Source organism: Streptomyces sp. NPDC091279, assembly GCF_044757465.1.
Taxonomy (GTDB): domain Bacteria; phylum Actinomycetota; class Actinomycetes; order Streptomycetales; family Streptomycetaceae; genus Streptomyces.
In genome coordinates, this window is the sequence record NZ_JBIVVA010000004.1 from 315,474 (window position 1) to 530,163 (window position 214,690).

At 72.4% G+C, this 214,690-nt stretch carries 188 protein-coding genes, 7 pseudogenes and 1 riboswitch; of the genes and pseudogenes, 102 read left to right on the forward strand and 93 right to left on the reverse strand.

Going from position 1 to position 214,690, the window contains the following annotated elements:
• Positions 1-125 precede the first annotated feature (125 nt).
• Positions 126-492 (forward strand): annotated as a pseudogene (locus ACIQOU_RS11835) (TetR/AcrR family transcriptional regulator); the annotation flags it as partial.
• 47 nt (positions 493-539) lie between these two features.
• On the opposite strand, the gene ACIQOU_RS11840 reads toward ACIQOU_RS11835, so the two are convergent.
• Positions 540-1,793: a glycosyltransferase gene (locus ACIQOU_RS11840; RefSeq protein WP_401536246.1), complete on the reverse strand. Its 1,254-nt coding sequence runs from the start codon at positions 1,791-1,793 to the stop codon at positions 540-542.
• Between the two features lie 214 nt (positions 1,794-2,007).
• On the opposite strand from ACIQOU_RS11840, the gene ACIQOU_RS11845 reads away from it, so the two are divergent.
• The gene (locus tag ACIQOU_RS11845; protein WP_401536247.1) at positions 2,008-3,951 is read left to right on the forward strand and encodes an RICIN domain-containing protein; all 1,944 of its coding nucleotides are present in this window, start codon (positions 2,008-2,010) and stop codon (positions 3,949-3,951) included.
• Between the two features lie 108 nt (positions 3,952-4,059).
• Here the strand turns inward: ACIQOU_RS11845 and ACIQOU_RS11850 are convergent, their stop codons facing one another.
• A complete protein-coding gene (locus ACIQOU_RS11850) occupies positions 4,060-4,329 on the reverse strand; it encodes a hypothetical protein (protein ID WP_401536248.1) in 270 nt (89 codons plus the stop codon).
• Positions 4,330-4,445: 116 nt separating this feature from the next.
• Between ACIQOU_RS11850 and ACIQOU_RS11855 the strand changes: the two genes are divergently transcribed.
• Positions 4,446-4,730: a hypothetical protein gene (locus ACIQOU_RS11855; protein ID WP_401536250.1), complete on the forward strand. Its 285-nt coding sequence runs from the start codon at positions 4,446-4,448 to the stop codon at positions 4,728-4,730.
• Between the two features lie 83 nt (positions 4,731-4,813).
• On the opposite strand, the gene ACIQOU_RS11860 is transcribed toward ACIQOU_RS11855, so the two are convergent.
• Positions 4,814-6,568 (reverse strand): ABC transporter ATP-binding protein, encoded by a 1,755-nt coding sequence (locus tag ACIQOU_RS11860; RefSeq protein WP_401536251.1) that lies wholly within the window; start codon positions 6,566-6,568, stop codon positions 4,814-4,816.
• Positions 6,569-6,845: 277 nt separating this feature from the next.
• Here ACIQOU_RS11860 and ACIQOU_RS11865 point away from each other — a divergent pair, with 277 nt between their 5' ends.
• The 4 genes from ACIQOU_RS11865 to ACIQOU_RS11880 all read left to right on the forward strand — a co-directional run bounded on the left by ACIQOU_RS11865 (position 6,846) and on the right by ACIQOU_RS11880 (position 10,029).
• Positions 6,846-7,931: an S-(hydroxymethyl)mycothiol dehydrogenase gene (locus ACIQOU_RS11865; protein ID WP_401536253.1), complete on the forward strand. Its 1,086-nt coding sequence runs from the start codon at positions 6,846-6,848 to the stop codon at positions 7,929-7,931.
• Complete coding sequence (locus ACIQOU_RS11870; RefSeq protein WP_401536254.1) at positions 7,931-8,560, forward strand: MBL fold metallo-hydrolase; 630 nt, start codon at positions 7,931-7,933, stop codon at positions 8,558-8,560. Before ACIQOU_RS11865 ends, ACIQOU_RS11870 begins: the two co-directional genes overlap by 1 nt.
• Before the next feature lie 63 nt (positions 8,561-8,623).
• A complete protein-coding gene (locus ACIQOU_RS11875) occupies positions 8,624-8,998 on the forward strand; it encodes a DUF4180 domain-containing protein (protein ID WP_401536255.1) in 375 nt (124 codons plus the stop codon).
• Between the two features lie 116 nt (positions 8,999-9,114).
• The gene (locus tag ACIQOU_RS11880) at positions 9,115-10,029 is read left to right on the forward strand and encodes an SDR family oxidoreductase (RefSeq protein ID WP_401536256.1); all 915 of its coding nucleotides are present in this window, start codon (positions 9,115-9,117) and stop codon (positions 10,027-10,029) included.
• A gap of 103 nt (positions 10,030-10,132) precedes the next feature.
• On the opposite strand, the gene ACIQOU_RS11885 is transcribed toward ACIQOU_RS11880, so the two are convergent.
• Complete coding sequence (locus ACIQOU_RS11885; RefSeq protein ID WP_401536257.1) at positions 10,133-11,524, reverse strand: pyridoxal phosphate-dependent decarboxylase family protein; 1,392 nt, start codon at positions 11,522-11,524, stop codon at positions 10,133-10,135.
• Positions 11,525-11,744: 220 nt separating this feature from the next.
• On the opposite strand from ACIQOU_RS11885, the gene ACIQOU_RS11890 reads away from it, so the two are divergent.
• Positions 11,745-12,443: a L,D-transpeptidase gene (locus ACIQOU_RS11890; RefSeq protein WP_401536258.1), complete on the forward strand. Its 699-nt coding sequence runs from the start codon at positions 11,745-11,747 to the stop codon at positions 12,441-12,443.
• Positions 12,444-12,473: 30 nt separating this feature from the next.
• Here the strand turns inward: ACIQOU_RS11890 and ACIQOU_RS11895 are convergent, their stop codons facing one another.
• The 4 genes from ACIQOU_RS11895 to ACIQOU_RS11910 are packed head-to-tail and all read right to left on the reverse strand — an operon-like array spanning position 12,474 to position 16,932.
• A complete protein-coding gene (locus tag ACIQOU_RS11895; RefSeq protein WP_401536722.1) occupies positions 12,474-13,676 on the reverse strand; it encodes a Gfo/Idh/MocA family protein in 1,203 nt (400 codons plus the stop codon).
• Positions 13,677-13,714: 38 nt separating this feature from the next.
• The gene (locus tag ACIQOU_RS11900) at positions 13,715-15,064 is read right to left on the reverse strand and encodes an extracellular solute-binding protein (RefSeq protein ID WP_401536260.1); all 1,350 of its coding nucleotides are present in this window, start codon (positions 15,062-15,064) and stop codon (positions 13,715-13,717) included.
• 10 nt (positions 15,065-15,074) lie between these two features.
• A complete protein-coding gene (locus ACIQOU_RS11905; RefSeq protein ID WP_401536723.1) occupies positions 15,075-15,995 on the reverse strand; it encodes a carbohydrate ABC transporter permease in 921 nt (306 codons plus the stop codon).
• A 28-nt stretch (positions 15,996-16,023) separates the two neighbouring features.
• Complete coding sequence (locus ACIQOU_RS11910; protein ID WP_401536261.1) at positions 16,024-16,932, reverse strand: carbohydrate ABC transporter permease; 909 nt, start codon at positions 16,930-16,932, stop codon at positions 16,024-16,026.
• A gap of 166 nt (positions 16,933-17,098) precedes the next feature.
• Between ACIQOU_RS11910 and ACIQOU_RS11915 the strand changes: the two genes are divergently transcribed.
• Positions 17,099-18,247: an ROK family protein gene (locus tag ACIQOU_RS11915; RefSeq protein ID WP_401536262.1), complete on the forward strand. Its 1,149-nt coding sequence runs from the start codon at positions 17,099-17,101 to the stop codon at positions 18,245-18,247.
• A 119-nt stretch (positions 18,248-18,366) separates the two neighbouring features.
• Complete coding sequence (locus tag ACIQOU_RS11920) at positions 18,367-18,552, forward strand: hypothetical protein (RefSeq protein WP_401536263.1); 186 nt, start codon at positions 18,367-18,369, stop codon at positions 18,550-18,552.
• 171 nt (positions 18,553-18,723) lie between these two features.
• Here the strand turns inward: ACIQOU_RS11920 and ACIQOU_RS11925 are convergent, their stop codons facing one another.
• On the reverse strand, positions 18,724-20,100 hold the full coding sequence (locus tag ACIQOU_RS11925) for a S1 family peptidase (protein ID WP_401536264.1): 1,377 nt from the start codon (positions 20,098-20,100) through the stop codon (positions 18,724-18,726).
• Positions 20,101-20,213: 113 nt separating this feature from the next.
• The gene (locus ACIQOU_RS11930; protein ID WP_401536265.1) at positions 20,214-21,044 is read right to left on the reverse strand and encodes an SAM-dependent methyltransferase; all 831 of its coding nucleotides are present in this window, start codon (positions 21,042-21,044) and stop codon (positions 20,214-20,216) included.
• 158 nt (positions 21,045-21,202) lie between these two features.
• Here ACIQOU_RS11930 and ACIQOU_RS11935 point away from each other — a divergent pair, with 158 nt between their 5' ends.
• On the forward strand, positions 21,203-21,595 hold the full coding sequence (locus ACIQOU_RS11935; RefSeq protein WP_401536267.1) for a PPOX class F420-dependent oxidoreductase: 393 nt from the start codon (positions 21,203-21,205) through the stop codon (positions 21,593-21,595).
• Positions 21,596-21,644: 49 nt separating this feature from the next.
• Here ACIQOU_RS11935 and ACIQOU_RS11940 read toward each other — a convergent pair whose 3' ends face one another.
• The 3 genes from ACIQOU_RS11940 to ACIQOU_RS11950 all read right to left on the reverse strand — a co-directional run bounded on the left by ACIQOU_RS11940 (position 21,645) and on the right by ACIQOU_RS11950 (position 25,818).
• Entirely contained in the window at positions 21,645-24,413 is a 2,769-nt protein-coding gene (locus tag ACIQOU_RS11940; protein ID WP_401536269.1) for a hypothetical protein, read from the reverse strand.
• Positions 24,414-24,565: 152 nt separating this feature from the next.
• A complete protein-coding gene (locus ACIQOU_RS11945) occupies positions 24,566-24,982 on the reverse strand; it encodes a Zn-ribbon domain-containing OB-fold protein (RefSeq protein ID WP_401536725.1) in 417 nt (138 codons plus the stop codon).
• Between the two features lie 155 nt (positions 24,983-25,137).
• Positions 25,138-25,818 carry a TetR family transcriptional regulator gene (locus ACIQOU_RS11950; protein WP_401536726.1) on the reverse strand — a complete coding sequence of 227 codons (681 nt, stop codon included), beginning with the start codon at positions 25,816-25,818 and terminating at the stop codon, positions 25,138-25,140.
• Positions 25,819-26,001: 183 nt separating this feature from the next.
• On the opposite strand from ACIQOU_RS11950, the gene ACIQOU_RS11955 reads away from it, so the two are divergent.
• Positions 26,002-26,706: a peptidoglycan-binding protein gene (locus ACIQOU_RS11955; RefSeq protein ID WP_401536271.1), complete on the forward strand. Its 705-nt coding sequence runs from the start codon at positions 26,002-26,004 to the stop codon at positions 26,704-26,706.
• Positions 26,707-26,715: 9 nt separating this feature from the next.
• Here the strand turns inward: ACIQOU_RS11955 and ACIQOU_RS11960 are convergent, their stop codons facing one another.
• The 5 genes and pseudogenes from ACIQOU_RS11960 to ACIQOU_RS11980 all read right to left on the reverse strand — a co-directional run bounded on the left by ACIQOU_RS11960 (position 26,716) and on the right by ACIQOU_RS11980 (position 33,170).
• Positions 26,716-27,090: a hypothetical protein gene (locus ACIQOU_RS11960; protein WP_401536272.1), complete on the reverse strand. Its 375-nt coding sequence runs from the start codon at positions 27,088-27,090 to the stop codon at positions 26,716-26,718.
• Between the two features lie 438 nt (positions 27,091-27,528).
• Positions 27,529-28,452, reverse strand: coding sequence for a MurR/RpiR family transcriptional regulator (locus ACIQOU_RS11965; protein WP_401536273.1), 924 nt, complete (start codon positions 28,450-28,452; stop codon positions 27,529-27,531).
• A 90-nt stretch (positions 28,453-28,542) separates the two neighbouring features.
• A pseudogene (locus tag ACIQOU_RS11970) lies at positions 28,543-30,067 on the reverse strand (ArnT family glycosyltransferase).
• Positions 30,068-30,154: 87 nt separating this feature from the next.
• Positions 30,155-32,074 carry a phosphatase PAP2 family protein gene (locus ACIQOU_RS11975; protein WP_401536275.1) on the reverse strand — a complete coding sequence of 640 codons (1,920 nt, stop codon included), beginning with the start codon at positions 32,072-32,074 and terminating at the stop codon, positions 30,155-30,157.
• Between the two features lie 187 nt (positions 32,075-32,261).
• Entirely contained in the window at positions 32,262-33,170 is a 909-nt protein-coding gene (locus tag ACIQOU_RS11980; protein ID WP_401536276.1) for an N-acetylglucosamine kinase, read from the reverse strand.
• Between the two features lie 297 nt (positions 33,171-33,467).
• Between ACIQOU_RS11980 and ACIQOU_RS11985 the strand changes: the two genes are divergently transcribed.
• The 5 genes from ACIQOU_RS11985 (at position 33,468) to ACIQOU_RS12005 (ending at position 39,995) form a co-directional block, all read left to right on the forward strand.
• On the forward strand, positions 33,468-34,613 hold the full coding sequence (locus ACIQOU_RS11985) for an ROK family transcriptional regulator (protein ID WP_401536277.1): 1,146 nt from the start codon (positions 33,468-33,470) through the stop codon (positions 34,611-34,613).
• A gap of 279 nt (positions 34,614-34,892) precedes the next feature.
• Positions 34,893-36,224 (forward strand): ABC transporter substrate-binding protein, encoded by a 1,332-nt coding sequence (locus tag ACIQOU_RS11990; protein ID WP_401536279.1) that lies wholly within the window; start codon positions 34,893-34,895, stop codon positions 36,222-36,224.
• A 46-nt stretch (positions 36,225-36,270) separates the two neighbouring features.
• A complete protein-coding gene (locus ACIQOU_RS11995) occupies positions 36,271-37,248 on the forward strand; it encodes a carbohydrate ABC transporter permease (protein WP_401536280.1) in 978 nt (325 codons plus the stop codon).
• Positions 37,249-37,280: 32 nt separating this feature from the next.
• Positions 37,281-38,159: a carbohydrate ABC transporter permease gene (locus ACIQOU_RS12000; protein ID WP_401536281.1), complete on the forward strand. Its 879-nt coding sequence runs from the start codon at positions 37,281-37,283 to the stop codon at positions 38,157-38,159.
• 6 nt (positions 38,160-38,165) lie between these two features.
• Entirely contained in the window at positions 38,166-39,995 is a 1,830-nt protein-coding gene (locus ACIQOU_RS12005; RefSeq protein WP_401536283.1) for a hypothetical protein, read from the forward strand.
• 13 nt (positions 39,996-40,008) lie between these two features.
• Here the strand turns inward: ACIQOU_RS12005 and ACIQOU_RS12010 are convergent, their stop codons facing one another.
• On the reverse strand, positions 40,009-40,650 hold the full coding sequence (locus ACIQOU_RS12010; protein WP_401536285.1) for a nucleoside/nucleotide kinase family protein: 642 nt from the start codon (positions 40,648-40,650) through the stop codon (positions 40,009-40,011).
• A gap of 217 nt (positions 40,651-40,867) precedes the next feature.
• On the opposite strand from ACIQOU_RS12010, the gene ACIQOU_RS12015 reads away from it, so the two are divergent.
• The 3 genes from ACIQOU_RS12015 (at position 40,868) to ACIQOU_RS12025 (ending at position 44,640) form a co-directional block, all read left to right on the forward strand.
• Positions 40,868-42,361: a hypothetical protein gene (locus ACIQOU_RS12015; RefSeq protein WP_401536287.1), complete on the forward strand. Its 1,494-nt coding sequence runs from the start codon at positions 40,868-40,870 to the stop codon at positions 42,359-42,361.
• Positions 42,358-43,308, forward strand: a complete 951-nt coding sequence (locus ACIQOU_RS12020) for a lysylphosphatidylglycerol synthase domain-containing protein (protein ID WP_401536289.1) — start codon at positions 42,358-42,360, stop codon at positions 43,306-43,308. Before ACIQOU_RS12015 ends, ACIQOU_RS12020 begins: the two co-directional genes overlap by 4 nt.
• Before the next feature lie 162 nt (positions 43,309-43,470).
• Positions 43,471-44,640, forward strand: coding sequence for a HoxN/HupN/NixA family nickel/cobalt transporter (locus ACIQOU_RS12025; RefSeq protein WP_401536291.1), 1,170 nt, complete (start codon positions 43,471-43,473; stop codon positions 44,638-44,640).
• Between the two features lie 95 nt (positions 44,641-44,735).
• Here ACIQOU_RS12025 and ACIQOU_RS12030 read toward each other — a convergent pair whose 3' ends face one another.
• Positions 44,736-44,942 carry a hypothetical protein gene (locus ACIQOU_RS12030; protein ID WP_401536292.1) on the reverse strand — a complete coding sequence of 69 codons (207 nt, stop codon included), beginning with the start codon at positions 44,940-44,942 and terminating at the stop codon, positions 44,736-44,738.
• Positions 44,943-45,119: 177 nt separating this feature from the next.
• Here ACIQOU_RS12030 and ACIQOU_RS12035 point away from each other — a divergent pair, with 177 nt between their 5' ends.
• A complete protein-coding gene (locus tag ACIQOU_RS12035; RefSeq protein WP_401536294.1) occupies positions 45,120-47,447 on the forward strand; it encodes an MMPL family transporter in 2,328 nt (775 codons plus the stop codon).
• A gap of 189 nt (positions 47,448-47,636) precedes the next feature.
• Here the strand turns inward: ACIQOU_RS12035 and ACIQOU_RS12040 are convergent, their stop codons facing one another.
• A complete protein-coding gene (locus ACIQOU_RS12040) occupies positions 47,637-48,815 on the reverse strand; it encodes a PP2C family protein-serine/threonine phosphatase (RefSeq protein WP_401536296.1) in 1,179 nt (392 codons plus the stop codon).
• A gap of 235 nt (positions 48,816-49,050) precedes the next feature.
• Between ACIQOU_RS12040 and ACIQOU_RS12045 the strand changes: the two are divergent.
• Positions 49,051-49,784, forward strand: a pseudogene (locus tag ACIQOU_RS12045) (GNAT family N-acetyltransferase); the annotation flags it as partial.
• Positions 49,785-49,998: 214 nt separating this feature from the next.
• Here ACIQOU_RS12045 and ACIQOU_RS12050 read toward each other — a convergent pair.
• The gene (locus tag ACIQOU_RS12050; RefSeq protein ID WP_401536297.1) at positions 49,999-50,883 is read right to left on the reverse strand and encodes a Gfo/Idh/MocA family protein; all 885 of its coding nucleotides are present in this window, start codon (positions 50,881-50,883) and stop codon (positions 49,999-50,001) included.
• Between the two features lie 286 nt (positions 50,884-51,169).
• On the opposite strand from ACIQOU_RS12050, the gene ACIQOU_RS12055 reads away from it, so the two are divergent.
• Positions 51,170-52,027: an aldo/keto reductase gene (locus ACIQOU_RS12055; RefSeq protein WP_401536298.1), complete on the forward strand. Its 858-nt coding sequence runs from the start codon at positions 51,170-51,172 to the stop codon at positions 52,025-52,027.
• 395 nt (positions 52,028-52,422) lie between these two features.
• Here the strand turns inward: ACIQOU_RS12055 and ACIQOU_RS12060 are convergent, their stop codons facing one another.
• The gene (locus tag ACIQOU_RS12060; RefSeq protein WP_401536299.1) at positions 52,423-52,758 is read right to left on the reverse strand and encodes a hypothetical protein; all 336 of its coding nucleotides are present in this window, start codon (positions 52,756-52,758) and stop codon (positions 52,423-52,425) included.
• 118 nt (positions 52,759-52,876) lie between these two features.
• Here ACIQOU_RS12060 and ACIQOU_RS12065 point away from each other — a divergent pair.
• Positions 52,877-53,059, forward strand: a pseudogene (locus ACIQOU_RS12065) (DUF5133 domain-containing protein); the annotation flags it as partial.
• Here ACIQOU_RS12065 and ACIQOU_RS12070 read toward each other — a convergent pair.
• On the reverse strand, positions 53,047-54,141 hold the full coding sequence (locus tag ACIQOU_RS12070) for a GlxA family transcriptional regulator (protein ID WP_401536300.1): 1,095 nt from the start codon (positions 54,139-54,141) through the stop codon (positions 53,047-53,049). The pseudogene ACIQOU_RS12065 and the gene ACIQOU_RS12070 overlap by 13 nt on opposite strands.
• Positions 54,142-54,445: 304 nt before the next feature.
• Between ACIQOU_RS12070 and ACIQOU_RS12075 the strand changes: the two genes are divergently transcribed.
• Together ACIQOU_RS12075 and ACIQOU_RS12080 are read left to right on the forward strand one after the other, a co-directional pair.
• Complete coding sequence (locus tag ACIQOU_RS12075) at positions 54,446-54,901, forward strand: hypothetical protein (RefSeq protein ID WP_401536302.1); 456 nt, start codon at positions 54,446-54,448, stop codon at positions 54,899-54,901.
• Positions 54,902-55,043: 142 nt separating this feature from the next.
• A complete protein-coding gene (locus ACIQOU_RS12080) occupies positions 55,044-55,271 on the forward strand; it encodes a hypothetical protein (protein WP_401536303.1) in 228 nt (75 codons plus the stop codon).
• Between the two features lie 10 nt (positions 55,272-55,281).
• Here the strand turns inward: ACIQOU_RS12080 and tgmB are convergent, their stop codons facing one another.
• The 3 genes from tgmB to ACIQOU_RS12095 all read right to left on the reverse strand — a co-directional run bounded on the left by tgmB (position 55,282) and on the right by ACIQOU_RS12095 (position 56,895).
• Complete coding sequence (gene tgmB, locus ACIQOU_RS12085; RefSeq protein ID WP_401536305.1) at positions 55,282-56,265, reverse strand: ATP-grasp ribosomal peptide maturase; 984 nt, start codon at positions 56,263-56,265, stop codon at positions 55,282-55,284.
• 17 nt (positions 56,266-56,282) lie between these two features.
• Positions 56,283-56,474, reverse strand: coding sequence for a putative ATP-grasp-modified RiPP (gene tgmA, locus ACIQOU_RS12090; RefSeq protein WP_401536306.1), 192 nt, complete (start codon positions 56,472-56,474; stop codon positions 56,283-56,285).
• A 130-nt stretch (positions 56,475-56,604) separates the two neighbouring features.
• Positions 56,605-56,895 (reverse strand): YkvA family protein, encoded by a 291-nt coding sequence (locus ACIQOU_RS12095; RefSeq protein ID WP_401536307.1) that lies wholly within the window; start codon positions 56,893-56,895, stop codon positions 56,605-56,607.
• 223 nt (positions 56,896-57,118) lie between these two features.
• Between ACIQOU_RS12095 and ACIQOU_RS12100 the strand changes: the two genes are divergently transcribed.
• Positions 57,119-58,129 (forward strand): hypothetical protein, encoded by a 1,011-nt coding sequence (locus ACIQOU_RS12100; protein ID WP_401536308.1) that lies wholly within the window; start codon positions 57,119-57,121, stop codon positions 58,127-58,129.
• A gap of 12 nt (positions 58,130-58,141) precedes the next feature.
• On the opposite strand, the gene ACIQOU_RS12105 is transcribed toward ACIQOU_RS12100, so the two are convergent.
• Positions 58,142-59,284 (reverse strand): hypothetical protein, encoded by a 1,143-nt coding sequence (locus ACIQOU_RS12105; RefSeq protein WP_401536310.1) that lies wholly within the window; start codon positions 59,282-59,284, stop codon positions 58,142-58,144.
• Positions 59,285-59,474: 190 nt separating this feature from the next.
• Between ACIQOU_RS12105 and ACIQOU_RS12110 the strand changes: the two genes are divergently transcribed.
• Positions 59,475-59,846 (forward strand): PadR family transcriptional regulator, encoded by a 372-nt coding sequence (locus ACIQOU_RS12110; protein ID WP_401536728.1) that lies wholly within the window; start codon positions 59,475-59,477, stop codon positions 59,844-59,846.
• Entirely contained in the window at positions 59,843-60,847 is a 1,005-nt protein-coding gene (locus ACIQOU_RS12115; RefSeq protein ID WP_401536311.1) for a hypothetical protein, read from the forward strand. Before ACIQOU_RS12110 ends, ACIQOU_RS12115 begins: the two co-directional genes overlap by 4 nt.
• A gap of 79 nt (positions 60,848-60,926) precedes the next feature.
• Here ACIQOU_RS12115 and ACIQOU_RS12120 read toward each other — a convergent pair whose 3' ends face one another.
• Entirely contained in the window at positions 60,927-62,291 is a 1,365-nt protein-coding gene (locus tag ACIQOU_RS12120; RefSeq protein WP_401536313.1) for an FAD-dependent oxidoreductase, read from the reverse strand.
• Between the two features lie 191 nt (positions 62,292-62,482).
• Positions 62,483-65,278 carry a SpoIIE family protein phosphatase gene (locus ACIQOU_RS12125; protein WP_401536315.1) on the reverse strand — a complete coding sequence of 932 codons (2,796 nt, stop codon included), beginning with the start codon at positions 65,276-65,278 and terminating at the stop codon, positions 62,483-62,485.
• A gap of 466 nt (positions 65,279-65,744) precedes the next feature.
• Here ACIQOU_RS12125 and ACIQOU_RS12130 point away from each other — a divergent pair, with 466 nt between their 5' ends.
• Positions 65,745-67,172 (forward strand): alkaline phosphatase family protein, encoded by a 1,428-nt coding sequence (locus ACIQOU_RS12130; RefSeq protein WP_401536317.1) that lies wholly within the window; start codon positions 65,745-65,747, stop codon positions 67,170-67,172.
• 96 nt (positions 67,173-67,268) lie between these two features.
• Here ACIQOU_RS12130 and ACIQOU_RS12135 read toward each other — a convergent pair whose 3' ends face one another.
• Complete coding sequence (locus ACIQOU_RS12135; protein ID WP_401536319.1) at positions 67,269-68,993, reverse strand: dolichyl-phosphate-mannose--protein mannosyltransferase; 1,725 nt, start codon at positions 68,991-68,993, stop codon at positions 67,269-67,271.
• 421 nt (positions 68,994-69,414) lie between these two features.
• On the opposite strand from ACIQOU_RS12135, the gene ACIQOU_RS12140 reads away from it, so the two are divergent.
• From ACIQOU_RS12140 to ACIQOU_RS12155, 4 genes and pseudogenes are all read left to right on the forward strand, one after another.
• Entirely contained in the window at positions 69,415-71,367 is a 1,953-nt protein-coding gene (locus ACIQOU_RS12140) for a DUF1996 domain-containing protein (RefSeq protein WP_401536320.1), read from the forward strand.
• Positions 71,368-71,505: 138 nt separating this feature from the next.
• The gene (locus ACIQOU_RS12145; RefSeq protein WP_401536321.1) at positions 71,506-72,363 is read left to right on the forward strand and encodes a methylenetetrahydrofolate reductase; all 858 of its coding nucleotides are present in this window, start codon (positions 71,506-71,508) and stop codon (positions 72,361-72,363) included.
• Between the two features lie 475 nt (positions 72,364-72,838).
• Positions 72,839-73,131: pseudogene (locus ACIQOU_RS12150) on the forward strand (acyl-CoA dehydrogenase family protein); the annotation flags it as partial.
• Positions 73,128-74,204 (forward strand): enoyl-CoA hydratase/isomerase family protein, encoded by a 1,077-nt coding sequence (locus ACIQOU_RS12155; protein ID WP_401536322.1) that lies wholly within the window; start codon positions 73,128-73,130, stop codon positions 74,202-74,204. The pseudogene ACIQOU_RS12150 and the gene ACIQOU_RS12155, both read left to right, overlap by 4 nt.
• Positions 74,205-74,650: 446 nt before the next feature.
• Here the strand turns inward: ACIQOU_RS12155 and metE are convergent, their stop codons facing one another.
• Together metE and ACIQOU_RS12165 are read right to left on the reverse strand one after the other, a co-directional pair.
• Positions 74,651-76,969 (reverse strand): 5-methyltetrahydropteroyltriglutamate--homocysteine S-methyltransferase, encoded by a 2,319-nt coding sequence (metE, locus tag ACIQOU_RS12160; RefSeq protein ID WP_401536324.1) that lies wholly within the window; start codon positions 76,967-76,969, stop codon positions 74,651-74,653.
• Between the two features lie 160 nt (positions 76,970-77,129).
• A riboswitch (cobalamin riboswitch) is annotated at positions 77,130-77,349 on the reverse strand.
• Between the two features lie 213 nt (positions 77,350-77,562).
• Positions 77,563-77,844: a hypothetical protein gene (locus ACIQOU_RS12165; protein WP_401536326.1), complete on the reverse strand. Its 282-nt coding sequence runs from the start codon at positions 77,842-77,844 to the stop codon at positions 77,563-77,565.
• Positions 77,845-78,035: 191 nt separating this feature from the next.
• Between ACIQOU_RS12165 and ACIQOU_RS12170 the strand changes: the two are divergent.
• From ACIQOU_RS12170 to ACIQOU_RS12195, 6 genes and pseudogenes are all read left to right on the forward strand, one after another.
• Positions 78,036-78,428: pseudogene (locus tag ACIQOU_RS12170) on the forward strand (protein kinase); the annotation flags it as partial.
• A gap of 329 nt (positions 78,429-78,757) precedes the next feature.
• Entirely contained in the window at positions 78,758-79,585 is an 828-nt protein-coding gene (locus tag ACIQOU_RS12175) for a hypothetical protein (protein ID WP_401536757.1), read from the forward strand.
• The gene (locus ACIQOU_RS12180) at positions 79,510-80,682 is read left to right on the forward strand and encodes a serine hydrolase domain-containing protein (protein WP_401536327.1); all 1,173 of its coding nucleotides are present in this window, start codon (positions 79,510-79,512) and stop codon (positions 80,680-80,682) included. Before ACIQOU_RS12175 ends, ACIQOU_RS12180 begins: the two co-directional genes overlap by 76 nt.
• A 212-nt stretch (positions 80,683-80,894) precedes the next feature.
• The gene (gene pgm, locus ACIQOU_RS12185) at positions 80,895-82,535 is read left to right on the forward strand and encodes a phosphoglucomutase (alpha-D-glucose-1,6-bisphosphate-dependent) (protein ID WP_401536328.1); all 1,641 of its coding nucleotides are present in this window, start codon (positions 80,895-80,897) and stop codon (positions 82,533-82,535) included.
• A gap of 122 nt (positions 82,536-82,657) precedes the next feature.
• Entirely contained in the window at positions 82,658-83,488 is an 831-nt protein-coding gene (locus ACIQOU_RS12190; protein ID WP_401536329.1) for a PP2C family protein-serine/threonine phosphatase, read from the forward strand.
• A gap of 54 nt (positions 83,489-83,542) precedes the next feature.
• Positions 83,543-84,607 (forward strand): MASE1 domain-containing protein, encoded by a 1,065-nt coding sequence (locus ACIQOU_RS12195; RefSeq protein ID WP_401536330.1) that lies wholly within the window; start codon positions 83,543-83,545, stop codon positions 84,605-84,607.
• Here ACIQOU_RS12195 and ACIQOU_RS12200 read toward each other — a convergent pair.
• Both ACIQOU_RS12200 and ACIQOU_RS12205 read right to left on the reverse strand, forming a co-directional pair.
• Positions 84,550-85,002, reverse strand: coding sequence for a hypothetical protein (locus ACIQOU_RS12200; protein WP_401536331.1), 453 nt, complete (start codon positions 85,000-85,002; stop codon positions 84,550-84,552). The two genes, ACIQOU_RS12195 and ACIQOU_RS12200, sit on opposite strands and share 58 nt — an antisense overlap.
• A gap of 127 nt (positions 85,003-85,129) precedes the next feature.
• Positions 85,130-85,504, reverse strand: coding sequence for a hypothetical protein (locus ACIQOU_RS12205; protein ID WP_401536332.1), 375 nt, complete (start codon positions 85,502-85,504; stop codon positions 85,130-85,132).
• 624 nt (positions 85,505-86,128) lie between these two features.
• Here ACIQOU_RS12205 and ACIQOU_RS12210 point away from each other — a divergent pair.
• Entirely contained in the window at positions 86,129-88,408 is a 2,280-nt protein-coding gene (locus tag ACIQOU_RS12210) for a M4 family metallopeptidase (protein WP_401536333.1), read from the forward strand.
• A gap of 95 nt (positions 88,409-88,503) precedes the next feature.
• On the opposite strand, the pseudogene ACIQOU_RS12215 reads toward ACIQOU_RS12210, so the two are convergent.
• The 5 genes and pseudogenes from ACIQOU_RS12215 to ACIQOU_RS12235 form a co-directional block, all read right to left on the reverse strand.
• Positions 88,504-89,154, reverse strand: a pseudogene (locus tag ACIQOU_RS12215) (HAD family hydrolase); the annotation flags it as partial.
• Between the two features lie 35 nt (positions 89,155-89,189).
• Positions 89,190-90,266 (reverse strand): ABC transporter ATP-binding protein, encoded by a 1,077-nt coding sequence (locus ACIQOU_RS12220; RefSeq protein WP_401536334.1) that lies wholly within the window; start codon positions 90,264-90,266, stop codon positions 89,190-89,192.
• 6 nt (positions 90,267-90,272) lie between these two features.
• Entirely contained in the window at positions 90,273-91,088 is an 816-nt protein-coding gene (locus ACIQOU_RS12225; protein WP_401536335.1) for an ABC transporter permease, read from the reverse strand.
• Positions 91,073-91,972 carry an ABC transporter permease gene (locus ACIQOU_RS12230; RefSeq protein ID WP_401536336.1) on the reverse strand — a complete coding sequence of 300 codons (900 nt, stop codon included), beginning with the start codon at positions 91,970-91,972 and terminating at the stop codon, positions 91,073-91,075. The genes ACIQOU_RS12225 and ACIQOU_RS12230 overlap by 16 nt, the downstream gene beginning before the upstream one ends.
• Positions 91,969-93,120, reverse strand: coding sequence for an ABC transporter substrate-binding protein (locus tag ACIQOU_RS12235; RefSeq protein ID WP_401536337.1), 1,152 nt, complete (start codon positions 93,118-93,120; stop codon positions 91,969-91,971). The genes ACIQOU_RS12230 and ACIQOU_RS12235 overlap by 4 nt, the downstream gene beginning before the upstream one ends.
• A gap of 214 nt (positions 93,121-93,334) precedes the next feature.
• On the opposite strand from ACIQOU_RS12235, the gene ACIQOU_RS12240 reads away from it, so the two are divergent.
• On the forward strand, positions 93,335-94,075 hold the full coding sequence (locus tag ACIQOU_RS12240; RefSeq protein ID WP_401536338.1) for a GntR family transcriptional regulator: 741 nt from the start codon (positions 93,335-93,337) through the stop codon (positions 94,073-94,075).
• A 30-nt stretch (positions 94,076-94,105) separates the two neighbouring features.
• Positions 94,106-94,624, forward strand: a complete 519-nt coding sequence (locus ACIQOU_RS12245) for an adenylate kinase (RefSeq protein ID WP_401536340.1) — start codon at positions 94,106-94,108, stop codon at positions 94,622-94,624.
• 378 nt (positions 94,625-95,002) lie between these two features.
• On the opposite strand, the gene ACIQOU_RS12250 is transcribed toward ACIQOU_RS12245, so the two are convergent.
• From ACIQOU_RS12250 to ACIQOU_RS12260, 3 genes are all read right to left on the reverse strand, one after another.
• Complete coding sequence (locus tag ACIQOU_RS12250; RefSeq protein ID WP_401536341.1) at positions 95,003-95,506, reverse strand: hypothetical protein; 504 nt, start codon at positions 95,504-95,506, stop codon at positions 95,003-95,005.
• A gap of 144 nt (positions 95,507-95,650) precedes the next feature.
• On the reverse strand, positions 95,651-96,265 hold the full coding sequence (locus tag ACIQOU_RS12255) for a DinB family protein (protein ID WP_401536343.1): 615 nt from the start codon (positions 96,263-96,265) through the stop codon (positions 95,651-95,653).
• Between the two features lie 533 nt (positions 96,266-96,798).
• Entirely contained in the window at positions 96,799-98,265 is a 1,467-nt protein-coding gene (locus tag ACIQOU_RS12260; protein WP_401536344.1) for a phytoene desaturase family protein, read from the reverse strand.
• Between the two features lie 440 nt (positions 98,266-98,705).
• Here ACIQOU_RS12260 and ACIQOU_RS12265 point away from each other — a divergent pair, with 440 nt between their 5' ends.
• The 8 genes from ACIQOU_RS12265 (at position 98,706) to ACIQOU_RS12300 (ending at position 106,404) form a co-directional block, all read left to right on the forward strand.
• Positions 98,706-99,446, forward strand: a complete 741-nt coding sequence (locus ACIQOU_RS12265; RefSeq protein ID WP_401536345.1) for a response regulator transcription factor — start codon at positions 98,706-98,708, stop codon at positions 99,444-99,446.
• A gap of 393 nt (positions 99,447-99,839) precedes the next feature.
• Complete coding sequence (locus ACIQOU_RS12270) at positions 99,840-100,037, forward strand: ferredoxin (RefSeq protein ID WP_401536346.1); 198 nt, start codon at positions 99,840-99,842, stop codon at positions 100,035-100,037.
• The gene (locus ACIQOU_RS12275) at positions 100,034-101,218 is read left to right on the forward strand and encodes an NAD(P)/FAD-dependent oxidoreductase (RefSeq protein ID WP_401536347.1); all 1,185 of its coding nucleotides are present in this window, start codon (positions 100,034-100,036) and stop codon (positions 101,216-101,218) included. Before ACIQOU_RS12270 ends, ACIQOU_RS12275 begins: the two co-directional genes overlap by 4 nt.
• 170 nt (positions 101,219-101,388) lie before the next feature.
• Positions 101,389-101,919, forward strand: a complete 531-nt coding sequence (locus tag ACIQOU_RS12280; protein ID WP_401536349.1) for a MarR family winged helix-turn-helix transcriptional regulator — start codon at positions 101,389-101,391, stop codon at positions 101,917-101,919.
• Between the two features lie 65 nt (positions 101,920-101,984).
• Positions 101,985-102,365, forward strand: coding sequence for a hypothetical protein (locus tag ACIQOU_RS12285; RefSeq protein WP_401536350.1), 381 nt, complete (start codon positions 101,985-101,987; stop codon positions 102,363-102,365).
• Positions 102,362-102,829: a peroxiredoxin gene (locus ACIQOU_RS12290; RefSeq protein ID WP_401536351.1), complete on the forward strand. Its 468-nt coding sequence runs from the start codon at positions 102,362-102,364 to the stop codon at positions 102,827-102,829. Before ACIQOU_RS12285 ends, ACIQOU_RS12290 begins: the two co-directional genes overlap by 4 nt.
• Before the next feature lie 77 nt (positions 102,830-102,906).
• Positions 102,907-105,264, forward strand: coding sequence for a SpoIIE family protein phosphatase (locus ACIQOU_RS12295; protein WP_401536730.1), 2,358 nt, complete (start codon positions 102,907-102,909; stop codon positions 105,262-105,264).
• Positions 105,265-105,444: 180 nt separating this feature from the next.
• Positions 105,445-106,404 carry a TauD/TfdA dioxygenase family protein gene (locus tag ACIQOU_RS12300; RefSeq protein ID WP_401536353.1) on the forward strand — a complete coding sequence of 320 codons (960 nt, stop codon included), beginning with the start codon at positions 105,445-105,447 and terminating at the stop codon, positions 106,402-106,404.
• Between the two features lie 6 nt (positions 106,405-106,410).
• On the opposite strand, the gene ACIQOU_RS12305 is transcribed toward ACIQOU_RS12300, so the two are convergent.
• The 5 genes from ACIQOU_RS12305 to ACIQOU_RS12325 form a co-directional block, all read right to left on the reverse strand.
• Complete coding sequence (locus ACIQOU_RS12305; RefSeq protein WP_401536354.1) at positions 106,411-107,430, reverse strand: LLM class flavin-dependent oxidoreductase; 1,020 nt, start codon at positions 107,428-107,430, stop codon at positions 106,411-106,413.
• Positions 107,431-107,511: 81 nt separating this feature from the next.
• The gene (locus ACIQOU_RS12310; RefSeq protein ID WP_401536356.1) at positions 107,512-109,014 is read right to left on the reverse strand and encodes a metallophosphoesterase family protein; all 1,503 of its coding nucleotides are present in this window, start codon (positions 109,012-109,014) and stop codon (positions 107,512-107,514) included.
• Positions 109,015-109,107: 93 nt separating this feature from the next.
• The gene (locus ACIQOU_RS12315) at positions 109,108-110,307 is read right to left on the reverse strand and encodes a glycoside hydrolase family 64 protein (RefSeq protein ID WP_401536358.1); all 1,200 of its coding nucleotides are present in this window, start codon (positions 110,305-110,307) and stop codon (positions 109,108-109,110) included.
• Between the two features lie 226 nt (positions 110,308-110,533).
• Positions 110,534-111,289 carry a dienelactone hydrolase family protein gene (locus tag ACIQOU_RS12320; RefSeq protein WP_401536360.1) on the reverse strand — a complete coding sequence of 252 codons (756 nt, stop codon included), beginning with the start codon at positions 111,287-111,289 and terminating at the stop codon, positions 110,534-110,536.
• Between the two features lie 126 nt (positions 111,290-111,415).
• Positions 111,416-112,036: an L-threonylcarbamoyladenylate synthase gene (locus tag ACIQOU_RS12325; protein WP_401536362.1), complete on the reverse strand. Its 621-nt coding sequence runs from the start codon at positions 112,034-112,036 to the stop codon at positions 111,416-111,418.
• A 170-nt stretch (positions 112,037-112,206) separates the two neighbouring features.
• Between ACIQOU_RS12325 and ACIQOU_RS12330 the strand changes: the two genes are divergently transcribed.
• Complete coding sequence (locus ACIQOU_RS12330; protein ID WP_401536363.1) at positions 112,207-113,721, forward strand: helix-turn-helix domain-containing protein; 1,515 nt, start codon at positions 112,207-112,209, stop codon at positions 113,719-113,721.
• A 118-nt stretch (positions 113,722-113,839) separates the two neighbouring features.
• Here the strand turns inward: ACIQOU_RS12330 and ACIQOU_RS12335 are convergent, their stop codons facing one another.
• From ACIQOU_RS12335 to ACIQOU_RS12360, 6 genes are read right to left on the reverse strand one after another with little or no spacing between them, the layout of a single operon-like run.
• On the reverse strand, positions 113,840-115,069 hold the full coding sequence (locus tag ACIQOU_RS12335; protein ID WP_401536365.1) for a cytochrome P450: 1,230 nt from the start codon (positions 115,067-115,069) through the stop codon (positions 113,840-113,842).
• Positions 115,066-116,304, reverse strand: coding sequence for a cytochrome P450 (locus ACIQOU_RS12340; RefSeq protein ID WP_401536366.1), 1,239 nt, complete (start codon positions 116,302-116,304; stop codon positions 115,066-115,068). The genes ACIQOU_RS12335 and ACIQOU_RS12340 overlap by 4 nt, the downstream gene beginning before the upstream one ends.
• A complete protein-coding gene (locus ACIQOU_RS12345) occupies positions 116,301-116,906 on the reverse strand; it encodes a GTP-binding protein (protein WP_401536367.1) in 606 nt (201 codons plus the stop codon). Before ACIQOU_RS12345 ends, ACIQOU_RS12340 begins: the two co-directional genes overlap by 4 nt.
• Positions 116,881-117,240, reverse strand: a complete 360-nt coding sequence (locus ACIQOU_RS12350; protein WP_401536368.1) for a DUF742 domain-containing protein — start codon at positions 117,238-117,240, stop codon at positions 116,881-116,883. The genes ACIQOU_RS12345 and ACIQOU_RS12350 overlap by 26 nt, the downstream gene beginning before the upstream one ends.
• On the reverse strand, positions 117,237-117,659 hold the full coding sequence (locus ACIQOU_RS12355) for a roadblock/LC7 domain-containing protein (RefSeq protein ID WP_401536369.1): 423 nt from the start codon (positions 117,657-117,659) through the stop codon (positions 117,237-117,239). Before ACIQOU_RS12355 ends, ACIQOU_RS12350 begins: the two co-directional genes overlap by 4 nt.
• The gene (locus ACIQOU_RS12360) at positions 117,656-119,062 is read right to left on the reverse strand and encodes an ATP-binding protein (RefSeq protein ID WP_401536370.1); all 1,407 of its coding nucleotides are present in this window, start codon (positions 119,060-119,062) and stop codon (positions 117,656-117,658) included. Before ACIQOU_RS12360 ends, ACIQOU_RS12355 begins: the two co-directional genes overlap by 4 nt.
• Positions 119,063-119,463: 401 nt before the next feature.
• Between ACIQOU_RS12360 and ACIQOU_RS12365 the strand changes: the two genes are divergently transcribed.
• The gene (locus ACIQOU_RS12365; protein WP_401536371.1) at positions 119,464-119,733 is read left to right on the forward strand and encodes a DUF3040 domain-containing protein; all 270 of its coding nucleotides are present in this window, start codon (positions 119,464-119,466) and stop codon (positions 119,731-119,733) included.
• A 117-nt stretch (positions 119,734-119,850) separates the two neighbouring features.
• Entirely contained in the window at positions 119,851-120,315 is a 465-nt protein-coding gene (locus tag ACIQOU_RS12370; RefSeq protein ID WP_401536372.1) for a hypothetical protein, read from the forward strand.
• Positions 120,316-120,337: 22 nt separating this feature from the next.
• On the opposite strand, the gene ACIQOU_RS12375 is transcribed toward ACIQOU_RS12370, so the two are convergent.
• From ACIQOU_RS12375 to ACIQOU_RS12385, 3 genes are all read right to left on the reverse strand, one after another.
• Positions 120,338-122,479 carry a beta-galactosidase gene (locus ACIQOU_RS12375; protein ID WP_401536373.1) on the reverse strand — a complete coding sequence of 714 codons (2,142 nt, stop codon included), beginning with the start codon at positions 122,477-122,479 and terminating at the stop codon, positions 120,338-120,340.
• Between the two features lie 44 nt (positions 122,480-122,523).
• Positions 122,524-123,567, reverse strand: a complete 1,044-nt coding sequence (locus tag ACIQOU_RS12380) for a LacI family DNA-binding transcriptional regulator (RefSeq protein ID WP_401536374.1) — start codon at positions 123,565-123,567, stop codon at positions 122,524-122,526.
• Positions 123,568-123,662: 95 nt separating this feature from the next.
• Positions 123,663-124,205: a MarR family winged helix-turn-helix transcriptional regulator gene (locus tag ACIQOU_RS12385; protein WP_401536376.1), complete on the reverse strand. Its 543-nt coding sequence runs from the start codon at positions 124,203-124,205 to the stop codon at positions 123,663-123,665.
• Positions 124,206-124,341: 136 nt separating this feature from the next.
• On the opposite strand from ACIQOU_RS12385, the gene ACIQOU_RS12390 reads away from it, so the two are divergent.
• A complete protein-coding gene (locus ACIQOU_RS12390; protein ID WP_401536377.1) occupies positions 124,342-125,550 on the forward strand; it encodes an FAD-dependent monooxygenase in 1,209 nt (402 codons plus the stop codon).
• Here the strand turns inward: ACIQOU_RS12390 and ACIQOU_RS12395 are convergent.
• From ACIQOU_RS12395 to ACIQOU_RS12410, 4 genes are all read right to left on the reverse strand, one after another.
• On the reverse strand, positions 125,537-126,535 hold the full coding sequence (locus tag ACIQOU_RS12395; protein WP_401536379.1) for an aldo/keto reductase family protein: 999 nt from the start codon (positions 126,533-126,535) through the stop codon (positions 125,537-125,539). The two genes, ACIQOU_RS12390 and ACIQOU_RS12395, sit on opposite strands and share 14 nt — an antisense overlap.
• A gap of 166 nt (positions 126,536-126,701) precedes the next feature.
• Positions 126,702-127,076 carry a roadblock/LC7 domain-containing protein gene (locus ACIQOU_RS12400; protein ID WP_401536380.1) on the reverse strand — a complete coding sequence of 125 codons (375 nt, stop codon included), beginning with the start codon at positions 127,074-127,076 and terminating at the stop codon, positions 126,702-126,704.
• A gap of 172 nt (positions 127,077-127,248) precedes the next feature.
• Positions 127,249-128,094 carry a hypothetical protein gene (locus tag ACIQOU_RS12405; protein ID WP_401536382.1) on the reverse strand — a complete coding sequence of 282 codons (846 nt, stop codon included), beginning with the start codon at positions 128,092-128,094 and terminating at the stop codon, positions 127,249-127,251.
• The gene (locus ACIQOU_RS12410) at positions 128,091-128,444 is read right to left on the reverse strand and encodes a hypothetical protein (protein WP_401536383.1); all 354 of its coding nucleotides are present in this window, start codon (positions 128,442-128,444) and stop codon (positions 128,091-128,093) included. The genes ACIQOU_RS12405 and ACIQOU_RS12410 overlap by 4 nt, the downstream gene beginning before the upstream one ends.
• A gap of 160 nt (positions 128,445-128,604) precedes the next feature.
• On the opposite strand from ACIQOU_RS12410, the gene ACIQOU_RS12415 reads away from it, so the two are divergent.
• The 4 genes from ACIQOU_RS12415 (at position 128,605) to ACIQOU_RS12430 (ending at position 131,597) form a co-directional block, all read left to right on the forward strand.
• Positions 128,605-128,970, forward strand: a complete 366-nt coding sequence (locus ACIQOU_RS12415) for a hypothetical protein (protein WP_401536384.1) — start codon at positions 128,605-128,607, stop codon at positions 128,968-128,970.
• A gap of 283 nt (positions 128,971-129,253) precedes the next feature.
• A complete protein-coding gene (locus ACIQOU_RS12420) occupies positions 129,254-130,123 on the forward strand; it encodes an SGNH/GDSL hydrolase family protein (protein WP_401536385.1) in 870 nt (289 codons plus the stop codon).
• Between the two features lie 212 nt (positions 130,124-130,335).
• Positions 130,336-130,416 (forward strand): tryptorubin family RiPP precursor, encoded by an 81-nt coding sequence (locus ACIQOU_RS12425; protein WP_401536732.1) that lies wholly within the window; start codon positions 130,336-130,338, stop codon positions 130,414-130,416.
• Between the two features lie 134 nt (positions 130,417-130,550).
• Positions 130,551-131,597 (forward strand): cytochrome P450, encoded by a 1,047-nt coding sequence (locus tag ACIQOU_RS12430; protein ID WP_401536386.1) that lies wholly within the window; start codon positions 130,551-130,553, stop codon positions 131,595-131,597.
• A gap of 74 nt (positions 131,598-131,671) precedes the next feature.
• Here ACIQOU_RS12430 and ACIQOU_RS12435 read toward each other — a convergent pair whose 3' ends face one another.
• Together ACIQOU_RS12435 and ACIQOU_RS12440 are read right to left on the reverse strand one after the other, a co-directional pair.
• On the reverse strand, positions 131,672-132,574 hold the full coding sequence (locus ACIQOU_RS12435; protein ID WP_401536388.1) for a PfkB family carbohydrate kinase: 903 nt from the start codon (positions 132,572-132,574) through the stop codon (positions 131,672-131,674).
• A 66-nt stretch (positions 132,575-132,640) separates the two neighbouring features.
• Complete coding sequence (locus ACIQOU_RS12440) at positions 132,641-133,234, reverse strand: class I SAM-dependent methyltransferase (RefSeq protein WP_401536734.1); 594 nt, start codon at positions 133,232-133,234, stop codon at positions 132,641-132,643.
• 706 nt (positions 133,235-133,940) lie between these two features.
• On the opposite strand from ACIQOU_RS12440, the gene ACIQOU_RS12445 reads away from it, so the two are divergent.
• From ACIQOU_RS12445 to ACIQOU_RS12465, 5 genes are all read left to right on the forward strand, one after another.
• A complete protein-coding gene (locus ACIQOU_RS12445; protein WP_401536390.1) occupies positions 133,941-135,671 on the forward strand; it encodes a sensor histidine kinase in 1,731 nt (576 codons plus the stop codon).
• Positions 135,672-135,798: 127 nt separating this feature from the next.
• Complete coding sequence (locus ACIQOU_RS12450; protein ID WP_401536736.1) at positions 135,799-136,218, forward strand: roadblock/LC7 domain-containing protein; 420 nt, start codon at positions 135,799-135,801, stop codon at positions 136,216-136,218.
• The gene (locus tag ACIQOU_RS12455; protein WP_401536391.1) at positions 136,215-136,571 is read left to right on the forward strand and encodes a DUF742 domain-containing protein; all 357 of its coding nucleotides are present in this window, start codon (positions 136,215-136,217) and stop codon (positions 136,569-136,571) included. The genes ACIQOU_RS12450 and ACIQOU_RS12455 overlap by 4 nt, the downstream gene beginning before the upstream one ends.
• Entirely contained in the window at positions 136,552-137,169 is a 618-nt protein-coding gene (locus ACIQOU_RS12460) for a GTP-binding protein (RefSeq protein WP_401536392.1), read from the forward strand. The genes ACIQOU_RS12455 and ACIQOU_RS12460 overlap by 20 nt, the downstream gene beginning before the upstream one ends.
• Entirely contained in the window at positions 137,166-138,431 is a 1,266-nt protein-coding gene (locus ACIQOU_RS12465; RefSeq protein WP_401536393.1) for a cytochrome P450, read from the forward strand. The genes ACIQOU_RS12460 and ACIQOU_RS12465 overlap by 4 nt, the downstream gene beginning before the upstream one ends.
• 66 nt (positions 138,432-138,497) lie before the next feature.
• Here the strand turns inward: ACIQOU_RS12465 and ACIQOU_RS12470 are convergent, their stop codons facing one another.
• On the reverse strand, positions 138,498-139,724 hold the full coding sequence (locus ACIQOU_RS12470) for a cytochrome P450 (RefSeq protein WP_401536394.1): 1,227 nt from the start codon (positions 139,722-139,724) through the stop codon (positions 138,498-138,500).
• Between the two features lie 326 nt (positions 139,725-140,050).
• Between ACIQOU_RS12470 and ACIQOU_RS12475 the strand changes: the two genes are divergently transcribed.
• Positions 140,051-141,187, forward strand: a complete 1,137-nt coding sequence (locus tag ACIQOU_RS12475; RefSeq protein ID WP_401536395.1) for a sugar ABC transporter substrate-binding protein — start codon at positions 140,051-140,053, stop codon at positions 141,185-141,187.
• A gap of 91 nt (positions 141,188-141,278) precedes the next feature.
• On the opposite strand, the gene ACIQOU_RS12480 is transcribed toward ACIQOU_RS12475, so the two are convergent.
• Positions 141,279-142,067 carry an SAM-dependent methyltransferase gene (locus ACIQOU_RS12480; RefSeq protein WP_401536396.1) on the reverse strand — a complete coding sequence of 263 codons (789 nt, stop codon included), beginning with the start codon at positions 142,065-142,067 and terminating at the stop codon, positions 141,279-141,281.
• Between the two features lie 211 nt (positions 142,068-142,278).
• On the opposite strand from ACIQOU_RS12480, the gene ACIQOU_RS12485 reads away from it, so the two are divergent.
• On the forward strand, positions 142,279-142,773 hold the full coding sequence (locus ACIQOU_RS12485) for a carboxymuconolactone decarboxylase family protein (RefSeq protein ID WP_401536398.1): 495 nt from the start codon (positions 142,279-142,281) through the stop codon (positions 142,771-142,773).
• Between the two features lie 116 nt (positions 142,774-142,889).
• Positions 142,890-144,917 (forward strand): ATP-binding protein, encoded by a 2,028-nt coding sequence (locus ACIQOU_RS12490; protein ID WP_401536400.1) that lies wholly within the window; start codon positions 142,890-142,892, stop codon positions 144,915-144,917.
• Between the two features lie 3 nt (positions 144,918-144,920).
• Here ACIQOU_RS12490 and ACIQOU_RS12495 read toward each other — a convergent pair whose 3' ends face one another.
• Positions 144,921-145,472 (reverse strand): hypothetical protein, encoded by a 552-nt coding sequence (locus ACIQOU_RS12495; RefSeq protein ID WP_401536402.1) that lies wholly within the window; start codon positions 145,470-145,472, stop codon positions 144,921-144,923.
• A gap of 183 nt (positions 145,473-145,655) precedes the next feature.
• On the opposite strand from ACIQOU_RS12495, the gene ACIQOU_RS12500 reads away from it, so the two are divergent.
• The 6 genes from ACIQOU_RS12500 to ACIQOU_RS12525 all read left to right on the forward strand — a co-directional run bounded on the left by ACIQOU_RS12500 (position 145,656) and on the right by ACIQOU_RS12525 (position 150,873).
• Positions 145,656-145,832 carry a hypothetical protein gene (locus ACIQOU_RS12500; protein ID WP_401536404.1) on the forward strand — a complete coding sequence of 59 codons (177 nt, stop codon included), beginning with the start codon at positions 145,656-145,658 and terminating at the stop codon, positions 145,830-145,832.
• 129 nt (positions 145,833-145,961) lie between these two features.
• Positions 145,962-146,798 (forward strand): SigB/SigF/SigG family RNA polymerase sigma factor, encoded by an 837-nt coding sequence (locus tag ACIQOU_RS12505; protein ID WP_401536406.1) that lies wholly within the window; start codon positions 145,962-145,964, stop codon positions 146,796-146,798.
• A 204-nt stretch (positions 146,799-147,002) separates the two neighbouring features.
• On the forward strand, positions 147,003-148,238 hold the full coding sequence (locus ACIQOU_RS12510; protein WP_401536408.1) for a PP2C family protein-serine/threonine phosphatase: 1,236 nt from the start codon (positions 147,003-147,005) through the stop codon (positions 148,236-148,238).
• Between the two features lie 103 nt (positions 148,239-148,341).
• Entirely contained in the window at positions 148,342-149,895 is a 1,554-nt protein-coding gene (locus tag ACIQOU_RS12515) for an ATP-binding protein (RefSeq protein WP_401536738.1), read from the forward strand.
• Entirely contained in the window at positions 149,892-150,341 is a 450-nt protein-coding gene (locus ACIQOU_RS12520; protein WP_401536411.1) for a response regulator, read from the forward strand. The genes ACIQOU_RS12515 and ACIQOU_RS12520 overlap by 4 nt, the downstream gene beginning before the upstream one ends.
• A gap of 76 nt (positions 150,342-150,417) precedes the next feature.
• Positions 150,418-150,873: an ATP-binding protein gene (locus ACIQOU_RS12525; protein WP_401536413.1), complete on the forward strand. Its 456-nt coding sequence runs from the start codon at positions 150,418-150,420 to the stop codon at positions 150,871-150,873.
• A gap of 34 nt (positions 150,874-150,907) precedes the next feature.
• Here the strand turns inward: ACIQOU_RS12525 and ACIQOU_RS12530 are convergent, their stop codons facing one another.
• The 6 genes from ACIQOU_RS12530 to ACIQOU_RS12555 all read right to left on the reverse strand — a co-directional run bounded on the left by ACIQOU_RS12530 (position 150,908) and on the right by ACIQOU_RS12555 (position 156,036).
• Complete coding sequence (locus tag ACIQOU_RS12530) at positions 150,908-151,561, reverse strand: cysteine hydrolase family protein (protein WP_401536415.1); 654 nt, start codon at positions 151,559-151,561, stop codon at positions 150,908-150,910.
• Positions 151,558-152,622, reverse strand: coding sequence for an LLM class flavin-dependent oxidoreductase (locus tag ACIQOU_RS12535; protein ID WP_401536418.1), 1,065 nt, complete (start codon positions 152,620-152,622; stop codon positions 151,558-151,560). Before ACIQOU_RS12535 ends, ACIQOU_RS12530 begins: the two co-directional genes overlap by 4 nt.
• A 109-nt stretch (positions 152,623-152,731) precedes the next feature.
• Positions 152,732-153,244 carry a GNAT family N-acetyltransferase gene (locus tag ACIQOU_RS12540; RefSeq protein ID WP_401536739.1) on the reverse strand — a complete coding sequence of 171 codons (513 nt, stop codon included), beginning with the start codon at positions 153,242-153,244 and terminating at the stop codon, positions 152,732-152,734.
• 113 nt (positions 153,245-153,357) lie between these two features.
• A complete protein-coding gene (locus tag ACIQOU_RS12545) occupies positions 153,358-154,482 on the reverse strand; it encodes a PP2C family protein-serine/threonine phosphatase (protein ID WP_401536420.1) in 1,125 nt (374 codons plus the stop codon).
• A gap of 139 nt (positions 154,483-154,621) precedes the next feature.
• The gene (locus ACIQOU_RS12550) at positions 154,622-154,819 is read right to left on the reverse strand and encodes a ferredoxin (protein WP_401536741.1); all 198 of its coding nucleotides are present in this window, start codon (positions 154,817-154,819) and stop codon (positions 154,622-154,624) included.
• Positions 154,816-156,036: a cytochrome P450 gene (locus tag ACIQOU_RS12555; RefSeq protein ID WP_401536422.1), complete on the reverse strand. Its 1,221-nt coding sequence runs from the start codon at positions 156,034-156,036 to the stop codon at positions 154,816-154,818. Before ACIQOU_RS12555 ends, ACIQOU_RS12550 begins: the two co-directional genes overlap by 4 nt.
• Before the next feature lie 216 nt (positions 156,037-156,252).
• Between ACIQOU_RS12555 and ACIQOU_RS12560 the strand changes: the two genes are divergently transcribed.
• The 3 genes from ACIQOU_RS12560 (at position 156,253) to ACIQOU_RS12570 (ending at position 158,791) form a co-directional block, all read left to right on the forward strand.
• Entirely contained in the window at positions 156,253-156,924 is a 672-nt protein-coding gene (locus ACIQOU_RS12560) for a TetR/AcrR family transcriptional regulator (RefSeq protein ID WP_401536424.1), read from the forward strand.
• Complete coding sequence (locus ACIQOU_RS12565; protein WP_401536426.1) at positions 156,917-157,981, forward strand: threonine aldolase family protein; 1,065 nt, start codon at positions 156,917-156,919, stop codon at positions 157,979-157,981. Before ACIQOU_RS12560 ends, ACIQOU_RS12565 begins: the two co-directional genes overlap by 8 nt.
• Positions 157,982-158,137: 156 nt before the next feature.
• Entirely contained in the window at positions 158,138-158,791 is a 654-nt protein-coding gene (locus ACIQOU_RS12570) for a TetR family transcriptional regulator (RefSeq protein ID WP_401536428.1), read from the forward strand.
• 31 nt (positions 158,792-158,822) lie between these two features.
• Here the strand turns inward: ACIQOU_RS12570 and ACIQOU_RS12575 are convergent, their stop codons facing one another.
• Complete coding sequence (locus ACIQOU_RS12575; RefSeq protein WP_401536431.1) at positions 158,823-159,749, reverse strand: expansin EXLX1 family cellulose-binding protein; 927 nt, start codon at positions 159,747-159,749, stop codon at positions 158,823-158,825.
• A 631-nt stretch (positions 159,750-160,380) separates the two neighbouring features.
• Here ACIQOU_RS12575 and ACIQOU_RS12580 point away from each other — a divergent pair.
• From ACIQOU_RS12580 to ACIQOU_RS12595, 4 genes are all read left to right on the forward strand, one after another.
• Entirely contained in the window at positions 160,381-160,635 is a 255-nt protein-coding gene (locus ACIQOU_RS12580) for a DUF5133 domain-containing protein (protein WP_401536434.1), read from the forward strand.
• 70 nt (positions 160,636-160,705) lie between these two features.
• Positions 160,706-161,545 carry a DUF1206 domain-containing protein gene (locus ACIQOU_RS12585; protein WP_401536437.1) on the forward strand — a complete coding sequence of 280 codons (840 nt, stop codon included), beginning with the start codon at positions 160,706-160,708 and terminating at the stop codon, positions 161,543-161,545.
• Positions 161,546-161,573: 28 nt separating this feature from the next.
• Entirely contained in the window at positions 161,574-162,002 is a 429-nt protein-coding gene (locus ACIQOU_RS12590) for a hypothetical protein (RefSeq protein WP_401536743.1), read from the forward strand.
• 704 nt (positions 162,003-162,706) lie between these two features.
• Positions 162,707-164,716 carry an NAD-binding lipoprotein gene (locus ACIQOU_RS12595; protein WP_401536439.1) on the forward strand — a complete coding sequence of 670 codons (2,010 nt, stop codon included), beginning with the start codon at positions 162,707-162,709 and terminating at the stop codon, positions 164,714-164,716.
• A 71-nt stretch (positions 164,717-164,787) separates the two neighbouring features.
• Here the strand turns inward: ACIQOU_RS12595 and ACIQOU_RS12600 are convergent, their stop codons facing one another.
• Positions 164,788-165,168, reverse strand: a complete 381-nt coding sequence (locus ACIQOU_RS12600) for a hypothetical protein (protein WP_401536441.1) — start codon at positions 165,166-165,168, stop codon at positions 164,788-164,790.
• Between the two features lie 379 nt (positions 165,169-165,547).
• Here ACIQOU_RS12600 and ACIQOU_RS12605 point away from each other — a divergent pair, with 379 nt between their 5' ends.
• The 3 genes from ACIQOU_RS12605 to ACIQOU_RS12615 all read left to right on the forward strand — a co-directional run bounded on the left by ACIQOU_RS12605 (position 165,548) and on the right by ACIQOU_RS12615 (position 170,721).
• Positions 165,548-166,543: an ABC transporter substrate-binding protein gene (locus tag ACIQOU_RS12605; RefSeq protein WP_401536443.1), complete on the forward strand. Its 996-nt coding sequence runs from the start codon at positions 165,548-165,550 to the stop codon at positions 166,541-166,543.
• Between the two features lie 369 nt (positions 166,544-166,912).
• On the forward strand, positions 166,913-168,754 hold the full coding sequence (gene asnB, locus ACIQOU_RS12610) for an asparagine synthase (glutamine-hydrolyzing) (RefSeq protein WP_401536445.1): 1,842 nt from the start codon (positions 166,913-166,915) through the stop codon (positions 168,752-168,754).
• A gap of 566 nt (positions 168,755-169,320) precedes the next feature.
• Positions 169,321-170,721 carry an FAD-dependent oxidoreductase gene (locus tag ACIQOU_RS12615; RefSeq protein ID WP_401536448.1) on the forward strand — a complete coding sequence of 467 codons (1,401 nt, stop codon included), beginning with the start codon at positions 169,321-169,323 and terminating at the stop codon, positions 170,719-170,721.
• Here ACIQOU_RS12615 and ACIQOU_RS12620 read toward each other — a convergent pair.
• The 5 genes from ACIQOU_RS12620 to ACIQOU_RS12640 form a co-directional block, all read right to left on the reverse strand.
• The gene (locus ACIQOU_RS12620) at positions 170,716-172,341 is read right to left on the reverse strand and encodes a cation acetate symporter (protein ID WP_401536451.1); all 1,626 of its coding nucleotides are present in this window, start codon (positions 172,339-172,341) and stop codon (positions 170,716-170,718) included. The two genes, ACIQOU_RS12615 and ACIQOU_RS12620, sit on opposite strands and share 6 nt — an antisense overlap.
• Entirely contained in the window at positions 172,338-172,724 is a 387-nt protein-coding gene (locus ACIQOU_RS12625) for a DUF485 domain-containing protein (RefSeq protein ID WP_401536453.1), read from the reverse strand. The genes ACIQOU_RS12620 and ACIQOU_RS12625 overlap by 4 nt, the downstream gene beginning before the upstream one ends.
• A 316-nt stretch (positions 172,725-173,040) precedes the next feature.
• Positions 173,041-173,694 carry a fasciclin domain-containing protein gene (locus tag ACIQOU_RS12630; RefSeq protein ID WP_401536456.1) on the reverse strand — a complete coding sequence of 218 codons (654 nt, stop codon included), beginning with the start codon at positions 173,692-173,694 and terminating at the stop codon, positions 173,041-173,043.
• A 101-nt stretch (positions 173,695-173,795) separates the two neighbouring features.
• Positions 173,796-175,385 (reverse strand): molybdopterin-dependent oxidoreductase, encoded by a 1,590-nt coding sequence (locus ACIQOU_RS12635; protein ID WP_401536744.1) that lies wholly within the window; start codon positions 175,383-175,385, stop codon positions 173,796-173,798.
• A 182-nt stretch (positions 175,386-175,567) separates the two neighbouring features.
• The gene (locus tag ACIQOU_RS12640; RefSeq protein WP_401536459.1) at positions 175,568-176,398 is read right to left on the reverse strand and encodes a DUF1684 domain-containing protein; all 831 of its coding nucleotides are present in this window, start codon (positions 176,396-176,398) and stop codon (positions 175,568-175,570) included.
• A 440-nt stretch (positions 176,399-176,838) separates the two neighbouring features.
• On the opposite strand from ACIQOU_RS12640, the gene ACIQOU_RS12645 reads away from it, so the two are divergent.
• The 6 genes from ACIQOU_RS12645 to ACIQOU_RS12670 all read left to right on the forward strand — a co-directional run bounded on the left by ACIQOU_RS12645 (position 176,839) and on the right by ACIQOU_RS12670 (position 181,809).
• On the forward strand, positions 176,839-177,708 hold the full coding sequence (locus tag ACIQOU_RS12645; RefSeq protein WP_401536746.1) for an ABC transporter permease: 870 nt from the start codon (positions 176,839-176,841) through the stop codon (positions 177,706-177,708).
• Positions 177,709-177,806: 98 nt separating this feature from the next.
• Positions 177,807-178,817 carry an ABC transporter substrate-binding protein gene (locus tag ACIQOU_RS12650; RefSeq protein WP_401536747.1) on the forward strand — a complete coding sequence of 337 codons (1,011 nt, stop codon included), beginning with the start codon at positions 177,807-177,809 and terminating at the stop codon, positions 178,815-178,817.
• The gene (locus ACIQOU_RS12655) at positions 178,804-179,613 is read left to right on the forward strand and encodes an ABC transporter ATP-binding protein (RefSeq protein WP_401536461.1); all 810 of its coding nucleotides are present in this window, start codon (positions 178,804-178,806) and stop codon (positions 179,611-179,613) included. The genes ACIQOU_RS12650 and ACIQOU_RS12655 overlap by 14 nt, the downstream gene beginning before the upstream one ends.
• 47 nt (positions 179,614-179,660) lie before the next feature.
• Positions 179,661-180,554 carry a TauD/TfdA dioxygenase family protein gene (locus ACIQOU_RS12660; RefSeq protein ID WP_401536464.1) on the forward strand — a complete coding sequence of 298 codons (894 nt, stop codon included), beginning with the start codon at positions 179,661-179,663 and terminating at the stop codon, positions 180,552-180,554.
• A 108-nt stretch (positions 180,555-180,662) separates the two neighbouring features.
• The gene (locus ACIQOU_RS12665; RefSeq protein ID WP_401536466.1) at positions 180,663-180,980 is read left to right on the forward strand and encodes a hypothetical protein; all 318 of its coding nucleotides are present in this window, start codon (positions 180,663-180,665) and stop codon (positions 180,978-180,980) included.
• Positions 180,981-181,143: 163 nt separating this feature from the next.
• Complete coding sequence (locus ACIQOU_RS12670; protein WP_401536468.1) at positions 181,144-181,809, forward strand: beta-glucanase; 666 nt, start codon at positions 181,144-181,146, stop codon at positions 181,807-181,809.
• On the opposite strand, the gene ACIQOU_RS12675 is transcribed toward ACIQOU_RS12670, so the two are convergent.
• Positions 181,799-182,527 carry a chitinase gene (locus ACIQOU_RS12675; protein WP_401536471.1) on the reverse strand — a complete coding sequence of 243 codons (729 nt, stop codon included), beginning with the start codon at positions 182,525-182,527 and terminating at the stop codon, positions 181,799-181,801. The genes ACIQOU_RS12670 and ACIQOU_RS12675 overlap by 11 nt on opposite strands.
• 381 nt (positions 182,528-182,908) lie before the next feature.
• The gene (locus tag ACIQOU_RS12680) at positions 182,909-183,724 is read right to left on the reverse strand and encodes a DUF899 family protein (RefSeq protein WP_401536474.1); all 816 of its coding nucleotides are present in this window, start codon (positions 183,722-183,724) and stop codon (positions 182,909-182,911) included.
• Positions 183,725-184,012: 288 nt separating this feature from the next.
• Here ACIQOU_RS12680 and proP point away from each other — a divergent pair, with 288 nt between their 5' ends.
• Positions 184,013-185,509 carry a glycine betaine/L-proline transporter ProP gene (gene proP / locus ACIQOU_RS12685; RefSeq protein WP_401536476.1) on the forward strand — a complete coding sequence of 499 codons (1,497 nt, stop codon included), beginning with the start codon at positions 184,013-184,015 and terminating at the stop codon, positions 185,507-185,509.
• Between the two features lie 75 nt (positions 185,510-185,584).
• Here the strand turns inward: proP and ACIQOU_RS12690 are convergent, their stop codons facing one another.
• From ACIQOU_RS12690 to ACIQOU_RS12705, 4 genes are all read right to left on the reverse strand, one after another.
• Entirely contained in the window at positions 185,585-187,102 is a 1,518-nt protein-coding gene (locus ACIQOU_RS12690; protein WP_401536479.1) for an MFS transporter, read from the reverse strand.
• Between the two features lie 230 nt (positions 187,103-187,332).
• A complete protein-coding gene (gene meaB, locus ACIQOU_RS12695) occupies positions 187,333-188,340 on the reverse strand; it encodes a methylmalonyl Co-A mutase-associated GTPase MeaB (RefSeq protein WP_401536481.1) in 1,008 nt (335 codons plus the stop codon).
• 5 nt (positions 188,341-188,345) lie between these two features.
• Positions 188,346-190,532, reverse strand: coding sequence for a methylmalonyl-CoA mutase (scpA, locus tag ACIQOU_RS12700; protein ID WP_401536484.1), 2,187 nt, complete (start codon positions 190,530-190,532; stop codon positions 188,346-188,348).
• Entirely contained in the window at positions 190,532-192,340 is a 1,809-nt protein-coding gene (locus ACIQOU_RS12705; RefSeq protein ID WP_401536485.1) for a methylmalonyl-CoA mutase family protein, read from the reverse strand. The genes scpA and ACIQOU_RS12705 overlap by 1 nt, the downstream gene beginning before the upstream one ends.
• A 237-nt stretch (positions 192,341-192,577) precedes the next feature.
• On the opposite strand from ACIQOU_RS12705, the gene msrA reads away from it, so the two are divergent.
• Complete coding sequence (gene msrA / locus ACIQOU_RS12710; protein WP_401536487.1) at positions 192,578-193,096, forward strand: peptide-methionine (S)-S-oxide reductase MsrA; 519 nt, start codon at positions 192,578-192,580, stop codon at positions 193,094-193,096.
• A gap of 175 nt (positions 193,097-193,271) precedes the next feature.
• On the opposite strand, the gene ACIQOU_RS12715 is transcribed toward msrA, so the two are convergent.
• On the reverse strand, positions 193,272-193,427 hold the full coding sequence (locus ACIQOU_RS12715) for a DUF6131 family protein (protein WP_401536490.1): 156 nt from the start codon (positions 193,425-193,427) through the stop codon (positions 193,272-193,274).
• A gap of 174 nt (positions 193,428-193,601) precedes the next feature.
• On the opposite strand from ACIQOU_RS12715, the gene ACIQOU_RS12720 reads away from it, so the two are divergent.
• Positions 193,602-193,823 (forward strand): hypothetical protein, encoded by a 222-nt coding sequence (locus ACIQOU_RS12720; RefSeq protein WP_401536492.1) that lies wholly within the window; start codon positions 193,602-193,604, stop codon positions 193,821-193,823.
• Here the strand turns inward: ACIQOU_RS12720 and ACIQOU_RS12725 are convergent.
• Positions 193,766-194,143 carry a cytochrome P450 gene (locus tag ACIQOU_RS12725; protein ID WP_401536495.1) on the reverse strand — a complete coding sequence of 126 codons (378 nt, stop codon included), beginning with the start codon at positions 194,141-194,143 and terminating at the stop codon, positions 193,766-193,768. The genes ACIQOU_RS12720 and ACIQOU_RS12725 overlap by 58 nt on opposite strands.
• A 397-nt stretch (positions 194,144-194,540) precedes the next feature.
• Here ACIQOU_RS12725 and ACIQOU_RS12730 point away from each other — a divergent pair, with 397 nt between their 5' ends.
• The 3 genes from ACIQOU_RS12730 to ACIQOU_RS12740 all read left to right on the forward strand — a co-directional run bounded on the left by ACIQOU_RS12730 (position 194,541) and on the right by ACIQOU_RS12740 (position 196,861).
• Positions 194,541-195,005: a DUF5994 family protein gene (locus tag ACIQOU_RS12730; protein WP_401536498.1), complete on the forward strand. Its 465-nt coding sequence runs from the start codon at positions 194,541-194,543 to the stop codon at positions 195,003-195,005.
• A gap of 152 nt (positions 195,006-195,157) precedes the next feature.
• Complete coding sequence (locus tag ACIQOU_RS12735) at positions 195,158-195,733, forward strand: DUF5994 family protein (protein WP_401536501.1); 576 nt, start codon at positions 195,158-195,160, stop codon at positions 195,731-195,733.
• 141 nt (positions 195,734-195,874) lie between these two features.
• Positions 195,875-196,861, forward strand: coding sequence for a slipin family protein (locus tag ACIQOU_RS12740; RefSeq protein ID WP_401536503.1), 987 nt, complete (start codon positions 195,875-195,877; stop codon positions 196,859-196,861).
• An 83-nt stretch (positions 196,862-196,944) separates the two neighbouring features.
• On the opposite strand, the gene ACIQOU_RS12745 is transcribed toward ACIQOU_RS12740, so the two are convergent.
• Both ACIQOU_RS12745 and ACIQOU_RS12750 read right to left on the reverse strand, forming a co-directional pair.
• Entirely contained in the window at positions 196,945-197,670 is a 726-nt protein-coding gene (locus ACIQOU_RS12745; protein ID WP_401536505.1) for a GAF and ANTAR domain-containing protein, read from the reverse strand.
• Between the two features lie 31 nt (positions 197,671-197,701).
• Positions 197,702-198,460 carry an ANTAR domain-containing protein gene (locus ACIQOU_RS12750; RefSeq protein ID WP_401536507.1) on the reverse strand — a complete coding sequence of 253 codons (759 nt, stop codon included), beginning with the start codon at positions 198,458-198,460 and terminating at the stop codon, positions 197,702-197,704.
• 758 nt (positions 198,461-199,218) lie between these two features.
• Here ACIQOU_RS12750 and ACIQOU_RS12755 point away from each other — a divergent pair.
• The 6 genes from ACIQOU_RS12755 to ACIQOU_RS12780 all read left to right on the forward strand — a co-directional run bounded on the left by ACIQOU_RS12755 (position 199,219) and on the right by ACIQOU_RS12780 (position 208,720).
• Complete coding sequence (locus ACIQOU_RS12755) at positions 199,219-200,553, forward strand: extracellular solute-binding protein (protein WP_401536509.1); 1,335 nt, start codon at positions 199,219-199,221, stop codon at positions 200,551-200,553.
• Positions 200,550-201,563: a carbohydrate ABC transporter permease gene (locus ACIQOU_RS12760; RefSeq protein ID WP_401536511.1), complete on the forward strand. Its 1,014-nt coding sequence runs from the start codon at positions 200,550-200,552 to the stop codon at positions 201,561-201,563. Before ACIQOU_RS12755 ends, ACIQOU_RS12760 begins: the two co-directional genes overlap by 4 nt.
• 143 nt (positions 201,564-201,706) lie before the next feature.
• Positions 201,707-202,471 carry a carbohydrate ABC transporter permease gene (locus ACIQOU_RS12765; RefSeq protein WP_401536749.1) on the forward strand — a complete coding sequence of 255 codons (765 nt, stop codon included), beginning with the start codon at positions 201,707-201,709 and terminating at the stop codon, positions 202,469-202,471.
• 54 nt (positions 202,472-202,525) lie between these two features.
• Positions 202,526-204,037, forward strand: a complete 1,512-nt coding sequence (locus ACIQOU_RS12770) for a glycosyl hydrolase family 28 protein (RefSeq protein ID WP_401536513.1) — start codon at positions 202,526-202,528, stop codon at positions 204,035-204,037.
• Positions 204,034-207,387: an alginate lyase family protein gene (locus ACIQOU_RS12775; protein ID WP_401536515.1), complete on the forward strand. Its 3,354-nt coding sequence runs from the start codon at positions 204,034-204,036 to the stop codon at positions 207,385-207,387. The genes ACIQOU_RS12770 and ACIQOU_RS12775 overlap by 4 nt, the downstream gene beginning before the upstream one ends.
• A 76-nt stretch (positions 207,388-207,463) precedes the next feature.
• On the forward strand, positions 207,464-208,720 hold the full coding sequence (locus ACIQOU_RS12780) for an alginate lyase family protein (RefSeq protein WP_401536517.1): 1,257 nt from the start codon (positions 207,464-207,466) through the stop codon (positions 208,718-208,720).
• 63 nt (positions 208,721-208,783) lie between these two features.
• On the opposite strand, the gene ACIQOU_RS12785 is transcribed toward ACIQOU_RS12780, so the two are convergent.
• Positions 208,784-210,097 (reverse strand): Gfo/Idh/MocA family protein, encoded by a 1,314-nt coding sequence (locus ACIQOU_RS12785; RefSeq protein ID WP_401536518.1) that lies wholly within the window; start codon positions 210,095-210,097, stop codon positions 208,784-208,786.
• Positions 210,098-210,253: 156 nt separating this feature from the next.
• The gene (locus tag ACIQOU_RS12790) at positions 210,254-210,793 is read right to left on the reverse strand and encodes an EF-hand domain-containing protein (RefSeq protein WP_401536519.1); all 540 of its coding nucleotides are present in this window, start codon (positions 210,791-210,793) and stop codon (positions 210,254-210,256) included.
• A 197-nt stretch (positions 210,794-210,990) separates the two neighbouring features.
• Between ACIQOU_RS12790 and ACIQOU_RS12795 the strand changes: the two genes are divergently transcribed.
• On the forward strand, positions 210,991-211,929 hold the full coding sequence (locus tag ACIQOU_RS12795) for a lysozyme (protein ID WP_401536520.1): 939 nt from the start codon (positions 210,991-210,993) through the stop codon (positions 211,927-211,929).
• A 96-nt stretch (positions 211,930-212,025) separates the two neighbouring features.
• Here ACIQOU_RS12795 and ACIQOU_RS12800 read toward each other — a convergent pair whose 3' ends face one another.
• Both ACIQOU_RS12800 and ACIQOU_RS12805 read right to left on the reverse strand, forming a co-directional pair.
• Positions 212,026-212,505 (reverse strand): GNAT family N-acetyltransferase, encoded by a 480-nt coding sequence (locus ACIQOU_RS12800; protein WP_401536521.1) that lies wholly within the window; start codon positions 212,503-212,505, stop codon positions 212,026-212,028.
• Positions 212,506-212,557: 52 nt separating this feature from the next.
• Positions 212,558-214,162: a BTAD domain-containing putative transcriptional regulator gene (locus ACIQOU_RS12805; RefSeq protein WP_401536522.1), complete on the reverse strand. Its 1,605-nt coding sequence runs from the start codon at positions 214,160-214,162 to the stop codon at positions 212,558-212,560.
• Positions 214,163-214,690 lie beyond the last annotated feature (528 nt).

Genomic DNA, 214,690 nt, shown 5'->3' on the forward strand with positions numbered 1-214,690 from the left:
CGCGCGGCCCCCGACCGGGTGGCGCGCCCCCCGCCCCGGGGGGGGGGGGGGGGGGGGGGCCCCCCCCCCCCCCCCCCCGGGGGGCGCGGGCCCCCCCCCGGGGGGGGGCCCCCCCCCACGGCCGCGACCGCCCGCTGGCCGAGCGGACCGCCGCGCTCTTCGGCGCCTACGCGGCCTTCGTGAGCGGCGATCCACGCCGGATACGGATCACCTTCGTCGAGATCATCGGCGTCAGCCCCCGCCTGGCGGAACAGCGCCTGGCCCGCCGTTCCCGCGGGGTCGACCTCAGCTGCGCCGAGGCCGAGACCGCCGCCGCGCACGGGGAGGCGGCGCCCCGCGACTACCGCATCGCCGTGCGCGGCGTTCATCGGCGGCGTCAACGGCCTGCTGCACGACGGGAACGCGGGCTGGGTGCACGCCACCCTCGTCGTCGTCGTCGACGAACTCGTCGGCCGGCTCCTCGCCATCCTCCGCCCCCGCGACGGGACCCCACCGACCCACCGACCCCTACCTCGTGACCTGGGCGGACCCCAACGCCGTTACAGAGAACCGGAGTTCAGCCGGTCCACCGCCTCCCGTACCGGTGTCACTCCGTCCTGGGCCCGGATGCGCGCGCCGTGCTCCCGGGCCCGCCGCCCGAACGCCGGGTCGGTCGTCGCCCGGGTCAGGGCCAGGGCGAGGGTGTCCGCCGTGAGGTGCCTGAGCGGCAGGGCGCGGGGTGCCACGCCCAGGCGGACCAGGCGCGACGCCCAGAACGCCTCGTCGAACTGGATCGGCACCGGCACCGCCGGGACCCCGGCCCGCAGCCCCGCCGCCGTGGTGCCCGCGCCCGCGTGATGGACCACGGCGGCCGTCCTCGGGAACAGCAGGGCGTGCGGGACGTCGTCGATGGTCAGCATGTCGTCGCCGTGCGCCGCGAGCCCGCCCCAGCCGCGCTGGATCACCCCGCGCAGCCCCGCCCGCCGCAGCGCCCGCACCACGGCCGCGCTCAGCCGCTCGGGGTGCGGCACGGTCGCGCTGCCGAGGCCGACGAAGACCGGGGGCGGCCCCGCGTCGAGGAAGTCCCGCAGCGCCGGGGGGAGTTGGGCGGCCCCGTCGTAGGGCCACCAGTAACCGGTGATGTCGAGACCCGGGCGCCAGTCCCGGGGGCGCGGCACCACCAGGTCGCTGAACCCGTGCAGGACGCGCGGCGCCCGCCGCTCCCGGGCCCGCCAGGCCGCCACGGCGCTCAGCGGCGGGAGCCCCAACTGCCGTCTCAGGGCGGGCAGGGCGCCCGCGAAGACCTGCTCCACGGCGAGAGCCACCCCGTGTCCGGCGAGCCGGTTGCCGTGCGCTCCAAAGGACCGGTCCGTCAGCATCGGCGGCGCGAACTCCCGCGTGGCGGCGAGGGGTTGGAGCGGCACATCGAGGCTCGGCAGGGCGAGGCCCTCGGCGACGGTGTGGCCGAGCGGGGCCACCGGCGCGGAGAGCAGGAGCAGGTCGCTGGAGCGGGCGGCGGCCACCAGCTCGCCGGTCATCCGGTCGACCAGGGCCCGCGCCATCCCGACCGCCCGCACCAGCTTGCCGACGCCGGTGGTACTGCGGTGCAGCCCGCGCCCGCGAGCGGAGTGGAGTTCGGCGTGCGGGTCGACCGGCAGCGGATGGAACCGCACCCCGGACCCCGCGACGAGGGGCTCGAACCGGGCGTGGGTGACGAGCGTGACCTCGTGTCCGGCGCGGGCGAGCCCGTGCCCGAGGCCGGTGTAGGGGGCCACGTCACCCCGGGAGCCCGCGGTGATGATCGCTACTCGCACGTCGGCCAGTATGCGGCCGCCGACGGCGCCCGGTGACAACCCCGGTGACAACAAGGCCTCCCTGTCGGTCACTTCGCGCCTGTCACAACCGTTGACTTCGGACGGTCGGCGGCTCTAATTTCGGCCCGCGACGCGTTCGGTTCTCCGATCCTCGTTCGAAATCTCGACACCCTGGGACATTGCCACCCCGGGGTCCCCCTGTCGAAGGAGCCGCATGTACGCCCCACCGCGCACGCCCCGCAGACCGCTCGCCCCTCTCCTGGCGCTGGTCCTGGCCGTCACCGCCGCGCTGCTGTTCGCCGCGCCCGCCCCGGCGCGGGCCGCGACCAGCCGTCAGATCGCCGTGCCCACCGCCCCGATGGGCTGGGCCTCCTGGAACAGCTTCGCCGCGAAGATCGACTACAACGTCATCAAGAAGCAGGTCGACGCCTTCGCCCGGTCCGGACTGCCCGCCGCGGGCTACGACCACATCAACATCGACGAGGGCTGGTGGCAGGGCACCCGCGACAGCGCGGGCAACATCACCGTCGACACCGGCGAGTGGCCCGGCGGCATGAGCGCCATCGCCGACTACATCCACAGCAAGGGCCTGAAGGCGGGCATCTACACCGACGCGGGCAAGGACGGGTGCGGCTACTACTACCCGACCGGCCGCCCGGCCGCGCCCGGCAGCGGCAGCGAGGGCCACTACGACCAGGACATGACGCAGTTCTCCCGATGGGGCTTCGACTTCGTCAAGGTCGACTGGTGCGGCGGCGCGGCCGAGAAGCTGGACGCGGCGAGCACCTACCAGTCGATCAGCGACGCCGTCTCCAAGGCCGCCGCCACCACCGGGCGCCCGCTGACCCTGTCCATCTGCAACTGGGGTGAGCAGAATCCCTGGAACTGGGCGCCGGGCCAGGCCCCGCTCTGGCGCACCAGCACCGACATCATCTACTACGGCAACGCGCCGTCCATGACGAACCTGCTCTCCAACTTCGACCAGACCCTGCACCCGACCGCCCAGCACACCGGGTACTACAACGACCCCGACATGCTGATGGTCGGCATGAGCGGCTTCACCGCCGCCCAGAACCGCACCCACATGAACCTGTGGGCCGTCTCCGGCGCCCCCCTGCTGGCCGGCAACGACCTCACCACCATGACCTCCGAGACCGCCGGCATCCTCACCAACCCCGAGGTCATCGGCGTCGACCAGGACGCGCGCGGACTCCAGGGCGTCAAGGTCGCCGAGGACACCGCCGGACTCCAGGTCTACGGCAAGGTCCTGTCCGGCACCGGCAACCGTGCCGTCGTCCTGCTCAACCGCACCTCCAGCGCCCAGAACATCACCGTCCGCTGGTCCGACCTCGGCCTCACCAACGCGTCGGCGACCGTCCGTGACCTGTGGGCCCGCGCGAATGTCGGCTCCTACGGGACGAGTTACACGACCAGCGTCCCGGCCGGCGGCTCCGTGCTGCTCACCGTCACCGGCGGCACCGAGGCGGCGAGCAGCACCTACACCGGCACCTCCGCCTTCTCCGGGGTGAGCGCCACGAGCACCGGCGTGAAGGTCGTCGACGTCGCCTACACCAACAACACCGCGAGCGCCCGCACCGCGACCCTCAAGGTCAACGGGCAGGGCTCCACCGCCGTCTCCTTCCCGCCGACCGGCTCCTCACAGGGCACCGTCTCCCTCCAGGTCGGCCTGGCCAAGGGCTCCGCCAACACCCTGACCTTCACCGGCGCCCCGACCCTCGCCGACCTCACGGTCCGCCCGCTGCCAGGAGCCGACGGCAACCAGGTGATCGGCGGCCAGTCGGGCCGCTGCCTCGACATCGACGACAACACCCTCACCAACGGCACCCAGGCCCAGCTGTGGAGCTGCGAGGGCGGCCAGAACCAGGCCTGGACAGCCACGTCCCGCAAGGAACTGGTCGTGTACGGCACCAAGTGCCTCGACGCCTACAACCAGGGCACCACCGACGGCACCAAGGTCGTGATCTGGGACTGCAACGGCCAGAACAACCAGAAGTGGACCGTCGGCGGCAACGGCACCCTCGTCAACGTCAACTCCGGCCTCTGCCTGGACGCCTACAACAACGCCACGTCCAACGGCAGCCCCCTGGTCCTGTGGACCTGCAACGGCCAGAGCAACCAGAAGTGGACCCTCGACTGACGCTCCCCGCGCGGCCCGTCCGAACCCGCCGGACGGGCCGCACCGCGAACCGACGAGGTCAGAAATCGAACCCGCGGCCCAGGGTCGTACCGATGTGGCGGCCCCGGCTCACCGGCGGCGCAGGTGCCGACTTTGGGCGGCAGGCGGGCAGGGGCGGGGCCGGGCCGCCGTCAGGGCCCGGCGGAGCAGAGCGGCCGAGACCAGGCGGCCCGCGCTGGCGAAGGGGCCGGGTCGGCGGCGGCCTCGGGTGATCCGTGCCGAGAACGTCCAGGTCAGCCGGGACGTGACGGCGATTCCCGGGGCTCGATCGGTCAGCCGGCCCATGTCCGGGCCCGGGTGGGTGCGGCGAGGGTCATGGTCGCCTCCTTCACGGCTCACCTTCGAGGCTCCTCCGGCCGGGGCGCCCAGGCAAGCGCGGGGCCGGTGCTCCGCCTGTCGGGTGAGGGGCGCCCGGTGCCCGTGACCGGCGGGCGCGGTCCGCCGTTGCTGAGGGCATGATCTCAACACGTCGTATGGTCGCCGCCGTTGGTCTCGCCGCCGGGCTCGCCGGTCTCGCCGCCCCGCTCGCGTCCGCCGCCGAGCCCGCCGCGGACAGCGGCAAGATCAACCCGATGGCGATGCTGGACTCGCTCACCACAAAGGAAATCCCCGCCCAGCACCAGGCGAACCTGCCGAAGCCGTCCCAGCAGCTCAAGGAGCTGAACGGGCTGAACAACCTGCAAGAGGTGGGACAGGTCCTCGCCCCGGCCGCGCCCGTCCTCGGACTGCTCGGCGCCTAGCCGTCACCGCACACCTGACGAGGGCCGCCCGGTACGCACCGGGCGGCCCTCGTCATGGGGGGAGGCAGGCGACGGGGCCGTGCTCAGCCCGTCGTCGCCAGGAACTGGGTGGTCGCCAGCTCCGCGTAGAGGGGATCGGCGGCCACCAGTTCCCGGTGGGTGCCGACCGCGCGGACCCGGCCCGCGTCCATGACGACGATCCGGTCGGCCGCCGTCACCGTGGACAGCCGGTGCGCGACGACCAGCACCGTCGTCTCCCGGGCCACATCGGCGACGGTGTCCCGCAACGCCGCCTCGTTGACGGCGTCCAGCTGCGAGGTCGCCTCGTCGAGGAGCAGCAGCCGGGGCCGGCGCAGCAGGGCGCGGGCGATGGCGACGCGCTGCCGCTCACCCCCGGACAGCTTGGTGCCCCGGTGCCCCACCAACGTGTCGAGCCCCTTGGGCAGCCGGGCCACCAGACCGTCGAGCCGGGTCGTCTTCACCACCTCGTCGAGCGCGTCCTCGCCCGCCTCCGGGTTGCCGAGCAGCAGGTTCTCGCGCAACGAACCGGACAGCACCGGCGCGTCCTGCTCCACGTACCCGATCGCCGCCCGCAGCGCGGGCAACTCCCAGTCGCCGAGCGGCCGTCCATCGAAGGTGATGGTGCCGGACGCGGGATCGTAGAACCGTTCGATGAGCGAGAACACCGTGGTCTTGCCCGCGCCGGACGGGCCGACGAACGCCGTCATGCCCCGGGCCGGCACCGTGAACGTCACCCCGTGGTGGATGTAGGGCAGGTCGTCGTCGTAGCGGAAGCGGACGTCCTCGAAGGCGAGGGCGGCCGGTTCGGCGTCCGGGGCGGGCAACGGGCTTGCCTGCGCGGCCGGTTCGGCGGGCAGGGCCAGCGACTCCTGGATACGGGCGAGCGCGGCGGAGCCCGCCTGGTACTGGGTGACCGCGTTGACCACCTGCTGGATCGGCGCCATCAGATAGAACACGTACAGCAGGAACGCGACCAGGGTGCCGACGTCGATCGCCCCCGTCGCCACCCGCGCCCCGCCCACCGCGAGCACCGTGAGGAACGCGATCTGCATCGCGAGGCCCGCCGTGTTGCCCGCGGCGGCCGACCACTTGGCGGCGTGCACGCTCTGCCGCCAGGACTCCTCGGCGGCCGCGTGCAGCGTGCGTTCCTCGCGGTGTTCGGCGCCGGACGCCTTGACCGTGCGCAGCGCCCCCAGTATCCGTTCGAGCGAGGCACCCATCGCGCCCACCGCGTCCTGCGCCCGGCGGCTCGCCCGCTGGATGCGCGGGAACATCACGCCGATCACCGTGCCCGCGCCCACCACCACCGCGAGGGTGACCCCGAGCAGCACCGGGTCCACGAACCCCATCATCACCACCGTCGCGACCAGCGTCAGCCCGCCGGTGCCCAGGCCGACCAGGGAGTCGGTGGTGACCTGGCGCAGCAGGGTGGTGTCCGAGGTGATCCGGGCCATCAGGTCACCGGGCTCGCTGCGGTCCACGGCGGTGATCCGCAGTCGCAGCAGATACGACGACAGGGTGCGCCGCGCGCCGAGCACCACGGACTCGGCGGTGCGCCGCAGCACATACGAACCGAGCCCGCCCAGCGCCGCGTTGGCGACCACCAGCGCCGACATGGCAAGGAGCGCGCCGGTGATGGCGCGGTCGTGGGACAGGTCGTCGATCAGCCCCTTCGCGACCAGCGGCAGCAGCAGCCCGGTCACGCCGGTGAGCAGGGAGAGGAACGCGCCCGCCGCCAGGGCCCTGCGGTGCGGCCGCACATACCCGAGCAGGAGGCGCCAGGCGGGCGGGACGGGCCGGGACTCTGCGACGCTCACGGCGCTCCTTCGGGTCGGCGGAAGCTCTCAGGCTACGTCGGCCCCGGCAGCGGTCGGCCCGGCGGGCCATCGGTTCCGGAGGAGCCGGAGGAGCCGGAGGAGCCGGAGGAGGGGGAGCGCGGCGGGTGTTCCGGGCCCGCGTGCCCCGGGCGGACCCACCTCCCCGGGCGGATCGGGGCCGGGATGGCGGTCGGGGCGGCCTGGAACCGTCTCCCTACTGATCAGTTGCGCGTAGGGTCAGGGCACACACACCGGCCGACGGAAGGGGTCCAGCACCATGGCGCAGGAAGTACGGGGCGTGATCGCACCGGGCAAGGACGAGCCGGTGCGGGTGGAGACGATCGTCGTACCCGACCCCGGGCCCGGCGAGGCCGTCGTCCAGATCCAGGCCTGCGGGGTCTGCCACACCGACCTGCACTACAAGCAGGGCGGCATCAACGACGAGTTCCCCTTCCTGCTCGGCCACGAGGCGGCCGGCGTCGTCGAGTCCGTCGGCGCGGGCGTCACCGACGTCCAGCCCGGCGACTTCGTCATCCTCAACTGGCGTGCGGTGTGCGGCCAGTGCCGCGCCTGTCTGCGGGGCCGCCCCTGGTACTGCTTCGACACGCACAACGCGAAGCAGAAGATGACCCTCACCGACGGCACCGAACTCTCCCCGGCGCTCGGCATCGGAGCCTTCGCCGAGAAGACCCTCGTCGCGGCCGGCCAGTGCACCAAGGTCGACCCGGCCGTCGCCCCGCAGGTCGCCGGGCTGCTCGGCTGCGGCGTGATGGCCGGCATCGGCGCCGCCCTCAACACCGGCAACGTCGGCCGCGGTGACACCGTCGCCGTCATCGGCTGCGGCGGCGTCGGCGACGCGGCGATCGCCGGGGCCGGACTCGCCGGTGCCGCCAAGATCATCGCCGTCGACATCGACGACCGGAAGCTGGAGACCGCCCGCACCATGGGCGCCACCCACACCGTCAACTCCCGTACCAGCGACCCGATCGAGGCGATCCGGGACCTCACCGGCGGCTTCGGCGCCGACGTCGTCATCGAGGCCGTCGGCCGCCCGGAGACCTACCGGCAGGCCTTCTACGCCCGCGACCTCGCCGGCACCGTCGTCCTGGTCGGCGTGCCCACCCCGGAGATGAAGCTGGAGCTGCCGCTCATCGACGTGTTCGGCCGCGGCGGCGCCCTGAAGTCCTCCTGGTACGGCGACTGTCTGCCCTCGCGCGATTTCCCGATGCTGATCGACCTCCACCTCCAAGGCCGCCTGGACCTGGGCGCGTTCGTGACGGAGACCATCGAACTCACCGACATCGAGAAGGCCTTCGAGCGGATGCACGACGGTGACGTCCTGCGCTCGGTGGTGGTCCTGTGATGGCCGCGCGCATCGAACGCCTCGTCACCTCGGGCCAGTTCACCCTGGACGGCGGCACCTGGGACGTCGACAACAACGTCTGGATCGTCGGCGACGACCATGAGGCCCTCGTCATCGACGCCGCCCACGACGCCGACGCCATCGCGGCGGCCGTCGGTGACCGGCGCCTGGTGGCCATCGTGTGCACCCACGCCCACAACGACCACATCGACGCCGCGCCCGCGCTGGCCGACCTGACCGGTGCCAAGATCTGGCTGCACCCCGACGATCTGCCGCTGTGGAAGCAGACCCACCCCGACCGCGACCCCGACGCGCATCTCGTCGACGGCCAGGTCATCGAAGCCGCGGGCGTCGACCTCCGGGTGCTGCACACCCCCGGGCACGCGCCCGGCGCGGTCTGTCTGCACGACCCGGGGCTCGGTGCGGTCTTCACCGGCGACACCCTCTTCCAGGGCGGGCCCGGCGCCACCGGCCGCTCCTACTCGCACTTCCCGACCATCATCGACTCGATCCGGGACCGGCTGCTCACCCTGCCGCCCGAGACCGAGGTGCTCACCGGCCACGGCGACCCCACCACCATCGGCGCCGAGGCCCCGCACCTGGCGGAGTGGATCGCGCGCGGCCACTGACCCCGTCCGGGCCACCGGAAACCCCGGTGCCCGGCGGACCGGCCGCCGTTACGCTGCCTTGTCATGACCACTGACACGCTCGTGACGCTCCATGACGTCCCCGTCCTGCGCTGCGCCCCCGACGGCCCGGCGCTCGACGGCGAACAGTCCGCCCTCGATCTGATCGGGGACGCCATGGGGCAGGGCGCCGAACTGGTCGTGCTGCCCGCCTCCCGAGTCACCGACGCCTTCTTCCAGCTCAGGTCGGGTGTCGCGGGCGCGGTCCTCCAGAAGTTCGTCGCCTACCGGGTCCGCCTGGCCGTCATCGGTGACCTCTCCCACCACCTCGCCGACAGCTCCGCGCTGCGTGACCTCGTCCACGAGACCAACCAGGGCGGACACATCTGGTTCCTCCCCGACGACGACGCCCTCGCCGCGAGACTCCGTGGAGCGCGGTGACCGACAGGGGATCAGCCGGAACGGCGTGAGACGCGCCGAAAAGGCGACAGGAGATGTCCGGTTTCCCCGGCAACCTGATCGGTGACCGCACGGACAGGAACAACGGGAGGTCGGACATGTCCGCACCACTGAAGGACAAGGTCGCCCTGGTCGCCGGGGCCACCCGAGGCGCCGGACGCGGGATCGCGGTGGAACTCGGCGCGGCCGGTGCCACCGTCTACGTCACCGGACGCACCACCCGCGACCACCGCTCCGAGTACGACCGCCCCGAGACCATCGAGGACACCGCCGACCTGGTCACCGAGGCCGGCGGCCACGGCATCGCCGTCCCCACCGACCACCTCGAACCCGACCGGGTCGCCGCCCTCGTCGAGCGGATCGCCACCGAACAGGACAGGCTCGACGTCCTCGTCAACGACATCTGGGGCGCCGAACACCTCTTCGCCTGGGACACCCCGCTCTGGGAGCACGACCTCGACGACGGACTGCGCCTGCTGCGGCTCGCCGTCGAGACCCACGCCGTCACCAGCCACCACGCCCTGCCCCTGCTGCTGCGCCGGCCCGGCGGACTGCTCGTCGAGATGACCGACGGCACCGCCGACTACAACCGCGCCACCTACCGCAACAGCTTCTTCTACGACCTCGCCAAGACGGCCGTCCTGCGGATGGCGTTCTCGCTGGGCCATGAACTCGGCCCGCGCGGGGCCACCGCCCTCGCCCTGACCCCGGGCTGGCTGCGCTCCGAGATGATGCTCGACCACTTCGGGGTCACCGAGCCCACCTGGCACGACGCCCTCGACCGGGTCCCGCACTTCGCCATCTCCGAGAGCCCCCGCTACGTCGGCCGGGCCGTCGCCGCCCTCGCCGCCGACCCCGAGGTCGCCCGCTTCAACGGCGCGTCCCTCTCCAGCGGGGGACTCGCCCAGGAGTACGGCTTCACCGACCTCGACGGCAGCCGCCCGGACGCGCTGCGCTACCTCGTCGAGGTACAGGACCCGGGCCGCCCGGCCGACGTGACCGGATACCGGTGACCAGAACGCCCGCAAGCCCCCTGCGGTCACCGTGGGTTGCCGCGCACGACCGGCAACAGGGCGGCGGGACAAGGGAGTTGCAGAGGGGAGCGGTCGGTGTGGCTCAGGCGCGTGCCGCCCGTGTCACCGCCGCCGCGACCCGCTCCACGTCCGCCTCCGTCGTGCTCCAGTTGCTGAACGCCGCCCGCAGCGCGGGAGTTCCCCGGTACACCGTCGGGGTGAGGAAGGCCTCGCCGCTCGCGGTGACCGCCGACGCCAGCGCGGCCATCCGCTCCGGGCTCGCCCCGGTGGCCGACGTGAAGCAGACGACGTTCAGCCGGACCGGCGCGAGCAGCGTCAACTCCGGCGCGCTGTCCAGACGTTCACCGAGGGCACGGGCGAGAGCGACGTTCCGTTCGACGATCTCCCGATGCCCGTCGCGGCCGTAGGCCTGGAGGGAGAACCAGGCCGGGAGGGCCCGCAGGCGCCGGGAGTTCTCCGGGGTGAGGTGCAGGAAGTCCGGCTCTGCGGTGGGGAGTCCGAGGTAGGGCGAGGCGTTGTGGAACACGGCGACCTGGAGGTCACGGCGCCGGGTGAACTGGATCGCCGCGTCGTAGGGCACGTTCAGCCACTTGTGCAGGTCGACGCAGACCGAGTCGGCCGCGTCGAGCCCGGCCACCAGCGGCGCGTGGGCCGGACTGAGCGCGGCGAAGGCGCCGAACGCGGCGTCCACATGCAGCCAGAAGTCATGTCGTTCCTTGAGCGCGGCGATGGCCCGCAGGTCGTCGAAGTCGACGGTGTTCACCGTGCCCGCGTTCGCCACCACCAGCGCCGGACGGCCACCGAGCGCCGTCAGCGCGGCGTCGAGCGCCCCCACATCGACGGCCTCGCGGTTGCCCTCCAGCAGCGGCACAGGCCGTAGTTGGTCCCGGCCGATGCCCAGCACCGACAGTGCCTTGCCCACGCTGGAGTGCGGGCTTCCGGACAGCACGTCCACCGGGCCCAGCGCGGCCACCCCGGCCCGCGACACGTCCACGCCCAGCCGCTCCCCGAGCCACTCCCGGCCGACCGCGAGGCCCACCGTGTTCGACACCGTCGCCCCGGTCACGAACGCCCCCGTGTGCGCCGCGCCGAGCCCGAACAACTCCCGCAGCCAGCCCACCGTCTCGTGCTCAAGGGCGGCCGCCCAGGAACCGGCCGCTCCGGACACGTTCTGGTCGTAGGCGCTGGTCAGCCAGTCCCCGGCGACCGAAGCGGGCGTCGCGCCACCGGTCACGAACCCCAGATAACGCGGCCCCGCCGACCCCGAGAACCCCGGCGCCCACCGCTGCGCGAACCGTGTCAACGCGCCCGCGCCACCCGTCCCCGCCACCGGCAACGGCACGGCCGGGGGCGCCGCACCGGGCTGGGCGACGGGCCGTTCGGCGAGCCCGGCCAGCTCTTTGGCGGCGAGATCACGGGCGGACCGGAGCAGTTCGGGAAGCCGGGCGAGGTCGTCGGCGAGGGCGCGATGCATGAGGCGAGGGTAGGTCCGCCACCCGGCCGGGAACGCGGGCCAATCCTGGAAATGCGGCTTGTTTCGCATCCTTCCCGGTCCTACTGATCACACGGTAATGTCACCGTTTCGTCGCAGAGCCGCCGCGCCCACAACCGATCCCGACCGACGCCGGTCCAGTGAGCGGGGATCGCAGTTCAGCGACCACACCCTGACCACTCCACGCGAAAGGCGAGACGGCATGGGGGACATACGCAGACGGGGAGCCGTCGTCCTGGGGGTCACCGCGCTGGTGGCACCGCTCACCCTCGCGCTCGGCACCGCGCCGGCGCAGGCCGCGACGGGCTGCACCGCACCGACCGGGCCCTACCAGAAGCAGGTCGAGAAGTTCCTCGGCCGCCCGGTCGACGGCAGACAGTCCGTCACCGACTGCAAGGCGACCAAGGCCTTCCAGACCAAGCACGGCATCACCCCCAACGTGGGCTACGCGGGCCCGGTCACCTGGGGCGTGATGACCCTGATGAACAAACAGAAGGCCGTCGGGAAGACCCCGAACAAGGCCGGCACATGCCCCACCAACAAGGGCCGCATCGCCTGCGTCGACCTCACCCTCCAGCTCAGCTGGATTCAGGACGGCAAGAAGCTCGTCTACGGCCCCGTCCCGGTCCGCACCGGCCGCGACGGCTACGAGACCCGCACCGGACTGAAGAAGATCTACTGGCGGCACATCGACCACGTCTCCACGATCTACGACGTGCCCATGCCCTACAGCCAGTTCTTCGACGGCGGCCAGGCCTTCCACTCGGTCGGCGTCAGCATGTGGAACCCGCCCGGCTCCCACGGCTGCGTCAACATGACCACCACGGCCGCCAAGAAGTACTGGTCCCTGCTGCGCAACGGCGACGACGTCTACGTCTACGGCCGCAAGCCGGGCACCTGATCCCACCGGGCGCCCGGCCCACGGACGCGCTCACGCCTGCGGCGCGTCCCCGAAGTCCGGGATCGCCAGCCGTGCCCCGCCCTGCCGTGCCGACGCGTGCGCGACGATGCCCGGCAGGGTGTAGCGGGCCGCCACCCACGCGTTGACCGTCGGCAGGGTCCGGGTGGCGACGGCCCTGACGAAGTCGTCCACCAGGAAGTGGTGGCTGCCCTCATGGCCGTTGTGCAGACGGTCGAACGACCGTGGCAGCCGCTCCCGGTCGTGCACGGGCGCCGAGCCGGAGGTGAACGCGGCCCGCAGGTCGGGGGCGATGTGCTGGAGCGAGGGGTCGTCGGGGGACATCGTGGGCTTGGGCTCCAGAAGTTCGCTGATGTCCTGCACGCCGTTCTTGTCCTGCCACAGCGCGACCGTCGCCAGCTGCTCCATGCTCGCCTCGGTGCCGAAGAAGCGGAACCGGGACTCCCGGATGTGCGAGGGGTACCCCACCCGCCGGAACTCGTTGGTCCGGAACGACCCGCCGCCCGCCACCTCGAACAGCGCGGTCGCGTTGGAGAAGTCGTTGTCGAACTGGCTCACCGACCGGTCGAAGACACCGTCGCCCCGCTGGTCCACCACCCCGATCGCCGACACGCTGACCGCGTGCGTCTGCCAGGCGCCCAGCACCCCGCCCACCGAGTGCGTCGGGTACAGCAACGGCGGATAGCTGGCCGTGGCCTTCCAGTTGTCGCCGCCGCTGTACTGGTACGCCTCGTAGAAGCCGAGGTCCATGTCGTGCACGTAGTCGCCCTCGGCGTAGAAGAGCCGCCCGAAGGCGCCCTGGGCCATCTGGTTGCGGGCGTGCACGGTCGCCGGGACGTACTGGCTGGTCTCGCCCATCATGTAGGTCAGGCCGGTCTCCTTGACCGCGTCGATGATGGCCGCGACCTCCTCGGTGGTGATCGCCATGGGCACCGCCGAGTACACGTGCTTGCCCGCGCCGAGCCCCTGGAGCACGAGCGGGCCGTGCGTCCAGCGCTGGGTGAAGAGGGCGACGGCGTCGACGTCCGGTGACTCCAGCATCGCCTCGTAGGACTCGAACGTGCCGGTGAGGCCCTGGGCGGCGGCGAGCCGCTCGGCCCGCTCCGGCAGCAGGTCGGTGACATACACGTCACCGACGCCGGGGTGGGCCAGGAACAACGTGGCGAACTGGCCGGAGAACTGACCGGCACCGACGATGCCGAGGGAGAACGTCATGGTGGGGGTGCCCTTCGAGGATGGGTGGGACGGCTCGGTCACTGGCCGAGGATCAGATTGATCTGGCGGTTGGTCGAGGACAGGCCCGCCACCGAGCCGCCGCTCGCGTAGACGTCCTGCATGGCCGGGTGCATCAGCGCGAACACGTCGGCCGAGTGGTCGGTGATCGGGAACGAGAACGTGGTCGAGTCCGCCGGGTCGGTGACCGGCTCGGTGAACGCCGACATGTCGACGCCCTTCTTCCGGTAGGCGGCCACCGCCGCGTCCGTCCCGGCGGGGGTCGCGGGCAGCACGATGCCGTAACTCCCCACCGTCTTCTGGCAGTCGTCCGACGCCAGGTACCGCACCCACGTCAACGCCCCCGCCTTGTTGCGGGCGTTGCGGGTGACGGAGTCGGCGAGACCGTTCAGCATGGTGGCCCGCTCGCCCGTCGGGCCGGTCGGCGTGCGGGCGGTGGCGGCGTCGACGCCCTTCATCCCGGCGTACGTCGAGATCATCCAGGCGCCGTCGAACGCGGCGGCCGCCTGCCCGGAGGCGACCTGCACATTGGCCGGGTTGGACTGGGAGTTGAAGGCGGAGATCGGCACCATGTACCCCTTCTTCACCAGCCCGAAGTACCACGAGACCACCGACGTGAACGTGGCGCTGTCGTACCGGTACGCGGTGCCCCAGCGCTCCTTGTCCGTATAGGTCCAGCCCGCGGAGGCGGCGAAGGTGCTCCACTGGGTCTGCCCGTCACCGTCGCCGCCGCCGTTGCTCGCCAGCCCGTACACCTTCACGTGGCTGCGGTCGAAGCCGGGTTCGTCGCCCCGCCTGCCGTTCTCGTCGACGGTGAGCCGGGCGATGGCCTTCTCGAAGGTGCCGCCGTCCTTCGGGTTCCAGGAGAGGTTCTCCAGTTGGTCGGCGTCGAGCCCCACGGCCTTCGCCCGCTTCGTGTCGTAGACCAGCGCGACCGTGTCCCAGTCCTTGGGGGCGCCGTAGCGATGCCCGTCCTGGCCCGTCCAGTTGGCGGCCAGGCCCGGCTGGTAGGCGTCGTCCTTGAGACCCAGGCCGTCCAGGGGTTCGAGCACCTTCAACTCGGCGAGCTGGCCGAACTTCGAGATGTGGTCGGTGAACACGTCCGGCTGCGTCCCGGCGATGAGGCTCGCGGTGAGCTTCGTCCAGTAGTCGTCCCAGCCCATCTGCGTGATCCGCACGTCCAGTCCGGGGTTGTCCTGCTCGAACCCCCGGGCGCAGGCCTGGTAGGCGGGCAGCTGATTGGCGTCCCAGAGCCAGTACGACACCGTCCGCGACGACGCCCCCGGCACCGAGCCGCCCGCGCAGCCGCTCACCAGGGCCAGCGCCAGCGCACCGGCCGACGCCGCCCCCCTCCGCAATCCAACGCGCATGTGAGTCCCCTTACTTGATGCCGGTGAAGCCGATGGAGCCGACGATGCGGCGGGCGAAGAAGCCGAACAGCGCGAGCATCGGCAGGGCGGCGATGAGGGTGGCCGCCATCAGCCCCGACCAGTCGACGCCGGACTGCGGAGTCTGGCCCCGGAAGATCGCCAGGGCGACGGTCAGGACGCGGGAGCGGTCGCTGTAGGACACCATCAGCGGCCAGAAGTAGTCGTTCCAGGAGGTGATGTACGTCAGCACGGCCAGCGTCGTCACCGGGGTGGCCGCCATCGGCAGCAGCACCCGGAAGAAGACCCGCACCTTCCCGGCGCCGTCCAGCAGCGCCGCCTCCTCGACCTCGGCCGGTATGTTCAGGAAGAACTGGCGCAGGAAGAACACCGCGAACGGCGTCATGAACATCGTCGGCAGCGCGATCCCCACCAGGCTGTCCACCAGGCCGAGTTGCTTGATCAGCACGAAGTTCGGCAGCAGCGTGAAGAGCGCCGGGACCATCAGCCCGGCCAGGAACAGACCGAACACCGTGTCCCGGCCCCGCCAGCGCAACCGCGCGAAGGCGTACGCGGCCATCGCGGAGAAAAAGATCTGACAGACCGTCACCAACGTCGATACCAGCACCGAGTTGAGCAGATAGCGCCAGAACGTCAGCCCGCCGCCCGCGCCGCCCTGCGCGATCGCCTCCTCGGCCGACTGGAGGCCGAGCGCCCGCTCGAAGCCGCCGAGGCTCACATCGACCGGCAGCGGATCGGCGGGGTCGGCGGCCAGGCCCGCGTTGGTGGACAGCGCGGTGCGCAGAATCCAGTAGAACGGCAGCAGGGTGACCAGGACGATCACGCCCAGCGCCGTCCACGCGGCGATCCGGCCGAGTGAGGGCCGGTGGGTGGAGAGGCGGGCGGGTGCGGGTGCCGTTCTCACGGCGGTCATGCCGGTCATGCGGTCGGTTCCTTCCCCGTCAGCCGAGGTCGCTGCGGCCGGCCCGGGTGAGCCGGTATTGCAGGACGGTGATCGCGCTCAGCACCACGAGCAGGGCCACGGACATCGCCGAGGCGTAGCCGAACTGGAAGCGGCCGAAGGCGGCCCCGTAGATGTAGTACTGGAGGACGTTGGTCGCGTTGCCGGGGCCGCCGAAGGTCGTCACCGCGACCGTGTCGAAGACCTGGAACGACCCGATCACCGTCATGATCAGCACGACCGCGAGGACCGGCCGCAGCAACGGCAGGGTGATCCGCCAGAACATCCGCCCCTCGCCCGCCCCGTCCACCCGCGCCGCCTCGTACAGGGTGTCCGGGATCGCCTGGAGCCCGGCGAACAGCAGCAGCGCGGTGTAGCCGACGTGCCGCCACACGTTGATCAGCGCGAGCGTCGGAACGGCCCAGGTCTCGTCGGCGAGGAACGCGATCCGGTCGAGGCCGAGCCCGGCGAGGATCTGGTTGCCGATGCCGAGTTGGGTGTCCAGAATCCACAGCCAGACGATCCCGGCGACGACGTTCGACATCAGATACGGCATGAGCACGATCCCGCGCAGCAGCGCCGAGCGGGTCAGCCGCTGCACCAGGACGGCGATGGCCAGCGCCGACACCGTCTGGACGCCGATGTTGACGAGCACATAGCCGACGGTGACCCGCAACGAGTCCCAGAAGACGGGGTCGTGGACCATCCGCACGTAGTTGTCCAGGCCCACCCACTCGGCCGGGGTCAGCAGGTTGAACCGGGTGAAGCTCAGCCAGACGCCCCGCAGGGTCGGCCAGAGCAGGAAGACCACGAAACCGAGCAGCGCCGGTGCGAGGAAGACGGCGGCGAGCCGCCCGTCACCCCTCGGCGCCGAGGGGCGCGTCGGTGGGCTGCTGGAGGCCATGGTCATCGGGAGACTCCCTTGTCTCGGCGGCGCATCCTCGGGGCACTTACTTTTGGGGTGGAAGAATCAAGCCGTCAAGAGGTGTGCGGAACCTTTTCCCTGGCGGACTTTGACCGCTACAGTGAGTTTGTTGGTTTCAGAGCAAAAGAAATGGTGGGGGAGTTCGCCCTTCATGACCACAGCTGCCGCCAGCTGGCTGCCGCTCAGCCCCGGTGAGCGGGCGGTGGCGATCGAGGTGCTCGTGGGCGGCCCGCTCTCGCGCACCGACCTCGCCCGGCGCCTCGACCTCTCCGCAGGCAGCCTCACCCGGCTGACCAAACCCCTGATCGAGTCGGGCCTGCTCGTCGAGGCCGACGCCCTCGCGGAGAGCCGGCAGGGGCGCCCCTCGCAGCCCCTCGACATCGTCGCCGAGTCCCGCTCCTTCCTCGGCTTCAAGATCACCGAGGACGCGGTCTACGCCGTCGTCACCACCCTCAGAAGCGACATCGTCGCCCGCCACGCCCGCCCGCTCACCACCCACGAGCCCGCCCGGGTCGCCGACCTGGTCGCCGAGATGGCCGCCGAACTGGCCCGCGCCCACCCCCGGTCGGCCGGGATCGGCATCGGCGTCGGCGGCCATGTGTCCGACCGGGCCGTGGTGGGGGAGTCGCCGTTCCTCGGCTGGCACGACGTCCCGCTCGCCGCCCTCGTCGAGGAACGCACCGGGCTCCCCGTCGTCGTCGAGAACGACGTGGCCGCCCTGGTCGAGGCCGAGACCTGGTTCGGCGCCGGACGCGGTCTGGACCGTTTCGTGGTCCTCACCATCGGCGCGGGCGTCGGCTACGGGCTGGTGCTGGGCGGCACCCGGGTGCGCGCCGCCGAGCAGGACCGGGGCTTCGGCAGCCACTGGATCGTCGACCCGCACGGGCCGCTCACCCCCGAGGGCGAGCGTGGCAGCGCCCTGTCCCTGCTGACCGTCTCCAGCATCCGCTACCAGGTCGGCGCCGCCACCGGCCGCGACCACGGCTACGAGGAGATCCTCGCCCGCGCGGACGCCGGGGAGCCGATGTGCGCCCGGGTGATCGACGAGGCCGCTCGCGCGCTGGGCACCCTTGTCGCGCAGATCGCCAATTTCGCGATGCCGCAGAAGATCCTGCTCGCCGGGGAGGGCGTCGGGCTGATGGATGTGGCGGGGAACACGGTGCGGGACACCATCCGCCGGCTCCGCCATCCGCTGGCCGACCCCGTCGCGCTGGAGACCAAGGTGTCCGACTTCCACGACTGGGCCCGGGGCGCCGCGGTGCTGGCCATCCAGGTGCTCGTGCTGGGCGCCGACCGGTGAGCGGGGCGCGCGGGGATCAACTGGCCGCCGATCATGGTCAGATGGACGTGATCAGCAACACGGTCCGATATGTCGGGTTTACTCCTGATCACTCACAGCGCCTTCACCTTGCTGACCGTATGCTTCACATCATGTCCACCACTGTTGAACCCGGCTCCGAGCGATCGGCGGACGAGGTCAACGAGGAGATCCGGGCCCTGTGGCGCCGGTCGGGCGGGACACTGAGCGGCGAGCAGCGTGCGGAGTACCAGCGCCTCGTCCTGGAGTGGGCCGCCGCGGTCCCCCAGCCGGCCCGAGCGGCCTGACCGGCCTGACCGGACCCCGCCGAGCCTCGACGACCAGCCCGACCCCGCTTCCATCGAGGGCACCCACCAGCTGGGTGCCCTTCTTCTTGCCCTCCGCCCCGGACTCCCCGGGATTTCCGTGGCCCTGCCCGCCGTTCGCGGCGCCCCGTCCGCAGGGCTCGCCCGGCCCGCTCATCCCCAGGTCGCCGAGTAGTACCGCTGGTACTCCTTGCGGTCCTGCTCCGCTCGGAAGTACCGGGTGCCCACCAGCGCGATCAGACTGCCCCCGATCACCAGCAGGCCCGGGCCGATGGTGTCCGGGTCGGTGAGACCGGCCAGCAGCGAGGAACCGCCCGCGCCGCCCGTCGACGGCGTCGAGGAACCCGGCGAGGTCGAGCCCGGGGCGAGCGCGGCCTGCGTGGCCGGGGCGGACGGCGTGCCCGAGGGGGTCCCGCTCCGGTCGGCGGCGGCCTGCTTCGCCACGATCAACCGGACGTTCAACGCGGCCATCGCCTTCGTCACCGGCTGGAAGAACGTCGTCCCGCCCGCCGTGCAGTCGCCGCTGCCGCCCGAGGTCACGCCCAGCGCGATGCCCTCCGAGAACATCGGGCCACCGCTGTCGCCCGGTTCGGCGCACACGGTGGTCTCGATCAGACCGGTCACCGTGCCCTCGGGGTAGTTCACCGTCGCGTCGAGACCGGTCACCTGGCCGTCGCGCAGCCCGCTGGTGCTGCCGCTGCGGAACACCCGCTGCCCCACCGTCGGATCGGCCACGCCGGTGATCCGCACCCCGTTGCCGTCCCCGATCGCGACCACGTCCGCACCGGCGCCCGCGGTGCCGCTCGCGTACTGGACGAGGGAGAAGTCGTTGCCGGGAAAGCTCTGTTCGACCGTCGTGCCGAGCTGCTGGCTGGCCTGGCTGCCCGCGAACCAGGTCGACCCCTTCGGGCCGCAGTGCCCGGCGGTGAGGATGAAGTCGGTCGTGCCGTTGGTGACGTTGAACCCCGCCGAACAGCGCCCGCCCGTCGACAGGATGGGCTGCGCGCCGTTCAACCGGGTGGTGAACGTGCCCTTGGTGCGCTCCATCCGCACGAAGTCACCGATGCCGGAGGCCACGTCTGTCATCCGCGACCAGTCGGCGGAGGAGACGGTGCTGTCGCCCTGCACCACCACCCGGTTGGTCCGGTAGTCCACCACCCAGGCCGTGCCGGGCACCTTGGGCGCCGCCCGCAGCGTCGCCGCCGCCCGCTGGAACTCGTTCATGCTGTGCGACACCACCTTGGCCACCGCCCCGGCCCGCCGCACCTCGGCCGCGGCCTCGGCGTCGGTCACCGCCACCACCGGGCGGCCCTCGTCGTCGACCCAGTGGCCCGCCGTGCGGGACGTGCCGAGCGTGGACACCAGCGCGGCGCCCGCCTCGTCGGTCGACGCGCTGAACGGCACGGCGGACGTGTCCGCGGGCTCGCTCGCCAGGGCGGCCTGCGTCACCATCGTTCCTCCGAGGAGAAGTCCGCCGACCGCCGCGCACCGCGTCGCTCGCCGGACGATCCGTCGTCGTGCGTGCCTCATGCCTGACTCCCGAACCCGATCACACGGCGTCAACACCGCCGGGTCCTCCGGTCGTCGCGGACCCGCCCCTCCATACGCGGCCGGGAAACGCAGCGTTCAGCGGGCCGGAGTTCTCACTCCTTGCGGCCCACCCCGCCGAACATCGCGACCTCCGCCGCCTCGCCCCCCTCCGCCGGGTCGGGCCGCCAGCGCGAGCACGACACCACCCCCGGATCGAGGAGGTGGAGCCCGTCGAAGAAGCGGGCGACACCCGCCGGGGTGCGCTGGGTCAGCTCCGGGGTGCCGTGCGCGTTCCAGAACCGCACCGCCGAGTCGATCTCCGGCATCCCGGGGGAGACGACGGTGTGGGACAGCACCAGATGGCTGCCCGGCGCCAGTGCGTCCATCAACCGCCGCACGATGCCGTACGCCTGCGCGTCCTCCCCCACGAACATGACCACGCCCAGCAGCATCAGGGCGACCGGCCGACCCAAGTCCAGGGTGGCGGCGGCCTGTTGGAGGATCGCGTCGGGGTCGCGCAGGTCCTCCTCCAGGTGGTCGGTGCGGCCCTGCGGCGCGCTCGTCAGCAGCGCGCGGGCGTGCGCCATCACCAACGGGTCGTTGTCGACGTAGACCACCCGGGCGTCCGGGGCATGCCGTTGGGCGACCTCGTGGGTGTTCTCGGCCGTGGGCAGCCCGGCGCCGATGTCCAGAAACTGCCGTATCCCCGCCTCGGCTGCCAGATGGCGCACGGCCCGCCCGAGGAAGAGCCGGTCGGCGCGGGCGTAGGCGCCGATCTCCGGGTGCAGCGCGCGGATGCGGTCACCGGCCACCCGGTCCACCTCGTAGTAGTCGCCGCCGCCGAGCCAGTAGTTCCAGATACGGGCGGTGTGCGGCCGCAGGGTGTCGATCCGGCCGCGCAGCAGGGCGGCGGAATCCTCGGCGGCCGACGGGTGCTCCGTCACGGTGGTGCTCCTGGAGTGCCTCGGGTGGGGGTACGAATCGAGTCAACCGGCAATCTAGACCGGTTCGTTCACCCCTGCCGAGAGTCCGGCGCGATGTTCTCGTCCCTCGGACGGCACACACCGGGCGGATACCGGGAGCCGCCTCTAGACTCGGCGGTATGGACGACACCACGCTGGAGCGGCTCGGGGCCGGGAAGTACCTGCTCGTCACCAGTTTCCGGAAGAACGGCAGCCCCGTCGCGACCCCCGTGTGGGTGGTCAGGGACGAGGCCACGCTCGGGGTGTGGACGGTCGCCGACTCCTGGAAGGTGAAGCGCATCAGGGCCCGCGCCGATGTCCTGGTCGGCCCCTGCGATGTGCGCGGCAACCCGACCGGCGAGCAGGTTTCGGCCACCGCCGAGATCACCGACGAGGCGACCGCCGTCCGCTACCGGCAGCTCCTCGCCCGCAAGTACGGCATCTTCGGCCGCCTCACCCTGCTGGGCAGCCGACTGCGCCGGGGCGCCACCGGCACCGTCGGCATCCGCATCGCCCTCGACACCCCCGCATGACGACGCCGCGCGGCCCTGGAGAAAGGGCCGCGCGGCGTTGCCCGTCAGGTCACGGCGCGTCCAGCACCGTTCCCGTCAACTCGGCCCCGCCGTCCTGCGGTTCACCGCTGTCGTCGACGAACAGGATGCGTACCGACTCCTCGGGCTCGGCCACCTCGTCGGTCACCGTCGGCAGGCTCAGCTCGCCGGTGAGCCCGCCCTGGCGCACATTGGTCCACAGGGACAGCGAGGCCACCCGCGACAGCGGCAGATCGGTGCCCGGCTCCACGTCGGCGTGGGAGGCGAGCCACCCGGGGTCGACGTCCCGCGTCGACAGCTCGGCCCCGTCGGCCGGCGGCCGCGTCGCGAACGTCACCCCGAGACCCACGTCGGCGGCCTCGGACAGGGTCAGCCTCCAGGTCAGCGGCTGCCCCTCGGTCACCCGGTCCGCCACCGGCGTCACGGTGAACGTCGGCATCGGGTCGTCGTCCTCGACGCTGATCCCGCCCCGGTGCGCGCCGACCACCGCGCCCCGCACGGCCTTGACGACGACGTTGTGCTCGGCGCCGTAGGAGTAGCGGGTGTTGCCCGTCACCTCCACCGGTACGTCGATGTCCTGGCCGCCCGGACGCACGGTCACGAGCTGCTCGACGGCGGTGCCGTTGCGCTGGACCACGTACACCCGGACCTGTCCGGTGCCGGCGCCGGTGACCTGGACGGGCACCCGGTAGGTCCGGACGCCTGAGTCGCCCTCCTGGACGGTCGTGCGGCCGAGGTCGACCCGGGGCAGCGCGGCCTCCCGCACCGCCGGGGTGCCCGCCCGCCAGCCCCAGGCGTCCATCAGCCAGACCTTGCCGGTGTCCGAACGGGGCGTCAGTTCAAGGGACGTGATGTGCCGGAGGTCGAGTCCGGCGGCGGTGGCCGCGCTGAGGGGGACGCGTAGCTCGCGGGCCCAGTAGGACGCCGTGCGAGCGGAGCCGGGCAGTCCGTCGACCGTCACCTCACCGAGCGGGGCCCGCTGTCCCGCCGCGTCGGTGACGGCGACGTCGAGGCGGGTGCCGGTCGAGTTCGGCGGCACGATCATCCGCAGCGCCAACTCCTCGGCGCCGTCGAGCGAGACGGGCGCGGCGGGGGTCATGGCGGCCGGTGACCCGGGTGCCGTCCAGTCCAGGGCGACGGCGCCGCGGCCGACCTCGTTGGCCGTCTCCCACGTCGCGAAGTGCGGGGACAGGCCGGGCTTCGCGGGGTCGAGGCAGACCGTGTCCCGGTCCGGGTCGATCGCCGAGCAGAGCCGGGCTCCCACGACGCCGATCCCGTCGTCCGGCAGGAAACCACCGGCGCGGGCGGCACCGACGGCGTGGGTGAGCACGCGCGCCGGGTCGGCCGACGGCGCCCGGGTGCCCGAACCGTCGAGGAGCGGGCGGGCGTTGTCGTCACCGGCGAGGAACAGCCGTGCGGCGGCGGCGATGTAGGTGCTGCCCGCCCGGTGCTGCTGGTCGGCGGTGAGCCGGGTCGCGGTGCCCGGCGAGCAGACCGCGTCCGGCCGTTCGGGGTCGTCGTAGAAGTCGTCCCAGGCGGGCGCCTCGGCCTGGCCCGGGGTCCACTCCGTGTTGAAGAAGTTGTGGTCGGCGCCGACCATGTACACCGCGCTGTGCAGGGCGGCGCCGTCGCTGACGCCCCGGGTGCCGTCGACGTAGACCTCGCCCTGGAGGTCCAGGACATCGCCGTCGCAGCCCGGCAGGATCGTCGCCGAGGGGACGTCCGCGACCGGGTTCTGGCCGAAGAGCGTGGGGCCGATCAGGACGGTGCCGCGGATGTGCCAGCCGACCGGGCCGTGGTAGCCGTCCTGGTCGGCGGGCGGCGGGTAGAGGGAGTCCAGCGCCGCGCGGTTGACGCCCTCGCCGCCGCGCGAGTGGCCGACCAGCAGGACCCGGTCCAGGTCGGCGGCCGGGGCCTCGCGGACGGCCTCGGGGGCGGTGGCCGGGTCGGCGGCCCAGTCGGCCCAGTCGGCCAGGTGCCGCCGGATCAGGGAGGAACGGGCCTGGGCGCCGCCGTCCTCGACTGTGCCGTCCTGGGCGTTGATGCCGTTGGCCGAGATCGACACGGTCACATAGCCCTGGGAGGCCAGCAGGCGCTGGTCCTGGAGGTAACCCCGGTAGCTCGGCACCGGCGCGGAGCCCTCGGGGCAGGGCCACTGGTCGGACGTGTCGTCGCCCTGGTAGCAGGTGACATGGCGGCCGTGCAGGAACAGCGCCAGCGGGCGCTTGCCGGGGGCGTTCTCCGGGGCGACCACCACGGCCTGCATCTCGACCGGCTGGGGGTAGCCGGGCAGCCGGACCGGGTCGAGCGTGTAGGCGCCGGTGGTCGTGGTGTAGGCGCCGGGCTTCCCCGGGTCGACGGAGTTCGCCGGGAGCTTCGCCGGAAGCCGGGCGGCGAGGGCGGCGCGGTTGCCGACGGGGGTCTCGGTGCGGCCCGCCGCGTCCACCTCACGCCCACCGGACCGCACCTGAAGGTCCGTCAACTCACCTGTGCTCTGCTGCCGTTGGAGATCGAGGCGGAAGGTCCGCCCGTCCTTGCCCGGCTTCGGGGTGCCGAGCAGCCGGTCACCGGCGTAGAAGTCGACCCGCGCGTCGCCCATCGGCACCGGTGCGGTGGACCGCCAGACCAGCTCCCGGTCCGTCCCCTCGCCGGTCAGCCGCCAGCCCGGTGCGAGCGTGCCGTCGGCCGCCGCCGGGACGGGTCTGACCCCGGGTTCGGCCGCCTGGGCCGGGCCGGGTGCTCCTGCCGTCACCGCCAGGACCGCTGCGGCGATCACCCCTATGTATCGGGTGTAGGTCAAGAGGGGTCCTCCTCGCAGATCCGCGCTCAGGCGCCCCGTGGGTCACAGGGGCCGCGCGTGTGAGGGAGGACGTGCGAGCGAGACGGCGGGTTGTCGATGCGCCGAGATCTGACACGTAACTAACAACTGGGCCACGCGAGTTGGGGGATTCGTCAGGTCCAGGCCCGAATCGGCTCGTCGATCAGCTGGAACACCGGCTCGCCGCGCACCGCGTCCCGGGCCGCCGTCAGCCGGACCCGGGCGCCGTTGTCGATGGCGATGAGCGGGCCCGTGACCCGGCCCCGGACGACGAAGCCCTCGGCCATCTCGACCAGGGAGACATTGCGGGCGGCGGGGGAGTTGCGGTGCACCACCGTGGCGTGCCGGATCGTGCCGGTGCCCGCGCTGCGTTCCGTGCGCAGGTCGCTGCCCTGGCAGACCGGACAGAGCAGCCGGTGGTACATGGCGGTGCCGCACCAGGTGCAGCGCTGGAAGAGCAGGGCGTCCCGGTCCGCCGTCGCCCGGGGCGCGAGGGTGCCCGCAGCGGAGCCGCCTGCCGTTCGGGCCACGCTTCCTGAGTGGTGGTACACGCTGGTCAACTCCCTGCGCTCGGGCCGGAATCCGCGTGCCGGGGCGCCGTGCACGCACATGCCCGGCCCTGGGCGCGGCCGTGCACAGCGCCAGCGTATGGCACTCAGTGCCACCCGTAAAGACACTCCGTTCCGCCACCACCGCGGATCTCCGCTCACGGGGTGCCGAGCGCCGACTCGACCTCCTGGACGACCCGCCACATCGGCGCTCCCCGGCGGGCGACGACGACCACGATGTCGTCCCCGGCCCGCGCGGCGGCGGCCACGGCGGGCGCCGGGACATCGGCGGCGAACGCCGCCCGGACGTAGTCGAGCGCGGGGCCGACCGTCGCGCCCGCGTCGCCCGCCCCGTCCGAACGCAGCCAGGACCGCAGGGCGTTGTTGTGCGCCGCGACCACCGCCGCCGCGATCACATCCGCCCGCAGCTCCCCGTCGCGGCTGCCCGCGAACCGCGCCCGCAGGTAGGCGGCGAGTGCGCGCTCGTAGCGCCACACCACCGACAACTCGTAGGCGCGCAGCCCCGGAACCTCCATGGTGAGGCGGTAGCGCTGCACGGAGAAGGCCGGGTTCTCGGCGTACATCCGCAGCACCATCCGGACCGCGTCGCACACCCGCCGCACCGGCTCGGCGTCCGGCGCGCTCGCGGCCAGATGGGCCGTCAGGTCGGCCAGGCACCGCTCGTGGTCGGGGAAGACCACGTCCTCCTTCGAGGGGAAGTACCGGAAGAACGACCGCCGTCCGACCCCGGCGAGGGCCACGATGTCGTCGATCGTGGTCTGTTCGTAGCCACGCTCCAGGAACAGCCGGAAGGCCGCCGCGACCAGCGCGTCCCGCATGGGCGGCTTCCCCTCGACCAGGTCACCAGGGCTCATGCCGGGAACGTAGCACCAGCAGCTGAACGATGGCACTCAGTGCAGCCTCCGGAGGGTACGCGGTGCAGCTGAACTTCCGGCGCCGCCGCCGCGTATCTCTCAGGCGAGGGCCGCCGAAGCCCCGCCACGGGACGGAAGGAGAGCGCTGTGCCCACACCGCCCGGATCGAGACCCCGCCCACCGGACGAGCGCACCCCGTTGGAGCCCATCCGCGTCCTGCGCCCGCGCCGCACCGACGCGCTGGCGGAACTGATCCGGGAGATGCAGGAGAGCCGCGACGACGCGACCGCGAGCGCGCACCGCGACTACGAGTCCGTGACCCTGCCGCCCGAGCGCTCCCGGAACATCGACGACGACACCGAGGAACTCCCGTCCTTCCCGCGCGAACAGCCCTACACCCGGCGGGATGTGGGGGCGCCGGACCGTGACACGGGCCGGTCCGGGCTCGGGCGTGGCCAGCGGCTGGCCGCCGGAGTGATCGCCGTCGGCGCGGCGGCCGTCATCGGATTCGGCTGCGCCCTGCTGCTGCCCGGCCGCACCGACGCGGCCACCACCCGGCCCGAACCGTCGGCCTCCGCCACCCGGGCCCCGGCCCCCGCGCCCTCGGGTTCCACCGACCCCGACGGCGCCGGAACCCTCCGCGAGGGCGCCGTAGGACCCGAGGTGAGTGACCTCCAGGAACGCCTGCTGAAGATCCCGAACGTCTACGAGAACGGCTCCACCAGCGGCACCTACGACGCCACGCTCACCGAGGCGGTGGCCCGCTTCCAGCTCTGGTACGGCATCAGGGGCGACGAGAACGGCGTCTACGGCGACGACACCCGCACCGCCCTGGAGTCACGGACCGGCTGACGTCGCCGGTCAGCGGCCGGCGTCGGTCAGGGCCTGGGTGACGGCGCGGACGCTGCGGGCGATGTGCTGGAGCTGGAGCACCTCGGCCGCGTACAGCTTGATGGTGTGCTCGATGACCGACTCCGGCAGCCCGAGCCCGGGCAGATCGGCGCGGGCGGTCTGCAACGCGGTGCGGGCGACCCGGATCTCGTGCTGGACCTGGATCTGGGCGTGCCGGGCGAGCAGCACCGGGTGGCGGATGAACGCCGGGTAGCTGGCGTAGCGGGCCGGCACGAGTTCGCGGAGCCACTTGGCGGCCGTGCGCTCCCAGTCGTAGGAACCCGGCGACTTGACCTGGCACGGCCAGTCCGGGCTGAGGCGCGTCGTCGTCAGTTGCATGATCATCGCTTCCGGGTGTGCGGCGTCGTGGAGGGTGGTCCGACGGGGGCGGGCGACCCCGGCCTAGGGGATGACCGGGGCCGCCAAGGGCGCTCGCCGGGGCGAGGCCCTACCGGAACGCCCCGGGTGCCGACGCGGGTAGGAGACGGCGGCCTGGGGTGTCCGTTCAGGGGCCCGGGAAGGCGGACGGTGCCGGCGCTGCGGGGGGTGGTGCGGGCGCATGGGCGGATCGTCGGCTTTCTGCGGGCGGATGCGGCGAACGGTGGGGACGGGCATGCGGGACCACGTCCCGGAGCCGACCGGTGCGAGATCCGTGAGCAGTATTTATATATGCCGATCGGTTTGCAAGGCGCATGAAAACATTCATGCGTGATTTGTTGTGATTGGTCCGTCTATGGCAGCCGTGGGGCGGGGTGTGATCTAGGACGGCTCCGGGGCCGTTGCCTAGTCGCGCAGGAAGAATTGGTGCTGGTCGGAGACCTGTTCGTACTCGTCGAGGCGGGCCTGGGTGCGCTCCGGGTCGGCGTCGGTCATGGCTTGCAGCAGCGCGGCCGCCATGAGCCCGGGCGCCGCGTAGGAGTCGAAGACCAGCCGCGACCCGGTGCCGGTCGCGAAGGTCACGTCGGCCTCGTCGGCCACCGGACCGAGCGCCAGGTCGGTGACGAGCGCGACCCGCAGCCCGGCACCCCGGGCGACCCGCACGGCCGTCAGCGTCTCCTGGGCGTGCCGGGGCAGCGAGAACGCCAGCACCCAGCTGCCGCCCGCCTCCCGGGACTGCAACAACGCGTCGTAGGCGACACTCCCACTGCCCGTCACCAGCCGCACATCGGGGTGGATACGGCGGGCCGCGTAGGCGAAGTACTCGGCGAGGGACGCCGAGATGCGCAGCCCGAGAACGGTCAGCGGGGTGGACGCCGACAGCGCCCGGCCCACCGAGATGACCTGGTCCGGGTCGGCGAAGTCGCGCCGCAGGTTCTCCAGGTTCTCGATCTCGGCGTCGACGGCCGCCTGGAGTTCGTTGCCGCCGTTGTCGTCGGCCGCGCCGGGGCCGCCCGCCAGCTTGCCCAGGGCGATCGCCTGGAGCTTCTCGCGCAGCGCCGGATAACCGCTGAAGCCGACCGCGCCGGCGAACCGGGTCACCGACGGCTGGCTGACGCCGACGCGTTCGGCGAGGTCGGTGATCGACAGGAACGCGGCCTCGGTGATGTGCTCGATCAGGTACTGGGCGATGCGCCGCTGGCCGGGGGAGAGGGGCGGCCGGTCGAAGAGGGCGCGCAGCTGCGAGGTCGGGGAGGCCTCGGCCTCCGGATCGGACCGGCCCGAGGTGATCGCGGACGCCTGGGCGCGTGCCTGCTGCGGCGAGGACACCGGTACTCCTTCTTTGTCTGCCACAGTGCCTCAACATAGCTCACGCACCGTGGCCGTCCTGGCTGGTCCGGGGCGCTCAGGAGGCGGCCCTCAGCGCCGGTAGACCGTGATCGAATGCCCCACGTCCTCGACCGGCCGGGCGGTGTCGAGCAGCGCCGCGAGCCGCCCTCGCGCCTTGGCCGCCGCCGAGTCGGACACCACGAGCAGCCCGCGCACCTCCCGTGGCGGCACCCGGCGCGGATCGGCCGCGTCGATGCCGTAGAAGGACGGCACCCCGCTAGAAGGGGAACGTCCGCGCCGAACTGACCGCCACGAACAGCACCAGCGCACCCGTGGCCACCGCGGCCCACCGCACCCGCGACGCCAGCACACACCCCGCCGCCACGGCCAGGAACATCGGCACGAACAGGGCGTACCGTGTCCCGAAGTCCCGGGCGCCCTGCATCGCCGAGAGCAGCAACACGGCGGCCGGGACCAGCACATGGGGCGCGGCGGGCCGCAACTCCCGTACGGACACCAGCGCGACGACCCCCGCGGCCCCGAGCACGAGCATGCCGAGCGGCGTCTTCACCAGCAGCGCGACCGGCAGGTAGTACCAGAGCGACCCGGTGTAGAGGTGCCCGAACAGGAAGCCCTGCCAAGGGAGTTCCTCGAAGGCGAACTGCACCCGCATCCCGTCCCGGTACGCCTCCGGGAACGGCATCAGCTCCACCAGCAGCCCCCGCACCCCGTGCACGGCCGGCACCGGCTCCCCCGGCGACCACCGCAGCCTCGGGTCCACCACGAGATACGACAGCCACACGACGGCAACGGCGACCACCGCGACCACGGCCGCCCCCTTCACCGCCCGCAGCAGCGCCGTCCGGCGATCCGGCGCACCGGCGTGCCACACCGCCCACCCGGCCAGCGCCAGCACCACCGGCACCACGGGCAGCACGCTCATCTTCGTGGCCAGCGCCGCCCCGAACGCCGCCCCGGCGAGCGGCAGGTGAGAGCGGGCTCGACCGCGCGCCCGCCACAGCAGCCACACCGACGTCAGCACGGAACCGGCCGCCGGGACATCGAGCGTGGCCAGCGAGCCGTGGGCGACGAGGTCGGGGGAGAAGGTGTACAGGGCCAGCGCCACCGATCCGGCCGGGGCGCCCGCGACCTCCCGGGCGAACGCGAACACCACGAGCCCGAACAGCAGGGTCAGCACGATCACCGGGAGGCGGGCCCAGAACATCAGCCGCCAGGGGTCGTTGCCCGACGCGTACAGCAGATGGCGTCCGAACGCGCCCTGGTCCCCCGGGAACGCCGTGTCGACGCGGGGACCGGCGACGGCCACCCCGGCCGCGACGACCAGCTTGCCCAGCGGCGGGTGTTCGGGATTGAGCCGCAGACGGTGCTCATGGAGGTAGTCGGCGGCCGTGCCCACGTACACCGGCTCGTCGATGGTCGGCGTCTGCTGGAGCGCCGTCGTCACCATCGCCACCGCCATCTGGGCGAGCAGCGCGGCCACCAGGAGCGGCAGCAGCCACCGGCGCGGCCCGGGCGCGGGCCGGGGGTGCTGCTCCTGGGCGCGGGGTGCCGGGACCGGCTGCCGGGTCCCGGTGAGGTGTTCGTGCGTCATCATCCGCCCCACGGTGGGCGCGGGGCGGCGGGAGCGAGCGGGGCCCGGTGCATGGGCCCACGGTCGCATCGGCTCCCGCCGCCGGGGGCGTCACCGCTTCACGAGTCGTACCGACAGACCGTCCGCCGTGTAGACGGGTACGGCCCGCAGCCGGTCGGAGTTCACCTCGACCCGGTCGAAACGGCCGCGCAGTGCCGGAGCCGACAGCACCCGCAGCACCGCTCCCGCCGCCGGGGGCCGCTCGGCGTCGAGCCGCAGCGTCAGCACGCCGCCCTGGCCGAGCACCACCCGCCGGGTGACCTCCAGGGCCGGCGTCCGGCCCGAGCGGAGCGTCAGCTCCAGGGTGGCCTTCTCCTGGGCGTACACGCCGTGCACCCGCACCGCACGCGCCAGGCGCAACGTGCCGCCCGTCACCCGCACATCGCCGTGGCCGAGGGCGTGCGCCGACGCCGCCACCAGCGTGCCCGCCTCGACACTCGTGCCGCCCGTGTACGCGTTGTGGCCGGTCAGCGTGAGCGTGCCGGTGCCGCGCTTGGTGAGGCCGCCGTGGCCGTCGATGTCGTTGCGCCAGGCGTCGGCCGCGCCGAAGCCGCCCGCCGCCGCGTCCAGCGTGACCGTCACGTCGGACTCGAACGAGCCGTAGCCGTCCGCCGCCGTGAACAGGTCAAGGCGCCCCCACTGTTCGAACCCGTCGAGCAGCAGATACCCCGACGGCAGTGCCGTGGAGCGCAGCACCGCGCGGCGCTGGGCCGCGCTCAGGTACGGCTGCCGTGTCTCCAGGAGCACCTCGGCGCCCTTCGGCACGGTCAGCGGCGTGCTGTGGCCGTGCCGGGTCTGCACATACGTCAACTTCCCCTTGTTGGCGCGGGCGTTGGCGTCGCGGTCGGCGTACGGGTCGGTGCCGGGGGCGGCCCGGTGGGCGTAGGCGTAGAGGGTGTCGGCGGTGGTGCCGGTGTGCTGCTCGAAGTAGGCCAGGGCCTGCGCGCGGGCGGCGGACTTGAGCGCGGCGTTCGCCGGGTCCGCGAGGGTCGCCGCGGCCAGCGCCGTCGCCATGATGCGGCCGCCGACCACGTCCAGGGTCGAGTGCATGCCGGCCACGATGCGGGTGTGGCTCAGGTGCAGGGCGCGCGTCACCAGCTCCTGGAACCGCTCGGGCACCGCGTACGCGTACGCCAGCGCCGCCAGGTGGAAGGCGTTGGTGTGACCGCTCGGGAAACCGCCGTCGCTCGCCGGGGTGGTCCCGCGCTGGCGCAGGAGCTGGGGCGCGACGACGACCTTCGAGTCGTAGACGGGGTAGCCGAACGCGTCCGTGCGCCCGGTGTCGACGACCTGGCTGTCCTCGTTCAGCCGCCACGGGCGCGGGTACTGGAAGGCGGCCTTGGCGGGGTTGCCCGAGGCGTACGGGCCGCGCAGGGTGTCGACCAGTTCGGCCACCTTGCCGAGCGCCGAGTCGTGCGCACCGGGGCCGAGGGCCGCACCGGCGGGCGCGTCGGCGGGCACCGCGTCGTCGATCGTGGTCGCGGGCGTGCCGTCGGGGGCGCTGGTGATCGAGGTGACCGCGAGGGCGCCGGAGGCGTACAGGCCGGCCAGCGGACCGAGGCCCGCGATCATCGCGTAGCTCTGGTGCTGGCGGTCGTAGAGGAACGCCTCCTTCGCCTGCGCCGGGGTGCGCGCGGTGGTGATCGTCACCGAGTAGCGCACGTTGGCGCGCAGCAGCTCACGTTCGCGCGGGGTGCCGGTGTTCCAGGCGGCGCCGGTCTTCCACGCCTGCGCCATGCCGCCGAGGACGCGGACGACGGCGTTGGTCTCGGGGGTGAGGTTCGCGGCGACGTTGGTCTGGTAGGCGTCGACGAAGGCGGCACCGGTGGCGGCCTTGGCGTCGGCGGCGGCCAGCCAGGACACCAGGGTGGGCGCGGCCAGCACCCCGGCCGAGGCGCCCAGCGAGGTCTTGAGGAACCCCCGCCTGCCGACGGCGAGTTGGGGGGACTGGGACCGGGCGGATGACGGCATACGGGGGCCTCTCTTGAATGCTGCGGCCGAACGGCCGGGAGGGAACGGGCGAGCGCGGGGCACCCGGTACGGCGGGGACCGGGGTGCCCTGTGGTGCCTGGGATGAAGATCTACGGCCGGGTCCTGACCCCACGGCGATGCCCCGGGGTCCGCGACATGGCGCCCAGGTGAACCCGGGCCGACCGGTTCACAGGATCGAACGGGCCAGCGCCACCGCGCCCACCACCGGCGCCACCCGCAGCGGCTGCGGCCGGGCCGACGGCACGGACCGGGCGAGCGCGTCGGTGAACGCCGTATAGAGGGGAGGCTGCGCGAGCACGGTGCTGCCCGCCACCACCACGTCGTCCACCACCAGACCGCGCGCGGCGAGCCGTTCGACGAGCCCGGCCAGCGCCCGGCCCGCCTCCGCGATCACGTCCCGGGCGAGCGCGGAGCCCGCCTCGGCGGCGGCGAACACCACCGGGGCATGCCGGCCCCAGGTGGCGGAGATGTCGGTGGCGGACTCCAACGCGTCGCCCAGCGCCGGGACCTCGGCCACGGCGAACGCCTCGGTCAGCAGGCCGGCGAGGGCGTCGGGCGCCTCGCCCCGGTCATGGGCCGCCCACAGCGCCCGCGCCGCCTCACGGACCAGACCGGCCGCGCCGCCCTCGTCCCCGAGGACCGCCCCCCAGCCGCCGACCTGCACCGGGCTGCCGTCGGCCAGCCGTCCCACGGCGACCGAACCGGTGCCGGCCACCAGACCGACGCCCCGCTCCAACCCGGCGGCGGGAACGAGGAGTTCGGCGTCGCCGACGACCAGCGCGGACGCGTCCAGGTGGGCGCTCAGGGCGGCGCGGATCTGCGCGCACTGGCGCGGGGTCTCGCAGGCGTGACCGCCGACGGCCAGCGCGTCGGGCCGGGTGCCCGGGGGCAGCGCGTCGGCGACCAGCGCCGCCAGCCAGGAGGCGGCGGCCACCGGGTCGTGCGGCCGCCAACCGGCGCTCGGGCGCACGTGGTCGGCGACGGTGTCGTCGCCCGCGTGCGCCCGAAGGTGCGTCTTGGTGCCGCCCACGTCGATGCCGACCACGAGCGGGCGCGTGGCGGAAGTGTCCTGCACGGGTCCTCTTTCGTCGTTGCGCGAAGCTGCGAACGGTGGGCGAACCGTGCCTGATGGAAAGGGAGTTGAGGAAGTCGGGAAGCCCCGGGACGGGCCTCGTTCGGAGCACGGCAGGCGAGTACCGTGTACTTCGTTAGGAAGTTAACTAACGAAGTACAGTGCGTCAAGAGTCGTCGCACACTCGACCACCGAAACGGCCGTTCGGGCCGCCGTGGCGGGCAGTTCGCGACGCGAGGGCCATCCCGTCGCCGTGCCCCGCCCCACTCGGGAGCACGGCCCCTGACCCATGGGGGAACTGTGCACCACGTCGTGGCCGAGGCCCCACGCCTCACCGAGAGCGCGAGCGCCGTCTTCGCCGTGCTGGCCCGGGCGGGCAGCGCCACCCGGCCCCAACTCGCCGGCCTCGCGGGCCTGTCCAAGCCGACGGTCTCCTCCGCCGTCGCCGAGCTGGAGGGCGCCCGGCTCGCCGCCCGCTCCGGCACCGTCTCCGGCTCCACCGGCCGCTCCGCCGCCGTGTACGGCCTCGGCCCCGCCGCCGGTGCCGTCCTCGCCGTCGACCTCGGCCCGCATCGCACCCTGGTCCGGGCCTGCGCCCTGGACGGCAGCCTCCTCGCCGACACCGCCGCCCCCCGCGAACAGGCCGCCGAGCCCGTCCGCGAGGCCCTGTCCGCGCTGCCCGCCGGCACCCCGCTGCGCGGCATCGTCGTCGCCGTCGGCGATGTCGCCGCCCTCGACGGGACCGGCACCGGCATGCGCCCGGCGACCGCCAAGGCGGGCCCCGTCTTCGACGCGATGTCCGTCGCCCTGCCCCCCGGCGTCCCGGTCCGCCTGGAGAACAACGTCAACTGCGCCGCCCTCGCCGAACTCCACGAGGGCGCGGCCCAAGGGCGCCACAGCTTCGGCTTCCTGCGGATCGGCGTCGGCATAGGCCTCGGCATCGTCCTGGGCGGCCAGGTGCTGCGCGGGGCGAACGGCGCGGCGGGCGAGCTGGCCCGGCTGCCCTACCCGTGGCAGGAGGGCCGCACGCCCCACCGGGAGGCCCTGGAGGAGTACGTCGGGGCGCACTCCCTGCTGCGCCGCGCCCAGGCCGCGTGGCCGGAAATCGACGGTCCCGCGCCGCGTACCGTCGAGCAGCTCTTCGGGCTGGCCGGGGAGGGGCGCGCGGCGGCGCGTGCGGTGGTCGCCGCCCACGCCGCCGACGTGGGCCGCCTGGCCGCCGCCGTCACCGCCGTTCTCGATCCGGGGCTGCTCGTGCTCGGCGGCAGTACCGGCTCCGACCCGCAGCTGCTGCCCGGGGTCCGGGCCGAGCTGGGCCGTCTGAGCTGGCCCACCGAGGTGGTCAGCAGCGGGGTCGGGGACAGCGGCACCGTGGTGGGCGCCGCCCGGCTCGCCGTGGCCCGGGGAGTCCAAAACGTGACCCAAGGCGCGCAGGCGAAGGATTGACGGCCTCGGACTCGGTCTGCCAATGTCCGGACAAGCGCTTTCTAAGTCGGCCGGGACGCCGACTTCGGGTGAGCGTCCCGCCGGTACGCGAACCGACGTACGGCAGCCCAGCGAGGGCGTGCTCGCGAGGCAACGGCCGAAAAGGGCCGGGGACCCCCATCTGACAGGGGCGACGCGGCCCGGGCGAGGCCGTGCACCCGGAGAGCACCCCAGAGCAGATCGCACCCCCGTGCCGCACCGTTCGGCCGGGATTCGACACGCACCTCCAAGGAGGACCCGGTGGGTCACCAGATCTCGCGCAGAACCCTCATCCGCTCCGCGAGCGGTCTCGCCGTCGCCGGCGCGCTCGGCAGCGCCCTCACCGCCTGCGGCGGCGGCACCGGCGCCGGCTCGACCAGCGACGAGCTGACGATGACCTGGTGGGGCAGCGACGAGCGGCACGCCGCCTACAAGAAGGCGCTCGCCTACTTCGAGAAGAAGAACACCTCGATCAAGATCGAGGAGCGCTACTCCGGCTACGACGGCTACTTCGACAAGTTCAACACCCAGGTCGCCGGCGGCAGCGCCCCCGACCTGCTCCAGATGGACACCGCGCTGGTCGCCCAGTACGCCCGCAAGGGAGTCCTCGCCCCGCTCGACTCCTACGTCGGCAAGAGCCTCGACCTCACCGGCTTCTCCAAGGCGCTGCTGGCCGCAGGCACCGTCGACGGCAAGCTGTACGGCGTCCCCTCCGGCATCGGCGTCAACGACCTCACCGTCAACCGCAGCGGCCTGGAGAAGCTCGGCCTGACCTACCCGGACCCGGAGTGGACCTGGGCCGACCTGAAGAAGATCTCCGTCGAGGCCTACAAGAAGAGCGGCGGCAAGATCTACGGCGTCGACGACGTCGGCGGCGGCACCCTCCAGGCGTTCGAGATCTTCGCCCGCGAGAAGGGTCAGCAACTCTTCACCACCGACGGCAAGAAGCTCGGCTTCACCTCCGACACCCTCCAGGAGTGGTGGGAGTACTGGGCCGACATGCGCAAGTCCAACGCCTGCCCGCCGCCCGCCATCACCTCCGCCGCCCACAACGACCTCACCAAGAACGCGGTCGTCATCGGCAAGGCCCTGATCACCTTCGACACCGGTGTCTACGGCGTCGGCGGCTCCATCACCTCCGCCCAGCTCGACTTCCTGCCCACCCCGCAGGGCGACTGGTCCGGCGCCCGCGAGGGCAACTACGTCAACGGCGGTGTGCTGCTCAGCGCGACCAAGACCAGCAAGAAGGTCGCCGACTCCGTGAAGATCATGTCGTTCTTCGCGCAGGACGAGACCGCGATCAAGGACATGAAGCTCCAGCGCGGCATCCCGCCGACCGAGAAGGCCCGCGCGCTGATCTCCGGGGGCCTGGACGCCACCGACAAGCGCAACGTCGCGATGGCCGACTACATCTCCAAGCGCGTCTCCAAGTCCACCAACGTCCTGGCCGCACCGCAGCCCCCGCCGCAGGGCGCCGACCAGATCTGGGACCTGCTGTTCCAGTCCAACCTCGCGATCGCCTTCGGCAAGAAGACGATCAAGGGTCAGCTCGGCCAGTTCTTCGACCAGGCCGCCGGAATCCTGTCGGCGTAGCGCCGCACCGCACAACGAACCACCGGGAGAGGCCAGGGAGATGAGTATGACCACCGCGCAGACCGGCGAGGTCGTGAAGGAGCCGCCGGCTCCGGCGACCCCGACCGACGAGCGGGAACGCGAACGGATGCGGCGCCGGCTCGCGAGAAAACGAGGCGGCGGCTGGTGGCCGTACGTCTTCCTGGCCCCCTGGTTCGTCGGCCTGTTCGGGCTGACGATCTACCCGATGCTCGACTCGCTGTATCTGTCGTTCACCAAGTTCGACCTGCTCACCTCCCCGGAGTGGGTCGGCGCCCAGAACTACGACCGGATGTTCACCGACGACCCGGTCTTCTGGGACTCGGTGCACGCCACCCTGCTCTACGTCGTCGTCTCCGTGCCGCTCAAGCTGGCCCTCGCGCTCGGCGTGGCGATCCTGCTCAACCGGGACCTGAAGGGCATCGGCCTGTACCGGGCCGCCTTCTACCTGCCCTCCCTGCTCGGCGGCGCGGTCGCCGTCGCCATCGTGTGGCGGCAGGTCTTCGGCGGCGACGGCCTCTTCAACGACTTCCTCGGCTGGTTCGGCATCAAGGGCCAGGACTGGATCTCCAGCCCCGACACCGCCATCTACACGCTCGTCCTGCTGGCCGTCTGGCAGTTCGGCACCCCGATGGTGATCTTCCTGGCCGGCCTCAAGCAGCTGCCCAAGGACGTCTACGAGGCGGCGGCGCTGGACGGAGTGGGCCCGCTGACCCGCTTCTTCAAGATCACCCTGCCGCTGCTGACGCCGATCGTCTTCTTCAACGTCGTCCTCCAGATCATCGACGCGTTCAAGACCTTCACCCCCGCCTTCGTGGTCAGCAACGGCACCGGCGGGCCCCTCAACACCACCATGCTGTACTCCCTGTACCTGTACAAGAAGGGCTTCACCGACCTTCAGATGGGGTACGCCTCCGCGCTGGCCTGGGTGCTGTTCCTGGTCATCGCCGGATTCACGGCGGTCAACTTCATCGCCAGCCGTTACTGGGTTCATTACGACGACTGAACGCCTGAGCGTCGGTGAGGAGTCAACACCCCATGTCCGTCATCACCCCGAACGCGTCGCCGCTGGCCAAGCTGCGCTCGCTGCGCGGCCCCCGCCGCGTCCTGATCCACACGCTGCTCATCGGCGTCGCGATCGTCATGCTCTACCCCCTGCTGTGGATGATCAGCAGCTCCTTCAAGCCCGACACGGAGATCTTCACCCACCCCGGGCTGATCCCGAACGCGCTGCAACCCGAGAACTACTCCAAGGGCTGGAGCGGCTCCGGCAACTCCTTCTCCCTGTACATCACCAACTCGCTGATCGTGTCGATCGGCGCGGTCATCGGCAACGTCATCTCCTGCTCGCTGGCCGCCTACGCCTTCGCCCGCTTCGAGTTCCGCGGCAAGAAGCTCTGGTTCGGCCTGATGCTCGGCACGCTGATGCTGCCCATGCAGGCCACCCTGATCCCGCAGTACACGATCTTCTACAAGCTGACCTGGATCAACACGTTCCTGCCGCTGATCGTGCCCAAGTTCCTCGCCACGGACGCCTTCTTCATCTTCCTGATGGTGCAGTTCATCCGCTCCATCCCGCGCGAGCTGGACCAGGCGGCCATGATGGACGGCGCCAACCCCCTCCAGATCTACTGGAAGATCGTCCTGCCCCTGATGCGGCCGGCCCTGATCACCACCACGATCTTCACCTTCATCTGGAGCTACGACGACTTCCTGAGCCAGCTCGTCTACCTCCAGCAGAACGCCCGCTTCACCGTGCCGCTCGGCCTGACCCTCTTCCTCGACCAGACCAGCGGCTCGTCCTACGGCGCGATGTTCGCGATGGCGACGCTCGCCCTGCTGCCGACCCTCATCTGCTTCCTCATCTTCCAGAAGAGGCTGGTCGAAGGCCTCGCCACATCCGGAATGAAGGGCTGAGGACTCTTGTACCTCCCGCACCAGCGCGGCCCGTTGCACGACCTGCCCGACACCCCCGAGGCCTACGACGCCGTCCTCGCCGACGTCGCCGCCCAGGCTCTGGCCCGGCTGACGCCCGAGGGCAACCTCGAACACCCCGACGCCCTCGACGACATCGGGGACACCTCCCTCGGCATCACCTCGCTGCTCGCCCTCGCCTGGCAGCGCTCGAAGGACCCGCGCCTGCCGGAGGCGGTCCACCGCAGCCTCGCCTTCCATCTGCGCGAGCGGGTCTACCGGGACGACAACCCCGGCTACCCGAACCTGCGGGTGCGCAACTCCGGTACCCCGTACGCCCGTTACGTGCTGGAGGCGGGCGCCCACCCGATCGGTGACTGGCCGAGCACGGTGTGGGCCCTGCTCCAGCTGGTCAACCTGCTGGACGCGGCCGACGGCCTCCTCGACGCCGAACAGCGCGCGGACCTGGTCGAGTTGGGGCGCGGCTACTGGAGCTGGCTGACCGGGACGACGTTCTTCAACCCGCAGGAGGCCGGCAACCAGGCCATCGGCTGCGTCGTCGGCGGCCTGATGCTCGCCGGTCATCTCCCGCCCGCCGAGGGCGAGGTGCTGCGGGCCCGGGCGCTCTCCCTCTACGAGGAGAAGATCCGCGCCCACCGGGTCGGTGACCGGGGCGCCCTGCTGGTGCCCGAGCACGGCGGCGCCTACGACAACAACTACGGCCCGATCTCCCTGTCCTTCCTCGCCCAGGCCCACCGGGTCAGCGGGGAGCCGGTGTTCGCCGAGGACGGTGACGCCCTCGCCCGCTATCTCGACGCCCGCCTCACGGTCGGCGGCTTCGACAACGGCGGCCCCCGCTACAGCGAACAGCACTCCGCGTTCGAGTCGGTCCTCGGGCTGCGGTACTTCAGCGCCCGGATCGGCGCCGACCTCGGCCGCTACCGGGGCGACAGCCGCTGGGCCCGGCACGCCGTCAAGCCGGACGGCGGCGTCGACGGCCACTTCGCGTGGATGCTGGTCTGGCAGATCCAGGACCCGACCCGCTGGCACCGCACCCCGGCCACCGCACCCGCACGGCACCAACTCCGCGCCGGGAGCGTCTCGGTGGCCTTCGACGACCGGATGACCCCGGCCCTGATCGAGGCCGCAGGCACCTACTACCTGCCGGCCGCGACCCACCGCCAGCACGGCTTCGGCCCGGTCCTCGACGGCTTCCTCCTCACCCGCCCGATGGGCGAGGTCCGCGTCCACGACGCCAGCGCCGACGGGCTGAGCGCCAAGCTGGTCATCAAGCCGGTCGTCGGCCGCGACCATGTGCTGCGCCACGTACGGTCGTTGTACGTCACCGACGGCACCCTCCTGTGGACGGCCGTCGCCGTGCAGCGGCTGCCCGGCTCCCCGTACCTGCTGGCGGGCCTGCCCTACGCGGCCGACGACGGCGACCGGGTCCGCCGGGTCGCCGAGGGCGCGGTCGCCTCGGCGGGCGCGCTGCGGCTGACCCACCCGCAGACGCCGGGCATCGACCACTTCGACGCCCGCGCCGAACTCACCCAGGAGCAGGCCGCGTTCGCCCTCGCCCTGGACCCGCGCGGCTACGGCAGCCCCGACGAGGGCTGGAGCCACCTGGTCAGCTCGACGGCGCTGGAGGCGGACCCGCTCCCGGACGGCCCCGCCGACCTGCACGTCTTCGCCGTCCGCTATGGCTCCGGCGCGCCGCTGACGGTCACCTTCGCCCAGGGCGAGGACGGGCTGACGGTACGCACCGACGCCTTCACCGCCGTCATCGGGCCGGCCGCGGGCGATGCCCACGGCGAACCCGAACTCACCCTGCGCGCCTGAGCGTCGGGCCCGCTCAGTCCCCGGTGACCACCAGGTCGGCGCGGTGCCGGGTCGCGGCCACCAGGTCGGCGTTGCGCTGATCGGTGCCCAGGGCCCACGCCCGCGCCGCCCGGTGGTCCTTGCCGAACTCCTCGTGCCGGGCCACCAGGCGGCGCAGGCGTTCCGGCTCGTCGAGCGCCCGGAACCACACCTCGTCGAGCTGGTCCCGCACCCGCCGCCACGCGCCGGTGTCGAGGAGCAGGTAGTTGCCCTCCGTGACGATCAGCCGGGCTTCGACGGGTACCGGCAGCGCGCCCGCGAGGGGCTGCTCAAGCACGCGTTCAAAACCGGGCGCGTAGACGACGTCGTCGCCGTCCGACTCCGCCCGCAGCCTCGCCAGCAGGGCCGCGTACCCGGCCGCGTCGAACGTGTCGGGCGCGCCCTTGCGGTCCCGGCGGCCGAGCCTGTCCAGTTCCGCGTCGGCGAGATGGAAGCCGTCCATCGGCACATGGGCGACCCACGGCTCGCCGTCCGCGGTCAGCTCCTGGACCAGTCGCCGGGCCAGCGTCGTCTTGCCCGCGCCCGGGCTCCCGGTGATCCCGAGGACCGCGCGCGGACCTCCGGGGCGGGTGAGCGAGCGGGCGCGGACGAGGAGTTCGGGGAACGTGGGCGACACACGGGCGAGTCTGCCAGCCGGGCGCGGACCGGGGGAGCGCGGGCCCGGGAAGAGGGGGCGGCCGTCACCTGTCCAGCCGTATCCATCGGGTGATTACGGGGGGTGTTGGATAGTTTGTCCTTGACTTTTCCCGCTTCTTACGGCGACTTCCGCGACGAACTCCCGGTTTCTCCCCTTTACCCCTACGGGGGGTACGGGGTGGGGGAGGGGACGGACGATGACCGACAGCGCACCCCTCCCGCTCGCCGGATCACGACGCCCCGGCACCGAGGCGGGACCCGGGACCGACCGGCACGGCAGGGGCGACCTCCTCCTCGGCACGGTCGCCGCCCTCTTCACGCTCGCGCAACTCGTCCTGGTCCGGCCCGGCATGGGCCTCGGCTGGGACGAGACGGTGTACGTCAGCCAGGTCGGCACGCACGCGCCCGCCGCCTTCTTCAGCGCCCCGCGCGCCCGGGGCGTCTCCCTGCTGGTCGCGCCGGTCGCGTCCTGGTCGTCGTCCACCGCACTGTTGCGGATCTACCTCGCCCTGCTGTCCGGGGCCGCCCTCTACGGGGCGCTGCGCAGCTGGCGCGGACTCTTCCCGGCCCGCGTCCTGGCGCTTGCCGGTGCCCTGTTCGCCACCCTGTGGGTGACCCTCTTCTACGGCCCGCAGGTCATGCCGAACTACTGGGTCGCCGTCGGCGCCCTGGCCGCCGTCGGCTGCTTCCTGCGGGTTCGCGCCGACCGCCGGGACCGGGGCGCGTGGTGGGGGCTCGCCGCGAGCGGCTGCCTGATGGCGTGGATGCGCCCGATGGACGCGGTGTGGGTGGTGCTGCCGCTGTGCGTCCTCGCGCTCGTGCGCCGGTGGTGGCGGCCGCTCGCCGCGCTCATGGTCGGCCTGGTGGGCGGCTCGGCGGAGTGGGTGGTCGAGGCCTACACGCGCTACGGCGGTCCGGCGCGGCGTCTCGCCGAGGGCTCCGACATCCAGGGCGGCCTGGGCTGGCACCTCGCCGCCGTCGACCAACTGCGCAGCCTCGGCGGCCGGTCGCTGTGCCGCCCCTGCTCCGGCACGCTGCCCGGCGTCGCCGTCACCGTCTGGTGGTACGCCCTGCCCCCGCTCGCCGCCCTCGGCCTCGCCGTCGCCGTCCGGGACCGTCGCACCACCCGCACCCTGGTGCCGCTCGCCTGCGCGGCGAGCGCCGCCTTCCCCTACCTGTTCCTGATCGGCTACGCGGCTCCCCGCTTCCTGCTGCCCGCCTACGCGCTGCTGGCCCTCCCGATCGCCGACGCCCTGCTCACCGTGACCGGTCCGGCGGCGGGGCGGTGGCGGCCGGTCACGGTCACCGTCGTCGCCGCCGCGCTGGCCGCGCACCTCGCCGTCCAGTACGAGGTGCTGCACCGCACGGTCCGCCGCACCACCGCCACCCACCGCGACTGGTCCGACCTCGCCACCGCCCTGCACCGCCTCGGGGTCCGCCCGCCCTGCCTGCTCACCGGCCCCGAGTCCATCCCGATCGCCTACTACGCGGGCTGCTCCTCGGCGTCGGTCCACGGCCACAACGCCAACACCACCCGCGCCGCCATCGTCGACGCGGCCCGGGAGATGCCGGTGGCCGCGCTCGCCGCGCCGGACGCCCGCAGACCCGACTACGCCCAGGGCTGGCGCGTCCACCGGGTCGGTGACGTGACCCTGTACATCGCGCCCGGGGCGAGCGGGGCCGGGGGATGACCGCACCGTCGGCCGTCGTCACCGACGGCATCCGCAGGCGGGCGTGGTGGCAGGCCGGGCTGGCCCTCGCCGTGCTGGTGGGCGCGGTCTGCCTGGCCCGCCGGCACTGGCCGGTCGTCGCCCACGGGGCAGGGCGGCTCGCGGGCGCCGACCACGGCTGGCTGCTGCTGGCCGCCGTCGCCGCGCTCGGCACCTGGGCCGCCTCGGCCCTCACCCAGCAGGGCGCGGTACCCGAACGACTGCCCCCGCGCCGCCTGCTGGCCGCCCAGTTCGCCGCGTCCAGCGCCAACCACCTGCTGCCCGTCGGCCTCGGCGCCGGGGCCGTGACCATCCGTTTCCTGATGCGCTGCGGGCTCGGCGCCGGCCGGGCGGCGACCGCGCTGGCCGTCAGGACCACGGCGAGTGCCGTCGTGCGCTGCGTCCTGATCGCGGCTCTCGCCCTGGCCCGCCCCGGCGTCCTGCGGCCGCCGCACCTCGCCCCCGGCCTGGCCCTCGCCCTGCTCCTCGTGCCCGCCCTGCTGGCCGCCGTGGCGCCGCGCACCCGGCTGTGGCCCCGGTGCCGGGACGCCCTCACGGCGGTGTCGGCCGATGTGCGGGCCGTGCACGCCTGTCCACGCCGGGCGGCTGCGCTGTGGGGCGGCGCGCTGGCCTTCGTCCTGCTGCACGCGCTGGTGGTGAACGGCGTGACGCGGGCCGTCGCGCTGCCTCTGGACCCGGTGCGGGTGACGCTCCTCTACCTCGCCGCGAGCAGCGCCGCCGCCCTGCTGCCCACCCCGGGCGGCTTCGGCTCGCTGGACGCCGCCCTCGCCGTCGCCTTCACGCTGAGCGGGGCATCGGCCGAGGCGGCGGCCTCCGTGGTGATGGGCTACCGGCTGCTGACGGTGTGGCTCCCGCTGCTGCCGGGCCTCGTGGTGCTGGGGGTGCTGGTGCGCCGCCGGGCACTATGAGCCCGGAACGGTCGACTTTACCTTCTTTTGGGGCTGCCTTGAATCACCCATGAGAAAGGTCTGTCGCCACCTTTATTGCGCATAGTTTGCAGGTACGGAACCATGGCGTGAGGCTGCCGACCGCAGCCGCATGCCCGTACGACCGAAGGACACGCCCTCCCGATGACGGCCGCACCCGACTCCGCGCCCCCTTCTCCCGCCCCGCCCGGGGCCGGGCGCTCGACCTGGCAGCGGGTCCGGAACTCGATGACACGTCAGGAGTGGACCAGGGTCGGCGGGATGGCCGCCTTCGTCATCGCCCTGCACGTCATCGGCTGGTTCACGTTGGTGGCGATCGTCGCGCCGCACCACTACAGCATCGGCGAGAAGTCCTTCGGCATCGGCATCGGCGTCACCGCGTACACCCTCGGCATGCGGCACGCCTTCGACGCCGACCACATCGCCGCCATCGACAACACCACCCGCAAGCTCATGGGCGAGGGGCAACGTCCGCTGTCGGTGGGGTTCTGGTTCTCGCTCGGCCACTCCAGCATCGTCTTCGGGCTCGCGCTGCTGCTCTCCCTCGGCGTGCGCACCCTCGCCGGGCCCGTCCGTGACGACGGCTCACGGCTGCACGACGTCACCGGCCTGATCGGCACCACCGTCTCCGGCACCTTCCTCTATGTCATCGCCGGCATCAACCTCGTCATCCTGGCCGGCATCTGGAAGGTGTTCCGCCGGATGCGCTCCGGGCACTTCGACGAGGCCGCCCTGGAGGAGCAGCTCAACAACCGCGGCCTGATGAACCGCATCCTGGGCCGCTTCATGAAGTCGATCACCAAGTCCTGGCAGATGTACCCGCTGGGCCTGCTCTTCGGCCTCGGCTTCGACACCGCCACCGAGATCGCCCTGCTGGTCCTCGCCGGGTCCGGCGCCGCCTCGGGGCTGCCCTGGTACGCGATCCTGTGCCTGCCCGTGCTGTTCGCCGCGGGCATGTCCCTGCTGGACACCATCGACGGTTCGTTCATGAACTTCGCCTACGGCTGGGCGTTCTCCAAGCCGGTCCGCAAGGTCTACTACAACCTCACCATCACCGGCCTGTCCGTCGCCGTCGCCCTGATCATCGGCACGGTCGAACTCCTCGGCCTGCTCGCCGAGAAGCTCGATCTGCACGGGCCCTTCTGGGACTGGGTCGGCGGCCTCGACCTGAACATCGTCGGCTTCGTCATCGTCGGCCTGTTCTTCGCCACCTGGGTGATCGCCCTGCTGGTGTGGAAGTTCGGCCGGATCGAGGAGAAGTGGAGCGCGGGCCTCGCCGCAAGCGGGGAACGGACGGCGGAGCAGCGCGCCTAGGACCTGTCCGGCCGATCACGCCGCAGACACGGGACGATTCCGGCGCCCGCCACTCATACGCGGGCGCCGGAATCGCCATCACTGTGCGCACGGCGTCAGGGCAGGAGTTTCTCCAGGGCCGCAGGGCCCTCGTCGGCCAGCTTGCGGCGGGCCCATTCGAGGTTGTCCGGGGTGAGATCCCGGCCCGCCGCGAGCACGAGATCCTCCGGCGACACCTCGGTGCCGGTGCGGGTGTGGAGCAGGGCGTCCGGGGTGACACGGTCCTCGGACGGCCCGGACGCGTCGGGCTGTGGCATCGGCATGATCTGTGCTCCTCGGCTCCGGATCGCTGGGGCGGACCCGGGGCGGCGCCGACGGGTCCGTTATCACCATTCATCGCGGGCGCCCGGCGTGCATCCGGAAGAAGCCCCGGATGCCCCGGGACAGGGCCTGACGTGTAATGGATGTCCAGCGGCTCGGGCGGCACGGAAGACCAGGTCATGGCATCCACAGACACCGGCCCAGGCAAGGCGGCGGCCCCCTCCCGAGGGCTGCTGCGGCGGCTCGGCGAAGGCTGCGCCCGGCACTTCGTGGTCGTCATCGTCGCCTGGCTCGTCGCCCTCGTGGCGCTCCAGGTCCTCAACCGCACCTACGGCGGAACCTACTCCGACAACTTCACCCTGCCCGGCGCGCAGTCCCAACAGGGCCTCGACGTCCTCACCCGGCACGACCCGGCGGCCGGCGGCTACGGCAGCCAGATCGTCCTGCACGACAGCAAGCAGCCGGTCAGCGCCCTCGGCTCACAGCTCTCCACCGCCGTCTCCGACCTGCAACGGCTCCCGCACGTCCGGTCCGCGCAGAACCCGCTCGCACAGCCCGCCTCACCGGTCGGCCCGCTCTCCACCGACGGCCGCACGGCCTACATCACCGTCCGCTTCGACGTCCAGCCCGCCACCCTCGGCACCGGCTACCTCCACGACGTCGACCGGGCCGTACAGCCCCTGCGCGCGGCCGGCGCACAGGTCGAGTACGGCGGCCCCCTCGGCGAACTGGCCCGGCCGCACGCCGACGACCGGGTGAGCGAACTCATCGGCTTCGCGGTCGCGATCGTCGTCCTGCTGATCGGCTTCGGCAGCGTCCTCGCCGCCGGAATCCCCCTGCTGACCGCGCTGGTCGGGGTGGTCGGCGGACTCGCCTGCCTCGGCCTGCTGGCCGCCGCGTTCACCTTCGCGACCGTCTCGCCCACCCTCGCCACCATGATTGGCCTCGGCGTCGGCATCGACTACGCCCTGTTCCTGATCACCCGGCACCGGCAGAGCCTCATGAACGGCGCCGACCCCGTGCGCGCCGCCGGGCACGCCAACGCCACCAGCGGCCGCGCCGTCCTGGTCTCCGGCTGCACCGTGATCATCGCCCTCGTCGGCCTGTCCGCGTCCGGCGTGAGCTTCATCAGCAGACTCGGCATCGCCGCCGCCGTCACCGTCGTCTCGGCCGTCATCGGCGCGCTCACCCTGGTACCGGCGCTGCTCGGGCTCATCGGCCACCGCATCGACCGCTACCGGGTCCGCCGCCCGGTCGCGGAGACCGACGCCGCCCCCGGCGCCGTCCCGCACGGCACCTGGCACCGGTACGCCCAGCGCGTCGAACACCGGCCCTGGCAGTTCCTGGCGGCCGGCGTCGCGGTCATCGCCGTGCTCGCCATCCCGGTGTTCTCCCTCCAACTCGGGCACATCGGCGACGGAGCCGACCCGAAGTCCTTCACCGACCGGCGCGCCTACGACCTGATGACCGACGCCTTCGGCCCCGGCTCCAACGGCCCCCTCACCGTCGTCGTCGACCAGACCCACGTACCGGCCGACCAGCGCGCCGCGCTCGCCACGCAGGCCCAGAAGACCTTGAACGGCGTCGAGGGCGCCGCCACCGTCACGCCGCTCACGGCCAGCAAGGACGGCGACGTCCTGATCGGCACCGTCTACTCCCGGCAGTCCCCGCAGGGCGCCGGGACGACCGACCTCACCAACCGGCTCGTCCACGACACCCTCCCCGCCGCCGTCTCCGGCACCGCCGCCCATGGCTATGTCACCGGCACCACGGCCGCCCAGGTCGACTTCCGGGACATCGTCTCCAGCCGACTGCCGCTGATCATCGGGGTCGTGGTCGCGCTGGCCTTCCTGATCATCCTCGCCGTCTTCCGCGGCCTCCTCGTCGCCCTCAAGGCCGCCGTCCTCAACGTGCTGTCCATCGCCGCCTCGTACGGAGTGGTCGTCGCCGTCTTCCAATGGGGCTGGGGCGGACCCGCGCTGGGCGTGTCGGGGAAGGTGCCCATCGAGAGCTATGTGCCGATGATGATGTTCGCGATCATCTTCGGGCTGAGCATGGACTACGAGATCTTCCTGCTCTCCCGGGTGCACGAGGCGTGGCTGCGCACCGGCGACGCCAAGGCGTCCGTCGCGCACGCACTGGAGATCACCGCGCGGGTCATCACCTGCGCGGCGCTCATCATGGTGAGCGTGTTCGCGGCGTTCATCGTCAGCGACAACATCGTGGTCAAGATGCTCGGCCTCGGTCTCGCCGTCAGCGTCCTCATCGACGCGACCGTGGTGCGGCTGCTCATGGTGCCCGCGGTACTGACCCTGCTGGGGCCGCACGCCTGGTGGACCCCGGCCTGGCTGGACCGGCTGCTCCCGCACATCGACGCGGAGGGCGAGGGTGAACAGGCGGTCGCGGCCAACGACGGTCCGGCGGGGTCGGTGGGGTCGGTGGGGTCGGTGGGGTCGGTGGGGTCGGCGGGGCCGACGGGGCCAATGGGGCCGTCGGGGTCGGCGTGACCGGCAGGTCGGCCAGGCTGGCGGGGTCGGTGGGGCTGGCGGGTTTTGCGGGGCTGGCGGGACTGAAGGGGCTGAAGGGGCTGGCAGGGTCGAAGTCGGTGTCGGGGTCGGTGTGGGTGGTGTGACCAGTGGGGGCTACTGGGGCGGGGTGATCGGCGAGGCTGTCGAGGCCGACGGGGCTGTCAGGGATTACGGGGCTGTCGGGGTCGACGGGTTCAGCAGAACCGGCGAGACAGGTGAGACAGGTGAGACAGGCGAGACGGGCGAGACCGGTGTGACCACCAGCATCGTCACGTCGTCGAGGATGGCCCGGCAGTACCGGAAGAGGTCGCTCCACACCCGGTCCGCGAGCTTGCCGGGGTCCCCGTCCACCGCGTCCGCGAGGCCGGCCAGCCGGTCGGTCAGCGGATAGAACACGCCCGCCGCGTCCCGGCCCTCGGTGACCCCGTCCGACGCCAGGAACAGCGTGTCGCCCGGCTCCCACCGCACGGTGAGCGCCTGCGGCGGGGCACCGTCGGACAGCCCGAGACCGAGCGGCGTCCACGACGACACGCCGATCTCCGCGGCCCGCCCGCCGTGCACCAGCACCGGAGGGGGATGCCCGCACGACAGCACCCGCACCGCGCGCCCGTCCCGCGAGAACTCCAGCAGCACGGCCGTCGCGAACAGCTCCGGGTACCGTGCCGACGCCGAGTCCACCACCAGCCGCCGGTCCAGACACGCGGCCATCGACTCCAGGTCCGGCAGATCGAGCACGGCCTCGCGGAACGCCCCGAGCAGCGCGGCCACCGTCGCGACCGCCGACAGCCCGTGCCCCTGGACGTCCCCCATGACCGCCCGCACCCCGTACGGCCCCTCCCGTACGTCGAAGAAGTCGCCGCCCACCAGCGTGCCGCGCTGCGCCGCCCGGTACAGCCCCGCGCAGCGCACCGGACCCACCCGTTCCGGCACCGGCGGCACCAACGCCCGCTGCGCCGCCTCGGCGACCGTGCGCTCCAGGTCGAGCTGGGCGTCCCGGCGGCGGCTGACGTAGGACACGAACACGCTCAGCAGCGCGACGAAACAGATGGTCAACACGTCGGTGTTGCCGGGTTCGTTGAGCCGGAACGCCGGGGCCTGGAGCACGGCGATCACGGCGGCGCCCAGCGCGGCGGTGGCGAGCGGCCCGTACGACAGCACGGCCAGCGGCGGGATCGCCCCGAGCAGGAAACCGATGTCGAGCGGGGACGGGCTCACCAGGGTCGCCACGCACACCCCGACGACCAGGACGATCGGCAGCACCCGCACCCAGCGCGGCGGCGGCGCGCCCCGCAGCCAGCCCCGCCGGTCGTGCGCCCGGCGGAGGAACGGAAGACGCACCTCGGCCACACCCCCACGCTCCTCCTCCGCGAGCCCGCGCGCACGCCGGGCACCGGCGCGGAGAACCCGGTGCGCGGGCCGGACGACGTCCTCAAGGTGAGCGCCACGCCTGTGGACCGAGGGAAGGAGGCGAGCGCCGTGCCCGTCCCGCCCTCTCAGCGCTCCCGCCCCACGGCCCCGGCGTGCCGCCTCTGACCGGCGGACCAGCCCGGGAGCGCCCCGCAGCGCGTATCCCGCAGGACACATGACCGACGTGGTCGTCCGCGCGCTCGACGCGAGCACCGCCCCCCTCTTCGACACCCTGCCCGACCCGCTGGACGCCCGAGCGGCACACCGGCTCACCCGGCACCGACCCGACTGGAAGCGGGTCGCGCTGCGCGACGGCGTGGTTGTCGCCCGGGGCGCCTGGTGGGGCGGACCGGACGACGTCGAACCCGTCACCGTCAACTGGTTCGACGTCGCCGAGGGCGAGGAGGCCGCGGGCGCCGCCCTTCTGCGCACCGCCCTCCTGGCAGGTCGAGCTGGAACTGAACGTGCCCGCTGGCTGGCGCGACGATCCACGCGTGCGTGCCGCCGCCGAGGCCCGAGTCACCCGCTGCCCGCGCCGCCGGGTACGAGCCCCTGGCAGCACGCCTCCTCTACCGCTGGACGCCCGCCTGCGGGGTGTCCGAGCGACCCGGACGGCTCGTCTTCCGCGCCGAGCCCGACGGCGCCGTCTTCCTCGACGGGCTGCGCCGCATCCACTCCGCCACCCTCGACGCACACGCCCTCGGGGCCGTGGCGGAGGGCGGCCTCGACCGGGCCGTGCAGCAGGACCTCGACTTCTTCCGCTGGTGCCCGTCCCCGGGCGCGTGGTGGCAGGTCGCCCACCCCCGGCAGGGCGGCCCCGTCGGCACCCACATCCCGGCGCGCAACCCGGCCGGGCCCTGCGTCGCCTTCATCGGCGTGCTGTCCGAGCACCGAGGGCACGGTTACGCCTCCACCCGAGAACGCCTCAACTTCCGCCCCCACCCCCCAACTGACGGACGAGACCAATCCGGTTGTCAGTGGGGGATGGCACCCTGATGGTGACCGCGATCAACGACGAGGCTGAGTCCAGGACGGGGGTGCCGAGGATGGGATTCCGGGGCGAGGCCTGGACTGTACACGGCGACGCCATGGGGCTGGTCGGGCTGCTCCTGCTGCTGAGGGGTCAGCGGGGGTGTTGGCTGAGGAGGTGTTCCGAGGCCGCCAGGATTTCTGTCACCCGGGCGCCGAACGTCGCGTCGCAGGCGTGGGGTTCGCCCGTGGTGGTCGCGGTGAGGAGGGCGTCGGCAGCGCGCTTCAAGGCGGCCACCGCTTCGAACGGGGTGTCCGGGAGGGACGTCACGCCCGAGGCGCCGCGCAGTTCGACGCCGGAGCCGGTCGCCGCGGGCGGTGCCGTGAGGCTCAGGGTGAGGCTGCTGGACGCGCCGCCCTCATGGTCCAGGACCAGCTGCGTGGTGTCCCCGGGACCCGGCACCGCCGCCGCGACCCGCCGCACATCGCCCAGCACCGGCAGCAGCACCGACAGGGCATGCGGGCCGACGTCCCACAGGGCGCCCTTCTCCCGCCGCCACGGCGTCGCGAACGGACTGTCGCCGGTGAACACCGCACCCAGCCACTGCGCCCGCGCCGTGAACCAGCCCCCGGCGGCCGCCTGTTCGGCGATCCACGCCTCGATCTCCGGCACGAACCGTGAGGTGAAGAAGACCACCGACGCGACCTCGGCCGCCCGCGCCGCCTCGGCCACCGCCCGCGCCTGCTCGACCGTCGTCGCCACCGGCTTGTCCAGCAGCAGATGGCACCCGGCCCGCGCCGCCCGCACCGCGAGGTCCGCCTGCACGGCGGGCGGCAGCGCGACCGCGACCGCGTCCACCTCGGCCAGCAGGGCGTCGACCTCGGCGTACGCCCGGACGCCGTGCCGTTCAGCCAGTTCCTCGGCGGCCTCGACGCGGCGCCCCCACACACCGACGAAGTCGAGGTCGGGGTGGTCCTGGAGCGCGGGGGCGTGCGCCATCCCCGCCCAGGGGCCGGTGCCGAGCAGTCCGATGCGCATGTGCGCCGCCTCTCCACGCTGTCGTCCCGTCAGACGGCCGCGTCGCGCGCGGCCGTCGTCGCCCGAGCCTCGCACACGGGCCGGACGCACGCGCTCCCCTTTCGGCCGACGTTCCCCGCCAAGACCACCGGGAGCCACCATCGCAGGCCAGGTCGGACGCATTCAGTGGCCGTGACGCTGAATGCGTTCACCTTCTTCTATTGGACCTCCCGCCCCGCCCGGCCCCACCCTGGACGACGCTGTCCACCGTCCCTGTCCCGCACGACAACCGGAAGGTCACACCCCCATGCACATCCGCCGCATCGGTGACATCGACGTCAGCGCGATCGGTCTCGGAGCGATGCCCATGTCGATCGAGGGGCGGCCCGACGAGGCCCGCTCCCTCGCCACCCTGCACGCCGCGCTCGACGCGGGCGTCACCCTCGTCGACACCGCGGACGCCTATCACCGTGACGCCCACGAGGTCGGGCACAACGAGACCCTCATCGCCAAGGCCCTCGCCTCCCACGACCGGGGCGGTGACGTGCTGGTCGCCACCAAGGGCGGCCATCTGCGCCCCGGCGACGGCAGTTGGACCCTCGACGGCAGCCCCCGGTACCTCAAGGAGGCCTGCGAGGCGTCGTTGCGGCGGCTCGGCGTGGAGGCCATCGGGCTCTACCAGTTCCACCGCCCCGATCCGAAGGTCCCGTACGCCGAGTCCGTCGGCGCCCTGCGCGAGCTGCTCGACGAGGGCAAGATCCGGATGGCCGGGATCTCCAACGCCGACCCCGAGCAGATCCGCGAGGCCAACGGCATCCTCGGCGGGCGGCTGGTCTCCGTGCAGAACCAGTTCTCCCCGGCGTTCCGTTCCAGCGAACCCGAACTGCGGCTCTGCGACGAGCTGGGCATCGCCTTCCTGCCCTGGAGCCCGCTCGGCGGCATCACCCGCGCCGGTGAACTGGGCTCGAGCTACGCGCCGTTCGCCCGGATCGCCGAGCGTCACGGGGTGAGCCCGCAGCGGGTGTGTCTCGCCTGGATGCTCGCCAAGTCCCCGGTCGTCGTCCCCATCCCCGGTGCCAGCCGCCCCGAGACCATCCGCGACTCCGTGGCCGCCGTCGACCTCACCCTCACCACCGAGGAGGTCGCCGAACTGGACGCCGTCTGAGGTGACGTGAGCGGCGACACCCGCCCGGGCCGGTGATCAGTCCCCGGCCCGAGCGGGCACACCCCCATGCCGCCCGACTCTCCGGCGGCCAGGGCCAAGGTCTTGCCGATTGCCGATTGCCGATTGCCGATTGCCGATTGCCGATTGCCGATTGCCGATTGCCGGGAGCCCGTACCCGGGGCCGGTGATCCGGGGTCCCGGTCCCGTGCGGCTGGACCCCGGTGACCGGGACTGCCCCGGCCCCAGCCCAGCACCGGCACCGGCACCTGATGCCGCGACTTGGCATCCGACGGCCGTTCCGAGGCATCCGTTCCGCAGCTGCCGCCAGGCCTCGTCCGCAGCTGCCGCCAGGCTCCGTCCGCAGCCGCCGCCAGGCCCCGCCCGGGGTGGGGCTGTCAGGCTGCGCTGCTGCGGGGGACGTCGTGGGGGCAGGAGACGTCGTGGTCGGTGCCCAGGCTGGTCCACCAGCGCTCGCAGCACGCCGCGTCCAGCGACGCCCGCACGATGTCGTCGGCCACCCGCACGACCCGCCCCCGGGTCCGGACGGACGCCCGCAGCAGCTCCTCGATCACCGTCTCGCGCACGACCGCGACGACCGGGACGAGACTCGCCGCCGTGAGCAGGAAACCGGCCCACAACGGGCCGTGCCGGAACGCGTGCACCGCGGTCAGGGCGAGGCCGCCGGAAGCGGCGAGGTAGAAGGCGCTGAGGAGACGTCCGGTACGGTTCATATGTGGTCACCGTTCGTGCGGGGGCCGTTGCACGGTGTTCAACGTCTCGCGGGGCGCGGGGGAATCGGGTCGAGCGGCTGTTTCCGGTCAAATACGGGCCATGGTGCGGAAGATGTGAATGATCCGCAGGGGGCGGGGAACACGAGGCGGAAACCGAGAGAGGGGCGCTTTGGTGCTGGTTCCGAACCCGAAGGCCGTCAGAACACTGCTCACCACGTACGCGACGCTGCGGATCGCACAGGCGAGGCGGGAGTCGCCGCGCACGGCACGGGAGTTGGCGGAGGTCGGTCAGGCGCTGTGCGCGCTGACCGGAGCCGCGACCGTCGAGGACGCCGTCGTCGCGGCGGACGTCCTGCTCGACGAGTCGGTCACCACCACCCGCCGGGACGGTGGCGGACTGCCGCTGGCGGTCTGAGGTCCCGGCACGGCACCGGCCGGCGCCCGCCCGTGGAACGCGGCGCGGTACGCCTGCGGGCTGGTGCCGACCACCCGCCGGAAGCGTTCCCGGAACGCCGTGGGCGACCCGAACCCCGCCTGCCGCGCGATCCGTTCCACCGGGTGGTCACTGTTCTCCAGCAGATACTGCGCCCGGCGCACCCGCGCCCGCAGCAGCCACTGCAACGGCGTCGTGCCCGTCTGCTCGCGGAACCGCCGGCTGAAGGTGCGCTCGCTCATCCCGGAGCGGGCGGCCAGCGCGGCCAGGGTGATCTCCTCGGCGAGATGGTCCTCCAGCCACTCAAGGACCGGCTCCAGCGCCGAGCCGCGCGGCACCGGCGGATGCTCGTGCACGATGAACTGGGCCTGCCCGCCCTCCCGTTCGAGCGGCACCACGGCGAGGCGGGCGGAGTGCGCGGCGACCGCCGAACCGTGGTCGCGCCGGATCATGTGCAGGCACAGGTCCAGCGCGGCGGCGGCCCCGGCGGAGGTGAGGATCTGCCCGTTGTCGACGTACAGCACGTCGGGGCGCACGTCGATCCGCGGGTGGGCGCGGGCCAGTTCGGGGGCGGCGGCCCAGTGCGTGGTCGCGGGCAGCCCGTCGAGCAGTCCGGCCTCGGCGAGGACGAACGCGCCGGAGCAGACCGAGGCGATCCGGGTCCCGGCGGCGGCCGCCGCGCGCAGGGCGTCCAGGGCGGCCGGTGAGGTGGGACCGGCGTCGGGGGAGCAGCCGGGCACGATGATCGTGTCGGCGTCCTGGAGCGCCGCCAACCCCCGCTCCACGCGCAGCGCCAGACCGTCGCCGCGCACCTCGGGCGACTCGGCGCACACCCGCACCCGGTAGGGACTGCGTCCGTCCGGCAGCCGCGCCCAGCCGAAGACCTGCAACGGCGCCGCCAGATCGAACGGCACCACGTGGTCCAGCGCGAGGATCTCCACAGCGTGCATGAACGCCACGATAATCGGAATCCCGCCACTTTCATGACCAGCGGATTCAGCCACGACAGCGGCCGATCACCGGCCCACCCACCGGCCCGATCACCGCCCCGATCACCGGCCCACCCACCGGCTCACCCACCGGTCCGGTCGCCGGCCTGATCTCCGGCCCGGACGCCGGTCGGGACAGGGGGCCTGACGGCTGGCGAGAACCCGTCGCTTCCTGTCGATCCAGCCTCTGGTGGCGCGTCCGGCCCACGTCGAAGATCCCTAGCGTGAGCCGTGCGCGGCCGAACACCCCCTGGAAAGGCGCCCGATGACCAAAGTCCTGCTGATCCTGCACGTCCTGGCGGCCATCGTGGCCGTCGGGCCGGTCACGGTCGCCGCGAGCATGTTCCCGCCGGCCGCCCGGCGCGCCCGCGCCGAACCCGACGGCGTGGGAACGGTGCGGCTGCTGCACCGCATCTGCCGCGTCTACTCCGGCGTGGGCATCGCGGTGCCGGTGCTCGGCCTCGGCACCGCCCTCGCGATGGGGGTGCTCGGCAGCGGCTGGCTCATCACGTCCGTCACCCTGACCGGCGTCGCCGCCGGTCTGCTGATCGTGTTCGTCCTGCCGGGCCAGGACGACCTTCTCGGACAACTCGGCGCCGGACAAGCCCTGGAGCGGTCGGACACCGTCCGTCTCGCCCTGTTCACCGGCGTGTTCAACCTGTTGTGGGCCACCGTCACGGTCCTGATGATCGTTCGCCCCGGTTCGACCACCGGGGCGTGACCGCGCACAAAGGCGCCGACCGTACCACCCCTTCGCACGTCAAGTGCGCCGGGGGAATTCACACCTGGATGTGCGCGTGCGCATACACTCGGCAGCCGTGCCCATACGCGTGGGCGCCAGCACAGGAAAGGCGTGTTGACGGGTGTTCCAGGATTCCCCCATCTACGACCGACTCGTCGCCGAGCGCGGCGACGTCCCGCTCCAGGCACGCAGAGAGGCCGAGCGCGTGACCCGGGAGCTGGAGTACGTCATGCGACCGCTGCGCTCCTCCCTCGGCTCCGGCCCCGCCTCGGCGCCCGAACAACGCCCCGCGCAGCCGGGCGCCGGGTGGCAGCGCTCGGCCCTGCTGCCCGGCACCCTGCCCCACTGACCCCCCTCGCTCAGCACACCGTCCGGTCCGTGTCGTCGGCCCGGGCCAGCGGTGGTGGACCGGGACGCGCCAGCCACTCGGCGATGGTCCGGGCGATCGGCTGGCCCGTCTCCACCTCGACGAACCCGAACTGGCCCGACTGATTGCACTCAAGGAACCACCAGGTGCCGTCCGCGTCCTCCGCGAAGTCGAAGGCACCGTAGGCCAGTTCGGCCGCGCGCAGATACGCCCGCACCGCCTCCGCGACCCGCGCCGGAACCTCCGTTACGCACCACGGGAGGTCGGATGTGGCGAATCGCACATCCACCTCGTCCGGGTCGGCGTCCCGCGCGGTGGCCTTGCGCGCCGCCATCAACTGGTCACCCACCGCGGTCAGTCGGATGTCGGCCCGCTTGGCGACCCGGCGTTGCAGCAGCGTGGGCCCGAACGCGACGGCGGAGAAGTCGGCGTCCGGCGCCACCCGGCTGGTCGGCACCGCGCGCGGCGGGTCCTGTGGATGCGCCCCGGAGACCGGCTTGACGACCAGGTCCGGATAGCGCGCCGCGAACTCCCGCGCCGCCTGCGGGAACGTCGTGATCAGGGTGGCCGGCACGGGCAGCCCGCACCGCTGGGCCACCCCCAGCTGCCAGGGCTTGTGCCGGGCCCTCGTCGCCGCGTCGGGCGGGTTCATCCAGCGGGCGTCCGTGCCCCGCAGCATCCCGTACAGCGCCTGCGAGGCCTCCTCGGTGAGCCAGGCCGAGGGCACGGCGGCCCGGGCGGCCGGCACCCCGGGCCTGCGTATCCACACGGACCGCAGCCCGGCCAGGCTCACCAGCCGCCCCGCGGCCTGGAGATGGCCCCGGAAACGGCCGTGCGCGTACTCGCCGGAGAGCGCCACCCGCCCGGTGAGGTCCGCCGGGTCCAGACGCAGCACGGGAACCCCCGAGGCGTTGAGGTGCACGACCACCATGTCGGCCGTCACGTCCTCTTCAGAGGTCAGGATCAGCACGGTCATCGTCGACGGCTGCGCGTTCAGTCGTCGAAGTGGGTCTTCGAGCCCGCGGTGGAGGTCGTCGTCCCCACCTCCCTGAGCAGGGCGAGGTCCCGTGCGGCGACCCGGCCGTCGAAGAGAACGTTCAACTGCATCCCGGTGTCGTAGACATACGGCACCACGGCCTCCGACTCCACCGCCGGACGTGCGTAGTTGAGCGCGAACGGTTGCATCGAATCTCCCCTGTCGGTGCTGCGCCGATCGAGCGGTCCACACTGCGACCCCCGCTCCGCCCGTCGGCTGCCTTGGTCTTCAGTCACTTATACGAATCGAACGAGTGAATGGTTTCCTCACTCTCCGTGATCACGGGGACGATTCATGACCATTCGACATGTCGGCGGAGGAGCGCAGGGTGCGGAGAGCCAGGAGCAGGACGCCAATGTCGTCCAGATACACAGGGTCGGGCAACAGGTCGGTCGGCAGCACGAAATACAGCACGGCCCCCCAGAAGACCCAGCGCGGACCGGTGGGAAGTCCGGCGCGGCGCAGCTCCCGGCGCGCCCGTGCCAGACGCACCATCAGCACCACCGCCACCGCGAGAACGAGCACCGCGAGAACTCCGGTGACGACGGCCACCGTTGTGATCGACTTCACGCTTCCTCCCTGCCCTCGTATCGCGCGGTCGGGTCCTCTTCCCGGATTCCCGTAAAGCGCGTTCCTACGTGTCCGACCACCCGTCAGAGTGACGGCCCTGCCTCATACCAGTGGGTCACCCGAGTGGCACCGCGCGCGGGCGCTGCTTAGAAAGAGGCAACGAAACCACGCGTGGTGCGTGCCTGGGGCACGCGGCCCGCAGCCCTCTCGTATGGAGCCGAGCATGAGCATCCGCTCATCAGAACCCGACCGCAACGACGCCCCCATATCCGCCCCGAACGGCGGCGACCCCCTCAGTGCCGTCGTGCACGCAGCGGTCGCCGACCGACCACTGGAGGAGGTCGCGCATCTCATCACGCTGCTGGAGCAGTCTCCCCAGTACGCCCAGGCCACCGTCGACGCGCTGCGTGCGGTCGGCACCACGCGCTCCGTCGAGGACGTCACCCGTCTGGTGACCCTGCTGACCCAACCACCCCGCGACCCTGGCTGTGCCGACGAGGCCATCCGGGCGGCGGCCGAGACCCGACCGGTCGAAGAGGTGACACGGCTGATGACGCTGCTGCGTCGGACGCCGTTGCAGCCGCACTGCGGCGCGGAGGCGGCCCGGATCGCCGCCACCGCACGGCCGGTCGAGGACCTGGTCGAGCTGATCGGTCGCATGAGCGAAGAACGCTACAACCCCGATCCGGTCCCGAAGGAGCGGGCCGGACCGATCGGCGAGGACCTGGCCGACGACGACGCCCTGCCGCCGATGGACGACGGCCGAGCGCCCCGCCGGATTCCCCGGTCCACCACCCGACCGTCCGCTCGGCGGCACCTGATGTGGCCGAATCTGGTCGCCGCAGGCGTGCTGCTGCTGTGCGCGCTGCTGTGGTTCCCGCTGTACCGGGAAGGTGGCTCGCTGCGCGCCTACGGCTTCGCCGTCGGTGTGTCGGTGCTGTGCGCACTGGTGGCCGGAGCGCTCACCCTGCGTGCCGTGCTGCCGGTCCTCGCGGCCGCGGTGGTGGTTCCGGCGCTGCTGGCGGCGGCCCAGCTGTTCGAGGGCCGTTTCCATTCGGCGCAGCTCTCCCAGGCGCTCGCGCTCGCGCTGGCGCCGAGCTGGGCGGCGGGTCTGGTCGCCGTCTGCGCGTCCCTGGCGGCCCTGGTCGCCCTGCTGGTGCGGCTCACCTGGCAGCCGCCGCTCCTGGAGGAGGTGCCCAGGCCGCTGGCCCAGGCACGTCCTGCGGGCGGCTGACAGACCGGTGACTCAGTCGCCGGACGGGTCCTCGTCCTCGCGTCCGCGGTCCGCCGCGGACGCGGGACGCGGACCCTTTCCGCTTCCGCCGTCCTTGAACCAGCCGAGCCGTCGCGTCAGTTGCTGCAACGGCGACACGGCCGGCGGCTGGGCCGCCGGTGCCTGCGGGACCAGCTCGCCCACCGAGTCGCGGTAGACCTCCAGCGCCTCGTGCGCCCGTTCGGCCGCCTCCCGGTACAGATCACGGGACTGGGTCATCGCGTCGAGCGCCTCCGCGTACATGGCGACGAGCGCGCGCTGACGGACCAGTTCCTCCTCCGTCGTCGTCAGATGCCAGTCGTCCCGCAACGCGGTGAGCGTCTCCCCGGCGCCCTCCGGCAGCGGTCTGCTCAGACCGGCGTAGTGGCACACCGCCGTGACGAGCGCGTCCGGGCACGACCCGTCGAGGAACACGGTGCGCACGGCGAGGTCCGCCGCGTCCTCCCGCGACACGTCCACCGGCAGGACCACCGCCCCGCCCCGGGGGACCTCGATGTGGAAGTCCCGCAGCGCGCGGTTGACGACCCGCAGCTGCTCCGGCGCCGCGCGGTACTCCACCACCCGGTGCCGCAGCCCCGGCGGCAGATGCCGGTGCAACGGGAGCCGCCCCTGCGCGTCGGGCGTCATCGCCTCGTGGACGACGACCCCGATGGCCCAGCCGCCCCGCACCGAGTTCCGCAGCAGCGCGCGGATGTCCTTGTCCTCCTCGGGCAGCCGGTTGGGCCGGCGCAGTCGCACCCCGGTGAGCGGCTCGTGGTCCCACGCGACGGCCGGGTCGTCCGGCCAGAACATGGTGGCCGGTGACGGCCAGTCCTGGTTCCAGGCCCGCTCCGCCTCCGCCGCCAGCACCCACTCCTGGCCGTCCGCGCCGTCGCGGGCCAGGGAGAGCCGGGCCCGGACGATCACCGTCCCGGCGACCTTCCAACGGGCCTCGAAGACGTACTCGGCGAGTGTGGCGGCCTCGGGCGGCTCCCGGTGGTCGTCGATGACCCCCTCACCCTTGAGCCGTTCCAGGGTCTGTCGAACGACGGCCGCCGCATCGGAGCCGTCGTATCGGCCCCGGGACAGCCACAGGGCCGGGGGGAGGGTGGGGCGGGCGCTGGTTGAGGTGGTCATGGGTCCTTGCCGGGGCGGGGACAGGTGCGTTCACCAGTATGGTCACCGCGACCCGCCGTCGGGGGCCCGAAGCGGTGCGCGCACAGCGAACACACCGCGCACACGTAGGAGTAGATCCGGTGTGCCAGGTTGTCCTTCTGCCGCTATATATCGGAAGCCGAGATATCATGGCTCCATGGCACCCAGGAACATGACGAGAGCGGCGTTCTTCATACTGACCGCGCTGGCCGACCGCCCCCGGCACGGCTACGGGATTCTGCGCGAGGTCGAGGAGCTGTCCGACGGCGAGGTCAGCCTGCGCGTCGGCACCCTGTACGGCGTCCTCGACCGGTCCACCGCCGAGGGACTGATCGTCCTGGACCGCGAGGAGGCCCACGACGGCCGCCTGCGCCGCTACTACCGGCTCACCGACGAAGGGGCCCGGGCCCTCGCCGCCGAGGCCGAGCGGATGGCGACCGGTGCCAGCGCCGCCAAGGAGCGCATCGCCGAGGGACGCCGGGCCACCGGACCGGCCGACCGCCCCACGCCCCACGGACCCGGACTCGCCGGAGGCCTCGCATGACGACGTTGCTCGAAACCCGCTACCGCACCGTCCTGCGGCTGCTGCCCGCCTACTACCGGCGCGAGCGCGAGGACGAGATGGTCGAGGTCTACCTGTGGGGCCTCGACCGCGACACCCAGGACCAGCACCGACCCACCCTCGGCGAGACGGCCAGCGTCGCCGCCCTCGCCATCCGCAGCAGGCTCGCCGCCACCGGCGCGCCCCGCCGGTACCTCCTGCTGGGGGCCACCGCCCGCACCTTCGCCCTGTTCGCCGTTCTCCTCCAGGCGGCCGCCGTCCTCGTCGAGCGCGTCCTCGTGCTGGCCTACGCGACCACGCACGGCTCCGCCGCCTGGCGGATGTTCCTGGCGGGCTTCACCGGGGGCGGCCCGCTGGACCAAGTGGCGGCGGTCGCCCAGTGGGTGCTGCCGCTGCTGTGGACGGCCGCCTTCCTCGCCCTCGCCCACGACCGCCGCCGACTCGCCCGGAGCTGCGCGCTGCTCGCCGCGCTGCCCACGCTCTGGCCGCTCGCCCGCCCGCTGATCGGCGACACCCTGACGATCGAGCCCTGGTCCACCACCGCGAGCCTCCTGTTCACGTGGCTGACCGTGCTGGCGCTCGGCGCGGCCTACCACCGCGACGCCCCCGCCGCCGTCCTGCCCGTCGGCACGCCAGGGCTGGTGCTCGCCACCTGCGCGGTGGCCACCGGCGCCGCCGCCGTCCTGATGGGCGGCCTCTCGGACCCCGCCTCGGCACCGGCCACCTGCTTCGTGGTCGCGGCCGTCGGCCGACTGCTGACGCGGGCCCATGGCGCCGAACGGCTCTCCGCGGGCGCCGCCGCCGCGCTCGCCGCCCTGGGCCTGCTCCTGCTGGCGGTCCGGGTGAGCGCCCTGTGGCCCTGGCTGGACCTCCCGCTGCCCGCCGCCTACCTCGGCGGCGCCCTCGGCCAGATCGCCGCGCTGGCCCTGCTGGTGCCGGTCTTCGGAGTGATCGCCCGGCGGGACCTGGCCGCCCCCCGCTGACCGGCGCGGACCTCACGGGAACGGGACGGGCCCGGGATCGTCGTTCGATCCCGGGCCCGTCCTCATGCCTGCGTGCCGGTCAGGCGCCGCTCTCGCGGAGCATGTCCTCGCGCTCGACGAGCTTCACGCGCTCGCGGCCCTGCGGCTCGCCCAGCGCCTTCTCCGCCGCGTCGAGCCGGTACCAGCCCTCCCACGTGGTGTACCGGACGCCCCGCTCGCCGAGGAACGCCTCGACGGCCTCCGGCGCCGGTGACGCCGGCTCCTGGAGCCGCCCGCCCGCGAAGTCGGCCAGCAGGTTGGACACCGTCTCGTTGGCGTCGCCCTTGGTGTGCCCGATCAGACCCACGGGACCGCGCCTGATCCAGCCGGTGACATAGGTCGAGCTGAGGTGCTCGCCGTTCTCCTGGATGACCCGGCCGCCCTCGTCCGGGACGGTGCCCGAGTCGATGTCCCAGGGCAGCTTGGGGAGCTTGTCGGAGAGGTAGCCGACCGCGCGGTAGACGGCGGTGACGTCCCAGTCCTTGAACTCGCCGGTGCCCGTGACGTTGCCGGTGCCGTCCAGCGCGGTGCGCTCGGTGCGCAGGCCGACCACCTTGCCGTCCTCGCCGAGGATCTCGGTGGGCGACTCGAAGAAGTGCAGGAACAGCTTGTGCGGCCGTTCGCCGACGTCGCGGATCGCCCAGTTCTCCAGCGTCTTGGCGACCATGTCGGCCTGCTTGTTGCCGCGCCGGGTCTCGATCGAACCGGCGTCGTAGTCGATGTCCTCGGGGTCGACGATGACCTCGATGGTGGGGGAGTGGTCCAGCTCCCGCAGCTCCATCGGGGAGAACTTCGCCTGGGCCGGGCCGCGCCGCCCGAACACGTGGACCTCCAGGGCCTTGTTGGCCTTGAGCCCCTCGTGGACGTTGGGCGGGATCTCCGTCGGGAGCAGTTCCTCGGCCGTCTTGGCGAGCACCCGCGCCACGTCCAGGGCGACGTTGCCGACACCGAGCACGGCGACCTTCTCGGCCTCCAGCGGCCAGGTGCGCGGCACGTCCGGGTGGCCGTCGTACCAGGACACGAAGTCGGCGGCGCCGTAGGAGCCGTCCAACTCGACGCCCGGTATCGACAGTTCACGGTCGGCCGTGGCGCCCGTGGAGAAGATCACGGCGTCGTAGAACGCGCGCAGGTCGTCCAGGCTGAGGTCGGTCGGGTAGTCGATGTTGCCGAAGAGGCGGATCTGCGGCTTGTCGAGCACCTGGTGGAGGGCCGTGATGATGCCCTTGATGCGGGGGTGGTCGGGGGCGACGCCGTAGCGGATCAGGCCGAACGGGGCCGGCATGCGCTCGAAGATGTCGATGGACACACCGGGCTCGGTGGCCACGTCGGACTTGAGCAACGCGTCGGCGGCGTAGATCCCGGCGGGGCCGGCTCCGACGATGGCTACCCGCAGAGGGCGGGGCATGTTCAGGTTCCCTTCGAGCGGCGACAGATCGACTCGACGGAAGCCTAAACTAAGGCAATCCTTACCAGGTACAGGGGTCCAACCTATGGGCACATAAATTGAATTTATGAGCTGGCGGGACGGAGACCCGACACTACCGTGCCGGGGCCGCCGACCCGCACCGGGGACGGCCCCGCCGACTCCCGCGCCGGTCAGGGCAGTTGCTGCTCCGCCCAGATGACCTTGCCCTCGGGGGTGTACCGGGTGCCCCAGCGCTCGGCGAGCTGCGAGACCAGGAACAGACCCCGGCCGCCCTCGTCCGTCATCGCCGCGTACCGCAGATGCGGCGAGGTGCTGCTGCTGTCGTACACCTCACAGATCAGCGTGCGGTCGAACAGCACCCGCACCCGGATCGGATCGGCGCCGTAGCGGATCGCGTTGGTGACCAGCTCGCTGAGGACCAGCTCCGTGGTGAACGTCAGCTCCTCCAGGCCCCACGTGGTGAGCCGCCGGGTGACGGCCGCGCGCACCTCGCCGACGGACGCCGGGTCGGACGGCACGTCCCACTGCGCGATCCGGTCGGCGGCCAGCGCCCGGGTGCGGGCCACGATCAGCGCCACGTCGTCGCTCTGCCGGCCCGGCAGCCGCGCCTCAAGCACCGCCCGGCAGGTCTCCTCCGGGGACGCGCCCGCGCCCGCCAGCGACTCCCGCAGCAGTTCGAGCCCCTCGTCGATGTCCCGCTCGCGGTCCTCGACCAGCCCGTCCGTGTACAGCACCAGACGGCTGCCCTCCGGCAGTTCCAGCTCCGCCGTCTCGAACGGCAGCCCGCCGAGGCCCAGGGGCGGACCGGCCGGCACCTCCGGGAACTCCACGGTGCCGTCGGGCCCGATCACGGCCGGCGGCGGATGCCCGGCGCGGGCGATCGAGCAGATCCGGGAGGCCGGGTCGTAGACCGCGTACACGCAGGTCGCGCCGGTGACCGGCGCGGTGCCGTCCTCCGCCTCCTCGTCCTGGTCGATCCGGCTCACCAACTCGTCGAGCAGCACGAGGAGTTCCTCGGGCGGCAGGTCGAGCGCGGAGAAGTTGTGCACGGCCGTGCGCAGCCGCCCCATGGTCGCCGCCGCGTGCAGCCCGTGCCCGACGACGTCCCCCACCACCAGCGCCACCCGGGCGCCCGACAGGGGCAGCACGTCGAACCAGTCGCCGCCCACCCCGGCCTGCGCGGGCAGATAGCGGTAGGCGATGTCCAGGGCCGACTGCTCGGGCAGCCGACGCGGCAGCAGACTGCGCTGGAGCGTCACGGCCATGCTGTGCTCGCGCGTGTACCGGCGGGCGTTGTCGATGGAGACGGCGGCCCGCGCCACCAGCTCCTCGGCGAGCGCCACCTCGTCGTCGTCGAACGGGCCGGGCCGGTCGCAGCGGTAGAAGCTGACCACGCCCAGGATCAGCGCCCCGGTGCGCAGCGGCACCGTGATCAGCGAGTGGATGCCGTACTCCAGCACCCGCGCGCCGCGCTCGGGGTCCTGTTCCTGCCAGCCGGGGGCCGTCGCCAGGTCCGCTTCGAGGACGACCTTGCCGGTGCGCAGGCTGCGGGCCTGCGGCGCGGAGTCGATGTACCGGATCTGCCGGTCCGCCGGATACAGCGGCGCGTCCGGGCGGACCCCGCTGAGCGCGGTGCGGCGCAACGGCGTCACCGCCTCCGGGGTCCCGCCGCCGAGCACCGAGGTGAACAGGTCGACGGTGACGAAGTCGGCGAACCGGGGCACCGCGAGGTCCGCCAGTTCCTGCGCGGTGCGCGCCACGTCGAGACTGGTGCCGATGCCCACCCCGGCGTCGTAGAGCATGTCGAGGCGCTCGCGGGCCGCCTCCGCCCGGCCGGACAGGGCCCGCAGCTCCGTCGAGTCCCGCACGGTGGCGACGGTGCCCGGCGGACCGCCCCGGACGTCGGTGGAGCGCTGGTTGACCGCGAGGAGCCGGTCCTTGACCAGGTGCACCTCATCGGTGGCGACCCGCCCGGAGGCCAGCAGTTCGGCGGTGTCGGCGGCCAGGCCCAGGTCCAGGGCGTGCCGGCCCTCGGCGTCGGCGGGCAGGTCGAGCAGCCGGTGCGCCTCGTCGTTGGCGAGCAGCAACCGGCCCTCGCCGCTGACGATGATCACGCCCTCCCGCACCGCGTGCAGCACCGCGTCGTGGTGCTCGTACATCCGGGTCATCTCGTGCGGGCCCAGGCCGTGCGTCTGGCGCAGCAGCCGCCTGCTGACCAGCGCGGTGCCCCCGGTGGCGAGCGCCAGCGCGACGGCGGCGGCGAACAGGACGAGGGGGAGCTGCCGGTCGGCGGTGCCGCCGACGCTCTCGGTGGTGATGCCGGCCGACACCAGCCCGACGACCTTGCCGCTGTCGCTCTCCACCGGGACGACCGCCTGCACCAGCCGCCCTATCGTGCCGTCGACGGCCTCGGTGGAGGTGTGTCCGGCCAGCGCGGGCGCGATGTTCCCGACGAACTTCTTGCCGATCCGGTCCGTCTTGGGGTGCGTGTAGCGGATGCCGTGGGTGTTCATGACGACGATGAAGTCGACGCCGGTCGCCTTGCGGGCCGCCTCTGCGCGGGGCTGGAGGATCGCGGTGGGGTCGGGGCTGCTCAGCGCGGCCCGGGTGCCCGGGGCGTTGGCGAAGGCCTCGGCGACGGCCACCGAGCGGTTGCGGGCCTCGTCGGTGCTGTCGTGCCGGACCTGGAGCACCAGGGCGACGACGGCGGCCACCACCAGCAGGAGCACGACGAAGACCTGGAGCAGGAACACCTGGGCGGCCACGCTCCGGTCGCTCACCGCCGCCCGCACGGCCGCCAGGTACTCCCGCGGTGTCCGCCGGGGCCGCAGGGAGGCTCCGGGGCCTTCGCGGCGGACCCGACCGGTGGGGTCGGCAGCGTGCGGGGACCCCGGCGCACGCCGGGGGCGCGCGTCCTGGGCGGGTTGGGTCGCCCGGGCCGTGGGGCGCCCCGGAAGTCGGGCCATGTGCCCATGTCTACACTGCCGCGGCCCACGAGGCGAGAATCATCACACAGGGTGAGGGCATCGCTACGCGAAGCGGACGCCCGTGCTCGCTCGGTAGCCACCACTCCGGGCCAACGACCGCTCTTCCCGCCCCGCCCACGGGTGTTCCGGCACCTCCGGCCCCGTCCGGACGACGGGAGCGACCGGGCCCGGCACCCTCACACCGGCGCGTGCGCGGGGGCGTGCGCGCGGGGGAGTGCGCCGATTCATCGAACCGCCCTCCGTGTCCCAACGCCCGGCAACGGTCCGGCAACGCGAGGCTGACGCCGGTCATGGCTTGGCCAATTCCGGTACGCACGTTGGCCACAAGTTCACCGTCGAACTCTGACGCGCCGCGTTGATCCAGGCGGAGAGTTTTCGGCGGCCCGCTCTGTCGCGCGGGCCGGCGTCACTCCGCAGAGTTCCTCCCGCTCAAGAAGGGGCCATCATGGCCGAGTTGACACGCCGTAGAATCCTGGGTTCGACCGCCGGCGCGCTGGGCGGCGCCGCGGCGCTCTCCCTGCTGCCGCCGAACGTCCAGAAGGCCGTCGCCGCCGGACCGCCCAAGCGCGGCTCCCTGCGCGACATCGAACACGTCGTCATGCTCATGCAGGAGAACCGGTCGTTCGACCACTACTTCGGCACCCTGAAAGGGGTCCGGGGGTTCGCCGACCCGAAGGCGCTGCGCCTGAACACCGGGCGGTCGGTCTTCTACCAGCCGGACGCCGTCAACCCGAAGGGCTACCTGCTGCCCTTCCACCTCGACACCCACACCTCCAGCGCCCAGGCCATCCCGTCCACCAGCCACGCCTGGTCCGTCCAGCACCAGGCGTGGAACGGCGGCAAGATGGACCAGTGGCTGCCGGCCCACCGCAAGGCCGACGGCGCCAACGGCCCGTACGTCATGGGCTACTACACACGCGAGGACATCCCGTTCCAGTTCGCGCTGGCCGAGGCCTTCACCATCTGCGACCACTACTTCTGCTCGGTGTTCGGGCCGACCTGGCCCAACCGCCTGATGTGGATGACCGGCACCATCGACCCGGGCGGCACCAAGGGCGGCCCGGTCATCAGCAACGTCGCGCCGTCGCCGTACCGCTGGACGACGTACGCCGAGCGGCTCCAGAAGGCCGGGGTCAGCTGGAAGGTGTACCAGCAGGACGACGACTACGGCTGCAACATGCTGGAGCAGTTCGCCGCGTTCAAGAACGCGCAGCCGGGCTCCGAACTGTACGAGCGGGGCGTGCGCCCGCAGCCCGAGGGCACCTTCGAGGACGACGCCCGCAACGACCGGCTGCCCGCGGTGTCGTGGATCATGCCGACCAGCTACCAGTCCGAGCACCCCGACTACCTCCCGGCGGCCGGCGCGGACTTCGTGGCGTCGAAGATCGAGGCGATCGCGTCCAACCCGAAGGTGTGGCGCAAGACGGCGTTCATCCTCAACTACGACGAGAACGACGGCCTGTTCGACCACGTGGTCCCGCCGACCCCGGTCGCGGGCACCCCGGACGAGTACATCCAGGGCCTGCCCATCGGCGGTGGCTTCCGGGTCCCGGCGATCATCATCTCGCCCTGGACCGTGGGCGGTTGGGTCGCCTCGGAGCCCTTCGACCACACCTCGTCCCTCCAGTTCCTGGAGCGCTTCACCGGCGTCGCGGAGCCGAACGTCAGCGACTGGCGGCGCGACACGTTCGGCGACTTCACCAGCGCCTTCCGCTTCTCGTCGAACAGTTCCGGCGCCCCGCGGCTCCCGGACGACACGGCGGAGCAGCTGGAGAAGGCGAAGGAGGAGGTGGCGACGTTGCCGAAGCCGACGCTGCCCGGCGCCGACCAGCAGTTCCCGCACCAGGAAGCGGGCCGCCGCCCGCGGGTGTGAGGTGAGCGTGAGGGTCCGGGACCGCACGCCCGGACCCTCACCGCGCGGCTCAAGTCGGCCCCGTTCCAAGGGCGTTGCACAGGCCGACCGGGCCGGTCAGATCCAGGTGTCCAGCCACATCCGCGCCTGCCAGTCCGGGTACGGGATCGTCGTTCCCGTGTACAGCGGGAAGAAGTAGACGAAGTTCCAGGCCACCAGGAGCACCAGGAGCCCCACCCCGACCACCCCCGCCTCCCGGCGCCGCCGGCTCGCCCCCGGCCGCCCGAGCAGCGCGCCCGCCGCCATCGCGACCGCCAGACACAGGTACGGCACGAACGCGACGGCGTAGAAGTTGAAGATCGTGCGGTCCTGGTAGGCGAACCACGGCAGGTACCCGGCCGCCACCCCGCACAGCACCGCCCCCGCCCGCCAGTCACGGCGCAGCGCCCACCGGAACAGCAGATAGCCGAGCGCGCCGCACCCCGCCCACCACAGCACCGGCGTGCCCAGCGCCAGGATCTCCTGCGAGCAGCCCCGCCCGGAGGTGCAGCCCTGCTGCCCGGCCGCCGGGCTCTCGTAGAAGAACGACACCGGCCGCCCCTGCACCAGCCAGCTCCACGGGTTGGACTGGTAGGGGTGCGGGGAGTGCAGGTCGATGTTGAACGCGTAGACCGCGTGCTCGTAGTGCCACAGCGCGCGCAACGGCGCCGGAATCCACGACCAGGTGCCGCCCCGCCCGTCCGCCCAGTGCCGCCCGTAGCCGTCCCCGGACGCGAACCAGCCCGACCAGGTGGCCAGATACGTCACCACGGCGACCGGCACCAGCGACAGCACCGACCGGCCGAGATCCCTGCGCAGCACCGCCCGGTAGGGGCGAGGCGCCCCCGCGACCCGGCGTGCGCCCACGTCCCACAGGACGGTCAGAGCGGTGAAGAGGGCGAGGAAGTACAGGCCGTTCCACTTGGAGGCCGCCGCGAGCCCGAGGAACACCCCGGCCGCGAGCCGCCACGGCCGCACCCCGGTACCGGTCCGCTCGGCGGAGTCCGCGTCGGGGCCCGCGTGACCGTCCCCGCCCACCGGCAGCGCGGCGGCGAGCCGGCCCCGCGCCCGGTCCCGGTCGATCAGCAGACAGCCGAACGCGGCCAGCGCGAAGAACATGACGACCAGGTCGAGCAGCGCGGCCCGGCTCATCACGAGATGCAGCCCGTCCAACGTCATCAAGGTGCCCGCCAGACACCCCAGGAACGTCGAACGGAACAGCCGGCGCCCGATCCGGCACAGCATCAGCACGGACAGGGTGCCGAGCAGCGCGGTCATGAACCGCCAGCCGAACGGGCCGAACCCGAACGCCCACTCCCCGAGCGCGATCACCCACTTGCCCAGCGGCGGATGCGCCACGAAGCTGCCCACGTCGGTCAGCGACACGACCTGGGGATGCGCCAGGATCTCCGGGTCGGCGATCTTCCGGTCCGGCCAGGTCCCCTCGTAGCCGTACCGGAGCATCGACCACGCGTCCTTCGCGTAGTACGTCTCGTCGAAGACGAGCGCCCGCGGACTGCCCAGCCGCCAGAACCTGAGCGCCCCGGCGACCAGGGCGACCAGCACCGGGCCCGCCCAGCCCATCGCCCGCGCGACCCGGGCGGCGGGCCCGGGGGCGATCCCGAGCGCCGTCCACAGCCGGATGCCGGGCGCCGGGAACGGCGGGACCAGCAGGTCCCGGGTGTCGGCGCGGGGGAGCGGGTCGTGCCCGAACCGGCGCAGGCGCAGTGCCCAGGCGCTCGGCTCCCCGCTCGGGGCGCCCTGCGCGCGTATCCGGTCCCCGGTCGCGGTGTCACTCGTCACCGGGTCATCGTAGGGAGCCCCGCCACCGGTGCCCCGGCCGGGTCGGACGACGCGCAGGGTCCGCTCGGCCGGCTCGAACGCCGGGACCAGGGCGGTGAACCCGGCGTCGTCCAGGCCACTGATGTGCAGGACGACCGGCCCGGCGGGCTGACCTCGCCACCCACGCCCGCCCGCGCCCGGCCGACGTCGACGGACGTCGCCTTCCAGCGCTCGGCCCGGCCCGGACCGGCTGAACTCGGCCTCCGGGGGCCGGAGTTGGCTGGCGCGTGTGGGTCGGGCTGAGAGTTTCCGATGAATGTGCGGCGCGATTGAACACGGCCGGGCCGCCGCTCGTATGGGACCGGGGGATGTCCATGCCCACCGGTTCACGAGAGCCATCAGTGCACGAGCCCATCAGTCCACGAGGCGCAGGAGTACCACCGTGGGACGCACCACGCGCAGACGCCCGACCGGCGCACGCCGCACGAGACTCGCAGCGGTCGCGCTGATCCTGGCAGGAGGAAGCCTGGTCGCCGCCAACGTCTACGCGTCAGCGACCGAGGGCGGCGGCACGGACGCCGCCGGGCCCACGGACCGCGTCAAGGCCGCGACCACCGTCCAATGCCCGGACGTCGGCGCCCGGTTGACCGACGTGCCCGCCGCGGCCCGAGCCGCGGTCGACCAGGAACTGGCCGCCCTGGACGGCCAGATCGCCGAGGCCTACCAGCGGATGAGCGGCGACGGTTCTGACGACGTCCTGGCCGCGCTGAAGGAGAAGCGGTCCCAGTCGCTCGGTCGCATCGCCGACGCGATCGGCGCGGCGGGGGAGCGACCCCAGGGCCTCGACACCCTCGCCCCCTGCACCTGGAGCCCACCGGAACAGCAGAACGCGCAGCAGCAGGGGCAAGTGCAGGGTCAGGGCGGCGGGGGCCAGGGCGGCAACGGGCCCGTCGCCACCGACTACGCCGACATCACCTCCGTCCAGCCCAACTCGCCCGCCCCTGACCTGAGTTCGTTCCGCTCGAAGGGGACCTTCACCACCAGTTGCGGCGTGAACGAGGAGGGGCTGTTCAACTCGGACAACGTGATCGTGGCCCCGGGCGTCTCCAACGGCGCCCACCACTTCCACGACTACGTCGGCAACCAGTCCAACTCCGCGTTCGCCAGTGACGACGACCTGGCCCGGGCGAAGACCAGTTGTGCGGACCAGGGCGACAAGTCCACCTACTTCTGGCCCGTGTTGAGGGTCCAGAACGGCGCCCAGGAGCAGGACGCCGACGCCCCCGGCAGCGGGATCGAGGGCAACGCCGGTGAGATCGTCACCGCGAAACAGGTCACGCTGACCTTCGTCGGCAACGCGCGCGGCGAGGTCACCGCCATGCCGAGGCTGCTGCGCATCATCACCGGCGACGCCAAGGCCTTCGTCAACGGCCCCGCCAACGCCAACGCGTCCTGGAGCTGCACCGGGTTCGAGGACCGGCAGCTGAAGGACAAGTACCCGCTCTGTCCGCAGGGCAGCGACGTGGTCCGGACCTTCCGCTTCCAGAGCTGCTGGGACGGCCGCAACACCGACAGCGCCAACCACCGCACCCACGTGGCCTTCCAGGACGCGTCCGGCGCCTGTCCGAACGGCTTCGTCGCCATTCCGCAACTGGTCCAGCGCATCGTCTACGACGTCGACGCCCCGAGCCTTCAGGACGGCGGCAGGACCACGCCGCTGTTCGCCGTGGACTCCTTCCCCGAGCAACTCCACAAGCCCGGCACCGACCACGGCGACTTCATCAACGTCTTCGACGAGAAGCTCATGAACGACCTGGTCGCCTGCATCAACACCGGCCGCCAGTGCGGCACGGGCACGGGAGTCGGCGGCGGCAACGGCGGTGACGGGAACGGAGGCGCCGACAACGAGAGCGGCAACGGCGGCAACGGCAACGCGGGCGACGACGGCGACGAGGGCGGCGGCGACCCCCAGACCTCCACACCCACGCCCCCTGCTCCCACGCCCTCCGCCCCCGTACCCTCCGCATCCCCATCTCCCGCCCCCGACAAGCCAGTTGGCGATCGACCCGCGAACGACCAGCCCGCCGACGACCAGCCCACCCTCTCCAGCCCCAAGGAACCCAGCGTCTTCGTATCCGCCTCAACGTCCCCGTCCGCCCCGCCCGCCTCCTCCGAACCGTCCGAGGCCGCTCGCGTTCCGGCGTCCCCGCAGCCGTCGCCGTCGCGGCCGGTCGGCGAGGACGTGCCGGGCGCCGGTGCGCGGACCGAACCGCAGGCCGTTCAGGGCGACCTCGCCGAGACCGGCACGACCCTGTGGCCCGCGGCCGCCGGTACCACGCTGCTGATCGCCGGGCTCGTCCTGCTGACCCGGACCACACGCCGGTACCCGCGCTGACCCGGACACCGACCACCCCGCGCGGATGCCGGGGCACCCTGGTGCGCGACCGCGTCGGGGCCCGCGAGATCATAGGAAGAACCAGCCGAACACGACGGGGCGCGGATCACCACGAACGATCACGGCCGAAGGAGCACGATGAGTCCCGGACCCACGGCTCCCGTCGCGGTGGGCACACCGCTGCTCGCGGACTTCTCGCTGGAGATGACCGCCAAGGACGTGCCCCGCCTCGAAGAGGCCGCCGCGCTCATCCCGGCGGGCACCCGCGTCAACGTCACCTTCCTCGGCAACGAGGACCTGGAGCTGCGACGATCCGCCGCCCGCGCGGTCAGACGGCTCGGGTTCGTGCCCGTACCGCACCTCTCGGCCCGGCGTCTGGGCTCGCGGGACGAGTTGGAGGGGTTCCTCGCCGGGCTCCGCGAGGACGGCACCGCCGAGCATCTCCTCGTCGTCGGCGGCGATCCCGCCACCCCGCACGGACCGTTCGCGGACGCGCTGTCCGTCATCCGCACCGGGCTGCTGCGGGAGCACGGGGTCCGGCACGTCGGCGTCAGTGGCTACCCGGAAGGGCACCCCGCGATCGAGGACGCCGTGCTGTGGTCGGCGCTCACCGACAAGCACGCGGCGCTGGCCGAACAAGGGCTGGCGGGCAGCGTGATCACCCAGTTCGGCTTCGACGTCGACCCCGTCCTCACCTGGGTCGAACAGCTCAGGGAACGGGGCGTCGAGGTGCCCGTGCGGATCGGCGTGCCCGGCCCGGCCGGGGCCAGGAGACTGGTGACGTACGCCGCCCGGTTCGGCGTCGGCACCAGCGCCTCCATCGCCCGCAAGTACGGGTTCTCCCTGACCAACCTCATGGGCACCGCGGGCCCCGACCGGTTCCTGCACGCCCTCGCCGCGCGGTACGACGCCGGTCGCCACGGCGAGGTGAAGGTGCACTTCTACACGTTCGGCGGGCTGCGGGCGACCTCGGAGTGGATCGCCCAGTTCCGGTGACGGGGTGAGGCCAGGCACCGAGGCGAACGGCGATGATGTCCCCGACGCCCACCACCTGCCCCCGCGCGGCGGTGCCGAAGCCGCCCTGTCCGCGCTGCCCTACCAGCCAGCCGACCGAGGAGCCGTTCGCCGCGCCGTTGAGGGCGGTCGCCCGGCGCGTGCCGGACACCGGGGAAACCGACGTCAGACAGCCCGCCGGGGAGGCGGAAGGGCCACGGAGGGGCGAGGTGCCCGAGTCGAGGGGAACGGTACCGATCCGCATGGCGTGTCGGCCGCGCGGGCCCGGAGGCTGGTCGGGCTGGTCCCGCAGACCCCGGCCGACCTGCTCTACCGGGAGAGCGCGCGTGCCGAACTCGCCCAGGCGAACGCCGAGTCGGGCACCGAGACCACCGCCCGCGCCGCCGTGGACCAGCTCGCCCCCGGCATCACCCACCCCCCTCGTGACTTGTCCGAGGGCCAGAAGCTCGCCCTGGTCGTCGCCGTCGAACTCGCCGCCGCCCGCGCCCCGTCCAGCAGGCCGCCCAGGCGCTCGACCGGGGGCGAGGCGCAGGCGCCGTACCTGTGGGTGATGGTGAAGCGGTCGGCCACGGACACCGGATACTCGGTTGCGGACCGGGATCTCCACCTCCACGGCGGGTACGGCTACCCGGCCCGGTTCGGCGTCGAGAGAGAATCGTCCGTGACCTGCGAGTGCCTCAGATCCTGGAAGGAACCAACGAGATCATGCGCGTCATCGTGGCCCGCGGCCTGACGGAGGCGTTCGGATGACCGACGCCGACCGGCCCGTCCTCGTCACCACCACCGGACAGGCCGCCCGCCTCACCCTCAACCGCCCCAGGGCCCTCAACGCCCTCGACCACACCATGGTCGGCCTCATCGACGACGCCCTCACCGCCTGGGAACACGACGCGGCCGTGACGGTCGTGGTCGTCACCGGCGCGGGGGAGCGCGGCCTGTGCGCGGGCGGCGACATCCGTGCCGTGCACGACGACGCCCGCGACGGCGACGGCACCGCGGCGGCCGCGTTCTGGTACGACGAGTACCACCTCAACGCCCGCATCGCCCGCTATCCCAAGCCCTACGTCGCCTTCATGGACGGCATCGTCATGGGCGGTGGCGTCGGCATCTCCGCGCACGGTTCCGTCCGCATCGTCACCGAACGCACCCGGATGGCGATGCCCGAGACCGGCATCGGCTTCGTCCCCGACGTCGGCGGCACCTACCTGCTCTCCCGTGCCCCCGGCGAACTCGGCACCCATCTCGCCCTGACCGGCGCCCAGTTCGGGGCCGGGGACGCCGTACTCACCGGGCTCGCCGACCACTTCGTCCCCTCCGACGCGCTCGACGCCCTCCTCGACGACCTCGCCGCACGGCCCCTCGCCGACGCCCTCGCCCGGCACGTCCGGCCGCTGCCCGAGGGCGAGTTGGCGGCCCGGCGGGAGTGGATCGACGCCTGCTACGCCGCCGACTCCGTCGAGGAGATCGTCGAACGGCTCCTCGCGCACGGCGACCCCGACGCGAAGGAGACCGCCGAGGTCCTCCTCAGCAGGTCCCCGACCGCCCTCAAGGTGACCCTGGCCGCCATCCGCCGCGCCCGCCGACTCACCACCCTGGAACAGACGTTGGACCAGGAGTACCGCGTCTCCTGCCACGCCCTGACCACGCCCGACCTCGTCGAAGGAATCCGCGCCCAGATCATCGACAAGGACCGCCACCCACGCTGGCACCCGGCCTCACTCCCCGAGGTCTCCGCCACCGACGTCACCCGCTTCTTCACCCCCCTCCCCACACCCGAACTGTGCCTATCCGGCCCGGAATCCACCCCAAAGCCCCTCCCCTAAACCGCAACCAGCCCACCCGACCCCACAACCGACGTCCGGTCCCCACGGGCGCACCGAGCACACAACCAACGGCCCGACAACGCCGCTTCAAGGGGCGCGGGGAACTGCGCGACCAGCCCCGACGGCGCGGCACCCGTCCCCGTGGGCGCGCCGAGCACGCAACCAACGGCCCGGCAACGCCGCTTCAAGGGGCGCGGGGAACTGCGCGACCAGCCCCGACGGCGCGGCACCCGCCAATCAACTCCATCCACCCGCCCCGTGGGCGCAACGGGCAGGCCCGAGCACGCAACCAACGGCCCGGCAACGCCGCTTCAAGGGGCGCGGGGAACTGCGCGACCAGCCCCGACGGCGCGGCACCCGCCAAACAACCTCACCCCAACCCCCCCTCGCCGCGCGAGCGACCGGGCCGGGCGCGATGAACGCCCAGCCCCAGCCGCTCGCGTCGCTCAGGACGCGGACAACTCGCCGCGCACCACGCGGGCCGCACCAACCAGGTTCTCCAGCGACGCACGCGTCTCCGACCAACCCCGGGTCTTCAGACCACAGTCAGGGTTGACCCACAACCGCTCGGCGGGAATCGCCTCCAACCCGGTGCGCAGCAGCACGACGGCCTCCTCGACACTCGGCACCCGAGGCGAATGGATGTCGTACACACCCGGCCCCGCCTCACGCGGATACCCGTGCGCGGCCAGCTCACGAGCCACCTGCATGTGCGAACGCGCCGCCTCCAGACTGATGACATCCGCGTCGAGATCGTCGATCGCCTGGACGATGTCACCGAACTCCGCGTAGCACATGTGCGTATGGATCTGCGTGTCCGGACGCACCCCGGCGGTGGACACCCGGAACGCCTCCGTCGCCCACGCCAGATAGGCACCGCGATCGGCCGCCCGCAACGGCAACGTCTCGCGCAGCGCGGGCTCGTCGACCTGGATGACCGAAGTCCCCGCCGCCTCAAGGTCGTTGACCTCGTCGCGCAGGGCGAGGGCGACCTGCCGGGCGGTGTCGCCGAGCGGCTGGTCGTCGCGGACGAACGACCAGGCGAGCATGGTGACGGGCCCGGTGAGCATGCCCTTGACCGGCCGGTCGGTGAGCGACTGCGCGTACGTCGTCCAGCGCACGGTCATCGGCTCGGGACGCGAGATGTCCCCGGCCAGGATCGGCGGCCGGACATACCGGGTGCCGTACGACTGCACCCAGCCGTGCTGCGTGGCGAGGTAGCCGACGAGCTGCTCGGCGAAGTACTGCACCATGTCGTTGCGTTCGGGCTCGCCGTGCACGAGGACGTCGATGCCGGTCTTCTCCTGGAAGGAGATGACCTCCTGGATCTCCGCCTTGATGCGCTCCTCGTACCCGGCCGTGTCGATCCGCCCGGCCCGCAACTCGGCCCGCGCGCCGCGCAGTTCGCTGGTCTGGGGGAACGATCCGATGGTCGTCGTCGGCAGCGGCGGCAGCCGGAGATGGGCGCGCTGCGCCACCGTCCGCTCGGCGTAGGGCTGCGAGCGGCGCGTGTCGGCGTCGGTGACGGCCGCCGCCCGCTCCCGCACCGCCGGGTCACGGGTGAGGGGGGAGGCCGCGCGGGAGGCCAAGTCGGCCCGGTTGGCGGCGAGTTCGGCGGCGACCGCGCCGGTGCCGTGGGTCAGCCCCTTGGCGAGGGTGACGATCTCGGCGCTCTTCTGCCGGGCGAACGCCAGCCAGCGCACGATCTGCGGCTCGATGTCCCGCTCCGCCGACGCGTCCAGCGGCACATGCAGCAGCGAGCAGGACGCCGCGACGTCGACCCGGTCGGCGAGCCCGAGCAGGGTGCCCAGGGTGGCGAGGGACCTGCCGAGGTCGTTGACCCAGATGTTGCGGCCGTTGACGACACCGGCGACCAGGCGCTTGCCGGGGAGTCCGCCGACGGCGGCCAGCGCGTCCAGGTTGGCCGCGGCGGCCTCCGTGAAGTCCAGCGCCAGGCCCTCGACCGGGGCCTTCGCGAGGACGGGCAGGGCGTCGCCGAGCCGGTCGAAGTACGACGCGACCAGCAGCTTCGGCCGGTCGGTGAGGCCACCGAGGTCACGGTAGGCACGGGCGGCGGCGTTCAGCTCGGCCGGGCTGCGGTCCTGGACGAGGGCGGGCTCGTCGAGCTGCACCCACTCGGCACCGGCCGCCCGCAGGTCGGCGAGGATCTGGGCGTACACCGGCAGCAGCCGGTCCAGGAGGGTGAGCGGCTCGAAGTCGGCGGCGACACCGGGCGCGGGCTTGGCCAGCAGCAGATAGGTGACCGGACCGACCAGCACCGGACGGGCCGTCAGGCCCAGCGCGCGGGCCTCGTTCAGCTCGGCGACCTGCTTGGTGGAGTCGGCGGCGAACTCGGTGTCCGGGCCCAACTCCGGTACCAGATAGTGGTAGTTGGTGTCGAACCACTTGGTCATCTCCAGCGGCGCGACCGCCTGGGTGCCGCGCGCCATGGCGAAGAACCCGTCCAGCGCGTCGGCGGCGACGGCGTCCCGGTGCCGTTCGGGGATGGCGCCGACCATGACGGTGGTGTCCAGGACGTGGTCGTAGTACGAGAAGTCACCCGTGGGGACCTCGTCGATGCCGGCCTCGGCCAGCTGGTTCCAGTTCGTACGGCGCAGCTCGGCGGCGGTGGCCCGGAGGGCGTCAGCGGTGACGCGGCCCTTCCAGTAACCCTCGATCGCCTTCTTCAGCTCTCGGTGCTGTCCCTGACGGGGGTAGCCGTACACGGTGGCCCGTGCTGCCGCGGCTGCGGGCTTGGTGGTCACGGAATCTCCTTCGCGAGATGAATCCCTGAGATCCCGGCGACGGGACGCGAGCGCGAAGGGTGACAGAACCGGACGGTCCGACCTCACGCGGCAGGCGCGGTCGTCCGTTCGATATGCACGCCGACCCGCCCACGAGGTCACCGGAATTCCGTGCGCGGGGTGTCGCACACGGGCAGGTGGCAGGTCTTCGGACTCACGGGCACGTCCTCCCTGGGGGAGGTCACCTACTGGCCGTCGCTTCCCAGGCCCGTCCGGGCCCAGTGCGTATGACGGCGGTCGTTCCCGCTCACCGCTGCGGGGCAGTCCCGGATTCCCACCGGGTTCCCTCTTGCGACGCTCCCGCCTGGCGGACGGGGCGAACCAGCTGCACGGACCAGCGTAAACGCCGATCCCGGGGTGTGGCGCGCCCCGTCCATGATTCGGAAGGTGAGGAGACCCACGCGGCCCGGGGGCGTGGAACGAGAGACGGACGGGAAGGCTCCTGGGCACGTTTGTGACCCGTTACGGGTAGGGGCCACCGGGTCCGCGAACCCCTGGGGGACGCCCCGGACGGACCACCCCGGATCGACCGGCGACCGTACGGGCCGCCCGGTTCAGTCCGCCGTGCCCGGCCGCCGGACCGCGCGCTTGACCTCGGCCTCGACCTCGTCACGGGGCCGGTGTTCGTCCTTCGCGTACTCGGCGAACGTCGACTGGGCTTCCCGGGCCAGATCACGCCAGGCGCGCCACGCGGTCTCGTAGGTGTCCGACTGCTCGCCGCTCCAGCCGCCCTCGTGCGTCGGCGGCCCGTAGGACGCGCGCAGCTCCTCGACCCGGCCGTGTGCCTGGTCGGCCGCGCGCTGTCTCTCCACCAGCTCATCGAAGGTGTGGCTCATATGGAACGACGATAAAGAGACTTTCCCGCTCGCGCGCGTCGAACGGCCCCCGGGCGGCCGGGACCGTTGTCGGAGCAGGTTCTTAAGCTCCTCGCCATGAACGAGGGGGACCGTGCATGAACGAGGGGGACGGCGGCAGACGGGTCGTCGACGGGCGCTTCGCGCTGGAGGCCAGACTCGGCGGCGGAGGCATGGGCACCGTATGGCGCGCCCGTGACCTGCTGCTGCACCGCGGTGTCGCCGTCAAGGAGGTCGGGCCCGCCGACCCGGGACTCGCCGAGTACGACCCGCCGGCCGCGCGCCTGCTGCGCGCCCGGGTGCTGCGCGAGGCCCGCGCGCTGGCCCGGGTCGCGCACCCGAACGTCGTCACGATCCACCACATCGTCGACGGCGGCGAGGACCCATACCCGTGGATCGTCATGGAGGTCGTCGAGGGCGGCTCCCTCACCATGCGCCTCGCCCGCGGCACCCTGACACCTGCCGAGGCCGCCCGGATCGGCCGGGGTGTCCTCGCCGTGCTGCGCGCCGCCCACGCCGCCGGTGTCCAGCACCGGGACGTGAAACCGGCCAACGTCCTGCTGCGTACCGACGGCCGCCCCGTCCTCACCGACTTCGGCATCGCCGCGATCCGCGACTCGACCGCCCTCACCGCCACCGGTTCCCTCATCGGCACCCCCGACCTCCCCTGCGTCTCCGGCCGACGCCCCGCCCCGTCCGCGGACCACCGACGCGCCCCCTCTGCCGACCACCGGCCCCTACGTGCCGCCGCCCACCCCGTACCCGGCAGGGACCACGTCCCCGCCCGTCACCTCCTTCCCCCCTCGCGCCCCCACAGCACCCCGCGACCGGAACGCCGTCACCGGGTGCCCTCGCACCGCCGGTTGCCGCCCGGCGGCCGGGGCGGGGACGGCGTGTGCCGGCCGGGGTCGCGGGCCTCGGGGTCGTGGTGGTCGGCGGGGCCGTCTGGTGGGCATGGCCCGGGGGCTCGGGCAACGGCGCCGCCGGCACCGGCACCGGCGGCCCGACCGGGCAGCGGACCTCCTCGACCGACGCCACCCGCTCCGCGAGCCCCACGGCCACCGCGTCGGGCGCGACGACCGCGAGCGGCGGACTGCTCAGCCCCGACGGCATCCGCACCGCGATCGCGGCGATCGAGGCCGCATCCGGCCGGACCATGTTCAGCGCCCTCGTGGTCCAGCCCGAGACCGTCTCCGCGCGGGCGATGGCCCCCGGCAGCAGCACCCGCTACGACCGGTACACCTACCGCGCCGACACGGGCGCCGAGAAGGGCATCATCAGCGGCAGCCCGTCCGGCGGCGACCAGCCCGTCAGCCTGAAGAACTTCGGCAGGGACGCCGTCCCCGCCCTGATCACCAAGGCCGAGAAGGACCTCAAGGTCAGCAAACCGACGACGCGCTATCTGGCCCTCCAGGAACCGAACACCGTCTTCGACACCGCCGCTGGAATGATGATCCACCTCGGCAACGCCTACCACGAGGGCGGCTGGTGGCCGACCCCCAGGGCAAGGTCGTCAAGGAGGTGCCGTACGACGGGTGAGCGGCCCGGCAGCGGCCGTTGCGCCGGATGCAGCAGCGGGGGAGGCCCGGCCGTCGGCGCCGGTGAAGGCTGGGCCTGCCAGCGCAGCCCCGGCTCCCCGGAGACCCCATGCCCCGTCGCACCGCTCGCTCACGCCCGCGTCTGTCGGCCGTCGCCCTCGTCGCCGCGTGCGTCGCGGCCCTGACCCCGGCCGGCGCCCACGCCTCCACCGCACCCGGGCCGGAGGGTGACCAACTCCAGCGCCGGGCACAGGAGTTGGTCGACGCCCCCGGCGGGCCGCCCGGACTCATCGCCGTTCTGCGGGACGAGGACCGTACCCGGGTCGTCCGGGCGGGCGTCGCCGACCTCGCCACCGGCAGGCCACCGGAGACCGACGACCACATGCGCATCGCCAGCACCGCGAAGGCGTTCAGCGCCGCCGTCGCCCTGACCCTGGTCGACCGGCACGCCCTCGGCCTCGACGACACCCTCGGCCGACGCCTTCCTCAACTCCCCGACGCCTGGCACAAGGTGACGCTCCGTCAACTGCTCCAACACACCAGCGGGTTGCCCGACTACACCAGCAGCCCGGCCTTCGTGCGGGAGGTCACCGCCGACCCGCACCACCACTTCGACTCCCGCCGCCTCCTCGACTACGTGGCCGGCGACCCCCTCGCCTTCCGCCCCGGCAGCCGGTACCACTACTCCAACTCCGACAACATCGCCGTCGCCCTGATGGCCGAGTCGGCGACCGGGACCCCGTACGAGGAACTGCTGCGGACCCTCGTCGACCGGCCGCTCGGGCTGCGCTCCACCAGCCTCCCGCAGGGCTACCGGCTGCCCGAGCCGTATCTGCACGGCTACGACGTCGCGCCGCCCGCTCCACCGCAGGACGTCAGCGAGGAGCTGGGCGCGTCCGGGGTGTGGGCGTCGGGCGGCATCGTGTCGACGCCCGCCGACCTGACGCGCTTCGTGCGCGGCTACGCGGGCGGGGCCCTGTACGGCGCGGGCGTGGTGGGTGAGCAGCGGCGCTGGATCGACGGCGCGTCCCAGCCCGCGGGCCCGGGACGGAACGCGGCCGGGCTCGGCATCTTCCGCTACACCACCCGCTGCGGCGCCGTGCTGGGCCACACCGGCAACTTCCCCGGCTACACCCAGCTGATCGCCGCCACCCCGGACGGCCGCCGCTCCCTGACCTTCTCGATCACCACCCAGACCAACGAGACCCTGAAGCCCGACCTGCTCCGCCAACTCCGGCCCGTGCAGGAGGACTTCGTCTGCGCGCTGCTGAACCGCCGCTGACGGCACGGGCGTTGAGCGGCACCCGGGACCGGGCGGCGGGCGGGGCGTGGCGGACGTTCACCCGGAAGCCGTTCCGTAGAGGAGGCCCGGCGCGCACGGGCTCTGGGCCCAGTCATGGCGGACGCTCAGGGGGCCGCTCGCGGACTCTCAGGTCGGCGGGGGAGGATGGGGCCGCACGCCAATGTGACCAACCGATGCGGAGGAGCGGGTAGATGCAGCACGAGCGAGCGGGCAGCCCGGCCGGACCCGAGGATCTCGTCGACGTGGCCCGCCTGGTCACCGCGTACTACGCACTGCACCCCGACCCCGCCGACCCCGGCCAGCGCGTCGCGTTCGGCACCTCCGGGCACCGGGGGTCGTCCCTGGCGACGGCGTTCAACGACGACCACATCGCCGCCACCAGCCAGGCCATCTGCGAGTACCGCGCCCTCCAGGGCACCGACGGGCCGCTCTTCCTCGGCGCCGACAGCCACGCCCTGTCCGAGCCCGCGCGGGTCACCGCCCTGGAGGTGTTCGCCGCCAACGAGGTGAGCGTCCTCATCGACAGCGCCGACGGCTACACGCCCACCCCGGCCGTCTCCCACGCCATCCTCACCCACAACCGGGGACGCGCGGGCGGCCTCGCGGACGGCGTCGTCGTCACCCCCTCGCACAACCCGCCCGGCGACGGCGGCTTCAAGTACAACCCGCCCAGCGGCGGCCCCGCCGGTTCCGAGGCCACCTCCTGGATTCAGGACCGGGCCAACGAGATCATCACCGCCGGCCTCAAGGACGTTCGCCGCATCCCCTACACCCGCGCGCTCGCCGCCCCCACCACCGGCCGCCACGACTACCTCGGCGCCTACGTCGCCGACCTGCCCGCCGTTCTGGACCTGGACGCGATCCGCACGGCCGGGGTGCGCATCGGCGCCGACCCGCTGGGCGGGGCGTCCGTCGCCTACTGGGGCCGGATCGCCGAGGAGCACCGCCTCGACCTCACCGTCGTCAACCCGCTCACCGACCCGACCTGGCGGTTCATGACGCTGGACTGGGACGGCAAGATCCGCATGGACTGCTCGTCGCCGTACGCCATGGCCTCCCTCATCGAGCAGCGCGACCGCTTCCAGATCGCCACCGGCAACGACGCCGACGCCGACCGGCACGGCATCGTCACCCCGGACGCCGGGCTGATGAACCCCAACCACTACCTGGCCGTCGCCATCGGCTACCTCTACCGGCACCGCGAGCAGTGGCCCGCGGGCACCGGCATCGGCAAGACCCTGGTGTCGTCCTCGATGATCGACCGCGTCGCCGCCGACCTCGGCCGCCCGCTCGTCGAGGTGCCCGTCGGCTTCAAGTGGTTCGTGGAAGGCCTGGTCGACGGCTCCCTCGGCTTCGGCGGCGAGGAGTCCGCCGGGGCGTCCTTCCTGCGCCGGGACGGCTCGGTGTGGACCACCGACAAGGACGGCATCATCCTCGCGCTGCTCGCCTCCGAGATCCTCGCCGTCACCGGGAAGTCGCCGTCGGAGCACTACGCGGCGCTCACCGCCCGCTTCGGCGCCCCCGCCTACGCCCGCATCGACGCCCCCGCGACCCGCGAGGAGAAGGCGCTGCTCGGCAAGCTCTCGCCCGCCCAGGTCGGCGCCGACACCCTCGCCGGGGAGGCGGTCACCGGGGTGCTCACCGAGGCACCGGGCAACGGCGCCCCGATCGGCGGCATCAAGGTGACGACCGAGAACGCCTGGTTCGCGGCCCGCCCCTCGGGCACCGAGGACGTCTACAAGATCTACGCCGAGTCCTTCCAGGGCGCCGACCACCTGCGCCAGGTGCAGGAGGAGGCCAAGGACGTGGTGCGGGCGGCGCTGGAGGGCTGACCGGGTGGCGGGGGAGGGGGCGACCGCACACCGGTCGCCCCTTTTCTCCCCTTTGAGGGAAAATCCAATGATTTGACCTGTGATTTACCCTGAGAGGGCAACCGTCCCCGCCGGAGTGATCTATGTCCCGCAAGGGCCCCACGGACGACGGCGACGAGCTGCTGGCCAGACTCGGATCGCTGACCGCCCAGGCACGCGAACTCGCCGAGCTGCAACGCTCCCGGGTCGAGCTGGCCGTCGCCCTCCAACGCGAAATGCTGCCCCGGGACCTGCCCGACATCCCCGGCGTCCGCCTCGCCGTGCGCTACGCCCCCGCCAACCACGGCCTCAACGTCGGCGGCGACTGGTACGACGCCTTCACCATGCCCGACGGACGGATCGGCCTGTCCATCGGCGACGTCCAGGGCCACAACATCGAGGCCGCCGCCTTCATGGGCCAGGTCCGGGTCGGCCTGCGCGCGCTCGCCTCCGTCACCAGCGAACCCGGCGAACTCCTCGCCCGCACCAACGACCTGCTGTGCTCCCTGGGCACCGACCTCTTCGCGACCTGCATCTTCATCCGCCTCGACCCCGCCACCGGCCTCCTGGAGAGCGCCCGCGCCGGACACATACCGCACATCTGGGCCACCGCCGACGGCCAGTCCGGCATCGACGACGGCGAGGGCGGGCCGCCCCTCGGCGTCGACGGCGGCATGGAGTACCCCGTCACCCGGCACCGGCTCACCACCGGCGGCATCTTCGTGCTGCTCACGGACGGTGTCGTCGAAGGCCCCTCGCTCAGCCTCGACGACGGCCTCGACCAGGTGGTGCGGCTCGCCGGCATCGCCGCCGTCGCGGGCCTTGAGGCGGACGCGCTGGCCTCCAGCGTGATCAAGATGGCCGAGACCGTGGGCCACGAGGACGACGCCGCCGTCCTCGTCGTCGGCCACGACGGGCCCACCGAGCCACTGTGACACCGGCCCCGGGCGGGGTCCCTCGCGTGGCCGACCGCGCCCGCCCGGTGTCTGATGTCAGCTGTGGTCGGTACCCAGCACCTGCGGCGACCTGCCGTGTTCGCCCTCCAGACGCTGACCGTCGCCGCCTGCTACTTCGCGGCCGGACGGCTCGGTCTGCTGCGCGAGCTGGGCGAGGGCGCCATGGTGACGCTGTCCCCCATCTGGCCCCCCACCGGCGTCGCCGTCGCCTGCCTGCTCCGCTACGGACTGCGCGTCTGGCTCGGCATCACCCTCGGTGTCCTGTTCGTCGTGATGTCCATCGCCGCCCCGCAGCCCGCCGTGATCGGCACCCTGGTCGGCAACACCGTCGCCCCCGTCTGCGCCTACCTCATGCTGCGCCGGGTCGGTTTCCGCACCAGCCTCGCCCGGCTGCGGGACGGACTCGCGCTGGTCTTCCTCGGCGCGCTCGGCGCCATGCTGATCAGCGCGACGGCGGGCGCGGGCCTGCTCGTCCTCACCGGGAAACTGACGGCGGACGGCTTCTGGCCGGTCTGGCTGGTCTGGTGGGTCGGCGACGCGATGGGCGTCCTGCTCGTCACCCCGGTGCTGCTCCTGGCGTTCGGGGCGCGCGGCCCCCTCGACCTGAGCCGCTGGAAGGAGGCCGCCGGGCTGACCCTCGCCACCTGCGCCGTGGTGCCGGCGGCCGCCCGGAGCGAACTGGGCCTGCTCTTCCTCATCTACCCGCTGCTGATCTGGGCGGCGCTGCGCTTCCTGCTCGCCGGCAGCATGCTCTGCGCCCTGCTCGCCTCCGTGATGGCCACCGTCGAGGCGACCGACCACGCCGGACCGTTCATCCACCTCTCCGCCGTCGAGGGGATGATCAAACTCCAGGCCTTCAACGGCTCCCTGGCGCTGACCGCGCTGCTCCTGTCCGCCGTCATCACCGAGCAGCGCAACACCCGGCAGTCGGTGGAACGCGCCTGCGACGAGCTGATGGAGGTGCTGGGCCACCTCACCGCGGGGGAGAGCGCCCCGCCGCGCCCGCTACCGGTGGCCGGGCCCGCGGCCGGGACCGACCCTCAGTTCCACAAGGGCAGCATCACCGATTGGCCGACCTCCGGCCGGTCGCCCGGATAGGTCAGGGTCAGCTGGGTGAAGTGTTCGACCTGGGGGTGCTTCGTCCATGGCTGCGCGTTCCCGAGCCGCACGACCACCGGGTACGAGTGGAAGGTGCCGGCCGCGCAGTAGGGCTTGCAGTCGTTGACCACGTTCACGCCCTCGCCGCGCGCGCCGCTGGGTCCCCACTGCGTCCAGTGCATCGACTCCAGGCGGCTGTTGCCGTCGCCGCAGGCGAGGATCGTGGCGGTGGGGCGGACCTCGGGGTGCCAGAGGCAGTCGACGAGGACCGGGTCCGCGGCCTGCCGGGTGCTCGTCGGCGGTGTCGGCGTGTCGGCGGAGGCCGGGGCCGTGGCGGCCGCGAGCGACGCGGCGCAGCAGAGGGCGGCCGCCGTGGTGAGTGTGCGTATGACCATGTCCACTCCCGGCCGGTGCCGTCCGGCACCGGCGGTTGTCCGTTGCTGGTTCCGACGCTACGGCCGGGGACGGCCGCGCACCACTCGGACGGAGTAGCACAACGGTGACCGTATGTGCACGCGGTCGCTAGATCTCCAGCTCGGACTCGACGCGGCGCAGCTTATGGCGGGCCATCGCCAGGTTCGAACGGCTCTTGTCCACCACCAGGTACAGGAACAGCCCGTTCCCGCCCTGCCCCGTGACCACCCGGATCAGGTGGTACTGGGTGTCGAGGGTGATCACGATGTCCTCGATGCCGCTTGTCAGGCCCAGCTGGGCCATGGTCCGCACCTTGGCCCGGATCACGTCCGTGTTCCCGGCCGCCGCGACGGTCAGGTCCAGATCCTTGTCCCCGCCCAGCGTGCCGAGGGCCATCCCGCTGCTGTAGTCGACGACGGCCACCCCCAACGCCCCCTCGACGGCGGTCATCAGCTCCTTCATCGACACGTCCACGTTCGCCATGGAACCTCCCCTTGGTCGTCGTCGGCGGCGGACCCGACACCCCCCGCGCCCACCCCCTGCCGGGACCGTAGGCAGGCCGAGCGGGCATATGCCGAACGTCTCCGGGAATGACGGAGGTTGGTCGAGAAGCGGCATCTTCACGGCACTTCTCGACCGTTCACATATCGTGAAGTGACCTCATGGCGACGGAAGTTGACAGCAAACGGTCCCGGAACGACCCGGGGGAGCGCCACCCCGGACGCGTACTCGAACACGCCACCGACCGAACCTCCGAACAGGCCCCCCGACCCGCCGGTTCCAGTCACCGAGCCGCCGAAGGCGCAGTGGGGAAGGGTCTGTTCCAGCCGTTATCTTGACGCCACCATGACAATTCCATGACCGAAGTGTCAGTCTTCTGAAGCGAGTTCACCTCACCTGCACCTCTCGCACACCTCACGTACCCCCCGCCCGTTCGCCCTCCATCCGCACTTCCTTAGCCCTCCTTTCGCGCGCCGCCGGGCCAACGGCGTCCTGCTGACGTCGGCCCGAGCCGCGTGCCGCACCCGCGCGCCGTCGGACGGCCACCTCCGGCCGATCCCCCTGACCGGCCTTGACCCGAGGCCGCTCGCTGCAAAGGAGAACGCCTTGTCGCGGCAACACCGTTCCGTACGCCGTTCCAGACGCGTCGTCGCCCTCGCGCTGACCGCCGTCTCCACCCTGCTGGCCACCGCCGTCCAGACCGGCACCGCCGGCGCGGCCCCCGCCGAACCCGGCACCGGCACGATCCGGGCCACTCCCAGGCCGGGCGCCGCCCCCGTCGCCCTCACCCCCGCCGGGCGCGCCGCCCTCCTGAAGAGCGCCACCGCCCAGGCCCCCGGCACCGCCGACACCCTCGGACTCGGCGCCCGGGAGAAACTCCTCGTCAAGGACGTCAGCCGGGACGCCGACGGCACCACTCACACCCGCTACGAGCGGACCTACGCCGGACTGCCGGTCCTCGGCGGCGACCTGGTCGTGCACATCAGGAACGGCCGGGTCACCACGTCCGAGGCGACCGACGCGACGCTCACCGTGCCGACCCTCACCCCGAAGGTCACCTCCGGGGCGGCCCGCACGAAGGCCCTCGCCGCCGCGAAGAAGGCCGACGCGGCCGGCATGAAGGGCGCCGCGATCGACGACGCACCCCGCCTCGTCATCTGGGCCGGCACCGGCGAACCCGCCCTGGCCTGGGAGTCCGTGGTCGGCGGCGGCCGGCACGACGGCACCCCCAGCGAACTCCACGTCCTGACCGACGCCGCCGGCGGCAAGGAACTGTTCCGTTTCGAGGGCGTGCAGACCGGCACCGGCACCGGCCAGTTCAACGGCACCGTCCCGCTGAGCACCACCCGCTCCGGCTCGACCTACCAACTTCTCGACGGCGACCGCGCCGGACACCGCACCTACGACCTCAACCAGGGAACGTCGGGCACCGGCACCCTCTTCACAGATGACAACGATGTCTGGGGTGACGGCACCCCGGCCAACCGGCAGACCGCCGGGGTGGACGTGGCCTTCGGCGCCGCCGCGACCTGGGACTACTACAAGGACGTTTTCGACCGCAACGGCATCCGCAACGACGGCGTCGCCGCCTACAGCCGGGCCCACTACGGCAACAACTACGTCAACGCCTTCTGGTCCGACACCTGCTTCTGCATGACCTACGGCGACGGCTCAGGCAACACCCACCCGCTGACGGCCCTCGACGTCGCCGCGCACGAGATGAGCCACGGCGTCACCAGCGCCACCGCCAACCTGAACTACTCCGGCGAGTCGGGCGGTCTGAACGAGGCGACCTCGGACATCTTCGCCGCCGCCGTGGAGTTCCACGCCGACCTGCCCGCCGACGTCCCGGACTACATGGTCGGCGAGAAGATCGACATCAACGGCGACGGCACGCCCCTGCGGTACATGGACAAGCCGTCCCGCGACGGGGCCTCCCGGGACGCCTGGGACTCCTCGCTCGGCGGCCTCGACGTCCACTACTCCTCCGGGCCCGCCAACCACTTCTTCTACCTCCTCTCCGAGGGCAGCGGTGCCAAGACGGTCAACGGCGTCGCCTACGACAGCCCGACCTCCGACGGCCTCCCGGTCACCGGCATCGGCATCGAGAACGCCCAGCAGGTCTGGTACCGGGCGCTGACCACGTACATGACGTCGACCACCACCTACGCCGGCGCCCGCACCGCCACCCTCCAGGCCGCCGCCGACCTGTTCGGCGCCTACACGTCCGCCTACCTGGCCGTGTCCGACGCGTGGGCCGGGATCAACGTCGGCCAGCGCATCGCGGCGGGCGTCAACATCACCGCTCCGGCCAACCAGACCAGCGGCGTCGGTGACGCCGTCTCCCTCCAGGTCGACGCCTACACCACCCACACCGGCTCGGCGCTGACCTATGCCGCCGCCGGTCTGCCCGCCGGGCTCTCCCTCTCCGGCACCGGCCTGATCAGCGGTACCCCGACCACCGTCGGCACCAGCGGCGTCACGGTCACGGTCACCGACGACACCGGCTCCACCGCGACCCGGACGTTCAGCTGGCGGGTGGCCAACCTCTACACCAACGGCACCCGCGTCGACATCCCCGACGCCGGAGCCGCCGTCGAGTCCCCGGTCACGGTCTCCGGCCGCACCGGCAACGCCTCGGCGGCCACCGAGGTCTACGTCAAGATCGTGCACACCTACCGGGGCGACCTGACCGTCGACCTCGTCGGCCCGAACGGCACGACCTACTCGCTCCTCAACCGCAGTGGCGGTTCGGCCGCCAACGTCGACCAGACGTTCACGGTGAATGCCTCCGCCCAGCCCGTCACCGGCACCTGGAAGCTGCGCGTCCAGGACCGGGCGTCCCTGGACACCGGCTACATCGAGAAGTGGTACCTGATCCCCTGACCCACCCCGCCCGACGACGGCCCGGTGCGCCTCCCGCGCGCCGGGCCGCCGTCACACCCCGGGCACGTCCAACGGCGTTACAGCGGGCCCGAGTCGGGGACGATCAGGGCGCGCAGCCGGTCCGGGGTGAGGCCTTCGAGGCTCGGCACGACGGTGCGCCCCGCGGCCGGGTCGAGCGGCGCCAGCGACGGCACCGCGAGAACGGCGCACCCGGCGGCCTCGGCCGAGGCGACCCCGGTGGCGGTGTCCTCGACGGCGACACAGCGGGCCGGATCGACGCCGAGCGCGGCGCAGGCGGCCAGATAGGGGTCGGGGGCGGGCTTGGTGCGCGGGGTGTCGTCCGCGGTGACCGTCACCCCGAACCGGTCGGCGCCCAGCACGGCGAGGACGGTGTCGGCGACCGCCCGGGACGACGCGGTGACCAGCGCGATCGGCACCCCGTCACGGGCGAGGGCGTCCAGCAGCGGGAGGGCGCCCGGACGCGGGACGACCTCGGCGCGCACCCGTTGGGCGAACGCCGTGTGCAGCCGGTCGGCGAGGTCGGGCGCGGGGTGCCCGGTGCTCCGGGCCAGCCAGGCGGCGGTGTGCTCGACGGGGCGGCCCAGCACCTCCGGCTGGTCGGCCCCGGTCAGCGCTCTGCCGAGGCCGGCCGCGGTCGACCGCACCGCCTCCCACCACAGTCGCTCGGTGTCGACGAGCGTGCCGTCCATGTCGAACAGGACCGCCTGGAGGGGGAGTTGGGTCACGACTGCTTCTCTCGGGTGGGGGGGAGGGGCGGGGCTCAGACGGTGCGCGCGGCGACCAGCACAGGCCGCTCGGGCAGGGTCACCCGCACGGTACGACCGGCGCTCAGGGCGGCGGCCTCGTGGGTGGGGAGGTCGGCCTTCACCCGCGTCCCGTCGGCCAGGACCACGGTGACCCGGGTGACGGCGCCGAGGAACGCGGAGGCGACGACCCGCGCGTCGGCGGTGTCGTCCGCGCGCACCCGGACGGCCTCGGGACGGACCAGGACATCCACCTCACGCGCGGCGGGCGGGGTGCCGTCGACGGGCAGCCGCACGCCGAGCACCTCCACCACCGAGTCCGACAGCAGCCCGGGCAGCCTACTCATCGTGCCGACGAACTCGGCGACGAAGGGGGTGGCGGGACGGCCGTACAACTCCGCGGGCTCCGCGCACTGTTCGAGGCGTCCGGCGCGCATCACGGCGACCCGGTCGGCCATCGAGAGGGCCTCTTCCTGATCGTGCGTCACGAAGAGCGTGGTGATGCCGAGTTCGCGCTGGAGACGGCGGATCTCCTCGCGCAGGGTCAGGCGCACCTTGGCGTCGAGGGCGGACAGCGGTTCGTCCAGGAGCAGGACACGGGGGCGCAGGGCGAGGGCCCGGGCGAGGGCGACGCGCTGCTGCTGCCCGCCGGAGAGCTGGTGCGGGAAGCGGGCGCCCTGGTCGGCGAGGCCGACCAGATCCAGCAACTCGGCCGCCCGGGACCGCCGTTCGGCCGCCTTCACCTTGCGCATGCGCAGGCCGAACGCGACGTTGTCGACCGCGTCGAGATGCGGGAAGAGGCTGTAGGACTGGAACACCATCCCGGCGTCCCGGCGGTGCGCGGGGACCCGGGTGACGTCGGCTCCGTCCACCAACACCGCACCGGCGTCGGGGTGTTCGAAACCGGCGAGCATGCGCAGCGCGGTGGTCTTGCCGCACCCGGACGGGCCGAGCAGGGCGAGGAACTCACCGGGACGGACGGTCAGATCGAGGCCGTCGAGCGCGACCGTCGGCCCGAACTCCCGGCGCAGACCCCGGAATTCGACCGTGGCGGCCTGCTCCGTGGTGACGTTCTCAAGTGTGCTGGCGGTCATCGGTCATCATCCCCGGGACGCGGTCTTGGCACGTCCGCCGAAACCGGCGAGCGTGAGGAGCAGGGCCCAGGTCAAAACGAGGCTGAGCACGGAGACGGCGACGGACAGCTGGGCCTGCGAGCCGCCGATGCTGTAGATCCACACCGCGAACGGCGTGAACCCCAGGAGCTGGGCCACGGTGAACTCGCCGAGCACCAGCGCCAGGGTGAGGAACGAGGCGTTCAGCAGCGCCCCGCGCAGGTTCGGCAGCACCGCCCGCACCAGCGCCTGCTGCCAGCCCGCGCCGCAGCTGCGGGCGGCCTCGACGAGCGTGCGCACGTCGATCCCGCGCAGCCCCGCGTCCAGCGCCCGGTACACGAACGGCAGCGCCATCACCCCGTAGGCCAGCACCAGCACCACCGGGAAGTCCGGGTCCTGGACGGCCACGAACGTCTGGAACAGCGGCGTCCGGGACAGGTGTTCGGGCCCCCACTTGAGGACCGTGGAGATCCCGGCGACGAACGCGATCGGCGGCACCACCAGCGGCAGCGCGCACACCACCTCGACGACCGGGCGCAGCCGGGGCGCCCCGAGCCGCAGCGCCACCACCGCCGGGACCATCAGCAGCAGCACCACGGCGATCGTCGCCGCCGCCAGTTCCAGCGAGAGCAGCAGACCGCTGGTGAAGCCGTCGGCGTGGACGATCTGCCGGTAGGCGTCGAAGGTGACGCCCCGGCCGGGCACGTCCACCGTGAAGACCACCGACGCGGCCAGCGGGACGAGGAAGTACAGGGCGGCGAGCGAGAGGACCGGCCACCGCCAGGTGGTCACGCGTCGAGCCATCGGGCGCTCCGTCGTTGCAGGGGCAGATAGACGGCCATGACGAGACCGGCGACCAGGACCATGTCCAGGCTGAGCGCGAGCGCCACGTTCTCCTGGCCGACCAGCACATTGCCGGAGAGGGCGTCCGCGATCTGGAGGGTGACCAACGGCACCGAACTGCCCACCATGGCGGCCGCGGTGGCGTACGCGGCGAACGCGCTGCCGAACAGCAGCACGAGCCCGCCGAGCAGCGAGGGCGCGAGCACCGGCAGCGCCACGTGCCGCCAGTACTGGACGCCCGTCGCGCCGTTGTTCCGTGCCGCTTCCCGCCACTGGGTGCGCAGCCCCTCCAGGGCCGGGGTGATGGTCAGCACCATCAGCGGGATCAGGAAGTACAGGTAGACGACGACCAGTCCCCAGAAGCTGTACAGGTCCCAGCCCCGCTCGGTGAGGCCGAAGTGCCGGGTGAGGACACCGGCGTTGCCGAGCGTGGCGACGAACGCGAAGGCGAGCGGGACCCCGCCGAAGTTGGCGAGCACCCCGGACGCCGTGAGCACCGCCTCCCGCAGGGCACGGGAGCGCGAGGTGACGACGGCCTGCGCGAGCGGCAGCCCCAGCAGCGCGGCGAGGACGGCGCACACCCCGGACAGCTTGACGCTGCCGAGCAGCGCGGTCAGATACGCGCCCCGCAACGAGGCCGTCATGTTCCCGGTGCCGTACGAGGTGGCGCCGGTGGCCGGGTCCTTGACCGTGAACGCGCCGTTCAGCATCGCCAGGGCGGGCAGCCCGAACGCGACGGCGGTGAAGGCCAGCAGCGGGACGACCGCGAGCCAGCCGGGGACGCGCCGCCGCCGCTTCGGGGCGACGGCAACCGGCGCGTCGGCCCGGGTGAGCGTGGCCGTCATCCGGAGACGGCCTTCGCCCAGCCCTGCGCCAGGACCTCCTTGGCCTTGCTCTGCTGCGCCTCGGTCGGGAACGACGGCGTGCCGGAGACCTTGGGGAGCTTGGCCGCGGCCGCCTTGTCGAGGGTGCCGGCCTTCTCCATGGCCGTCATCAGCGCCGGGCGGGCGTAGCCCTTGAGCCACAGGTTCTGGCCCTCGGTGCTGTACAGGTACTCCTCCCACAGCCGCGCGGCGGCCGGATGCGGGGCGTCCTTGTTGATGGCCTGCGAGTAGTACTGGGCGTACTTGCCGTCGGCGGGCACCGTCACCTTCCAGTCGACGCCCTTCGACCGGAACTCGTCGGCGTACCCGGCGTTCAGGTAGTCCCAGTCGACGCTGATGGGCGTCTCGCCCTTCTCGATGGTCGCCGGGGTCGACTCGACGGGCGTGTAGTTGCCGTTCTTGCGCAGCTTGGCGAAGAAGTCCAGGCCGGGCTGGATGTCGTCGAGGGAACCGCCGCTGGCGAGAGCCGCCGCGTAGACGCCGCCGAACGCCGAACCCGACTTGGTGGGGTTGCCGTTCAGCGCGACCTGGCCCTTGTACTGCGGCTTGAGCAGGTCCGCGAAGGTCGTCGGGCACGTCGTCACGCGCTTGGCGTCGCAGCCGATGGAGACATAGCCGCCGTAGTCGTTGAACCAGCGGGCCTGCGTGTCCTTCTGGCCGACCGGGATCTCGTCGTAGGAGGCCACCCGGTACGGCGCGAGCAGCCCCTGCTGGGCGGCGCTCAGCGCGAAGGAACTCCCCAGGTCGAGCACGTCCGGGGCGCGGCCTTGGCCCTTGCGGGAGGTGACGGCGTTGATCTCGTCCTGGCTGGAGCCGTCAGGGTTCTCGACCTGGACCTTGATGCCGTACTTCTTCTCGAAACCGTCCAGCAGCGCGCCGTAGTTGGCCCAGTCGCGGGGGAGGGTGATGGCGTGCAGGGTGCCTTCCTTCTTGGCCGCCTTCACCAGTGCGGCCATGCCGCCGAAGTCGGCCGCGGACGTGGCGGTGGCGGCGTCCTTGCCGTCGGCGGTGGTCGACGCGGTGTCGGGGGCGGCGCCGCAGGCGCTCAGGGCGAGCGCGGCGACGACGGCGAGGGAGCCGGTCAGGAGGGCGCTTCTCGGCTGGAACACGGTGACTCCGGAAGGAGAGGGACGGGCGACGGACGAGGTCGGGGAACTTGTCTGAACAAGTCGGCCTCAGTAAGGCGGGCCGTGGTGTCCGGTCCGTGAACGAAGGAGAAACCCTGACAGCCACCTGCCTGCACAATCACGGTCGAGCGCGGTCACTGCCCGCCGTCGTCTACCCTGGTCACGCTGTGCACAGCGGCAGATCCGGAGGGGAACCGTGCCGACGCGACACGAGGAGATCGCCGACGAACTGCGGCGGGCGATCGACCGCGAGGAGTACACGGTCGGCAGCAGACTGCCCGCCGAGACCGAGTTGGCCGCCCGGTACGCCGTCTCGCGCGGCACGGTCCGCCAGGCGGTCGCCGCGCTCACCGCCGAGGGCCTCATCGGCTCCCGGCAGGGCGCCCGCCACGTCGTGCTCGCCAGCCGCCGCAGCCAGAGCTTCGCCGAACTGCGCAGCTTCGCCCAGTGGGCGGCCGCCATGGGCCGCGAGGCGAGCGGCCACGTCGCCGCCCAGGGATACCGGGCGGCCACCGCGCAGGACGCGGCCCGCCTCCAACTCCCCGAGGGCACCCCGGTGTTGCACGTCCTGCGGGTACGCGGCCTGGACGGCGAACCGGTGCTCGTCGAACGCACCGTGTACGCCGACTGGATCTCCCCGGCCGTCGAGGAGATCGGCCCCGACGCCCCCTCCGTCACCCAACTCCTCTTCGCGAACAAGGGACTTGTCTTCGCCTACGGCGAGCATGTCATCGACGCCGTCGCCGCGAGCGCCCAGGACGCCGAACTCCTCGGCATCCGCCGCACCAGCCCGCTGCTGCGGGTACGCCGGGTCACCACCACCCGCGAGGGCCGCCCCGTGGAGTGGTCCGACGACCGTTACCGCTCGGACGCGGTCAGCTTCAGCGTGCACAACTCGATCGGCAACAACGCGCTGGCCCGGAAAACCGCCGAGTGACCTCAAAGCCTGGTGAGGTACGGTCCACGGATGGACCGGATCTTGGTGGTGGGCAGCACGGGCGCGGGCAAGTCCACCCTCGCCCGCACCCTGAGCCCGCGCCTGGGCGTCCCCTACCACGAGATGGACGCCCTGTACTTCACGGGCCCCGACTGGCAGGTCAACGACCGGCTCACCGAGGACGTCACCCGCGTCACGGAACAGCCCCGGTGGATCATCGACTCGCTCGGCTACCCGGACGTCCGCGACCTCCTCTGGGACCGCGCGGACACGGTGCTCTGGCTGGACTACGGCCGCGCCGTGATCATGCCGCGCGTGCTGCGGCGTTCCCTGCGGCGCACGATCACCCGCGAGTCCCTCTTCGGCGGCAACCGCGAGACCTGGGCCGACTGGCTCACCCGGGGGCATCCGGCGTGGTGGGCGTGGTCCCACCACCCGACCCGACGCCTGGAGATCGCCCACCGCGTCGCGGGCCCCCACGACACCCCGCTCACCGTGCACCGCTTCTCCCACCCGGCGGCGACGGCGGCCTGGGCGGCCTCCCTCTGACCGGCGGCTCGGCCGTCTCTCCGAGTGCGTGCAACGGCGTCCCGCGCGCCCAGCGTTCCAGACGGGCGCCGTCGACGAGGTGGACGTGCCCCCGGCGGGCGGCCCAGCGGACGTCCCGGGCGGCGAACGTCCCCCGGTGCACGACCAGGTGAAGATCGGGCCGGACCGGATCGTGCCCTGGGGTGCGGCGGCGCCAGGCGGGGTCCTCGTCGGGCAACGGCTCGGCCACCGGGCGGAACGCCACCACCAGCAGACGTCCCCGGGCATCGCGCGCCGCGAGCCGGGGCCGGTCCTGCGCGGGCTTGATCGCGCGAGGAGGGTGCCATCAGGCCACCGGAGTGGCCGAAGCGTGCCGGTACGCCGTTCAGGCCGGTGGCGTCAGGGGCTGGGGGCGGCGGTCGGACCGGTTCCGGTGAGGTGGACGATCGCCCCGCCGAGGGTGCCCCGGAACTCCTTGAGGAGCTTCGGCGGCGCACTCACCACCCAACGGCTGCCGACCAGGTAGGTGCCCTGGTACATGCTGATGGTGTCGAGCCAGGTCTCCTTGTACCTCTCCTCGGGGAACGTCGTGATCAGGTAGTCGCCGTCCTCGGTGTGGCAGATCCCCTCGCGCAGTTGCTCCGCCTCGGTCCGCATCTTCACCTCGCAGCCGGTGAGCCGGGCGATGACCTCGACCTTCGCGGGGGCCACCACCTGGGCCTCCGGTGCGGAGAGGGTCGGGCTCGCCGACTGCCGCTGCCGGTCGGAGAGTTCGGCCTCGCCGCCGCCGCAGGCCGTGGCCAGCGGAAGGACGGCCAGCCCGCCGACGAGGGCCGCGACACGGGCGAGACGGGAGGCGGACGGGGTACGACCGGTCAGTGACCGCGTCGGCTGCTGAGGCACGTCGCTGCTCCGAGTTCGACGATGCTGCCCGCACGGCGGACAGGGGTACGGCTGGAGATACGTGCGGTCAGGGGCGCGTGTTCACCGACGGGGACGAGAAGGCCGGGGCGGGCGCACTCCAATTCATAGGCGCTGAGCGGCAGTTCAGGCCCGCTCCCGGTACAGGTCACGGAGGAGGGCGATCTCGGCGCCGTGGTGCAGCAGCTCCTGGTTGACCCACGCCACGATGGTGAGGAACGGCTCCTCGGGGTCGCTGCCGTGCGGGTACGTGCAGTATCCGACGGTGTCGAGGGCGGCGTCGTCGACGCTCAGCAGCGCGTCCCGCCAGGCCGACGCACCCGCGTCGAACAGGGCGACGGCGGCCTCGGCGTCCCCGGCGCTGCGGAAGTCGTCCCGGGTGAGCCGGTGCTCTCCGGCCGTGTGCTCGGCGCGGAGCGTGAGCATCTCGCTGAGATGGCTCAGCCGCCAGGCGAGGGTGGTGAACGGCGGCGGCCACGGATGCGGATACGGCGCCGCGTCGCGCCCCCACTCACCGGCCCCGGCCAGGAACCCGGCGCGTGGTCCGGGCCCGTCCGCCCGCCGCCGCACCGACCAGCAGCCCGGCACGGGCTCCCAGCGGTACTCGACGTCGTCCATGGCCCCGACCGCGGTGTCACAGCCGTCGCCGCTGTCCATGACGGGCCCCGTCAGCCGGGCGCCGAGACGCTCACGCGCGAAGTCGAACTGGCGCAACAGCGGAGCCAACCGGGAGGGAATCACTGAACGCTCCTATGGAGAGGGCCACTTCACGATGGCGTCGAGACTGTCACACCGGCGAGGGAGACATGGTTGACGCCATGAGGTCACGCCGGACGAACCACTCGGTGCCCGGCAACCGTGGCCTGCCCGCCCCCCCCCACACCCCGAGCGCGTCGGCCGACTCGGCGGCGCGGTGGGTCCCTTCGGCCCAGGTCGCCGTGACGACACCGGTCCGCGCACCGGCATCCGCGTGCCGGACCAGCTGGCCTCTTTCACAGGAAACCCGACTGGGTGAAGGCGGCCCGGGAGCCGACGAGTTGGCGAGCCAGATGCAGGAAGCCCGGTCAGCCCGCTACCTCCTCTGTGCCGACGACACCGTCGAACGCGCCGACGCCCCCGCCCGCCGCGTCTGGCCCCCCGGTCCACCGCAGACAGAGACGACCACCGCGCCGACTTCCGAGAAACCCTGAACCTCCTCACCCACTTCACCCACCGACTCCGCCGGGAAATAGCCGGCGCGTAGGCCGACGACCAGCCCATCCGAACGACCCCACCTACCCCACCAACACCCGCGTCGAACGTCGTCCCCTCCCCGCCCGTGTCCTCACCCGCGCCAGATAGCGCAGGGCCGATTCCGCCGCCCACGCCCCGCACATCCCGTGCGCCCCCGCGCCCGGCGGAGTCGCCGCCGAGCAGATGAACATGCCCGGGACTCCGGTCGCGTACGGGTCGAGGGTGAAGCGGGGCCGGGCGAGCAACTGCCGCACAGTGTTGGCGCCGGTGACGATGTCCCCGCCCACGAAGTTCGGGTTGTCCTCCTCGAACTCCGCCGGCGTACGCGCCACCCGCCCCATGATCCGCTCACGGAATCCGGGCGCGAACCGTTCGATCTGCCGCACGATCACCTCCGTCGCGTCACCGTCGTAACCGGCCGGTACATGCGCGTACGACCACACCGGATGCCGGTCACCGGCCGAGCGCGACGGGTCCGCCAGATACTGCTGGCCGACCACCACGAACGGCCGCTCGGGCAGCCGCCCCCGATGAACGTCCGACTCGGCCGCGGCCACCTCCTCGAACCGGCCCCCGACATGCACCACGCCCGCCCGCCGCGCCGCCCGCGCCGTCCACGGCACGCCGCCCTCCACGGCGAAGTCCACCTTGAACGCCCCGGGACCGTGCCGATAACGCCGATAGGCGCGCGCCACCCTGTCCGGCAGCCGGTCACCGAGGAGGTCCGCGACCGCGCCGGGCGCCAGATCGAACACCACCACGTCAGCGGGCGGCAGCCCGGACGCCGAACGGACCCGGACCCCCGTCTCGATCCGCCCGCCCAACTCGCCCAGCAGGGCGGCCAACGCGTCGCTGACCGCCCGTGAACCACCCGCCGCCACCGGCCAGCCGTGCCGATGCCCCGCCGCGATGACGGACAGGCCGATCGCGGCGGTCGCCGGGCGGTCCAGCGGCCGGAAGGCGTGTGCCGCCGCCCCGCCGAACAGCGCACGGGCGGTGTCCGTGTGCCACAGCCGCGCCACCCTGTCGGCCGGGAGCAGCGCGGAGGCGCCGAACCGTGCCCACAGCAGCGGATGATCCGGCACCCGCGTCGGCGGCCCCAGAACATCACCGGCCAACGCGTCGAAACCGTCCGCGAGCGGACCGAACAGCCGCAGCCAGCGCCAGCCGTCACGGCCACCGAGCCCGTCCGCCGTGTCCCGCACGGACCTGAGCAGCACGCCCGCCTCACCCGAGTCCAACGGATGCGCGCAGTCGACCTCCGGCAGACACCAGCGCACCCCGAACCGCTCCAGCCCCAACGTGCGCAGGAAGGGCGAGCCCACGGTCATGGAGTGCACGGCGCAGCAGTGGTCGTGCAGCAGCCCCGGCGTCAGTTCACTGGTCCGCGTTCCGCCCCCGATGACCCCGGCCGCCTCCAGCACGGTGACGTCCACGCCCTCCTGAGCCAGCCGCACAGCCGCCGCCAGCCCGTTCGGCCCACTTCCCACGACAACGGCGGTACTCACGGAGGCTCCTCCTCCACACCGAAGGCACCCGGCACCGGCGCCCACCGTGCCGGATGACGCCCGGCTCCCTCATCTCCGACGGTACGCCCGCCCCACGGCAGCCCGATTCCCCGCGCCCGCACGCCCCCGGCGTCGCGGCCCACCTCGATCCACACGCCCTTGCACCATCTCCACGGACCCGGCGCGCATCGCTGAAACGACTCACGCCGGGTCCGGGACCGTGTCGGCCCCGTGAAGGGATACGGGACCGACTCACGGGGCCACCTCCGCTCAGAGGGCCCCGGTCCGTGGCGGGAACATGTCCCGATCGACAGGTTAGGGTTGCTTGCGTCAGGCAAGCATAGTTAGATTACTTGAGTTAAGCAATGGATGTGATCAACTGCATCCACGCGAAGGGGAGAGGATTGTCTCCGCTCGCGTGGAACGAAAGGTTGGGCCCCATGGAAACCTCGACAGCGCACGGCGCTCTCGACGAGAGGCCGACACTCGCGCGTGGGGCCGGACAGCAGGTCCTGGTCGCCGCCGGGGACGCGGAACTCGCCGAACTGCTCTCGACCACCCTGGAGTTGGCCGGTTACCGGATCACCCTGGTCGCCACCGGGGCCGAGGTGCTGGCGCGCGCCACCGAACGCCGCTATGACCTCGTCGTTCTCGACGCGGCCCTGCCCGACCCGGAGAGCTTCGGCCCCGATCACCTGCCGACCGGCCTGCACCGGCCGCCGACCCTGCTGCTCACCGACTGCGACTCCCTGGAGCGGCTCCTGCCCGCCCTCGGCCCGGGGCGGCGGGACTACGTGACGAAACCTTTCCGGGTCGCCGAGGTGCTGGCCCGGATGCAGGTCCTGCTGCGCGCCGCGCACGCGGGCCCGCGCGGCGAGGGGGCGCCCGCCTACCGTGACCTGACCCTGGACGACTCCCGCTGTCAGGCGCGGCGCGGGGGACGTGTGCTGGATCTCACGCCCGCCGAATACCGGCTGCTACGGCATCTTCTGGCCAATGCGCACCGGGTGCTGTCGAAGGAGCAGATCGGCCGCTACGTCTGGGGAGAGTTCCGCGGCGACAACGCGATCGAGCAGCTCGTCTCCCGCGTGCGGCGCAAGGTGGACCGCGAGGGACCCGCCCTGATCCACACCCGCAGGGGCTTCGGCTACTGGCTGGGGGAGGTCGGCGCGGATGTCTGAGCCGGTGAAGTGCAAACACTCGGGCGACGGGAAGAGACGTCGCGTCGGTCGCGGCGCCGGGGTGTCGGTGGCGACCGCCCAGGAGCGCGGCCGCGCACGGTCAGGCCGCCGAGAAGGCCGTGAACTCCGCTTATGTGCGGGGCAGTTGGCATAATCGCCGCATCACGAAAGGCATCGCCCGTGGTTCGACTCGCGATGTGATCCGAGCCACGTCAGATGGCTGTCAGCAAAACGACCGGGTCGCGTCAGCCCCCTCTGTTTGCATGTGCTCATCGATGCCGTGCCCCGAGGCGAGGCGAGGCGCGGCGAGCGCGGCCGTGAGGCGAGACCCCGGCCGATCGCCCCCTTCACGAACGTCCACCATCCCCCCCGAAATTGAGCGAGGAACCCGACATGCGTGTGGAACTCGACGAACCGAAATGCGTCGCCTCCGGACAGTGCGTGATGGTCGCCCCCGAGGTGTTCGACCAGCGTGAGGAGGACGGCATCGCCTTCCTCCTGGACGCCGAGCCGCCGGCGGAGGCCGCCGACGACGTCCACGAGGCCGTCGCGGTCTGCCCCGCCGCCGCGATCCGGGTGCTGAACCAGTGAGGCGCGTCGTGGTCGTCGGCGCCTCCGCCGCCGGGCTCGCGGCGGCCGAGACGCTCCGCCGGGAGGGCTACGACGGCGCCGTCACCCTCGTCGGCGACGAGGCGCAGGTCCCCTACGACCGGCCGCCGCTGTCGAAGCAGTTCCTGTCCGCGGAGTGGACGGCCGACCGGCTCCCGCTGCGGGCCCCCGCCGACCTGGCCGCCCTCGGTCTCGACCTGCGGCTCGGCGTCGCGGCCTCCGGACTGCGGACCGACGCGCGCACGGTCCGGCTGGCCGACGGCGAGGAACTCCCCTACGACGGGCTGATCATCGCGACCGGCGTCCGGGCGCGCCGGCTGCCGGGGGAGGGGGCGCATGTGCTGCGCACCCTCGACGACGCGCGGGCGTTGCGGGAGCGGCTGGTGCCGGGCCTGCGGCTGGTGATCGTCGGCGCCGGGTTCCTCGGCGCGGAGGCCGCCGCCGTCGCCTGGCGCCTCGGTGCCCGGGTCACCCTCCTCGAACCGGCGCCGGTGCCGCTCGCGCACGCCGTCGGCACCGAGGTCGGCGGGCTGCTCACCCGGGCCCACCTGGACCGGGGCGTGGACCTGCGCTGCGGTGTCCGCGTCGCGGAGGTGACCGAGGACGGCGTGCGGCTCGCCGACGGTGAGGTGATCGACGCCGACGAGGTGCTGGTCGCCGTCGGCTCGATCCCCAACACCGAGTGGCTGGAGGGCAGCGGGCTGGCCCTCGGTGACGGCGTGGTCTGCGACGAGTACTGCGGGGCCGCCGAGGGCGTGTACGCGGCCGGTGACGTGGCCCGCTGGTACAACCCGCTGTTCCGGACGGCGATGCGGATCGAGCACCGCACCAACGCCGCCGAACAGGGCATGGCCGCCGCCCGCAACCTGCTCAACCCGCAGGCCCGCAGGCCGTTCGCGCCGGTGCCGTACTTCTGGTCCGACCAGTACGACATGAAGATCCAGGCGTACGGCTATCTGCGCGGGCACGACGAAGTGGCCGTCGTGGACGGTGACTTGGCGCAACGGCGCTTCGTGGCCGCCTACCGCACCGGTGACCGGGTCTCCGGGGTGCTCGCGGCCGGTATGCCGCCCAAGGTGCTCCGGACCTGGCGGCAGGCCATCGCCACGGGCAGCTTCTGGGCCGACGCCCTGCCCAAGCAGCCCGCCCCGGCCGGAAGTTGACGGAGTGAGCCGATGGGGACCGGCCCCGTCGGCTCCGCCGTCGCATCCGCGTACCCGGCGGGCCGGGATCGAGGCGGGCCCGTCCCAGGATGTGCGCCTGCCGCAGTACTGTCGTTCCGCATGCGGCGTATTTTACTTGCGTTACGCAACAATATGGTAAAGTGGAACGCATGGCCACCCCATCGCTCCCCGAGATTCCCGCGCAGCCCTCCGCCGAGGTCGGCGAGATCGAACGCGCCCTCACCCGCATCACCTACCTGAGCACCCGTGCCCGCCAGCACGAACGACTGATGGCGCTGGCCGGGGTCCCCCTGGACCGGGCCGCCGTGGCCCTGCTGCGCCAGGTCGCCGACTCGGACCCGCTGCGCCCCGGGGAGCTGGCCAACCGGCTCGGGGTCGAGGCCTCGCACGTCACCCGCACCGTCCAGCAGCTCCAGAAGACCGGCTACGTCACCCGGGTACCCGACCCCGACGACCGCCGCGCCCAGCGCATCCAGCTCACCGACGCCGGACGGCAGGCCATCGACCGGGTCCGGGACGCCGGCGCCCGCGGCATGCAGCTGGCCCTGGCCGACTGGCGGCCCGAGGAGCTGCGTCAACTCGCCACCCTCTTCCACCGCATGGTCGACGACTTCCTCGCCGCCGGTATCGACGGGGAGGCGGCCGAGCCGGGCGTGCGCAGCGGAACCGGAAGCGCGTGACCCCGGCCTCTCACCCGCATTTACCCAGGGGTAACATCGCGCGACGGAACGTCAGAGGAGAAACCGTGTCACGGTCCGATCGCTCACCCCTGCTGCTCGCAGGCCTGCTGGCCACCGCAGGCGTCGCCCACTTCGTCCGCCCCGCGCTGTTCGACGCGATCGTCCCGCGCGCGCTGCCGGGCCGGGCCAGGACCTGGACGTACGCCAGCGGCGTCGCCGAACTCGCGCTCGCCGCCGGTGTCGCGGCGCCCCGCACCCGCAGGAAGGCGGCGCTGGCCACCGCCGCCTTCTTCGTCGGCGTCTTCCCCGCCAACGTCAAGATGGCCCTCGACCACCGCGACCGACCGGCGCCGCAGAAGACCGCCGCGTTCGCCCGGCTGCCGTTGCAACTGCCGCTCGTCCTGTGGGCCCGCAAGGTCGCCCGGAACGGAGAGACACCGTCATGACCGCATCCCTGGACGTCGGCGACACCGCCTGGGACTTCTCCCTGCCGGACGAGACCGGCACCCCGCGCAGCCTGACCGAACTGCTCGCCGACGGACCGGTCGTGCTGTTCTTCTACCCCGCCGCGCTCACCCCCGGCTGCACCTCGGAGGCCTGCCACTTCCGTGACCTGGCCGCCGAGTTCGCGGCCGTCGGCGCCCGCCCGGTCGGCGTCAGCGGCGACACCGTCGAACGGCAGCAGGAGTTCTCCGGCACCCACGCGCTCGGCATGCCGCTGCTCTCCGACGCCGACGGCGCGGTCCGCGCGCGGTTCGGCGTCAAACGCGGGTTCAGCCTGGCGCCCACCAAGCGGGTCACCTTCGTCATCGCCCAGGACCGCACCGTCCTGGAGATCGTGCGCAGCGAGTTGCGGATGAACGCGCACGCCGACCGTGCACTCGCCACCCTGCGCGCCCAGGTAATCTGACGATCACCTGGACGGAGACGGAAACCGGTGCTCCGTCCGGGTTGTAGCGGTGGGCCGGAGGAATCATGCTGAGGACCATGGAGCACGCGTCCGCTGCTGCGGCGGTTGTCGACACCCACGGCACGGTGACCGGGTGGAGCGAGGGCGCCCGGCGGCTGACCGGCCGCCCCGCCGCGGAAGCCGTCGGCAGACCGGCCCGCGACCTGCTCGCCGAACCGCTGCCGCCCGGCGCGCTGACCGCGCTCGCCGGCACCGTCGTCCTGCGCCACCGCGACGGCTCCCCGGTGGCGCTCCCGGTGCGGGCCTGCCCCCTCCTGGACGCGGCCGGCACGGTCACCGGGTACGCGGTCACCGCCGACGCCACCACCGGAGCCGAGCCGACCCTCGCCGGACAGGCCTTCCAGCAGGCCTCGATGTCGTTCTCCGTGTTCGACACCCGCCAGCGCTACCTGCGCCTCAACGACGTCGCCTGCCAGGTCATGGGCGTCCCCGAGGACACCCTGCGCGGCCGCCCCTTTCCCGAGACGGTCGAGGACGCCGAACACAGCCAGGGCTTCCTGGAGCACCTCCGTGAGGTCACCGAGACCGGCCGGCCCGTCCACTACGAGAGCTTCACCGGCGAACCCTCCGGCAACCGCGAACACGCCTGGAACATCGAGATGTGGCCGGTGCGCGACCCGGCCGGCGACCTGGTCGGCGTCGCCCTCGCCGCCTTCGACAGCAGCGAGCAGTACTGGGCCCGCGAACGCCTCGCCCTCCTCAACGAAGCCGCCGCCTCCATCGGCACCACCCTCGACGTGGTCCGCACCGCCGAGGAACTCATCGAGCTGCTGGTGCCCCGGTACGCCGACTTCGCCAGCGTCGACCTGTTCGAATGGGTCCTCGGCCCCGACGAACGGCCCCCGCTCACCGACGGAGAGATCGCCCTGCGCCGGGTCGCCCACGGCTCCGCCACCCCCGGCACCCCCGAGAAGGCCGTGCACCTCGGCGAGACCGACCTCTACCCTCAGTTCTCGCCGCCCGCGCAGGCCCTGCGGCGGGGCCGGGCGGTGGTCAGCCAGGCCGGCGAACCCGACTTCATGCGCTGGGTCGCCGAACGCAACGCCCGCGCCCCCGAAGGCGCCCCGCAGCGCAGGGGCGTCCACTCCCTGCTCGCCGTTCCGCTGCGGGCCCGCGGCACCACACTCGGCGTCGCCGTCCTCATCCGGATAGCGCACCCGGACGACTACGCGGCCGACGACGCCGTCCTCGCCGAGGAACTCGCCAGCCGCGCCGCCGTCTGCATCGACAACGCCCGCCGCTTCGCCCGCGAACGCTCCACCGCGCTGGCCCTCCAGAACAGCCTGCTGCCCCGGGGCCTGACCGGACAGGCCGCCGTCGAGGTCGCCCACCGCTACCTCCCCTCCGGTTCCCTGGCCGGCATCGGCGGCGACTGGTTCGACGTGATCCCGCTCTCCGGCAGCCGGGTCGCCCTGGTCGTCGGCGACGTCGTCGGCCACGGCATCGCCTCCTCGGCGACCATGGGCCGCCTCTGCACCGCCGTGCGCACCCTCGCCGACGTCGACCTGCCGCCGGACGAACTCCTCACCCACCTCGACGACCTGGTCGCCCACCTGGCCTCCGGGGAGGAGGCCGTCGCCGAGGTCGCCGAACTCGGCGCCACCTGCCTCTACGCCGTCTACGACCCGGTCACCCGCCGCCTCGCCCTGGCCTCCGCCGGCCACCCGGCGCCCGTCGTGGTGCGGCCCGACGGCACCTCCGAGGTGGTCGAGATGACGGCGGGCCCACCGCTCGGCGTCGGCGGGCTGCCCTTCGAGGCGACCGAGGTGGAGCTGCCCGAGGGCTCCGTCGTCGCCCTCTACACGGACGGCCTGACCGAGAGCCGGGAACGGGACGTCGACGACGCCACCGACGAACTCCGCCGCGCCCTCACCGCGCCCGCCGACAGCCTGGAAACCCTCTGCGACACCGTGCTGAAGGCCGTCCTGCCGGAGGAGCCCGGCGACGACGTCGCCCTGCTGGTGGCCCGCACCCGGGCGCTCGGCGCCGACCGGATCGCCACCTGGGACATCGAGGCCGACCCCGCCCACGTGGCCGCCGCCCGGCAGGCCGCGACCGAGCAACTCACCGCCTGGGGCCTGGAGGAGGCCGCCTTCGTCACCGAACTCGTCGTCAGCGAACTGGTCACCAACGCCATCCGCTACGGCGCCTCACCGGTCCAACTCCGGCTGATCCGCGACCGCACGCTCATCTGCGAGGTCTCCGACGGGAGTTCGACCTCACCGCACCTGCGGCGCGCGCACGCCTTCGACGAGGGCGGGCGCGGACTGCTGCTGGTCGCCCAGCTCACCGAACGCTGGGGGAGCAGGCAGACCGGCAGCGGCAAGACCATCTGGTGCGAACAGCCACTGCCCCCCGACTGCCGGATGTCGTAGGCCCGTTCGGAACTCCTCGTGCGTCTCGGGCGGTGCGGACGGCGCGTCCCGCCTCCGTGTCGTCCAGCGGCCAGGTGCCCGCACCCACGGCCTCGACTGCGCGCCGGGAATGCTGACACGATCTCCCCGCAGCCGGGAAGCCGGACACCCGGCGACCCCAGGACGACCGACGGAGCGGGTATGACGACCAAACGGCAGACGGCGGAGACCGGCATCGAGGTACGGCCGGTCGCCGGGCACATCGGGGCCGAGATCACGGGCGTCGATCTCGCCGGGGACCTCGATGGCGCGACGGTCGCCGCGATCCGGGCGGCGGTGCTGCGCTGGAAGGTGGTGTTCTTCCGCGGCCAACGGCTCGACCACGCCGGACATGTCGCGTTCGCCCGCAGGTTCGGTGAGCCGGTGGTGCTCGGCCGGCGGGGGAGCGCCTCGCCCGCGGAGTTCCCCGAGGTGGAGACCACCGCCGACCGCCTGGAGCTGGGCGGCCGGTTCGGCATGGAGCACGACGAATGGCTCGCCCGCCGCCGCCACACCCTGCGGCGCGGCTGGCACTGCGACCACGGCGCCCGCGTCGACCCGCCCGCCGCGACGATCCTGCGCGCCGAGACCGTACCCGCCTACGGCGGCGACACCACCTGGTCCAACCTGGCCGCCGCGTACGCCGGACTCTCCGCGCCGGTACGGGAGTTCGCCGACGGACTGCGGGCCGAGCACCGGCTCGGCGTCGGCTACCAGCCCCGGCCGGGCGACGACGCCTATCTGCGGCATCTCCTCGACCACCAGGTCGCCTCCGTGCACCCACTGGTGCGGGTGCACCCCGAGACCGGTGAGCGGATTCTCAGCGTCAACGGCTATTACCTGGAGCAGATCCGCGGCCTCTCCCGCCCGGAGAGCGCCGCGATCCTCGACCTGCTCCTCGACGAGGCGACCCGCCCCGAGTACACCGTCCGCTTCCGCTGGGAGCCCGGCAGCGTCGCCTTCTGGGACAACCGGGCCACCATCCACCTCGCCCCGAGCGACAACGCCCACCTCGGCTTCCCCCGCACCATGCACCGGGTGATGCTCACCGGCGACATCCCCGTCGGCGTCGACGGCACCCCCTCCGAGCCGGTCACCGGGACCGCACCCGGACGCTGGTGAGCGGAGTCAGGGCCGTCGGCCCAGCGCGGGGCCGAGACGCTCGGCCATGTCGGTGAGGATCTGGACGTAGTCGTCGTGCTCGAAGGTGAACGGCAGCGCGAACGCCACCTCGTCCACCTCACGGAACCCGGCGTGCGCGGACAGCCGTTCGGCGATCTCCTGCGACGTGCCGACCAGGTCCGGCGCGAACAGCAGCCCCGCCGGACCCTGCGGGGAGGTCGTGCGGGGCAGCCGCGCGGCGGCGTACGCCTCGTACCGCGCGCGCTGCCCGGGCGAGGCGGAGTCGGTCGGGATGACCACCAGGCCCTGGGAGACGCGGGCGGCCTCGCCGTCCGGGTGCCGTTCCCTGAAGGCGCGGATGTGGGACAGCTGGATCTCCGCGAAGTCGGGCCTCTCGGCGCCCTCGGCCTTGACGACGCTGCTGGTCAGGAAGTTCATGCCGTGCTCCCCGGCCCAGCGGGCCGAACTGAGGCTGGCGCCGCCGTACCACATGCGTCGGCCCAGTCCCGGGGAGTGCGGCTGGACCCGGTCGGAGAACACCTCGAACCCCTTGACGCCGCTGACGTCGGTGGCCCGCTCGCCCCGCACCAGGTCGAGCAGGCGCCGCACCCGCTCGTACCCGAAGTCCTCGACGTCCCCGGTGTCCGGGTACAGCGCCTCCTTGACCTGCGGATAGTTCATCGGCGGGCCCACGCTGACGCCCGGGTTGATCCGCCCGCCGGACAGCACGTCGACCGTGGCCAGATCCTCCGCAAGGCGCAGCGGGTTCTCCCAGCCGAGCGGGATGACCGCGGTGCCCAGCTCGATCCGCCGGGTGCGCTGGGAGGCCGCCGCCATCACGGCGACCGGCGAGGAGATGCCGTACTGGAGATGCCGGTGCCGCAGCCACGCGCTGTCGAAGCCGAGCCGCTCGCCCAACTCGATGATCTCCAGGGTGGATTCATGGCCCTGCCCCGGGTCGTCCTCGTCGAACAGCCCCATGGTGAGGAATCCCAGCTTGCGCAACGGTCGTGAGGTGAGCGGCACGGCTTCTCCATCGTCCTCGGCCCGCCGGGGCCGTACGCCAGTTCCGGTGTGATTGTCGCAGCAGGGCGGTGGCCTGGCAGGTCAGATCAGGGGAATGGTGATCTCGTCCTCGATGGGCGGATCGATCTCCTGGGCGCGGTTGCCGGTGGCCGCGTGGCAGCGCAGCCGGATCGCCTCCGGGGTGACGTCCACGCGCAGGAAGCACTTGAAGAACGGCGGGCTGTACGTCACCGAACTCGGCGAGAACAGCTGTGTGTAGATCTTCCGCACCGGGAGCCGGAACCGGGAGGTCCGCTCCGGTCGGCCACCGGCGCCGAGCAGGCTCGCCACCAGCCGCATCCGCCGGGTCACCCGTACCGGGCCGCCCGGGGACCGCACCGGCGTGATGCCGAGCCGCTCGGCGACGACGGCCAGACCCTCCTCCTCGGTCAGCGTGAAGAAACGGCGCATCCGCAGCCGGCGCCCGTACAGCCGCCCGTAGAACGCGAGGGAGTCGCCGCGCAGCGGATAGCAGCGGAAGTCCCGCTCGGTGACGCCGCCGATGTCGACACGCGGGATGGTGTGGGTGGCGTGCATGAACGCGCCGCCGCCCCCGGAGACGATGTACTGCACGGTGCGCCCGTCCACGTCGACCGGATAGCGCTGGTAGTTGTGGATGTCGCCGCCGATCGCCGCGACATAGCGGTGCGCCGGGTCGCGGACGACGTCGTCGACGCTGCCGCCGCCGTCGATCGGGCAGGGGTGGTGCTCGCCGTCGACGTAGAGCGGGGAGCCGGTGATCAGGATCTTCGGGCGGGGGTCCTTGGACACCTCCCGCAGCCAGGCGCCCTGTTCGGCGTCGAGGGTGCCGAGGAGACCGGTGTCGATGCCGACGATCCGGATCGGTCCTGCGTCGATCGCCCAGTAGGGGCCCGGCTGCACGCTGCGCTGCGCCGCGTCGGACCGCAACTCCCGTGCCTGGTCGAGGCGTTGGCCGTCGCCGGGGCGGGGCCTGTGCCACAGCAGGGAGCGCAGCCAGGCACGGGTCAGCGGGCGCGGGGCGGGCTCGGGGGCGAGCGGCGGGGCGTCGTCGCAGAAGACCCGCATGAACGCGCCGAGATCCTCGTACCAGTCGTGGTTGCCCGGTATCGCGTACAGCGGCGCCCGGTAGTCCTGGTAGGGGCGGAAGAACTTGCTGTCGTAGTCGTCGGCGCCGCCCACCGGGTAGATGACATCGCTGGCGACGACGGCGAAGTCCGTTTCCTGACTGACCTTCAGAAAGCCCGGCACGACGGCGTACTGGGGTTCGTCGCCCTCGCCGGTGTCGCCGATCACCATGAACGAGAAGCGGTCCGTCTCCTCGCGCCGGATCACCTTGTCGGCGGGCGCCCCGGCGGCCTCCCGCTGCGCCACCCAGCGGCTCCGGGTGCGCCCGGTGGGGTCACCGAACCAGGAGGCGAGGACGCCGTTGCGGGCGGCCCACAGGGTGCGCGGGTCCAGCCACGAGATCTTCTGGACCCGGGGCGGCAACAGCCTTTTGTACTCGCCCGGTTCGGCGGCGCCCCAGCCGGCGCCGGCGGCGGAATTGCGTGAGGAATCAGACACCGGAGCACCGTAACAACGCCCAACTGGCCACCGGACAGCGGGCGTCCGCGCGACGGCCGCACCCCGCGTCGCGCGGGACGCGGCCGTGGCGGGTCAGTTGAACGGGTCGAGGGTGAGGAACGCCTGCTGCGGATTGCCGTCGTTGACCAGCGACTCGTGGTTGCCGACGTCGTCGAAGGCGAACGCGTACGCCTTGCCGTCCGCCATCCGGTCGTGGATCGCGCGGGCGTACTGGTTGGTCACCGCGTCCTGGTAGAAGCCGGACGCCGAGGTGTCCGGCTGGTTGGGGTTGGTGAGCAGCGTCGTGCGGTTGAACCCGGCGCACAGGGTGCGCGAAATCGGGCCGCGCACCTGGTCGTTGGGCGCGTCGAGCAGCTTGTGGCAGCCGAACACGCTGTCCGCGTCCGGCTTCTGGAAGCTGGTGACGACAGCGCCCGAGCCGTTGGTGAAGTTCATGACGTTGCCCGAGACCCGGCCGACATACGTGGTGTTGGGCTGATCGGCGAACGGCGTCACGGTCAGGTTCGTCGACGTGTACTTCTGCCAGACGCGGTTGATGTAGTCGTCCATCACGGACCCGGGCAGCGCCCCGTTCTCCAGCCCGTGCCCCGGCGCCAGCGCCCGCAGCACCGTGCCGTCGGAGCGGGTCTGCACCAGCCCGGCCCAGCCGCCCGCCCGGCCGCGCAGGTCGTCGAGGACGCCGTTGTAGCCGCCCGCCTTGAGGTGCCCGGTGGTGAGCGTGGAGCCGTCGGCCCGCCGCACGCCCACCGCGTACGGCGCCGAGAACATGTCGACCTGCGTGCTGTTGAGCCACAGACCGGCGTCGTTGAGGGTGTACTCGGACCAGTTGAAGAGGATGTCGTGGTTCGGGTCGGTCGGGTTCTGCACGGCCGGCTGCACCAGTCCGCCGGTCGTCAGTTTGAACACCAGCTTCTGCCCGTAGGAGAAGTACACCCGCCCCGAGAACTTGGGGAGTTGGATCGTCTTCGACTGCCCGCTTGCGGGCCCGGCGATCGACGCGTCCGGCGCGTGGGTGGGCGGGTTGCCGCCGGCCGGCCACGCGTGGAAGGTGCCGTTCGCGTCCGCCCAGCCCTGCTGTCCCGTCGAGAGCAGGGTGCCGATGGTGTAGACGTACACCGGCTCACCGCGGCCGGAGTTGTTGGTCACCTGGAACGGGATCGTCGTCGGCACCGCCGCCTGCGCGGGCGTGGGTGCCTGGACGACGGCGGCCGCGCCGAGCAGGGCGGCTGTCGCCGCCGGGGCCAGCAGCCGGTGCGTGAGTGTGCGTCGCACGCTCCACCTCCGTGTGTGGGGGGATCACCCGAGGGGATGGGCCCGGGAGTTGGTCCGGACCTGCTCTGAGAGCGCTCTCAACGTCGCATCGGGGCGCGAGCATGTCAACAAGCGGAACGTGCACGAACGGAAAAGGCGCCCACCGGGATCGAACCCGGGGGCGCCCTCGCCGGTCCGCCGCAGCAGCCGTTCGCCTCCGGGGAGGGCGAGGTGCGGACGGTGCGGTTCAGAAGGTGCGGTCCAGGAGGTCGAGCAGCGCCGCCCAGTGCCGTTCCGTGCCCGCCTCGTCGTAGGCGGCCGTGTCGGCCTGCGTGTAACCGTGCCGGGCGCCCGGGTAGACCTCGCACCGGTGCCGGACACCGGCCGCGGTGAGGGTCTCCTCCAGGAGCCGCTGCTGCTCCGGCGGCATCGACGCGTCCTCGTCGGCGTGGCCGAAGTACAGCTCCGCGGTGACGTTCCCGGCGACCAGGTGGGGGCTGTCCGGCGCGTCCGTCGCCAGCCGCCCGCCGTGGAAACCGGCCGCCGCCGCGATCCGCTCCGGGAAGCCGCCCGCCGTCAGCAGCGCGAGGCGGGCGCCCAGGCAGTAGCCGGTGAGCGCGACCGGGCCCTCCTGGACCAGCGGCGAGTCGTCCAGCCACTGGAGGTAGAAGCCCGCGTCGCGCAGGAACAGTTCGGTGGTGAGCGCCCGCATCACCGGGAAGATCTCCTCGAAGATCTCCGGGCGGGCCTCCGGGTCGATGAACTCCGGCAGACCGAAGAGCGGGGCGCGGCCGTACCGGTAGAAGACGTTCGGCACCAGGACCGTGTAACCGGCGGCGGCGAGCCGGTCGGCCATCGACTTCAGATGCGGGCGCAGACCGAACGCGTCCTGGTAGAGCACGACCCCGGGGTGCGGGAGCCCGTCGTCGGGGTGGGCCAGATACGCGTCGGCGACGCCGTCCGCGGTGGTGATGTCAACGGCTGTTCCCTGTACGGAGGTCATGAAGGGGCGTGCCTCTCAGCGCGGTCGACGGCGAGCGAGTCGCCGGCCCGGGGGTGCCGGACCGCCGTCATCGTTGCACGGGCCATCCATCGCGCCGGGGGCACCCCCGGGACCGCCCCCGCGGGATCACTCGAACCGGGTCGCGTCCCCCGCCCCGTACCGCACGATCTCCACGTCGCCGCCCGAGAAGTCGATCACCGTGGTCGGCTCGGTGCCGCACTCCCCGGAGTCGACGACCGCGTCCAGCACGTGATCGAGCTGGTCCTTGATCTCCCAGCCCTGCGTCATCGGCTCCTCCTCGTCCGGCAGCAGCAGCGTGCTGGACAGCAGCGGCTCACCCAGCTCGGTGAGCAGGGCGTGGGTGACGACATGGTCCGGGATGCGCACGCCGACCGTCTTCTTCTTCGGGTGCTGGAGCATCCGCGGCACCTCACGGGTCGCGGGCAGGATGAACGTGTAGCTGCCCGGCGTGGACGCCTTGATCGCCCGGAACACGTCGTTGTCGATCTGCACGAACTGGCCCAGCTGGGCGAATTCCTGGCACACCAGCGTGAAGTGGTGCCGGTCGTCGAGGCGCCGGATCGACCGAATCCGGTTGATGCCCTCACGGCTGCCCAGCCGGCAGCCCAGCGCGTAACAGGAGTCGGTCGGGTACGCGATCAGCGCGTCCGCGCGGATCAGGTCCGCGACCTGGCTGATGGTGCGCGGCTGGGGGTTGTCGGGGTGGACGTCGAAGTACTTGGCCATCCACCGAGCCTATTGCGTCGCACGGACCGCCGCCGCGCGGGCCGACCCGCGCGGCGGCGCGTGACCCCCTGGCCCGGCCGACGCCCCGGCCCCGAGAGGGGCTGGGTGGGGTAACGTCCCCGACCGGACGCCGACGGCGGGGGACGGAGAGACGAGAGGTGGGGGCCGACATGGCCGGCCGACAGGACGGCAGCCGGGGTACGGCGGGGGCCGGCGGCGAGGTCTGGGAACGCGAACTGCTCGACCTGCTGCGGCCGGGCGACCCCGACCTGGGGAAGGTCACGGCCTGGCTCGCCCGCACCGTGGACGGCACGGCGGGTCTCCTCGACGACACCGGCGCCCTCCTCGCGGGAGCGCCCGCCCCGTGGGACGAACGGCTGGCCGGGGACATCGTCACCGGCCGGATCGCCGCCGCGTCCCGGGACGAACCGGGACATCACCAACGGCTCGTGCGGGTCGGACACCCACGGCCCGGCGCGTCCGGAGTCCTCACCGTCACCCGCGAGGACCCCTTCGACCGGCGCACCGCCGACATCGTCACGCACACCGTGCGGGTGCTGGAACTCCTGCTGACCGCCCGCGAGCGGGCCAGCGCCGACCTGCGGCTCGCCCGCGCCAGCGCCGACCTGCGGCTCGCGATCCTGCAACTCCTGATGGTCGAGGACACGGTCTCCGCGCGCCGGGTCGCCGCCGGACTGTGGCCAGGCCTGCTCGACACCGACACCGCCCGCGTCTACGTCCTGGAGACCTGCCCCGGGGAGCGGGACCGGATCGCCGAGGAGTGCCTCGACGCCACCCGGGGCCGGGCCCTGGTGGTGCGCTGCCCGGCCGTCGACCAGCACGTCATCGTCGTCGCCCCGCGCGACGCGGCGGGCGATGACCTGCGGTCGGTGACCGTGCGGCGGCCCGGCACCTTCCTCGGCGGCAGCACCCCGCAGGCCCTCGCGCACACCGCCACCGCCTACGGGCAGGCCGTCAGCGCCCTCGCGGTCGCCCGGTTCCGCCCGGACCAGCACGCCGTCTACGCCGAACGCACCCACCCCGAGCGCCTGTTGGACCCGGCCGCCCTGCACCGCTGGTCCGTCCGGCTGCTGCGCCCCCTCGACGCGCTGGCCCACCACACCCGCGCCGAGCTGCTCGCGACGACCCGGCTGGGCCTGGAGTTCCCGGCCGTGAGCGCCGCCAAGATCATGGGCGTCAGCCGCAACACCGTCCGGGCCCGCAGGGAACGCCTGGAGAGCCTGCTGGGCGCCGACCTGTCCGACCTCACCGACCGAGCCGTCCTCCACCTCGCCCTCAACGCGCAGGCAGCACACGGCGGTTCGGGCGCGGCCGACCCCGCACCGGTCCCGTTCGACGAGCTGCTGACCGGGCTCGCCCTGCGGGCCTGGGCGCACGGTCTGCTCGCCCGGCTCGACACGGACGCCCGCGACCTGCGCCGCACCCTGCGCGTCTGGATCGCGGAGGGCGGCAACGCCGAACGGGCCGCGCACGCCCTCGGCATGCACCCGCAGACCGTCCGCGACCACGTCCGCAGCGCCGAACCCGTCCTGGAACGCCAGCTCCTCGCCGCCGGCGGCGACCTGTACGAGGTCGTCCTCGCCCTGCTCGCCGTCGGTGACCTCCGGCCGCCCGCGCTCGGCCGGACAAACCCGGACCGGCCGGACGCACCTGTGCACGGGTGAGCCCTCGGGGCCCGACAGCGGGCACCGGCGCGATACCCGGCGACCGGGCGGCCCCCGTAGGTTCGAGGCACCGCGGGGGCACGACCGATACGGGGGTACGGTCGGTCCCCCGCGGCCCTCAGCCGAGCCGTACCGGGATCTCCTGCCAGCCCGACGCGATGAACGACGGGACCTGACGCAACTCCTCGACACCGACGGCGAGTCGCAGGTCGGGGAAGCGGTCGAAGAGGGCCGGGAGCGCGGTCAGCGCCTCCATCCGGGCCAGCGGCGCGCCGATGCACCGGTGCACCCCGATCCCGAACGACAGATGGTCCTCCGCCCCGCGCGCCGCGTCGAAGACGTCCGCGTCCGGACCGTAGCGCGCCGGGTCGACGCCCGCCGCCGCGTACGTCGTGATGATGGCGTCGCCCGCCGGTATCGTCACCCCGCCGACCTCGATGTCGCGCACCGCGAACCGCAGCGGCAGCGAGGCGATCGACGGGTGCACCCGCAGTGTCTCGTCGACGACCGCGTCCCAACCGACCTTGCCCGCCCGCACCTTGGCCAGCTGGTCGGGGTCGGCGAGCAGCGCGGTGGCCGCGTTGCCGATCAGGTTCACGGTCGTCTCGAACCCGGCGCCGACCATCAGCAGCAGCGTGTAGAGCAGCTCCTCGTCGCTGAGCCGGTCGCCGTCCTCGTCCCGGACCCGGATCAGCTCGGTGGTCAGATCGTCCCCGGGGTGCTCGGTGCGGTACGCGATCAGCGCCCCCAGGACCGACCCGATCCGCCGCTGCACGGCCGCCGCCCGCTCGGGGCTCGGGTCGGAGGTGTCCATGATGTCGGCGATCAGCCCACCGGTGTCCTCGGTCAACTCCTCGGGTACACCGAACAGTTCGCAGATCATCCGCATCGGCAGCGGATGCGCGAACCGCGCGCGCAGGTCGGTCACCGAGCCGTCCGCACCGGCCGCCGCCATCCCGTCGAGCAGCTCGGCGGTGAGGGCCTCGACCCGGGGACGCATGCCCTCGGTGCGCCGGTGGGTGAAGCTCGGCGCGACCAGCCTGCGCAGCCGGGTGTGGTCGTGACCGTACGTGGAGAGCATGTTGACCACGCCGACCCAGCCGAGTATCCAGCCCCAGGACGGATGGGCGTCCAGCTCCGGCCAGAGCCGCCAGTGCAGGCGCGGGTCCTTGCTGACCCGCGGATCGAGGATCAGCTCCTTGAGGGTGTCGTACCCGGTGGGCGCCCAGGCGGGGATGGCGCCCGGCAGTTCGACGGGCACGATCGGGCCCAGGGCGCGTAACCGGGCGCTCTCGGCGGCGATGTCGGCGCCGAACGGGTCGAGGGCGATGCGGTCGGTGACGGTCACGAGAGGCCTCCGGGCCGGTCGGGGGAGCGGGGCGTGAAACGGACGGGCAGCGCGGTGAGCGAACGGTGGAACGGGCCGGGCCGCCACGCCAGACGCTCACGGGGCAGGACGGGGCTCAGGTCGGGCAGCCACTGGGTGAGCCGTTCGATCGCCTCGGTCGCGATGAGCAGCGTGTGCTGCTTGACCGGACAGGCGTGCGGCCCCGCCGACCAGGACAGATGCGAGGCGTCCTTGGGATGCCGGCCGCCGGTGACGTCCCGCTCGGCGAAGTGCCCCAGCGCCCCGTAGGAGATCACCACCGGGACGGCCGCCCTGATCCACGCCCCGTGGAAGGTCACCGGGCGCCGCGCGTAGTGGATGCCGTAGTTCGCGAGCGGCGTCTCGTGGTGCAGCACCTCGACGACGGCGTCCATCACCGGCCGGGCGCCGTCGGTGAGCGTCGAGTAGTACAGCGGGTTGCCGAGGATGCGGGACAGCGCGTTGGACACCAGGTTGGCGGTGGGTTCGTGGCCCGCGCCGAGGGTGAGGAACACCTGCCAGGTGACCTCCTCGGGGGTCAGCGCGGCCGGGTGGTCGAGCAGGCGGCTCGGCAGGTCCTCGCCGCGCCGCTCGCTCTTGGCCGCGATCAGCTCCAGCACATATCCGCCGAACTCCGCCTCGCCCTCGGCCGCTTGGGGCCCGCCCTCCATCATCTTGCCGAGGGCCGCGTCCAGTCGGCCGCTCTGGCTGTCCGGGAGCCCGAAGAGGCTGTTGAAGACCAGCGCCATCAGCGGCCGGGCGAAGTCGGTCACGAGGTCGGCCTCGCCGCCCGGCCCGATCCGGCTCACCAGCACATGCACCGCCCGGTGCACCCGGGCCCGCAGGTCGTGCGGTTCGATCAGGTCGAAGGTGTCGATCAGCGCGGTGCGGTAGCGCAGATGGTCGGCGCCGTCCGAGAACAGCGAGTTGGGCCGCCAGCGCATCATCCCGAGCACCGGCGAGTCGTCGGCGACCGTCGACTCCCACGGCCGCGGATCGTGCGAGAACGACTCCTCGTCACCGAGCAGATCGAGCGCGGCCCGCCGGTCGGTGACGACGTACGCGGGCACACCCGGCGCCAACTCGGCCCAGCCGACCGGACCTTGGGCCCGCAGCGCCTCGTAGTGGCCGTACGGGTCGCGTGCGAAACCGTCCTCCCAGAGCCGGACGGGCGCCGAACGGGAGAAGTCCTGCCGGGCGGGGGGATAGCTGGTCACCGGTGCTCCGAGGGGTGGCTGTCGATGAGGCGCCGCACCAGGGCGAGCAGCGCGTCGAGGGAGGAGTTCGCGTCCCGCGCGTCACACACGACCATCGGCGTCACCGGCTCCAGGTCGAGGGCGGCCCGCAGTTGCTCGGGCGTGTGATCCCGGGGCGCGTCCGGGAAGGCGTTGACCGCGACCGCGTACGGCAGCCCCGTCTCCTCCACCAGCCCGAGCACGTCGAAGGAGGCGTCGATGCGGCGGCTGTCGACCAGCACGAGCGCGCCCAGCGCCCCGTACGCGATGTCGTCCCACAGCTGCCGGAACCGGGCCTGCCCCGGGGTGCCGAACAGGTACAGCACGATCCCGCCGGGCAGGCTGATCCGGCCGAAGTCGATGGCCACGGTGGTGGTGGTCTTCTCCCGCACCCCGGCCAGGTCGTCGGTGGCCGCGGAGGCCTCGGTGAGCTGTTCCTCGGTGTGCAGCGGCCGGATCTCGGACACCGAGTCGATCAGCGTCGTCTTGCCCACCCCGAACGGCCCCGCGACCAGGATCTTCACCAACTCCCGTGCGGTGTCGGGCAGGTGGACGTCGCTAGCGCTTGAGGGAGCGGAGGCCATCGGCGACTCTCTTCAGGAGGTCGGGGTCGAACCGTTCGGCGGGCGGCACCGGCGGGCGGGCCAGCAGCAGGTCGCGGTCGAGGAGGGCGGCGGCGAGCACCCGCAGCGCCGACACCGGCAACCGCAGCAGCGCCGCCGCCTCCACCACCGTCAGCGAGCCGCCGTCCAGGACGTCGAGGAGGGCGAGTTGGGCGGCGGGCAGTCCGGGCGGGGGGTCGGCGCCGGTGGCGGTGAGGACCGACAGGCGGTCCAGGCGGGTGCGGCCGGTCCCGGCGACGCCGCCGGTCGACAGATACGCGGGGACCAGGGGACGGCCGCCACGGCGGCCGGTCATGCCGGTGCGCCGCCGTCGGTGGTCCGGGGCGCCGCGCTCATCGCCTTCTCGCCCAGCCGCGCCACCTGCGAGTGCACCCGGTGCGCCAGCAGGTCGAGCCGGACCTCGCCGGTGCCGTAGGCGGCGACACAGGTGCCGTGGTCCGTCGGCACGATGAGGACATAGCCGTGGTCCGACTCGATCACCACCTGCCGGATCTCGGCGTCCTCCCGGTCGGCGAACGCCGCCGCCGCCGTCCTGGCCGCGCCCTGCACGGTGCTGGTGATCGCGGCCACCCGCTCGGCCGTGGGCCGCGCCAGGGCGTCCGTGTACCCGGTGATCAGGCCGTCCCGGGTGAGCAGGACGGCCGCCACCACGTGCGGCACCTGGAGTATCGGATCGAGCACCCATGCCGTGTCGCCCGTCTCGCGGCTGGTCATCGAGCCGCTCCCCCCTCGAAGTCGCTTGGTCTGTCGGGTCGTTCGGAGTTCTGGTCGGCGGCCTCGTCGCGGGCCGCCGCGGTCCCTGACTGCAACGCGCCGAGCGCGAGCGCGGACTCCTCCGGCCGCCGCACCGCCCGCCGCGTCTCCTGGTCCCCCTCGACGGTGACCCGGGAACGCCGCCGCCGCTGCGGCAACGCACCCGCCGGACGCGGCCGTTCGGCCTCCACCGGGCCAACGGCCGTGACGGCGGCGGCAGTCGGGTCCGGGCCGGCGTCGAGGGCGGGCGTCGGGGCCGGCGCGGGCGCGGCCGGTTCCTTGGGCGGGGTGCGGCGGGTGGTGCGCGCGGCGCTGGCGGCGGGCGGCCGTTCGGCGGGGTCGATCGCGCTGAGGAGATGGCTGTCGACGCGCAGCACCGCGCGGACCCCGCCGTACGGGGACGGCGAGGACACGTCCACGGTGAGGTCGAACTGCCGGGTCAGCTGCCCGATCGCGGCCAGCCCCATCCGGGGCGGATCGCCCAGCTCGGTCAGCAGGATCGGCTCACCGCCCGCCACCAGCCGCTGTGCGCGGGCCCGTTCCTCCCGCGTCATGCCGAGTCCCGCGTCGTCCACGGTGACGCACACCCCGTGGTGCACATGCTCCAGGTCGACCACGACGTCGGTGTCCGGCGCGGAGTGGCGCAGCGCGTTGTCCAGCAGCTCGGCGACGATGATGGCGACCGGCTCGACGGCGTGCGACACCAGGCCGGTGCCGGGCTCCAGATGGTTGTTGACCCGCACCCGGTCGTACCCGGCGAGCCGCGCCTGACCGCCGGTCACCGCGTCCACCAGGTGCGACTCCTCGCGGGCCAGACCGACCCAGGCCCCGCACACCACGGCGGCGACCTGCGCGCGCCGCAGCGACTGCTCGTTCTCGTGGTCGAGGCGGAACAGGGTCTGCGCCAACTCGGGGTCGTCGTAGTCCTGTTGGAGACGGCGCAGGGCGTCCTGGAGCCGGTACAGGGCGGCCTGGATCTCCCTGGTGGCGCCGCGCATCCCGGCCTGCGCCGCCGCGTCGACGCGGGTGCGCTGGGCGACCAGCTCGGCGCGCAGCCCCTGGAGCACGTCCTCCAGGGCGAGGCCGAGCGGGGACGCGCCGATCTGCGGCTGGGTGGGGCCGGGGACGACGACATGCGGGTGCGTCAACTGCCGTGCGGCGGCCGGGACCCGCTCGGCCGCGAGGTGCTCGACCTCGGCCGTGAACCCCTCCAGGGCGCCGTTCAGCCGGTCCCGCAGGGCGGCCGACTCCGCGCGCTGGCGGGCCAGTTGACGCCGGGAGCGGATCAGGCCGCCGCCCAGGGCGAACGCGGACAGCGTGCCCACGGCGAGACCGCCGGCGGCCAACTCCGGTAGTTCGATCATCGAATCGGTTCCAAGAGGGGTCGCGGGCAGGGGAGAGCGGGGCGGGGGAGCAGCCGGGGACGGTCGCGTCCCCCAGGCGCCACTCGCAGCACAGTACACACCGTCATCGATCGATCTCGCACGGTCGGGAAAGTCTTCGCGCCGAATGTTGCCGCTGGCTGATCGGTTCTTCCTCGACTATCCGAAATGCCGCATAGATGGCCCGAGTTGAGGTCGCTCCGTGCGACGCGCCGGACGACCGGAGGGGCGGCGCGGCCAGGGCGAGGACAGGGGTGCCGTGACCGATGGTGATCCGGACACGGCCCCCGCACCCCCCCCGTACTTGAGGGGTGGTCCGGATGGTCGTGGTGTGCCGCACGGGGAAAGACTTCAAGCACCGCACGCTCTGGAGAGGAGCAGCCGTGCCCCGCTATGACGCAGGACGCCTGGCCGATCTCGCTTCCCGCATCAAGAAGGACGACCCCCGCTTCGCCCGCGCCCTCGCCTCCGGACGCCCCGCCCGGCCCCGGGAGTACCGCAGGTCCGGTGCCTGGTCGGTGCTGGCCGTCAGCACCGTCGTCCTGCTGGCCGGGGTCGTGGTCGAACACGGGCTGCTCATCGCGGCCGCCCTGGTCTTCATGGGCGTGGCCGCCCAGTTGCTCGACCCGACCAGGTCCCGTGGGGGGCGCTGAGGGACGGCACGCGACGGTCGGCCGTCTTGACCGGTCCCGTAGGCTGGTCGCCCCGCTCGACCGTCTCTTGAGGCGGCGTCACGGGGTGCGGGGCCAGGACAAGGAGGACCGGCCGGCATGATCGAGTGGAGCACTCTGCGCATGGCGGCGAGACCCGTGCCCCAGCCGCTCGCCGCACCGCTGATCTGGATCGGCGCGTGCGCCGGTGCCGCGATCCTGGTCGCGGTCCTCAACTCCCTTGCCGGGCCCGGCCGTCCGGCGCTCGTCCTGCTGGCCCTCTCCGGGTTCGCGATCGTCCTGGGCCTGTGCGCGAGCTTCGCCGCCGCGCCCGGAACGGCGGTGCTGTGCTGGCTGGTCCTCAACGCCTTCGGCATACCGCCCGCGGGCACCCTCACCTGGGTGACCCAGCGCGACGCCCGCTGGCTGGCCTGTCTCCTCGGCGCCACGCTGGTCGGCACGTTGGTGGCCCGCGTGGTCAACGCCCGCGCCGCGTACCGGCATCTCACCCCGACCCTCTTCCCCGAGCCGCCCGAGCCGGACCTCCCGCCGCCCGGCCCGCTGACCCCACGCCCCGGCGGCTGAGCGCGCCCCTGCGGCCCCGCGCCTACCAGCGCCCCGTCTCACCGACCAGCACCCGCACGTCCCACGGACCGAGGTCGAGCACCGAGCCCCGGGGGAGCGGGGTGTCGTCGAGCACGTCCGAAAGATCCGCCGGGGTCGGCACAGCGGCCGGTGTCCAGCTCCAGTTGTGAACGACGTGGACGCGCCGCCCGTCCGCAGCCGTACCGGTCGTCACCGTCACCGACTCCGGGAGCGCGCCCCAGCCGTGCACGGGGGCCGGAACCAGCCACTCGGTGAGCGCCCGCGCGAGGTCGCGCCCCGGGACCGTGCCGACGTGCGTGACCCTGCCCGCGCCGTGGCGTCGCGTGGTGATCGCGGGCCAGCGGCCGAAGTGCGGGTGGTCGTAGGTGACCAGCGGCTCGGCGTCGGTCACCGTCAGCCCGTCCGCCCAGTGCGTCGCCATCGCCCCCTCGGGGAGGGCCAGTCGGCCGCCCGGCACGGCACGCACGGGCACCGGCCGGGTGAGGTTGCTGAACTCGTCGTACCAGACGCCCGCCGCCTCGGTGAGCCGCCCGGGAGCGCGCTCGGCCCGGGCGCGGGCCTCCTCGTCGGCGTACCCGGTGCGGGGGCCGAGGACCAGATGGCCGCCGGCCTCGGCGTACGCGGCGAACCAGTCGAGGGTGGAGTCGGCGGCCAGGTACAGCGCCGGGACGACCAGCACCGGATGCCGGTGCGCGGCCTCCCGGGGGGTCACGCCCTCCCGTTCGCCGCGCGGGTCGTGCAACTGCCGTGCGTGCACGAGCCGTACTTGCCGTCCGGCGTCGAACGCGCCCCGGTGGAACGGGTCGAGGATGCGGTGGTAGGCGGTCGGGTCGGGTGCGCCGTCCGGGCGGGAAAGCGGCGGGTACGTCTGCATCAGCCACTTGCTCGGCGTCGAGTACACCAGCGTCACATCGGCATCCGGCTCCACTCCGGCCACCAGCGGCCCGGCCTTTTCGAACTCGCCTCCCAGCCGGGCGAGTTCGGCGTAGACGCGGCCGGGCTTCCCGGTGTGCGGCAGGACCCCGCCCCAGTAGGTCTCGGCGCCGAAGCGCAGGGTGTGCCAGTGCCAGTACTCCACCATCCGGGCCCCGCGTGACACCAGCGCCCACGCGGCCTGCCGCCACTGGCCGTCATAGGCGGGCCGGTTGTCCCACGGGGTGCCGATCGCACCGGCGTTGGTCTCCGTGACCAGGAACGGTTCCTGCCGCGAGGAGAACATCCAGTCGGCGGTCTGGAACAGCGTCCAGGTGCCGGTGGACTGCCAGCCCTGCTCCTGGTCCTCCGGCGCCGGGTCGGGCAGCAGCAGCGCGTCCTGCATCCCGTAGTACGGGTTCCCGGCCGTGACATCGAGCCGGTCGGTCAGCTCGTCGTCCTCGACCGCCGCACGGGAGTAGGAGATGCACGTGGTGACGAACTGCCCCGGCGCCGTGTACTCGCGGACGAGGTCGGCCTGCCAGCCGATGAACTCCGTCACCTGCCGGGCCTGGAACGCCCGCCACGCCACGTCGTACTGCGGCTGCGCGTTGCCGTCCGGCGTCCACAGGTCGGCCCACGTCGACAGCCGGTGCGACCAATAGACCAGCCCCCATTCCTCGTTGAGGGTCTCGACATCGCCGTACCGGTCCCGCAGGTCGTCCACGAACCGCTGGAACACGCCCTGGTTGTGCAGGAGTTCGAGGCCGGGTTCGTTGTCGACCTGGAAGCCGATGACCGCCGGATGGTCCGCGTACCGGGCGACGATCCGGCGGATCACCCGCTCGGCGTGGAAGCGGAACGCCGGGTGCGTGAAGTCGACCTCCTGCCGGGCGCCCCAGCCGATCCGCTCACCGGTGTGCCGCTCGCCGGTGATCTCCGGGTACTGCCGGGCCAGCCACGGCGGAACGGCGTACGTCGGTGTCCCGAGGATCACCGAGATGCCCCGCTCGTGGGCGCCGTCCAGGACCGGCTGGAGCCAGTCGAGGTCGAACCGTCCGTTGTCCGGCTCCCAGGTCGACCAGACGGACTCGCCGACCCGGATGACGGAGAACCGGGCCTTCGCCATCAGATCGAGGTCGGCCTTGAGCCGCTCCTCGGACCGGTCACCGAGCTGGTACTCGTGGTAGTACGCGGCACCGAACAGGACACGGGCAGGCAGAACCGCCATGAGAGACAACCTCCGTCAGGCACAAGGGACTTGGTGAGTGGCGTTCAGGTGCGGGGCGGCGGCCCGGTCGAGGCACGGACGACCAGATCGACGGGCGGGACCTGCGCGGGCAACGGCGGCTCGTCCGGCCGTTCGATGACATGGACGAGCCGCTCGACGCCACCCCGGGCCACCGCGTCGAACGGCTGGCGCACCGTGGTCAGCGGGGGAGTGACGTAGGCGGCGACCGGGACATCGTCGAAGCCGACGACGCTGACGTCCTCGGGGACCCGCCGCCCCGCCTCGGCCAGCGCGCGGATCAGGCCGATCGCCATGTCGTCGTTGGCGGCGAACACGGCGCTCACCGCGCGGTCCGCCGCGAGTGCGCGCCCGGCGGCGTGTCCGGACGCGGCCGACCAGTCGCCGTGCACGACGGGCGGCACCTCCCGGCCGCTGTCGAGGAGCGCCGCCCGCCAGCCCCGCAACCGGTCCCTGGCGCCGTACCAGCGCTGCGGCCCGGCCAGGTGATGGACCGTCATATGCCCCAGTTCCAGGAGGTGTTGGGTCGCCGCCCGGGCCATCAGAGCCGCTCCGTCCCCGGCTGTCAGCACGAGCGGCGCGGTGAGCGGGGAGGGTGTGCCGAGGACCAGGACGGGCACGTCCACGGCGAGGCCGCCGACGCCTGCCTCCTCGGCGATCGGCTCACAGACGACGATGCCGTCCACGCCCTGGTCGAGGAGGGTGCCGACGGCGCCGGCGACACCGTTGGGATCGCCCTCCACGGTGTTGACGACCCGCAGGGCGTACCCGGTGTCCCGGACGGCGCGTTCGAGGCCCATCAGCAGCGAGGTCGGCCCGTACAGCGCCGAGCCCAGGGTCACCACGCCGAGGGACCGGGTCCGGCCCGAGGCCAGCGCGCGGGCCGCGCCGTTGCGCCGGTACCCGAGCCGCCCGGCGGCGTCCAGGACGCGTCGGCGCACGTCGTCGGAGACGTACGGTTCGTCGTTGAAGACCCGGGACACGGTCTTCTGCGACACCCCGGCCAGCCGGGCCACGTCCACACTGCGCGGCCCGGTGGAACCCCCGGCCCGCCCGGCACCTCGCGTCATGCCGCCCTCCCCTCTGACTGCGCAGTCATGTCTACGCAGTCACCACGGCGGCGTCAAGATGCCAGGACGCGTGAGCGGGGCGGGGGCGGCCGGGGTCAGCTGCCGCCCCGGGTGCCGCCCGGCGGTGTCTCCTCCAGCGTGGCCAGGTGGGTGGTGACGTCGTCGGCCAACTTGCCGAGCAGGCGGCCCAGTTCACTCCGGTCATGCTCGGACCAGTCGCTGACGGCGTCCGTGAACCAGCCGATCAGGGTCGCCGCGTACCGGTTCGCCGCCGCCGCGCCCTCGTCGGTGGCCTCGATGAGGCTGGCGCGGCGGTCGTGCGGATCAGCGACCCGCCGGATCAGGTCGCGCCGTTCCAGCGCCTGCACCTGGCGGGTGATGTGCGGGCCGACCACCTGCATCCGCTCGGCGATCTCACCGATCCGCAGCGCCCGGTCCGCCGTGTGCAGCGTCATCAGCACACCCAGCGCGGGCCGGTCGACGGCCAGCCCCGCCGCCTCGGCCGCCCGCTCGGGGAGCCGCCCCCGGGTGACGGCGTTGCTCAGGTGCAGCAGGCGCGGCAGGACCGCCAGGGCGACCGGTCCGGACGCCGGGTCGCTCGCGTCGGGGTCCGGTGTCGCCGGTGCGGGGGAATTCATCGCGCCTCCCACTTGCATACCTAACTTAGGTATCTATATCGTCGAGGGTGTGGTCGTGCCACCGGGCGCGGCACGTCTCCCATAAAGATACCTAACTCAGGTACGCACCTCGGTGCGGCCGTCGAAGGGAAGGGCCATGGACAGGCCTCGCAAGGTTCTGATCTCCGGCGCGAGCATCGCCGGACCCGCGCTCGCCCACTGGCTGGACCGCTACGGCTTCGAGGTCACCGTCGTCGAGAAGGCGTCCGCGCTCCGGGGCGGCGGGTACGCCGTCGACATCCGGGGCACGGCACGCGAGGTCGTCGAGCGGATGGGCCTGCTCCCGCAGCTGCGCGCGGCGCACGTCGACTCGCGCCGGATCAGCTTCGTCGACGCCGACGGCGCCCTCATCGGCGCCCTCAGTCCCGAGGCCCTCACCGGCAGCGACGAGGGCCTCGATCTGGAGGTGCGGCGCGGCGATCTCGCGGACGCCCTCTCCGGCGCCGTCGGCGACAGGGTGGAGTTCCTGTTCGGCGACTCCATCGCCGCCCTGCACGACGACGGCGACCGCGTCGACGTCACCTTCGTCAGCGGCGCCCGGCGCACCTTCGACCTGGTGGTCGGCGCCGACGGGCTGCACTCGAACACCCGGCGCCTGGTCATGGGCCCGGAGGAGCCCTTCCACCGCTACCTGGGCTTCACCTTCGCCGGGTTCACCCTCCCCAACGACCTGGGCCTTTCCCATGAGGCCGTCGCCTGGAACGTCCCCGGCCGGTCCGCCGTCCTCAACGCCCACGAACCCACCGAGCCGGTGCACGGGTTCCTCAACTTCGCCCGCGCGACACCGCCGTTCGAGGCCTTCCGCGACCCCCGGGCGCAGCGTGATCTGGTCGCGGCGATGTTCCCGGAGCAGACCTGGCAGGTTCCGCGCATGGTGGCGGCGATGCGGGAGGCCGACGACCTGTTCTTCGACGTCGTCAGCCAGATCCACCTGCCGAGCTGGTCGCGCGGGCGGGTCGTGCTGGCCGGGGACGCCGCGCACGCCACCTCGTTCATGTCCGGGCAGGGCTCCAGCGTCTCCCTGGTCGGCGCCTACGTCCTGGCCGGTGAACTGGCCACGCACGCCGACCACACGGCCGCGTTCGCCGCGTACGAGCGGACCCTGCGGCCGTTCGCCGAGCAGAACCAGGCGCTGGCCGGGACGGACGGCGGCGCCGTCACACCCCGTACCCAGGAGGCCCTGGACGCCCGTGACGCACTGCTGCGCGGCGAGGCGGCGTGGCCGGCGGACGCCCAGCGCGCCACCCACAGCAGCCTGGCCCTGCCTCACTACCGCCGCGCCGAGGACTCGGTCAGCGCCGCTTGATCCCCGACTGGGCCATCGGCGCGAGGGTCTGCCCGGTGACGGGAACGTCCCCGAGCGCCGCGTCGCACGCGGCCAGCACGTCGTCGGACAGCTCGACCCCGGAGGCGGCGGCGTTGGCGTGCACCTGCTCGGGGCGCGAGGCGCCGGTGATGGCCGAGGCGACCTCACCGCGGCGCAGCACCCAGGCCAGCGCCAGGGTCGGCAGGGTCAGCCCCGCACCGTCGGCGATCGGCGCCAGCCGCTGGACGGCTTCGAGGGCGGCGTCGGAGTAGACGACCTCCCGCGCGACGCCCATCGTCTCGCTGGCGAACCGGCTGCCCTCCGGAACCGGCTCACCGGGCCGGTACTTGCCGGTCAGGACACCCTGCGCGAGCGGCGACCAGACGATCTGCCCGATGCCGTTCGCCTCGCACAGCCCGAAGACCTCCGCCTCGGGCGCCTGCCACAGCATCGAGTACTGCGGCTGCGAGGAGACGAACAACTCGGGCCCGGCGACCTCGATGCCCGCCCTGATCTGGTCGGGCGTCCACTCGCTGAAGCCCAGATAACGGGCCTTGCCCTGCTCCACGACCTTCTGGAGCGCCTCGACGGTGTCCTCGATCGGCACGTCCGGGTCGAAGCGGTGCGCCTGGTAGAGGTCGACGTGGTCGGTCTTCAGCCGGGCCAGCGACGCGTCGATCTGCCGGGCGATCTGGGCGGGGGCCAGGCCCTTGTCGGCCGGGTCGTCGGACATCTGGCCCCAGACCTTGGTGGCCAGGATGTAGGAGTCACGCGGGTGGGCGGAGAGGATCTCGCCCCAGGCGGTCTCGGCGGCGCCCCGCCCGTAGACGTTGGCGGTGTCGAAGAAGTTGATGCCGGCGTCGAAGGCGGCCTCGGTGCACGCGCGGGTCTGGTCGGCCTCGATGCCGCCCGAGTAGGTCAGCCACGACCCGAGGGAGATCTCCGAGACCTCCAGGTCCGAGCTGCCGAGTGTGCGGTATCGCATGGGATGCTCCTGTGCTGGTCGGGTCGGGTCGGTCGGGTCGGTCGGGTTCGGTCGGCCGAGGGGCGGCGGTGGCACGGGTGGGGCCGCGCCCAGCGTTCCCTGGGGGAGATTCTCGCTGTCGGGGCGCCGGTCAGCCAGTGATACGGCGCGGTTCCCGGATCTCGGGTCAGGCGGAGACGTCCGCGTCCAGGTGGCGGCGCAGCTCCGTCACGACCGCCGGGATCTCCCGCCGGAACGCCGCGTGGTCCAGACCGTCGTCGGCGACGACGGCCAGCAGGGCGCGGTCACCGACGGCCGTCACGATCACGTGCCCGGTGCTGCACTGCGCGCTGATCTCCCGGAGCGTACCCGTCGCGCCCTGGTCGGCGAGCCGGTTGCCGAGGGAGAGGGTGGCGGCGGCGACGGCGGCCATGGACTCCGCGTGGGTCTTGCTGACATCACTGGTGACGACCAGGCCGTCGCCGGTGGCCAGGACGCTTTCGGTGACACCCATCACCTTGTCCCGCAGGGAGACCAGGAGATCGTTCACAGGGTCGCTCATGGCGTCTTCTTCTTTCATGTCGAGCGCGTGCGGATGAAGTGGGGGGAGGAAGAGGAGTCCAACGGCGGTGAGGTCACGGCGCGGCCAGGCGCGGGTCTCCGGGCACCCGGGCCGGTCGCCACCGGCGTCCCCGCACCACGAGGTCGGGGTGCGCGGGACAGCCGGGGGCAGGTCAGGCCGATGCGGTCGGGGGACGGGTCGGGGCCGGGGTGCCCCTGCCCGGCAGCCGGCGGGGCAGCGGCACGGCCGTGGGGGAGGCCGGTGCCGGGGTCGCCGGACCGCGGGTCGCGGTGCTCGGTCTCTGCGGTGCGGCGGGCGCGGTCGGCTGGACGAGGCCCAGCGCGAGCAGCCGGCGCAGGTCGATCATCACGGCGAACAGACCACGCCCGAGCGCGAACGCGAGGTCCCTCGGGGTACGGCGGCCGTCGGTGTTGGCCAGCACGTCCTGGTGCCGTGCGGGCAGCGCGCCCACCGCGCCGGGCACCTGGGCACCGGGCGCCACCTGCATACGGCTGCGGGCGAATTCGGCGATCGAGCCGGGCGCACCCGCCAGCAGCTCGGCCCGCCGGACGGTCTCGCCGACGAGCCGCTCGGGGGTGATGCCCGCGTTGCGGTGCAGCACCGGCACGGGCTCGGAGACCTCCCAGCCCTCGGGCCGGCTCAGGGAGAGCGCGAACGCCGCGTCGAACAGCGCGCTCAGGCTGACGACCTCCAACTCACCGCCGCCGACCAGGCCCCGGGCGACCAGGGCCTCGGCGAGGTGGGCGTGCGTGGTGTCCGTGGCGCAGACCGACGCCCAGCTCTCCTCGGTGATCCGTCCCGACCTGAGCAGCAGGCTCTCGATGCCCGGAGCGGCCGGCGTCTCCATGGCGACGACGAGACCGTCCCGCACATGGATGGTGCCGCCCGGCGCCCCGGTCACCCGCACGGTGCAGGACTGCTTGCGGGCCAGCAGGTCCGCCAGCAGGGCGGGGACGGTGCGGGGTCCGGTGCCGGGGCCGGTGATGTCGTCGATCATCGCAGCAGGTCGTCCGCGTGCCGGGCCAGGTCGCGCAGCGCCCAGGTGATGTTGGTGCGGTCCCGGTCGACGTTCGCGCACAACAGCAAGGGGTCGCCGGTCCGCTCCATCTGGAGGGTCACGAGGTGCCGGGTGGCGGTGGTCACGATGATGCTCTCCAACTCGCCCTCGACACCGGCCCGGTGGAGGCGCGTACGCGCGATGTCGGCTGTCTCGCAGGCATCCTGACTGCCGCTCACATCGCCGAGGGTCGCGTAGGCAAGTCCGGTGACCGCGTCGACGAGGGCGGCTCCGCTGAGGCCCTGCGTGGTGAGAGTGCCGCCGAGTGCGACGTCGAGCGATGACAACATGTCCCCCTATCGGCCGCTCCACCAGCACACTACTTTATTTGCCAACTCTTGCGACACTGGCCAAAGATGGCGTTGTCTGAACAGGCGCGGTACACAAAAAGACTGTTTTTGCGCTTCGACCGCTCGTCCCGAGGGTCGTCAAGGAATCGAGGGCACCACCGTGAACATGGAGAGCACGCTCAAGGAAGCGATGGCCATCGAAGGGGCCCTCGGCGTGGCCCTGGTCGACTACGAGAGCGGCATGTCGCTGGGCGTGCTGGGCGGTGGCCCGCACCTCGACCTGGAGGTCGCGGCGGCCGGCAACACGGAGGTGCTGCGCGCCAAGCAGCGCACCCTGAAGTCGATCGACATGGATGACCAGATCGAGGACATCCTGATCACCCTCGGCCATCAGTACCACCTGGTCAGGCCGCTGGTGAGCACGCGCGGCACGCTCTTCCTGTACCTGGCCCTCGACCGCAACCGCAGCAACCTCGCCCTCGCCCGCCACAGCCTCAAGCGCCTCGAAGCGTCCATGGAGATCTGACACCCCAAGTCCCCTTCGGGGCGGGCGCGTCCGCCCCGGGGCGGGCCCGTCCGCGCGCCCTCCGTCCTCCGCGTCCGGGTGAACGGCCTTGCCCCTGAAGGGGGTTGAGGTCGGCCGGTCGCGGACATCGGATGCCGACGAACCCCGCACGACTCTCGCCCGGGCAGACACGTCACCGGTATACAGGGCCAGTCGACCGGCGACCGCGTACCCGGGAGGTCCCGCCATGAACCGCGCCCCGCACTCGTCCCCCTCGACGCCAGGCCCGGGACGCGGCAGAACGATGGCCACCGCGGCCACCGGCTGCGCCCTGGTCGTCGCCCTCGCCGCCCCGGCGGCCGCCCAGGGGCCCGGCTTCGGCCACGGGCACGGCACCCGGTACGTCGCCCTCGGCGACTCCTACACCTCGGGCCCACTGATCCCGAACCAGACCGACGCCAACTGCGCACGCTCCGACCACAATTACCCCTCGCTGGTCGCGGCGGCGGGCCGGGCGACGGCCCTGAAGGACGTGAGCTGCTCCGGGGCGACCACCGCCGAGATGTGGCAGGCGCAGGGCACCAACGGGCCCCAACTGGACGCCGTCCGGCGCGACACCGACCTCGTCACCGTCCAAGTCGGCGGCAACGACATCGGGTTCGGCTCCGTCATCACGACCTGCGCGCAGGTCGCCTCCCAGGACCTGACGGGCGCCCCCTGCCGCCGGTACTACACCTCCGGCGGCGCCGACCGGCTGGCGCTCGCCGTAGTGGCGACGGCGCCGAAGATCGCCCGGGTGCTGAAGGGTGTGCGGGCGAGGGCGCCGCACGCGCGCGTGGTCGTCGTCGGCTACCCGGACCTGCTGCCCGACGACGGCACGGGCTGCTATCCGACGGTGCCGTTCGCGGCCCAGGACTTCGCCTATCTGCGGGACACCGAGAAGCGGCTCAACCTGATGCTGCGGCTGGTGGCCGCGATGCACCGCGCCGCGTATGTCGACACCTACCGCCCCACGATCGGCCACGACATGTGCAAGGCTCCGGCCGACCGCTGGATCGAACCCCTGCGGCCCACCTCCCCGGCCGCGCCCGCCCACCCCAACGCCCGGGGCGAACAGGCCATGGCCCGCGCGGTCCTCACCCGCCTCGGCACGAGGCACGGGCACGGGCGCTGACCTCCGGGCGGGCGGCGTGACGGGTGCGGCACCTGTTAGGGGCACGGGTAACCCGCGAGGGTGAATGTCCGGTAACTGGCGAGGATTTGCCCTTCGCGAGGATTGTCCGGCGAGCGGGTACGGGAAGGCTCACGGGGCCGACGGCGTCCAGTCGTCCCGGAGGTGCCGGGGAGCGACGCGCGCCGCATCCGATCCCGAAAGGAGGTGCACAGATGAAGCTCCTCTTCGCCGTACGCAACAGGGTCGCCGCCCGCAAGAGCCTCAAGGCGAGCGCCTGGTACCTCTGGTACTGACCCCGCCCTCGCCCTTGTCCGGCGAGTCGCCGACATCGTTGTCCCGTCGCATCCACGGTCGTTCGGGACAACGATGTCCGGGGCTCACGGCGGGGCGCCGCGCACCGGCACCACCCCACCGCCCCGGAGAACCGATGGCCCTGTCCGTCACACCGCGCCCGCGCACCACCGTGTTCGCCCCACGGCTCGCCGCCCTGCTCCGTGACCATCTCGGCAAGGACGTGTTCCGGCTCGAACCCGACACGGTCGGCGTCGCCGGGCCCGAGGTCACCGACCGCATTCTCGCGGCGCGCCGGGCCACCGAGACCGAGCGGCCCACCTTCAAGCCCCTGCACGGGCGTTCCATCTCACGGGCCGAGGCGTCCGCCGTGACCAGGACCGTCGGCCACGACGTCCGCGCGGCACTGAGCCGCCCCCTGCCCGAGGACATCGACCTCGCCGGTCCCTGGCCACTGACCGGCCACCTCTTCCTGCGCGACCTGATCCTCGGTCAAGATCCGCGCAGATTAAGGCTGTTGATGAGCCGTACCCTCGAACTGACTCCGAAACTCACCTGGTCGGTGATCTCCGTCGGTGCCGCCCTGCCCGGCTGGCCCACACCCGGCGGCCCTCTCACCGGGCTCGGCGAGAGGGCCGCCCGCGCGGTCGGCTACCAGGAACGCCGGTACGCGATGGGCATGTACCGCAGGGCCGCGGCCCCGGTCTGCTTCACCGTGTCGACGCTGGTCTCCAACGCCCTGTGGCTGGGCGCCCCGTTCGCCGACGACACACCAGGCCGGCATCTCATCCACGAGTCCCTGCGGCTGCTGCCGCCCTCCTGGAACATCCTGCGCAACGCCTCTCCGGAGTACGGCGCCATCGACGGCCGGATCGGCGACGCCGACGACGTCCTGGTGCTGCCGTTCCTCTCGCACCGCGACCCGGCCCTGTGGGACGACCCCGACACCTTCCGACCCGAACGCTGGGAGCACCTGGACCCCGACACCACCCCCGGCTATCTGCCGTTCGGCCACTCCTCCGAACGCTGCTGGGGACGGCACATGGTGCTGCCGCTCGCCGAACTCCTCCTGGAACTCGTCCGCGAGGCCGGCCTGGTGGTCGACCGCGACCAGCACTACGGCAAGGTCCCGCTCCTCGGCCTCCTCGGCGTCGAGGAGGTCCGCCTGACCCGACGCCGCTGACACCGGGCCAGACCCGACGCCGCTGACACGGGCCAGACCCGACACCGCTGACACCGGGCCCGCCCCCGCCCGTCTCACCCGCCCCGCATCCACGCCCGGGTCCCGAACGACGCGCACGCCCGGGACGCCACCGCCGCCGCCCCGCGCAGCGCCTCGACGAAGCCCGCCTGCGTCAACTCGCCCCGGGACGCCAGGAGATGGGCCAGCGCCCCGTGCAGGACGTCTCCCGCGCCGAGGGTGTCCGTCACCGGCACGGGCGGCACCTCGACCGTGCCGTCACCGTCGGGGCCCGCCCACATCAGGGACGCGCCGCCCCGGCTGACCGCCGCCCAACTGACGCCCCGCGCGCGCAGGAAGCGCAGGGTGTCCGCCGGGGTGCGGGTGCCGGGAGGGCGGAAGGCGGCCGAGCAGACGGCTGCGTCGACGAAGGGCAGCAGCGCGTCGGTGCCGTCCTTCCAACTGCCGCCGTCCAGCAGGGTCGTTCGGCCGGTCTCGCGTGCCGTCCGGGCGGCGGCCACCGCCAACGCGCCGTGGTGGCCGTCGAGTTCGACGAGGTCGCAGGCCGCCACCAGGCGCCCGAGATCGGCGGGCGGGGCCAGCCGGTGGGCGGTGGCGTCGGTGGAGGCGACCGCGCGTGCACCGGTGGCCTCGGTCACCAGGACGGACGACACGGCGGGCGGCCCGGCCGCGTCGGCCGCGAGGTCCACCACCCGCACGCCCAGACCGGTCAGGTCCGCCGTGGCCGCGACGCCCAGCGGATGGGCGCCGATCGCGGTCAGCAGCGTGGCCGCGCCCCCGAGATGGGCGAAGACCACGGCGGCGCCCGCGGCGGGACCCCCGGCGGCGACGACCTGCTGACGTGCCGTCAGCTTCTCGTCGTCGCCCGGGACATGGTCCACGAGCTGGATGACGTCCAGCGTGCAGAGCCCGACGAACAGGCCGTGCGGGCGTCGGGTCGAGGTGGTCGGCACGTCCATCGGGGGTCCCTCCCGCACGGCGATGTGTGGTGCGGGAAGTACACCAGACGCGCCCCGGCCGGTGGGCTACCGCAGGCGCCGGGCGCGCAGGACGACATCGTGCGTGTGCGGTGTCCCGGCAGGACCGGGCCGGGTGCGCGGGCGCCGCTCCTGGACCAGCACCGTCCAGTCGTCGCCGAGCAGCGCGGCCACGTCGGCGGGCTGGTGGAAGGAGGCGGGGTCGATGCCTCCTTCCAGCACCGGCGGCAGATCGGCGAGGTCGTGGGAGACGAAGAGCAGGGTGCCGCCCGGCGCGACGGCACGCACCAGGCCGTCCAGCGAGGCCGTGCGGGGGAACGGGAAGTAGTGGACGGACACCAGGTCGAACGCGTCCGCCGGGGGAGGCGTGAGCGTCAGGTCGGCGCGCGTCCACTCCGTCCGGTCCGCGACATCGGCGCCCGCCGCCACGGCGCGCTCCAGGGCGGTCGCGGAGATGTCGGCGCCGGTGACCCGCCAGCCGCGCCGGGCCAGCCACAGCGCGTCGCCACCCTCACCGCACCCCACGTCGAGCGCCCGCCCCGGCGTCAGGTCGGCGGTCTCGGTGACGAGCACGCCGTTCGGCTCGCCGCTGAAGAGCCGGTCGCTGCTGCGGTAGCGCTCGTCCCAGAACTGGGCGTCCATGACCGTCACGGTCGGTCCTCTCCTCGGTTCCTCACTGACAGGGCCGCCGGGTCACCCGGCGCCTCGCCCCCCAACCTGCTCCCGCCCGGGGCACCACGCCAGCGCCCGTTGCCGAAACCGCAAAACACCCGCGAACGGCGAGCCCGGCGCCCTCGACAGCGGGCCGCCGCCGACGCCCGCTCCCTCCGGCGGTGATGGCTTCAACTCCCTTTGCCCATAAGCGAGATGGCCAACGACGGTGTGGTGACCGGCGTCCACGTGGTGCCCTCGGCCGAAGGGGCAATCCGCCTGAATCACCCCAGCGAGGCCGGGGTGGGCGCCGTTCCCGTCACGTGACGCGATCTCGACCCTGGTCCCTACCGGTCAGAGTTGGCTGAAAATATGCGTTCTGGGGGCCGGGGGAGGGGCGTCAAGGGAGGCAGAGCGAGCGTCAAGTGCCTGGTAGGCGAGTGCGCCGGTGTCATATGCCCGCCGATGTCGGATCGCCCAACTACCACATCTGAGCGTCCCGGTGGCCGTTTCTCGACGAAGTGAACTCGTGTGAGGGCTGGGGCCGTTGTGGGGGTACCCGGGCTCGACACCATGACTAGCATGAGCGGCGTGCTTGATCCGGATGAGTGACGGCCCTGACCAGCCTCCTCCGGTTGCCCGGCGACGTAACAGCCGCCCACCCCACTCCTGCTCTCACGGACCGAGGGACCGCGGAATGCCAGTGCCTGCTCGCCCCCGCCCACGCCGATCCGTGAAAGGCGTGCGCCCCACCCCCCTGCTCTTTCCCGCCATCCTGCTCCTGACGGCCGCCGCCGGAGCGACCGCGACCCTCCTCGCCCCCGACGGCGCCCGCTCCTGGGTGCTCGGCACGGCGATCGCCGCCTGGTGCTGCCTCGCCGCCGTCGTGGCCGTCACCTCCGCACAGCTGCGCCGGGCCCGCGGTCAGGCGGCCGCCCGCGCCGGCGAGCTGGAGATGACCAAGAACAACTGGATGCAGCAGAGCGCCGAGGCCTCCCAGCTCGTCAGCGTGACCCTGCCCGAGATCGCCAAGCGCGTGAAGAACGGCGCGAGCGCCGCCGAGGCCCTGCCCGGCGTCCCCGCCCCCTCCGACCCGCACCAACGGCAGATGCTCCACCTCTTCGCCGCCGAACTCGACGAATCGGTTCGCCGCGCCGATCAGGCACAGGCCGAACTCGACGCCCTGCGCGCCGAACGCACCCGGGGCGCCGACGAGATGGAACGGCTCTCCAAGGAGACGCTGCCCGCCGCCGTCGCCCTGCTGCGCACCGGCAGCTCCGCCAACACCGTGCTCGCCAGGTTCGACTGGCCGCACAGCTCCCTGCTGCGCATCGCCGCCGACTTCTTCGTCCGCGAACTCGCCTACAGCGAACGCCGGTCCGCCGCCGCCGAGGCCGCCTCCGCGAAGGCCCTCAGCCGCGTCCAGGCCAAGACCGTCGGCATGCTCGCCGACCTGCGCGACATGCAGGACCGGCACGGCGGCGAGGTCTTCGGCGACCTGCTGCGCCTGGACCACAGCACCTCCCAACTCGGCCTGATGACCGACCGGTTGGCCCTGCTGATGGGTGGCCGCTCCAGCCGCGTGTGGAACAGACCGATCGTCATGGAGAGCATCCTGCGCGGCGCCGTCGGCCGCATCGCCGCCTACCGCCGGGTGCGCCTGCACTCCTCCAGCAAGGCCGCCATCGCCGGTTTCGCCGCCGAGGGCGTCATGCACCTGCTGGCCGAACTGATGGACAACGCCGCCAACTTCTCGCCACCCATCGACGAGGTCCACGTCTACGTCGAGGAACGCAGCGCCGGACTCGTCGTCACCATCGAGGACAGCGGCCTGAAGATGTCCGACGCGGCCATGCGCCGCGCCGAGGAGTCCGTCTCCGGACGCAACGTCGATCTCGCCTCCCTCCAGGGCACCCGCCTCGGCCTCGGCGTCGTCGGACGCCTCGCCGTCAAGTACGGCATCAGCGTCAACTACCGGCCCTCCTCACGCGGTGGGACCGGCGTCGTCGTTCTCCTGCCGCCCCAACTCGTCGCCCAGCAGCGTGAGTCGGCCGCCCAGCAGCGGCCCCGGCACGCCGCGCCGGTGCCCGCGCCCGCCCCTGCGCCCGCCGTCGAGGAAGCCCCGCCCGTGCGCCCGCCCTCGGCCGCGCCCCCCGGGGAACCGGCCCCGAGCCTCGGCATCCCGCGCACCCGGGGCACCGCCACCCCGGGCGGACTGCCCGTGCGGGCCCCCGGCCTGACCATGGCCGAGGCCGACCGGGACCGCCGTCCGACGGCCGCCGAACCACCCACCACCGTGCCCACCGAACCGGGCCCCGCCCGCGACGCCGGGAGCCGCTTCGGCGCCTTCCACCGTGGCCGGCACGGCGCCGCCGGACCCGCCAGGACCGGCGACGACGACGGACACGACACCGTGGCCGACGACTGACCTGCCGGGCCCCGCGCACCGCCCAGGGCCCGGCACCCCCCCACGCCCCCGCAGATTCGCCGTACTTCGCTGGATTGGAGGAACGGGCCGGGTGACCTCGACCAGGTCGACACCCGCCCCACCCACCATGGAGACCACTGACAACAGCCTCACCTGGCTCCTCATGAACCTCTTGGAGCGCACGCCTGGCACCCGCCACGCGCTCGTCCTGTCGCGGGACGGCCTGAAGCTGTGCTGGACCGAGCACCTCACGCTCGACCAGGCCGACCAGCTCTCGGCCATCTGCTCCGGCATCCAGGCCCTCGCCCAGGGCGCCTCCGTGGAGTTCGGCGACGGCTCGGGCGGCGTGCGGCACTCCATGACCGAGTTCCACGGCGGCCTGCTGTTCATCGTGGAGGCCGGTCAGGGCGCGCACCTCGCCGTCGTCGCCCAGGAGAGCGCCGACCCCGGCGTCGTCGGCCACCAGATGACCGAGCTGGTCGAACAGATCGGCGAGCACCTGCGCGCCGAGCCCCGCACACCCGCCGTCCGGGGTGCCACCAGGTGACCAACAAACCCGTGGACATCGGCGACCCGGACCGCCTGTACACGGTCACGGGCGGACGCAGCGAGGCCGACGACACCTTCGACCTGGTGACCCTCATCGTCAGCGAGTGCGAACCGACGGCCGGGATGCAGTCGGAACACGTCCGGATTCTCGAACTGTGCCGTCACCCGACCGCACTCGTCGAGGTCTCCGCCGAACTGAAGCTGCCCATCACGGTCGTCCGGATTCTCCTCGGCGACCTCCACGACATGGGCCGGATCAGCGCCCGCCACCCCCGCGCGGCCCGCTCCGTCGCGGCCCTCCCCGAAACCGCCCTGCTCCAGGAGGTGCTCCATGGGCTCCGCAACCTCTGAAGCGCCCTCCCAGCGCACACCGCTGGCCGACGGCGCCGAGACCGGCCTGAAGATCGTCGTGGTGGGCGGATTCGGCGTCGGCAAGACCACCCTGGTCCGCTCGGTCAGCGAGATCAGACCGCTGAACACCGAAGAGGTCATGACCACCGCAGGTCAGGGCGTCGACGAGACGGCCGGTGTGGAACGCAAGACCACCACGACCGTCGCCTTCGACTTCGGGCGCATCAGCCTCAACCAGAGCATGGTGCTGTACCTGTTCGGCGCCCCGGGCCAGGAACGCTTCTGGTACCTGTGGGACCGGCTGTTCTCCGGCACGCTCGGCGCGGTCGTCCTCGTCGACACCCGGCGCATGCAGGACTCCTGGTACGCGATAGACCGGCTGGAACACCACCGCACCCCGTTCGTGGTGGCCGTCAACCGCTTCGACGACGACCAGTCCCGCTTCTCCCTCGACGAGATCCGCCAGGCCCTCGCCCTCGGCGCGCACGTACCGATGGTCGACTGCGACGCGCGGGTGCGGGCCTCGGGCAAGGAGGTCCTCATCACCCTGGTGGACCACCTCTACGCATTGGCACTGTCCCAGGAGAGGAAACCGTGAGCGACACCCCCGGCTCCCCGGCCGCGACCACGCCGCCGCCCGGCTGCCCCGCGCACGCCGACGCCGTGCCCCTGGGCGGCCTTGAGTACCAGCAGACGCCTGCCCAGCTGTACCGCACGCTGCGCCGGGAGCACGGCGCGGTCGCCCCGGTGCTGCTGGACGGCGGCGTCCCGGCCTGGCTGGTCCTCGGCTACCCCGAGGTCTCCTACGTGACCAGCCACGACGAGCTGTTCGCCCGCGACTCCCGGCGCTGGAACCAGTGGCCGAACATCCCCGCGGACTGGCCGCTGCTCCCGTTCGTCGGCTACCAGCCCTCCGTGCTGTTCACCGAGCGCGAGGAGCACCAGCGGCGGGCCGGCGTGATCACCGGGGCCCTGGAGGGCGTCGACCAGTTCGAGCTGGCCCGTGAGTGCCAGCTGATCGCCGAGCAGCTGATCACCGCGTTCTCCGGCAGCGGCCGGGCCGAGCTGATGACCATGTACGCGCACGCCCTGCCCGCCCGCGGCGTGCTGTGGATGTGCGGGATGCCGCAGGACAGCGCCGACACCGACCAACTCGTCGACGACCTGCGGATCTCCCTCGACGCCGGGGAGGGCGACGACCCGGTCGCCGCGTACGGCAGGGTCGGCGAGCGGATCACGCGGCTGGTGCGGGAGAAACGCGAGCGGCCGGGGCCCGACGTCACCTCCCGGATGATCCTCGACCCGGCGGGGCTCAGCGACGAGGAGATCGTGCAGGACCTGATCTCCGTGATCGCCGCCGCGCAGCAGCCGACCGCCAACTGGATCTGCAACACGCTGCGGCTGCTGCTCACCGACGAGCGCTTCGCGGTCAACGTCTCCGGCGGCCGGGTCAGCGTCGGCGACGCGCTCAATGAGGTGCTGTGGCTGGACACGCCGACGCAGAACTTCATCGGCCGGTGGGCGGTGCGGGACACCCAGCTCGGCGGGCGGCTGATCCGGGAGGGCGACTGCCTCGTCCTCGGCCTCGCGGCGGCCAACACCGACCCGCAGATCTGGCCCGAGTCCCATGTCGGCGCCGAGAACTCCGCGCACCTGTCCTTCAGCAACGGCGAACACCGCTGCCCCTACCCGGCCCCGCTGCTGGCGGACGTCATGGCGCGCACGGCCGTCGAGACGCTCCTCGACCATCTGCCCGACCTCGTACTGAGCGTGAAGGCGGACGAGTTGACGTGGCGGCCGTCCATCTGGATGCGCGGACTGACCTCCCTGCCCGTGGAGTTCACGCCCGCCGCCCGCTGACCGCCCCCTCCGCGCACCCGGCCCGACGGGCACGCGGAGCGTCAACGGCCGTGCCGAGCACGTCGGTCAGGCGGGCACCGGGGTGAAGCGCACCGGCAGCGACTGCGGGCCCCGGGTGAACACGCCCTGTTCGGCCGGGTGGTGGCCGTCGGCGAGCCGCAGGTCGGGCATCGCGTCCAGGAGCTGACTCACGCCGATCTCCACCTCCGCCTTGGCGAGCAGCGCGCCGACGCAGAAGTGCCGGCCGAGCGCGAACGCCAGATGGTCGGCGGCGGCCGAGAACGCCGACGTCGTGCTGAGGTCGGTGCGGAAGATGTCGAACCGGTCGGGCTCGTGGTACCGGCCGGGGTCCCGGCCCGCGGCGCCGATCAGACAGGTCACCGTGGCGCCGGTCGGTATGGTGCCGCCGCTGACCTCGACGTCGGTCGCCGTCTGCCGCATGATCATGTGCACCGGCGGGGTGTAGCGCAACGTCTCCGCGAACGCCGCCGCGATCAGACTCCGGTCGTCGCGGACCGCCGCCAACTGGTCGGGATGCGTCAGCAGGTTGGCGAAAATGCTCGCGATCGCCTTGTCGGTGGTCTCCCCGCCGGCCGCGAGGAGCAGGCTACAGAACGCCTTGATGTCCTCGTCGCTCATCCGGACGCCGTCGACCTCGGCCGCGCACAGCGTGGACAGCAGATCGTCGCCCAGGTGGTCCCGGCGCTCCCGGATGATCGGGAACATGTACTCGGCGAACTCCACCCGGGTGCGCTCGCCCGCCGCCGTCACCTCCGGGTCCCCGGAGAGGTTGCCGAGGAAGGCGATGACCGTCGTGTACCAGCCGTGGAACCGGGCGTGATCGCTCTTGTCCAGGCCCAGCATGTCCGCGATCACGTTCACCGGGAACCGGGTCGCGTAGTCGCCGACGAGGTCCGCGGTGCCCGAGTGCCGGAAGCCGGCGATGAGTTCACGCGAGTTGCGCTCGATGACCGGCAGGAACTTCTCCTGGAGGTCGGTGCCCCGGAAGGCGGGCGCCACGAGCGCCCGCCGCACCGCGTGCTCGCGCCCGCTCATCTGGAGGATCGTCTTCCCGTGCACGGGCTCGATCTGCCAGTTGTAGTTGTCGGTCGTGAACTGCGCCTTCTTGTCCTTGAAGACGCGTTCCACGTCCTCGTAGCGGGAGATGACGTAGCTCTGGGTGGCCTCGTGCCAGATCAGGGGCTCTTTCTCCCGCATCACCGCGTAGGCGGGGTAGGGATTCGCCGCGAAGTCGGACGACAGGATGTCGGGCACCCGGTGGGCAGTGGACACGGAACTCCTCAAGGTGGACAACTGACCTAGGTGAGTAGGTTATTGATCTTGCCATGGCTCAAACAGTCCAGCCCTGGCCGAAGTTGAGCGTTTCCACTACTCTGCGGCACGACAGCCCGGCCGTACACCCGTCACACCCGTCGGTGTGCGATCCGTCCGTGACTGACGGGTCTGCACCGGTCACCGCTGATCACCGAATTGCGGATGTGTCGTGCGAGTTTCAAAGTGGCGCGGATTGTGTCTTGACGGTGTGCATCCTGTCGGCGTTGGCTGTGCAGTCACCTGGTCACCAGGACGCTCACTCCTGCCCGAAAGGCCACTTGCACGTGAACTCTCGCACCACCCGCAGACCCGCCACGCCTCGTCTCGCCGTCGCGGTGACCGCATCGGCGTCGGCCTTCCTGCTCACGGCCTGCGGTGCGCTCGACTCAGTGGCCGGGGATGACAGTTCCACGACCCCGAACAAGCGGAACGACATCACGGTCGGGCTCCTGCTGCCCGACCGGGACACGGCGCGCTTCGACAAGTTCGACTACCCGCTCATCGAGAAGCACGTGAAGTCGCTGACGGCGGGCAAGGGCAAGGTCGTCTACGCCAACGCCGAGGCGAGCGCGACCAAGCAGAACGCGCAGATGGAGCAGATGATCGCCGACAAGGCGGACGTCCTCCTGGTGGACGCGGTCGACGCGAAGGCGATCGCCTCGTCCATCGAGAAGGCCAAGGCCGCCGGCATCCCCGTCATCGCCTACGACCGGCTCGCCCAGGGCCCCATCACGGCCTATGTGTCGCACGACAACGAACTCGTCGGCGAGGTGCAGGGCCGCGCCATCGTCGACGCCCTCGGCGCCGACGCCAAGAGCAGCAAGATCGTGATGCTCAACGGCTCGCTCCCCGACCCGAACACCGCCCGCTTCAAGCAGGGCGCGCTCAGCGAGCTGAAGAACCGCGTCATCATCGCCAAGTCCTACAACACCGAGGAGTGGGTCCCGGAGATCGCCGAGGCCAACATGAAGAAGGCGATCGCGGCGCTCGGCGTGGACAACATCGCCGCCGTCTACGCGGCCAACGACGGCATAGCCGGGGCGGCCATCAAGGCCCTGAAGGACGCGGGCGTCGCCAAGATGCCGCCGGTGACCGGGCAGGACGCCGAACTGGTCGCGGTCCAGCGGATCGTGTCCGGCGAGCAGTACATGACCGTCTACAAGCCGTTCCCCCAGGAGGCCACGGACGCCGCCGAGTTGGCCGTCGCCAAGGTGCGCAACAGCAAGCTGCGCTTCGACGCGCTCGCCACCGAAACCGTCGACAGCCCGTCGGACCAGGGCATTCCGGCCCGCCTTGTGCCCGTGGTCGCGCTGACCAAGGACAACATCAAGGACACGGTGATCGAGGACGGCGTCTACACCGTCAAGGACATCTGCACCGCCGCCTACAAGGCGGACTGCGCGGCCATCGGCCTGGAGTAGCCCCTCGCCGGGCGGGGCGGAGCGGGACGGGGGGACCGGCCCGCTGCTGCCCCACCGGGACGGACGACGGGCGCCTCGTCCCGCCGGGGAGTCAGGGCGACGGGACGCGGGCCACCGCCGCGTAGACGCCGCTGGGCGCCGCGTCGACAGTGGCCGTGCCCCATTCCGTCGCCGTGACCAGGCCGGGGGCGACGAGGTCGAGACCGTCGAGGAAGCGGGCGACCTCGGTGCGGGTGCGGAAGCCGAGCGTGATGCCGCCCCGGGCGTACTCGGCGGTGGCCTTCGCGGCCAGCTCGGGGAGCAGGTCCGAGGCGCCGTGCGACAGCACCAGATAGCTGCCCGGCGCCAGGGTGGCGACCAGGTCACGGACGATGGCGTGGGCGTCCTGCCCGTCCGGAACGAAGTGCATCAGCGCGATCAGCGACAGGGCGATCGGCCGGTCGAAGTCCAGGGTGGCGCGGGCGTGTTCGACGATGCGCCCCGGCCGGCGGACGTCGGCCTCGATGTAGTCGGTGACGCCCTCGGTGCCGCTGATGAGCAGCGCCTCGGCGTGCCGCAGGACGATCGGGTCGTTGTCGGCGTACACGACCTTCGCCGTCGGCACGATCCGCTGCACGACCTGGTGCAGATTGGGCTCGGTGGGTATGCCCGTGCCGATGTCCAGGAACTGGTCGACGCCCTGTCCGGCCAGCCAGGCCGCCGCCCGGTGCATGAACTGCCGGTTCTGCCGCGCCGCGTCCTTCGCCGCCGGCGGCAGACTCTGGCCGACGGCCTCGTCGACCGGGTAGTTGTCCTTGCCGCCCAGCAGCCAGTCGTAGACCCGGGCGGGGTGCGCCTTGCTGGTGTCGATGGTCGGGGGCGCCTCGGGGCCGTCGGTCATCTCGTCCACTCCATCGCGCCGGGGACCCGGAGGCCGGGCCGAACAGTCGATCATCCTACGGGCGGGGAGCTGCCCGGGAAACGGGGTGAAGGGGAGGTTCCGTGAGCGCCCGGGGAGAGGTGGGTGACGCAGGTCACATCGGGGGGTGTCACATGCGGCGGGGCTGTCCGGTCATAGCTGTGTCCCCAACGACACGACACAGGAGTCCGTCATGGAAGCCCGTCTGAACCTCTTCGCCAACCCGGTCTCGGCCAAGGCCTTCAAGCACCTCAACGCCGTCGGGACGGTCCTGGAGAACTCGACCCTGCCGGCCGCGACCCAGGAGCTGGTGAAGATCCGCGCCAGCCAGATCAACGGCTGCGGCTTCTGCACCGACATGCACGTCAAGGAGGCCGCCCACGCCGGTGAGACCCACCAGCGCCTGCATCTCGTCGCGGTCTGGCGCGAGGCCACCGTCTTCACCGACGCCGAGCGGGCCGCCCTCGAACTGGTCGAGGAGGGCACCCGGATCGCCGACGCGGCCGGTGGCGTCCCGGACGACGTCTGGGCGAACGCGGCCAAGCACTACGACGAGGAACAGCTCGGCGCCCTGGTCCTCCTCATCGCGATGATCAACGCCTTCAACCGCATCAACGTCCTCGTCCGCCAGCCCGCCGGCACCTACCAGGCAGGCCAACTCGCCGCACTCCACCGCACCTTCGAGTGACACACCCCCCGGCCGCGCGCCCCGCCACCACTTCGCGCGGCCGGTGTGAGGCGGGGGCGGTGTGGAGGAGGCGAATCGGGCCGCGCGGCCGGGCGGGGCACGGAAGACTGTCCCCCGTGTCGAGTCAATTACCGCCCATCGCCCCAGGGTTCGTCGGCCGCCGGGACGAGTCCGACGAACTCGCCGATGCCCTGCGCGCCCACCGGCTGACCACCCTCACCGGGTCCGGCGGCGTCGGCAAGAGCCGCCTCGCCCTGCACGCCGCCGACCGGCTCGCGCGCACCGCACACCGCGACGCGGCCTGGGCCGACCTGTGGCAACTGCGCGACGACCGGCTCCTGGTGGCCACCGTCGCGGACGCCGTCGGGTTCGCCGACCACACCCCGGACACCCCGCTCGACGCCCTCGCCGCCTGGCTGGCCGACCGGGACCTGCTGCTCGTCCTGGACTCCTGCGAACACCTGCTGCCCGGCTGCGCCGCCCTCGTCGGCCATCTGCTGCGCGCCTGCCCGCGCCTGACCGTCCTCACGACCAGCCGCGAACCCCTCGCGCTGCCCGGCGAACGGCGCATCGTGCTGGCGCCGCTGCCCGTCGACACCGACGCCCCGGCGCTGCTCGCCCGCCTCGCCGCCGACGCCGGCCGACCGCTCACCGGCGTGGCCGACGCCGTCGTCGCGGCCCGGCTCTGCGCCCGCCTCCAGGGCATCCCGCTCGCCGTCGAACTCGCCGCCGGACACCTCGCCGACCGTGCCCTCAAGGACGTCGACCGCGCACTCGCCCTGCTGCTCGACCTCGCCGCCACCGACGCGCGCGGCGGACCGCCCCGGCACCGGGCCCTGCGCACCACCATCGGCTGGAGCCACGAACTGTGCGCACCGCCCGAACGGCTGCTCTGGGCCCGCCTGTCGGTGTTCCGCGGCTCCATGGACGCCGAGGCCGTGAGCGCGGTCTGCGCGGGCGGCCCGCTCACCCCCGCCGACGTCGCCCAGGCCCTCACCGGACTCGAACGCAAGTCGGTGATCAGCCGCGACGGCGACCGCTACCGGATGCTGGACACCGTCCGCGAGTACGGGCGGATGTGGCTCGACGCCCTCGGCGAGACCGGCGCCGTCGCCGACCGGCACGCCCGCCACCACGCGCACGCCGCCCGCCGGGCCGACCGGGCCTGGTTCGGCGCCGATCAGATCCGCTGGTACGGCTGGATCGGCCGCACCCACGTCGACCTGTGCACCGCCCTCGACCACCTGCTGCTCACCCGCCCCGACGACGCCGTCGAGATGGCCGGGCACCTCAGCTTCTTCTGGAGCTGCTGCGGCCATCTCCCCGAAGCCGCCCGCTACCTCGAAGAGGCCCTCGACCTGTCCACCGCCCCCGGCCCCACCCGCACCCGGGCCCTGTGGGCGCTCGGCGTCGTACGGGTGCTGCGCGGGGAGCACGAGGAGGGCCGCGCCCTGGCCCAGGCCTGCCGGCGCCTGGCCGAACGGACCGGCGACACCGACGCCCTGCTCGGATCGGCCTACCTGCTCTCCCTGACCCACCTGCTCGGCGGCCGTCCGCTGGCCGCCGAGCACGTGGTGGAGTCGGCGCTCGCCCAGACCGCCCAGGCCGGTGGGTCCGGCACCGGACGGGTGCTGTGCCGGCTCTCCCGGGTCTTCGCGTACACCTCCCGTGGCCTCGCCGTCGAGGCCCGCGAGGCGGCCGCCGAACTGCGCCGCGAGTCCGTCGCCCGGGACGAGTGGTGGACCCGTTCCTACATCGACTACCAACTCGCCGTCATGGCCCTCGCCGAGGAGCGGGCCGACACCGCCACCACCCACGCCCTGTCCATGCTGGAGGGCAAGTTGCGCATCGGCGACAGCTTCGGACTCGCCCTCGGCCTGGACATCCTCGCCTCCGCGCTGGCCGCCCAGGGCGCGGGCGAACGCGCGGTCGCCGCCCACACCGCGGCCGAACGGTACTGGAGCGCCGTCGGCCACCCGCAGCGCGGCACCCCGGAACTGGCGCCGCTGCGGGCCCGGTACGAGCAGACCGCGCGCTCCCTGCTGGGCGACGACGGCTACGACGAGGCGACCGCCCGCTCGATGCTGCGCGGGCCCGGCGCGATCACCCGGGAACTCCTCGGCCGCACCCCTCCCGGACGGTGAGGACTAGTCCGAGGTGGGCTGGGGCGTGGGTGTGGCGCCGGAACGGTCCAGTTCGTCGGCGAAGGCGCGCAGCGCGTCGGCCAGTTCGCGCTTGGTCGGCAACTGGTCGACCTTGTGGTCGAGTTCGGTGATGCGCCGGTTCAGCTCGGCCAGGTCGGCCGGTGCGGACGGCTGGTCCGTGGGGTCGGGCCCGTCCGAGGGCTCGGGGTCGCCCGGCACCGTCGGGTCCGAGGTGGACGTGGGCGTCGGGTCCGGCGTGTCCCCGGACCCGGCCGACGTCGAGCCGCTGCCGCCGTCGGTTGCACCCTCGTCGGTGCCGCCGCCCGTGCTCGTGCCCGGGTCCGTGCCCGGGTCCGTCGGGTCGGCGCTCGCCGCCGTGGTCCGCGCGGTGGATGCGCCGCCCGAGCCGTCCGCGAGCGCGACGCCCAAGCTGAGCGCCAGCAGGACCGTCGCCCCCGCGGCGACGGCCATGAAGCGTCTGAGCGGGCGACGGCCGGTCAGGGCGGCCGGTGTTCGGGAGGCGGATGAGTCCGAAGTGTTCTCTGTGTCGGTCATGCGTACGACGCTAGGACGAACCCGGCACCGGACGGAGAACTTCCGCGCAACCGGCGGGAGTCCACGCAAGAGGAGGCAGCCGATCCGCCCTCCGCGCGGCCGGTCCGGTGTGGGTCCCGTCGGCGGGGGCACCCGGAGGGCGCACGGTGCCACCGGGCACCGCCACCGAAAGGACGGACCGGCATGCTCGCGATCATCTCCGCGATCCTCTTCTTCATCTCCTTCCTCATCAACGCGACGGACCTCTCGACCAACGCCACCTTCAGCTCCACCAACGTGATGCTGCTCGGCCTCGCCGTGCTCGCCCTGCATCTCGCGGGCGTCGGCGCCGGCTGGTCCGCGCGCGGCCGCAGAAGGTGACCGGCGGCGGACGGAGACCCGGAACCCGGACGAGAGAAACGCGAGAAAGAGGTATGGGTCGGTGAACCCTGGGTACGCGCCCTGTCGACCGGCCGAACGGCCGCTCGGACGCCCAGGGGAGGACGCGCGATGACGGCGACGACGACGGGTACCGGCACACGGCGGATCGAAGAGATCGCCAACCCCTCCCAGATCGCCCCCAAGGACGCGCGCGAGCTGACCCGCCACTTCCTCGCGCGGCTCGCGACCCTGGAGGAGGGCACCCCCGAGCACCAGTACGCGCGGGGCACCCTGATCGAGATGAACATCTCCCTGGTCCGCTACGCGGCCTCCCGGTTCCGCAGCCGGGGCCCGGAGGAGATGGAGGACATCGTCCAGGTCGGCGTCATCGGCCTGATCAAGGCGATCGACCGCTTCGAGGTCGCGCGCGAGGTGGAGTTCACCTCCTTCTCCATCCCCTACATCGTCGGCGAGATCAAGCGGTTCTTCCGCGACACCTCCTGGGCCGTCCACGTGCCGCGCCGCCTCCAGGAGGCCCGCGTCCAACTGGCCCGCGCCACCGAGGAGTTGAGCACCCGCCTGGGGCGCACCCCGACGGTCGCCGAACTCGCTCAGCTCATGAGCCTGTCCGAGGACGAGGTCGTCGAGGCCCGCCTCGCCTCCAACGGCTACAACTCCTCCTCCCTCGACGCCGCCATCTCGGCGGGCGAGGAGGGCGAGAGCGTCCTCGCCGACTTCATCGGCTGCGAGGACGGCGCCCTGGAGCTGGTCGAGGACTTCCACGCCCTCGCCCCGCTCATCGCCGAGCTGGACGACCGCGAGCGGCTGCTGCTGCACATGCGGTTCGTGGAGGAGCGCACCCAGGCCGAGATCGGAGCCCGGCTCGGCGTCTCCCAGATGCATGTCTCCCGCCTGCTGAGCCGCCTGCTGGCCCGGCTGCGCGAGGGCCTGCTCGCCACCGGCTGAGGCCCCGTCGCCGATTCGCTCCCGTTCCCATCCCTGCGACGACCTGCGGTGTGGTCCCGGCCGGGCGGCTGCTGTAGATTGCGCCCGCCCGGCCGCGTCCTTCCCCCGGAGGCGCGCGGCACGAGGCCGAGCACGCGGGTATGCTCACCACAGTTGTCGAACGACAACTATGGGGGCGGACACGCAGGTGGGGAAGGCGGAACAATGGTGACGTCGCAGCCGAGTGCTGCCGGTTCGACCTCACCCGCGCACTCGGACCCGGGCGAGCTGTGGCACTGGCGCGAACCGTCGGTCCTGCTCGTCGAGGACGACCCGGGTGACGCCCTCCTGGTGGAGGAACTGGTCGCGGACAGCGCCCTCAAGATGCGCCTGCGCTGGGTGCGCTCGATGGCCGACGCCCGCGCCGTGCTCGCCCACGAGACCCCGGACTGCGTCCTGCTCGACCTGCATCTGCCCGACGCGTCGGGCCTGGAGGCGGTCTCGCAGTTCCAGCTGCACGCCGACCAGGTCGCCGTCGTCGTCCTCACCGGCCTCGCCGAGGAGGAGACCGGCCTGTCCGCCGTCGCCGCCGGAGCCCAGGACTACCTGGTCAAGGGCCGGGTCGAACCCGACCTCTTCGGCCGCGCCGTGCGCTATGCCATCCAGCGCAAGCAGGCCGAACAGGCCGCCGTCGCCCTCCAGGCCAGCCAGATGCAGGCCCAGGAGAACGCCCGCCTCGAACGTGGCCTGCTGCCCCGCCCGCTGCTGCGCCGCGGCGCCGGGGACGCCGTCCAGATAGTCGCCCGCTACCGCCCGGGCCGCTCCCAGGCCCTCCTGGGCGGCGACTTCTACGACATCGTCCAGGACGCCGAGGGCACCGTCTCCGCACTGATCGGCGACGTCTCCGGACACGGACCCGACGAGGCCGCCCTCGGCGTCGCCCTGCGCATCGCCTGGCGCACCCTCGTCCTCAGCGGCGTCCCGGCCGCCGAGCAGGTGGCCCGCCTGGAGGAGATCCTCGTCGCCGAACGCGCCCGCACCGAGGTCTTCGCCACCCTCACCAGCCTCACCCTCGCCCCCGACGAACGCCGGGTCCGCATCACCCGCGCCGGACACCCCGGCATGCTGCTGCGCACCCCGGACCAGGAGGTGAACTGGATCGAGGTGCCCGCAGGACCCGCGCTCGGCGTCATACCGGGCCAGGCCCACTGGCCCATCCAGGAACTGGACGTACCGGCCGGCGCCGCCATGGTCCTGGTCACCGACGGCCTCTTCGAGGGATACGTCGGCCGGGGCCGCGACCGGCTCGGCGAACAGGGGCTGCTGCGCCTGGCCCGCGAGGTGACAGGACTGCCACCGGAGGCCTTCGTCGACCGGCTGATCGAACGCGCGGAACAACTCGCCGAGAGCCAGGGCGGCCTCGACGACGACGTCGCCGTACTGCACCTGAGCTGGAACTGAACCGACCATGCCGGAGGACGACGTGACGACCGCTGGAACAGGCGGGCCGGGCAGAGGCCACCGGCTGACCGTGCAGGGCTGGTACTACCTGGCCGTGGCCGTGATGATGCTGCTGGTCATCGGCGGCAGCGTGATCGGGGCCCGGCTGCTCGACCAGACCGCCGACGCCACCGACCGGCTCACCGACCGGGTACTGCCCGCCCAGACCGAGGCCGTCCGCCTCCAGGCCACCCTGGTCAACCAGGAGACCGGCGTCCGCGGCTACGCCATCGCCGCCGACAAGCAGTTCCTCACCCCCTACACCAAGGGGCAGGAGGCCGAGGCCCGTGCGGTGGCCCGGCTGCGCGACCTCGTCGGCGACCGGCCGAAGCTGCTGCGCGACCTGGAGGCCGTCGAACAGCAGGCCGCCGCCTGGCGCCGCACCTTCGCCGACCCGCTGGTGGCCGGCGTCACCGTCGGCAAGCCCGAGACCATCGACAAGGCGGTCGCGGAACGCAGCCGGGTCGCCTTCAACGAACTCCGCGCCCGCTGGGCCGTCCAGAACGAGGATCTGGCCCGCGCCGTCCACGACGGCAAACAGCGCGTCGAGCACGAACGGACCGTGCGCACCTACATCCTGGGCGCGCTGGTGGTGACGTTCCTGCTGACCGCCGTCGTGCTCACGCTGCTGATGCGGCTGCTGGTGGCCCGCCCGCTGGACGCGCTGCGGGACTCCTCCCGGCGGGTCGCGCGCGGCGACTTCCAGCACGTCATCAGCGGCGGCGGCCCCAAGGACCTCACCGCGGTCGCCCACGACGTCGAGTACATGCGCCAGCAGCTCGTCGCCGAACTCGAAGCCTCCCAGGCCCAGCAGGAGATCCTCACCAGCCAGGCCGCCGACCTCGACGCCCAGGCCGTCGAACTGCGCCGCTCCAACGCCGAGTTGGAGCAGTTCGCCTACGTCGCCTCGCACGACCTCCAGGAACCGCTGCGCAAGGTCGCCTCGTTCTGCCAGCTCCTGGAGAAACGGTACGGGGAGAAACTCGACGAACGCGGCCTCCAGTACATCGACTTCGCCGTCGACGGCGCCAAGCGCATGCAGATCCTCATCAACGACCTGCTCACCTTCTCCCGCGTCGGCCGCGTCAACGACGCCCGCCTCCCCGTCGACCTCGACCAGGCCCTCGACCGCGCGCTGGCCAACGTCGAGACCGCCGTCACCGAGACCGGCGCCCGCATCGAACGCCCCGCCGAGCTGCCCGGCATCGTCGGTGACCCGATGCTGCTCGCGATGCTCTGGCAGAACCTCGTGGGCAACGCCGTCAAGTTCCGTCACCCCGACCGGGCCCCGCACGTCCGCATCACCTGCGAACGGGACCCCGACCACCCCGACGCCTGGCTGATCGACGTCGTCGACAACGGCATCGGCATCCCCCGGGAGTTCAACGAGAAGGTCTTCGTGATCTTCCAACGGCTGCACAGCCGCGACAGCTACGGCGGCACCGGCATCGGCCTCGCCCTGTGCAAGAAGATCGTCGAGTACCACGGCGGCCGGATCTGGATCGACACCGACCACCTCGACGGCACCCGCTTCCGCCTGACGCTCCCGGTCGCCGCCGAACCGGCCGACACCTCGCACGACACCCCGCACGACACCGAGGAAAAGGTACGTACATGACTGTTCCCGCCGCCACGCCCATCGATGTCCTGCTCGTCGAGGACGATCCCGGCGACGAGCTGATGACCCGGGAGGCCTTCGAGGACAACAAGATCGGCAACACCCTGCACGTGGTGCGTGACGGCGAGGAGGCCCTCGACTTCCTCTACCGGCGCGGCGAGCACCCCGACGCCCCGCGCCCCGAGCTGATCCTCCTCGACCTCAACCTGCCGAAGTACGACGGCCGTCAGGTCCTGGAGAAGATCAAGTCCGACCCCGACCTGTCCCACATCCCGGTCGTCGTCCTCACCACCTCCGCCGCCGAGGAGGACATCCTGCGCAGCTACAAGCTGCACGCCAACGCGTATGTCACCAAGCCGGTCGATCTCGACCAGTTCATCGCCGCGGTCCGCCAGATCGACGACTTCTTCGTGCAGGTCGTCCGGCTGCCCCGCCCGCACCGCTGAATGATCCGGCCCCGGGCGGCATGGGTCGGCACAGACGGGTAGAAGTCTGTGCGTGACACCGGTGAAGGCGAGTTCTATGGATGCGAAGTGTCCGGACCAGGGCGACAGGACCCCGGGCCACGGGCGGACGCGGATACAGGCGACGGCGGCGTTCGAGGGTGACGGCGGCTGCATAGCCGAGGCCCGCCAGGTGGCGACCGCGTTCCTGGGCCGGGTGCGCTCCGCCCACGGACTGCCCGTCTCCGTACGGGCGTTGGACGTGACCCAGCTGGTGGTGAGCGAACTCGTCACCAACGCCCGCAAGTACGCGCCGGGACCCGTGCTGATGGACCTGCGGATCGTGGCCGACCAACTGGAGGTCACCATCTGGGACTCCGGGCCCCGACTGCCCGTCGTGCACAGCGCCGACCCCGAACGGCCGGGCCGCCACGGCCTGGAGATCGTGACCGCCCTGGTGGAGTCGTACCGGGTGTCGATGGAACCGGTCGGCAAGCGCGTCACCGTACGGATCGCCCTGCGCGACGCCGGGTAGCCACGCCGGGGTAGCGACACCGGGCGCGGGAGGCTCAGTCCCGTGCCCAGAGCCGGACCACCTCGTCGACGTCGCTCAACAGGGCGACGTTCAGGCCCAGGTGGGCGAGGGCGGCGGTGTGCACGGCGGGGTCGTAGGCGGCCGTCGCGTCCCGGGGGACGACCACGGGCCAGTCCAGCTGCACGGCGTCCTGCGCGGTCGCCTGGACACAGCACTCGCTGGTCACCCCGGCCACGGTCAGCCAGTCGCAGCCGGCCGCCCGCAGCCGCGCGTCGAGATCGGTGCCGAAGAACCCGCTGTACCCCCGCTTCGCGACCCGTACCTCACCCTCGGCGGGCGTGAGCCGGTACCAGTCGGCGCCCGAAGTGCCGTGCAGGCAGGGCTCGTCCGGGGCCATGGGGCCGGTGTAGTCGCCGCCGCGCAGCCAGTTGCCCGCCCGCCACGGCCGTGCCGGATCACTGCCCAACTCCACCCACGCCACCGGTACTTCGGCGGCCCGCGCGGCCTCGACCAGCTGTCCCACGCGGGTGACGGCGGCGTCGAGGGCGGCCAGGACGGCGTCGCTCAGACCGTACGCCGCAAGCCGCTCGGGGGCGGCGAAGTCGCGCTGCACATCGACCACGACCAGCGCGGGCCGGGCCTCGGGCCGGGTGAGATGGGCGAGTTGACGCGCCCGCAGGCCCGTCACCGCGCGGCCGCCTCGTCGCGGGCACGCAACGCGGGCAGCACCGTGTCCCCGAACAGCAGCATGTCCTCGTCGTACTCCGGGAAGATCAGCATCAGCCCGTCCAGGTCGGCCTCGCGCACGATGTACTCGATGTGATCGGTGACCGTCCCCGCCGACCCCGCCACATACGGCGTCTGGAAGGCGGCCTCACCGTCCGCGCCCTCCGCCCACGCCCGCGCCTGCTCGGCCGGCATGCCCCAGCTGGCCCGCATCTGCGCCAGCGCCTCCCGGTCGAGCCCGGCGCTCCACGCCTTCACCTTCTTCGCGGCCAGCTCGTCGGTCTCGTCCTGGACGACGGTCAGCATCGAGTACGTCCGGCACACCCGCCCCGCCGCCCGGGCCCGCGCGTGCACGTCCGCCGACAGCTCCCGCATCTCCTCCAGGCTCTCGGCGCCCAGGAACGCGCCGTCCGCGTACGCGGCCTGGAAACGCCGGGCGTCCTCGGAGCGGCCCGCGTTGATCAGCGTCGGCCGGATCGCGGGACGCGGCCGGGACTCGCAGTCGACGAGGTCGAAGTACGGGGTGCGCAGGGTGACGGAGTCCTCGGCCCACAGCCGGGTGACCGCCTCCGTCCACTGCTCCGTCAACCGGTACCGCTCCGCGTGGCTGAGGTCCGGGTCCCACTCCCCGAACTGCGCGAACTCGCCCGCGTACGAGCCGTTCACGATGTTCAGTCCGGCCCGGCCGCCGGAGATGTCCTGGAGGGTGGTGAGCATCTTCGCGGCGACGGCCGGATTGTGGACGTTGGCGTGCAGGGTCGTCCAGATCTTGACGCGGCTGGTCGCCTCGGCGAGGGCTGCCATCATCGTCGTCGACTCCAGCGACCGGCCCCAGTGGTCCGTGCTGCCGCCGAAGCCGCGCCACTTCGCCATCGACATCACGAAGTCCAGGCCGATGCGCTCGGCGTGCAGGGCGGCACGCCGGTTCCACGCGTAGGACGCCTCCGGGTGCGGCGCGGTGGTGGACAGCATCCAGCCGCCGTTCCCGATGGGGAGGAAGATTCCGTACTCTTTCGCGGGCATGGGGTGCGGGCCTTTCGCTGGGGTGGCGCGAGACGACGACATGTGCCGTACATGTTCCTGACACAGCGGCCGTCGAATCATCTTCCCGCCCCCGGGTGCCGCGCGGCGATCAGATCCCGAAAGGCGCCGCGTACCGCACCGTGCCGCCGGGCAGCGGACGTTCACCGCCGAGGGTGAGCGTCATCAGGGCCTCGTCCGGGACGTCGACGCTCAGCCGGATGCCCTGCTCACAGGCCCGCGTGAACCCGAACCGGGGGTAGTACTCCGGGTGCCCGAGCACGACGACACCGCGCTCCCCGGCGTCCGTCGCCGCCCGCAGCGCGGCCCGGATCGCCGCGGAACCGGCCCCGGTCCGCTGCCGCTCGGGCAGCACCGCGCACGGCGCGAGCGCCAGGGCCGCGACGGCGCCGATGTGACACCGGGTCAGCAGGGCATGCCCGACCGGTCGGTCGCTCCCGTCCACGGCGACGACCGAGAACCCGTCGATCCAGGCGCCGGGATCGGCCCGCAGGGCGTCGACGAGATCGGCCTCCTCGGGGGTGGGGAAGGCCGCGAGGAGGATCGCACGGACGGCGGCGGCATCGGCGTCGGTCTCGGCACGGGTGGTCCAGGAGGTGCGCATGGTGCCGGAGTACACCATGGGCCGGGCGGGCGTGGCCACCGGATCGCCCACGCGGCCGGTGCCGGTGGCGCGTGCCGGGCCCGTCGACTCCCGTACCGGAGCGGGCGGTTCGGTCACCGGCGGGGGGAGCGGCGGACGGTGAGGACGGCGACGTCGTCGTGGCGGCCACCGTGCCCGGCGAACGCGCGGGCGTCGTCGTACAGGGCCTGCGGCAGCCCGGTGGGGGAGAGGTCCAGGTGGGCGGCGATCCGCTCCTCGACCGGGTAGAACGTGCCGTCCGCCGCGCGGGTCTCGGTGAGACCGTCGGTGGACAGCAGCAGCGTCGCCCCGTCCGGGAAGTCGAACCAGCCGACCGTGATGGGCTCGACGGCGAGCGCGGCGAGGCCCAGCGGAACGCCGGAGTCCAGTTCCGGCACGGTGACGGCGCCCTCGTGCACCAGCAGGGGCGGCACGTGTCCGCAGTTGACGGCCTGCACCTCGCCGCCCCGGTCGATGCCGAGGACCAGCGCGGTGACGAACCGCTCGTCGTCGCCGGTGTGTTCGGCGTACGCGTTGTGCCGGACCACGGCCGCGTCCAGGGCGTCGGCGAGCGCGGTGAGCGTCGGCTCGCGGTGCGCCGCCTCGCGGAACGCGCCGATCACCGCGAACGCGGCGCCGACCGCCGCGAGCCCCTTGCCCTGCACGTCCCCGATCAGGACCCGGGTGCCCCAGGCCGAGGAGACCACGTCGTAGATGTCCCCGCCGACCAGACGGTCCTCCTGGAGCGGCTCGTAGACGCCGTTGACCAGCACGTCGGCGGTGACCATCGGCAGCGGATGCAGGATGTGACGCTGCATCGCGGCGGCCGTGGAGCGCAGCCGCAGCATCTCGTGCTCCCGTCTGATGCGCCGCCCGCAGGCATAGACGGACGCCACGCCCAGGGCGACGGTCAGCAGCACCAGGAGGAACCGGTCGAGCCAGTGCGCCCGGTCGTCGGCCGCCCGCGCCAGCACGGTCGCCGCGACGACGAGGGTGGTCCAGCCGGTGACGAACGTCGTCTGCCGGACCGTGCACAGCGCCGACGCCGCCGCCGGAAGGAAGATCAGCAGCCCGAGCAGCCACACCTCGGACCCGGACAGCACGCCCAGCACCTCGACGGCGAGGGTCACCGCGACGACGGCCAGCACCAGTTCGGCGTTGCCGGGTGGCTCGATGGCATCGAAGACCGGGTCGGAAGTCGGCGGGCGACGACGGGGCATGGTGGCTCCTGTGCAGGTGATGATCTCCTCATACGGTATGCGGCCCGACTTCTGGCTCAAAAGGGCCGCACCGCTCCTCCCGCGTGTGACGACGCGGAGGGAGCGGTGCGGCCCGGTACTGCGGGGTGCTGCGGGGGCGTCAGTTCTGGCCGAGGGCGATCGCCTGGGCCGGGCAGACGGCCGCCGCCTCCCGCACCAGCTCGTGCTGGTCCGGCGGCGGGTTCTCGTCGAGGAGAACGACGATGCCGTCCTCGTCGCGCTGATCGAAGACGTCCGGCGCCACCAGCACGCAACTCCCGGCGCCGCAGCACTTGTCCTCGTCCACGGTGACCTTCACCATCGCACCGGCACCTCCTGGAGCCCGCCGACGATGAGCCCCTCCAGCCGCTTCAACTCCTCCACCGGCACGGCCAGTTCGAGGGTCGGCAGCTTACGCAGCAGGACTTCGAGGACGACCTGCAACTCGGTGCGGGCCAGCGCCTGCCCCAGGCAGGAGTGCGCCCCGGCGCCGAACGCCAGGTGCGGGTTGGGACTGCGGCCGAGGTCCATGCCGTCGGCGCCGGTGAAGGCCTCCTCGTCACGGTTGGCGGCGCCGAGCCCGCAGAAGACGGTGGTGCCGCTCGGCACGGTCGTGCCGTCCAGGTCCAGATCCTCGGTGAGATAGCGGCGCAGGCCGTACGCGCCGAGGTTGGCGTCCGCCCGCAGCGACTCGTCCACGGCGGTGCGGATCAGCGAGCGGTCGGCGAGGAGCCGTTCCCAACGGGTGCGGTCCGACAGGAGCATGGCGATCATCTTGCCGATCATGTTCGCCGTCGTCTCGTGCCCGGCGACCAGCAGCGCGATGGCCGTGTCGCACAGCTCCTCGTCGGTCAGGCCCTCGCCCTCCGCGCGGCTCTCCTCGATCAGCGTGCTGATCAGGTCGTCGCCCGGCGCGGTCCGCTTCTCGGCGATCAGCTCGGTCATGTAGGCGGTGAAGTCGACATGGGCCTGCGCCGACTGCTCCTTGGTGTACCGGTCGAGGTTCAGGAACGCGTCCGACCAGTAGGAGAAGCGCTTGCTCTCCTCGACCGGCGCGCCCAGCAGCTCGCAGATCACCGCGACGGGGAGCGGGAAGCCGAGCGCCGGTTTGAGGTCGGCGGGCCGCCCGCTCGCCACCATCGCGTCGACCAGCGTCTCGGCGGTCCGGGTCATGCCGGGGCGCAGAGCGGTCATGCGTTTGGCGGTGAAATAACGGCCCACCATCCGTCGCCACCGCTGGTGCTCCTCGCCCTTGGCCGCGATGGAGAGGCTGCTGTCGTTGCTGGTCGCGATCCCGCCGCCGCTCGCGGGCGCCACCCGGGCGCTGGCGTCGCCGGGCAGGGGGCGGGAGAAGCGGGTGTCCGACAGCAGCTTCTTGACGTCGGCGTAGCGGGTCAGCAGGGCACCGGTGTCGCCACTGGGCAGTTCGACGGTGGCCACCGGGCACTGCTTGCGCAGCAGCTCCCACTCCGTCGGCGGGTCCAGGGCTCCGTCGGCGGGCAGCGGCAGGCGGAGGACGGGGTCGTTCTGGCTCATCGGACTCTCCGTGCGGGGGGTCGTGCCGTCATTTAAGTCAACGGGTTTATTTAACCTAGGCCTCGATCCACGGCCCGGCAAGAGGGCGCCGCCGAACGCGACACGATCTGGCCAGAAGCCGACTCCGGGGGGCGGGGGAGGGGGCTCGGGAAGGTGCGGGTGTTCTCGGGAAAATGCGGGTGTTCGTACGGTACGGCGTACCGTACGATGACTCGTATGCCTCGACATTCCGCAGCGCTGGACCGTGCCACCCCGGACCGCATCGCCGAGGCCGCCCTGCTCCTGGTGGACGAGGGCGGCCCCGACGCGCTGACCTTCCGCGCCCTGGCCGCCCGCCTGGACATCGCCGTCGCCTCGCTCCAGCGCCGCTGCACCGACCTCGCCGGACTGCTGGACCTGTGCACCGACCACCTCGCCACCCGGCTGCCCGACGTGGCACCCGGCACCGACTGGACCCTCGCCACCGAGACCCGGTTCACCGCCCTGTACGGCGTGCTCACGGCCCACCCCGGACTGCTCGCCCTGCGCGGCACCCGCCCCTGGCTCGGCCCGAACCTGCTCGCGCACCTCGCCGAACCCCAGCTCGCCGACAACATCGCCGTCGGCATGACCCCCGAGGAGGCGATCGCCGCGTACCGCGGGATGTATCTGCTCACCCTCGGCAGCGCGGGCTTCGTCGACCACCGCGACCCACAGGGCTCGCGGGCGGCCAGCCGGCTCGCGATCGCCGCCCTCGACCCCGCCGACTTCCCCGTCATGACCGGCCACCTGAACGTGATCGTGGCCGCGATGCACGACCACGACGTCTACCGCGGCGCCCTGCGCCGGCTCATCGACGCGGCGCACCCGGCCGCGTCCAGCACCCCGAGGAACCCCTCCCATGACTGACAGCAGCCCCCTGCCCCGCGTCTTCAGCAGCGACAACACCGCCGGCGCCTCCCCGGAGATAGCCGAGGCCGTGGCCCGCGCCGCCACCGGCGCCGCCCTGCCCTACGGCACCGACGACCTCACCGCCCGTGTCCGCACCCGCCTCGGCGAGATCTTCGAACGCGAGGTCGATGTCCTGATCGTCTCCAGCGGAACCGCCGCCAACGGACTGAGCCTGGCGACCCTCACCCCGCCGTGGGGCAGCGTGCTGTGCCACCGCGACAGCCACATCAACAACGACGAGTGCGGAGCGCCCGAGTTCTTCACGGCGGGCGCCAAACTGGTCCCGCTCGGCGGGGCCGACGCCAAGATCGACCCGGCCCAGCTGCGCGCGGCCGTCCGGCACAGGTCCGGCGACGTGCACAGCGTCGTCCCGTCCGTGGTGAGCGTCACCCAGGCCACCGAGACCGGCGCGGTCCTCACCCCCGACGAACTCGGCGCCCTCAGCGACATCACCCGGGAGGGCGGGCTGCGCCTGCACATGGACGGCGCCCGGTTCGCCGGAGCCGTCAGCGCCCTCGACGCCAGCCCCGCCGACCTCACCTGGCGGGCCGGGGTCGACCTGCTGTCGTTCGGGGCCACCAAGAACGGCACGATGACCGCCGACGCGATCGTCGTGTTCGACCGCTCCCTCACCCCCGAACTCTCCTTCCGCACCAAGCGGGGCGGCCAGATCACCGCCAAGTCCCGTTTCCACGCGGCCCAGTTGGACGCCTATCTCACCGACGGGCTGTGGCTGCGCAACGCGGAGCGGGCCAACGCCATGGCCGCCCGTCTCCAGGACGGCCTGGCCGAGATCCCCGGCATCGAGCTGCTCGGCGAGACCGCCGCCAACATCGTCTTCTGCCGGCTGCCCCAGCAGGTGACGGAGAAGCTCCTCGCCGACGGCTTCGTCTTCTACCACGACCGCTGGGAGCCGGGCGTCGTCCGCCTCGTCACCTCGTTCGCGACGACCCGCGACGACGTCGACGACCTCCTGCGCGCCGCCACGGACGCCGCCTCGACCGGCGGAGCGTGACCGCGAGCCACGGGCGGGGACGCTGAGCGTGATCACTCGGGCCCGTGGAGTGCGTAGGCTTTCGACGTCCGAACTCGCCGATCCGGCCGAGGAACCGCGGCGGCCTGGGGGACGGGCCGCCCTCCAGCGGAACGACGTCCCGGGACGGCGCTGGTGATGAACGGAAGAACGAGACGCGACGAGCAGGTCAGCGCGACGCGTGAGGCGCTCCTCGACGCGGCCGAGCGCCTGTTCGCCGAGCACGGGGTGCACTCCGTCGCCAACCGGCAGATCAGCCTGGCCGCCGGGCAGGGCAACAACGCCGCCGTCAGCTACCACTTCGGCACCAAGACGGATCTGGTGCTCGCGGTGGCCCGGCGGCACGCCGCGGCGATAGAGGAGATCCGGCGGCGCATGCTGGCGGAGCTGGACGACTCCGCCGGGCTGCGGGACTGGGTGGCCTGCGCGGTCCGGCCCGTCACCGAGCACCTGGAGAATCTCGGGGCGCCCAGCTGGTACGCCCGTTTCATGGCCCAGACGATGACGGACCCGGCGTTGCGCGCGGACATCAACGAGACGTTCGTGGGCGCGTCGCCCTCGATACGGGAGCTGGCGGACAGCATGAACCGGTGCCTGCCCGACCTGCCGGCCAGCGTGCACGCCGACCGCGCCTCGATGACCCGCCACCTCATCACGCAGATGACCGCCGAACGCGAGCGGGCCCTCGCCGACCACGCCCCCACGTCCCGGGCGAGCTGGCACGACGCCGCGAACGGCCTGATCGACGTGATCGCGGCGCTGTGGCTGGCGCCGGTCACCGAGGACGGCTGACCCTCCGTGACCGGCGCGAGCTCCCTCGGCGTCAGCGCCGCGCGAACTGGACCCGGGTCGACTGCGTCACGTCGGGGCGGATCGTGAGCCCCTCGACGGTGAGCTGTTCACCGTAGATGTCGGTGAGCCGGATCGGGCCGCCGCAGCCGCTGCCGTCCTCGGAGAGGAAGTAGTTGTAGGTCGTCCGCGTCAACTGCTTCCAGCCGCCGCCCACTTGCACCTCCAGGCGGGCCAGCGGATTACGGTGCCCGATGGCCTGGATACCGCACCAGTACTGCGACGAACCGGACTTGTAGCGCACCGAGAGCGTGCCGAGGTCGCTCGGGCTCACCAGGTTCCACGTGATCGGGATACGGCCCTTCGAGGGCTCGGCGAGCTGGGCGAAGGCCTCGGCGCTGAGGTCGAGTTGACCGACCGCGCAGTCACCGGGGCACTCGTTGGTGATCCGGACGGTGATGGACTTGCCGCCGGACTGGACGCGGACGTAGGCGCCGCAGGCCTTGGCCGTCTCGTAGTCGGCGGTGTTCATCGCGGCCGTCATGACATCGGACCCCGCGTCGTACAGACACGCGCCACTGCCGTCGGTCCCGTAGAAGGTGGCGACACCGCTGTACGTCACGTCCGGCTTGATACGCCCGGCCAACGGCGCGTCGGCGGCGGCCACGTGGTCCGCCTTCGCCTTGCGCTGCGGCGCGGGCTCGGAGGGCGCCGAGGGCGACGGCGACTGCCGGGGCGCGTCGGCGGCCGGTGCCGGCGTCGGCGTCGGTGACGCCGACGGGGCCGGGCTGGGCGAGGCGGACGGCGCGTCCGAGGCGGGCGGCTGGGCCGCCTGGGCGCCTGTCACCGACGTGGACCTGGTCTCCTCGGCGTCCGCGCTGCGCCCTTGCAGGAGGACCAGCACCAGAGAGAGAACGACGAGGGCCGAGGCCGCCGACACCAACACTAATCGCCTGTGCACCTGACCCGACCGCCTTACTGCCGCCCACTTCCGCCACACGCAGGCGCGGTGCCGGGACGTGTGATCGTGCCAGACCCAAGTAGGCACGTTCAAGGAGGAGTTGATCTGCCGGGGCCGTTGTCCGGATGTCGCCCCTGACGGCCGGATCGAGGGTGCGGCCAGGGAGGGGGCGAGCGATGAGGGCCGACTGTCTTCCTGGTGGCGGGGTGGTGAACGTTGAGCCAAGACCGTTGATTGTGGGGTGAGTTGCTGTCCCGGGGGCGTGGGCGGCCCGGCCGGTCGGGGTACCGGTCGGCAGCGGACACCTGCCCGCCCACCCGCAGGTGAGGGGCTCGACGGAGGGCGCGGCAAGGGCTCCATCGCAGGGCGTGGGAAGCGCTCCATCCCCGGCGAGGGTAGGAGGCGGTGGAAGGCGCTGAAGGGGACCCGGCCGAACTCGCAGGTTTGGCGGGGTTCTTGCCGGGCACCCGGAAGTTCGCGCTTCGGACCCGAAGCGGAGGCCGACAAAGGTGTTGCGGCCGAGGGGTCCGGGCGCCCTTTTCCACGCTCAGCGCAGAGCCCGGAGCCCCGCCCCCCCCGACGGGCCACGGAGCCATCACCTGTTGCCAGGCGAACCAGAGGAGCGTGCCAGATGCTGATCCCTCACCCCGCCGTCCTGCGGAATGCCCTCGACGCGTACGAGGCCGCCCGCGCCGCGGAGACGACGAACCCGGCCCCCGGTTCCGTACCCGGGCGCCGTGTGCAGGACATCGCCTACACACTCTGCGTGCTGACCAATACCCGTGACGTGACGTTGGCCCGGCAGGCCGCGCGCCGACTGCTCGCCGTGCGGACGACCCCGGTGGCCGACCTGCCGCGTCCCCGCACGGCCCCCGCCGCCGCCTGACCCGGAGACGGCCGCCCGACCCCGGCGTGTGCGCAGCCGCGCCGGGGGCATCCGCACCGCAGGAGGCCCCATGAACCCGATCACCCTGGCCCGCACGGGCCGCACGCACGCCGAGCGCGCCGCCCGCGGCTCCGTGACCGAGGGCGCCGCACGCGCGGGGCTCACCGCACGCGGGGTGATCTACCTCATCGTCGGCATCCTCGCGATCCGGGTCGCCTTCGGCGACGGCGACCGGCAGGCCGACCGGGGCGGTGCCCTGGAGGAGCTGGCCCAGCAGCGGTTCGGCGCCGTCCTGCTCTGGGCGCTCGGCGCCGGGCTCGTCGGCATGGCGGTGTGGCGGCTGTCCGAGGTCGTCTTCGGCGCGGCGGGACCGGAGGGGCGCAAGGCCCGCAAGCGGCTGATGTCGGCGGCCCGCTGCGTGTTCTACGGGTTCGTCGCCTACTCGGTGCTCGTGTTCGCCGCCTCCCCGAGCGACAGCGGGAGCGGATCGAGCGACCGGCAGTCCCGTGACGTCACCGCCAGGGCGCTTGAGCTGCCCGGCGGACAGTGGATCGTGGGCCTGGCCGGCGCCGGCATCGTCGCGGCGGGCGGCTGGATCGCCGTCCGGGCCGTGCGCCGCACGTACCACGACAAGCTCAAGCTCGGTTCGATGTCCCGCAGGGCACGACAGCTGGTCGACGTGACCGGCGTCGGCGGCGGCGCCACCCGCGGCCTGGTCTTCGCCACCGCCGGAGTCTTCGCCGTACGGGCCGCCGTCGACTATCAACCCGATCGGGCTAAGGGCCTCGACGACACGCTGCGCACCTTCGCCCATACCCCGCTGGGGCCGTGGCTGCTGGTCTGCGTGGCGGTCGGACTGGTTCTGTTCGGCCTGTTCTCCTTCGCTCTGGCACGGTGGCGGAAGGTCTGAGCGCCGACGAATCGGGAAGGCGAACATGATGAACGAGCCCGAGCTGCCATCGGAGAACAGCCCCGTCGACATCTACCTCGATCTGCTGCGCGCGCGGATGGACTCGAAGGACTACCGACTGCTCATCGAAGCGGTCGAGCCCGCACTGCGGGCCATCGAGGAGCATCGCCTGCCGGAGATGGAGTTCGCCATCGACGACCGGCCCGAGAGCCTGCCCCCGGCCATTCGCGACGAGGCCGTCCTCGTCATCGCCGCGGCCGTCACCGGGCGGATCGACAACGAGGTCGTCGAGATCAGCGTCGGCGACGAGGCCCCGCTCAGGCTGGTCACCGACGCGGACACCGCCACCGACCCGGAACGCCTCAACGAAATCGCCACCTACCTGCGCGAACGCCGCCGCCAGGACGAGGTGCTCAGGGGAATCGCCGAGGTGAGCGACCTACCCACGGACCTTTGAGACGGGGGTTGGAGCGGGGGCCGTCGAATAGGGAGACAGCGGGTCCGGAGCTGGCCCGCTGGGGGGCATTCTGTGCCTGTCCTGAACTTGCTCTGCCTTCCAAGGCTTGCCCTGCCTTCCAAGTTGTCTCTCCACCCGGACCTGCCAGGTCTGCCGACGGCCTTGAGGGGCTCGGCCGGAGCGGCAGGGCCAGTTGGGCTGCCCGTGTGCTCTCAGCCAGTATCCGCACCTGGCTGAGGGCAGGGAGCCGGATATCCACAACGCCGGTCTGATGATCGGAGAGGCGCCGTCGATCGCCCCCCTCGACCTTGCCGCGCCCTGCGCCTCCAGCGCCCTGACGCGTGCGGCGCCCCGCGCCTCCAGCGCCCTGACGCGTGCGGCGCCCCGCGCCTCCAGCGCCCCGACGCACGCCGCGCCCCCCGCCTCCACTGCCCCGAGGCATGCCGCGCCCGACCCACACCACCCCCCGCTGCCCTCACGCCCCACCGCCCCCAAACCCGCACTCCCCGAAAGGGTGAACTCCCCGGTCGTACGGCGTGTCGTGGGCGTCGGACCAGCACCCTTCGACACCAGGAAAAACCGGCGGGCACCACCGGGCACAGCAGCACGCACCGCACCACAGCCGACGTGGCACAAGCGGCGCTGCCCACCGGCCCAGCACCGCCGACCACCAGCCAGGACCCGAGGGATCTCAGGGGGCGAATGTGACAGGGCGCAGGCGGCGGACGTCGTTGCGGGACCGAGCGCGGTATCGGTTCGACCGCACGCTGGCCCGTAGCACCGGCGTGCTGATGGGCTGGCTCTCCGTGTGCTGTCTGGGGATCGTCATTCCCGTCAGCGCCCTGCTGGTCTGGACGGACCCGACGTCCCCGCACTCCTTCACCGGCCGGCTCGTCATCGTCTGGCGCACCAGCGCGGAGACCCTCCGGCTGAGCGGCGTCACGGGCGCGCCGTTGCGGATGCTGCTGTCCGCGCTGCTCGGTGTGATCGCCCTGCTGTGCGTGTCGACCTTGATCGGCGTGATCACCACCGGGCTCGGTGACCGGCTGACGGAGCTGCGCCGAGGCCGTTCGACGGTGCTGGAGCGGGGCCACGCGGTCGTGCTCGGCTGGTCCGACCAGGTGTTCACGGTGGTCGGTGAACTCCTCGCCGCCCGCACCGGCCGGGCACGCGACGTCGTCGCCGTTCTCGCGCATCGCGACCCCGCCGAGATGGACGAGATGCTCAGGGCCACCCTCGGTGTCCCGGCCGGAGCCGGGCTGGTCTGCCGGACCGGATCTCCGTGGGACCCCCGGGCCCTGGAGGTCGTCACGCCGGACGAGGCCGGTTCGGTGCTGGTGCTGCCGGTGGAGGACGCCGACGCCGACCCCCAGGTGGTCCGCGTCCTGCTCGCGCTGCGGACCCTGCTCGGCGAGCGGCCAGGACCGCCGGTGGTGGCCGCCGTGCGCGACACGCGCTATCTGCCCGCCGCGCGCCTCGCCGCCGGACCACAAGGAACGGTGCTGGCAACGGAGTTGACGACCGCCCGCCTCCTGGTCCAGTCGGCCCGGCGCCCCGGACTGTCGGCCGCGTTACGTGACCTCCTCGACTTCGCGGGAGCCGAGTTCCATGTCCGCGACGCCCCGGAACTGGCCGGGCTGTCCTTCGGGGACGCCGCCCTGCACTTCGAGAAGTACGCCGTCGTCGGCGTCCTGTCGTCCGACGGCCGTCCCACCCTCACCCCGGCGCCGGGGACGGTGCTCGCGCCCACGGACCGGCTGATCGTCGTGGCCCACGACGACACCCCGACCGTGCCCGTCGACCTCCGCGCCCACGTCGACGCCGAGGCCGTCGTCGCGCCCGCCCCGCGCCCCGAAGGCCCCGCCCGCATCCTGCTGCTCGGCTGGAACCGACGCGCACCGCTGATCGTCGACATTCTGCGCGGCACCGCCCGCCCCGGATCGGCCCTCGACGTCCTCACCGGCCCCGAGCCCGCCCCCGCCCCGACGCAACCCACCCGGCCCAGCCCCTCCGACACCCCGCCGCCCGGACCACTCGACGTCGTCTTCCACCCGGGCGACCCGACCCGCCCCGAAGTGCTGCGCGCCCTCGACCTGTTCGGCTACGACAGTGTCCTCGTCCTCGGACCCGACGTGGGCACCGGACCCGAACGACCCGACGACCGCACCCTGTTGACCCTGCTCATGCTGCGCTCCCTGGAGAAGGAGACGGGCCGCGCACTGCCGGTGGTGGCCGAGCTGAGCGACCCGCGCAGCCGGGCCCTGGCCCCGCTGGGCCCGGCCGCCGACGCCGTGGTGCGGGGCGAACTCACCGCTCTCCTCATGACGCAGATCTCCCACAACCCGCTGCTGGCCGGGGTGTTCGAGGAGATCTTCGCCACCCGGGGCGGCGCACTCGCCCTGCACCCGGCCGGCGACTACGTCCGACCCGGCCAGGAGACGTCGTTCGCTACCGTCGTCGCGGCGGCCTCGGGGCGCGGCGAGTGCGCGATCGGCTACCGGACCCACGCCCCGAACACCGCACCCCGCGACGGCGGCATCCGGCTCAGCCCCCGCAAGAGCGAACGCCGCCCATGGAGCGCCGACGACGAGATCCTCGTTCTCACCGCGGCCACCGACCCCCCGCCCCAGCACGCGCTGCCGGGCATGCGCCAGGACCACGAAGAACGACACCATGAGGAAGGCGGTTCCCCCACCGGCGTCCCTCTCGGATGACCTCCGAAGCCTCCATCCCTCTGGCCCATCTCCCCAGCCAACTGGCCCCGCAGCACAGGCAGTTCCCCGGCTCAGTACCCGTAGCCGCTCGTGTACGCGCACTCCGTGTAGACGTACCCCGGGGACAGCTTGCCGCTGTCGTCGCACGGCTTGAAGCCTGGGCGCAGGGTGCTGGTCAGGGAGTAGGAGGTGCAACTCCCGCACGCCTTCAGGGGGAAGCCTTCGGCGACCGGTCCCGTGCAGAGGACGGTGATGTACTTCCCGGCCCGGTACTGGGCGACCCCGCAGAGGTACGCCCCGTCGCGGGCGCTCGCGTCGGCCCGGTCGGCGTCGTCGGCGAGCCCGCGACAGGCGGCCAGCGCCTCCCGATAGTCACCCGCCACCGAGTCGAACGGCTGTGAGGCGGACGACGTGACCAGGTCGTCGGCGCGTTCCAGCACGCGGCCAGCCACCCCCAGCGGCGCACCAGGGCATGGCCGAGGCCGAGCTCGGAGAGGTTCAGCAGCGCCACCGCGACCGCCCGCACCGGGTCGGCCGGAGCCGGTGGCGGTGCCGTCGGCCTTGGCGGAATGGCGACATCGTGGTGCGCGTCGTCCTGCCAGGACATGACGATCCCCCCCCGTCAAACCCGCCTGAATTTCTATGACTTGTCAGGATAAGGGCACCCTGACGGGGAGGACAGGGGGTGCGCGGAAGCGCCAACGGGCCCGTGCGGCGCGCTCGCGCGAAGCTGGCGGATCGACGACATGGCATGGCGTCCCACCGGCTTGTGCCGACCCTGGCCGGATTCATAACGTTCTTAGGTAAAGCTAACCTAAGTATTGGAATGCCGTGACTTCCGTGACCCCGCCGGCCCGCGACGCGTCCCCGTCCGTGCCCCGCCGCCTGCTGACCACCCTCGCCGCCGTGCTGGCGACGACGCTGCTCGCCGCCTGCGGAGGCGGTTCCTCGGGCGACGGCACCAAGGCGACGCCCGGGACGCGCACGGTCGCCACCGCGCACGGCAAGGTGACCGTGCCCACGCGTCCGCTGCGGATCGTCTCGGTGCACGCCTGGTCGACGGAGTCGCTCTTCGACCTCGGCCTGAAGCCCGTCGGCGTCGAGGACAGCGGCGCCACCTATGTGCCGCCGCGCTACCTCAAGCGCTGGAAGGCCACCGCCAAGGTGACGTCGGGCGCGGACATCGACTACGAGAAGATCGCGTCCCTCAAGCCGGACCTGATCGTCGGCGTCGACGTGCCGTACCTCTCCAAGGCGTACAAGAACCTGGCGGCGATCGCGCCCACCGCGTTCGCGTCGTACAGCGAGACCTCCACCTGGACCCGATTCCCGGACGCCACCGCCCGTTTCGTCAACCGTGAGGCCCAACTCGCCGCGCTGAAGAAGACGTACGAGAGCCGGATCGCGGAGGTCTCCGGGGCCTACCGGGCGAAGCTCGCGGACGCCCGCTGGGATGTGATCCAGGGCGGGTTCGACAACGGCAACTACTGGATCTACAGCACCGCTTCACCCGTCGGGGACATCCTCGGCAAGCTGGGCGTGAAGTTCGCGAAGGCCACCACGTCGGTGGCCGCCGGGAACAACAAGTCCGTCTCCTACGAGCGCGCGGACCTGCTCAAGGACGCCGACTACATCATCTACTACACGAACAACGACGGCTCTCCCGCCAACAACATCCAGAAGCTGTTCGACCTGAAGGCGTTCAAGGAACTCCCCGCCGCCAAGGACAAGCACCTGGTCGGGACCTCCGATTTCCTGCCGGGCTCCTACTCGGACGCCATGGGCGTGATCGCCGACGTCGAGAAGGCGCTGCCCGCCGGCTCCTGAAGGACCTGACGCGAGGGAGGGCCACAGTCGGAGGCGGGCTGTGGTCCCCCCTCACGTCCCGCGCCCCCCCAGAGTCCCCGGGGTAACCCGAACGGCCCCGAGGCGGGCAAGTCTTTGCCCGTGGCCGATTCCCGTACGCCCCGCCTGGTGGGAGGGGCCCGTAGGGGCACGCGGACGTAAAACGAGGCCGATAACCGCACGCGGAGCCGTGCCCGGACGTTACATCCGTGTTGACCGGCCCCGTGCCGAGGCGCACTCTCGAAGGTAGGTGGCAGTTACACCTTGTGTGCTCGTGGGGTCGTCGCTCACGTCGAGAGAACCGCAGGTGAGAGCAGGAGCCCCCGACCGGCCCGGAGCGGGAGGCGCCCCATGTGCGGCATCACCGGATGGATCTCCTACGAACGCGACCTGAGCGTCGAGGCCGCCACTTTGGATGCGATGACGGAGACGATGTCCTGTCGTGGCCCCGACGACCGCGGCACCTGGACACAGGGCCCGGCCGCCCTCGGCCACCGCAGGCTCGCCATCATCGACCTGCCCGGCGGGCGGCAGCCGATGACCGTCGACACCCCCGACGGAACCGTCGCCCTCGTCTACTCCGGGGAGGCCTACAACTTCACCGAACTGCGCCGTGAACTCACCGCCCGAGGACACCGGTTCACCACCGACTCCGACACCGAAGTGGTCCTGCGCGGCTACCTCGCGTGGGGCGACCGGATCGCCGAACGCCTCAACGGCATGTACGCGTTCGCGATCTGGGACGGCCGCGACCAACGCCTGGTGATGATCCGCGACCGCATGGGCATCAAGCCGTTCTGCTACCGACGCACCCCCGACGGCGTCCTGTTCGGCTCCGAACCCAAGGCGATCCTCGCCCACCCGCTGGTCACCGCCCGCGTCACCCTGGACGGACTGCGCGAACTCTTCACCATGATCAAGACCCCCGGCCACGCCGTCTGGGACGGCATCGCCGAGGTCGAACCCGGCACCGTCGTCACCGTCGACCGCGAAGGCCTGCACCGGCGCGTCTACTGGCAGTTGGAGACCCGGCCGCACACCGACGACCGCGCCACCACCCTCACCACCGTCCGCTCCCTCCTCGACGACATCGTGCGCCGCCAGCTCGTCGCCGACGTGCCCCGCTGCACCCTGCTCTCCGGCGGCCTCGACTCCTCCGCCATGACCGCGATCGCCGCCCGCCAACTCGCCGCGCACGACGAGAAGGTGCGCAGTTTCGCCGTCGACTTCACCGGCCAGACCGACCACTTCGTCGCCGACGAGTACCGCGCCACCCCCGACACCCCGTTCGTCCACGACCTGGCCCGCACCGCGCACACCGACCACCAGGACATCGTCCTGGACGCCGAGGCCCTCGCCGATCCCGACATCCGCGCCCGGGTGGCCCGCGCCCGCGACCTGCCCAGCGGCTTCGGCGACATGGACTCCTCGCTGTACCTGCTGTTCCGGGCCATCCGGGACCAGTCCACCGTCGCCCTGTCCGGCGAGTCGGCCGACGAGGTCTTCGGCGGCTACCGCCAGTTCTTCGACGAGGAGGCCCGGCGCGGGGAGACGTTCCCCTGGCTGGTCGGCTGGGGAAGCGTCCCGGGCCGGAGCGGCGAGGTGCTGCGGCCCGGCCTCGTCGACGCCCTGGACCTGGAGGGGTACATCGCCGACGGCTACCGCACCGCCACCGCCGCCGTCCGACGCCTCGACGGCGAGAGCGACTTCGAGTACCGGATGCGGGTGATCTGCCACCTCCACCTCACCCGGTTCGTGCGCATCCTGCTGGACCGCAAGGACCGCATGAGCATGGCCGTCGGCCTGGAGGTGAGGGTCCCGTACTGCGACCACCGGCTCGTCGAGTACGTCTACAACGCGCCCTGGGCGCTGAAGTCGTTCGACGGCCGGGAGAAGAGCCTGCTGCGGGAGGCGACCGCCGACCTGCTCCCGACGTCGGTCTACGACCGGGTGAAGAGCCCCTACCCCTCCACCCAGGACCCCCAGTACGCGGTGGCGCTCCAGAAGCAGGCCAAGGAACTCCTCGCCCGGCCCACCCACCCGGTCTTCGGCCTCGTCGACCACGACCTCCTGCGCGAGGCCGCCGACCGGACCGCGCCCGTCCACACCCAACTGGCCCGGCACGGCCTGGAACGCGCCCTCGACCTCGCCGTCTGGCTCGACCTGTACCACCCGGACCTCCAACTGGCCTGACCCGCAAGCCCGTTGAGCCGGCGGGAGTGGGCAGGGGACGGCCAGGCGACGCCGCTGAGCAGGAAATACACCGCCAACGCCGAACACAGCAGCCACCGGGTGCCGTCCGGCAGCGTCTCCAGATGGCCGACGGCGGCCCCGAGCCCGGCGGTCAGTGGCACCCCCGCGTACCCGTGCCGGAACGACAGCCCCCGCAACGCCACCAGCAGGAGGAACGCGGCGACGACGTCCCGGGCCCGTACGACCTGGGGTGGCCGAAAAGCGATCACAGAGAGTGGAGGGCGTTCCGCGTAGGGTGAGCGGGTGCGTCCGCTCATCCCGGTGTCCCTCACGGGGAGTTCAGCCGTACGGAAAGCCTCTCGCCGACCGGGACCGCGACGGAGCCCGTGTGCGAGGGGCCACCCCGGAACGGCCACGGGCCCACCCCAGATCCACCCTGATCCATCGCTTGGCCAGACCAGAAAACGCACCAGAGAACACATCAGAACCACACCACAACCGAACCACAACCACACCACAACCACACCACGACCACTCCAGAGCCGCTTCAGAAAGGGCGCACTCTCATGCCAGACCCCGTTGCCGGCCGTCGGCCCTCCGTCGTCGTCATCGGCGCGAGCGCCTCCGGGCTCTTCGCCGCCACCGCGCTCGCCGGGTTCGCGGACGTCACCCTCCTCGAACGCGACCGGCTGCCCGACGGACCCACCGCGCGGCGGGGCGTGCCGCAGTCCCGCCACGCCCACCTCGTGTGGAGCGGCGGCGTACGCGCCTTCGACGCGCTGGTGCCCGGCGTCATCGAGGACGCCGTCGCCCGGGGCGGCCGACTCGTGCACATCATGGGCGAGTTGGTCTCACGGGCGCCCAACGCCGTCTGGCTGCGCCGCTTCACGGCATCCGACCACCACATCCTGGTCTGCTCCCGGGATCTGCTCGACCACGTGCTGCGCACCCGCGTCCTGGCCGACCCTCGCATCACCCTGCGCCAGGAGACCGCGGCCGTCGGCCTGTCCGGCACCGCCGCCCAGGTCACCGGCGTGCGCCTGCGCACCGGCGACACCGAGACGTCCCTCGACGCGGACCTGGTCGTCGACGCGTCGGGGCGGGGCTCGCGCATGCCCCGCTGGCTCACCGACCTCGGCCTGCCCCGGGTCCCCGAGCGTGAGGTCGACGCGGGCATCGCCTACGCCACCCGGCTCTTCCACGCCCCGGGGAGAACGGCGGGCCTGCGGTTCCCGGTCGTCAACGTGCAGGCCACGCCCGCGCGGCCGCCGGGCCGGGGCGGCATCATCCTGCCCGTCGAGGGCGACCGGTGGATCGTCACCCTGTCCGGCACCCGGGGCGGCGAACCGACCAGCGACCCCGACGCGTTCCTCGACTTCGCCCTCGGCCTGGGCGACCCCCTCATCGGTGAACTCCTCCGGAACGCCGAGCCCATCGGTGACGTCGTCACCACCCGCTCCACCGCCAACTCCCGCCGCTACTACGAGAAGATGAAGAGCTGGCCGGACGGCGTCGTCGTCCTCGGTGACGCGGTCGCCGGCTACAACCCGGTCTACGGCCACGGCCTGACCGTCGCCGCCCAGGGCGCCCTCGCCGTCCGTACGGTCCTGGACACCGCCCCGCTCACCGCCCCCGGCATCGCCCGCCGGTTGCAGCGCGCGGCGGCGGGCCCGGTCGGCGCGGCCTGGGACCTCGCGGTGGGCCAGGACGTGTTCTACCCCGGCGCCGCCAGCACCCCGCCCACCGCCCTGGAGAAGTACCTGGCCCGCTTCCTCGACCTGGCCTTCTCCGCCAGCGCCCGCAACCCCCGCGCACTGGCCGCCATGCTCGACGTGATGAGCCTGGAGAAGCCGGCCACCCGGCTGCTCTCACCCGACATGCTGATCCCGATGCTGTTCGGCCCCCGCAAGCCCTACCTGGACGAGGCCCCCCTCACCCGCGCGGAACGCGACAGCGTCACCTCATGACGTAGGCCCCGGCGACGCCGGTTTCGCGGGCCCCGCGAGCAGCAGGTGCTCCAGCGCCTCGTAGCGGCCGTGCTCCCGGTCGCCGTCGCGGCGCGCGGTCAGCAGCGTGGCGAGCCAGCCGCAGAGGAAACCCGCGGGCACGGAGGCCAGCGCGGTGGTGGTGAACGGGAACCAGTTGACGTGGGCGTCGGGGAACGCGGACAGCGGCGTCCCCGACACCAGACTGGTCCCGGTCATCAGCACCAGCACGCTCACGGTCCCGCCGATCAGCGTGGCGAGCAGCCCGGCCCGGGTGAACCGGCGCCAGAACAGGCTGTACAGCAGCGCGGGCGCTATCGCCGAGGCCCCCAGACAGAACGACACCGTGGCCAGCGGCTGGAGATTGCGGTGCTGGGCCAGCACCGCCAGCAGGATGACGGGGACCCCGACGGCCAGCGCGCAGCCACGGGCAAGGGCCAGTTCACGGGCCGGTGTCAGCGGGGTGCGGCGGCTCGCGGTGAGATCGTGGGCCAGGCTGCTCGCACACGCCAGGGTCATGCTGGCGACCGAGGCCAGCAGGGTGAGGAAGACGGCGGTGGTGACACCGGCGAACAGCAGGCTCCCGGCCCGCGACATCCCGCTCCCGAACGCCGCCCGGGCGCCCAGGAGATAGGCGGTGCTGCCGTGCGGATCGGCGCCCGCGACCCCGGCCCGGCCGACGAGCGCCGTCGCGCCGGTGCACACCAGGATCAGCAGCAGCACGAACAGGGCGACCGAGGAGACGGCCCAGGACATCGCCCGGCGCACCTGCCGGGGCGTGCCCGCCGTGTACATGCGCATCGTGACATGGGGCAGACAGGCCCCGCCCAGCACGATCGCCACCTGCGTGCTGGCCATGTCGAGCGCCGGATGCGGCCCGCCCGCGTACTGCAACCCCCAGGTCAGATACGCCGGTCCGGCGCCGCTGCGCCCGGCGGCGGCGTCGAAGAGCGCGCGCGGACTCCAGTGGAACGTGTGCAGGACGAGCCCGGCGACGACGAGTCCGGAACTCAGCAGCACCACGGTCTTGAGGATCTGGATGAGCGCCGTGCCCCGCATGCCGCCGAGCGCCGCGTAGCTGATCATCAGCGCGCCCGCGCCGATGACACAGCCGTTCTTCATGGCGCTGTCGGAGAACCCCAGCACGAACGCGAGGAGTTGGCCGACCCCGGCGAGCTGCACGACCATCATCGGGACCAGCGCGGCCAGCGTGACGGCACACGCGGTGACCCGTACCGCCCGTCCTGGCTGCCGTCGGGTCAGCGCGTCGCCCATCGTGAAACGCCCGGTGTTGTGCAGCGGTTCGGCCAGCACGAACATCAGCAGCACCAGGGAGAGCAGGGTGCTCAGGGCCAGCATGATGCCGTCGTAGCCGCACAGCGCGATGATGCCGCCGACGGTCAGGACGGTGGCGGCGGAGATGTAGTCCCCGGCCACGGCAAGGCCGTTGCGCAGCGGGGACAGGGTCCGGTAGCCGGTGTAGAAGTCGTCGAGGTCGTCGCCCGTGGGCCCGGTCAGCACGCACAGCAGCAGGGTGACGGCGACGACGGAGAAGAACGCCACCAGCGACCACGACTGTGTGCCGTCGCCGAGCCCGATCACGACGACGGCTCCGCGTTCCGCAGATCCTCCCGCGCCCGCCGCACCAACGGGTCCACGAACCGGTGCGCGCTCCACTCGTAGAGCACCACCGCCAGCCAGGTGACCGGGGGTTGGGCGAGCGCGAGCAGCAGTCCCGTCGGCAGCCCGCCCGGCGCGGCCCGGTCCATCAGCGACGGCACCTCGACGGTGACCAGCAGGAAGAGCGCGAACGGTGTCAGCGCGACCAGCGCCGCGACCCGCCGTTGCCGACGTCCCGCGCGGCGCAGCAGCCGCAGCGTGCGGTGCGGGCCGTCCTGCGGCTGCCGGTCCTGCGGGGCGCCGTCGGACGACCAGGCGGGGGAGAGGCGGTGGCCGGCGGGTAACTCGGAGCTGTCGTGGGGCATCCCGGAATCTCCTGGCGAGGCATGGGCCCCGCACCGACCACGCACCGCGGGACGGCGGGGGAGCGGTAGCGGCTCGTCGCACGCTATGCGCGCCACGCCCCGCGCGCAGCGACTTGGCCGAACTCCCAGGTGATACCGGTCAGTTGACCGGACCGTGGCGCATGCGGATGGTGTAGGTGCGGCCAGTGATGGTCAAGTGGCAGCCGGGACAGGTGCGTTGGCGGCCCGTCACCCCGGACGCCGGCCGGACGCCGACGGGCCGGACGCCGACGGGCCGGGCACCGTGGTGCGCGGTGCCCGGCCCGTCGGCGGATGGTCAGCTGGGCGGCATGAGAACGCTGTCGACGATGTAGACAGTGGCGTTGGAGGTCTTGACGTTGCCGCAGACCACCTTCGCCGCGTCGTTGACGGTGTAGGACTCGCCGGAGCCCGCGGTGGTCAGCTTCGACTTCTCCAGCGTGGTGAAAGAGCCCTTCTCCAGGTCCTTCGGGGTCAGCTTCTGGCCCACCACGTGGTACGTGAGGATCTTGGTGAGCTGGGCCTTGTCGGCGAGGACCTTGTCGAGGGTGGCCTTCGGGATCTTCGCGAACGCGCCGTTGGTCGGCGCGAACACGGTGATGTCCTGGGCGTTGTTGAGGGTGTCGACCAGGCCGGCCTTCTTCACCGCGGCGACCAGGGTGGACAGCGCGGGGTTGTGGGAGGCGGCCGTGGCGACCGGGTCCATGGCCATGCCGTTGAAGGAACCAGCACCGCTCTTCGGCACGGACGCGCACGCCGACCCGAACGGCTGGTCCGACGAGGTACCGCTCATGCTGTCGTCCGAGGCGGACGCCGACGCCGACGCGGACGCCTTCGACGACGACGTGGACGTGGAGGAGTCGCCGCTGCTGTCGGAGCAGGCACTGAGGGCGAACGGCAGCACGGTGGCGGCGGCCAGGACGACGGCGCTACGGCGGATACGGGTGTTCATGGTGTCTCTCCTGTGGATCGGCACGGCGCGAGCCGCGTTCTCATGGGTCATGGAGTGAAGAGGGGTCAAGTGGCCGGTGGTGAAGGTGATGTGACGGGGTGTCAGTCGACGGTCACGACCACGGAGTGCCAGCCGCTGGCGCCGTCGGGGATCGTCGGCGCCCGCTTCTCGGTCTGGGTGCGTCCGGTGCGGTCGGTCGCGCGCACGGTGAGGGTGTGGCCGCCCCGGCTCGCCTGCCAGGGCAACGACCACTGGCGCCAGGTGTCCCGGGTGTCCTCGGCCGCCAGCCGCGCCTGCTGCCAGGGGCCGTCGTCGATCCGGACCTCGACCTTGTCGATGCCGCGCCGCTGCGCCCAGGCGACCCCGGCGACCATCACGGTCCCGGCCCGGGGGCGGGCGAAGGGCTTGGGGGTGTCGATGCGCGACTCGGTCTTGATGGGCGCCCGGCGGGCCCACCCGCGCTTGACCCAGTAGGGGTCGTAGGCGTCGAACGTGGTCAGTTCGAGGTCGGTGAGCCACTTGCAGGCGGACACGAACCCGTACAGCCCCGGCACCACCATCCGGACCGGGAACCCGTGGGCGAACGGCAGCGGTTCGCCGTTCATGCCGAGGGCGAGGAGCGCGTCCCGGCCGTCCATCACGTCGTCGACGGGGCTGCCGATGGTCATGCCGTCCACGGAACGGGCGACGAGCTGATCCGCCGGACCACCCCGCGACGGCGCCCGCACCCCGCACTCGGTGAGCAGCTCGGCCAGCCGGACGCCGATCCAGCGGGCGTTGCCCACATAGGGGCCGCCGACCTCGTTCGAGACGCAGGTGAGGGTGATGTCCCGCTCGATCAGCTCACGCCCGAGCAGGTCGGCGAAGGTGAGCGTGACCGGGCGCCGCACCCCGAGACCGTGGATGCGCAACCGCCAGGCCGTCGCGTCGACCTTGGGCACCACGAGGGCGGTGTCGACGCGGTAGAAGGAGCTGTTCGGGGTGCGGAACGCGCTGATCCCGGGCACCCGCAGCTGCGCCCCGCGCGGAACGGGCCGTGCCGTGGACACCGGTGCCGGCAGGACGACGCCGGCGCGGGAGGCGACCGCGCTCTGTCCGCCGGCCGCGTTGAGGGCCCGCCCCAGCACCCCGGCCCCGGCGGAGGCTACGGCGGCGGCACCGGCGGCGACCACGAACCCCCGCCGGTCCCACCCGCCCCCGGAATCGGCGCTCTGCCCCGGCCGGTCGCCCGCGTCGGACACCCGGGCCGGGGACCTGAGCCGACCCACGAGCACGGCGAGGACGACCGCGCCGAGCACGGCCCCCACGACCGACGGCAGCGCATCCGCCGGTCCGGTGGAATCGGGCCGACCGGTCGCCGCCACCGCCCCCACGACCCCGAACACCAGAACACCGGCGGCGCCCGTACGCCGGAATCGCAGCGCGAAAACTCCCAGGGCCAGCGCGAAAATCCCCAGCACGACCAGAATTCCGAGCTGGAGCACCATTTTGTCGTGCGCGCCGAAATGCCGGATCGCCCAGTCCTTCACGGCGGCCGGCGTGCGGTCGATCGCCGCCCCGCCGACGGCGACGACGGGGCTGGCCTGCGGACGTACCGCCACCGACACCAACTCGGCGACGGCGAGCGCGGTGAAACCCGCGAGCACACCGCTGCCCGCGGCCAGCGCCCGCCGCACCCACCCGCCGCACATCGGCGGCTTCTTCTCGTCCTCGGTCACCTGGGGAATCCGGCACGGCCCCGCCGCCGGATTGGTCGGACCCACGAAAGAATGAGGTTCTGCCCCGGACCCATCCGCGGGGATTCCCGCTACGGATATCCGCTACAGATATCCGATACCGGCTTCCGTCACGGATATCCGAGTTCCGGTGTGTTTCAGATTCCGCCCCGCTCCCGAGGCAGCTTCTGGCCCGCCTCGATGGCCACCGGCAGCCGGTTCTCCGCCGGAGGCAGCGGGCAGGTCGCCAGGTCGGTGTAGGCGCACGGCAGGTTCACCGCCCGGTTGAAGTCGAGGGTGACCGTCCCGTCGGCGGCCGGTGCCGCCACTGTGAGGGCGCGGTTGGCGGCGTAGGTGGTGACGCCGGAGGTCGCGTCGGTGAAGAGCACCGACAGCGTGCCGGGGGCATGACCGGGGAACGCGGTCAACGACAGGGCCCGGCCGTCCAGTTCGAAGGCGATGCGCCCCGGCGCCTCGTACACATGCTCAAGTCCCTCCACCGCCGCACCCACGGTCGTCGGACGCGGGGTGTCGAACGCCAGGTAGCGGCCCGGCACGGCCCAGCGGGGGTGCGGTGCGTAGACCGGGGTGCCGGCGAACGCGGTGCGCAGGGGCGCGCTCGGGTGCCGGGGGCGGACGATGTCGTTGCCGCCGCGCTTGGCGACCTCGATCACGGCGTCACCCCAGACCGCGTTGACGCCGCCCCGCTCCGGGATCACCCCGAAGTGGTGTGCGCCGCGCACCGGCACGCCGTCGACGACCAGCTCCTCGCCCTCGTCGAGGGTCACCGTGATGCCGTCGGGGCCGGTGCGCCAGCTGCCCGGGGCGTCCGGGAAACGCTGCGGGCTCTCGTCGAGCCAGTGCAGCCCGGTGATCGCCAGGAAGCCGTGCGGCGCGGCGAGTCGTTCCTCCTGCGCGCGGTGCCACTCCAGCCACTCCTGGGTGAAGGCCTGGAGGTCCGCCGTCGTGACCTGCTCGGTGGTCGTCATGAACACTCCTTCGTCGTCCTGCCCGTGTGAACCGCCGCGCTCCGGCCGCGCATTCCGGGCCCCGTGTGACAGCTTCTTGTCAGTCGTGTGAAGCGCCACCGGCCCGCATCGATCGGCTTCATCCGCCCCGTCCGCCGGAGGCCCCCGATGTCCCAGGGTGTGGACAGCTTCTGGCGGGCCGTCGCCGCCTCCGGTAGAACTTGCCTCGTGATCCACGAAACCTTGGTGCGCCGCCTGGTCATCGACCTGTGCCGTCGCGCGGCTTCGTGCTGTTGTTGACCCTCCACGTCTGAGGACCCGCAGCCGTCCGGGACACCCCCGGCTGCCCCGTCGTCCTTCCGCGCCGTTCCCCTCCCCGCCCGGCATTACTCCGTCGCGGCGCGTGCGCCCTACCCCACCCCCCCGGCCCGTGGAGGCCCCCCGTGTCCACAGCACAGGCTGTGCCCGAAACCCCACCCGACCTCCCGCACGACCACACGGACGCGACACCGCCCGACGCCCCCCGCCCCACCGCCTCCCGGCTCACCGCAGCGGCACGCCGACTCGCGCTGCCGGTCGGCTCCCTGCTGCTGTTCCTCGTCGGCTGGCAGGCCGTGGCGGCAAGCGGCGCCTGGAGCGAGACCCTCGTCCCGCCGCCCGTGAAGGTGTGGGACGCGTTCATCGACGTGTCCACCACCCACGACGGAGTACGCGGCTACAACGGCACCTACCTCGTCGAACACCTCGGCATCAGCCTGCGCCGGATCGCGTGCGGCGCCGGCCTCGGCATCGCCCTCGGAGTGGCGTTCGGGCTGGTCATGGGCACCGTCGGCTGGGTGCGCTCACTGTTCGAACCGTGGATCACCTTCCTGCGGACCCTGCCCCCGCTCGCGTACTTCTCCCTGCTGATCGTCTGGCTCGGCATCAACGAGGAACCCAAGATCACCCTGCTGGCCGTGGCCGCCTTCCCACCGGTCGCCGTCGCCACCACCACGGCCGTCGCCGCAGCGCCCCGCCACCTCCAGGAAGCCGCCCGCGCCCTCGGCGCCCGCCGCCGGGACGTCGTACGGGACGTCGTCCTGCCCTCCGCGCTCCCCGAGATCTTCACCGGCGTGAGGCTCGCCGTCGGCGTCGCCTACTCCTCGCTCGTCGCCGCCGAACTCGTCAACGGCCTGCCCGGCATCGGCGGCATGGTCAAGGACGCCGCCAACTACAACAACACCCCCGTGGTGCTCGTCGGGATCGCCGCGATCGGCATCTCGGGCCTCGCCATCGATGGACTGCTGCTCCGGCTCGAACGTGCCGTCGTGCCCTGGCGCGGCCACGCCTGACGCCCGAGACCCCTCTACAGAAACAGGCTTCAGACATGCTCCCTCCGGAGTCCGGAGTCCGCCCCGGTTCCTCCCCGGGCCGCCCGACCCGGCGCGCCCTGCTCGCCGCGGCACTCGGCGCCACCTCCGTCGCGCTCACCGGCTGCTCCTCGGACACCGGTTCCTCCGGCGGGTCCAGGCACCTGCGCATCGGCTACTTCGCCTTCCCCAGCGGCGACCTGCTGGTCAAGAACCAGAAGCTCCTGGAGAAGGCCCTGCCGGACCACCGGATCACCTGGATCAAGTTCGACTCCGGGGCCAGCGTCAACCAGGCCTTCATCGGCGGCTCCCTCGACATCGCCGCCCTCGGGTCGAGCCCGTTCGCCCGCGGCATCTCCGGCTCCTCGCCGATCCCCTACAAGGTCGCCTTCGTCCTCGACGTCGCCGGGGAGAACGAGGCCCTCGTGGCACGCAAGGCCACCGGCATCAAGAACGTCGCGGGCCTCAAGGGCAGGACGGTCGCCACCCCGTTCGCCTCCACCTCGCACTACAGCCTCCTCGCCGCCCTCGACGCGGCCGGTCTGAAGACCACCGACGTCAAGCTGATCGACCTCCAGCCGCAGCCGATCCTCGCCGCCTGGCAGCGCGGCGACATCGACGCCGCCTACGTCTGGCTGCCGACCCTCGACGAACTCCGCACCACCGGCGTCCAGTTGGTCAGCAGCAAGGAGATCGGGGCGGCCGGGAGACCGACGTTGGACCTGGCCGTGGTCTCCGACGCGCTGATCGCGAAGGAGCCGAAGACGATCGCGACCTGGCGCCGCATCGAGGCCGACGGACTGCGCCGCCTCACCGCCGACCCCGAAGGCTCCGCGCGGGCCATCGCGGGCGAACTCGGCATCAGCCTCGCCGCCGCCAAGGCCCAACTCGCCCAGGGCGTCTTCCTCACCCCGCGCCAGATCGCCTCCGCCGACTGGCTCGGCACCGAGGGCAAGCCCGGCAAGCTCGCCACCTACCTGACCGACACCGGGGCGTTCCTCGCCGGCCAGCACCAGATCGAGACCGCGCCCGCCGAGGACACCCTCCGCACCGCGCTCTACCTCAAGGGGCTCCCCGATGGCATCGAGTGACGTCACCGAGCAGGAGCGGGTGAACGACGTCCGGGGCGCCGTCCGCCTGACCCACGTCACCCACCGCTACGGCCGGGGCGACGGCGCCGTCACCGCCGTCGGACCGGTCGAACTGGACGTGCCCGCAGGGGAGTTCCTCGTCCTGGTCGGCGCCTCCGGGTGCGGCAAGAGCACCCTGCTGCGGCTGCTCGCCGGATTCGAGCAGCCCACCCACGGCACCGTCCACGTCTCCGGCGCCGCACCCCGCCCCGGACAGGCGGCCGGGGTGGTGTTCCAGCAACCGCGCCTCTTCCCGTGGCGCACCGTCGGTGGCAACATCGACCTCGCCCTGCGGTACGCGGGGGTCCCGAGGGACCAGTGGGGTCACCGGCGTGCCGAACTGCTGGCGCGCGTCGGTCTGGAGGGCACCGGGAAGCGGCGGGTCTGGGAGATCTCCGGCGGCCAGCAGCAACGGGTCGCCATCGCCCGCGCCCTGGCGGCCGAGAACGCCGTCTTCCTCATGGACGAACCCTTCGCCGCCCTCGACGCCCTCACCCGCGAACGCCTCCAGGAGGACGTCCGCCTGGTCACCGCCCGGACCGGCCGCACAGCCGTCTTCGTCACCCACTCCGCCGACGAGGCCGTCTTCCTCGGCTCCCGCGTGGTGGTGCTGAGCAAGCGCCCGGGAACCGTCGTCCTGGATCTGCCCGTCCCGCTGCCGCGCGGGGACATCGACCCCGAAGAACTGCGCGGCTCCGCCGAGTTCGCCGCCCTGCGCGCCCGCGTCGCCCACGAGGTGAAGGCCGCAGCGGCCTGAACCACGTCCACCAGCCGTACCAGCCGACCTGTGGGAAAGGAACCACCATGACCGTCATCAGCGAACAGCCCGCCACGGCCCCGGCGACCCGACCGGACGCCGCGGGGCTGCGCATCACGCCGCTCGGCCCGAGCTTCGGCGCCGAGATCCACGGCATCGACCTCGGCGACCTCTCCGACGCACAGGTCCTCGCGATCCGCACGGCCCTCGTCACCTACAAGGTGCTCTTCGTGCCGGGGCAGGACATCGACGACCACGCGCAGATCGACTTCGGCCGCCGCCTCGGCGACCTGACCGCCGGCCACCCGGTGCACGACTCCGGCGGCGTGCCCGACGAGGTGTACTCCCTCGACAGCCAGGACAACGGCTTCGCCGACGTCTGGCACACCGACGTCACCTTCGTGCGCCGCCCACCCGCGGCGTCCATCCTGCGCGCCGTGGTGCTGCCCCCCAACGGCGGCGACACCTCGTGGGCCGACAGCCAGCTCGCCTACGAGTCGCTCACCCCCGGGCTGCGTGCGCTGATCGACCCGCTCACCGCCGTGCACGACGGCAGCCGCGAGTTCGGCTACTACCTCGCCCAGAAGCGCAAGGGGCGCGGCAACCTCTGGGACGGCGAGGTCTTCACCGAGCTGGTCCCCGTCGAACACCCGGTGGTGCGGGTGCACCCGGAGAGCGGACGCAAGGGCCTGTTCGTGAACCCGGGCTTCACCTCGCACATCACCGGCGTCTCCGAGCACGAGAGCCGGGGCATCCTCGACATCCTCTACGCCCACCTGACCAAGCCCGAGCACACGGTCCGCCACCGCTGGCAGGCGGGCGATGTCGCCCTCTGGGACAACCGCGCCACCTCCCACTACGCCAACCGCGACTACGGCGGCCAGCACCGCGTCATGCACCGCATCACCCTGCGCGGCGACGAACCCTTCGGCCCCGCCTGACCCGAGGCCCGCCGGTCGGCCCCCGTCGCCCCGACGCGGTCGGTCCCGACCGGCGGGGATCTTGTCGGCCGGGCAGGGTAGGCGAGGGGGGACCGAGGGAGGATTGCCATGACGACGTACGTCATCTCGGTGCCGGGAACCTTCACCGGCGGCGCCGCACCGGGAACGCGGGCCGAACTGGCCAGGGCGCTGCGCCCGGCCGACCCGCACCGCACCCAGCTGGGCAACGACGAGGATCTCGACATCCTGACGGTGAACGACGACGACACGTTCACCGTCCGTCTCACCATCGACGCGGACAGTGGTCCCGAGGCCGAACGGGAGGCCCACCGGCTCGCCGAGTCCGCGCTGACCTCCGTCGGCCTGGACGACCACAGCGCGCCCCTGGGACCGGCGGTGATCACCGGCATCGACTCCGGGGCCTGAACCGGCGTGACGGCACCCGGTCGCCCGCGCGGCCGGTGCCCGCACGCCCTTCACCCACCTGGGTGAAACACGCCCCACGGGCCCCGGGGCACCGCATGGCCGACCCCGCCGAGGGGAGAACCTCGGCGGGCGATGCCGCCCCGGTGACCGAAGGAGCCCGCGCGTGAGCGAAGCCGTCTTCACCGCAGATTTCAGCTCCGCGAGCCAGTGGGTCGCCGGACGTTCCTGGGCCTATCCCGACGACGGCCCCACCAACCCGGGCGACGACAAACTCGACCACCTCACCGCCGACGCCGCCTACTCCCGCACCGGCACGTTCCGCGCCACCCGCAGAGCCGACGGCCTGTGGGACAGCGGCCTGCTGACCACCGAGGGCAGCACCGACGCCTTCACCCTGCGCACCGGGGACCGCCTGGACACCCGGGTACGGCTGCCGACCGGGGTGGGCGCCTGGCCGGCGATCTGGACCTGGCGCGACGGCGGCAACGAGGTCGACGTCTTCGAGTACCACCCGGACCACCCCGACCTGCTGGAGCTGACCAACCACGTCCGGCCGCGCAGCCGTTCCGTGCGTGACCCCGCCGTCGCCCCCGGTGCCGTCATCGACCTGAGCGTCACCTTCGGCAGGCGCAGCGTGGTCTGGTCACTGAACGGCAGCCGGGTCTTCGCCGACGGCCGGGGCGTCGGCGCCGACTGGAACGCCTACCTCATCGTCAACCTCTCGGTGAGCGCGGGCCGTTACCACCCGGCCCCCGCCCCCACCGAGACGGAACTGTCGTACGCGGTGGAGAGCCTGGTCGTGCACCGCGCACCCCGCCCTAGCAGCTGAGGTTGCCGCCCGGGTCGACGCCGAGGACCTGGGTGAAGCGCCGGTAGTTGTCGATCCGGCTCTGGACCTGCGCCGGGTTGCGGCCGTCGCATTCGAGGGAGCCGTTGATGGACCGGATCGTCTGACCGAACCCGGCCCCGTTGACCATGGCGTTGTGCGGGGTCATCGTGCCCGGCCCGTTCTGCGTGTTCCAGTACCACAGGCCGGTCTTCCAGGCCACGGCCGCGTCGTTCTGCACCAGGTCGGGGTTGTTGAGGAGGTCGATGCCGAGGGCGTCCCCGGCCGCCTTGTAGTTGAAGTTCCAGCTGAGCTGGATCGGCCCGCGACCGTAGTACTTGGCGGTACCGGCCGGGCAGCCGTAGGGCTGTGAAGTGTCGCAGTAGTGCGGGTAGTTGGCGGTGTTCTGCTCGACGACGTAGACGAGGCCGCCGGTCTCGTGGCCGACGTTGGCGAGGAACGCGGCGGCCTCCTGCTTCCTCACCGTGTCACTGCCGGTCGTACTGAACCCGGGGTACGCGCCGAGCGCGGCGGTCAGCCCGCTGTAGGTGTAGAAGGAATTCCGGTTCGGGAACATGCTGTTGAACTGCGCCTCGCTGACCACGAACGCGGCGGCGGTGGCGTCGGCCTTCTGCGCGGAGGCCGTCGGAGCGAGCGCCAGACCGGACAGGACGGCGGCGGCACCGGCGAGCGCGGACAGCTTCAGTTTGCGGGGGTGCACGATGTGAACTCCTGCTCAGTGGTGGGGGGAACGTCGTCGTGCCAGGACCCGCACGGCCATGGTTCGCGGGACCGCGCGCACCGGACACCGACCTCTCCCGGACACGCCGGAGAGACCCGGAGGGCGACGCGCACTCGCCGTCCTCGCGGGGAGACTGGGGCCCACGAGAACTCAACTCCCTTGAAGAAGCGGCGAGTTCTGTTGGACTAGACCATACAAGCGGCCCGTGTGAGGGTGTCAAGGGCGCGGGGAGGGCGCGTGCACGGGACGTGAAGCCACCCCGACCACGCAACGGCCGTCCCCGCGCCCCTGTTCACCGGCCGCGACGGTCGGCCGCCACCACCCCGTGCGGACGTCGGCGCCGGTGCCGTCCCCCGCGCGTCAGCTGGGGGAGCCGTGCCGGCCGAGGGTCTGCACGGGGGTCGCGCCGGGGCGGGTCCACTGCGGCACGGGCCGGCTGGTCGGACCCCAGGTGGCGACGCCGTCGGCGTCCGCGCGCCAGTACCAGCAGGCGTGATGGCCCTGGAACGGCTGCCCGTCGCGGACCTCGCCGAGCACGGCCCGGCCCTCGGGGTGCTCCTCCCAGGCCTCGCCGCGCCCGTAGGGCGTCATGTCGAGCAGGCCGAAGCTCCCCGCGGCCGGTTCGTTGCCCCGGCCCGTCGTGGAGTAGGTGAGGAACACCCGGGCGCCGTCGCGCAGGAAGCAGGACAGGTGCCCCATCCCGCCGCCGATCGGCGCCGCCGCGTCCCGCACCGAGTACCAGGGCTGCGTGTACCCCATGAAGTCGACATAGGCGGCCACCTCGTCCCACCGCCCCGTGGTCAGCACGGCGAACGAGACACCCCGGGCGTGGAGATAGACGGCGTCCCGCACATGCCACGCCGTCATGGTGCAGCCCTCGCACTGACCCTGGTGCGGCGCGCCGTCCCACCACATGTGCTGGTAGACGACGAGTTCGTCCCGGCCCTGGAACAGGTCGAGGAACGGCACCGGACCGTCGGCGCCGACGACCTCGACGGTGCCGTCCAGCTCGACCATGGGCAGCCGCCGCCGGGCCGCCGCGATCGCGTCGCCCTCATGGGTGTGCGCCTTCTCGCGGACCAGCAACTCCTCGCGCGCCGCCTGCCAGGTGGCCAGGTCGACGACCGGCGGCCTGCCGGGAAGGTCGCCGCTCGCGTGGCCGGATGTGGTCGCCATGCTGTCCTCCGGGGGTCCCTGGGGCCGGGCGGTACCGTGCGCCGCCCTACGGCCCTCACCACAACAGACCCGCACCCCACCCGGAACCCATCGCGCCGGGACGCGCCCGCGCCCGAACCTGAACGGCCCACGGCACCCGCGCGGCAACGGCGTCCGACCGGCGAGACCACCCCCACCGACCGTCACTCTCCGTAGCCGCTCGGACGCCCCGCGAAGAGATCAGTTTGAGGGCGTGAGAACTGTGCAGGTGTTCTGCTTGGTAACACGTTCGGCGAAAGGAACACCCTCATGGCGGGAACCGACCAGGAGAAGTCGGTGGATCTCGCCGCGGTCAGACGGCACAGGGTGCTGTTCCGCGCGATCGACAGGCGACGCCACCCGAAGCTGCGCCGCACCGACATCACCGTCACCGACGAGGCCGCGGTCAAGCGCGCCACCAAGGCCGCCGCCCTCGGCAACGCGATGGAGTGGTACGACTTCGGCATCTACAGCTACCTCGCCGCCACCATCGGCAAGGTCTTCTTCCCCTCGGGCAACGACACCGCCCAACTCCTCAGCTCCTTCGCGACCTTCGCGGTGGCGTTCCTGGTGCGACCCGTCGGCGGCATGGTCTTCGGACCGCTCGGCGACAAGGTCGGCCGGAAACAGATCCTCTCCATCACCATGATCATGATGGCGGTGGGCACCTTCGCCATCGGGCTGATCCCCTCGCACGCCTCCATCGGCTTCTGGGCCCCGGCCCTGCTGATCTTCTTCCGGCTGGTGCAGGGCTTCTCGACCGGCGGCGAGTACGGGGGCGCCTCGACGTTCATCGCCGAGTACGCGCCCGACAAACGGCGCGGATTCTTCGGGAGTTTCCTGGAGTTCGGGACGCTCGCCGGGTACATCGGGGCCTCCGGGCTCGTCGTCATCCTCACCAGCGTCTTCAGCGAGAGCCAGATGCTGGACTGGGGCTGGCGCATTCCCTTCCTGGTCGCGGCGCCGCTCGGCTTCATCGGCCTCTACCTGCGGCTCAAGCTGGACGAGACGCCCGCCTTCCAGAAGCTGGAGGGCGGCCACGTCCGGGCGAGCGAGGCCGCCGACGCCGTCGAGACCTCGGCGGCGGCCGACCTCGGGAAGATCTTCACGGGCTACTGGCGGCCGTTGCTGCTGTGCCTCGCGCTCGTGGCGGCGTACAACATCACCGATTACATGCTGCTGTCGTACATGCCGACGTACCTGTCCGAGGAACTCGGCTACGGCACCAACCACGGGCTGCTGATCCTGCTCCTCGTGATGGTGTTGCAGATGTGCGTCATCAACCAGGTGGGCCGCCTCTCGGACCGCTTCGGGCGCAAGCCGCTGCTGATGACGGGGATGCTCGGCTTCCTCGTTCTGTCCGTGCCGTCCTTCCTGCTCATCCGGGAGGGCAACGTCGTCCTCATCACCCTGGGGCTGCTCCTGATGGGGCTCTCCCTGGTGGCGATGCTCGGCACGATGTCGGCGGCGCTCCCGGCGATCTTCCCCACCCAGGTCCGCTACGGCTCCCTGTCCGTCTCCTACAACCTCGCGACCTCGCTCTTCGGCGGCACGACACCTCTGGTGATCACCGCGCTGATCAGCGTGTTCGACACCAATCTCATGCCGGCGTACTACGCGATGGCCGCGGCCGTCGTCGGTGTCATCGCCGTCCTGTGCATGAAGGAGACGGCCAACGAGCCCCTCGCCGGGTCGCCGCCCTCCGTCGAGACGGAGCAGGAGGCCGCCGAGATCTGCCAGTCCCAGACCCCCGACCCGCGCTTCTGACCACCCCGTCGCCACCCCGGAACGCCCCGTACCGCTTCCCCGGTACGGGGCGTTGCGCCTGCCGGGGTGGTGCCGTCAGGTGTGGCGGGAGTGGACCGGGTCGCCTGCGACCTCGCCCGGGCACCCGCCGTGCGGATGCCGGGCCCGCCGGTCGCGCTGCCAGTCGAACGTCGCGAGGGCGAGGGACGCCACCATGCCGACCAGCGCGGCGCACAACGCGGTGACGACGGCGGCGCGATAGCCGGTGCCCTTGCCGAGGACCAGGTAGAACAGGCCGGGCAGCGCGGCGGTGCCCACGGCCGCGCCGAGCCGCTGTCCCGTCTGGAGGGCGCCACCGGCCGCACCCGCCATCCGCACCGGCACGTCCCGCAAGGTCATCGTGATGTTGGGGGAGACCACGAACCCACCGCCGATGCCGCCCAGGAACAGCGCAGGCGCCGCCAGCCACGGGGCGCTGGACAGGGGCGCGTAGTGCAGCAGCAGCGCGGTGGCGCCGAGGCCGAGGATCACGCCGGTCAGCCCGCAGACGGTGAGCAGCCGCCCGAACCGTTCCACCAGCCGCCCGGCGACCACGGCCGCGACCGCCGTACCGAGCGCGAACGGCGTCACGGCGAGCCCGGAGCGCAACGGTGAGAAGCCCAGACCGTGCTGGTAGAAGAGCGCGAAGACCAGCCAGATGCCGCTGAACCCGATGAAGTACAGGGTGCCGACGCCCGCCCCGACGGCATAGCCGCGCAGGGTGGTGAACAGGCGCGGGTCGAGCAGAGGCTGTCCGCCCCGGGCGATGAGCCGGTGCTGCCAGCGGACGAAGACGGCGAGGATCACGGCGCCGACCACGAACAGCCACCACAGGTCGATGATGCCCCCGGAGTCCGCCTGGACCAGCGGATACATCAGCGCGAGCACCCCGGCCCCGAGCAGCAGCACCCCCGGCACATCCACCTGGCCCCGCCCGGACGCCTTGGTGCGGGGGAGCAGGCGCCGGCCGAGGAGGACGGCGAGGACGCCGATGGGGACGTTGACGTAGAAGATCCACCGCCAGCCGTCGGTCCCGGAGGCCACGGCGAGGATGGCTCCGCCGGTGAGGGGCCCCGCGGCCGACGAGATGCCGACGGTCGAGCCGAAGAGACCGAAGGCCCGGCCGCGTTCGGCGCCCCGGAACATCTGCTGGATCAGCGCGGAGTTCTGCGGCGACATGAAACCGGCCGCAAGCCCCTGGAACAGGCGGGACACCACCAGAAGGGTGATGTTCGGGGCCGCTCCGCAGGCCGCGCTGAAGAGCACGAAGCCGCTGAGGGAGAGGAGGAAGATCAGGCGCCGGTCCAGGGCGTCGCCGAGCCGCCCGGCCGTGACCAGGGCGAGGGCGAAGGTGAGGGCGTAGCCGGAGACCACCCACTGCACCTGGGCGGGGGAGGCGTCCAGGTCACGTTGGATGGTGGGCAGGGCGACGGCGACGATCGTCACGTCGAGGAGGCTCATGAAACCGGCCACCAGGGTGACCCACAGGGCCTGCCAGCGCCGTGGGTCCGGTATGTACCCGGCCTCCTGGTCGCCCGTGTTCCCACCGCCTGCGGGCGGGGCCGACGCTGTCACAGGGGCTCCTCTCGCCAGGACCGCACAGGCGTTCGGGGTTCCACGGAAGAACCGTCTGATCACGGAAGAACCGTCTGATCCAGGGTAATGAGAGATCAAGGCGGGCGCAGTGCGGCGGACGGACGCCCCCGGGGAGCGTGCGGGGGCTCGGCGGGTGCGGGCCCTGAGCCGCACGAGAGCCCCTGCCCACCGCCGACGGGACCTGTCGGCCGGGCGCCGCCGTGTCCGGCTCAGGCGTCGTCGGTGTCCGAGCCGCCGCGTGCGTCGAAGACCCGCAGGATGCGTTCGGCGGCCAGGGTGGCGGTCAACTCGCCCGCCCGCACCCGCCGTTCGAGATCCGGGGCGAGGGAGCGTACCGACGGGTCGTGCCGGAGCCGGTCGAGCAGCTCGTCGCGGACCATCGTCCAGGTCCAGTCGACCTGCTGGTCACGGCGTTTGGCGGCCAGACGCCCCGAGGAGTCGAGCAGCGCGCGGTGCTGTTCGAGCCGCTCCCACACCGTCTCCAGGCCCGTCGACTCCCGCGCGCTGCAACTCAGCACCGGCGGCGTCCAGAACGCCTCCTTGCCGTGCATCAGCCGCAGCGCGCCCGCCAACTCCCGTGCCGCCAGCTGCGCGTCGCGTTCGTGCGGGCCGTCCGCCTTGTTGACGGCGATGACGTCGGCCAGCTCCAGGACACCCTTCTTGATGCCCTGCAACTGGTCGCCGGTACGGGCCAGGGTGAGCAGCAGGAACGAGTCGACCATGTTCGCGACCGCCGTCTCCGACTGCCCGACGCCGACGGTCTCCACCAGGATCACGTCATAGCCCGCCGCCTCCATCACCACGATGGACTCGCGCGTCGCCTTCGCCACCCCGCCCAGCGTCCCGGCGGTGGGGGAGGGGCGCACGAAGGCCGCCGGGTCGACGGCCAGCCGCTCCATCCGGGTCTTGTCGCCGAGGATCGAACCGCCGGTGCGGGTGGAGGACGGGTCCACGGCGAGGACGGCGACCCGGTGACCGAGCCCGGTGAGCAGCGTGCCGAAGGCGTCGATGAACGTCGACTTGCCCACGCCGGGCACCCCGCTGACGCCGATCCGCCGGGACCGGCCGCTGTGCGGGAGCAGCTCCGTCAGCAGCTCCTGCGCCAGCACGCGGTGGCCGGGGCGGGTCGACTCGACGAGGGTGATGGCCCGGGCGATCAGCGCCCGCTTCCCGTCGAGGACGCCCTTCACATACGTTTCGAGATCGATGGCTGCCATGGGCGTCAGAGGGCGTGGCCGAGGTCGGCGGAGAGCCGTTTCACCAGGTCGTACGCCGCGTCCGGGATGACCGTGCCGGGCGGGAAGACGGCCGCCGCGCCCATCTCCAGGAGGGTCGGCACATCCTGCGGCGGGATCACCCCGCCCACGACGATCATGATGTCCGCGCGGCCTTCCTGGGCGAGTTCGTCGCGCAGGGCCGGGACGAGGGTGAGGTGCCCTGCGGCCAGCGAGGAGACGCCGATGACGTGGACGTCCGCCTCAACGGCTTGGCGGGCCACCTCGCCCGGGGTCTGGAACAGCGGGCCGACGTCGACGTCGAAGCCGAGGTCGGCGAAGGCGGTGGCGATGACCTTCTGGCCCCGGTCGTGGCCGTCCTGGCCCATCTTGGCGACCAGGATGCGCGGGCGGCGGCCCTCCGCCTCCTCGAACGCGTCGACGAGGGAGCGGGTGCGCTCCACGGCCGGGGACTCGCCTGCTTCGGTGCGGTACACACCGGAGATGGTACGGATCTGGCTCGCGTGCCGCCCGTACACCTTCTCCAGGGCGTCGGAGATCTCCCCGACGGTGGCCTTGGCGCGGGCCGCGTCCACCGCCAGCTCCAGCAGGTTGCCCTCACCTCCGGCCGCCCGGGTCAGGGCGTCCAGCGCGTCCCGGCAGGCCCGTTCGTCGCGTTCGGCGCGCAGGCGGCGCAGTTTCTCGATCTGTTGGGTGCGCACCGAGGAGTTGTCGACCTTGAGGACGTCGATCTGTTCGTCGGTCTCGACGCGGTACTTGTTGACGCCGATGACCGGCTGACGCCCGGAGTCGATGCGGGCCTGGGTGCGGGCCGAGGCTTCCTCGATGCGGAGCTTGGGGATGCCCGCGTCGATGGCCTGTGCCATGCCGCCCGCCCGCTCGACCTCCTCGATGTGCTGCCAGGCCCGCCGGGCGAGGTCATAGGTGAGCCGCTCCACGTAGGCGCTGCCGCCCCACGGATCGATGACGCGGGTGGTGCCCGACTCCTGCTGGATCAGCAGTTGGGTGTTGCGCGCGATACGGGCGGAGAAGTCGGTGGGCAGGGCGAGGGCCTCGTCGAGGGCGTTGGTGTGCAGCGACTGCGTGTGGCCCTGCGTCGCCGCCATCGCCTCCACGGCCGTTCTCGTTACGTTGTTGAAGACGTCCTGGGCGGTCAGGGACCAGCCCGAGGTCTGTGAATGGGTGCGCAGCGAAAGGGACTTGGGATTCTGCGGGTCGAACTGCTTGACCAGCTTCGCCCACAGCAGCCGCGCCGCCCGCAACTTGGCGATCTCCATGAAGAAGTTCATGCCGATCGCCCAGAAGAAGGAGAGGCGAGGGGCGAACGCGTCTACGTCCAGGCCCGCTTCCCGGCCCGCCCGGATGTACTCGACGCCGTCGGCGAGGGTGTATGCCAGCTCCAAGTCGGCCGTGGCGCCCGCTTCTTGGATGTGGTAGCCGGAGATGGAGATGGAGTTGTAGCGGGGCATGCGCTGGGAGGTGTAGGCGAAGATGTCGGAGATGATCCGCATCGACGGTTTCGGCGGGTAGATGTAGGTGTTGCGGACCATGAACTCCTTGAGGATGTCGTTCTGGATGGTCCCGGCCAACTTCTCGGGCGGGACGCCCTGTTCCTCGGCGGCGACGATGTAGAGCGCCAGCACGGGGAGCACGGCGCCGTTCATCGTCATGGACACCGTCATCCTGTCGAGGGGGATGCCGTCGAAGAGTTGGCGCATGTCGTAGATCGAGTCGATGGCGACGCCTGCCATGCCTACGTCGCCGGTCACGCGGGGGTGGTCGCTGTCGTAGCCCCGGTGGGTGGGGAGGTCGAAGGCGACGGAGAGGCCTTTCTGGCCGGCGGCGAGGTTGCGGCGGTAGAAGGCGTTGGACTCCTCCGCGGTGGAGAACCCGGCGTACTGGCGGATGGTCCAGGGCTGGTTGACGTACATCGTCGGGTACGGGCCGCGCAGGAACGGGGCGATGCCCGGGTAGGTGTCCAGGAAGTCCAGGCCCTCCAGGTCCTGCCCGGTGTAGAGCGGCTTGACGGCGATGCCCTCCGGGGTCTGCCAGAGCAGATCGTCCCCGTCGGCCGCCTTCTTGAGCGCCGCACGCCATTCGTCGAGACCGCCCCGGGGAGCCGGGGTGCCCAGCTCGACCCCGGTGAAATCGGGAACGGAGGAAGGGATCGACATCAGGACACTCCCATGCGGTCGAGCGTGGCGGAGAGCACGGCGACGGCGTCGCACCCCGCGAAGACGTAGGTGTCGACGCCCTCGTACGGCCCGGGACGTCCGGCGAGGAACACCTCTTCGGCACCCGCCGCCCGCAACTCCCCTACGACAGACGCCGCTTGCTCCTCGTACAGGGCATCGCTCGAACACAGACAGACCGCCCGCGCCCCGCTCTCCGCGAAGCTTCCCCGCGTCACGGGCTCGATGCCGCCCGCCTGGAAGAGGTTCGACGCGAAGGTGAGGCGGGCCGTGTGCGCGGCGGCCGGGCCGAGGGCGGCCAGGTAGATCCGGGGGCGGGCGCCGGTGGCGGCGAGATGGGCGTCGGAACGGGCACGCAGCGCCTCGTAGGCCTCGTCACGCCGGACCCGGGGCAAACCTCCGGAGGGCGGCGTGGGGGCGGGCTCGCGCACGACGGGTTTCTCCGTCAGGTGGGGGAACTCGCTGACGCCGGTGATGGGTTCACGGCGTTTGGCGAGCTTCGCGCTCCGCACGGACCAGGTCTCGGCGAGCCGCTCACCGATCATCCCGGACTCCAACGCCGCTTCCTGGCCGCCCGCTTGCTCGATCCGCTGGAAGAACTCCCAGCCCGCGAGGGCGAGTTCATCGGTCAGCCGCTCCACGTACCAGGAACCGCCCCCCGGGTCGATCACCCGCGCCAGATGGGACTCCTCGATGAGGATCGTCGAGGTGTTGCGGGCGATGCGCCGCGCGAACGCGTCCGGCAGCCCCAGTTCGACGTCGAACGGCAGCACGGTCACCGCATCGGCGCCGCCCACCCCTGCTGCCAGCGTCGCGACCGTCGTGCGCAGCATGTTCACCCACGGGTCACGGCGCGTCATCATCACCGGCGAGGTCACCGCGTGCTGCACCTGCGCACCCGCCCCGGGCGCCCCGCACACCTCGGCCACCCGGGCCCAAAGGCGCCGCGCCGCACGGAACTTGGCGACCGTCAGGAACTGGTCGGCGGTGGCCGCGTACCGGAACTCCAGCTGCCCACAGGCCTGTTCGACATTCAGCCCAGCGCCGGTCAGCTCCCGCAGATACGCCACGCCGGTCGCCAGGGAGCAGCCCAGCTCCTGTGCCGCCGAGCCGCCCGCCTCGTGGTACGGCAGCGCGTCCACGGTCAACGCCCTGAGCCCCGGGTACGTTTCGGCGCAGCGCCGGGCGAGGTCGGTGACCGGGGTGATGCCGAACGACCGGCCGGTGCGGGCTCGGTGGCCGAGAGGGTCGGCGCCGAGGTTGCCGCGGACCGACTCCGGGGCGATGCCTCGTTCCGTGGAGAGGCGCAGCAACTCGCTTGCCGCTGGCCCCACTTCGGCACCCGCGTCCAGGATGATCGGCGCCAGGTCGAGGTAGACGCCGTCCAGCACGTGGGCGAGGGACGCGAGCGGGATGCCGTTCGCGCCGACGGCCAGCCACAGGGACGTGACGCCGTTCTCCAGGTCGGCGAGGACGGCGCCGTTGTCCGCCACCGTGTGTCGCTGGCGGACGTCCCAGCCGCTCGCCGTGGCGCCCTCGGGGCGTCCGCCGCGCACGAACGGCGCGAAACCGGGCAGGCCGGGCTCGGGCGCGGTGTCGCGCGCGGTGTACAGGGGCCGGGTCCGCAGCCCCGGCTCCAGCACGGTGGACAGGGCATCCAGCGCGGCGTCGTCCGACAGCTCCTTGCCCGACTTGCGCAACACGCCTGTCACCAGGTGTTGCCACTGTTCGTGTGTCGCGTCGGGGAACTCGGCGGCCAGCGCGAGCCCGTCGTCAGGCAGGACCGTCATGGCCGGATGCTAGAGCAGATCGACAAAGGAGCAGCAGAGGGCGCGGCTGTGACCTTCTTCTCCCCGTGAAGGTGGTGTGCGGCACACCCGGCCGGGGGAACCGACGCGGCGTCAGAATCCGGCAGCCGACTTCCGGCCACCCGTGGTTTCCCCGTGAGGGTAATAAGCTTGTGGAACGTGAGAACCGGCATGTCACGCACCTGCCGGACCGCGTAGGAACCGTGTGAGGAGCGACCGATGACAGCGGGAACCGAGCGAGCCGTCCTGGCCGGAGGTTGTTTCTGGGGCATGCAGGACCTGATCCGCAAGCAGCCGGGCGTGGTCGCCACCCGCGTCGGCTACAGCGGCGGCGACACCCCGAACGCCACCTACCGCGACCACGGCGACCATGCCGAGTCCATCGAGATCCTCTTCGACCCCACGGTCACCGGCTACCGGGACGTCCTGGAGTTCTTCTTCCAGATCCACGACCCGACCACCCGGGACCGCCAGGGCAACGACCTCGGGCGCAGCTACCGCTCGGCGATCTACTACGTGGACGAGGAGCAGCACCGGGTGGCCCTCGACACGATCGCCGACGTGGAGGCCAGCGAGCTGTGGCCGGGCAAGGTGGTCACGGAGGTGGAGCCGGTGGGCGACTTCTGGGAGGCCGAGCCGGAGCACCAGGACTACCTGGAGCGCTACCCCAACGGCTACACCTGCCACTTCCCCCGCCCGAACTGGAAGCTGCCGCGCCGGTCCACGGCGACCGGCTGAGCCGCCCCCGCACATACCGGTGGCCGCACTCCCGAACAGGGGAGTGCGGCCACCGCGGGTAAGAACCCGGACCTGGACCTGGACTTCGGCCGCGACGCGCCGGACCGCCGCGAGCCGGACGCCTGGGACCTGCCCAGGACGCCGGTCACGGATGCGCGCCGGTCACCCATGACGGTCACCAATAGTGACGGCGTCCGCCGACGGCGTGACCCACGGACCCCAAGATCCACAGGGCGGCGCCGATCACGAGCAGGACGATTCCGATCGTCCAAAGGATGGAGATGCCGGTCAGGAAACCGACGACAAGAAGAATGACGCCTAGGGCGATCATGTTGGCCTCCTACAGCACGGGAGCGTTCCCGACCCTCCGAGTACCCATAAAGCGGCGATCAACCATCGGTTTTCCCACCGATCTCGCGGTGCCCCGCGCACGGGCCGGGACTACCCTGGACCAAGGCCCCGGTCCCCGGCATGAATGTCCCGTCCCGCTCTCGGGAGGCCCGCCGTGCTGATCCTCATCCTCCTTCTGATCCTCGTCGTGTTCGGCGTCGGCTTCCTCCACCCCGTCTGGTGGGCGGCCGTGGCCCTGCTGGCGGTCGCCGCCTTCCTCTACGGACGCCGCCGAGGCGGACGCGGCGGCGAGGACAGCGGCGGGTCCGCGTTCGACGACTACCGCGAATCCCAGGAACGCGAGGACCGCCGCGCGCACAAGGACCACCACGGGTAGGAAGCGCACACGCCAGCTCCACGCGGGCGCGCCCCGTGTGCGAAGGCCAGGTGGGACGGGGCAGTCCGGGTGAGTGCGAGCAGGTCAGGGCGGTGGTAGGCGTCCTCGTCGCGATGTGCGGAGGCCATGAGCGCAACGACCAGGTCGCCCGCGCCGATGGTGACCCCGCTGAGGGTGACGTCCTCGACGGCGACCCGGAGGTGGGCGCCCATCGCGGCCTGCGCGTACCGCAGGAGCTTCTCCACGGCGGCCGGGACCCGGGCCGGCTCGTCCCGCAGCAGCGCGTATCGCTCCGGCCGGTCGAGCAGCAGATGGACCATCCCGGCCAGCCGGTTCGCGGTGGTGCCCTAACCGCCGAGCAGCAGAACGACAGCGCGGGTCGGCCAGGACGCGCCGGACGTCGGACTGCCGGGTGACGAGCCAACCCGGTCCGCCGCCGGGCAGGTTGACGCGGACGACGGGGGCGTTCTGGCGCAACTCGGCATGCCGGACTGGCCTCCCCCATCCGGTCGAGCTGCCGTTCCGGAGGGGAGGAGTACGCTGGCACAGTCGAAGGCGCCCATAAGCCGTATGTACGCTGGAAATACCGCACAAGCCCCATAACTCCACGCCCGTGCGACACGCCTCCGCTCAGCGCGACGCCTGTCCGCCCGCCTGGAAGAACCGCAGCCCAAGACCCCGGCCGCACCGTCGTCACCGAGGTCAAGGATCACGCTCATGTCTCTGCTGTCCCGCACACCTCTGTCCGCCCCGCCGCCGGTCCGGTCGGCCTCCTCTCCCCGCCTGCGTCTCGTCGCGCAGTCGGTACAGGGCCGTACGCCCCGGCGCATCGACGGCGCCTGGTGGCCCCGTTCCCTCGATCTGACCGCCGAACTGCCCGGACTGCTGGGCGAGTTGCCGCCCGCCTGGGGGCAGATCGCCGGCGTCCTGGTGGACGAGGCGGTGTGGTCGCCGTTCCCTGGGCGGCTGCTCGTCACCCACCAGGTGGTGCGGCTGCGGCGCACGACCGCCCAGCGCAGTCCGTCCACGGTCTGCCTGCTGGCGCCCGGCCGTGGCCGCTGGGACCTGCTGGTGGTACCCCCGGACGCCACGGAAGCGACCGCCGCACGGCTCATGGCGCAGGTGGACGGCGCGGACACCCTCGCGCGGGACGCTGCGGGGTGGGAAGTCGGCGTCCGCTGAAGGCGGCCGTCGGACCGGCCCCGGGCCCGCCGGAAGCGGAGTACGCTGGGGTTACCGAGGGTATCCCGTGCGACGGCTTCCCGGCCGTAGTCACTTTCGGCGCATGGATCACACCGGGCCGGTCATGGTCGGCCCGGGGCAGGGAGCGCGTCATGACAGTGACCGCTTCCCCACGCCGACCCTCCTCCCTCACCTCCCCCTCCGCCTCGCCGGAGGCCGCGGGCAGGCTCCTCGCGGACACCGGTGGCATGCCGGTCCTTCCCGGCAGCGCCGTGCTGCGGATGGAGACGACGGCCAGGCGCACCGGGACGTTCGACGGCGCCTGGTGGCCACGGACGCGTGATGTCAGAAGCGAACTCGCCGGTCTGCTCACCGAGTTGACCGCCCACCTCGGCCCCCTCGCCCGCGTCGGTCTCGACGCCGGTGACTGGGACGAGACCCCGGGACACCTCTTCGTCGACGGGCACATGGTCCGCGTCGACTGGTCCGACGTGAGCGACAACACCATGATCGTCACCCGGGGCGACCAGGACCACTTCCTGTTCCTGGTGATCCCGCCCGGCACCGGACCCGGCCCCGCGCACGCCGCGATGGTCATGGCCGTCGCCGACGACAACGCCGTTTCGGCGGCCCGGATTCTGGCCGCCACCGGCATCACCGCCGCCGGGACCGACGTTCCGCACGGGCCGCCCGGCGCGAGCGAACCGGCCCGCCCCCGGCCGACGTGACGAGAACCGTCGGCGCACCACCACACTCAGCAGCCCCGGACCCCGGCCGCACCGCACACGGCGGGCCGGGGTTCTCCCGTGCCACGCGGCCCCCGGACCATTCGAGTCCGGGGCGTCAACGACGTAAGGAAGGTGAACACGATGGGTGTTCTGATCACCGTACTGATCGTGGTCGTCGTGGCCGGACTGATCCTGGTCGGCCTGAGCCTGCGCGACGTCCAGCAGTACGAGAAGGGCGTGGTGTTCCGCTTCGGGCGGCAGCTCCCGCAGATCCGCGGTCCCGGTCTGCACGTCATCCGGCCGATCGGGGACCGGATGCGGAAGGTGTCCGTACAGACCGAGGTGCTCGGCATCCCGCCGCAAGGAGCCATCACCGCCGACAATGTGACCCTCACCGTCGACGCGGTCGTCTACTTCAAGGTCATCGACCCCGTCAAAGCCCTGGTGAACGTGCGTAATTACCCCGCCGCCATCTCCCAGATCGCGCAGACCTCGCTCCGTTCGGTCATCGGCAGGGCCGACCTCGACACGCTGCTCTCCGACCGCGACCACATCAACGCGGAGCTGAAGAACGTGATGGACACCCCCACCGAGGGACCCTGGGGGCTGCGGATCGAACGCGTGGAGATCAAGGACATCGCCCTGCCGGAGTCGATGATGCGCTCGATGTCCAAGCAGGCCGAGGCCGAGCGGGAACGCCGGGCCCGGGTCATCGCCGCCGACGGAGAGTTCCAGGCGGCCCAACGGCTGACGGATGCCGCGTCGACCATGGCCGACACCCCCGGAGCGCTCCAACTCCGGCTGCTTCAGACCGTGGTGGACGTCTCCGCCGAGAAGAACAGCACCCTCGTGATGCCGTTCCCCGTCGAGATGCTCCGCTTCTTCGAACGCCAAGGCCAAGGCAGCGAAGGGGAGTTGGACGGACAGCCGGTGCAACGGAGCAGCAGGCGCCCGGCACGTCCCACGACCACGGTCCTGCCCGAGCCCGCCGCCCCGGCACCCGCCCTCGCGCCGACGGTCACCCTGCCCACGGCGGAGACCACGCCCGAGGCGCGGGCGGACGTGGCCCGGGAACGCCGCGACAACTGGCCCACCCGGGCTGACACGGAGGAATCACTGAGCGGCTGAACGCGACAACGCCGCTGTGCGGTAAGGCCGTTGACCCTGGTGACCGTGAGCCGCCGGGGCCAACGGCCGTACGGGCGTGCCGATCAGGTGACCTGGGGGCTCAGGCCGGGGAGGTGTTCGGACTCGTCGATGAAGGCGCGGGCCACGTCCGACAGACGCCGGTTGTGGGAGCGGGCGTAGCCGCGCAGGGTGGTGAACGCCGTTTCCATGTCGGTGTGTTGACGTTCGGCGAGCTTGCCCTTGGCCTGCTCGATCAGGACGCGGCTGTTGAGAGCCGTCTGCAACTGCTCGTTGAGGAGCGTGCTCCGCTCGGCGGTGCGCTGTTGCAGCAGACTGATGGTGGCGACGTCGGCGAGGGCCTGCGCGAACGGTGTCGCGTCGGGACTGATCGGCGTCGGCCCGGTGTGGAAGAGGTTCAGGGCGCCGACGACCTCGTCACGCAGCCGCATCGGCAGCGCCTGGACGCCGGTGAAGCCGATGTGCTGGGCCTGCCCGGCGAACAGGGGCCAGCGGGCGGCCTCGGCGTGCAGGTCGGGGACGGTGACCGGGACCCCGGAGTGGAAGCAGTCCAGGCAGGGGCCCTCGTGGTTCTGGAGCTGGAAGAGTTCCAGGAGCCGGACCCGTTCGTCGGAGGCGGCCATCACGCGCAGCACACCGTCACGGTCGGCGAGCAGCACGCCCGCCGCGCTCGCGTCGAGCAGATCGACACAGCGATCGGTGAGCATGCGCAGGAAGTCGATCAGATCGAAGTCGGCCACGAGACTGTCCGCCAGCTCGACGAACGTCCGGGCCATCAGCTGTTCCTTCATCGTGCACACCTCTGGGTGGGGAGCGAGAGCATCAGGGCTCCGCGTCGGGCGATGGCGCGTCGGGGGCGAGATGCAGCCGGTGGGCGACCACATCGGCCGCGACCGCCGACAGCCGCGCTCCCTGCGCGTAGGCGTGGGCGCGCAACCGGACGAAGGCCTCCTCGACGCCGACATCGAGCTGGACCATGAGAATGCCGGTCGCCTGGTCGATCTCGGCACGGTATCCGCCCAGGTCGTCGAAGGGGGCGAGGTCGGGCCGGTCGGCGCAGGCCGTTTCGTCGATCCGCGCGTCGAGCAGCAGCAGCGTGGCCGTGTCCGCGAACGCCATCGCGTCGGCCATCTCCTCCGCGTCCAGCTCGACCGAGCTGCCCGAGTACAGGTCGAGCACGCCGGCGCTGATGGCCCCGAGCTGCAACGGGAACGCGAACACCGCGCGGGCGCCCGCCGCCAACGCCGCGTCGGCGAACACCGCCCAGGAACGCGGGAGTTCACCGGTGAGCAGGTCGGGACAGAGGACCGTCGAGCCGAGCAGGAAGGCCTCCACACAGGGGCCCTCGCCCAGGGTGAGCTGGAGTTCCTCCAACTGGAGACTGACGGTGTCGGTGCCGCACAGCGGGTGACTCGCCCGGCCCCGGGACATCGCCGACACCCCGGCCCCACCGACGGGCAACGCCGCCACCGCCGCCGCGCACACGTCGACCACCCCGGCCCTGGCCCCGCGCAGCGCCGCCTGCTCGGCGACGAGAGCCTGGACGCGCTCCGAACGCCGGGCCGGAATCACGGCGACCACCGGTCGATGACGAACATGGCACCTCAACTCCGGCCGGGCCCGCTGCCACGGGCTTCCGCGCACAGCAGCCAGCACATCCACCGGGGTCCTGGGCATCCACCCCCACCATAACCCCGCCCCCACACCCGACAACGGCCCCGATCCGACCGACGTGCCCCGATACAGCCAAGCCCAGGGCAACGCCGCAAAGGGGCGCGAGGTACCGCGTACCGATACAGCCAAGCCCAGGGCAACGCCGCAAAGGGGCGCGGGGAACTGCGCGCCCAGCCCCGACGCCGCCGCACCCACCCACCGGACGCTTCCTGCCAGGCCGATGCCGCGTACCAATGCAGCCAAGCCCAGGGCAGCTCCGAGAAGGGGCGCGGGGAACTGCGCGCCCAGCCACAACGGCGCCGCACCCGCCCACCGGACGCTTCCTGCCAGGCCGATGCCGCGTACCAATGCAGCCAAGCCCAGGGCAGCTCCGGAAAGGGGCGCGGGGAACTGCGCGACAAGCCCCGACGGCGCCGCACCCACCCACTCTCCGCACCCAACGGGACAACGTCCGCCAACCGGTTGGCAACCCCAGCCCCACCCCCCAACACCCCGCCCCGCGATTCCCACACCCGCCCCCCAACACCACCCATTCTTTTCGAAAGTACGTCAAGGGTATTGACGCCGATTCCGGACAGGAAGAAGCTCTGGCGAACGGGCAGCAACCGGTTTCTAGCCACCCCAGCCGCCGCCCGGCACCTCGTACCCGAAGGAGGCGACGCCCGATGCACACCCCCTCCAGCCGCCGCCGTTTCCTGGCCCTGTCGGCCGCCGCAACGGCCACCGCCGCGACGACGCTGACCGGCTGCGCCCTCCAGGTAGCCGGCGCAGCCACCGGCGGCGAGGGCATCACGGTGATGGCCAGCCTCGACGACGTCTCCGCGCAACTGATCCAGCAGGCCCGCCGCGACCTCGGCATCACGATCACCGTGGTGGCAAGCGACCTCACCCGCCTCATCGCCATGCTCACCAACGGTGAACCCCCGGACCTGGTCCGCGGCGTGGGCGCCCTGGACGCACCGTTCTTCGCGGCCCGGGGCGTGGCCGAGAACCTGGACCCGTACTTCGCGCGATCCACGGTCCTCAAGGCCGACGACCTGGACCCGGCCAACGACGTGTGGCGCTGGGACGGCACCACCCAGGGCAAGGGCCCCCGGTACGGCATGGCGAAGGACTTCTCGCAGGACGCGATGTTCTGGTACGACACGGCACAGTTCGACCGGGCGGGCGTCGAGCCCCCGTCGGCCACCGAGCCCGTCACCTACGAGCGATGGCTCGACGACGCCCGCCGCCTGGTCCGGCGGAAGAACGGCCAGACCACGGTGTACGGCGGCAGCTACAACGGTCTCGGCCTGCCGGGCCTGTTCACCAACCTGACGGCCGCCGCCGGAGGCAGCCTCTTCTCCCCGGACTTCAGCCGCGTCGACTTCACCACCCCCGAGGCCCGCAGGGCCCTGACCTGGTACGTCGACTACGCGAAGACCCGGGTCGGACCGAGCCTGATCCAGCCCAACCCCGACTCCTGGGACGGCCCCACCTATGTCGCGGGCCGGATGGCCATGTCCGGCAACGGCTACTGGCTGGGCGGCATGATCAACGCGGAGCCGACGGTGGCCCGGGTCTCCCGCCTGGCCCCCGCGCCGGTCTTCGAGGGCGGCCCCCGGATCAGTTCCTGCCAGGCCGCGACCGGCATGTGGATGCCGAAGAAGGCCCGGAACAAGGACGCGGCCTGGCGGTTCTTCGAGTGGTTCTTCGGCGAGGGCCCGGCCAGGGAACGCGCGTCCAGCGGCTGGGGAATACCGAGCCTGACGTCGCTGCGCCCCCTGATGCCGAGGAAGGAGGAGTACCAGCGGCGCGTCCTCGCGGTGCAACAGGCCGAACTGCGGCACTTCTCCGTCACGCCGTTCACCCCGTATGTGAAGACCGACGCGATGGAGGCGCTCATCAACCAGGTCCTCCCGGCCGCCCTGCACGGCCGGATCACCGTCGACACCCTCGCCGGACGCCTCAACACCGTCGTCAACGAGCAGATGAAGCGCGGTAAGGAGCAGGTGGGATGAGCGTCGGCCAACTCCCCTCCGTCGCGGCGGCACAGGCAAAAAAGGCAACAAAGACAACAAAGCGGCTCCGCTCCGCGCCCCGTGCCGAGCGGACCCGCACCTCGATGACGACGCGCAGGCGGCGGGCGTTCTACGCGTTCACCTCGCCCTGGATCATCGGGTTCCTGCTGCTGACCGTCGGCCCCATGGTGTACGCGCTGTGGCTCAGCTTCACCACCTTCGACGGCATCTCCCCCCGCTGGCACTACGTCGGCCTCGGCAACTACCGCGAGCTGTTCGCCGACCCCGTGACCTGGGACGCGCTGGGCCGCACCGGTCTGTTCGCGGTCACCTCGGTGCCGTTGTCGATCGTCGCGGGGCTCGCCCTCGCCGTCCTGGTCAACCGGCCGCTCAGGGCCCGTGGGCTGCTGCGCACCCTGCTCTATCTGCCCGCCGTGGTCCCTCCGGTGGGCGCCGGTCTCATCTTCAAGCAGCTCTTCAACCGGGACTCCGGCGCCGCCAACGGCGTCCTGCACCTCGTCGGCGTGGACGCCGTCGCGTGGCTCGACGACCCGTACGCCCGCTATGTGATGCTCATGGCGGTGCTGTGGGCGGCCGGAAACATCATGATCATCTCGCTGGCCGGGCTCCAGGACGTGCCCCGGGAGCTGCACGAGGCGGCCCGGATCGATGGCGCGAGCGCCTGGCGCACCTTCCGCAGTATCACCGTTCCGCTGCTCTCACCGGTCCTGCTGTTCCAGACGGTGACCGGGATGATCGCCTCGGTGCAGACCGTCATGCCGCTGCTGCTGACGGCCAACTCCGGCCCGCAGAGCGTCACGTCGATCCCGCAGGCCAACTACATGTACACGATGCACGTGTTCGCGGAGTACTTCGCGCTCGGCCGCTACGGCTACGCCTCCGCGCTGCTGTGGGTGCTGTTCGTCCTCATCCTCATCGCGACCGGTCTGATCTTCAAGGTCACGTCCGGTGTGGTGTTCTACACCGTCGAACCGGAGGCGAAGAAGTGACCGCCACCAGCGTCACCCCCACCCCCGTCCCCTCCGGGACGTCCGCCGACGGGGCTCCCGCGCCCGCCGCCGCACCGGCCGGCGTCAAGGTCCGGGGCTCCCGGCTGGTGCTCTACACCGTCCTGGTCGTGGTGACCGGGCTGATGGCCGGCCCGTTCGGGTGGCTCGTCATCACCGGTCTGAAGACCACGCCCGAACTGGCCGCCTCCCCGGTGCACTGGCTGCCCGACCGGGCGCAGTGGCACAACTTCGCGGACGCCTTCACCGAGATCGACTTCCTCGGCTACGCCCGCAACTCCCTGATCGTCGCCCTGCTCTACGCCACCCTGGTCACCCTCAGTTCCGCCTGGGTCGGCTTCGGGTTCGCGCGCCTCAACGCCCCTGGAAAGAAAGCCCTGTTCGGGGTGTTGCTCGGGTCGATGATGCTGCCGCAGATGATCACGCTCTTCCCGACGTACCTCATCTTCGCCAGGCTCCACATGGTCGACACCTACTGGCCGTGGGTGCTGTGGGGGCTGTCCTCGGCGCCCTATCTGGTCTTCCTCTTCCGGCAGTTCTTCGCCGGGCTGCCCCGCGAGCTGGAGGAGGCCGCGATCGTCGACGGCTGCGGCTGGGCCGGGGTGTTCTGGCGGATCTTCCTGCCGCAGTCCTGGCCGGTCCTCTCCGCGAGCTTCGTGATCGCCTTCACCTGGACCTGGGGCGACTTCATCGCGCCGATGCTGCTGCTGTCCAGCGACCGCACCACACTCTCCGTCGCCATCATGACCTCGTACCTCACCACGGGCGGCACCCCGGTCGGCAATCTCCAGGCCGCGGCTTCCGTGATGTACGTCGTGCCGATCCTGCTGATCTTCCTCGTCGCCCAGCGCGGTTTTGTCGCCGGGATGGCGACCTCCGGTCTCAAGTAGCCCGTTCGTCTCGCAAGCAGCCCGTTCGTCCGCCCCGTTGCAAGGAGTCCTGGCATGCCCCTGCCCCTCTCTCGTCGCGCGACCCTCCAGGCCGCCGGTGCCACCGCCCTGGCCGGATATCTGACGAACGCGACGGCGACGGCCGCCGAAGCCGCGACCGCTGCTCCCCGCACGCTGGTCACCTACCCGATCCCCGACGGTGCCCCCACCTACGACAGCTACCTCGTCAAAGTCCGTACCCAGGGCGGGAGATGGCAGAAGCTCGGCACCTATCTGGCCACCCTCAACCTCATCAACACCACCACCGGCGCCGGTCAGTCCCAGAGTTCCTCGCTCGCGTACTTCGACTTCGCCGGCACCGTCGAGGTCGAGGTCACCTACGTCAAGGGCGGCGTCAGGAAGGCCCGGATACGCCCCGACTCCTACGGCATCCCGTTCCAACGGCGCGGCGACACCCTGCGGTTCACCCTCACCGAGCCCCGCAAGGTCGTCGTCCAGGTCAACGACGAGGTCTTCGACGCCCTGCATCTGTTCGCCCGCCCTCTGGAGACCGACCGCCCCGACGCCGACGACCCGGACGTCCTCTACTTCGGCCCCGGCGTGCACACCACCGACGGCGGTCTGGTGACCGTGCCCTCGGGCAAGACCGTCTACCTGGCCGGCGGCGCGGTGCTGAAATCCCGCGTGTACTTCAAGGACGTCCAGAACGCCGGGCTCGCCGGTCGCGGCGTCATCTGGGCGGCGCCCGGCGGCGGTTGCACGATCGAGGGCTCCACGAACATCTCCGTCGGCGCCGTCACCATGCTCAACCCGGAAGGCTACGCGGTCACCGTCGGTGAGTCCTCGCAGGTCTCGCTCACCGGCCTGGGCTCCTTCAGCAGCAAGGGCTGGGGCGACGGCATCGACATCTTCTCCAGCAGTGACGTCACCATCGACGGCGTCTTCATGCGCAACGCCGACGACTGCGTGGCGATCTACGCCCACCGCTGGGACTACTACGGCGACACCCGCAACATCACCGTCAGGAACTCCACTCTCTGGGCCGACGTCGCCCACCCCGTCAACGTCGGCACGCACGGCAACTCCGACGCCCCCGAGGTCATCGAGAACCTCACCTTCGAGAACCTCGACATCTGCGACCACCGCGAACCCCAGATGGGCTACCAGGGCTGCATCGCCCTCAACCCCGGCGACTCCAACCTCATCCGCGCCGTCCGCGTCGACGGCGTCCGCGTCGAGGACTTCCGACAGGGCCAGCTCATCCATATGCGGGTCATGTACAACACGAAGTACAACACCTCCGTCGGCCGGGGCATCGAGGACGTCTACATCAAGGACCTCACCTACACCGGCAAGCCCCTCGACACCGTGCTGCTCCTCGGCTACGACGCCGAACACGGCATCAAGAACGTCACGTTCGAGAACCTCGTCATCAACGGCACGGTGATCGCCGACTCGATGAGGAAGCCGAGCTGGTTCCTCACCTCGGACTATGTGCCGATGCATGTCAACGAGCATGTGACCGGCCTGACGTTCCTCACCACGGCCGAGGCGGCCTCCCGGTGACGGCCCCATCCCCGGGGCCGAGTCGGCGCGGCTTCCTCGGAGCGACCTCCCTGCTGCTGGCGGCGGGTGCGACCGGCCTGGCGACGCCGACAGCCGCCCACGCGGCCCAACGGGGGCCGGGGGAGCGGGAGTTCGCGTTCGCGCACCCGGGGCTGCTGCACAGCGCGGCCGACGTGGCACGGATGCGGGCGGCGGTCACAGCACGCCAATCACCTGTGTACGAGGGGTACTTGGAGCTCGCGGCCCACGCCCGCTCCGCGTCCACCTACCCCATACAGAACACCGGGCAGATCACCTCCTGGGGCCGAGGTCCCGCCAACTACCAGAGCCAGGCCGTCGCCGACTCGGCCGCCGCCTACCAGAACGCCCTGATGTGGTGCGTGACCGGCGACCGCGCCCACGCCGACACCGCCCGCGACATCCTCGACGCCTGGTCCGCCTCCCTCACCGCCGTCACCGGCGCCGACGGCCAACTCGGCGCGGGACTCCAGGCGTTCAAGCTCCTGAACGCCGCCGAACTGCTCCGGCACACCGGCTACGACGGCTGGCCGGCACCGGACATCGCCCGCTGCGAGGAGTCCTTCCTCACCGTCTGGTACCCGGCGCTGTCCGGCTACATGCTGTACGCCAACGGCAACTGGGACCTGACGGCCCTTCAGACCATCCTGGCCCTCGGCGTGTTCTGCGAGAACCGCACCCTCTTCGAGAACGCGCTGCGCTACGCGGCGGCCGGTGCCGGTGACGGCAGCGTCCCCCACCGCATCGTCACCGGCGCGGGCCAGGGCCAGGAGAGCGGCCGCGACCAGGGCCATGAACAGCTCGCCGTCGGCCTCCTCACCGACGCGGCCCAAGTCGCCTGGAACCAGGGCGTCGACCTCTACGGCCACCTCGACCACGCCCTCCTCGCCAACGTCGAGTACGCCGCCCGCTACAACCTCGGCGGCGACGTCCCCTTCGTCCCCGACCTCGACCGCACGGGCAAATACCTCAAGACGTCCGTGTCGCCCCTCGCCCGCGGCACCTTCCCGCCGATCTACGAGATGGCCTACGCGCACTACGCCGGGGTACGCGGTCTGGCCGCCCCGTACACCCGGCAGGTCCTCTTCCGCGACGTTACCCGAGCCGTGGAGGGCGGCAACGACGACCTGCCCTCCTGGGGCACCCTGACCTACGCCGGAGCCCAGCCGTCCCCCGGCACCCCGGCGCCGCCCGCCGGGCTCTTCGCCACCGGCGACCCGAAGGCGGTCACCGTCTCCTGGCTGCCCTCCGCCTGGGCGAGCACCTACACGATCCGCCGCTCCACCGACCGGGAGGGCCCGTACCGGCACCTGGAGTCGGAGCTGACATCACCGACGTTCACGGACCGCTCGGTACGCCCGGGACACACCTACTACTACACGGTGTCGGCGGCCAACTCCTCTGCACAGAGCGCGAGTTCGACGGCCGTCGGCGCCACCGCGGGGCTGCCGGGTGGCTGGGAGTCCCGGGACGTGGGGGAGGTGCGGCGCGCCGGGAGCACCCTCTGCGACGGCGAACGGTTCGTCCTGGAGGCGGGCGGCAGCGACATCGGGGGCACGGCCGACGCCTTCCGCTTCCTGTGGCTGCCGCTGCACGGCGACGGCGTCGTCACGGCCCGGCTGGTGTGGCCGGTCAGCTCGCAGTACACCAAGGCGGGCGTCATGCTGCGCGACTCGCTCGCACCGGACGCGGCCCACGCCTCCCTGCTGATCCAGGGCCTGCCGCTGCACACCTGGAGCGGAGTGTGGACCACCCGCCCGGTCCCCGGCGGCCCGACCACCGGCACCGGCAGCACCCCCGTCCCGCCCTCCCAACGCCAGGCGATCACGACCGGCGCCGCGTTCCCCCTCTCCGACCTCGGCACCCTGCCCGCATCGGCGACCCCGCTCCGGGCGCCCCACGTCGAGGCCGCGGGCGACGGCTACCGCCTGCGGCGCCCCTACTGGACCCGCGTCACCCGCACCGGCCGCCGCTGCACCGGCGCGATCTCACCGGACGGCGTCCACTGGACCGACGTCGGCTCCAGCGAGGTCGAGTGGGGGCGGACGGTGTACGCGGGAGTGGCCTTCACCTCGTGCCTGGGCGTCGACGCGTCGTACGCCGAGACCGGCACCGCCGCCTTCGACAACGTCAGCGTGGTCACGCCGGCCACCACGGTCTTCGGCGTTCCGCGCCCGGCCCGCACCGCGACCGACCTGCGGGCCACCGCCGTCGCCGACGCCGTCGAGCTGACCTGGACCGACCCCGACCTCGCGGCCCGCTACACGGTGCTGCGCGCCACGGCCGCCGACGGCCACGACGAGACGCTCGCGACGAGCATCGGCCCGGCCGCCTTCGGGGCCCGCATCCGCTACACCGACGCCACCGGAACGCCGGGACACGTGTACCGGTACGCCGTCACGAAGACCAACTCGGCGGGCAGCGGCCCCCGTTCGGCCTCCGTCAGCGCACGCATGCCGACCCCGGCCGCGCCACCTGAACTGGCCTCTCCGTCAACGGCGTTCGCCAACCTGGGAGTCGGGTTCCAGCACCTGATCCGGGGTTCGCACGAGCCGGTGCGGTTCGACGCGGTGGGCCTGCCGAAGGGGCTCAGCGTGGACCGGCGCACCGGGTGGATCTCCGGAATCCCGTCCCACACCGGGGAGTTCACCGTCACCACCAGGGCGTCCAATGCCGCCGGCACGGGCACCGGCACGCTCTCCCTCACGGTGACGACACCCCCGCCCGCCCCCTGGACGTACGGCGACCTCGGCGATGTCGTCCTCGACGAACGCCAGTTGGCGACCTACGGCGTGGTCGCCGTACGGACACCGGGCATCACCGCGTACGACGGGGGCACCTTCACCGTGCGCGGTGCGGGCACCGACCTGAACGTCAACGGCCAAGGAATGACCGGCCAGTTCGTCCGCCGCGAGATCACCGGCGACTGCGTGCTCACCGCCCGGCTGGTCTCCCGTACCGGCGCGACGGCGGGCGACCGGGTCGGCCTGCTCATGGCCAAGTCCCTGTCGCCGTTCGACCAGGCGGCCGGTGTGATCGTCACCGCCGGGACCACCGCCCAGCTCCTGCTGCGCCGCACCGTCGCGGGCGCCTCCGTCCTCACCGGCGACACGCGTGTCCAACTCCCTTGCCTGCTACGGCTGAAGCGCGCCGGGACCGCCTTCACCGCAGCCGTCTCCACCGACGACGGCGCCACCTGGACGAGCCTCGCCACCGGCGAGATCCCCGGCTTCGGTGACGCCCCCTTCCACGGGGGCCTCGTGGTCTGCTCACGCGACCCGCTGGCCCACTGCACCTCACAGTTGGACGAGGTGAGCATCATCCCCACCTGAGCGGACCAGGGGAAGTACGCCAGACCTCCCCCTTCCCCGACTCCGCCGATCCTCCACGGGATTGGAGACGCCCCACATGAGCCGCACATCTCCCCCCACCAGCTCCCCGGACCGGGAACCGAGCCGACGCGGTCTGCTGAAGGCCGCCGGCGGACTCACCGCCGCACTGGCCGTCGCGGGACCGGCCGCCGCCCTCACCGGCCTCACCGGCACGACCGCCAGCGCCGCCCCCGCGACCTTCACCCACCCCGGCCTGCTGCACGCCTACGGCGAACTCAACCGCGCCAAGGTCGACGTGGCCGCAGGCAAGGACCCCTGGCTGTCCGGCTGGAACCGCCTCACCGCCAACGCCCACTCCGCCAGCACCTGGACCCCCAACCCCCAGGCCACCATCATCCGAGGCGGCACCGGCGAGAACTACGGCATCCTCTACAACGACATCCACGCCGCCTACCAGAACGCCCTGCGCTGGAAGATCGCCGGCACCACCGCCAACGGCGACACGGCCGTCGCCATCCTCAACGCCTGGTCCGCCACCCTGACCGCCGTCAGCGGCAACGCCGACCGCTTCCTCGCCGCCGGACTCTACGGCTACCAGTTCGCGAACGCCGCCGAACTCATGCGCGGCTACAGCGGGTTCGACCTCGACCGGTTCAAGACGATGCTGCTCGACGTCTTCTACCCGATGAACAACGACTTCCTGCTCCACCACAACACCGCCTGCATCACCAACTACTGGGCCAACTGGGACCTGTGCACCATGAACTCGATCCTCGCGATCGGGATTCTCTGCGACGACGCCGCCAAGTACGACCAGGCCGTCGACTACTTCAAGAACGGCGCCGGGAACGGCTCCGTCAGCCACGCCATCCCCTTCGTCTACGACGACGAGGGCCTCGCCCAGTACCAGGAGAGCGGCCGGGACCAGGGCCACTCCCTGCTGGGCATCGGACAGCTCGCCACGTTCTGCGAGATGGCCTGGTCCCAGGGCGACGACCTCTACGGCTACGACAGCAACCGGGTCATGAAGTGCGCCCAGTACGTCGCCAAGTACAACCTCGGCCAGGACGTGCCCTTCACCACCTACACCTGGGGCACCGGGCAGAGTTGCGCCAGCGCGTCGCAGACCGTGATCTCCGACGCCAGCCGCGGCCAACTGCGCCCGGTCTGGGACATCCTGTACTACCACTACGCCAAACGCCGTGGCCTGTCCGTCCCGTACATCCAGGCCATGGCGGAGCAGGTCCGCCCCGAGGGCGGCGGTGGTGACTACGGCTCGACCAGCGGAGGCTTCGACCAACTGGGCTTCGGCACCCTGATGTACGCCAAGTAGCAACGCCAGAAGGAGAGTTGGTGAGGGGGCGGGCCGTCGACGCCCGGCCCCTCACCGACGGCGTCACACCACCAGCACATCCCGGGCCCGTACCGGCAGCCCGGTCCGGAAGGAGCGGTTCGCGGCGAGGCCCGTGACCAGGGAACGCGCCCCGTCGGTCGCGTCAGCGGCACGGTGCAGGGGGTCCGGCACCGGGTCGCCGAAGAGGTCGGCGAGCATACGGGCGTCCCCGCCGCCGTGACCGCCCTCGCCGGTGGCGACCTTCAGCTCACGCGGCGGCTCCCAGGACCGGCGCAGCAGCAACTCCGTCCGCCCCGCCGTGTCGTGGGCCACCGCGCCGTGCAGGACGGCCGAAGTGCCGTTCGACCGGGCCTCGGGGCGGGTCCAGGTGGACTCCTCGACCAGCAACTCAAGGCGCCCCGCACTGCCGTTGAAGGCGATCCGGTAGCCCTCCCAGGGGGCGTAGGCGGTGAGGTGGTACGTCAGGGTGGCGCCGCAGGCGTAGTCGACGAGGACCGCCATGTCGTCCTCGATGGTCACGCCGGGCGCGAAGACGTTCTGGTCGCGGTGGTAGCCGTCCTCGTGCTCGGCGTCCAGATACAGCGACGTGAGGACGGGGGAGTCCGCCAGGTGAACGGCGAACGGGTCGTCGTCGGCCGCGGGGGAGCCGTGGGCGCGGGCGTAGGGGCGGGCCAGACCGCGACGCCGACCGGCCTCGTCGCCGTAGAAGAAGAGGCCGCCTCGGGCGTAGACGGTCTCGGGTTCGCTGCCGAGCCACCAGTTCACCAGGTCGAAGTGGTGGGTCGCCTTGTGCACCATCAGGCCGCCGGAGTTGGCCTTCTCGCGGTGCCAGCGGCGGAAGTAGTCGGCGCCGTGGCGCAGATCGAGCAGCCACTCGAAGTGCACCGAGCCGACCTCGCCGATCTCCCCGGCGGCGAGGCACTCACGGACGGCCGAATGGACCGGGTTGTAGCGGTAGTTGAAGGCGACCCGCACCTCACGTCCGGTGCGGCGGCGCGCGTCGAGGATGCGGCGGGCGCGATCCGCGTCCGTGGTCATCGGCTTCTCGGTGACGACGTCGCACCCGGCCTCCAGGGCCTGCACGATGTACGTGTCGTGGGTGCGGTCCACGCTGCACACGACGACCAGATCGACGCGTTCACGGCGCAGCATCAGGCCGAACTCCTCGGCCGGGTAGGCGGGTACGGAGGTGCCGAGCCAGTCGTTGTGGACGGCCATCCGGTGGGCGTTGACGTCGCAGAACCCGACCAGTTCGACGCGGTCCGCGTAGGGGCCGGTCAGGGCCTCGGTGAACAGCTGGGCGCGGGCGCCCAGACCGACGAGGGCGCAACGGCGGCGTGCGGTGCCCGAGGTCATACGGTCTCCGTTCCGGAAGGACGTCCGGTGCGAGGCGTTCCGGAGAACGGGAGGTGACGCCGTGTCAGCTCCGTCCGCCGTGGGCCTGGTCACCCGCGTCCACGCTGACACCCTCCGCCACGAGCGTCAACGCCACGATCACGGTCCGCCGGAAACTCACGGGTGGGGGAAGCGGCCGCAGAGCCAGTTCCCCGGCTCGGCCGGGTCGTCGCTGATCCAGAACTGGCGCCACAGGGTGGCGAATTCGGCGCGGCTGAGGTGGCCGTCGCCGTTCAGGTCGAGGAGGTCGAAGACGCCGGTCAGGTCCACCGGGCGGCCGTTCCAGGTCTCGACGAGTGTGCGGTGTTCGGCCGGTGACATGCGGCCGTCGCCGTTGGCGTCCACCGCGTCGAAGACGGTGTCGGCGGTCGCGGTGACCCGCTCGATCATGCCGGGCAGCCGGTCGACCAGGGCGAGCACCTCACCGAGGTCCACCGCGCCGTCGCCGTCGGTGTCCCCGGCGGCGAGCGACGCCCACCAGCCGGTGAGCAGCGTCTCCACGCGGGCCCGCAGTTCCGTCCCGGCGCCCACTGCGGGCAGCCGGCTCCAGCGGGCGATCAGCGCCGCGAAGTCCTCTTCGCGCAGCAGGCCGTCGCCGTCCACGTCGAACGCGGCGAACATCTCCTGGAGCTTGCGCTCCTGAAACGCGCTGGCCATGAGCGGTCTCCCTCGATGCCGAACCCACCCCTGAACCGCCGCCCACCTGCTCCGCGACGGTACGGACAGCTCTTCACACTAGGTCGCGACACGCCCCGGCCTCCACGGGCACATACGAACGAACCGTCACCTGCCCGTGGTCCCCGCGCGGCGGTACATGACGTGCGGCGCGCGGCGAGTGAGGGTCAGATGGCTGCATGCGTAGATCCATACCCCGCCATCCCGGCCGCTCGCGGCTGTGCGTGGCCACCGTGGCGACCGGCCTCCTGCTCACCCTCCCCGGCCTGGCGCCCGCCTCGGCGGCGACCGAACCGGTGCCCGTGACGGAACCGGCGCCCGCGGGCGAAGCGGCGTCCGCGGCGAACGAGTCCGCCCCCGTGCGCGGCGACGCCTACATGGGCATGGGCGTCATGGCCCATGAGGGAGTCGGCGACCCGTCCGACACACCCGACACGTCCGATACACCGGAGACGCCGGACACGCCCGACACGGTGCCCCCCGCCACCCGTGCCGGTCAGACCGAGGGCGTCGACGTTTCCAGCCATCAGCGCAACGTCGCCTGGTCCACCCTGTGGGGCAAGGGCACCCGGTGGGCGTACACCAAGGCCACCGAGGGAACCTCCTACCGCAACCCCTACTTCAAGCAGCAGTACGGGGGCGCGTACGGCGTCGGCATGGTCCGCGGCGCCTACCACTTCGCCACCCCGGACTCCGGCAGCGCCACCGCGCAGGCCGACTACTTCGTCGACCACGGGGGCGACTGGTCCGGCGACGGCCGCACCCTGCCCGGCGCCCTCGACATCGAGTGGAACCCGTACGGCGACTCCTGCTACGGCAAGTCCAAGAGTTCCATGGTCAGTTGGATCGGTGGCTTCCTGGACCGCTACCGGTCCCGGACCGGCCGGGACGCCGTCATCTACACCTCCACCAGCTGGTGGACCAAGTGCACCGGCGGCTATACCGGCTTCTCCCGCAACCCCCTGTGGGTCGCCCGCTACGCCTCCTCGGCGGGTACTCTCCCGGCCGGTTGGTCGCGTTACACGATGTGGCAGTACACCTCGACAGGCCCGACGGTCGGTGACCACGACCGGTTCAACGGCCCGCTGGACAACTTGCGGGAGTTCGCCGGGAATTGACGGGCGGGACGCGGTGGCACCGGTCGCATGCCGGACCCCGCCCGGTGACCCGGCGCGCCTCCGCCCCGAGTTCCTGACGCCCCCGGCGCCCGTTGCCTACCGGTCGCCACCCAACGCCGTCAGCGCGTCGTCCGTCAGCCGGAACACCGTCCACTCGTCCTGGGGCAGCGCACCGAGGGCGCGGTAGAAGCCGATCGCCGGTTCGTTCCAGTCGAGCACGGACCACTCCAGGCGCTGGTAGCCGCGGTCGACGCAGATGCGGGCCAGTTCGGTGAGGAGCGCCTTGCCGTGCCCGGCGCCGCGCCGGCCGGGGCGGACGTAGAGGTCCTCCAGGTAGATGCCGTGGACACCGCGCCAGGTCGAGAAGGCGAGGAACCACAGGGCGAAACCGGCCGGTTCGCCGGTCGTGTCGTCGACCGCCAGGTGGGCGAAGGCGGCGGGCCGCTCCCCGAACAGCGCCTCATGGAACTGGGCCTCGCTCGCCCGCATCTCGTCCTCGGACTTCTCGTAGACGGCCAGCTCACGGACCATGGCGTGGAGCACGGGGACATCGGCGGGCGTGACGGCACGAATCATGCCCCCACGCTAAACGCGGGCCCCGGCACCACCCGCACCGGCCCCGCCCCGCTCAGCCCAGTGTGCGGGCCGCCCCCGGTGGCATGCAGTGCCGGGCGAACGGGCCGAACAGGTGCGGATAGCGGTACACGCCCGGACACGGGGTCTCCAGGACCGTCGCGTCGACGAGGGACTCCAGCATGTGTTCCGCCTCGGGCTCGGAGACGCCGAGCAGAACGGCCGCGGTGCCGAGGTCGATCCGGGTGCCGTGCCTGGCCAGGAGGCGGAAGACATCGGCCTGCGTCGGTGTCAGGCGTTTGCACACCTGGGCCAGCGCGTCGAACAACGACATCGGGCCGACCCGGAGTTCGGCCAGCCCGTCGGGGCCGCCGGACAGCCGGTCGGCGAGCGCGCCGATGGTCCAGCGCGGCCGGGCGGCCAGCCGCAGCCCCGCGAGCCGCACGGCCAACGGGAGCAGTCGGCAGGCCTCGACCAGGGCCACCGCCTGCGCCTCCTCGGCCGCCAGCCGCTCCGGCCCGATGATCTTGCCGAGCAGGCTCACCGCCTCGGCCGTCGAGAAGACGTCCAGTCGGACCTGCCCGGTCACCGGAACGCCGTAGGGCGCCGCGCGGCTGGTGATCAGCGCCCCGCAGGTGGCGGCGCCGGGGAGCAGCGGCTCGATCTGGGAGACCTCGTGGACGTTGTCCAGGACGACGAGGACGCGTTGCGCGTCGGTGAGCGAACGGAAGGCACCGGCCCGGTCGGAGGCCGCGGCCGGGATCGCGGCGGGCCGCATCCCCAGAGTCCGCAGGAAGCCCTCCAGGATCGCCGGGATCTCCGCCTGCACGCCGACGTTGCGCAGGTCCGCGTACAACTGGCCGTCGGGGAAGGAACTGCGCAGCTGATGCGCGACATGCAGGGCGAGGGCGGTCTTGCCGATGCCCACGGTGCCGGTGACCGCGACGATCGCGGGTGCCTTGCGCACCGGCCGGGAGAGGGCGTTGAGGGTGGCCGAGAGCGAGAGGTCGCGGCCCACGAAGTCCGTGATGTTGGCCGGGAGTTGACGCGGCACCGGGAGGCGCTCCTCGCGCGTCCAGCGGTCGCCCTGCTTCCCCGGGTCACCGGAGCCGGCCTGGCGCGGCAGCAGACGGGCGGTCCGGCGCGGCGCGGCCGGGGTGTCGTGGGTGCGCCCCGCCGCCTGGAGGGCCTCGCCGAGCAGTTCCTGGAGCCGTTCGCGGGACTGGTGTTCAGCGGCGAGCAGGGTCAACTCCGGGACGACCAGCACTTGTTTGCCGAGCCGGCACGCCAACTCCAGCCGTTCCTCGGTGAGGGTGAGCCGCAGTTCCTCCAGGCGGGCTCGCTGATGGGCGGCGAACGGGCCGGGCACGCTGGGCAGGGGGAGGCCCCGCCACAGGCCGAGGGCGCTCGTCAGAAGGGACTCCGCGGTGTCGAGGCGTCCCGTGTCCCGGGCGTACACCGCGTCGGTGGCCAGTCGCTCGGCCACCTGGAGGTCCAGGCTTCCCCACGGCATGCTGATGCGGTAGCCGTCGCCGACCGACGACAGCACGGCCGAGCCCGCCCCGCTGCCCCTCTCCAGCATCTGCCGCCAGCGCCAGGCGAACGTGCGGATCATCGCCGCCGCGGTGTTGGGGCGGTCGGAACCCCAAATGGCGCCCATCAGTTCGTCCAATGTCGCGGAATGACCGGGGCGTAATAAGAGAGCCACCAGAAATGCCTGTTGCTGAGGAGACCCGGGACCCACCAGATGATCGCCCCGAAGGGCCCGCACCGAGCCGAGTACATTGAACTGGAGAGTTTCACTCGGCAATGGCTTTGCGGCGATTTTGGCCGCCTGGCTGAAATTTGACAGTCCTCGGTTCTCCTTCATCGCAGCCTCCGCACGACGAAAATCTCAGGCGCCGAACATAGCATAAGCAGTTGCATCGGGTGGCCGTGGAAATTTTCGAGAATCGAGAGGAAACGAAGAGGTTACCCGTGATTCACCCGGAGGCCCGCGCGGCAGAACATTCCGCTGGGGCGCGTGGGCCCGGCCATGGGGGACACCTGTGACGTGCGGGAGACGAGTGGTGGGGGGGGGGGGGGGGGGCGGGGGGGGGGGGGGCCGGCGGGGGGGGGGGGGGGGGTTGGTGGGGGGGTTGGGGGGGGGGGGGTGTGGGTGTTTGGGGTGGGTGCGGGTTTGTTGTGG

Bases quoted from the DNA above. Each gene is read 5' to 3' on its own strand.
- ACIQOU_RS12625 (WP_401536453.1), bottom strand. From the start codon at position 172,724: ATGCCCCACGACAGCTCCGAGTTACCCGCCGGCCACCGCCTCTCCCCC.
- ACIQOU_RS12025 (WP_401536291.1), top strand. From the start codon at position 43,471: ATGACGGCCGCACCCGACTCCGCGCCCCCTTCTCCCGCCCCGCCCGGG.
- ACIQOU_RS12520 (WP_401536411.1), top strand. From the start codon at position 149,892: ATGACTGTTCCCGCCGCCACGCCCATCGATGTCCTGCTCGTCGAGGAC.
- ACIQOU_RS12655 (WP_401536461.1), top strand. From the start codon at position 178,804: ATGGCATCGAGTGACGTCACCGAGCAGGAGCGGGTGAACGACGTCCGG.
- ACIQOU_RS12195 (WP_401536330.1), top strand. From the start codon at position 83,543: ATGTCAGCTGTGGTCGGTACCCAGCACCTGCGGCGACCTGCCGTGTTC.
- ACIQOU_RS12355 (WP_401536369.1), bottom strand. From the start codon at position 117,659: ATGACCAGCCGCGAGACGGGCGACACGGCATGGGTGCTCGATCCGATA.
- ACIQOU_RS12180 (WP_401536327.1), top strand. From the start codon at position 79,510: ATGCCCCGTCGCACCGCTCGCTCACGCCCGCGTCTGTCGGCCGTCGCC.
- ACIQOU_RS12805 (WP_401536522.1), bottom strand. From the start codon at position 214,162: ATGGGCGCCATTTGGGGTTCCGACCGCCCCAACACCGCGGCGGCGATG.
- ACIQOU_RS12800 (WP_401536521.1), bottom strand. From the start codon at position 212,505: ATGATTCGTGCCGTCACGCCCGCCGATGTCCCCGTGCTCCACGCCATG.
- ACIQOU_RS12220 (WP_401536334.1), bottom strand. From the start codon at position 90,266: ATGACCGCCAGCACACTTGAGAACGTCACCACGGAGCAGGCCGCCACG.
- ACIQOU_RS12495 (WP_401536402.1), bottom strand. From the start codon at position 145,472: ATGACCGACACAGAGAACACTTCGGACTCATCCGCCTCCCGAACACCG.
- ACIQOU_RS12680 (WP_401536474.1), bottom strand. From the start codon at position 183,724: ATGGCGACCACATCCGGCCACGCGAGCGGCGACCTTCCCGGCAGGCCG.
- tgmB (WP_401536305.1), bottom strand. From the start codon at position 56,265: ATGACCGTGCTGATCCTGACCTCTGAAGAGGACGTGACGGCCGACATG.
- ACIQOU_RS12405 (WP_401536382.1), bottom strand. From the start codon at position 128,094: ATGATCGACGACATCACCGGCCCCGGCACCGGACCCCGCACCGTCCCC.
- ACIQOU_RS12125 (WP_401536315.1), bottom strand. From the start codon at position 65,278: ATGGCCCGACTTCCGGGGCGCCCCACGGCCCGGGCGACCCAACCCGCC.
- ACIQOU_RS12525 (WP_401536413.1), top strand. From the start codon at position 150,418: ATGGATGCGAAGTGTCCGGACCAGGGCGACAGGACCCCGGGCCACGGG.
- ACIQOU_RS11855 (WP_401536250.1), top strand. From the start codon at position 4,446: ATGATCTCAACACGTCGTATGGTCGCCGCCGTTGGTCTCGCCGCCGGG.
- ACIQOU_RS12755 (WP_401536509.1), top strand. From the start codon at position 199,219: ATGCACACCCCCTCCAGCCGCCGCCGTTTCCTGGCCCTGTCGGCCGCC.
- ACIQOU_RS12450 (WP_401536736.1), top strand. From the start codon at position 135,799: ATGGAGACCACTGACAACAGCCTCACCTGGCTCCTCATGAACCTCTTG.
- ACIQOU_RS12265 (WP_401536345.1), top strand. From the start codon at position 98,706: ATGGAAACCTCGACAGCGCACGGCGCTCTCGACGAGAGGCCGACACTC.
- ACIQOU_RS12430 (WP_401536386.1), top strand. From the start codon at position 130,551: ATGGCCCTGTCCGTCACACCGCGCCCGCGCACCACCGTGTTCGCCCCA.
- ACIQOU_RS12540 (WP_401536739.1), bottom strand. From the start codon at position 153,244: ATGCGCACCTCCTGGACCACCCGTGCCGAGACCGACGCCGATGCCGCC.
- ACIQOU_RS12410 (WP_401536383.1), bottom strand. From the start codon at position 128,444: ATGTTGTCATCGCTCGACGTCGCACTCGGCGGCACTCTCACCACGCAG.
- ACIQOU_RS12050 (WP_401536297.1), bottom strand. From the start codon at position 50,883: ATGCGCATCGGACTGCTCGGCACCGGCCCCTGGGCGGGGATGGCGCAC.
- ACIQOU_RS12510 (WP_401536408.1), top strand. From the start codon at position 147,003: ATGGTGACGTCGCAGCCGAGTGCTGCCGGTTCGACCTCACCCGCGCAC.
- ACIQOU_RS12545 (WP_401536420.1), bottom strand. From the start codon at position 154,482: ATGCCCCGTCGTCGCCCGCCGACTTCCGACCCGGTCTTCGATGCCATC.
- ACIQOU_RS12320 (WP_401536360.1), bottom strand. From the start codon at position 111,289: ATGACCTCCGTACAGGGAACAGCCGTTGACATCACCACCGCGGACGGC.
- ACIQOU_RS12730 (WP_401536498.1), top strand. From the start codon at position 194,541: ATGTCTCTGCTGTCCCGCACACCTCTGTCCGCCCCGCCGCCGGTCCGG.
- ACIQOU_RS12020 (WP_401536289.1), top strand. From the start codon at position 42,358: ATGACCGCACCGTCGGCCGTCGTCACCGACGGCATCCGCAGGCGGGCG.
- ACIQOU_RS11925 (WP_401536264.1), bottom strand. From the start codon at position 20,100: ATGAGGCACGCACGACGACGGATCGTCCGGCGAGCGACGCGGTGCGCG.
- ACIQOU_RS12615 (WP_401536448.1), top strand. From the start codon at position 169,321: ATGCCAGACCCCGTTGCCGGCCGTCGGCCCTCCGTCGTCGTCATCGGC.
- ACIQOU_RS11995 (WP_401536280.1), top strand. From the start codon at position 36,271: ATGACCACCGCGCAGACCGGCGAGGTCGTGAAGGAGCCGCCGGCTCCG.
- ACIQOU_RS12230 (WP_401536336.1), bottom strand. From the start codon at position 91,972: ATGACGGCCACGCTCACCCGGGCCGACGCGCCGGTTGCCGTCGCCCCG.
- ACIQOU_RS11900 (WP_401536260.1), bottom strand. From the start codon at position 15,064: ATGCGCGTTGGATTGCGGAGGGGGGCGGCGTCGGCCGGTGCGCTGGCG.
- ACIQOU_RS12420 (WP_401536385.1), top strand. From the start codon at position 129,254: ATGGCCACCGCGGCCACCGGCTGCGCCCTGGTCGTCGCCCTCGCCGCC.
- ACIQOU_RS12030 (WP_401536292.1), bottom strand. From the start codon at position 44,942: ATGCCGATGCCACAGCCCGACGCGTCCGGGCCGTCCGAGGACCGTGTC.
- msrA (WP_401536487.1), top strand. From the start codon at position 192,578: ATGACAGCGGGAACCGAGCGAGCCGTCCTGGCCGGAGGTTGTTTCTGG.
- ACIQOU_RS12635 (WP_401536744.1), bottom strand. From the start codon at position 175,385: ATGTGCGGCGGGTGGGTGCGGCGGGCGCTGGCCGCGGGCAGCGGTGTG.
- ACIQOU_RS12665 (WP_401536466.1), top strand. From the start codon at position 180,663: ATGACGACGTACGTCATCTCGGTGCCGGGAACCTTCACCGGCGGCGCC.
- ACIQOU_RS12350 (WP_401536368.1), bottom strand. From the start codon at position 117,240: ATGACCGGCCGCCGTGGCGGCCGTCCCCTGGTCCCCGCGTATCTGTCG.
- ACIQOU_RS11935 (WP_401536267.1), top strand. From the start codon at position 21,203: ATGGACGACACCACGCTGGAGCGGCTCGGGGCCGGGAAGTACCTGCTC.
- ACIQOU_RS12735 (WP_401536501.1), top strand. From the start codon at position 195,158: ATGACAGTGACCGCTTCCCCACGCCGACCCTCCTCCCTCACCTCCCCC.
- ACIQOU_RS12395 (WP_401536379.1), bottom strand. From the start codon at position 126,535: ATGCGATACCGCACACTCGGCAGCTCGGACCTGGAGGTCTCGGAGATC.
- ACIQOU_RS12425 (WP_401536732.1), top strand. From the start codon at position 130,336: ATGAAGCTCCTCTTCGCCGTACGCAACAGGGTCGCCGCCCGCAAGAGC.
- ACIQOU_RS11910 (WP_401536261.1), bottom strand. From the start codon at position 16,932: ATGACCATGGCCTCCAGCAGCCCACCGACGCGCCCCTCGGCGCCGAGG.
- ACIQOU_RS12385 (WP_401536376.1), bottom strand. From the start codon at position 124,205: ATGAATTCCCCCGCACCGGCGACACCGGACCCCGACGCGAGCGACCCG.
- ACIQOU_RS12100 (WP_401536308.1), top strand. From the start codon at position 57,119: ATGAGCATCCGCTCATCAGAACCCGACCGCAACGACGCCCCCATATCC.
- ACIQOU_RS12000 (WP_401536281.1), top strand. From the start codon at position 37,281: ATGTCCGTCATCACCCCGAACGCGTCGCCGCTGGCCAAGCTGCGCTCG.
- ACIQOU_RS12190 (WP_401536329.1), top strand. From the start codon at position 82,658: ATGTCCCGCAAGGGCCCCACGGACGACGGCGACGAGCTGCTGGCCAGA.
- ACIQOU_RS12120 (WP_401536313.1), bottom strand. From the start codon at position 62,291: ATGCCCCGCCCTCTGCGGGTAGCCATCGTCGGAGCCGGCCCCGCCGGG.
- ACIQOU_RS12660 (WP_401536464.1), top strand. From the start codon at position 179,661: ATGACCGTCATCAGCGAACAGCCCGCCACGGCCCCGGCGACCCGACCG.
- ACIQOU_RS11880 (WP_401536256.1), top strand. From the start codon at position 9,115: ATGTCCGCACCACTGAAGGACAAGGTCGCCCTGGTCGCCGGGGCCACC.
- ACIQOU_RS12115 (WP_401536311.1), top strand. From the start codon at position 59,843: ATGACGACGTTGCTCGAAACCCGCTACCGCACCGTCCTGCGGCTGCTG.
- ACIQOU_RS12640 (WP_401536459.1), bottom strand. From the start codon at position 176,398: ATGACGACCACCGAGCAGGTCACGACGGCGGACCTCCAGGCCTTCACC.
- ACIQOU_RS11905 (WP_401536723.1), bottom strand. From the start codon at position 15,995: ATGACCGCCGTGAGAACGGCACCCGCACCCGCCCGCCTCTCCACCCAC.
- asnB (WP_401536445.1), top strand. From the start codon at position 166,913: ATGTGCGGCATCACCGGATGGATCTCCTACGAACGCGACCTGAGCGTC.
- ACIQOU_RS12770 (WP_401536513.1), top strand. From the start codon at position 202,526: ATGCCCCTGCCCCTCTCTCGTCGCGCGACCCTCCAGGCCGCCGGTGCC.
- ACIQOU_RS12765 (WP_401536749.1), top strand. From the start codon at position 201,707: ATGGCCGGCCCGTTCGGGTGGCTCGTCATCACCGGTCTGAAGACCACG.
- ACIQOU_RS12400 (WP_401536380.1), bottom strand. From the start codon at position 127,076: ATGAGCGACCCTGTGAACGATCTCCTGGTCTCCCTGCGGGACAAGGTG.
- ACIQOU_RS12155 (WP_401536322.1), top strand. From the start codon at position 73,128: ATGACCGACGCCGACCGGCCCGTCCTCGTCACCACCACCGGACAGGCC.
- ACIQOU_RS12390 (WP_401536377.1), top strand. From the start codon at position 124,342: ATGGACAGGCCTCGCAAGGTTCTGATCTCCGGCGCGAGCATCGCCGGA.
- ACIQOU_RS12515 (WP_401536738.1), top strand. From the start codon at position 148,342: ATGATGCTGCTGGTCATCGGCGGCAGCGTGATCGGGGCCCGGCTGCTC.
- ACIQOU_RS12535 (WP_401536418.1), bottom strand. From the start codon at position 152,622: ATGCCCGCGAAAGAGTACGGAATCTTCCTCCCCATCGGGAACGGCGGC.
- ACIQOU_RS11915 (WP_401536262.1), top strand. From the start codon at position 17,099: ATGACCACAGCTGCCGCCAGCTGGCTGCCGCTCAGCCCCGGTGAGCGG.
- ACIQOU_RS12325 (WP_401536362.1), bottom strand. From the start codon at position 112,036: ATGGCCAAGTACTTCGACGTCCACCCCGACAACCCCCAGCCGCGCACC.
- ACIQOU_RS12760 (WP_401536511.1), top strand. From the start codon at position 200,550: ATGAGCGTCGGCCAACTCCCCTCCGTCGCGGCGGCACAGGCAAAAAAG.
- ACIQOU_RS12205 (WP_401536332.1), bottom strand. From the start codon at position 85,504: ATGGCGAACGTGGACGTGTCGATGAAGGAGCTGATGACCGCCGTCGAG.
- ACIQOU_RS12070 (WP_401536300.1), bottom strand. From the start codon at position 54,141: ATGCACGCTGTGGAGATCCTCGCGCTGGACCACGTGGTGCCGTTCGAT.
- ACIQOU_RS12200 (WP_401536331.1), bottom strand. From the start codon at position 85,002: ATGGTCATACGCACACTCACCACGGCGGCCGCCCTCTGCTGCGCCGCG.
- ACIQOU_RS11865 (WP_401536253.1), top strand. From the start codon at position 6,846: ATGGCGCAGGAAGTACGGGGCGTGATCGCACCGGGCAAGGACGAGCCG.
- ACIQOU_RS12795 (WP_401536520.1), top strand. From the start codon at position 210,991: ATGCGTAGATCCATACCCCGCCATCCCGGCCGCTCGCGGCTGTGCGTG.
- ACIQOU_RS12270 (WP_401536346.1), top strand. From the start codon at position 99,840: ATGCGTGTGGAACTCGACGAACCGAAATGCGTCGCCTCCGGACAGTGC.
- ACIQOU_RS11870 (WP_401536254.1), top strand. From the start codon at position 7,931: ATGGCCGCGCGCATCGAACGCCTCGTCACCTCGGGCCAGTTCACCCTG.
- tgmA (WP_401536306.1), bottom strand. From the start codon at position 56,474: ATGCAACCGTTCGCGCTCAACTACGCACGTCCGGCGGTGGAGTCGGAG.
- ACIQOU_RS12165 (WP_401536326.1), bottom strand. From the start codon at position 77,844: ATGAGCCACACCTTCGATGAGCTGGTGGAGAGACAGCGCGCGGCCGAC.
- ACIQOU_RS12055 (WP_401536298.1), top strand. From the start codon at position 51,170: ATGCACATCCGCCGCATCGGTGACATCGACGTCAGCGCGATCGGTCTC.
- ACIQOU_RS12290 (WP_401536351.1), top strand. From the start codon at position 102,362: ATGACCGCATCCCTGGACGTCGGCGACACCGCCTGGGACTTCTCCCTG.
- meaB (WP_401536481.1), bottom strand. From the start codon at position 188,340: ATGGCAGCCATCGATCTCGAAACGTATGTGAAGGGCGTCCTCGACGGG.
- pgm (WP_401536328.1), top strand. From the start codon at position 80,895: ATGCAGCACGAGCGAGCGGGCAGCCCGGCCGGACCCGAGGATCTCGTC.
- ACIQOU_RS12780 (WP_401536517.1), top strand. From the start codon at position 207,464: ATGAGCCGCACATCTCCCCCCACCAGCTCCCCGGACCGGGAACCGAGC.
- ACIQOU_RS12715 (WP_401536490.1), bottom strand. From the start codon at position 193,427: ATGATCGCCCTAGGCGTCATTCTTCTTGTCGTCGGTTTCCTGACCGGC.
- ACIQOU_RS11845 (WP_401536247.1), top strand. From the start codon at position 2,008: ATGTACGCCCCACCGCGCACGCCCCGCAGACCGCTCGCCCCTCTCCTG.
- ACIQOU_RS12075 (WP_401536302.1), top strand. From the start codon at position 54,446: ATGACCAAAGTCCTGCTGATCCTGCACGTCCTGGCGGCCATCGTGGCC.
- ACIQOU_RS12110 (WP_401536728.1), top strand. From the start codon at position 59,475: ATGACGAGAGCGGCGTTCTTCATACTGACCGCGCTGGCCGACCGCCCC.
- ACIQOU_RS12565 (WP_401536426.1), top strand. From the start codon at position 156,917: ATGACTGACAGCAGCCCCCTGCCCCGCGTCTTCAGCAGCGACAACACC.
- ACIQOU_RS12345 (WP_401536367.1), bottom strand. From the start codon at position 116,906: ATGGCCTCCGCTCCCTCAAGCGCTAGCGACGTCCACCTGCCCGACACC.
- ACIQOU_RS12590 (WP_401536743.1), top strand. From the start codon at position 161,574: ATGAACGAGCCCGAGCTGCCATCGGAGAACAGCCCCGTCGACATCTAC.
- ACIQOU_RS12485 (WP_401536398.1), top strand. From the start codon at position 142,279: ATGGAAGCCCGTCTGAACCTCTTCGCCAACCCGGTCTCGGCCAAGGCC.
- ACIQOU_RS12725 (WP_401536495.1), bottom strand. From the start codon at position 194,143: ATGGTCCATCTGCTGCTCGACCGGCCGGAGCGATACGCGCTGCTGCGG.
- ACIQOU_RS12435 (WP_401536388.1), bottom strand. From the start codon at position 132,574: ATGGACGTGCCGACCACCTCGACCCGACGCCCGCACGGCCTGTTCGTC.
- ACIQOU_RS12785 (WP_401536518.1), bottom strand. From the start codon at position 210,097: ATGACCTCGGGCACCGCACGCCGCCGTTGCGCCCTCGTCGGTCTGGGC.
- ACIQOU_RS12570 (WP_401536428.1), top strand. From the start codon at position 158,138: ATGAACGGAAGAACGAGACGCGACGAGCAGGTCAGCGCGACGCGTGAG.
- ACIQOU_RS12330 (WP_401536363.1), top strand. From the start codon at position 112,207: ATGGCCGGCCGACAGGACGGCAGCCGGGGTACGGCGGGGGCCGGCGGC.
- ACIQOU_RS12015 (WP_401536287.1), top strand. From the start codon at position 40,868: ATGACCGACAGCGCACCCCTCCCGCTCGCCGGATCACGACGCCCCGGC.
- proP (WP_401536476.1), top strand. From the start codon at position 184,013: ATGGCGGGAACCGACCAGGAGAAGTCGGTGGATCTCGCCGCGGTCAGA.
- ACIQOU_RS12370 (WP_401536372.1), top strand. From the start codon at position 119,851: ATGATCGAGTGGAGCACTCTGCGCATGGCGGCGAGACCCGTGCCCCAG.
- ACIQOU_RS12105 (WP_401536310.1), bottom strand. From the start codon at position 59,284: ATGACCACCTCAACCAGCGCCCGCCCCACCCTCCCCCCGGCCCTGTGG.
- ACIQOU_RS12505 (WP_401536406.1), top strand. From the start codon at position 145,962: ATGACGGCGACGACGACGGGTACCGGCACACGGCGGATCGAAGAGATC.
- ACIQOU_RS12585 (WP_401536437.1), top strand. From the start codon at position 160,706: ATGAACCCGATCACCCTGGCCCGCACGGGCCGCACGCACGCCGAGCGC.
- ACIQOU_RS12745 (WP_401536505.1), bottom strand. From the start codon at position 197,670: ATGAAGGAACAGCTGATGGCCCGGACGTTCGTCGAGCTGGCGGACAGT.
- ACIQOU_RS11975 (WP_401536275.1), bottom strand. From the start codon at position 32,074: ATGCCGTCATCCGCCCGGTCCCAGTCCCCCCAACTCGCCGTCGGCAGG.
- ACIQOU_RS11890 (WP_401536258.1), top strand. From the start codon at position 11,745: ATGGGGGACATACGCAGACGGGGAGCCGTCGTCCTGGGGGTCACCGCG.
- ACIQOU_RS12560 (WP_401536424.1), top strand. From the start codon at position 156,253: ATGCCTCGACATTCCGCAGCGCTGGACCGTGCCACCCCGGACCGCATC.
- ACIQOU_RS12280 (WP_401536349.1), top strand. From the start codon at position 101,389: ATGGCCACCCCATCGCTCCCCGAGATTCCCGCGCAGCCCTCCGCCGAG.
- ACIQOU_RS12460 (WP_401536392.1), top strand. From the start codon at position 136,552: ATGGGCTCCGCAACCTCTGAAGCGCCCTCCCAGCGCACACCGCTGGCC.
- ACIQOU_RS12130 (WP_401536317.1), top strand. From the start codon at position 65,745: ATGGCCGAGTTGACACGCCGTAGAATCCTGGGTTCGACCGCCGGCGCG.
- ACIQOU_RS11895 (WP_401536722.1), bottom strand. From the start codon at position 13,676: ATGACGTTCTCCCTCGGCATCGTCGGTGCCGGTCAGTTCTCCGGCCAG.
- ACIQOU_RS12145 (WP_401536321.1), top strand. From the start codon at position 71,506: ATGAGTCCCGGACCCACGGCTCCCGTCGCGGTGGGCACACCGCTGCTC.
- ACIQOU_RS12500 (WP_401536404.1), top strand. From the start codon at position 145,656: ATGCTCGCGATCATCTCCGCGATCCTCTTCTTCATCTCCTTCCTCATC.
- ACIQOU_RS12295 (WP_401536730.1), top strand. From the start codon at position 102,907: ATGGAGCACGCGTCCGCTGCTGCGGCGGTTGTCGACACCCACGGCACG.
- ACIQOU_RS11950 (WP_401536726.1), bottom strand. From the start codon at position 25,818: ATGCGGGACGCGCTGGTCGCGGCGGCCTTCCGGCTGTTCCTGGAGCGT.
- ACIQOU_RS12445 (WP_401536390.1), top strand. From the start codon at position 133,941: ATGCCAGTGCCTGCTCGCCCCCGCCCACGCCGATCCGTGAAAGGCGTG.
- ACIQOU_RS12060 (WP_401536299.1), bottom strand. From the start codon at position 52,758: ATGAACCGTACCGGACGTCTCCTCAGCGCCTTCTACCTCGCCGCTTCC.
- ACIQOU_RS12480 (WP_401536396.1), bottom strand. From the start codon at position 142,067: ATGACCGACGGCCCCGAGGCGCCCCCGACCATCGACACCAGCAAGGCG.
- ACIQOU_RS12440 (WP_401536734.1), bottom strand. From the start codon at position 133,234: ATGGACGCCCAGTTCTGGGACGAGCGCTACCGCAGCAGCGACCGGCTC.
- ACIQOU_RS11960 (WP_401536272.1), bottom strand. From the start codon at position 27,090: ATGATCATGCAACTGACGACGACGCGCCTCAGCCCGGACTGGCCGTGC.
- ACIQOU_RS12380 (WP_401536374.1), bottom strand. From the start codon at position 123,567: ATGACGCGAGGTGCCGGGCGGGCCGGGGGTTCCACCGGGCCGCGCAGT.
- ACIQOU_RS12630 (WP_401536456.1), bottom strand. From the start codon at position 173,694: ATGAACACCCGTATCCGCCGTAGCGCCGTCGTCCTGGCCGCCGCCACC.
- ACIQOU_RS12375 (WP_401536373.1), bottom strand. From the start codon at position 122,479: ATGGCGGTTCTGCCTGCCCGTGTCCTGTTCGGTGCCGCGTACTACCAC.
- ACIQOU_RS11885 (WP_401536257.1), bottom strand. From the start codon at position 11,524: ATGCATCGCGCCCTCGCCGACGACCTCGCCCGGCTTCCCGAACTGCTC.
- ACIQOU_RS12555 (WP_401536422.1), bottom strand. From the start codon at position 156,036: ATGAGCCAGAACGACCCCGTCCTCCGCCTGCCGCTGCCCGCCGACGGA.
- ACIQOU_RS11920 (WP_401536263.1), top strand. From the start codon at position 18,367: ATGCTTCACATCATGTCCACCACTGTTGAACCCGGCTCCGAGCGATCG.
- ACIQOU_RS12580 (WP_401536434.1), top strand. From the start codon at position 160,381: ATGCTGATCCCTCACCCCGCCGTCCTGCGGAATGCCCTCGACGCGTAC.
- ACIQOU_RS12035 (WP_401536294.1), top strand. From the start codon at position 45,120: ATGGCATCCACAGACACCGGCCCAGGCAAGGCGGCGGCCCCCTCCCGA.
- scpA (WP_401536484.1), bottom strand. From the start codon at position 190,532: ATGTCGATCCCTTCCTCCGTTCCCGATTTCACCGGGGTCGAGCTGGGC.
- ACIQOU_RS12740 (WP_401536503.1), top strand. From the start codon at position 195,875: ATGGGTGTTCTGATCACCGTACTGATCGTGGTCGTCGTGGCCGGACTG.
- ACIQOU_RS11875 (WP_401536255.1), top strand. From the start codon at position 8,624: ATGACCACTGACACGCTCGTGACGCTCCATGACGTCCCCGTCCTGCGC.
- ACIQOU_RS12790 (WP_401536519.1), bottom strand. From the start codon at position 210,793: ATGGCCAGCGCGTTTCAGGAGCGCAAGCTCCAGGAGATGTTCGCCGCG.
- ACIQOU_RS12245 (WP_401536340.1), top strand. From the start codon at position 94,106: ATGGACCGGATCTTGGTGGTGGGCAGCACGGGCGCGGGCAAGTCCACC.
- ACIQOU_RS12705 (WP_401536485.1), bottom strand. From the start codon at position 192,340: ATGACGGTCCTGCCTGACGACGGGCTCGCGCTGGCCGCCGAGTTCCCC.
- ACIQOU_RS12225 (WP_401536335.1), bottom strand. From the start codon at position 91,088: ATGGCTCGACGCGTGACCACCTGGCGGTGGCCGGTCCTCTCGCTCGCC.
- ACIQOU_RS12360 (WP_401536370.1), bottom strand. From the start codon at position 119,062: ATGATCGAACTACCGGAGTTGGCCGCCGGCGGTCTCGCCGTGGGCACG.
- ACIQOU_RS12300 (WP_401536353.1), top strand. From the start codon at position 105,445: ATGACGACCAAACGGCAGACGGCGGAGACCGGCATCGAGGTACGGCCG.